This window comes from Veillonella sp. ZSJB6 (assembly GCF_051549505.1).
GTDB lineage: Bacteria > Bacillota > Negativicutes > Veillonellales > Veillonellaceae > Veillonella.
In genome coordinates this window covers 173,014-340,434 of sequence record NZ_JBPUGE010000003.1, presented here as the reverse complement: position 1 = coordinate 340,434, position 167,421 = coordinate 173,014, and the positions used below count along the sequence as shown (strand labels likewise).

155 protein-coding genes, 2 tRNA genes and 2 riboswitches (1 of these 159 only partly in view) are annotated in these 167,421 nt (G+C 39.3%); of the genes, 34 read left to right on the top strand and 123 right to left on the bottom strand.

The window, feature by feature from the left end:
- A tRNA-Asp gene (locus ACSV5T_RS06080) sits at nucleotides 1-76 on the bottom strand.
- Between the two features lie 366 nt (nucleotides 77-442).
- Nucleotides 443-1,657 carry an inverse autotransporter beta domain-containing protein gene (locus tag ACSV5T_RS06075; protein WP_438320517.1) on the bottom strand — a complete coding sequence of 405 codons (1,215 nt, stop codon included), beginning with the start codon at nucleotides 1,655-1,657 and terminating at the stop codon, nucleotides 443-445.
- A 257-nt stretch (nucleotides 1,658-1,914) separates the two neighbouring features.
- Here ACSV5T_RS06075 and ACSV5T_RS06070 point away from each other — a divergent pair, with 257 nt between their 5' ends.
- Nucleotides 1,915-2,532 (top strand): hypothetical protein, encoded by a 618-nt coding sequence (locus tag ACSV5T_RS06070; protein ID WP_438320516.1) that lies wholly within the window; start codon nucleotides 1,915-1,917, stop codon nucleotides 2,530-2,532.
- A 158-nt stretch (nucleotides 2,533-2,690) separates the two neighbouring features.
- On the opposite strand, the gene ACSV5T_RS06065 is transcribed toward ACSV5T_RS06070, so the two are convergent.
- The 18 genes from ACSV5T_RS06065 to ACSV5T_RS05980 form a co-directional block, all read right to left on the bottom strand.
- Complete coding sequence (locus ACSV5T_RS06065; RefSeq protein WP_295231606.1) at nucleotides 2,691-3,068, bottom strand: PaaI family thioesterase; 378 nt, start codon at nucleotides 3,066-3,068, stop codon at nucleotides 2,691-2,693.
- On the bottom strand, nucleotides 3,065-4,216 hold the full coding sequence (gene menC, locus ACSV5T_RS06060; RefSeq protein ID WP_438320515.1) for an o-succinylbenzoate synthase: 1,152 nt from the start codon (nucleotides 4,214-4,216) through the stop codon (nucleotides 3,065-3,067). The genes ACSV5T_RS06065 and menC overlap by 4 nt, the downstream gene beginning before the upstream one ends.
- A gap of 7 nt (nucleotides 4,217-4,223) precedes the next feature.
- Entirely contained in the window at nucleotides 4,224-5,609 is a 1,386-nt protein-coding gene (menE, locus tag ACSV5T_RS06055; RefSeq protein ID WP_438320514.1) for an o-succinylbenzoate--CoA ligase, read from the bottom strand.
- 145 nt (nucleotides 5,610-5,754) lie between these two features.
- On the bottom strand, nucleotides 5,755-6,597 hold the full coding sequence (gene menB / locus ACSV5T_RS06050) for a 1,4-dihydroxy-2-naphthoyl-CoA synthase (RefSeq protein WP_005387880.1): 843 nt from the start codon (nucleotides 6,595-6,597) through the stop codon (nucleotides 5,755-5,757).
- A gap of 4 nt (nucleotides 6,598-6,601) precedes the next feature.
- The gene (menH, locus tag ACSV5T_RS06045; RefSeq protein WP_438320513.1) at nucleotides 6,602-7,462 is read right to left on the bottom strand and encodes a 2-succinyl-6-hydroxy-2,4-cyclohexadiene-1-carboxylate synthase; all 861 of its coding nucleotides are present in this window, start codon (nucleotides 7,460-7,462) and stop codon (nucleotides 6,602-6,604) included.
- Entirely contained in the window at nucleotides 7,459-9,249 is a 1,791-nt protein-coding gene (gene menD, locus ACSV5T_RS06040; RefSeq protein WP_438320512.1) for a 2-succinyl-5-enolpyruvyl-6-hydroxy-3-cyclohexene-1-carboxylic-acid synthase, read from the bottom strand. The genes menH and menD overlap by 4 nt, the downstream gene beginning before the upstream one ends.
- 39 nt (nucleotides 9,250-9,288) lie before the next feature.
- Entirely contained in the window at nucleotides 9,289-10,431 is a 1,143-nt protein-coding gene (locus ACSV5T_RS06035; protein ID WP_438320511.1) for an isochorismate synthase, read from the bottom strand.
- 298 nt (nucleotides 10,432-10,729) lie between these two features.
- Nucleotides 10,730-11,992 carry a phosphoribosylamine--glycine ligase gene (gene purD / locus ACSV5T_RS06030; RefSeq protein ID WP_438320510.1) on the bottom strand — a complete coding sequence of 421 codons (1,263 nt, stop codon included), beginning with the start codon at nucleotides 11,990-11,992 and terminating at the stop codon, nucleotides 10,730-10,732.
- A 129-nt stretch (nucleotides 11,993-12,121) separates the two neighbouring features.
- The gene (gene purH, locus ACSV5T_RS06025; RefSeq protein WP_438320509.1) at nucleotides 12,122-13,651 is read right to left on the bottom strand and encodes a bifunctional phosphoribosylaminoimidazolecarboxamide formyltransferase/IMP cyclohydrolase; all 1,530 of its coding nucleotides are present in this window, start codon (nucleotides 13,649-13,651) and stop codon (nucleotides 12,122-12,124) included.
- A gap of 24 nt (nucleotides 13,652-13,675) precedes the next feature.
- Nucleotides 13,676-14,293 (bottom strand): phosphoribosylglycinamide formyltransferase, encoded by a 618-nt coding sequence (gene purN / locus ACSV5T_RS06020; RefSeq protein ID WP_438320508.1) that lies wholly within the window; start codon nucleotides 14,291-14,293, stop codon nucleotides 13,676-13,678.
- Entirely contained in the window at nucleotides 14,286-15,347 is a 1,062-nt protein-coding gene (gene purM, locus ACSV5T_RS06015; RefSeq protein WP_438320507.1) for a phosphoribosylformylglycinamidine cyclo-ligase, read from the bottom strand. The genes purN and purM overlap by 8 nt, the downstream gene beginning before the upstream one ends.
- Entirely contained in the window at nucleotides 15,334-16,752 is a 1,419-nt protein-coding gene (gene purF / locus ACSV5T_RS06010) for an amidophosphoribosyltransferase (RefSeq protein WP_060923810.1), read from the bottom strand. Before purF ends, purM begins: the two co-directional genes overlap by 14 nt.
- A 9-nt stretch (nucleotides 16,753-16,761) precedes the next feature.
- The gene (purC, locus tag ACSV5T_RS06005) at nucleotides 16,762-17,490 is read right to left on the bottom strand and encodes a phosphoribosylaminoimidazolesuccinocarboxamide synthase (protein WP_105085273.1); all 729 of its coding nucleotides are present in this window, start codon (nucleotides 17,488-17,490) and stop codon (nucleotides 16,762-16,764) included.
- Nucleotides 17,491-17,596: 106 nt separating this feature from the next.
- Nucleotides 17,597-18,088 carry a 5-(carboxyamino)imidazole ribonucleotide mutase gene (gene purE, locus ACSV5T_RS06000; RefSeq protein WP_119208635.1) on the bottom strand — a complete coding sequence of 164 codons (492 nt, stop codon included), beginning with the start codon at nucleotides 18,086-18,088 and terminating at the stop codon, nucleotides 17,597-17,599.
- Between the two features lie 436 nt (nucleotides 18,089-18,524).
- The gene (locus ACSV5T_RS05995) at nucleotides 18,525-18,965 is read right to left on the bottom strand and encodes a hypothetical protein (RefSeq protein ID WP_005387853.1); all 441 of its coding nucleotides are present in this window, start codon (nucleotides 18,963-18,965) and stop codon (nucleotides 18,525-18,527) included.
- An 8-nt stretch (nucleotides 18,966-18,973) separates the two neighbouring features.
- Nucleotides 18,974-19,423, bottom strand: coding sequence for a hypothetical protein (locus tag ACSV5T_RS05990; RefSeq protein WP_325192109.1), 450 nt, complete (start codon nucleotides 19,421-19,423; stop codon nucleotides 18,974-18,976).
- Between the two features lie 26 nt (nucleotides 19,424-19,449).
- Nucleotides 19,450-20,025, bottom strand: a complete 576-nt coding sequence (locus ACSV5T_RS05985; RefSeq protein ID WP_005387850.1) for a xanthine phosphoribosyltransferase — start codon at nucleotides 20,023-20,025, stop codon at nucleotides 19,450-19,452.
- A 246-nt stretch (nucleotides 20,026-20,271) separates the two neighbouring features.
- Complete coding sequence (locus ACSV5T_RS05980) at nucleotides 20,272-21,177, bottom strand: LysR family transcriptional regulator (RefSeq protein WP_005387848.1); 906 nt, start codon at nucleotides 21,175-21,177, stop codon at nucleotides 20,272-20,274.
- A 268-nt stretch (nucleotides 21,178-21,445) separates the two neighbouring features.
- Between ACSV5T_RS05980 and ACSV5T_RS05975 the strand changes: the two genes are divergently transcribed.
- From ACSV5T_RS05975 to ACSV5T_RS05965, 3 genes are all read left to right on the top strand, one after another.
- Nucleotides 21,446-25,186, top strand: a complete 3,741-nt coding sequence (locus ACSV5T_RS05975; protein WP_438320506.1) for a phosphoribosylformylglycinamidine synthase — start codon at nucleotides 21,446-21,448, stop codon at nucleotides 25,184-25,186.
- Between the two features lie 162 nt (nucleotides 25,187-25,348).
- The gene (locus ACSV5T_RS05970) at nucleotides 25,349-26,584 is read left to right on the top strand and encodes an FprA family A-type flavoprotein (protein WP_438320505.1); all 1,236 of its coding nucleotides are present in this window, start codon (nucleotides 25,349-25,351) and stop codon (nucleotides 26,582-26,584) included.
- 249 nt (nucleotides 26,585-26,833) lie between these two features.
- A tRNA-Ser gene (locus ACSV5T_RS05965) sits at nucleotides 26,834-26,924 on the top strand.
- A gap of 124 nt (nucleotides 26,925-27,048) precedes the next feature.
- On the opposite strand, the gene mmuM is transcribed toward ACSV5T_RS05965, so the two are convergent.
- The 3 genes from mmuM to ACSV5T_RS05950 form a co-directional block, all read right to left on the bottom strand.
- Nucleotides 27,049-28,062, bottom strand: coding sequence for a homocysteine S-methyltransferase (mmuM, locus tag ACSV5T_RS05960; protein ID WP_438320520.1), 1,014 nt, complete (start codon nucleotides 28,060-28,062; stop codon nucleotides 27,049-27,051).
- Between the two features lie 87 nt (nucleotides 28,063-28,149).
- Entirely contained in the window at nucleotides 28,150-28,935 is a 786-nt protein-coding gene (locus ACSV5T_RS05955) for a basic amino acid ABC transporter substrate-binding protein (RefSeq protein WP_438320503.1), read from the bottom strand.
- Between the two features lie 365 nt (nucleotides 28,936-29,300).
- Nucleotides 29,301-31,238: an OPT family oligopeptide transporter gene (locus ACSV5T_RS05950; protein ID WP_438320502.1), complete on the bottom strand. Its 1,938-nt coding sequence runs from the start codon at nucleotides 31,236-31,238 to the stop codon at nucleotides 29,301-29,303.
- Nucleotides 31,239-31,482: 244 nt separating this feature from the next.
- Here ACSV5T_RS05950 and pepT point away from each other — a divergent pair, with 244 nt between their 5' ends.
- Nucleotides 31,483-32,706 carry a peptidase T gene (pepT, locus tag ACSV5T_RS05945; RefSeq protein WP_438320501.1) on the top strand — a complete coding sequence of 408 codons (1,224 nt, stop codon included), beginning with the start codon at nucleotides 31,483-31,485 and terminating at the stop codon, nucleotides 32,704-32,706.
- A 215-nt stretch (nucleotides 32,707-32,921) separates the two neighbouring features.
- Here the strand turns inward: pepT and ACSV5T_RS05940 are convergent, their stop codons facing one another.
- The 12 genes from ACSV5T_RS05940 to ACSV5T_RS05885 all read right to left on the bottom strand — a co-directional run bounded on the left by ACSV5T_RS05940 (nucleotide 32,922) and on the right by ACSV5T_RS05885 (nucleotide 46,038).
- Nucleotides 32,922-34,172: an MFS transporter gene (locus ACSV5T_RS05940; protein ID WP_296007915.1), complete on the bottom strand. Its 1,251-nt coding sequence runs from the start codon at nucleotides 34,170-34,172 to the stop codon at nucleotides 32,922-32,924.
- Between the two features lie 319 nt (nucleotides 34,173-34,491).
- The gene (locus ACSV5T_RS05935) at nucleotides 34,492-35,085 is read right to left on the bottom strand and encodes a DNA glycosylase (RefSeq protein ID WP_295868562.1); all 594 of its coding nucleotides are present in this window, start codon (nucleotides 35,083-35,085) and stop codon (nucleotides 34,492-34,494) included.
- Between the two features lie 147 nt (nucleotides 35,086-35,232).
- Complete coding sequence (locus tag ACSV5T_RS05930; RefSeq protein ID WP_227721336.1) at nucleotides 35,233-36,171, bottom strand: hypothetical protein; 939 nt, start codon at nucleotides 36,169-36,171, stop codon at nucleotides 35,233-35,235.
- Nucleotides 36,172-36,225: 54 nt separating this feature from the next.
- Nucleotides 36,226-36,957 (bottom strand): helix-turn-helix domain-containing protein, encoded by a 732-nt coding sequence (locus ACSV5T_RS05925; protein ID WP_005387826.1) that lies wholly within the window; start codon nucleotides 36,955-36,957, stop codon nucleotides 36,226-36,228.
- 287 nt (nucleotides 36,958-37,244) lie between these two features.
- The gene (locus ACSV5T_RS05920) at nucleotides 37,245-37,994 is read right to left on the bottom strand and encodes a hypothetical protein (RefSeq protein WP_438320500.1); all 750 of its coding nucleotides are present in this window, start codon (nucleotides 37,992-37,994) and stop codon (nucleotides 37,245-37,247) included.
- Between the two features lie 8 nt (nucleotides 37,995-38,002).
- On the bottom strand, nucleotides 38,003-38,959 hold the full coding sequence (gene floA / locus ACSV5T_RS05915; RefSeq protein WP_119208619.1) for a flotillin-like protein FloA: 957 nt from the start codon (nucleotides 38,957-38,959) through the stop codon (nucleotides 38,003-38,005).
- 36 nt (nucleotides 38,960-38,995) lie between these two features.
- Nucleotides 38,996-39,460: an NfeD family protein gene (locus ACSV5T_RS05910; protein WP_438320499.1), complete on the bottom strand. Its 465-nt coding sequence runs from the start codon at nucleotides 39,458-39,460 to the stop codon at nucleotides 38,996-38,998.
- 298 nt (nucleotides 39,461-39,758) lie between these two features.
- Nucleotides 39,759-41,042 carry a uracil permease gene (gene uraA, locus ACSV5T_RS05905; RefSeq protein WP_105094708.1) on the bottom strand — a complete coding sequence of 428 codons (1,284 nt, stop codon included), beginning with the start codon at nucleotides 41,040-41,042 and terminating at the stop codon, nucleotides 39,759-39,761.
- Nucleotides 41,043-41,152: 110 nt separating this feature from the next.
- Nucleotides 41,153-42,496 (bottom strand): FtsW/RodA/SpoVE family cell cycle protein, encoded by a 1,344-nt coding sequence (locus ACSV5T_RS05900; protein WP_438320498.1) that lies wholly within the window; start codon nucleotides 42,494-42,496, stop codon nucleotides 41,153-41,155.
- A gap of 1 nt (nucleotide 42,497) precedes the next feature.
- Entirely contained in the window at nucleotides 42,498-43,157 is a 660-nt protein-coding gene (gene trmB, locus ACSV5T_RS05895; protein WP_105090170.1) for a tRNA (guanosine(46)-N7)-methyltransferase TrmB, read from the bottom strand.
- A gap of 161 nt (nucleotides 43,158-43,318) precedes the next feature.
- Nucleotides 43,319-44,002 carry a carboxymuconolactone decarboxylase family protein gene (locus ACSV5T_RS05890; protein WP_005387811.1) on the bottom strand — a complete coding sequence of 228 codons (684 nt, stop codon included), beginning with the start codon at nucleotides 44,000-44,002 and terminating at the stop codon, nucleotides 43,319-43,321.
- A gap of 278 nt (nucleotides 44,003-44,280) precedes the next feature.
- Complete coding sequence (locus ACSV5T_RS05885) at nucleotides 44,281-46,038, bottom strand: 1-deoxy-D-xylulose-5-phosphate synthase (RefSeq protein WP_105090169.1); 1,758 nt, start codon at nucleotides 46,036-46,038, stop codon at nucleotides 44,281-44,283.
- 209 nt (nucleotides 46,039-46,247) lie between these two features.
- Here ACSV5T_RS05885 and ACSV5T_RS05880 point away from each other — a divergent pair, with 209 nt between their 5' ends.
- Nucleotides 46,248-46,745, top strand: a complete 498-nt coding sequence (locus ACSV5T_RS05880; RefSeq protein ID WP_105090168.1) for a MerR family transcriptional regulator — start codon at nucleotides 46,248-46,250, stop codon at nucleotides 46,743-46,745.
- A gap of 93 nt (nucleotides 46,746-46,838) precedes the next feature.
- Here the strand turns inward: ACSV5T_RS05880 and ACSV5T_RS05875 are convergent, their stop codons facing one another.
- Nucleotides 46,839-47,087, bottom strand: coding sequence for a DUF3343 domain-containing protein (locus tag ACSV5T_RS05875; RefSeq protein WP_105090167.1), 249 nt, complete (start codon nucleotides 47,085-47,087; stop codon nucleotides 46,839-46,841).
- A 17-nt stretch (nucleotides 47,088-47,104) separates the two neighbouring features.
- A complete protein-coding gene (gene yedE, locus ACSV5T_RS05870; RefSeq protein WP_438320497.1) occupies nucleotides 47,105-48,166 on the bottom strand; it encodes a YedE family putative selenium transporter in 1,062 nt (353 codons plus the stop codon).
- A gap of 120 nt (nucleotides 48,167-48,286) precedes the next feature.
- On the opposite strand from yedE, the gene ACSV5T_RS05865 reads away from it, so the two are divergent.
- Complete coding sequence (locus tag ACSV5T_RS05865) at nucleotides 48,287-49,444, top strand: aminotransferase class V-fold PLP-dependent enzyme (protein WP_105090165.1); 1,158 nt, start codon at nucleotides 48,287-48,289, stop codon at nucleotides 49,442-49,444.
- Between the two features lie 48 nt (nucleotides 49,445-49,492).
- Here the strand turns inward: ACSV5T_RS05865 and ACSV5T_RS05860 are convergent, their stop codons facing one another.
- The 9 genes from ACSV5T_RS05860 to ACSV5T_RS05820 form a co-directional block, all read right to left on the bottom strand.
- Nucleotides 49,493-50,323, bottom strand: coding sequence for a radical SAM protein (locus tag ACSV5T_RS05860; protein WP_105090164.1), 831 nt, complete (start codon nucleotides 50,321-50,323; stop codon nucleotides 49,493-49,495).
- A gap of 2 nt (nucleotides 50,324-50,325) precedes the next feature.
- Nucleotides 50,326-51,132 carry a 4Fe-4S binding protein gene (locus ACSV5T_RS05855; RefSeq protein WP_105090163.1) on the bottom strand — a complete coding sequence of 269 codons (807 nt, stop codon included), beginning with the start codon at nucleotides 51,130-51,132 and terminating at the stop codon, nucleotides 50,326-50,328.
- Nucleotides 51,125-51,988, bottom strand: coding sequence for a substrate-binding domain-containing protein (locus ACSV5T_RS05850; protein ID WP_105090162.1), 864 nt, complete (start codon nucleotides 51,986-51,988; stop codon nucleotides 51,125-51,127). Before ACSV5T_RS05850 ends, ACSV5T_RS05855 begins: the two co-directional genes overlap by 8 nt.
- A 330-nt stretch (nucleotides 51,989-52,318) precedes the next feature.
- Nucleotides 52,319-52,549, bottom strand: coding sequence for a 30S ribosomal protein S18 (gene rpsR / locus ACSV5T_RS05845; protein WP_004693795.1), 231 nt, complete (start codon nucleotides 52,547-52,549; stop codon nucleotides 52,319-52,321).
- Between the two features lie 39 nt (nucleotides 52,550-52,588).
- The gene (locus tag ACSV5T_RS05840; protein WP_004693797.1) at nucleotides 52,589-52,987 is read right to left on the bottom strand and encodes a single-stranded DNA-binding protein; all 399 of its coding nucleotides are present in this window, start codon (nucleotides 52,985-52,987) and stop codon (nucleotides 52,589-52,591) included.
- 19 nt (nucleotides 52,988-53,006) lie between these two features.
- Nucleotides 53,007-53,291 (bottom strand): 30S ribosomal protein S6, encoded by a 285-nt coding sequence (gene rpsF / locus ACSV5T_RS05835; RefSeq protein WP_004693799.1) that lies wholly within the window; start codon nucleotides 53,289-53,291, stop codon nucleotides 53,007-53,009.
- 142 nt (nucleotides 53,292-53,433) lie between these two features.
- Nucleotides 53,434-54,618: a multidrug effflux MFS transporter gene (locus ACSV5T_RS05830; RefSeq protein WP_105090161.1), complete on the bottom strand. Its 1,185-nt coding sequence runs from the start codon at nucleotides 54,616-54,618 to the stop codon at nucleotides 53,434-53,436.
- A gap of 466 nt (nucleotides 54,619-55,084) precedes the next feature.
- Nucleotides 55,085-56,260, bottom strand: a complete 1,176-nt coding sequence (locus ACSV5T_RS05825; RefSeq protein ID WP_295868827.1) for an MBL fold metallo-hydrolase — start codon at nucleotides 56,258-56,260, stop codon at nucleotides 55,085-55,087.
- A gap of 2 nt (nucleotides 56,261-56,262) precedes the next feature.
- Complete coding sequence (locus ACSV5T_RS05820; RefSeq protein WP_227721382.1) at nucleotides 56,263-57,339, bottom strand: hypothetical protein; 1,077 nt, start codon at nucleotides 57,337-57,339, stop codon at nucleotides 56,263-56,265.
- A 339-nt stretch (nucleotides 57,340-57,678) separates the two neighbouring features.
- On the opposite strand from ACSV5T_RS05820, the gene ACSV5T_RS05815 reads away from it, so the two are divergent.
- Together ACSV5T_RS05815 and ACSV5T_RS05810 are read left to right on the top strand one after the other, a co-directional pair.
- A complete protein-coding gene (locus ACSV5T_RS05815; RefSeq protein WP_105094696.1) occupies nucleotides 57,679-58,908 on the top strand; it encodes an LL-diaminopimelate aminotransferase in 1,230 nt (409 codons plus the stop codon).
- 253 nt (nucleotides 58,909-59,161) lie between these two features.
- Entirely contained in the window at nucleotides 59,162-60,136 is a 975-nt protein-coding gene (locus ACSV5T_RS05810) for a diaminopimelate dehydrogenase (RefSeq protein WP_060923836.1), read from the top strand.
- 194 nt (nucleotides 60,137-60,330) lie between these two features.
- On the opposite strand, the gene ACSV5T_RS05805 is transcribed toward ACSV5T_RS05810, so the two are convergent.
- Entirely contained in the window at nucleotides 60,331-60,408 is a 78-nt protein-coding gene (locus ACSV5T_RS05805; protein WP_227721402.1) for a putative holin-like toxin, read from the bottom strand.
- Nucleotides 60,409-60,653: 245 nt separating this feature from the next.
- Here ACSV5T_RS05805 and ychF point away from each other — a divergent pair, with 245 nt between their 5' ends.
- A complete protein-coding gene (gene ychF / locus ACSV5T_RS05800) occupies nucleotides 60,654-61,760 on the top strand; it encodes a redox-regulated ATPase YchF (protein ID WP_008602886.1) in 1,107 nt (368 codons plus the stop codon).
- 79 nt (nucleotides 61,761-61,839) lie between these two features.
- Here ychF and ACSV5T_RS05795 read toward each other — a convergent pair whose 3' ends face one another.
- From ACSV5T_RS05795 to ACSV5T_RS05770, 6 genes are all read right to left on the bottom strand, one after another.
- The gene (locus tag ACSV5T_RS05795; protein WP_060923838.1) at nucleotides 61,840-62,076 is read right to left on the bottom strand and encodes a CsbD family protein; all 237 of its coding nucleotides are present in this window, start codon (nucleotides 62,074-62,076) and stop codon (nucleotides 61,840-61,842) included.
- A 153-nt stretch (nucleotides 62,077-62,229) separates the two neighbouring features.
- Nucleotides 62,230-62,940 (bottom strand): NAD(P)H-dependent oxidoreductase, encoded by a 711-nt coding sequence (locus tag ACSV5T_RS05790; RefSeq protein ID WP_438320496.1) that lies wholly within the window; start codon nucleotides 62,938-62,940, stop codon nucleotides 62,230-62,232.
- 102 nt (nucleotides 62,941-63,042) lie between these two features.
- Nucleotides 63,043-63,300: a DUF3343 domain-containing protein gene (locus ACSV5T_RS05785; protein ID WP_119209161.1), complete on the bottom strand. Its 258-nt coding sequence runs from the start codon at nucleotides 63,298-63,300 to the stop codon at nucleotides 63,043-63,045.
- 124 nt (nucleotides 63,301-63,424) lie between these two features.
- Nucleotides 63,425-64,024, bottom strand: coding sequence for a sulfurtransferase-like selenium metabolism protein YedF (gene yedF / locus ACSV5T_RS05780; RefSeq protein ID WP_438320519.1), 600 nt, complete (start codon nucleotides 64,022-64,024; stop codon nucleotides 63,425-63,427).
- A gap of 147 nt (nucleotides 64,025-64,171) precedes the next feature.
- Complete coding sequence (gene selD, locus ACSV5T_RS05775; protein WP_227721387.1) at nucleotides 64,172-65,203, bottom strand: selenide, water dikinase SelD; 1,032 nt, start codon at nucleotides 65,201-65,203, stop codon at nucleotides 64,172-64,174.
- Nucleotides 65,204-65,212: 9 nt separating this feature from the next.
- Nucleotides 65,213-65,416: a DUF951 domain-containing protein gene (locus ACSV5T_RS05770; RefSeq protein ID WP_004693828.1), complete on the bottom strand. Its 204-nt coding sequence runs from the start codon at nucleotides 65,414-65,416 to the stop codon at nucleotides 65,213-65,215.
- Between the two features lie 602 nt (nucleotides 65,417-66,018).
- On the opposite strand from ACSV5T_RS05770, the gene rbr reads away from it, so the two are divergent.
- Nucleotides 66,019-66,564, top strand: a complete 546-nt coding sequence (gene rbr, locus ACSV5T_RS05765; protein WP_438320495.1) for a rubrerythrin — start codon at nucleotides 66,019-66,021, stop codon at nucleotides 66,562-66,564.
- A gap of 159 nt (nucleotides 66,565-66,723) precedes the next feature.
- Here the strand turns inward: rbr and thiM are convergent, their stop codons facing one another.
- From thiM to thiW, 3 genes are read right to left on the bottom strand one after another with little or no spacing between them, the layout of a single operon-like run.
- Nucleotides 66,724-68,244, bottom strand: coding sequence for a hydroxyethylthiazole kinase (thiM, locus tag ACSV5T_RS05760; protein ID WP_303931341.1), 1,521 nt, complete (start codon nucleotides 68,242-68,244; stop codon nucleotides 66,724-66,726).
- A 13-nt stretch (nucleotides 68,245-68,257) separates the two neighbouring features.
- Nucleotides 68,258-69,091, bottom strand: a complete 834-nt coding sequence (gene thiD, locus ACSV5T_RS05755; protein WP_227721390.1) for a bifunctional hydroxymethylpyrimidine kinase/phosphomethylpyrimidine kinase — start codon at nucleotides 69,089-69,091, stop codon at nucleotides 68,258-68,260.
- Nucleotides 69,091-69,570: an energy coupling factor transporter S component ThiW gene (gene thiW / locus ACSV5T_RS05750; protein WP_119209090.1), complete on the bottom strand. Its 480-nt coding sequence runs from the start codon at nucleotides 69,568-69,570 to the stop codon at nucleotides 69,091-69,093. Before thiW ends, thiD begins: the two co-directional genes overlap by 1 nt.
- A 63-nt stretch (nucleotides 69,571-69,633) precedes the next feature.
- Nucleotides 69,634-69,728: riboswitch (TPP riboswitch) on the bottom strand.
- A gap of 81 nt (nucleotides 69,729-69,809) precedes the next feature.
- Nucleotides 69,810-69,915, top strand: a riboswitch (TPP riboswitch).
- 52 nt (nucleotides 69,916-69,967) lie between these two features.
- Between thiW and cytX the strand changes: the two genes are divergently transcribed.
- Entirely contained in the window at nucleotides 69,968-71,161 is a 1,194-nt protein-coding gene (gene cytX, locus ACSV5T_RS05745) for a putative hydroxymethylpyrimidine transporter CytX (RefSeq protein ID WP_227721391.1), read from the top strand.
- Nucleotides 71,162-71,309: 148 nt separating this feature from the next.
- Here the strand turns inward: cytX and ACSV5T_RS05740 are convergent, their stop codons facing one another.
- The 3 genes from ACSV5T_RS05740 to modA all read right to left on the bottom strand — a co-directional run bounded on the left by ACSV5T_RS05740 (nucleotide 71,310) and on the right by modA (nucleotide 73,583).
- Nucleotides 71,310-71,939, bottom strand: coding sequence for an ATP-binding cassette domain-containing protein (locus ACSV5T_RS05740; RefSeq protein WP_227721392.1), 630 nt, complete (start codon nucleotides 71,937-71,939; stop codon nucleotides 71,310-71,312).
- Nucleotides 71,940-71,947: 8 nt separating this feature from the next.
- Entirely contained in the window at nucleotides 71,948-72,616 is a 669-nt protein-coding gene (gene modB, locus ACSV5T_RS05735) for a molybdate ABC transporter permease subunit (RefSeq protein ID WP_227721393.1), read from the bottom strand.
- A 178-nt stretch (nucleotides 72,617-72,794) separates the two neighbouring features.
- Nucleotides 72,795-73,583, bottom strand: a complete 789-nt coding sequence (modA, locus tag ACSV5T_RS05730; protein ID WP_105090145.1) for a molybdate ABC transporter substrate-binding protein — start codon at nucleotides 73,581-73,583, stop codon at nucleotides 72,795-72,797.
- 285 nt (nucleotides 73,584-73,868) lie between these two features.
- Here modA and ACSV5T_RS05725 point away from each other — a divergent pair, with 285 nt between their 5' ends.
- Nucleotides 73,869-74,858 carry an AEC family transporter gene (locus ACSV5T_RS05725; RefSeq protein WP_363661687.1) on the top strand — a complete coding sequence of 330 codons (990 nt, stop codon included), beginning with the start codon at nucleotides 73,869-73,871 and terminating at the stop codon, nucleotides 74,856-74,858.
- A 151-nt stretch (nucleotides 74,859-75,009) separates the two neighbouring features.
- Here the strand turns inward: ACSV5T_RS05725 and ACSV5T_RS05720 are convergent, their stop codons facing one another.
- The 9 genes from ACSV5T_RS05720 to glmS all read right to left on the bottom strand — a co-directional run bounded on the left by ACSV5T_RS05720 (nucleotide 75,010) and on the right by glmS (nucleotide 83,424).
- A complete protein-coding gene (locus tag ACSV5T_RS05720) occupies nucleotides 75,010-75,300 on the bottom strand; it encodes an ArsR/SmtB family transcription factor (RefSeq protein ID WP_024063797.1) in 291 nt (96 codons plus the stop codon).
- Nucleotides 75,301-75,481: 181 nt separating this feature from the next.
- On the bottom strand, nucleotides 75,482-75,928 hold the full coding sequence (locus ACSV5T_RS05715) for a universal stress protein (protein WP_060923852.1): 447 nt from the start codon (nucleotides 75,926-75,928) through the stop codon (nucleotides 75,482-75,484).
- A 169-nt stretch (nucleotides 75,929-76,097) separates the two neighbouring features.
- Complete coding sequence (locus tag ACSV5T_RS05710) at nucleotides 76,098-77,369, bottom strand: hypothetical protein (RefSeq protein ID WP_227721396.1); 1,272 nt, start codon at nucleotides 77,367-77,369, stop codon at nucleotides 76,098-76,100.
- A gap of 8 nt (nucleotides 77,370-77,377) precedes the next feature.
- Entirely contained in the window at nucleotides 77,378-78,136 is a 759-nt protein-coding gene (locus tag ACSV5T_RS05705) for an amino acid ABC transporter ATP-binding protein (RefSeq protein ID WP_005387765.1), read from the bottom strand.
- A 106-nt stretch (nucleotides 78,137-78,242) separates the two neighbouring features.
- The gene (locus ACSV5T_RS05700; protein WP_005387763.1) at nucleotides 78,243-78,899 is read right to left on the bottom strand and encodes an amino acid ABC transporter permease; all 657 of its coding nucleotides are present in this window, start codon (nucleotides 78,897-78,899) and stop codon (nucleotides 78,243-78,245) included.
- Nucleotides 78,900-79,022: 123 nt separating this feature from the next.
- Entirely contained in the window at nucleotides 79,023-79,835 is an 813-nt protein-coding gene (locus ACSV5T_RS05695; protein WP_438320494.1) for an amino acid ABC transporter substrate-binding protein, read from the bottom strand.
- 198 nt (nucleotides 79,836-80,033) lie between these two features.
- Nucleotides 80,034-80,510 carry a hypothetical protein gene (locus ACSV5T_RS05690; RefSeq protein ID WP_105085219.1) on the bottom strand — a complete coding sequence of 159 codons (477 nt, stop codon included), beginning with the start codon at nucleotides 80,508-80,510 and terminating at the stop codon, nucleotides 80,034-80,036.
- A 36-nt stretch (nucleotides 80,511-80,546) separates the two neighbouring features.
- Nucleotides 80,547-81,533, bottom strand: a complete 987-nt coding sequence (gene trpS, locus ACSV5T_RS05685; protein ID WP_438320493.1) for a tryptophan--tRNA ligase — start codon at nucleotides 81,531-81,533, stop codon at nucleotides 80,547-80,549.
- Nucleotides 81,534-81,591: 58 nt separating this feature from the next.
- Entirely contained in the window at nucleotides 81,592-83,424 is a 1,833-nt protein-coding gene (gene glmS, locus ACSV5T_RS05680; protein WP_295868186.1) for a glutamine--fructose-6-phosphate transaminase (isomerizing), read from the bottom strand.
- 541 nt (nucleotides 83,425-83,965) lie between these two features.
- Here glmS and ACSV5T_RS05675 point away from each other — a divergent pair.
- A complete protein-coding gene (locus ACSV5T_RS05675; protein ID WP_438320492.1) occupies nucleotides 83,966-85,348 on the top strand; it encodes a hypothetical protein in 1,383 nt (460 codons plus the stop codon).
- Between the two features lie 411 nt (nucleotides 85,349-85,759).
- Here the strand turns inward: ACSV5T_RS05675 and glmM are convergent, their stop codons facing one another.
- The 12 genes from glmM to ACSV5T_RS05615 all read right to left on the bottom strand — a co-directional run bounded on the left by glmM (nucleotide 85,760) and on the right by ACSV5T_RS05615 (nucleotide 97,957).
- On the bottom strand, nucleotides 85,760-87,112 hold the full coding sequence (glmM, locus tag ACSV5T_RS05670; protein ID WP_438320491.1) for a phosphoglucosamine mutase: 1,353 nt from the start codon (nucleotides 87,110-87,112) through the stop codon (nucleotides 85,760-85,762).
- Nucleotides 87,113-87,281: 169 nt separating this feature from the next.
- The gene (locus ACSV5T_RS05665; RefSeq protein WP_438320490.1) at nucleotides 87,282-88,880 is read right to left on the bottom strand and encodes an NAD(P)/FAD-dependent oxidoreductase; all 1,599 of its coding nucleotides are present in this window, start codon (nucleotides 88,878-88,880) and stop codon (nucleotides 87,282-87,284) included.
- 273 nt (nucleotides 88,881-89,153) lie between these two features.
- Entirely contained in the window at nucleotides 89,154-90,074 is a 921-nt protein-coding gene (locus ACSV5T_RS05660) for a CdaR family protein (RefSeq protein WP_438320489.1), read from the bottom strand.
- On the bottom strand, nucleotides 90,071-90,883 hold the full coding sequence (gene cdaA, locus ACSV5T_RS05655; RefSeq protein WP_105085212.1) for a diadenylate cyclase CdaA: 813 nt from the start codon (nucleotides 90,881-90,883) through the stop codon (nucleotides 90,071-90,073). The genes ACSV5T_RS05660 and cdaA overlap by 4 nt, the downstream gene beginning before the upstream one ends.
- A 188-nt stretch (nucleotides 90,884-91,071) precedes the next feature.
- The gene (locus tag ACSV5T_RS05650) at nucleotides 91,072-91,386 is read right to left on the bottom strand and encodes an XdhC family protein (RefSeq protein ID WP_438320488.1); all 315 of its coding nucleotides are present in this window, start codon (nucleotides 91,384-91,386) and stop codon (nucleotides 91,072-91,074) included.
- Nucleotides 91,376-92,104 carry an XdhC family protein gene (locus ACSV5T_RS05645; RefSeq protein WP_308511411.1) on the bottom strand — a complete coding sequence of 243 codons (729 nt, stop codon included), beginning with the start codon at nucleotides 92,102-92,104 and terminating at the stop codon, nucleotides 91,376-91,378. Before ACSV5T_RS05645 ends, ACSV5T_RS05650 begins: the two co-directional genes overlap by 11 nt.
- Entirely contained in the window at nucleotides 92,088-92,900 is an 813-nt protein-coding gene (yqeB, locus tag ACSV5T_RS05640; protein ID WP_438320487.1) for a selenium-dependent molybdenum cofactor biosynthesis protein YqeB, read from the bottom strand. Before yqeB ends, ACSV5T_RS05645 begins: the two co-directional genes overlap by 17 nt.
- Nucleotides 92,897-93,619 carry a nucleotidyltransferase family protein gene (locus ACSV5T_RS05635; RefSeq protein ID WP_438320486.1) on the bottom strand — a complete coding sequence of 241 codons (723 nt, stop codon included), beginning with the start codon at nucleotides 93,617-93,619 and terminating at the stop codon, nucleotides 92,897-92,899. Before ACSV5T_RS05635 ends, yqeB begins: the two co-directional genes overlap by 4 nt.
- Before the next feature lie 6 nt (nucleotides 93,620-93,625).
- On the bottom strand, nucleotides 93,626-94,384 hold the full coding sequence (gene yqeC / locus ACSV5T_RS05630) for a selenium cofactor biosynthesis protein YqeC (RefSeq protein ID WP_105094665.1): 759 nt from the start codon (nucleotides 94,382-94,384) through the stop codon (nucleotides 93,626-93,628).
- 41 nt (nucleotides 94,385-94,425) lie between these two features.
- Nucleotides 94,426-96,720: a xanthine dehydrogenase family protein molybdopterin-binding subunit gene (locus ACSV5T_RS05625; RefSeq protein ID WP_285365215.1), complete on the bottom strand. Its 2,295-nt coding sequence runs from the start codon at nucleotides 96,718-96,720 to the stop codon at nucleotides 94,426-94,428.
- A complete protein-coding gene (locus tag ACSV5T_RS05620; protein WP_024065760.1) occupies nucleotides 96,720-97,175 on the bottom strand; it encodes a (2Fe-2S)-binding protein in 456 nt (151 codons plus the stop codon). Before ACSV5T_RS05620 ends, ACSV5T_RS05625 begins: the two co-directional genes overlap by 1 nt.
- Nucleotides 97,175-97,957, bottom strand: coding sequence for an FAD binding domain-containing protein (locus ACSV5T_RS05615; RefSeq protein ID WP_438320485.1), 783 nt, complete (start codon nucleotides 97,955-97,957; stop codon nucleotides 97,175-97,177). The genes ACSV5T_RS05620 and ACSV5T_RS05615 overlap by 1 nt, the downstream gene beginning before the upstream one ends.
- 154 nt (nucleotides 97,958-98,111) lie before the next feature.
- Between ACSV5T_RS05615 and ACSV5T_RS05610 the strand changes: the two genes are divergently transcribed.
- Entirely contained in the window at nucleotides 98,112-98,987 is an 876-nt protein-coding gene (locus ACSV5T_RS05610; protein ID WP_438320518.1) for an epoxyqueuosine reductase, read from the top strand.
- 110 nt (nucleotides 98,988-99,097) lie between these two features.
- Here the strand turns inward: ACSV5T_RS05610 and yfbR are convergent, their stop codons facing one another.
- The 3 genes from yfbR to ACSV5T_RS05595 are packed head-to-tail and all read right to left on the bottom strand — an operon-like array spanning nucleotide 99,098 to nucleotide 101,526.
- On the bottom strand, nucleotides 99,098-99,688 hold the full coding sequence (gene yfbR / locus ACSV5T_RS05605; RefSeq protein WP_213467631.1) for a 5'-deoxynucleotidase: 591 nt from the start codon (nucleotides 99,686-99,688) through the stop codon (nucleotides 99,098-99,100).
- A 26-nt stretch (nucleotides 99,689-99,714) separates the two neighbouring features.
- Nucleotides 99,715-100,572 (bottom strand): D-alanyl-D-alanine carboxypeptidase family protein, encoded by an 858-nt coding sequence (locus tag ACSV5T_RS05600; protein ID WP_295793768.1) that lies wholly within the window; start codon nucleotides 100,570-100,572, stop codon nucleotides 99,715-99,717.
- Nucleotides 100,573-100,596: 24 nt separating this feature from the next.
- A complete protein-coding gene (locus ACSV5T_RS05595; RefSeq protein ID WP_438320484.1) occupies nucleotides 100,597-101,526 on the bottom strand; it encodes a mechanosensitive ion channel family protein in 930 nt (309 codons plus the stop codon).
- Nucleotides 101,527-101,690: 164 nt separating this feature from the next.
- Between ACSV5T_RS05595 and ACSV5T_RS05590 the strand changes: the two genes are divergently transcribed.
- Entirely contained in the window at nucleotides 101,691-102,467 is a 777-nt protein-coding gene (locus ACSV5T_RS05590) for an adenosylcobinamide amidohydrolase (RefSeq protein WP_438320483.1), read from the top strand.
- Nucleotides 102,468-102,624: 157 nt separating this feature from the next.
- Here ACSV5T_RS05590 and ACSV5T_RS05585 read toward each other — a convergent pair whose 3' ends face one another.
- The 3 genes from ACSV5T_RS05585 to ACSV5T_RS05575 are packed head-to-tail and all read right to left on the bottom strand — an operon-like array spanning nucleotide 102,625 to nucleotide 105,875.
- A complete protein-coding gene (locus tag ACSV5T_RS05585) occupies nucleotides 102,625-103,602 on the bottom strand; it encodes an asparaginase (RefSeq protein ID WP_438320482.1) in 978 nt (325 codons plus the stop codon).
- Nucleotides 103,603-103,647: 45 nt separating this feature from the next.
- A complete protein-coding gene (gene nadE / locus ACSV5T_RS05580) occupies nucleotides 103,648-104,415 on the bottom strand; it encodes an NAD(+) synthase (RefSeq protein ID WP_438320481.1) in 768 nt (255 codons plus the stop codon).
- A gap of 8 nt (nucleotides 104,416-104,423) precedes the next feature.
- Complete coding sequence (locus ACSV5T_RS05575; RefSeq protein ID WP_296008406.1) at nucleotides 104,424-105,875, bottom strand: nicotinate phosphoribosyltransferase; 1,452 nt, start codon at nucleotides 105,873-105,875, stop codon at nucleotides 104,424-104,426.
- Between the two features lie 313 nt (nucleotides 105,876-106,188).
- Between ACSV5T_RS05575 and ACSV5T_RS05570 the strand changes: the two genes are divergently transcribed.
- The 4 genes from ACSV5T_RS05570 (at nucleotide 106,189) to ACSV5T_RS05555 (ending at nucleotide 111,282) form a co-directional block, all read left to right on the top strand.
- Nucleotides 106,189-107,637 (top strand): aminoacyl-histidine dipeptidase, encoded by a 1,449-nt coding sequence (locus tag ACSV5T_RS05570; protein ID WP_295793778.1) that lies wholly within the window; start codon nucleotides 106,189-106,191, stop codon nucleotides 107,635-107,637.
- Between the two features lie 426 nt (nucleotides 107,638-108,063).
- Nucleotides 108,064-108,933: a CobW family GTP-binding protein gene (locus ACSV5T_RS05565; protein ID WP_303931551.1), complete on the top strand. Its 870-nt coding sequence runs from the start codon at nucleotides 108,064-108,066 to the stop codon at nucleotides 108,931-108,933.
- Nucleotides 108,930-110,465: a permease gene (locus tag ACSV5T_RS05560; protein WP_303931552.1), complete on the top strand. Its 1,536-nt coding sequence runs from the start codon at nucleotides 108,930-108,932 to the stop codon at nucleotides 110,463-110,465. The genes ACSV5T_RS05565 and ACSV5T_RS05560 overlap by 4 nt, the downstream gene beginning before the upstream one ends.
- A gap of 52 nt (nucleotides 110,466-110,517) precedes the next feature.
- Nucleotides 110,518-111,282, top strand: a complete 765-nt coding sequence (locus tag ACSV5T_RS05555; protein WP_119206548.1) for a TIGR03943 family putative permease subunit — start codon at nucleotides 110,518-110,520, stop codon at nucleotides 111,280-111,282.
- Nucleotides 111,283-111,421: 139 nt separating this feature from the next.
- On the opposite strand, the gene ACSV5T_RS05550 is transcribed toward ACSV5T_RS05555, so the two are convergent.
- Entirely contained in the window at nucleotides 111,422-111,988 is a 567-nt protein-coding gene (locus ACSV5T_RS05550) for a biotin transporter BioY (protein WP_024066798.1), read from the bottom strand.
- 335 nt (nucleotides 111,989-112,323) lie between these two features.
- On the opposite strand from ACSV5T_RS05550, the gene ACSV5T_RS05545 reads away from it, so the two are divergent.
- On the top strand, nucleotides 112,324-112,911 hold the full coding sequence (locus tag ACSV5T_RS05545) for a PepSY domain-containing protein (RefSeq protein ID WP_295825320.1): 588 nt from the start codon (nucleotides 112,324-112,326) through the stop codon (nucleotides 112,909-112,911).
- A 536-nt stretch (nucleotides 112,912-113,447) separates the two neighbouring features.
- Here the strand turns inward: ACSV5T_RS05545 and ACSV5T_RS05540 are convergent.
- The 7 genes from ACSV5T_RS05540 to ACSV5T_RS05510 all read right to left on the bottom strand — a co-directional run bounded on the left by ACSV5T_RS05540 (nucleotide 113,448) and on the right by ACSV5T_RS05510 (nucleotide 121,177).
- Nucleotides 113,448-114,719 carry an O-acetylhomoserine aminocarboxypropyltransferase/cysteine synthase family protein gene (locus tag ACSV5T_RS05540; protein WP_119209094.1) on the bottom strand — a complete coding sequence of 424 codons (1,272 nt, stop codon included), beginning with the start codon at nucleotides 114,717-114,719 and terminating at the stop codon, nucleotides 113,448-113,450.
- A 274-nt stretch (nucleotides 114,720-114,993) separates the two neighbouring features.
- The gene (metA, locus tag ACSV5T_RS05535; RefSeq protein WP_119206953.1) at nucleotides 114,994-115,953 is read right to left on the bottom strand and encodes a homoserine O-acetyltransferase MetA; all 960 of its coding nucleotides are present in this window, start codon (nucleotides 115,951-115,953) and stop codon (nucleotides 114,994-114,996) included.
- 61 nt (nucleotides 115,954-116,014) lie between these two features.
- Nucleotides 116,015-117,199 (bottom strand): MalY/PatB family protein, encoded by a 1,185-nt coding sequence (locus tag ACSV5T_RS05530; RefSeq protein WP_438320480.1) that lies wholly within the window; start codon nucleotides 117,197-117,199, stop codon nucleotides 116,015-116,017.
- Between the two features lie 10 nt (nucleotides 117,200-117,209).
- The gene (locus tag ACSV5T_RS05525; RefSeq protein ID WP_303931558.1) at nucleotides 117,210-118,343 is read right to left on the bottom strand and encodes a trans-sulfuration enzyme family protein; all 1,134 of its coding nucleotides are present in this window, start codon (nucleotides 118,341-118,343) and stop codon (nucleotides 117,210-117,212) included.
- Between the two features lie 152 nt (nucleotides 118,344-118,495).
- Nucleotides 118,496-118,999 carry an ECF transporter S component gene (locus ACSV5T_RS05520; RefSeq protein ID WP_119209098.1) on the bottom strand — a complete coding sequence of 168 codons (504 nt, stop codon included), beginning with the start codon at nucleotides 118,997-118,999 and terminating at the stop codon, nucleotides 118,496-118,498.
- A 58-nt stretch (nucleotides 119,000-119,057) separates the two neighbouring features.
- A complete protein-coding gene (locus ACSV5T_RS05515; RefSeq protein ID WP_039969553.1) occupies nucleotides 119,058-119,462 on the bottom strand; it encodes a PACE efflux transporter in 405 nt (134 codons plus the stop codon).
- A gap of 248 nt (nucleotides 119,463-119,710) precedes the next feature.
- Entirely contained in the window at nucleotides 119,711-121,177 is a 1,467-nt protein-coding gene (locus ACSV5T_RS05510) for a DASS family sodium-coupled anion symporter (protein WP_438320479.1), read from the bottom strand.
- Between the two features lie 221 nt (nucleotides 121,178-121,398).
- On the opposite strand from ACSV5T_RS05510, the gene ACSV5T_RS05505 reads away from it, so the two are divergent.
- Nucleotides 121,399-123,216 carry an ABC transporter ATP-binding protein gene (locus ACSV5T_RS05505; RefSeq protein ID WP_438320478.1) on the top strand — a complete coding sequence of 606 codons (1,818 nt, stop codon included), beginning with the start codon at nucleotides 121,399-121,401 and terminating at the stop codon, nucleotides 123,214-123,216.
- Nucleotides 123,213-124,970, top strand: coding sequence for an ABC transporter ATP-binding protein (locus tag ACSV5T_RS05500; protein WP_438320477.1), 1,758 nt, complete (start codon nucleotides 123,213-123,215; stop codon nucleotides 124,968-124,970). Before ACSV5T_RS05505 ends, ACSV5T_RS05500 begins: the two co-directional genes overlap by 4 nt.
- Before the next feature lie 123 nt (nucleotides 124,971-125,093).
- Here ACSV5T_RS05500 and ACSV5T_RS05495 read toward each other — a convergent pair whose 3' ends face one another.
- From ACSV5T_RS05495 to ACSV5T_RS05480, 4 genes are all read right to left on the bottom strand, one after another.
- A complete protein-coding gene (locus ACSV5T_RS05495) occupies nucleotides 125,094-125,918 on the bottom strand; it encodes a MetQ/NlpA family ABC transporter substrate-binding protein (protein ID WP_024066451.1) in 825 nt (274 codons plus the stop codon).
- Nucleotides 125,919-125,972: 54 nt separating this feature from the next.
- Nucleotides 125,973-126,644, bottom strand: a complete 672-nt coding sequence (locus tag ACSV5T_RS05490) for a methionine ABC transporter permease (protein ID WP_105090110.1) — start codon at nucleotides 126,642-126,644, stop codon at nucleotides 125,973-125,975.
- Nucleotides 126,644-127,666: a methionine ABC transporter ATP-binding protein gene (locus tag ACSV5T_RS05485; protein WP_227721180.1), complete on the bottom strand. Its 1,023-nt coding sequence runs from the start codon at nucleotides 127,664-127,666 to the stop codon at nucleotides 126,644-126,646. The genes ACSV5T_RS05490 and ACSV5T_RS05485 overlap by 1 nt, the downstream gene beginning before the upstream one ends.
- Nucleotides 127,667-127,910: 244 nt before the next feature.
- Complete coding sequence (locus tag ACSV5T_RS05480) at nucleotides 127,911-128,777, bottom strand: DMT family transporter (RefSeq protein WP_039969551.1); 867 nt, start codon at nucleotides 128,775-128,777, stop codon at nucleotides 127,911-127,913.
- Nucleotides 128,778-129,153: 376 nt separating this feature from the next.
- On the opposite strand from ACSV5T_RS05480, the gene pflB reads away from it, so the two are divergent.
- The 3 genes from pflB (at nucleotide 129,154) to pflA (ending at nucleotide 132,375) form a co-directional block, all read left to right on the top strand.
- A complete protein-coding gene (gene pflB / locus ACSV5T_RS05475; protein WP_438320476.1) occupies nucleotides 129,154-131,271 on the top strand; it encodes a formate C-acetyltransferase in 2,118 nt (705 codons plus the stop codon).
- 75 nt (nucleotides 131,272-131,346) lie between these two features.
- A complete protein-coding gene (grcA3, locus tag ACSV5T_RS05470) occupies nucleotides 131,347-131,586 on the top strand; it encodes an autonomous glycyl radical cofactor GrcA3 (protein ID WP_024066082.1) in 240 nt (79 codons plus the stop codon).
- A gap of 12 nt (nucleotides 131,587-131,598) precedes the next feature.
- The gene (gene pflA / locus ACSV5T_RS05465; RefSeq protein ID WP_438320475.1) at nucleotides 131,599-132,375 is read left to right on the top strand and encodes a pyruvate formate-lyase-activating protein; all 777 of its coding nucleotides are present in this window, start codon (nucleotides 131,599-131,601) and stop codon (nucleotides 132,373-132,375) included.
- A gap of 214 nt (nucleotides 132,376-132,589) precedes the next feature.
- Here the strand turns inward: pflA and ACSV5T_RS05460 are convergent, their stop codons facing one another.
- Nucleotides 132,590-133,543 carry a 2-hydroxyacid dehydrogenase gene (locus tag ACSV5T_RS05460; RefSeq protein WP_438320474.1) on the bottom strand — a complete coding sequence of 318 codons (954 nt, stop codon included), beginning with the start codon at nucleotides 133,541-133,543 and terminating at the stop codon, nucleotides 132,590-132,592.
- Between the two features lie 369 nt (nucleotides 133,544-133,912).
- Here ACSV5T_RS05460 and alr point away from each other — a divergent pair, with 369 nt between their 5' ends.
- Entirely contained in the window at nucleotides 133,913-135,025 is a 1,113-nt protein-coding gene (gene alr / locus ACSV5T_RS05455; RefSeq protein WP_295212894.1) for an alanine racemase, read from the top strand.
- A gap of 494 nt (nucleotides 135,026-135,519) precedes the next feature.
- Here alr and ACSV5T_RS05450 read toward each other — a convergent pair whose 3' ends face one another.
- The 3 genes from ACSV5T_RS05450 to ACSV5T_RS05440 form a co-directional block, all read right to left on the bottom strand.
- A complete protein-coding gene (locus tag ACSV5T_RS05450) occupies nucleotides 135,520-135,798 on the bottom strand; it encodes a PepSY domain-containing protein (protein ID WP_005387689.1) in 279 nt (92 codons plus the stop codon).
- Between the two features lie 158 nt (nucleotides 135,799-135,956).
- Complete coding sequence (locus tag ACSV5T_RS05445) at nucleotides 135,957-136,649, bottom strand: ribonuclease E (protein ID WP_438320473.1); 693 nt, start codon at nucleotides 136,647-136,649, stop codon at nucleotides 135,957-135,959.
- Nucleotides 136,650-137,164: 515 nt separating this feature from the next.
- The gene (locus tag ACSV5T_RS05440) at nucleotides 137,165-137,728 is read right to left on the bottom strand and encodes a PepSY domain-containing protein (RefSeq protein WP_187359568.1); all 564 of its coding nucleotides are present in this window, start codon (nucleotides 137,726-137,728) and stop codon (nucleotides 137,165-137,167) included.
- A 158-nt stretch (nucleotides 137,729-137,886) separates the two neighbouring features.
- On the opposite strand from ACSV5T_RS05440, the gene fliB reads away from it, so the two are divergent.
- Nucleotides 137,887-138,789, top strand: a complete 903-nt coding sequence (gene fliB, locus ACSV5T_RS05435) for a flagellin lysine-N-methylase (protein WP_438320472.1) — start codon at nucleotides 137,887-137,889, stop codon at nucleotides 138,787-138,789.
- Nucleotides 138,790-138,865: 76 nt separating this feature from the next.
- On the opposite strand, the gene ACSV5T_RS05430 is transcribed toward fliB, so the two are convergent.
- From ACSV5T_RS05430 to ACSV5T_RS05400, 7 genes are all read right to left on the bottom strand, one after another.
- On the bottom strand, nucleotides 138,866-139,474 hold the full coding sequence (locus ACSV5T_RS05430; RefSeq protein ID WP_303930117.1) for a hypothetical protein: 609 nt from the start codon (nucleotides 139,472-139,474) through the stop codon (nucleotides 138,866-138,868).
- A 148-nt stretch (nucleotides 139,475-139,622) separates the two neighbouring features.
- Nucleotides 139,623-140,144 (bottom strand): hypothetical protein, encoded by a 522-nt coding sequence (locus ACSV5T_RS05425; protein WP_438320471.1) that lies wholly within the window; start codon nucleotides 140,142-140,144, stop codon nucleotides 139,623-139,625.
- 123 nt (nucleotides 140,145-140,267) lie between these two features.
- Nucleotides 140,268-140,951 (bottom strand): hypothetical protein, encoded by a 684-nt coding sequence (locus tag ACSV5T_RS05420; protein WP_178884337.1) that lies wholly within the window; start codon nucleotides 140,949-140,951, stop codon nucleotides 140,268-140,270.
- Between the two features lie 182 nt (nucleotides 140,952-141,133).
- Entirely contained in the window at nucleotides 141,134-141,805 is a 672-nt protein-coding gene (locus ACSV5T_RS05415) for a hypothetical protein (protein WP_119206994.1), read from the bottom strand.
- A gap of 165 nt (nucleotides 141,806-141,970) precedes the next feature.
- The gene (locus tag ACSV5T_RS05410) at nucleotides 141,971-142,540 is read right to left on the bottom strand and encodes a hypothetical protein (RefSeq protein ID WP_438320470.1); all 570 of its coding nucleotides are present in this window, start codon (nucleotides 142,538-142,540) and stop codon (nucleotides 141,971-141,973) included.
- A gap of 11 nt (nucleotides 142,541-142,551) precedes the next feature.
- Nucleotides 142,552-143,157 (bottom strand): protein adenylyltransferase Fic, encoded by a 606-nt coding sequence (gene fic, locus ACSV5T_RS05405; RefSeq protein ID WP_119206995.1) that lies wholly within the window; start codon nucleotides 143,155-143,157, stop codon nucleotides 142,552-142,554.
- A gap of 141 nt (nucleotides 143,158-143,298) precedes the next feature.
- Nucleotides 143,299-144,204, bottom strand: a complete 906-nt coding sequence (locus ACSV5T_RS05400; RefSeq protein WP_119206996.1) for a metal ABC transporter substrate-binding protein — start codon at nucleotides 144,202-144,204, stop codon at nucleotides 143,299-143,301.
- Nucleotides 144,205-144,351: 147 nt separating this feature from the next.
- Between ACSV5T_RS05400 and ACSV5T_RS05395 the strand changes: the two genes are divergently transcribed.
- From ACSV5T_RS05395 to ACSV5T_RS05385, 3 genes are all read left to right on the top strand, one after another.
- Nucleotides 144,352-145,125, top strand: a complete 774-nt coding sequence (locus tag ACSV5T_RS05395; RefSeq protein WP_438320469.1) for a metal ABC transporter ATP-binding protein — start codon at nucleotides 144,352-144,354, stop codon at nucleotides 145,123-145,125.
- Complete coding sequence (locus tag ACSV5T_RS05390; protein WP_287499449.1) at nucleotides 145,118-145,936, top strand: metal ABC transporter permease; 819 nt, start codon at nucleotides 145,118-145,120, stop codon at nucleotides 145,934-145,936. The genes ACSV5T_RS05395 and ACSV5T_RS05390 overlap by 8 nt, the downstream gene beginning before the upstream one ends.
- Nucleotides 145,937-146,067: 131 nt before the next feature.
- Nucleotides 146,068-146,478 (top strand): Fur family transcriptional regulator, encoded by a 411-nt coding sequence (locus ACSV5T_RS05385; protein ID WP_119206998.1) that lies wholly within the window; start codon nucleotides 146,068-146,070, stop codon nucleotides 146,476-146,478.
- A 99-nt stretch (nucleotides 146,479-146,577) separates the two neighbouring features.
- Here the strand turns inward: ACSV5T_RS05385 and ACSV5T_RS05380 are convergent, their stop codons facing one another.
- The 4 genes from ACSV5T_RS05380 to ACSV5T_RS05365 form a co-directional block, all read right to left on the bottom strand.
- A complete protein-coding gene (locus ACSV5T_RS05380; RefSeq protein ID WP_105090090.1) occupies nucleotides 146,578-147,918 on the bottom strand; it encodes an anaerobic C4-dicarboxylate transporter in 1,341 nt (446 codons plus the stop codon).
- Nucleotides 147,919-148,134: 216 nt separating this feature from the next.
- Nucleotides 148,135-149,523 (bottom strand): adenosylmethionine--8-amino-7-oxononanoate transaminase, encoded by a 1,389-nt coding sequence (bioA, locus tag ACSV5T_RS05375; protein ID WP_438320468.1) that lies wholly within the window; start codon nucleotides 149,521-149,523, stop codon nucleotides 148,135-148,137.
- Nucleotides 149,524-149,638: 115 nt separating this feature from the next.
- Nucleotides 149,639-150,391 carry a dethiobiotin synthase gene (bioD, locus tag ACSV5T_RS05370; protein WP_295824882.1) on the bottom strand — a complete coding sequence of 251 codons (753 nt, stop codon included), beginning with the start codon at nucleotides 150,389-150,391 and terminating at the stop codon, nucleotides 149,639-149,641.
- Between the two features lie 408 nt (nucleotides 150,392-150,799).
- On the bottom strand, nucleotides 150,800-151,345 hold the full coding sequence (locus ACSV5T_RS05365; protein WP_039969536.1) for a beta-class carbonic anhydrase: 546 nt from the start codon (nucleotides 151,343-151,345) through the stop codon (nucleotides 150,800-150,802).
- A 342-nt stretch (nucleotides 151,346-151,687) separates the two neighbouring features.
- Here ACSV5T_RS05365 and ACSV5T_RS05360 point away from each other — a divergent pair, with 342 nt between their 5' ends.
- Both ACSV5T_RS05360 and ACSV5T_RS05355 read left to right on the top strand, forming a co-directional pair.
- Nucleotides 151,688-152,728: a YeiH family protein gene (locus tag ACSV5T_RS05360; RefSeq protein ID WP_039969534.1), complete on the top strand. Its 1,041-nt coding sequence runs from the start codon at nucleotides 151,688-151,690 to the stop codon at nucleotides 152,726-152,728.
- 135 nt (nucleotides 152,729-152,863) lie between these two features.
- A complete protein-coding gene (locus tag ACSV5T_RS05355) occupies nucleotides 152,864-153,478 on the top strand; it encodes a LysE/ArgO family amino acid transporter (protein WP_295824879.1) in 615 nt (204 codons plus the stop codon).
- Nucleotides 153,479-153,641: 163 nt separating this feature from the next.
- On the opposite strand, the gene ACSV5T_RS05350 is transcribed toward ACSV5T_RS05355, so the two are convergent.
- The 10 genes from ACSV5T_RS05350 to ACSV5T_RS05305 form a co-directional block, all read right to left on the bottom strand.
- Nucleotides 153,642-154,526, bottom strand: coding sequence for a LysR family transcriptional regulator (locus tag ACSV5T_RS05350; RefSeq protein WP_295824876.1), 885 nt, complete (start codon nucleotides 154,524-154,526; stop codon nucleotides 153,642-153,644).
- A gap of 194 nt (nucleotides 154,527-154,720) precedes the next feature.
- Nucleotides 154,721-155,926 carry an MFS transporter gene (locus ACSV5T_RS05345; protein ID WP_295824874.1) on the bottom strand — a complete coding sequence of 402 codons (1,206 nt, stop codon included), beginning with the start codon at nucleotides 155,924-155,926 and terminating at the stop codon, nucleotides 154,721-154,723.
- 205 nt (nucleotides 155,927-156,131) lie between these two features.
- Nucleotides 156,132-156,737: a hypothetical protein gene (locus ACSV5T_RS05340; protein ID WP_438320467.1), complete on the bottom strand. Its 606-nt coding sequence runs from the start codon at nucleotides 156,735-156,737 to the stop codon at nucleotides 156,132-156,134.
- Nucleotides 156,738-156,882: 145 nt separating this feature from the next.
- Nucleotides 156,883-158,154 (bottom strand): putative porin, encoded by a 1,272-nt coding sequence (locus tag ACSV5T_RS05335; protein WP_438320466.1) that lies wholly within the window; start codon nucleotides 158,152-158,154, stop codon nucleotides 156,883-156,885.
- Nucleotides 158,155-158,408: 254 nt separating this feature from the next.
- The gene (locus ACSV5T_RS05330; protein WP_156719445.1) at nucleotides 158,409-159,011 is read right to left on the bottom strand and encodes a hypothetical protein; all 603 of its coding nucleotides are present in this window, start codon (nucleotides 159,009-159,011) and stop codon (nucleotides 158,409-158,411) included.
- A gap of 342 nt (nucleotides 159,012-159,353) precedes the next feature.
- Entirely contained in the window at nucleotides 159,354-160,025 is a 672-nt protein-coding gene (narI, locus tag ACSV5T_RS05325; protein WP_105081540.1) for a respiratory nitrate reductase subunit gamma, read from the bottom strand.
- A complete protein-coding gene (gene narJ, locus ACSV5T_RS05320; protein WP_156697105.1) occupies nucleotides 160,022-160,546 on the bottom strand; it encodes a nitrate reductase molybdenum cofactor assembly chaperone in 525 nt (174 codons plus the stop codon). The genes narI and narJ overlap by 4 nt, the downstream gene beginning before the upstream one ends.
- Complete coding sequence (narH, locus tag ACSV5T_RS05315; protein ID WP_438320465.1) at nucleotides 160,546-161,973, bottom strand: nitrate reductase subunit beta; 1,428 nt, start codon at nucleotides 161,971-161,973, stop codon at nucleotides 160,546-160,548. Before narH ends, narJ begins: the two co-directional genes overlap by 1 nt.
- The gene (locus tag ACSV5T_RS05310) at nucleotides 161,963-165,637 is read right to left on the bottom strand and encodes a nitrate reductase subunit alpha (RefSeq protein WP_287533763.1); all 3,675 of its coding nucleotides are present in this window, start codon (nucleotides 165,635-165,637) and stop codon (nucleotides 161,963-161,965) included. The genes narH and ACSV5T_RS05310 overlap by 11 nt, the downstream gene beginning before the upstream one ends.
- 71 nt (nucleotides 165,638-165,708) lie before the next feature.
- Entirely contained in the window at nucleotides 165,709-166,395 is a 687-nt protein-coding gene (locus ACSV5T_RS05305) for a Crp/Fnr family transcriptional regulator (protein WP_060923935.1), read from the bottom strand.
- A 355-nt stretch (nucleotides 166,396-166,750) separates the two neighbouring features.
- On the opposite strand from ACSV5T_RS05305, the gene ACSV5T_RS05300 reads away from it, so the two are divergent.
- Nucleotides 166,751-167,421: the 5' portion of an MFS transporter gene (locus ACSV5T_RS05300; protein WP_438320464.1), read on the top strand. 667 nt of this gene lie beyond the right edge of the window; the window shows 671 of its 1,338 coding nt (coding positions 1-671); it begins with the start codon at nucleotides 166,751-166,753; its stop codon lies beyond the right edge, outside the window.

The window sequence follows — 167,421 nt, the reverse complement described above, 5'->3', positions numbered from 1 at the left end:
TGGCGACCCCGATCAGATTTGAACTGACGATCTTCGCCGTGACAGGGCGACATGTTAACCGCTACACCACGGGGCCGCGTATCAACTCTCGTTGACTACTCGTATATATTAACACGAGGCAACCTACTAATGCAAGTACTTTTTTCTAATTTTTTGATGAATTTTTCCAAAATATATGAAATTGGGAACTATCTATTAAAAATCGCAAATATTAGCCATTTATATTTAGTATGCTTGAATATACTACAAATTATACCTATAATTACAGAAATCAAAAACGCCTGTAAAGCAGATATTTTTTCTGATTTGTGACTATCTTAAGAACCAACTTAAGGATAATAATAAAATTGGCACCTAAATTTCTTTAACGAAAACTAGGTACCAATTTCAACATAATTATATAAAATTGTTTATTATGATATTTTTACAAGTATGATACAAATTATAAATGATCCCAAGGGCCATCACGCAAGTCTTGTTCCCAATAATACTCAACCTTCATATCACCACGTTTGACCTTATCGAATACCTTAGAACGTGCAGTGGTCATCACATTTTCACTATGCTTACCACCGAAGTACGCATATCGAGATTTACCCAATGTGTACATAACTGATACATAAGGTTCTACAGAACTAATATTACTTTTACCAATTCCTAGATCTACAGAAATATGAGGCGTCACATTCATTTTAGCGCCTACCTTTAATCCATGTATAGATTGCCACTTATGTTGGTCAATATAGTACATCTCTTCTGAATGTTCTCCTGGCGCTTTTGTTTTCCAATGATATCCTTCCACATAACTAGATAGCCAACGGGCATTCTTATAATCTCGTGTATACCGTATATCAAAGCCATCCAATACATGTTCATAAGAATATCGAGGTGTTCTATGAATACCATCAGGTGGTGAACTTAAGCTATCATGAAAATCTATTGCCCGTGGTACTTGACGCAAAGGTGTGTTAATGTCATAAGGCCCCACCTTTTTTTCTGATAGTCCATGGTATACATTGACACTAATCGTATTTAGACCAGCTACATATTCTAATCCTGCACTAACGCGAGAAAGTTTATCCTTAAATGCATAGTCATAGAATACATTAGCGCCGACGTAGGCATGCTCATGTGTACTAAGGCGACGATAGCCAATACCAGCAGTACCTACAACACCAAGTGTATCATGTTCTACTACTTCACCTTTATCAATATAGGTACCTTGACCGTCAATTCTTCCAAAATCTGAATCTGAACCATTCCAATATGTAGTAGTGGAAACTTTTTCGCCACCATTAGCATCTAATCGTCCTTGTACAAACACCATGGATTTGCCATCTTTACCATATCGTTTTATGGGTTGCAACGTCTCTATAAAATACTGTGTATTCACTTTCTGCTTAGAGTTATGATTACGATAATGGAATCGTGTATCATAGCTTAGATTATTATCAGTCATTTGTTTATTAGGCATTGCATAATCATGATAGGAATCTTCCTGGCTTCCTTTAAAACCAATACCAATATCAGTACGATCCATCCAGCTTGATTGAACTTTTTCTCCATTATCTTTATCTGCTGCTAATGCGCATGTAGCAAAACTACATGTCAATGCTGTACATACTAAAGATTTGATAATCACCTTTTTACTAACCATAGTCTCCCCTTCTTTATATGAAATTTTCATGAAAGATACTTTTATTATATATTCTTTAGTTAGCTAAAGCAAGAATATGTCCTATCCACTTTATAGCATATATATTTGCTACAGTTTATTAGTACATATATTTGAAAGTTCTACTGTTTTAAGTATTACTAATTAATAATTATAGTGAATCGTCTTTGACTATGATAAAATAAATATATATTATATAAATAATAAGAATGTAATATAAAATACTTTGGAGTAATACAATGAAATCAAAATCACTTATAACAATTTTAATTGTTGCTATTGTAGGTGCGCTTGCAGCAGCATGGTATTTCATGTGGTACATTCCCCACACACCAGCCTATACGTTAAAAATTATTCATCAAGCCGTGCAAGATAAAGATGCCGATGAGGCTTTACGCCACATAGATACAAAATCTATTGTAAAAAATATCTTAGAACGGGAAGGCAACAAATATATAGATACATCTAATCCATTTGGTAAAGCTACTATTGCAGCAGCTAAGACATTTGGGCCTTCTTTAATCGAAGATGTGATGCGAAAATATATCGAAGATCCAGACAGCTTTAAATCTCAGCCAACAACTACAGATACTAACAATACGGCTCAAAGTGATGACAACATGTCCATGGTCGACCGTCTTGTAGATGGCCGCCTCTTCAAAGAGCATGATGTAGAGGTTAAAAACATCAAATCTGAAGACGATGGAGATACAGCCACCGTAACAGTAACAATACAAAATAACAAAAAGAATATGACAAAAGATATACGAGTTTTGATGCGTCATTTAGGTGATGGCACATGGGTTATTTATGATATTCCAGATATAGAAGACTTATATACAGTAACTCGTAAATAGCTAGTAACAAGCAATAAGCAATAAATAATTATTAACTTATACGGAACCTAAAAAGGACAGTAGATACTAACATAGTATTTACTGTCCTTTTATCATTATCTATTACCTATTACCTATTACGTATTACGCACTAGTTATTAGTTATTTGTTATTATCTATTACCGATCAAAGTCCACAATGGCTAATGTTACGGTCACTTGAGAGATGAGTCGTTCTGCATCGTCCTTCATATCAAAGCGCCATACATGTGAGGTCTTCCCTTTTACCAATAGTGTACCATGGGCCGTTAAAGAGCCTTCACATCGTACAGGACGCAAGTGATTAGCTGTAATAGATTGACCGACACCAAATTTATCAGCACCAATAAGTTCGTTACTCATCATTCCCGCTGCAATTTCTGCAAAGGCTAGGGTCGCCCCTCCATTTAGGTAACCTTGCGGTTGCTTGTGAAAGTCACCTAAATTCATTTTTGCCACACATGTAGTGTCACTTGTCATATGAGGTTTTTCAATTTGTAAAGATTCAATCAAATTCATAGTGTTCGTTTCTCCACGCAATACGCTTCTAATCTATCATCAAAAACGGTTACACCCAGCCCATCACCATCAGGCACATGCATTACGCCATTTTTAAAAGTAAGGTCGGGATAGATAAGATCTCGCTCAAAGTATCTATTAGAATCCGATAGGTCTCCTGCCATATAGGAATCACCTAGTGCAGCGAGTTGAGCATGGAGCATTTTAGAAACGCCAGACTCTACCATGCTACCAATCCAATACGGAATATGACTTTCTCTACAAAGATTAATAGCTGCCTTCGTTGGCACAAGACCGCCCATGCGCCCTACTTTTATATTAAGTACGTCAATTAGACCATATTCTATGGCATAGGATAAATCATCATAGCCTAATATAGATTCATCTAAACAGATAGGTGTTTCAATGTTCCAATCATCATTGTTAAGACGTTCCCACTTCCATTCCTTATAGGATTGGAGTGTCGTCATAGCAAAAGGCTCTTCTATACAAGCTAGATTCAAACCGTTAAATTGACGAACCTTGTCAATATCATCATACGAATAGCTTTGGTTCGCGTCAGCAGCTAAAACTAAGTTTGGATACTGGTTACGGATGAGAGATACTCGTTCATAACCATCTATAGGGTTCACCTTTAACTTAATGCGCTTACAACCATTTGCCACATGAGCTTCTACGGTATCTAACAATTGTTCCATCGGTACATCACCGATAACAACACCACTTTCAATTGTATCTTGTAAAGGCTGCCCCATGATATAGGAAATAGAATTTACACCAAGTCTCTCACAATGAAGATTAATAAGGGCATTTTCTACAGCGGCAACGGTCATCGGCATATGATCTCGATTCAACCAGAATTGCAACTGGCGTACATAGGTCATAAGCGGTTTAGGCCGCATCAAGCGAAGATTAAAAATATAATCATCCACTAATTTCTTCCAACATGTATCTACGGTTTCTGCGGTATAAAATGGATCTGTGAAAGCAACACATTCACCATAACCTACATAGCCTTGTTGGTCCTCGATTCGGATAACAATGGTTTCTCGCTCTTTTACCTCACCCTTGGCGGTTTTAAAATTAAACTTCATCGGTAGCTTAAGGCGATATGTAGTTATGCTTTTAAAATTTAAAATATCATTCATAGACGCCTCAATCTTCTAAACGCAGTTTATTACGCACAATTTTACCGGTGCCATTACGAGGCAATGCCGGTAAAATTCTTACATATTTAGGGATTTTATACTTTGCCAAGGAAGAAGTCATAAAGGATAAAATTGCATCTGCAGTCATACTTTCACCATCATGAAAAGCTACAAATAGCGCTGGCACTTGCCCCCATTTAGGATCAGATACAGGTACTACAGCACATTCCTTCACCGTTGGTAATGTATAGACTAGGTCCTCTAGCTCCTTAGGATAAATATTTTCACCACCAGAGATAATAAGGTCTTTGCGGCGATTAAGAATATATACAAACCCATCTTCATCGACATAGCCAATATCATCTGTATTAAGGTCACCGTTGATAGGTTCCTTGTCGATATACCCAGTCATAACCATAGGCCCAGTCAAATGGATTTCACCGACGCCGTCCGCATCAGGATTATCAATGCGAACCTGCATACCAGGTAATGGTTTGCCTACAGAATCTCGTTTGTGAGGGTAATCCAATACAGAGAAGGTCACACTTTGACTAAAGGTCTCTGTCATACCGTATGTCTTATAAATTGGCAACGATTTCTTTTCACAAGCATCAATAAGCGCCATAGGAATGAACTCACCGCCAAGCAGAATCACTCGTAATGTATGATGTGTAATCTTCGGTTCTAATTGTGTTAAAATCGTCGGTACTAAAGACATCATATTAATTTGATCTGACTCAATAAGTTCTAAAACCTTTGCTTCATCGTATTTAGCCAATATAGTAATAGCCGTTCCATTATAAAGTGATCGCATCAAGATAGATAATCCACTGACATGGAACAAGGGCAATACCATAAGCCAATTATCTTGGTCCGTTTTATCAAGCACCTCTTGAGACGCCTGTATATGAGCCCTAATTTGCCCCCATCGAAGTGGTACTGATTTAAACTGACCTGTTGTAGCGCTAGTGTTCATAATGGCTGCAATGACTGCATCATCAAAGTTCCAATCAAAAGTGTCCTCTAAATTCAGATTAGACAGAATGGATTCTAGCGGTTCAAACTCAATGGTACGTAGTAAACTAGGTAGTTGATTATACCGTTCTTTACTATGTAATACGGTAGTAACACCTAATTGTTTCAATTGGTTTCCGATCTCATTGGGCTTAAGATGTACATTCAGTAACAATACCTCTTTATGGGCTAGCATAGCTGCCAGTACATAAATTGCCATAGTAACAGAGTTGTCCGATAAAATAGCTACACGTGAGCTTTCAAGATGTATCAATTCACTAGCCACATGGAGCACACCGCCATATATATCGTTATAGGTATATTCATTTATACATATGCGATCAGGATAGTGCTGTGCACCATACCGTAACCATTCCATCGTCTCACCTCGTATCTAAAGATAATGCCTTATGATTAATAATTAATAACCACAGATATTACAAGAAAGGCGCCTCATATAGAGGCGCACTTGTCGTTTTTACAATACATCCCATTCCTAGTAATAGACTGGTACTACGTTCTGATTAAGGGAATTTAGGGAATTGTTTGAAGTTCGGTTTACGTTTTTCTTTAAATGCGTCACGACCTTCTTTTGCTTCATCGATTGTGTAGTACATCAATGTTGCATCGCCTGCGAATTGTTGTAAACCTGCAAGACCGTCTGTGTCGGCGTTGAAGGCACCTTTCAACATGCGCAATGCCATTGGGGACAATTCAAGAATTTCGTTACACCATTGAACTGTTTCTTCTTCCAATTTGTCGAATGGTACAACACAGTTAACCATACCCATTTCATAAGCTTGAGCAGCTGTGTATTGACGGCAAAGGAACCATACTTCACGAGCGCGTTTATGACCGATCATACGAGCCAAGTAACCTGCACCGTAACCTGCGTCGAAGGAACCTACGCGAGGACCTGTTTGACCAAATTTAGCATTTTCAGAAGCGATAGTAAGGTCACATACGATGTGCAATACATGACCGCCACCGATAGCAAAGCCATTAACCATAGCGATAACAGGTTTAGGAATAACGCGAATCAAACGTTGTAAATCAAGAACGTTCAAACGAGGAACATTATCTTCGCCTACATAACCACCGTGACCGCGTACGCTTTGGTCACCACCGGAGCAGAATGCTTCTTTGTCTTCACCTTGACCGTGGTTTGCACCAGTCAATACGATTACGCCTACTTCGTTATCTTCACGAGCTACTGTGAAAGCATCGATTAACTCCATAACAGTTTTAGGACGGAACGCGTTACGTACCTGTGGGCGATTAATAGTAATCTTTGCAATGCCATTATATGTTTCGTAAATTACATCTTCATAATTACGATCCAATACTTTCCAATCAAATTTGCTCATGGACTTAACCTTTCTTCTGTAAAAAATCTAACACCGCTTGTTCAAATATTTGCGGTTTTTCTATATGCACATTATGCCCCGCCCCTTCGACGATGACATGCTTAAAGTTTGGCAACTTGCCAAATACATCTCTTCCTATTGTAGTATATTTTGTATCTAATGCGCCACTCACATATAGGCCTTTACATGATAATTTTTCTAATTGATCACCGACATAGGTCATAACACCTTGGCCGGACCCACGAAGGGTACACGCTAATGCGTACGGACTATTATGGGCACGACGTAAATGAATTAATTCAGTGACCGCGGGTAAAAGCTGCTTTTGACTTTCAAAAATAGGAGCCTCCGCCCAACGGGAAGCAAACCAAGAACCATCGTTATGTTCGATTTGGTGAGCTAATTCTTCATCGGCCTTGCGTCGTTCTGCTCGTTCAGCCTCCGAAGCAATCCCTACAGAGCCACTTTCAAGAATAAGCCCTTTGATTTCACTTTCATATTCCAAAGCATAAGAAAGGGCAATGCGGGCCCCCATGGAATAACCCATGAGGTAATAGCTGTCGCCAACCATATGATAAATAACCGTATGCAAGTCCTCTATCATTCGAGGAATCGTGTAAGCCTGTTCCTCAGTAGGAATATCTGAATCACCATGACCAATCAAATCGATACGGACCACGCGATAGCCGGGAAGATTAATAGCATCCCAAGTGTAGCTCGATTCAGAGAAACCGTGGAGACACACGATAGGTTCCCCATCGCCAACTATAGTCAAACCGTAGCGGTATTCCCCTAAGTCAAAGTACATGCGCTGAGCTGGATTACACAAAGCATTATCTACAATACTGCAAAAATACTGACTCATAGTAATGCCTCCATATCAACTGAAACCTTCGTATATTTCTTATGCAATTCTCTGCTATATTCCCTATTTGTAGGAATTTCAATGATATGAACGCCTGTTTCTTGGCTAACATTAGCCAATACAGAACTCAACTCATCGGGGCTGGAGATTTTAGCATAGCCACAACCATAGAGTTTGGCAGCCCCACTGTAATCTAAGCCTTGTGATGTAGAGAACAAGTAATCAAAATGCTTTGTCCCCTTTTGCGGTAAATATTCAAAAATACCGCCGCCATCATTATTATGCAAAATAATAGTTAAGTTTAAATTATGGGTTTTCGCTACCGCCAAGCCATTCAAATCGTGGAACAAGGATAAATCCCCTGTTACTAGATACGTAGGTTTACCATTCGCTGCTAGTCCAAGAGCCGTAGAAATAGTGCCATCAATACCATTGACACCTCGATTACCGTAAAGAACCGCCTTAGATTCTCCACTGAACCAGAAGTAATCAAAATCGCGAATCGTCATACTATTGGCAACAAAAACCTGTCCATCTTCAGGGATGTGTTCTTGCAACTCGCGTATGGTTCGACCTTCAAAGCAATGAGGCTCATCGATAGCTGTACTTAGTTGCTTTTTACCCTCTTGATCTAGCCGTTGCCATATTTTTAAGTACTCATCAGAGTTATTGTTTTTTCCGTACAAATGGGTAAAGACATCAATGCTAGCTTGCACATGCATGGTAGTTTTACCTGTTGGATTCATGGAGTCCATGGTAGGATTTACCTCGATATACTCCACATCAGTCCAACTAGCGATCATCTGTTGTACACGTTTCGATACAACAATTTGACCAAACTGAATCACACAATCTGGTTTTAGCTCACGCCAAAGAGCTTGCCCTGCTAATAATGCATCATACGTAGAGATAACAACATTACTAGCATCGACACACTCCTTGCTACTTTGATTACCTTCCGAGTTATAACATCGTCTTACATTAGACAAAGGGTCCGCCAAAATAGGGGCTTGTAAAGCCTCCCCAAAGGATCGAATCGTATTAGTTTCATCTATATCGATCTGTGGGCCTGCTAGGATAAGGATACGCTCATATCTTTCAAGTAAATTATTAGTCTTTTCTTTACTAATAGGACTATCAGCAATATCAGTAGCAGTATTAATATGAGTCAAATCATTTTCATGGCGACAGTCAAATACACTACCATAGTTTGGTTTAACCACTTTAAAGGAGCTACGTCCAGCCTCAAAATGGTTACGACTTAATTCCGGTACCAATGGTTCAAAGAGAGGCACATTAATATGGACTGGCCCTTTTTTCGTATCCATCGCTTTCATATACGCTTTACGAGCCACTTGGCGAGGATATGTATAGTAATGAGATTCTTGAGGCACAGCTAATTCTTCATAGTAGTTTACAGCAGTACCAAAAATTTTGTGCTGATCTACAGTTTGAGGAGCCCCTACATGCAATAGTGTATGAGGTCTATCGGCAGACAGTACAATGAGTGGAACCCCGCTATATTGAGCTTCCAAAACAGCTGGCAAATAATGGGCCACAGCAGAACCAGAAGTACATACGAGTACAGTTGGTTCCTTATGAGCCTTTGCAATGCCAAGAGCCATAAAACTAGCAGAGCGCTCATCTATATTCATATAGGTTTCAAATCCTTCATGCTCCTTGAACAGCATAGCCATCGTCGTAGAACGAGAACCAGGGCTAAACACCGCATGACGGACGCCGAGTTGGTAGAACTCGTCTACCAAGGCAGCAATATATTCATTCATTATATTCCCTTTCAAACACCCCTAGAGGTACGGAAACAATTATAAAGCATCAAGAATGGTGCGCATTTTATTATTAGTTTCAGCGTATTCTTCATCCGCATCAGAATCAGCTACAACGCCACATCCTGCATAGGCATACAATACATTATCCATGATAAGAGCAGATCGTATAGCAACTACAACGATGCCGTCCCCCATATCCTTCATAAAGCCAAAAGGCGCTGCGTACATACCGCGCTCATGGGATTCATACTCTTGTAATAAGGCTAGCGCCTTTTCTCGAGGTTCACCACCAAGGGCTGGTGTAGGGTGTAACAATTTGGCCCATTCCACAAGAGATTTTGTACTATCCTTTGCAGTAATTATGGTACGCAAATGATAGAGGTGAGATAACTCCATAATGCCAGTTTCCCCCACCGTAACATCTGGAGTGATTTGTTTCATCGTATTCACGATACGATTGCGAACAATATTATGTTCTATAAGATTTTTCTCACTGGTTAGTAATTGCTCCTCTGTCCACGCATTAGGACCATCCTTTGGGGCGGTCCCAGCTAAGGCATAGCTTAATATTTCACTGCCGCGGTGGCGCACTAAAATTTCTGGCGATGCCCCTACAAAGGTACGTCCATCCTTTTCATAGCCAAAGATAAAACAATTGGGATTATTATCGACTAAATTAGCTAAAATACTTGACACATTATATGGTGTTTCGCTAGTGAATTCTACCTCACGAGAGGAAACGACCTTAGTCATCTCACCGCTATTGATACCATCAGATATAGCAATCATCAAACGGTTCCAATCCGCCTTATCATCGCTAGTTTCCTTGAAGTTATGGCGTACGCGAGGCACCTCAAAATCCTCGATAGGTACGCTTTCACCAGCATGTAGATAGAAGGACTCTCCATTTTCTACGATGTAATAATGGGTAAAAGCAATCATTTCATGGCCCATATTAGACCATTTAGGGTCTTTTACAGTATCAAAAAAAGTATCCCCATAAAATACATACGCATAATTATGGCGATCGTCATCATCTTTAACCGTCGCTAGACGTTTAGCGCCTACAACGATGCGGTCACTTTGGCGATCCACCCAAAACACGCGTTCTTCATTGGGGAAATTCATCCAAAATGATACCGGACTATTCAGTTTTAACGGTTCTTTGTTATATTTCATAGTTGTATGTCGCTATACGAAAAATAGACTATAGTAAAAACACCTAATATGTAGAAGATGTACTTCTACATATTAGGCGCCATCAATAGGTTTCAAAATGTTGAGATGAGCCTAACGCCATCACACGTCGATGGGCCCTCTTTATATCTACATTATTATAACATAGGTAACCATTAAAAGGTAGAAAATAAAAACCTCTACACCACATGCGCTATACATAAATGTAGAGGTTTTTATATTTTTGAAATGCTATTGTACTATTTAAATACATGTTTACATGATTTAAAAGACCTTTAGTTTATTTGAAAGCTTTCGCCCCAATATCTGTACGATATTGCATGCCCTCAAAATCGATGTGTTCTATACGTCCATAAGCTCTATCGAGCGCTGTTCTAAGGTCTTTACCAAGTCCCACAACACCTAAAACACGGCCGCCATTTGTGACATATTCTTCACCTACTAGTTTCGTGCCAGAGTGGAATACGATGGTTGTATCATGTTGTTTAATATCACCATGAATCACATCACCCTTCGAGGATGTTTCAGGATATCCTTTAGAAGCAAGAATGACACAAGCTGCCGAGGAGTCTTTCCATTTCACCATATCAGCTGTTAATGTACCTGTGGCACAAGCCATCATGATTTGACCTAAATCGCTATCAAGTAATGGCAATACAACTTGTGTTTCTGGATCGCCAAAGCGTGCATTAAATTCTACAACCTTAGGACCTTGAGGCGTAATCATAAGGCCTGCATAGAGACAACCTACATAAGGCATACCCTCTTTTTGCATAGCCGCCACCATAGGTTCTAAGATTGTTTTCATCGCTTCATCACGCAATGTATCGGTAAGCACTGGCGCTGGTGCATAGGTCCCCATGCCACCAGTATTAGGGCCTTTATCACCATCAAAGATGCGTTTATGATCTTGAGAAGCAATCATAGGCACTACAGTCTTGCCGTCTACAAAGGCAAGTAAGCTAGCCTCTTCGCCTTCCATAAATTCTTCGATAACGACAGTGCTGCCTGCATCACCAAAGCGATTACCACTAAGCATGTCTTCTACAGCTGCATTTGCTTCTTCCATGGTCATAGCCACCACAACGCCCTTACCAGCCGCCAAGCCGTCAGCTTTCACCACGATAGGAGCACCCGTTTGAGCGATAAATTCTTTTGCTTCATCCACATTGTGGAATACACCATAGGCAGCCGTTGGAATGTTGTATTTTTTCATAAGATCTTTGGCAAACACCTTAGATCCTTCTAATTGAGCCGCTGCTTTAGATGGGCCAAACACAGGAATGCCCGCCTTATTAAGTACGTCTGCTAGTCCTGCTACAAGAGGAGCCTCTGGGCCAACCACAACTAAATCAACATGATTATCTTTCAAGAAGCTAATTAAATGATCGCTTTGTTGCCAATCAATGCCAACTAGCTCTGCACAATCTGACATGGCCGCACTGCCAGGAATGGCATATACCTTTGTTACGCTAGGGCTGATGGACAATCGCCATGCCAATGCATGTTCGCGGCCGCCGTTACCGATTACACATACTTTCATAAGTCCTCCATCGACGCCTAAACGCCATCAATACATCATATGTAAGCACCTATATCCTCTATAATCATCATTACACATCAATGATTACGAGCTAGTGCTCGACTATAATCCTCAATCAGGCTAAACAAATTAATGTTTAAAGTGACGAATGCTTGTAAATACCATGGCAATGCCCGCTTCGTCGGCAGCCTTGATAGATTCTTCGTCTCGAATAGAGCCACCCGGTTGAATAATGGCTGCAATACCATGTTTTGCCGCCGTTTCTACAGTATCCCCAAATGGGAAGAACGCATCAGATGCTAATACAGCGCCTTTCGCGGCTTGACCGGCTTGTTCAAGGGCAATCTTTGCAGACCCAACGCGGTTCATTTGACCAGCCCCAACACCGAGGGTACGTTTTTCATTAGAAATCAAAATAGCGTTGGATTTTACGTGTTTTACAAGCTTCCAAGCAAATTCAAGGGCTTTCCATTGTTCCTCTGTGGGCTGTACCTTCGTAACTACTTTATAGTGAGCACGCTCTTCTTGGATATCATCTTCTGTTTGCACCAATAGACCACCAGAAACTTTTTTCACTGTTACTTGGCCAGACTCAGGTTTAGATAACTCGATGAGGCGAATATTTTTCTTCGCTTCAAGGATATCTAATGCTTCTTTTGTGAAAGCAGGTGCCATAATAACTTCTAAGAAGATTTTACTCATTTCTCCTGCAGTAGCAGCATCGACTTCACGGTTTAAAGCCACGATACCACCAAAGGCAGATACGGAGTCTGCTTCGTAAGCATTTACATAAGCATCATGCAATGTAGCTGCTGTTGCAGCACCACATGGGTTTGTATGCTTAATAATACATGCTGCAGGGTTCGTAAATTCCCACACCATATTCCAAGCTGCTTCCATATCTACGATATTGTTATAGGAAAGCTCTTTGCCATGGAGTTGTTTCAAGGCCCCCATACCATGAGCTGTACCGATTTCTTTGTAGAATGCCGCTTTTTGATGCGGATTTTCCCCATAGCGAAGGTCTGTTACCTTTTCATAAGCACTTAAATATTCTGGAGGTGTAGGACCTTCGTTTAAGATACCGCTCATGTAGTTAGCAATAGCTACGTCATAAGCTGCAGTATGAGCAAAAGCTTCTTTCGCTAGACCAAATCGATATTCCTTAGTCAATTCCCCATGTTCTTTTAGCATTGTTAAGATTTCATCGTAATGGTTTGGATTTACTACAATACCTACATACGCATGGTTCTTCGCAGCAGAACGCACCATGGTAGGACCGCCAATATCGATATTTTCAATGGCTTCCTCTAAGGATACATTTGGTTTTGCAATGGTTTCACGGAATGGATAGAGATTGACAACCACAAGGTCGATTGGTTCAATATCATGATCTGCCATAGCTTTTTGATGTTCCGTATTATCGCGGATTGCCAAAATACCACCATGAACCTTTGGATGTAATGTCTTAACGCGGCCGTCCATCATTTCAGGAAAACCAGTCAACGTCTCAACCGCTTTGGCTGCAATGCCTGCATCGGTTATGGCTTTAAGGGTCCCACCTGTGGAATAAATGGTTACTCCTAATTCAACTAAACCTTTTGCAAAGTCTACAATACCTGTTTTATCAGAAACACTAAGTAATGCATTTTTAATCATCTAACGTCTTCCTTTGCTTACACATCAATCTTTAATATATACAACACGCCCTTTTATTGTGAGTTTGTCATCACAAAACAGTCGTAACGCCGCTTTATACGTTTTATGTTCGACAGGTAATAATCTATCACTCAAGGTATCCTCTGTATCATCGGGTAATACAGGAACCGTATTCTGCATAATGATTGGGCCCGTATCCATTCCCGCATCAACAAAGTGTACCGTACACCCTGTAATTTTTACGCCTCCGTCAATGGCTTGTTGATGACCATGAAGGCCTGGAAATGATGGTAACAGAGCAGGATGAATATTTAATATACGATGTTCGTATCGCTCTATCAAAGGAGCACCGACAATACGCATATAGCCTGCCAAGACGATACCATCAACCTTATAAGGCCCTAAAGCATCTAGTTGAGCCTGTTCAAAGCTAGCTTTAGAATCATAGTCGCTACGTTCCATAACAATAAGTGGAATATTCCAAGATTTAGAGCGTTCCACAATTCCTGCTGTGCCATGATCTGTAATGATTACAACAAATTCACCATTAATATAGCCTTCTTTCATGGCCTTATACAGTGCTTCCCCATTAGAGCCACGACCACTAGCAAAGAGGGCTAATCTCTTTTTAGAATTACGCATCGAACTCAGCCCCTTTAAGGACAACAGGACCATCACCACTTACTATGCGGCCAATTTCATATACCGTTTCACCACGACTAGAAAGGTTTTCTTTAACTGTTTCTACATCCTTTTGATCAACGATAACAATCATACCAATGCCCATGTTGAACGTACGGTACATTTCAGGCCAGGCAACATTGCCCCATTCTTGTAGTTTTGTAAATACAGGAAGTCGTGGCCATGTAGTGACATCTACCTCTGCAGTAACGCCTTTTGGCAATACGCGTGGAATATTTTCATAGAAGCCACCGCCGGTAATATGAACCATACCCTTTACGAGTTCTTGTTCAATCAATGGCAATACAGCTTTAGGGTATAAACGAGTAGGCGTCAATAATTCTTCGCCTAAAGTTTTACCAAATTCTGGAATTTTTGTATCCATAGATAATTGTTTATGGTCAAATACAATTTTACGAACCAAGGAGAAGCCATTAGAATGTACACCAGACGATGGAAGACCTAAAATTACGTCGCCAGCTTTGATACTTTCACCAGTAATCAATTTAGGACGATCAACAATCCCCACTGCAAAGCCCGCTACATCGTAGTCATCATTATCGTAGAATCCCGCCATTTCTGCAGTTTCACCGCCTAGTAAAGCACATCCGGACTCTTCACAAGCCTTTGCCACACCGCGCACAATATCTGCTACTTTCACAGGATCAAGTTTACCAACTGCAATGTAATCGAGGAAGAATAAAGGCGTTGCCCCTTGCACAAGAATATCGTTAACACTCATGGCTACGCAGTCTTGACCAATGGTATCATGTTTATCCATCATGATAGCTAAACGTAATTTGGTACCTACCCCATCTGTACCGGATACGAGCATAGGGTCAGACATAGAGTGACCAGCTAAGGAATAGAGGCCCCCAAAACCACCTAAATCACCTACAACACCAGGTGTATAAGTGCGTTTTACGGATTCTTTCATCAATTCTACTGCGCGATTACCTGCATCAATATCAACGCCTGCATCACGATAGGTTAAACTAGTTTTATTCGAGCACATATTTGACCCCTTCCTCTTGTTCCGCAGGAACCTCTACACTGTAATCACCATTAAAGCAAGCAAAACATAAATCATTAGGCGCTATATCAGATACAGCACGACATAAGCCTTCACGAGATAAATAATGTAATTTGTCAGCATGAATATAATCTTTTATTTCATCTACTGTATGTGTAGCAGCAATTAGCTCTTTACGCACCGACGTATCAATACCATAGTGACAGGAATACTCAATTGTTGGTGAGCTTACACACATGTACACCTCTTTAGCGCCTGCTTCCTTTAGCATTTTAACGATAATACCACTCGTAGTACCGCGTACGATAGAATCATCGATAAGGACAATCCGTTTGCCCCCTACAATGTGAGGCAATGCATTAAGCTTCATACGAACAGCTAATTCCCGTTCCTCTTGATTTGGCTTGATAAAGGTACGACCGCTATATCGGTTTTTCACTAAGCCTTCTGCAAATGGTATGCCCGATGCACGAGCATAGCCTAGTGCAGCTGTAGTGCCAGAGTCAGGAATAGACATGACGATATCTGCATCGTATTTAGTTTCGTTATATAATTCACGCCCCATATTAAGACGAGATTGATATACCGATTGACCATCAATATGGCTATCACCGCGGGCAAAATAGATATATTCAAAAACACAAAGCTTTTTGTCAATTTTCTCTGGTTCTGCATAGATAACACTACGTACACCAGAGTCATCGATAATTACCATTTCGCCTGGATCGATGTGACGGATAAACTCAGCTTTTATAGCATCTAAGGCACAGCTTTCACTAGAAAGGACATAGCCATTTGCAGTTTTGCCTAAACAAAGAGGTCTAAAGCCTTGGGGATCACGCACACCTACCAAGGAGTCGTTTGTGGTAATAACTAGAGAAAAGGCTCCTTCAATTTGACGGGCTGCATCGGCAATGCGTTCCTCTTGTGTCTCAGCTTTAGAGCGAGCAATGAGGTTTACGATAACCTCAGAATCCATAGTCGTTTGGAATATAGATCCATCTGCTTCAAGGCGTTTGCGAATAGCTAAAGCATTCGTTAAATTACCGTTATGAGCCACTGCAATTTGACCGCCTTGGTAATGAATTACTAACGGTTGGATATTGCGTGGATTGTTGGAACCTGTTGTAGAGTACCGCACATGACCAGTCCCCATATGGCTTGGTAAGGATGGTAGTTCTTTAATGGCCTCAGTCAACAAGCCCATACCTTTTTTTAGTTCTACATCATGACCATCGGTAACGGCAATGCCCGCGCTTTCTTGACCACGGTGTTGGAGCGCAAAGAGTCCCCAATATACATAGCGTGCTACATCAATGGTTCTATCATAGACACCGAATACACCACACTCTTCATGCCATTTATCAAAAACTGGATCGTAGTTCATTGTGCCCCCTTAGGCGCGTTCGCCAGTAAGACGGAATAACATTTCCTTGTACGCTTCTTCAATATTGCCAAGATCTCGACGGAAACGGTCTTTGTCGAGTTTTTCACCTGTTGTAGCATCCCAGAAACGGCATGTATCAGGAGAGATTTCATCGCCTAATAATACTTCACCATTATGTGTGCCAAATTCTAATTTAAAATCTACAAGGGTTACATTTTTGGTAGCCAAGAATTTTTTCAAAATATCGTTTACTTTTAACGTAATAGTAGAGATTACATCAAGTTGTTCTTGAGTAGCCCAGCCAAGTGCTGTGATTTGGGATTCATTAGCAAATGGATCACCTAATTCATCATTTTTGTAGCAGAATTCAAGAATTGGATGTTTAAGAGGAGTACCTTCTTCAATGCCAAAGCGTTTAGCCATAGAACCAGCTGCAATGTTACGAACGATAACTTCTAAAGGAATGATATTCAATGTAAGTACTGTTTGGTTACGATCATCTTCACGACGAACGAAGTGAGTAGGAACCCCTTCTTTTTTCAATAATTCAAAGAAGAAGGAAGAGATTTTATTGTTCAATACGCCTTTGCCAAGGATGGTATCATGTTTCTCACCGTTAAATGCAGTAGCATCATCTTTGTAATGAACGATGTACTCGTCTTTGTTATCTGTTTGATATACTTGTTTTGCTTTACCTTCGTACAATAATGTTAATGTTTCCAAGTCGATGTTAGCCATGATGTGTCTCCTTTATCATAATGAATGATACAAACTATATAATGAATATCTAATAAAAGAATTGAGCTTACTTTATGAGCAATGTAATCTGTAACGAGTTATAAGATTATAGTTTAATAGCGCCTTGTAGCTCTGCATTATCTGCTAGGACTTTTTCGGCCATATCTTTACGATACTGTACATATTGTTCTTTCAATTCTTTGTTGAAAGCTGCTCCAATTTGTACGGCAAAGAGTGCTGCATTTTTAGCACCATCTACAGCCATTGTTGCTACTGGCATACCAGATGGCATTTGAACAATAGCAAGCAAGGAATCGATACCTTTTAAAGCTGTTGCATTAAGAGGAATACCAATAACAGGTAATGTGGTAAAGCTAGCGACTACGCCAGGTAGATGAGCTGCTGCACCAGCACCTGCGATAAAAGCGATAGCCCCTTCGTCTTCAAGTCTTGTAACAAAGTCTTTTACAGCTTCAGGTGTACGGTGAGCTGAAGCGATTACCATTTCATAAGGAATGTTGAATTCATCAAGTACGGCAGATGCCTTTTTCATTGTGTCTAGGTCAGACTTGCTGCCCATAATAATACCGACCTTCATAGATCCTCCTAATAAAAAAGCCCAGCCAAAACAGACTGGGTCAAATGCGCACAAATAGCCTCCGTAGACTTGCTTTGAGTTTGTTGATTTGCATAGTTCACGGTGCTACCTCCTTCTTGTACACAAATTGTAACACCTAACTTTTACAAAATCAACACTATTTTCGAATATTTTTTAATTAATTATTTTTATTATTCGTTATATTCCGAACTATTTGAAAGAATTAAATTTAATTATATCGACGTTATTCAAAATATATGATTAAAAATATATACTCTTTTTTACAAAACTACACATCCTATTAAACTTAGGTCTTTAGAGGTATTAATGTATATTTTACAAAAAATAAAAAGAAGGTATCCCACCTTTAGAGATAGGATACCCTCTTTCAATTAATTTCCGAACATTACGACCCTTAATCTGTATTTGTTATTAATTAGTGTGTGCTACTTTCAAAAGCTGCTTTCAACTCGCCTACAGCTTCAGGGACATAGTCTACGATAGAAGACATCAATGCATACATTAATGCTGGTTCAAACGCATCGTCACCACACATGTATACACAGTCTAAATATAGACTGGAATCTTGTTCATCAATATATAGTTTATAGTTTTTGTATGTCGCATTGTCGCGGTTAATCAACGCATTCAAGGCATTCATATTTTGTGCGGTTACCTTTTCAGGGCCCAACACCAAACGAATAACACTGTAAATACTGTTATCAAGAATAACAAATAACGGCATATCCCACAACGGGGATTTAATGTAAGAACGGTATACAACAGTACCGTCTTCATCCTCAAAATCCTTACGTTCAAAGGATGTGATTTCTTCGTCTTTTAAAAACTTATCAAATAATAATGCTTTAGGATTCATAACAACCTCTATTTAGCTAAACCAGCTACTTTAAGAATGCCTTTATGTACAGCATCTAAATGTGGTTGAACGACTTCAAGCAATAAATTAACTACTACTGTAGGATCAAATTGCTCAGTCAAACCAGGAACAGACACATCCATATAGATGTTTTTATCTTCATTGCTCACATAGTATTTAGATACTTTATAATCTTGATTCAATGTGTTAAGTTCTTTCAACACAGCAGGAATCACTTTTTCATCAATAGATGTTGTTGTGATAGCAATACGTGCATAGGAGAATGCAGAATCATCCACAACGATGAATACAGGCAAGCTATGCTCATGAACATCCAAACGGCCGTGGTAAACGACTGTATGAAGGTCATCTGTCATTTCTTCCTTTGTAAACCAAGAGTTACCGCCTTTATTTAGATCAGCAACGAGTAAGTCAAATTTTTCTGCTTTTTGATTCATAATTCCCTCTACAAATAATCAGACTATTAGTCTTCGATAAATACACAACCATTGTCTTTAAATTCTTTAATACGAACTAAAGATTCAACACGATACCCTGCATTTTCAAGGCGTTCACGACCAGGTTGGAAGGATTTTTCGATAGCGATCGCCATACCAACCACTTCATCACCAGCGTCTTCTACCAATTTAGCAAGTCCCATAGCAGCCTCACCAGATGCCAAGAAGTCATCGATGATCAACACTTTTTCACCGGCTGGCAAGAATTTTTTAGAAATAGTAATATCGTAGTTTTCCTCTTTTGTATAAGAGTACACAACACTATGATATACATCATCTACCATAAGAATAGATTTTTTCTTACGCGCAAATACTAATGGCACATCAAGTTCAAGAGCAGCCATCAACGCCAATGCAATGCCAGATGCTTCAATAGTAACAATACGTTGTACACCTGCATCACGGTAACGATCGGCGATTTCTTTACCGATTGCTTTAAACAATTGTGGATCGATTTGATGATTCAAGAAACCATCTACTTTTAGCACGCGATTATTGAGGACAATCCCCTCTTCACGAATGCGTTGTTTTAATAATTCCATGTGCTCTTACCTCCGCAGCATAACTATCTTTAAATTTTAACGTAAATAACCCCTTAGGGTCAACCTATATCAAGTAAAAGACTTAACAATACAGCTAGAAAAAAGCTCTCTTTAAGGCTTAAAAACTTTCCACACTAAATTATAAAATTCAGTAGGTTTATAACAATATAATATAGCACAGATAACAGTACTCTAAAATATAAAAAGACACACTTTCTGAAAATTCTCATAAAGTGTGTCTCATTATTATAAAACCTTATCGCGTGTGCTTTCACGATTAACGAGTAAGGATGTGAAGCGTGCAGCGCCTTCAGATTGAGGTACCAAACGAGAACGGACAAGTACAATGTCACGCGTTGGCACCGGAATATCTGTATCTATACGTACCACTGTACCTTCTTGCATCTTTTGTTGCACTACATGGTTAGGCAACATGGAAATACCCATGTTAATTTCTACAAGATCAAGCAACACATCGACGCTACCTAATTCGAAGCGAGGTTTACGGCATGCACCATGAGTTACTTCATCGAAGAATGTACGGCTCGCAGAGCCTTTATGCAAGAGCAAAATAGGCTCATTAAGAAGACGGCCTTGATCAAAGAAGCCTGCCCCTTTATAGTCAGGACCACCAACAAATACATCTTGAATTGTAGCCAATGTAGTTACCTCTAGTTGAGGATTATCACGCAAGCCTTCATAATCATTTACCACCGCTAACTGCGCTTCTTTGTTGAGTACTAACTCTACACAATCAGGGGATGGTCGGTTGATGATATGTAGTCCGATTTCGCTTTCTTGCAATTGCCATTTATGGAAATAAGGTAATAAGAAATGGCGACATAATGTGTCTGTAGCAGCAAGATTTAAACTTTCATAAGCTTGGCTAACACGTTCTTGCAATTGAGTTACCCCATTATCAAGAATGGAAAAAGCCTTCGCTACTGTATCAAACAATTCTTTGCCTTCTGGCGTGAACCCTACAGATTTTGTAGTGCGCACAAAAAGAGGCATATTAAGTTCACCTTCTAATTGCTTAATACTTTGGCTGATGGCGGATTGAGAAACGCCTAACTCTTTTGCGGCACGGGAAAAGGATAAATATAAGCCTACCCCTAAAAAGGTTCTATATAAATCTGCAGATACTGCCATTTTATTCACCTCTGTTATATACTAATAGTAGTGTCTTACTTTTAAATATACATATCATTTACTATATTATAAGTATGGACTCTCAATATATAATGAATATGTAGAAATCTTCATGAAAGTTAGGTCTTATGACCTTCATGAACCTTTCATATTTATTAGTATTTCTAATCTTTTCATAAGTAAGATTATCTTTACTTATAAGTCTAGACCGACTATACTTAATTTGTCAATATCCCATAGGGAATTATATACATTACAGGAGGCTACAATGGCTATACAACGATTATTCGTAACAAAACGAGAATCTTTCAACCAAGAAGCACAACGCATGTTACAAACCTTACAACAGGAATTATCTATGCCTGCTACAGGGGTAACCATCTACGAGCGTTATGATATCGAACATGTAGATGCAAAAGATTTAGAGGCTGCAAAAAACCTTATCTTCTCCGAGCCTCCTGTAGATACAGTCTTAGAAGAAATCCCAGCTGCACAAGGTTTCGTTTTCGCTGTTGAATATGTACCAGGTCAATACGATCAACGTGCTGACAGTGCTGAGCAATGTATTTCCATGCTCACTCTTACATCTGGCCACATCGTTCGATGTGCTCGTGTATTCGCCATCGAAGGTACTTTCACAAAAGAACAAGAAGAGGCCATTAAAGCGTACTACATTAACCCAGTAGATTCCCGCGAAGCGAGTCTTGAATTACCAACTACATTGGCCCTTGAATTAGAAGATCCTAAACCAGTGGCAACAATCGACGGTTTTACAGACATGAGCGATGCTGATTTAGAAACTCTCATCGATAGCTATGGTCTCGCTATGACATTGGCAGACCTCAAATTAATTAAGCAACAATATGCAGAAGTAGAACACCGCAATCCTACCATTACAGAAATTCGCCTCTTCGACACCTATTGGTCCGACCACTGCCGCCACACTACATTTATGACGGAATTAACGGATATTACCATTGAGGATAGTCGTTTCACAGGTGCAGTAAAAGAAGCCCTTGAAGAATACATGGAAGGCCGTGCTGAACTATATACAACTAAGAAAAAGGCTCGCTCCCTCATGGACATGGCAACACTAGCAGTTAAAGAATTGCGTCATGCAGGCGGTTTAACAAATCTTGATGAATCCGATGAAATCAATGCATGTACAATCATTATTCCTGTTGATGTAAACGGCAAAACTGAAGAATGGTTGTTATTATTTAAAAACGAAACTCATAACCACCCTACTGAAATCGAACCATTTGGTGGCGCTGCAACGTGCTTAGGTGGCTGTATCCGCGATCCATTGAGCGGTCGTGCTTATGTATACCAAGCTATGCGCGTTACAGGCGCTGGCGACCCTCATACTAGCCTTGAAGATACATTAGAAGGCAAATTACCACAAAAGAAAATTACCCAAGAAGCTGCTCGTGGCTACTCCTCTTACGGCAACCAAATCGGCCTTGCTACAGGTGAAGTAAAAGAATATTACCATCCTGGTTATGTGGCTAAACGCATGGAAATCGGTGCGGTTATTGGCGCTGCACCTCGTAATCAAGTACGTCGTGAAGTACCAGTCGCAGGCGATGTAGTAGTATTACTAGGCGGCAAAACTGGCCGCGATGGCTGTGGTGGCGCTACTGGTTCCTCTAAAGAACATACCGTAGAGTCCCTTTCCACATGTGGCGCAGAGGTTCAAAAAGGCAACGCCCTTACAGAACGTAAAATTCAACGTCTCTTCCGTCGCGGTGAAGTAACAACGCTTATTAAACGTTGTAATGACTTTGGAGCAGGCGGTGTATCCGTTGCTATCGGTGAATTAACAGATGGTGTAACAATCAATCTTGATTTAGTTCCTAAAAAATACGCTGGCCTTGACGGTACAGAGCTAGCCATTTCTGAATCTCAAGAACGTATGGCTTGCGTCATCGCCGCAGCTGATGTAGATGCGTTCAAAGCCTACTGCGACGAAGAAAATTTAGAATGTACAATTGTAGCTGATGTAACTGATACAAATCGCCTTATCATGAACTGGAATGGCGAAACAATCGTAGATATCAGCCGCGACTTCTTAAATACAAATGGTGCAAGTCAACAGCAGGAAGCTATTGTAACAGCTCCAACGGATCGTTCTTACTTCTTACGTGGTTCTTCTAGTGCAGAGAACTTCAAAGAGAAATGGCTTGCAGCCGTATCCGATTTAAATACAGCCTCTCAACAAGGCTTAGCAGAACGCTTTGATAGTACAGTTGGTGCTAATACAGTACTCATGCCATTCGGTGGCAAGTTCCAAAAAACACCTACTCAAGGCATGGTCGCAAAATTACCTGTATTAAACGGTGAAACTACAACTGCAAGCATCATGACACATGGCTTCGTACCAGAATTATCTGCTTGGAGTCCATACCATGGCGCACAATATGCAGTACTTTTATCTGTAGCTAAACTAGTAGCTCTTGGTGGTCGTCGTGAAGATGCATACTTAACATTACAAGAATACTTTGAACGCCTCAATTCTAAAGAATCTTGGGGCAAGCCTGTAGCAGCCCTTCTCGGTGCCTATAAAGCTCAAAAAGAACTTGAAATCGGCGCTATTGGTGGCAAAGATTCTATGAGCGGTACTTTTATGGACCTTACAGTTCCTCCTACCCTCGTATCCTTTGCAGTTGGTACAGCCCATGTAGATAACATTGTAAGCCAAGACCTTAAAGGTGTAGATCATCGCCTTGTATTCTTCGATGTACCTCGTATGTACGATGACACTCCTGATTGGGATCGATTTAAAGAAAACTGTGAAGTTTTACAAGAACAAATTGAAAAAGGTCGCGTTTACTCCGCTTATGTCGTTGACCAAGGTGGCATTCCTGAAGCAGTTACCAAAATGGCGCTCGGCAACAACATTGGTGTTAAATTCGATAAATATGCGGAACGTGCTATCTTCCAACCAGCTCTTGGTGCATTTATCGTAGAGGTAGATATTAAAGCGGTTAACTATCTCTTAGAATTACCAGGTCTTAAAGTAATAGGTGTAACACAAGCAAATCCTGTTATTGAATGGGCCGATCAATCTGTATCCCTTAAGGAAATTCAAGCAGCTTATGAAGCTCCATTAAATGATATCTTCCCTATGCGTGCGCCAAATGGTGTTGGTGAAGCGGTAGCATACATCCACGATCAACATGCTAAACCTCGCAGCGCATCCTTAGGGGCTAAACCTAAAGTGCTCATCCCTGTATTCCCTGGTACAAACTGCGAATTTGACTCTGCTCGTGCCTTTGAACGTGCTGGGGCAGAAACAGATATCGTAATCATTCGCAATCAAACACCAGAACAATTAAAAGAATCTATCGATGTAATTAAAACAAAATTAGCTGAATCCCAAATTCTTATGTTCCCTGGTGGCTTCAGTGCTGGTGATGAACCAGATGGTTCTGGCAAATTCATGGCTACCCTCTTCCGCAATCCATACCTTGCAGAAGGTTTAGAAAACCTCTTGTACAAACAAGATGGCCTTGTACTTGGTATTTGTAATGGTTTCCAAGCCCTTATCAAATTAGGCTTGTTGCCAGGTGGTCATATCGAAACATTAACCGCTGATCATCCTACATTGACATACAACACAATCGGTCGTCACTTATCTCGTATGGTTAACACTAAAGTTATTTCTACTAAATCCCCTTGGATGAGTGATGCTAAAGCAGGCGAAATTTACACTGTGCCAATTTCTCACGGCGAAGGTCGCTTCATCGCTTCCCCTCAACAAGTATTGGAATTCAATAAAACTGGTCAAATTGCTACACAATATGTAGACTTTGATGGTATTGCTTCCATGGATAGCCGCTTCAATCCAAACCAATCTGTAGCTGCTATCGAAGGCATTTATAGTCCAGATGGTCGCGTATTCGGTAAGATGGCTCACTCCGAACGCTGCGGTGCTGGTATCAGTAAAAATATTCCTGGTTTATTAGAAATGCCAATCTTTACATCTGGTGTAAAATACTTTAAATAATTTATGACTATTCTTTCATGTGAAAGCCTACTCCTTGGGGTAGGCTTTTCAATATTGATTTTTTTCGAAAATATTAGTATTATAAGTTGATGATATATTTACGAACATGAGAATTCGTGTAAACCTATACATAACAAATGTGAGTTAAGAAAGGATTTTATTATGCATTGTGCTCAGAAAATGACCCATAATATCTACTGGATTGGTAGTAATGACTGGACTACAGAACGTTTTGAAAACTTATTCCCTATTCCAAATGGTGTTAGCTATAACAGCTATTTCATTGATGATGAAAAAACTTGTGTTGTTGACTCTGTAGATGCGGAAATTCGCGAAGAATACTTTGATAACTTGACTCATCTATTAAATGGTCGCGACCTTGATTACATCATCGTAAATCATATGGAACCAGACCATTGCCAAACATTGTTGGAAACATTGGAACGCTATCCAAACTGTAAAATGGTTGGTAACGCTACAACATTCCGCATGTTTGAACAATTCTACAATTCTCCAAAACCTGATCAATACTACACAGTAAAAGAAGGCGACGAAATTTGCCTTGGTAAACATACACTTGTTTCCTACACTATGCCTATGGTTCACTGGCCAGAAGTAACTTGTACATATGAAAAATCTACTGGTACATTATTCTCTGCAGATGCTTTCGGTACATTCGGTACAGTTAACGGTAACATCTTTGCAGACCAAACTGATTACGTTGCTACCTACGAAGATGAAGCTCGTCGTTACTACACAAATATAGTTGGTAAATACGGTCCTCAAGTACAAAATGCAATCCGTAAAGTTTCTGGTCTTGACATCAAGCGTATTGCTCCACTTCATGGTCCTATCTGGCGTACACCTGAAACTATCGATTATATCTTGCGCAAATACTTGCACTGGTCCAGCTACACAGCTTGTAAAAAAGGTGTTGTTATTGCCTTCGGTTCTATGTATGGTAACACTCGTGCTATTGCACAACAATTGGCTAAGCAATTGTCCAAACGCGGCGTCACAGATATCAAAATCTACGATGTTTCCAAAACTAATGCTTCCTACATCATCGCTGATGCTTGGAAATACACTAACTTGGTAACAATTGCACCTACATACAATTTGAACCTATACCTTACTATGGAAAACTTCATTCATGAATTGAAAGCACTTAACTTCCAAAACCATAAGGTATCCATCATTGGTAACCACTCTTGGGCATCTGCTGCAATGAAAACAATGGTAGCACACTTCGAAAACGACTTCAAAGATATTGAAATCGTATCTGAACCACTTGATATCAAATCCTCTTTGAAAGAAGAAGATCTTCCAAAAATCGAAAAAATGGCAGATGATATCAAAGCATCCATCGATGCAGCTGAAATCAAAGAAGTATTATAATACACAAAGTAAAGGCCGCCTTTTTAGGCGGTCTTTTTTTCTTAGGCTTCAACTATACATATCTTACGTTTTAACAGCATTTCGCATAACATTTTTACAATTTAATTATTACTACTAACAGTAGAAACTTAGCTAAATTTTTGGAGTTTAAAAGTCTTATGAAAGTCTAAGATTTTCACGATTTTTTTCTTGACATAAATCTAACTTTTTCATATACTATACAAGTACCTGTTACACAACAGAATACATGGAGAGGTGTCCGAGCGGCTGAAGGAGCATGATTGGAAATCATGTGTGCGGTTATCCCGTACCCAGGGTTCAAATCCCTGTCTCTCCGCCATAGTAAAAGCAGTGCTTATGCACTGCTTTTTTATTATATAAAACCAATAAAACATCAGCTAATAGAAAAAGGCTATCGAATCAACATCGATAGCCTTTTTAGTTTATATCATTAGTTTATATTACTATTTATGGATTTTTTTAGCTATATCTCTAATAATTTCAGGTGTTGTTCTACAACAACCACCTATGATATCTGCCCCAGCATTACGCCATACATCAACATAATCTACAAATGATGCAGGGTCGCCATACCAGGTCTTAGTTTCACTATCATAGCTTTCACCAAGATTTGGATATACAGCAATTGGTTTATCCGTAACAGTACGAATATCCTTGATCAAGGACTCTACATACTCTGGTTTCGTACAATTGATGCCAATACCAGTTATAGGTCTAACCTTGTCGATCATTTCTGCACATTTAATGATTGTTTCACCACTAGAAACATGATGTCCATCTTTACAAGAAAAGGCAATCCATCCTGGAATCCCTCTCGATGTGTATGGGTCAGACATGGCGCGAGCTATGGCAATAGCTTCGTCATAAGATGGGATAGTTTCAAAGGATAAGATATCCGGATTTTCTTCACAAAATAATGCTAACCGAGGAATATGGAATACTTCGAGATATTCAGTTTGCACATCAGGATATCCACGGTACTCAGATCCATCCGCCAAAAATGCACCATATGGCCCTACAGAAGCCGCCACTAATGGTTTAGGCAATGCGCCTTCAGAAAAATATCTAACCCCATCTGGAGTCTCTTCACCAAGTGTAATCCCCCGCAATGTAAGTGCTCCAGTCGCCTTAGCCTCTAAAAACTCATTGCGAGCTTGTACAGCTAAACGAACGGATAATTTAACGAGCTCTATGGCCTCTTCCGTACCATAACCTAATCCTTTAAAGCCAGCTACTGTTGCTTGATATCCAGAACTTTGAATGATATCTGCCCCGGCTGCCAAGTACGAGATATGTATTTTTTTGATGATATCCGGTTGGTCCATAAGAATCTTAGCAGACCATAATTTATGCTGAAGATTACAGCCATAACGCTCTAACTCTGATCCTAAGCCACCATCCAAAACGAGGGCGCCCTTCTCTTTAATTATATCTAAAAATGCACGTCGTTTAGCCATCATATCACCCATTCTATACTACCTCATATCATTTGAGGTTTACTAAACGTATTATAACAAATAATACGCTTTGGTACTATCTACAAACTATTTTAAATCCTCTGCTGGTGGCTCTTTACCAAACCATTTTTTATAAATCTCTGCATATTTGCCATTGGCTTTAATCTTAGCCAAGCCATCGTTAACTTTATTAAGAAGCTCCGTATTGCCCTTCTTCACAGCAATACCAAGAGGTGCCGCATCATAGTCCTCTCCAGTGACCTTTGCGATACCTTTGCCCTTACTATTAACATAATATTCGTTGACCGGTGTATCGTTAATAACTACATCTACACCTCTATTTTGCAATTCTAAGAATGCATCTACGATGAGATTAAATTGGCGCACATCGGCATTAGGAATCTTACTAGCAATTTCTGCACCAGTAGAACCAATGGATACACCAATGCGCTTTCCTTCTAAGTCCTTAAAACTATTGATATTCGTGTTATCGATATTTACAACAAGGCCATTACCTGCAATATAGTATGGTTTACTAAAGTCTACAGACTTAGCACGATCCTCGGAAATAGTCATATCCGAAATAGCAATATCGATGGTATTACTTTGCAATGCTGGTAAAAGTGCATCAAAGTTCAAGTTTTGAACATCTGCTTCAATCCCCTCTTCCTGTGCAATGGCATTGATAATATCTACATCAAAACCTGCTAATTTGCCGCTGTCTTTATCTTTAAAACCAAATGGTGCATAGGTCGCATCAGTACCAACGCGCCATATCTTTTGACTAGTACCTGTATTACCACAGCCAGCTATAAATAAACTACTAGCGATGGTAAAAGCCCCTAAAAGAGCTGCTATTTTCTTAAATTTCATAATATATCCTACGCAAACCTTACAATACTATGTAAAGCTTTCTATATACGAATGAATCAATCTATACTTACAGTATGAATATAATAAAAATAATACCTCTAGAGGTATTATAGTATTATGATAACATTCGATATAGTTAGGGTCAATTAATCCGACTATATCAATAGGTATTATATCAACATAGCTTTTAGCTATATCAAAAAGATTATCCATAGCTATAGTAATAAGACTAAAACAAATAAAAAAGACCGCCCTTACCAAGTAATCTAAACTCGGTAAAGGCGGTCATCCCCAGAGTGGAGAATTCCTAGCATTTTATAGAATAGATAGCATTTTTATTTCATTGAAAAACTATCATACTCACATTATTTAGCTTTTTTAGCTTTTACGTACATAGCCACTTTGTACAAGAATACACAGAGTAACAAGTACATTACGATACTGAGGTATGTTGCTTCCGGCGTTTCAACCCAAGCTTCAGCGAATACATTAATACCTGCAATGCGTAGTACCGCACTGAATAGAGAACCAATAGCACCACCGGCTACGAGACCAGATGCAATTGTGCTACCTTTGGAGAAGCGAAGATCTGCCAATTCTTTATCTTTTGTGCTATTTTGTACGAAGTATGCAATCAAACCACCGATAAGTAATGGTGTGTTGATTTCCATTGGCAAGTAAGTACCAAGGGCAAATGCCAATGGTGGAACTTTTACCATCCACAAGATGATTGCGAATAATGCACCTGCCATGTATAGAGGCCATTGAGCACTACCTCCAGTCATCATAGGTTCGATGATAGCAGCCATAGCGTTCGCTTGTGGCGCATTTAATGCATGGTCCCCTACGAAGCCATACGCATCGTTCAAGAGGATCATAACGCCTACAGAAAGTACGGCACAAAGAATGGTACCAACGATTTGCCATTGTTCCATTTTCTTAGGTGTAGCACCTGTCATGTGAGCTACTTTAAGTTCAGACATGAAGTTACCAGCCATACCGATGGTTGTACCAATGAAGGATGCCATCATGAGGACTGCAATCATACCTACTTTACCAGTCATACCTGCTGCTGTTAAGCATACGGCGGAGATGATAATCATAAAGATTGTCATACCAGATACTGGTTCTGTACCTGTATAAGCGATGGAGCTAATACCTACTACAGATAATAGGAAGGACATAATAAGAACGATTAAGAATGCTACGATTGTTTGACCGAAGCTTTCAGCATACATAAAGTGGAAGTATGCTGCAAATAGAACTGTACATAACAAGATGCCAGCGCCAATCCAAGATGTAGGCACGTCGCGTTGTGTACGAAGCAAGTTAACATCTACAGTTTTGGAACTGAAAATATCAAGCACTGCATTTTTAACAACACTAGCTACGACTTTGGACATATTGAGCAAGCCGATGATACCTGCCATGGCAAGCATACCGATACCAATATGGCGAACATAGTCTAAGAATACTTTACGAATTGGAGCTTCTGCAAGTGGAACAGCATGACCATTGATTTGCATGATATGTTCCGGAGCTAAATAGTATACGATTGGAATACATACGAACCAAGAGAAGAAGGAACCAGCTGCGATAATAGCCGCATACCGTAAGCCTGTGAAGTAACCAAGGCCAAGCAACGCAGCATCTGTATCTACAGCAGCATTTAACTTAGTCGAATCTGCTAGAGCAGAACCCCATTTAAATGCAGTAGTACGGATAACCTCTTCCCACCAACCAAGGCTGTTAAGAATAAAGTCATATACAAGAGCGATAAGACCAGAACCAAGCATCAATTTCGCTTTGCTACCTTCATTACTCATTAGTACTTCAGCAGCAGCGCGACCGCTTGGGAACGGATACACATAGTGCATTTCCTCAACAAAGTAGCGACGGAACATAACGCATAATAGAACACCAAGTACGCCACCAAGGATGATAGGAATCGCCATTTGTACAAAGGATACATCTGTAACATTCCAAATGTATAGAGCTGGCAAGAAGAACATCGCACCAGCTAATGTGTTCGTACTAGAACTAGCGATAGCCTGAATGTGAACCGTTTCAGCAAAAGCATTTTGCCGTTTCAAAATAACTGCTGTACCCATAGCAAGTACAGATACTGGAGCAAAGGCATCTACTGTTTGACCAATTTTCAAACATAAATAACCTACAGCCAGTGTAAAAATTGCCGCATAGAATAGGCCCCAGAATACTACATATGAGTTAATCTCTACGTAATCCTTCTTAGGATCCAATACGGGTTCTACGGGCGGAATAGAACGAGTTTCGTCCGACATGGTAAAACCTCCTCACAGAAAATGTACAAACGTATAACTATTCACCTTTATACTAACACGGCACTATATATGGTTCAATGCTTTTCTATGCATTATGCGAATAAAATATCACACATTCCATAAATATTTATTTTGCATTTTCACCGCCCCTGTTCTACAATGAAAGTATATTAAGAATCTTTATTATATACAGTATGTATACCAGTATGTATAACACGTATGTTTACTTACGAGGAGGCTCATTATGGAATCAATGGTCGAACGTTTTGTACGCTATACAAGCATAAATACACGGTCTAATGAGGAAAGTACAACAATTCCTAGTACTCAAACTCAAGTAGACTTTGCTACTAAGGTGCTCGTTCCGGATTTAAAAGCAATCGGTTTAGATGAAGTTATTTACAACCGTGAAAATGGTTTTGTCATTGGCACATTAAATGCTAATACAGATGAAAAAGCACCTGCTATCGGCTTCATTGCTCACATGGATACAGCAGACTACAACGCAGAAAATATTAAGCCTCGCATCGTTGAAAATTACGATGGCAGCGATATTTGCCTTAACGAAGAACATCAAATCTTCACACGTCGTGCAGATTTCCCTAATCTAAAGAATTACATCGGTAAATCCTTAGTTGTCACAGATGGTCTTACGCTCCTCGGCGGCGACGACAAGGCGGGTATCTGTGAAATTATGGAAGCCCTCGCGTACCTCGTAGCTCATCCAGAAATCAAGCACGGAAAAATCATGTGCGCTTTCGGTCCAGACGAAGAAATCGGCACTGGCGCCGATCACTTTGATGTCAAAGAATTCCCTGTTGATTTTGCCTATACAATTGATGGTGAAAGCCTCGGTCAACTTGAATACGAAACATTCAATGCTGCAGGCGGTACAGTGACCCTCAAAGGTGTATCTGTTCATACAGGCACTGCCAAAGGCATTATGATCAACTGTGCTAAATTAGCAATGCAATTCGATTCTCTATTACCAGGTGCTGCAGTTCCTGAACATACATGTGGTCGTCAAGGCTTCTTCATGCTCATGAGCATGGAAACACAAGTAGATACAGGTAAAATGAACTATATTATCCGCGACCATGACAAAGAATTATTCGAAGCGAAAAAAGCATTCTTCTTACAAGCTGGTCAAACATTAAATGAAATCTACGGCCGTGAAGTATGTGAAGTATCTGTAAAAGATCAATATTACAACATGTACGATATCATTAAAGACAATATGGAATGCGTTAACGTAGCCAAAGCTGCTATGGAAAAAGCCGGTATCACTCCTATTTGTGACCCTATCCGCGGTGGTACAGACGGTTCTAAAATTTCCTTCATGGGCATCCCTACTCCTAATATCTTTACGGGCGTAGAAAATCTACATGGTCGTCACGAATTCGCATGTATTGATGACATGAAAAAAGCCGTAGAAGTTATCGTAAACATCGTTAATATTGAGAAATAATAGGTTACAATGTAACTGATCATACACCTATACTACTAGATGCCATTTGAAGGATATTTAAATTCAAAACGAGTATTCTAGAACACAATGGAATTCTAATATACCTTAACAACAAAAAAGGACTATACGAGATATCTCGTATAGTCCTTTTAATTTAGTTGTAAAATCTGCCTGCTAGAACCAGTCTGAATTCACCACCATCAATAACTTACATTCTATGCAAGTTTACCATTGCGTTTACGATTTCTAATTTGTTCTTCTTCAGCACGAGCTTTCAAAGAAAGATCTTTTTCAGTGCCTACATAACGACCATATAAGAAATAGTACGCAACGAAGGCAAGAAGCGCTACTACAACAGTAACGTGGAACATGCTTGTATAGCCTACCACCTCTTTAATGGCACCTAAGATGTATGGACCAAAACCTAAGCCCATATCTAAAGCAATGAAGTATGTAGATGTAGCAACACCAATACGGTGAACCGGTACGATTTTAACAGTTACGGCTTGACCGTTTGACATAAATGTACCGTAACCAAGGCCAACAAACACAGCAGATAAGAGTATAAGCCATGTAGAGTGAGCAATGGACAATAAGAAAATACCAAGTGCTAAAGATATGAAGCAAGGGTAAAGAACGAAGTTTTCCCCTTTCATATCAAATACAATACCAAGTAATGGTCTTGTTATTGTAATAACTACAGCATACACAACAAAGAAGAATGTACCTGCTAAGATAAGATTTAAATCTTTTGTATAGGCTGCCATAAAACCGATAACACCAGAATATGCAAAACCTACTAGTATAGAAACAAGACTAATAGAATTCATACGTGGTTCGATATAGTCAGAGATTTTAATGCCTTTATGTTCTTCAGAATCAATATCGAGCTTAGGTTCATCAAATTTCATGATAACGGAACCAATACCACAAAGGATGATAAGAGCAACACAGAAGGCAATGATAAAGTCATAGCCAAGGCTATGTAGCATTAAAATCCCTAAGAACGGACCTACCGCAGCGGCAAGAGATGTAGATAAACCATAGTAGTTAATCCCTTCACCACGACGTGACATAGGAATAATAGCCGCTACGATTGTACTTGTAGCTGTAGATGTAATACCGTATGCAAAACCATTTAAGAAACGAACACTATCGAGCATCAATAAATTAGGTGTATAGAAGTACATGGCTGTTGAAACCAAATAAATTAACAAACCAAGGTACAACATCTTACGACAGCCTAAGATGCTGATAAAACGTCCTGCTAACAAACGAGCAACAACGGTACCAATAATATAAATACCAACGGCCAAGCCAGCTTGACTTGCTGTAGCATGAAGATTATCCTTTGCTACTACCGCAATAATAACGATTAATAAATAATAAATCAAAAATACTAAGAAATTAATCAAAGTATCGAGGACAAAGGATCTTGTCCATAAGGCCTCTTTAGCCTTATCCATAATATCAACTCCATTTTCTTAAACTATTGTCAACCATTTGCGACAACGATTAATTATAAACCTCTCATTCTAGAAATCAAGAACTAAAATGTTATACAGCTCATTACTTTTATTTATAACAAGATATGTGTAATCAATCATAATATAGATATATCCATTTTTATAGCTCACATTAATTTTTGATAATAAAAACACCTTTGATCGTTTATATTATATCCCCGAAGATACGATATAACATCAAAGGTGTTATTTATAACTATTTAGTTAATGACTTTTCTATATAGCTGATACATCTATATGCTTTACATATCTACCTATATTATTTCGTTTTTAATCCACACGCCTTAAAGAAGTTTTTATAAGCTTCAGCCTTTTTAGCAAGACTCAAAGGATACGCACGAGATGTAGATGGTAATCGCGTTAACGTCAATTCACGTCCGTTAAACACAAAGGGAATTGTCTCCCCTGTTTTAGGCAATTTAACCTTTTCTGGTAAAAGACTCAACAAAATTTCTGTGGCCTTACCACCTGTGGTACCGATATGTTTACAGTCGGGAATTTGGTCCAAAACCTCTGCCAATGGTACAGGTTCAACAACCTTAAGAAATGCATCTGATGCATTCCCCTTTTCGCGTATAGCTTTTAATACAGTAGGACAAGAAGCAATCCCTGCTTCAGATAAGAACGCTTTAATCTTATCCGCATCAAAGGCTTTTTCCTCCCCTTTTCTAAAGTGTTCCTTGTCCTCAAAGAATACTAAGCCATACACGCGCCACATATCATTTTGAAAGTTAGGATAATGAAATTCCATAGATCGCTTTTCGGAAGTTGGTGGGAATGTCCCCATCATCATCACCGTCGTATTCTTTGGTAAGAACGGTGGAAATGGTCTAGTTTCAATTGTTTCTGCCACAGAGCATCAACCCCTTTCACAATCTAGTATGAACTCAACTTTCAGCATAATATATGAACTATATCACAAAACTAAATTCTATTAGATACTAGGTAAAACACTAAAAATATTAATAAAACGATAAAGAAATAAGTAAACTACTAGTCCTTATTGACCGATTGGTTGAGATACTAATGTATTAATATGATCAAAGCCTACTGGTGTAGGAGATACGAGATACAAGCATACAACAGCAGCTACAGCAAAACCAATCGCTAAGAAGGAGAAGCTGCCATGACGTGGAAACTCATACATACCAAAGAGACGAATACCAATAGCCGCACCAATAGCGGTAATCAAGGATGGTATGGAGAAGATATTGTAAACACCAAATACCACCATAAGACCAGCGTATCCACCTACTACGGTAATCATTGGTAACATGCGGTCCATTGGATTTGGAATGGAACGTGTAAGCGCTGCTGGATAATAAGAGGCTTCTACACCAAACATACCCAAGAACAAATTGAAGTCAGCCCAAATTGTTTCCCATGCACCTCTAAAGGCATCTCGATGGTTGCCTACGTACCAAGCAAAGCCCGTAATAATTAAGATGGCTAAACCAGCACAGATGAAATAGTATTCACTAGGAATTTTAGGGCCCGCATAAGCACCTACAGCAGTTACAACAGCACTTAAAACGGATGTAACAATAACGCGATGCAAGCGAGGTCGTTTATTTTCTGGAATGCGTTTGTATACAGTAGCTAACAATTCTAGGACAAAGCAGGCCATAAAGATGGCAATCCCTGCAGCTGGTACAAAGAACGCAGCAACTAAACTCAAAATAAATGGAATACATAAGCGCCATTTAGGGAATAATACAAGGTCTTTATAATCTAATCGAACGTCTTGTGTCTCCATTGTAAAGTTGTTGTACACCACAAATAGCAGCATAAAGGCGATAACATCAATCGCGTTAGCTCCCCAAATCAATAGTGTTGGTACTATGATCATCGACAGTGCCACCCCAGATACACGGGATAAACCAGCGGCCGCTATGCCAAGTAAGAAAAACGGTATTAAAGCAGATATAATTTCAAGCATAATATTCCTCCCATCATTGTATAAATTTAAGTATATAGTATCTACCGCACTACATCAAGGAGAGATATATTTTTTCATGGCTAGTCGTTTTCTTACGGCAGAAGCAGAGCAGCCCATCATCTGTGCAATTTTGGCAACACCATACCCTTGAGCACGTAAGTTTTTTATCCTATTTTCGTCTAATTCTAATATATTTGAACGAATTTCTATACCTTGCTCCCGTAAATACATGGCCACTGTTGACCCTCGTATACCGTAAGCTAAACCTATATCATCCGTACTCATATGATGATGAATATACAAGTAAGCCATCTCGTCCACCTTTCGAGATGGTTTTACTTTAAGCGTTGTACACATTCCCATATGACGCAATACATGATGTACTTTCCATCGGGATATGCCATACATGCGTGCAATTGAGTCTGACGTATTTCCACTTTTATAGGCCCTACAAATACGCACCGGATCGATAGCTACATTCTTGGTCGAACGCTGACAAGCTAGTCCATATTCTTTCATCCGACTTGCCATCGTCGTAATCGATACATCATAACGCTTCGCTAAAGAATGTAATGACCACTTACCTGACTCATATAGAGCTTGTACATGAACCATATTTATATCCTTCTTCAACGGTCTTCGCTCAATATCATATGCCTTCATACGCCGCATAATAGTATCTACACTACACTGAAAATACTCTGCCACCTCGCGAACACTCCACTGTTTCTCTACATATAATTGTTCCAGTAACTGTTTAGGTATAACGCGCACATTACGATACATACTATCACCTTTCCTTGTAGACGAACTCCTTTCCCTATTATTGTGAAAGTTCCATCAAAAAAAGACAATAAAAAAGAGGTTCCTAATAGTCACATAGGTGACCAATAGGAACCTCTTTCCATATGTAATTATATGCACCACATAGGATATGTGCCGTTATAATTGCTATACAACATCTATCCCCGAATAACGATGATCATGAATCACCAATAATCCAGTAGACGTTATGACCAATATTTTGATAGCCATATTTTCTAATGACTAATAAACGTATTGGCTACCCCAACTTAACGATATCTGCGTTCAAGAGCCTTAGGCTTACTCAAGATAATAGACCATTTCATGCCTTCTTTTAGAGCATGATTTGATATACGTTTATGACTTGATGTATGAACACTGGTCGAAGTGATTGGCGAAGTCGTTACCATATTCGTATCAAGGAGTACCTTTCCTTCTTTAGAAGCCTTATCTCGCTTGAATTCGGCCAATCGTTCACTTAAGGTTGGCCCTGTAACAGACTCTCTACTTAAACGAGTTGTACTCGTACTAAAGCCAGTTGATTTACTTGAAGTTTTCTTGGATGAAACATGAGTACCTTGTTGCGTTGTAGACGCTTCATCGTAATGATGCTCGGAAGCTAAAACTGTTTGAGCTTTATCATTACTTGGATGCACTTCAACATGTTTTTCAGATGTCTCCGTATCATCATATTGAAACAGTCTTCCGCCCTTTTTTCGTAAAGGGGCCTCAGGATGCTGATTCTCAATCGGTCTATTTTTAAAAATATCTCGATAAAAATCATCATCATACAACAAATCCTCAGGTGAAGGTTCTACAGGCTTTTTCTCTATGGAGATACCATATTCACGCTCCATATCCTCCCAAGTCTGACCTGAACTTTCATGGTCCTCATACTCTTCAGCCTCTTCAGTATTCTTGCTTTTTATAATCGAAAAAGCAATGTAAGCGATGATACCTAGAACAAATATAGGATTATTCGAAAAGATGGATAGCACGGAAGACAAAATAGAGTCCATAGCTACTCCTATTCACTATCTGCTAAGTTTTCACGCATTTTAGTGTCTGCAATAATATTGTTCATATTGTAGTAATCCATAACGCCAAGATTACCGTTTCTGAAAGCTTCTGCCAATGCTTTAGGAACTTCAGCTTGTGCTTCCACAACCTTAGCTTGCATGTCTTGTGTTTTTGCACGCATTTCTTGTTCTGTAGCAACAGCCATTGCACGGCGTTCTTCCGCACGAGCTTGAGCAATTTTCTTGTCCGCTTCCGCTTGATCTGTTTGCAATTGAGCACCGATGTTACGTCCTACGTCTACGTCAGCAATATCGATGGACAAGATTTCGAATGCAGTACCCGCATCAAGACCTTTACCCAATACAGTACGAGAGATGTGATCTGGATTTTCTAGTACATCTGTATGCTCTTCAGAGGAACCTACAGTTGTTACGATACCTTCACCAACACGGGCGATGATTGTCGCTTCACCAGCACCACCAACGAGACGGTCAATATTAGCACGTACAGTTACACGAGCACGAACCTTGAGTTCGATACCGTTTTTTGCTACTGCAGAGATAATTGGTGTTTCAATCACTTTAGGATTAACGGACATTTGAACCGCTTCCAATACATCGCGACCTGCAAGGTCGATAGCTGCAGAACGTTCAAATGTCAAAGGAATAGATGCGCGCTCAGCGGCAATCAATGCATCTACGACGCGGTCAACGTCACCACCTGCAAGGTAATGCGCTTCTAGCTGATTTACGTTTACATCAAGGCCTGCTTTATTAGCTTTAATCAAAGGCATTACGATTTGGGATGGATTTACACGGCGCAAGCGCATACCTACGAGTGTAAAGATACCAACATTAACGCCCGCTGCAAGAGCAGATACCCAAAGGCCTAATGGCACAACATACAAGAACACCATAATCCCAATCAGAAGAATAGGAATCAAAAGTAAAATACCTACATCCATAATAACCTCCATTATATACGACGATGTGGTGAAAGCTTAATCACGCTTTCTAACAATATTGCGACCGCCTACAACACGCAGTACCACAATCGGTGAACCGGCATCGATGAAGTCCCCTTCGGTCACAACATCCACCAAATTACTATCAATTTTAGCAATACCTGCAGGGCGCAGTGTAGTATGAGCTACGCCTTCTTTACCGACTAAGTCATCTAATACATCATTAGATACATAGCCAGCTTTTGTCGTAGATCGTTGCCCTAAGGTAAACAATTTGCCTATCCAAGTCTTTTCAAAGTGATTAAAGAACACGATGATAAGGACAATTAACAAGGCTGTTAATCCTAGGACAGCATATAGCGCCACCGTACCTTCTCCAAGGGCTACATACACACCCCAAAGGAATGCACAATAACCGATGAGCCCTAAAATACCGCCCGGTACAACGAGTTCTACCGCCATCAGGGCGATCCCTATAGCCATCCATACTAAAAACTCCATAGGCCCTCCTCTCTTTAATTAATTTTATACAACTTATATATTCATTATACAATATAAATAATAAATTATAAAGATAACCCTTATCATATAAATCTATTTCATATCAAATAGTCTTACATCCTAAACCTATTCGGTTCACAAGTATTAAACGATGATATGTATAAGATAATAAAAACGACTACTTTCACAGGATCATACCTGATTCAGTAGTCGTTATTTATAAAGTATATTAGTTTAAAGCTTTACTATTGTCAGTCATCATCGTAAGATGCTATTTCATCAATAGGTTTGACTATAATTATACTTCTGTTTTTTTCAATTGGTCATTACCAACGCCTGTTTTTTGAAGAATCAATAGGATGATACTCATTGCCATGCCTACTACAGTCGCAAGGCCCATGCCTTTCAACACAACAGGACCTACAGCAAGTTCAGCACCGCTAAGGCCTACAACAAGGATAACAGATGTTAAGATCATGTTCACAGGATTTGTATAATCTACCTTGCGTTCTACAAGCATGCGCAAACCGGATGCTGCAATGATACCGAACAAGAGAATGGATACACCCCCCATAACCGGTACTGGGATAGCATGGATAAGAGCAGCTACTTTACCTACAAAGGAGATAATCATAGCAAGAACAGCAGCACCGCCGATAACCCATACACTGAAGCAACGGGTGATAGCGAGTACACCGATGTTTTCACCATATGTCGTATTTGGTGTAGCACCAAAGAAACCAGATAAAATATTCGCAAGACCATCACCGAGCAAAGAACGTTGTAAGCCTGGTTCTTTCATCAAGTCTTTGGATACGATGTTACTAGTTACAACCAAGTGACCTACATGTTCTGCAAATACTACAAAGAGTGCTGGCATAATCATGATGATTGCATTGATATCAAATACAGGCATGCCATAGAACTGCGGTAAGGAGAACCAAGGTGCAGCCTCTACGCTAGAGAAATCAACAACACCCATAAAGGCGGATAATATATAGCCGGAAACAACGCCAATCAAAACAGGGATAACTGCTAAGAAACCACGGAACACAACAGTACCAAGCAAGGTAACAACTAAGGAAAACATAGAAATAAATACAGCTTGGCTGTGGCTCATGCCCAAATCTTGATTACCAATAAGGCCAGACATGCTCATCGCTACTGGTGCCAATTCCAAACCAATAATAGCAACGATAGCACCCATGGCAGCCGGTGGGAATAACTTATCAATCCAACGCGTACCAATATAGCGAACTAGAACAGATAAAATCACAAAGGATAAACCAAATACAACGAAGGCACCTTTAGCTGCCTCATAACCGAGGCCGGCAGATAATACACCAGCTACAGGAGCAATGAAAGCAAAGCTAGAACCGAGGTATGCAGGGATTTTACCTTTACATACGAATAGGTATAGCAATGTACCGATACCATTCATAAATAAAGCTGTTGCAGGATCTACCTTTAACAAATATGGTACTAATACAGTAGAGCCAAACATAGCAAATAAATGTTGGAAACTAAGTGGCAACATACGCCCCCAAGACGGGCGCTCTTGAATATCAATATAATCCTTCATTTTTTCCTCTCACCACAATAACAACACTAGGTTCCAACGCTATACCCGGTATGATATAGCATTGGATTTTACACATATATGTTACTCTTATGAAACATAAGAATTACACATCAATTTTTAGGTCTCGGACGTCTACGCGTTGGTCTTCTAGGCTCTCTAGGTCTAAACGGACCAGGCATTTCAGTCTTGTCTGTTTCTTGAGTCGCCTTAGGTTTGAAGCGACTTTGTGTCTCTTCACGCAAGGATGGTAAATCCTCAGCCGTACCAACTTGTTTTACACCTTCTACATTACGGCGACCAACACTGGCTAACAAGCCTATGGCCATAAAGTTCATTAACAATGAAGAACCGCCATAACTAATAAATGGCAAAGGCACACCTGTTACCGGCATAATCCCGCAAACCATGGCAATATTAAATAATGCTTGTCCACTGATGAGCAAGGTTATGCCCATAGCTAACCATCTGCCAAATTCATCACGAGATTTATTAGCAATGCGGAAACCAAAGTATGTAAAGGCCGCTACCAAGAGAACGACAAAGACAGCACCGACAAAGCCCATTTCTTGAGCCCACACGGCAAATGCAAAATCTGTATGAGCCTCTGGCAAGTAAAAGTACTTAGATGTACCTTGCATAAAGCCTTCCCCAAGAATACCACCAGAACCTACGGCCAAAAGACCTTGTACAGTTTGATAGCCCATATCTTGAGCATGCGGCCAAGGATCGAACCATGACTGAATCCGTTCCCAACGATATGGCGACATACGAGCTGCAATGAAGCCGATCACACCAGCTACGGCAAAGGCACCACCAAAGAATCGCCCATCAAAGCCTGCTAAGTAAATTAGTATGAAGGAGAACCCAAAGATTAGTACAGTAGTCCCCATATCTGGTTGCAAGATGGTTAGAATCGCAAAGATTATAGGCCAAACTAACATTGGCAACATATAACCTACCCGTTCTCCCACATAACCTTGTAAATTCGTTAGTGGGTTATTATATCGCGGTTTGCCCCATTTTCTCATGGTGCTTAACTTAGCCGATGTCCATATTATGGCCGCTAACTTGGCAAATTCTGAAGGCTGTATAGATACGAGGCCGATAACAATCCACCGACGCGCACCATTAATAACGGAACCTATTAAAAGAACTAAGACCATGCCTATGAGTGTTGCAATCATGATACGTTGCAACATATGTGGTTTCTGTAACTTTCTATAATCATAACGATATAACACAACGCCAACAGCCATAGAAAATAACAAATAGCCCATATGCTTAGTAAAGTACCCCAACAGCCCTGTATTTTCGTAAATAGAGCTTATATAGGTGGCACTGAAGATATTTACACTACCTATAATCGTGATGAGCAATATAGGTAAGAGCATACCTTGTAAATCATTTTTAAAGAGTGAGCCCCACCGACTATCCCCCTTATTCGGTGTTTCCATATTAAGCCTCCTTTTGTACTTTTGGCTTAATTGCTTCTAAGCGGAAAATAGGTTGCCCTTTAGCACTGAACTTCTCTTCATACTCAGTTTTTACATTTGGAAGGTCTGTGCTATGTAAGTCATAGGTTACATTCTTAAGTTCCCATCCACATTCTTTGAATTCTTCAAGAGAGAACATAAATAAACCTTCGTTATCAGTTTTAAAGTGAACCTCGCCACCATCTTTTAAAAGACGGGCATATCGATCGAGGAATGTATGGTATGTGAGGCGACGCTTAGCATGTTTCGCCTTAGGCCATGGATCACAGAAGTTGATATAAAAACGATCTACTTCACCAGGCGCTACAACCTCTTCAATGCCAGCGATATCAAAGAGAGATACCTTAGCATTATCACGCTCTGCTTCAAAAATCTTTTGAGCCGCATAATAAATTACGCCAATTTGCACTTCAAAACCTACAAAGTTAGCATCTGGATACGCTTCAGACATGCCTGCAATAAAACGTCCCTTACCTGTTCCAAGTTCCATATATAATGGACGTTCAGGATGGGCAAATAACTCACGCCATTTGCCCTTGTACTGTTCTTGACCAGACAAAATGATATGAGAGTCATATTCGTGGATAGCTTCATCAATCCACGGTTTTCTACGAAGGCGCATACTTTCTCCTTACATCTATGTTAACGATTAATTATATCTATTATTACAGGTCATATACCTATCTTATTAATTATAGAAAAGGGGGAGTTAAACGTCAATTACATTTCCCTTATCAACCATATAAAAAAGACCTACTTCCAAAGAAGTAGGTCTTTATATTCTTAGAAAATCAAAGATTCAAGATTTTCAATTTGATATTTGCTGAGGCCTAGCTCAGATAAACTCTTTTCAGATGCAGCGAATAGATTATTTTTACCTACACGCGTACCTAAAGCTGCGGCAGCGACCAATTCACGGTCCAACTTACCAAGGCGAGAGCGATTACGATTTTGCGGTTTTGGTTTCTTCATACGGAACGTATTGTATTGAACCGCTTCTTTTGTATCCTCATTTTTAGCCTTAGCCAAAGCAGCCCCATTAGTGCCATTCCCCAATAAAGCACTAAGTCCTGTTTGCTTTGGAACCATTTTTTCGTAATCAGCGCCAAACTCAGGACGCTCCTCACGTAATTGATCAAATGTAGCTAATGCTGCATTCATTTGCTTTAAACCAGCAGCAGAGTAAAGTTGACGAATCGCAATACTCACCTCTTGCGGTGTCAACGTACCTCGCTCAATAGCAGAGGCGATTGTACTTTTCAATGCACCTTGATCACCGGATGCCGTATAGCGACCGATATCAACCAAGTCTTTTTGACGTGCATTGAGTTCTTTAGGCGTATATATGTTTATCTCAGATATAGACGGTGCCTGCTTAGAAGGCTGTTCTCCCGCCCCATTAGCCTCAGACATATAGCCACCGGCGACGATGGCCACGGCTAATGTTAAGGTTAATACTTTTTTCAACGTCTTACAATCTCCCTTTTCATTAATACTTACTTATATAATACTGTGATATTTTTGTACATTAACAACAAACTTGTTCTACTGTAATACATACTGTAGATAATATTATATAATACTTCATCTAATTTTTATAGTCCTATTCGAAAAAAATCTATAATCTTTTAACAAATTTTATATTTTTATAAAATATAGAACAAAAAGCAATGCAGTAGAAACAGGGCAAAACCATATTTCTACTGCATTTGTAGATAAAATTATTTATTTAATATTTTATCAAACTAAACGGATAAAATTTGTTTTGCATCAGCCACAATTTGCTCTAAAGAAACACCATTTTCTCGTAACAATTCTGTTGCATCATAACGATCGTGGAATTCTTTAGCAATACCATAGTTTTTAACGCGCACATCAGATGGACCATAGAAACTAGCGATACGTTGCCCCCAACCGCCTTCAACTACACCATCTTCCAAAGTAAATACTACGGAATGATTTGCTTTCAATTCTTCCAGTAATGCTTCATCAAGACCAGAAGCAAATTTAGGGTTAACTACGGTTGCGTTAATACCGTCTTTAGCCAATTCATCAGCCACTTGGTTAGCTAGATGATAGAAATTACCAAGACCTAACAAGGCAATGCGTTCACCACGACGAGTCACTTCAGATTTATTTAAAATACTGTAATCAGTCGTATCAGCTTCACCAGTAGATATAAATTCACCTACAGGAACACGAATTGCCACAGGATACTCATGTTGATGCACAGCATATTCAGTCATAGCCAATAGTTCTTCATTACTAGTAGGTGCTAAGTATACTAAATTAGGAATGCTAGTAAGCATAGGTATATCAAAGAACCCTAAATGCGTGACATCGTTCATTCCATATACAGATGCCATATGATTGATGATGACTGCACTGTTATTATTGACGCAAAGATCTTGAACCAATTGGTCATAAGCGCGTTGTAAGAAGGTACTATCTACACTGAACACTGGCTTAGCACCATTTTTAGCGATACCAGAACTCATTGCAATAGCATGTTCTTCCGCAATGCCTACGTCGATATATTGTTTACCAGCTTCGTTACGCCATTCAGCGTTAAAGCCGAAGCCACCTGGTGTCCCTGCATTAATAGCTACCACTGTTGGATCTACTTTAATTTGTTCCATCAAATAGTCCGCAATTGTACCAGCATAGGTCGGACCATGATGTTCCTTTTTGAGTTTACCTGTTTCTAAATCAAAAGGCATTGTCCAGTGGAAGGCCTCTTTATTTTGCTCTGCAATGGCATAACCCTTACCCTTTTGAGTAACGATGTGTAAAACGATTGGATGATCAATGTCTTTTACATCCTTGAATACATTGATCAATGTTTCTAAATCATTACCCTTTGCTACAAAACGATAGTCTAAACCAAGGGCCTTAAAAATATTATTAGAGCTTTCACCATTAGTCTGGCGTAATTCACGAAGGCCACGATACAAACCACCATGGTTTTCTGCAATGGATTGGTCATTATCGTTAACGATAATAATCATATTACTATCTAATGTGGCCGCATAATCTAGACCTTCAAAGGCTTCCCCACCAGATAAAGAACCATCACCAATGATAGCAATAATATTTTCAGAGTCGCCCTTTAAATTTCGAGCAGTAGCCAGGCCAGATGCTAAGGAGATAGATGTGGACGTATGACCAATGTTAAAGAAATCATGCTCACTTTCAGTAGGATCTGTATAGCCCGTTACATCATCATAATAATCGTGATCTAAGAACGCCAATGCACGACCGGTAACCATCTTATGTACATAGGACTGATGAGATACGTCATATACGATTTTATCTACAGGAGAGTTAAATACATAGTGTAAGGCCATAATTATTTCTGCTGCCCCCATAGGTGGACCAAAATGACCACCGTGCTCAGAGACCTTTGTCATGAGAGCTTGACGAGCCTGTGCTGTTAAATCTGTTAATTCAGCAATGGATAAGCCTTTTAAATCGGCTGGGGATTTTATATCAATTAAGTTCATGGTAATTCTTTCTATACATTATATTTACTTCAGCCACAATCACCATACATAACCAAGTATAATGATTGTAAATATTGTCACTCAAAATAACTAGTGTTATACTTCAAGTATGTTTATAGTATAAAACTTAAAGTTAGGTTTAAGTCAATACAATTTATATTTATGGTTTTTATATCTGTCTATAACTTACATATATAAAAGGAGGTCCTATGACATATACTGTTGGCGAAATCGCAAAAAAACTAAATGTGGCACCTTCTACATTGCGTTACTATGATAAAGAAGGTCTATTGCCCTTCGTAGAACGTTCTGCTGGTGGTATCCGTGTATTCCATGACACAGATATGGATTGGTTAGAATTGATTGAATGCATGAAGCATACCGGTATGCCTATTAAGGAAATCAAACATTTTATCGACTACTGCGTCGAAGGCGATAGTCGCATTAATGAAAGATTATCTATTATCAAAAATCAACGAGATCGCGTATTAGTAGAAATCGAACACCTACAAGCACGCTTGTCCATGCTAGAATTTAAAACATGGTTTTATGAACAAGCTCAGGCAAAGGGAACTACTAGTTTTTATGAAAGCTTAACACCTGATGACGTTCCTGTAGAATATCATAAGTATTTCGAACGCAAATGGCGCGCCGATAAAGAAGCCGCTGAAAAAGGTGAAGCACCTAAAAAATATAAAGCTGTATAACAAAGAGGAGCTATCCAACGGATAGCTCCTCTTTTTGCGTTACATAATGATTATAGAACCGCTTAGATTAGCGACGCTAAAAGGCTCTAATGTTTATTTATTGGGACTTTCAAATATAGTTCTATACCCATCATCAGTGACAGCAACGATTTGCTCAATCTCCTCTGTAGGATCATCTGTAAACGTAAAGTTTTCACCAGCATCAAAAGATGCACTCGTTCCACAAGAGGAACTTAAATCGCGCGGCACTGGACGTAGTTCTATATTGGTTACTCCTTCAGGGGCCTCCCGTTTAAAACGGATGGCTCCAAAGTGAGAGTAAAAAGTAGCAATATATTTCATAGTTACTCATTTCTAGCCTATGCATTTACACGTTTTGTATTAACTACAGCAATAATAAGTGCCACTACAAAGCCAACACCAACTGCGATTTGACCATTTAATGTAGGGCCTGCACCAGAAGCTGCTAAACCGAAATTATGAGCAAATGCCGCACCAGCCGCAAGACCAAGCACTGTTACAGCAGAGTCAGAATTACCTTCACCAGTCATGATCAATTGACGTAATGGGCAACCACCAAGCAACACGCTACAGAAACCTGCAAGCGCCATACCTAGGAAGTTCCACAATCCATCTGTATGTGCAATCGGTTGGTTTTCAAAACCAAGATGGAAATTACCAAAACTAATATTTACAACAAATACACCTACAAGCACTGCAAGGTACCCAAAAATAAGAACAGATTTTTTAAACAAGAATAAATCGCGGAAGCCACCAACTGTACAAAGTCGGCTAACTTGAGATAAGCCACCTACTACAAGGCCAGCCGCCAAAGAAATGAGCCATGGAGCATGCATAGCGCCAGGACCTTTTTGGCTAAAGAAGATAAATGCTGGTGCTGTTACAACAAGTACGAGCAAACCAACTTGAATAGCAGGCATCATAGCAGATTCTAATTTGCTCAACGCATAGGTACGTTGTAAAGAATAGCCTTTTTTCAAGAATATAGTACCAAATCCAATACCACCTGCAAAACCAGCAATGCCGAACAACGCATTCAAGTCACCGCCGCCAAGTCTTAAAATCATACGAATCGGACAACCGAGGAACATCAAAGCACCAATCATAACAAAGAAGCCGAGAATAAATCGAATAATTGGAGAGGAACCACCTTTACTTTGGTGTTCACCACGAATCATGGACAATACATAAGCCCCTAATATAAGACCAATAATTTCTGGACGAATGTACTGTACTGGTGCGGCACGATGTAGGCCTAGGCCACCGACAGTATCGCGAACAAAGCAAGCAATACAGAAGCCCATATTGCCCGGATTGCCAGCTAGTACGAGGAAGCCTGCAATAGCGCCAATAATAAGGCCTGCAATAATTAAATTTCGTTTTTCATGAGACCCACTCATAATAAACTCCTTTCAAACAAACTACACTACAAATATATGAGTATATACTCGTATCCTATCAAGCATATGACTCATGATATAATAACCATAAATACACCTTGTTATTCATGGAGATTACCTATGAACTATATCTATTTAGATAATGCCAGTACCACCTTTCCTAAAGCACCTAATGTGGCTAACGCCATGTCAAACTATATAACGAACTACGGTATCAATATTAACCGTGGCTCCTACTCCCTCGCCTACGATGTAGAGGATATTATCTATACAACGAGACAACGACTCAATACCTTATTCAACGGTCATGATCCATCTCACGTCACCTTTACACAGAATGTGACAATGAGCTTAAACATGGTCATCAAGGGCCTGTTGAAAGCCGGTGATCATGTAATCGTTAGCTCTATGGAGCACAACGCAGTCATGAGACCACTTACTCAACTACTTGATCAAGGTATTACCTTTGATATAATACCTTGTGACAAAACTGGCTCCATCCAACTTGAATGCATAGAAGCACTCATTCGCCCAAATACAGTGGCTATGATTATCAATCACGCATCCAATGTATGTGGTACCGTACAACCTATTGAATCAATTGGTGCCATCTGCAAGGCTCACAATCTACACTTCATTGTAGATGCAGCTCAAACGGCAGGCGTCATCCCTATTGATGTGAAAGCATGTCATATAGACGCACTCTGCTTTACAGGTCATAAAGGATTATTAGGACCTCAAGGTATTGGTGGCATTATATTTACCAAAGAAATGGCTCAAACCTTAACACCTCTTATTGCTGGCGGTACAGGAAGCTTTTCACATTTAGAAACGATGCCTACCAACATGCCCGACACCTTTGAAGCAGGCACGTTAAATCTACCTGGCATCATCGGTCTCAATGAAGGAGTTTCCTACATCGAATCGGCCGGCATGGAGAATATCCACAATCACGAGCTAGCTTTGACAAAAGCCTTCCTCGAAGGCTTACGTTCAATAACTGGAGTTAACATCATCGGCAAACAAGATATTCAGGATCGAACAGCCGTCGTATCCATCACAATTGATGATATGGATGCTGCCAGTATTGCATATGAACTAGAGTCAAAGTATCACATCATGACACGCGTCGGACTACACTGCGCTCCACGAGCACACCAAACACTGGGTACCTATCCAGAAGGAACCGTACGCTTCTCCCTTGGCTACGCTAACACACTTGAAGATGTAGATATGGCATTATCTGCACTACATAGAATCCTTAAAAATACTAAATAATACATAATCGTTAAGGCTATATACTTCGGTATATAGCCTTTTATACTTCTACGCTTCACACAAACGACCTATCGCATCAGCTCTACAGCGCTTACAATGTGTCATCTGCGGCACATAGTGACCAATAAATTGACGCATATTATCAATCTCTTCTGCAGTCGGTCCTCGATGGTTTTCAAAGGCCGTGTCATGAACTGGAATCATGGCAATGCAATTCATCAAATCGACGCCCCACGCTTCCGCTTGTTTAGCAATGGCTGGTACATGATTCATATTTACATCAGGTACTACTACAGTATTGATCTTAACGATGATGTTCTTTTCCTTTAATTTACGAATACTTTCAGCCTGACGCTCTAATAAAATACGGGCCCCATCGATTCCTTTGTAGATATTCCCCTCATAGCGAACCATGGAGTATACATTTTTTGCAACCTCTGGATCAATAGCATTAGCCGTAATCGTAACATGAGTAATCCCTAAATCAGCGATTTCATCGATATAATCAGGCACTGCCAAGCCATTACTAGATAAACAGAGCATGACATGAGGAAAATCGTTTTTTACGAGGCGGAATGTTTCCAGTGTCTTATCCGCATCGCACATAGGATCTCCAGGCCCTGCAATACCTACTACAGAAATATCCTTACGTGCATCAAACACCTTATGCACAAAGGCTGCTGCCTCTTGTGGTGTATATACATGCTGCGTCACGCCCGGTCTATTTTCATTCGCGCAATCATACTTACGATTACAATAATTACATTGAATGTTACAATTTGGTGCTACTGGCAAATGTAAACGGCCCCAATTAGCGGCAGCATCCTTGTTGTAACATGGATGATTTTGTAGGAAACTTTGTCCTTGATTTTCTTTCATAATTAACCTTTCCGACCAAATCTAATAGCATCTTTATGGCATACATGTAAGCAATCACCACAGTTGGTGCAATTCATTTCATTTGGTCGTGTGCCCATTTCGCAAACACGTAGACATGCATCACAATCGTCACAATCACTAGTTTTATATACTTTAAAAATGGAAATTTTACGTAATAATTCCATTACCCCACCAAATGGACATACAAAGCGACACCAAGCATTGGCGATGATAAGGGAACCAGCAATAATAGAGACGACCGTTATAGTTCGAGCCGCCCAATACCATTCGGAGAACTGCATAGATAAAATGACAGCATTAAAATATTCATCGCTCGTCCGAATTGGAATCATAATACGAGGATTACCAAATTTGAAGTATACTACGAGCCCTAAAATTATAGTAGCTACCATGCCGAGTTGAAGGAATCGCATGTAATGTTTACGATTTCTTAATGGTCCCATAGATATTTTTCCTAGCATTTGGTTAACCCACCCACTTGGGCAGAACCAACTACAGAATGCTCGACCAAAGAATACGACCATAATTGGCAGAATAATCCACCAAGCATAGAAATATGTGGTAATACGGCCCCAGCAGGTAATCATGGAACAGCTTTCACAGTTTACAAATGGCACGATATAAGGGCATCGGAATATACCATAATATACCCATTTCCCCATAATAAAGAGGAATATAAACTGTACGATACGACGCCAAAGCGTTAAATTCTTAGGGGCTTGTTTACCAGATATACCAGAACTGCCTTGGGCCCCACAGGATGTAGATGACGGACAATGACTACACATCTTTCACACCAAACCTTTCTATCAAATCGAGACCTCTCGCACTATGAACGGATGTAAATCCATGATTTTCTAAGATTTGTTGCCCTTCTTGGGAGCGTGTAAATTCAATATAGTCCGCAGCCAATGCACGATCTTGTACATATTTCATCGTATTAATAGTGAAAGTAAGCGGTGCAGGCGGCACAAATTGTGGTGGTATAGAGAAGTATTCAATACGATCCTTGAATCGATCATGAGTAGTAAGGCGTTTTTCAATAATGGATACATCTGCTTTACCTTCTACAAGGTCGCACATCATAGAAATAACACAAGCATTTTCGGCAATCATGTTTTTCATAATGCCATCGGTTAATCCAGAGAGCTTCATAATCCCTTTTACAGAGGCACTACCAGGAGGTGATGCACCTAATGGCAACATAACGCGTACGCCGGGCTCTGCCATATCCTTCAAGTCCCGAATACCTGCGGGATTTCCCTTTGGGGTAACAATGACGTAATCCGTAAAACATAATGGTTCAAAAGCAATGCTTACGCCCTTTTTGCGCATATTTTTCGCTAGATCCAAACCACGAGCCCCAAAGACTTCGGTGCGACTCTTTTCAGCCAATAAGGATTTACCAATAGCCCCTGCAAAGGCACCGGTGTACTGAATATTGTGCCCTGTGTGCATCGTGTAGACTTGGTTTAAATCTAGAAATGCTTCCGATAACCCACCACAAGTCCATACTTGCAATGAATCAGATTGTGTTGGCTTATAGGCTCCGCGTATAAATGATGGTACCGCTGATGCGGCCGCTAATGCTAAAGCTCCACCAATAAACTGGCGACGGGATATATCCTTTTTCAAAAATCCCATGTACTTACCACCTTTCACTGAACTTTACAGTACTAAGCATATACTCACATTATAGTATAAAAACCATAAGCTTTTCTGATTATATGCATAAGTTTGATTAATTCGATTATACAGATTAATCATATAGGCTCTATTTTTAAAGGTATTATTATAAATTTTAATCATATATTTCTACATCTATTATATTGAATATTTATTAAATTCAGTAAATATAATAATCCCTGAGAATCAAAGGAATATAAAAAAGGATTATGCGCCAAACGCATAATCCCTATCCATAAAAGCAAAAAGGCGGCACAACCAAATGGTTGTACCGCCTTGATTCATCAATTATTCAGCAGTGAATGGCAATAAAGCAATTGCACGTGCACGTTTGATAGATGTAGTCAATTTGCGTTGATGTTTTGCGCAAGTACCGGAAATACGACGAGGTAAGATTTTGCCGCGTTCAGTCGTAAAACGACGAAGTTTAGCAACGTCTTTATAGTCGATTTGATCGATATGGTCTGCACAGAAAACGCATACTTTTCTTCTTGGCTTTCTGCCTCTATCTCTTCTCATTGCGAATCCTCCTTTTCGAATTAGTAGGAGTCCCTGACACTAGAACGGGATGTTTTCGTCATCGCCGCCTGTACTGAAACTATCAAAATTGGACCCACCTTCGAAAGAATTAGTATTCATATCAAGGGATTGGCCCACAAAGTTCGCTACTACTTCAGTAACGTACCGTTTTTGACCGTCCTGAGTCTCGTAAGAACGAGTTTGCAAACGACCTTCTACAAAGCAACGACTGCCTTTACGAAGATTGCCTGCCGCTTCACCAAGTTTACCCCAAGCAACGCAGTTGATGAAAGCAGTTTGTTCTTTCGTCTCATTTGTTGTGGAATCAATATAGGTGTTTGTGGCAGCTACTGTGAAAGTTGCTACCGCACGACCAGTTTTGGTATAGCGTACTTCAGGATCACGAGCTAAATTACCTAGAATTTGTACAGAGTTCATGTTTTCCTCCAGGCTTTAATTATGCTTCGTGTTTAACAATTAGATGTCTTAGGACTTCATCGTTGATTTTCAATACACGATCGATTTCTTTGATTTCAGCAGGTGCTGCTTCAAAGTTGATCAATACATAGAAACCGTCAGTGAATTTCTTCACAGCGTAAGCAAGACGACGCTTGCCCCAACGATCTACCTTTTCTACTGTGCCGCCTACACGAGCAATTAAAGCTTCTACTTTTTCAATAACAGCGTTAGTTGCTTCCTCTTCAGCTGGTTTCACAATAAACATGACTTCGTATTTGTTCATACAAAATCACCTCCTCTTTCGGACTAATGCCCCTATCGACACATAGGGGTAGGAAGTGCTTACCATCAATAAGCCTTACTATTATAACCTAAAAAAAGAATGAAAGCAAGAGTTCAAATTTAAACCCTTGCTTTCACCAATATTATATACGATTATATTTTTCATCTTCAGGAAAGGCGATAATGGCGCAAATAATAACAAATAATGTAATGACCCCCATCATAGGATCCGCCGTATCATTTGGTAAGAAGGTAAGAATCAACGATGATACAATCCCACTACCATATTGCATAGCCCCTAATAATGCTGCCCCAGAGCCAGCCATTCTACCTGCTCTATCTAATGCTAATGCATTCGTTACAGCTGCAATGATGCCGTTCATAGAGAAGAATAAAAAACAACCAATAACGATTAACCACAGTGAATGGTAGCCTAAGACAATTAGTCCCATTACAACAGATACACAAATAGCAGCAAATAATGTGGCATATCGCAATAATCTATCGAGACGTATAGCACTTACAATACGGCGATTGATGGCGCTTAGTAACATAACACCAATAATATTAACAGAAAAGAGATAACCAAAGTACTCTTTTGGTACCTCATAGACATCAATATATACATAAGGCGAACCTGTTAAAAACGCATAGATAGCAATATAAAAGGAACTGACACATAGCGTATACTTCATAAAGCCTTTATTGCGCAATAAAATCCAATAATTATTATAGGTATGAGCTATAGACTTTTTACTACGTTTCTCTACAGGATGTGTTTCAGGAATGACTAATACGGCAACGAGCATCAAAATGCCGATAGCAACTAATAACCAAAAGATTGAATGCCAAGTATACCACACGAGTAGATGCCCTGCTAGCATCGGCCCTGCAATAGGCGCTATAGCCATAACAATAGCCAAGGTAGATAACATTTTTGCGGCCTCAGTCCGACCGTATAAGTCGCGAATCATAGCCCGTGATAACATAGGCCCTACGCAGGCACCAAAGGCCTGGAATACGCGCCAAGCTAGTAATTCCAGCATAGATGAACTCAAGGCACAGCCTACTGAGCCGATGATAAATAAGACTATCCCCATAATCAGCGGCTTCTTACGACCAATTTTATCGCTAACCGCTCCCCAAAAAAGCTGAGCTAGCGCAAAACCTATTAAGAAACCAGTCAACGTTAATTCTGCATCACCATTGAGATCACGCCCCATCTCTGGCATGGCAGGCAAATAAATATCTGTCGACAACGACGTAAACGCCATCAAAGCACTTAATATAGAAGTAAAAAGCCATCCTTTATTGCTAATCGTCAGCATAAAGACACCACTTTCATATAAAATTGCACGATAATATGTATTTATTTAAATTATATCAAAAACAAAGTTAATCCTATATAGTTTTGATATTTTTCAACAAAAAAGCGTAGTAAAACACTACGCAAGAATTGGTCTATAGCCAAATGTCAATTCTATTTTTCCTAAAATTACATTGATATACTAATGCTAAGAGTCATCACGTGAGTTAGGCCCATCACCGAAAGGTGGTGATACTATGAGCAAATTCGAAAAGTACTACTTAATTCTTTTTGTAATTTCCATAGCAATATCACTCTTTGCACTATTAAAGTAATGTAAAGATAAAAGCCTAACGCAACAGAGTATACAAAATACTCGCACGCTAGGCAATCATAAGAAAACATTTATAAGATGAGCCTAACGCAACCACACGTTGATGGCTCTCTTTTTATTTATTATACATCAAAAGCGAAATTTCTAAAAGGAATTATAAAATAAATGGCTCGTTATCATTAACAGTATACACATTTCTATGAGGTACTAATTCCTCTAATCTATCAGGATTATCAGTATGAACCGGAATAATTACATCAGGATTCACTAAGTCTATAAACTTGAGTAAATCAGTCTTCGAAACATGACCACTTGCATGGGATATATAAGATGGATATGTATCTAGTAAATTCTTCAATGCTGGATTCTCCTCAATATATCCTGTCCACATAGAATAAATGATACGTACATCATCCTTAGGAAACTCTTTAATGTGAGAAATAAAATATTCAGTTCCTCTTATTAAGGATACAAATCCGTTATCCATATAATATTTAGGATACGGTCCTTTACTAAGAACTAATGGGCTATCATGTCTACGATACAAAGAACTTTCATAATATACATTATTTATAACAGTATCTAATATTCTTTTCTGATACGTATCACAAATTAGTACTTTATCAGTGGGCATATTCTGCCAAATCCCCATAATACGATCAATATTCGTAGATGAACACATAACAAATACATATTTCCCATCTTGAATATATGAAGAAATATCATCTAATACGTCTACTTCAGATATATGATCATCAGCATCTCTAGATAATGAGGTTCCTTCTGTAATCAATACATCAACCTTACCTATATAGGTCTTGACTAACTTTTCTAATACATGATGGCGTAATCCATGCAGTCTAAAATCACCTGTATATAAGACACGTTTACCTTCTGCTTCAATGACAAACATATAACTATCAGCAGCACTATGGTCGATAACAAGAGGTCTAATATGTATATTTCCAATAGTAAAAGCTTCGCCTCCACGAAATGTATTTGCACCTAATAATCTTAAGTATAAGTTTTTATCTTGATATTCAGCAGCTATCATAGCCACTTCTTTACTTAATTCTCCCATATAGAATGGGATTTCTGGAAGTACAGAGGTTAGTTGTCCTAAGTGATCCATATGATAATGAGAGATTATAATACCATCACAATCCGGCATCCTTTTTGTAACGCCGTCTATATCCAGATTTATAGGTGTATACTTTTCATCTAAACTTAATTCATTACCAAAATCCAGCATAATGCGAGTAGTTGCTGTACTAATTTCTATGGCACTACCACCAATTTGATGAGTACCACGATGGATAATTATATTCATACTTAACCTTTACGAGAAATAGTTAGCAATGTTTCTGCTCGATATAATCGATCAAATTTTCTAGACCAACCTTTTATATTTGTTGGATAAGAAGATTTACTATCTGTATCAGCACGTAATACAACAAATCGAATTTGTTTCAACTTAGGCTCTTGTTCTAAGATTCTGTCACACAAAGTTCGTAAAGAATTACGTTTATCGGAATTAAGTAAATCTTGACACTCTTTATGCTGCTGGCTTTCAACTGTTTTAGACGGATAATTTGCTTTCTTTGTTTTATCTGCTTTATCTTTATTCGGCAAATCTATCCGTAGCATTAAATTTAAGTTTTCTCCGCCATCGTCTTTAGCCCGAGACTTCTCATCAAATAAAATTACTAATTCAGCGTTCTTAGTATGTTTATAATCCTTTAATGCTCTCAATTCAGTTATACCGTTATGATCTTGAGCAGATTCTATCTGATTCAAATCAAATAATTTGTAATATGTATACGCCTCTAAAACACATCGCAGTAAAGTTTCATCGCTCCCAGATGGACGATATTTCAATTCAATTATTGAATAACATTTATCTTTGGAGTTATAACCTAAAAGATCTATTTTGCCATACGAATCACTTAAACTTGCTTTCAGCGGTGTTTGATAATCAAAAATATAACCTAAATCCTTAACGTCACGTTGATAGAATAATAGTTTTGCTAAGATTTCTTCTTTTCGATTACTGCTCTGCAACTTATTTATATCCACACTTTCAGAATGATTATGACCTGTATCAAAATGTTTAGGTCTTAAAGGTTCTAATTCGAGCCATGTTTTAATGTAACCTTTTGATACAAGTGTATCTGCAATAACTTCGCTATATCGAGTATTATTGACTTTTGATTTACCTGTTACATGCCCTTTGTAGTTAATAATAGGTGCTTTATAAAAGTTTGCCGCAAATTTTTGCACCTCTGTAAGCTTTACGTTCTTGTCTTTAGAGCCTTGTTTAACACTAAATATTGTTTCAAAGTCTTTTAATTTATCGCTCCTACTAATTTCTTTGCAAATATTGTTATAAAACTGCTTACAATCAGACATCTCTATTCTCCCTTATCAATAATTTCCCCAATATTAAGAATAACTAGCTTATATGTGATATCCGTTAGATTTATACTATAAATTAATTATATCAGCAAGAATTTTATGAGTAAATGATGAAACGCCCACCTCAAATCAATAATAACTAAAGTTAATGTAAATTTATTATGCTTTTACTATACTATTCACTACGAGTAATAAATTCCCCATATTATAATCTTTTATATTAAAAGTACTTATACTGTTTAGATTAAAGAAAAATTCTATAGAAAATCCTTGCGTCATTATTCTATATAATTTACTATATATAGAGAAATCTGATTATAAAAAGGAGTCATCATGGCTAATATTAATGAAAACTATTTAAACCTACAAGGTTCTTATTTATTTGCTAATATCGCTAAAAAGGTTGCAGATTATCAAGCAGCGCATCCAGATGCAGACATCATTCGTCTTGGTATCGGTGATGTTACATTACCACTTGTTCCAGCAATTATCGATGCTATGAGCAAAGCAGTTCAAGAAATGGGTAAAGCTGAAACATTCCGCGGTTATGGCCCTGAACAAGGTTATGACTTCTTACGTCAAGCTATTGTTGATGGCGACTACAAACCATTAGGCGTAGACATTGCGATTGATGAAGTATTCGTTTCCGATGGTGCAAAATCTGATGTTGGTAATATCCAAGAGTTATTCAGCGAAGATAACATCATCGCTATCACGGATCCAGTGTACCCAGTATACTTAGACTCTAACGTAATGGGCGGTCGTACTGGCGAAGCAGTAGACGGCATCTTCCAAAAGGTTGTATACCTCCCTACTTACGCAGAAAACAACTTCTCTCCAGAATTCCCTTCTGAACGTGTAGATATCGTATATCTTTGCTCCCCTAACAACCCAACTGGTACTGTTTTAAGCCGTGCTCGTTTAGCAGAATGGATCAAATGGTGTAAAGATAATGATGCAATTTTAATGTTCGACTCCGCTTATGAAGCTTTCATCAGCACAGAAGACACTGTAAAATCCATCTACGAAATCGAAGGTGCTCGTGAAGTAGCTATCGAGTTCCGTTCCTTCTCCAAAACTGCAGGTTTCACTGGTACACGTTGTGCTTACGCAGTTGTACCTAAAGAAGTGACTGGTAAAACTAAATCTGGTGAACGCCAAGCACTAAACCCTATGTGGAACCGTCGCCAATGCACTAAATTCAATGGTGTTCCTTACATCATCCAACGCAGTGCTGAAGCAGTATACACAAAAGAAGGCCGCGAACAAACTCGCGCTAACATTGCATACTACAAAGAAAACGCTCGTATTATCAAAGAAGGTCTTGAATCTATCGGCCTTACTGTATACGGCGGCGTTGACGCTCCATACATTTGGCTAAAAACTCCTGGTAATATGACTAGCTGGGAATTATTCGACATCTTGCTCGAACAAGTTCAAATCGTATCTACACCAGGCTCTGGCTTTGGTCCTCACGGCGAAGGCTACCTTCGTTTAACAGCTTTCGGTAGCCGTGAAAATACAATTCGCGCCGTTGAAAGAATTAAAACATTAAAATTCTAATAGGATAATTAGCATACAGCTTATCCCCTATAGAATCTAAAAAGACAACGAGACCGATTGTACACCTATATTAGGAGTATAATCGGTCCTTTTTATGTTAGTTAAACGTTATGATCTATCTCAGCATCAATATGATAGATAGTATTATATATTTAATTTTATTTGATTCTATAGAAAAATATTAATAACTATCATTTTATGCTATAATGATTATGTTAATAATTAAATTTCTCGATTTATATAGGAGGCTAATATGAGCAAAATTCGTATTGGTATCGTTGGCTACGGCAACTTAGGTCGTGGCGTTGAAGCATCCGTAAAATTACAACCTGATATGGAGCTTGTTGGTGTATTCTCTCGCCGTAAAGGCTTAGAAACAGTTTCTGGTGTTCCTACATATACTATGGAAGATCTACCAAACTTCAAAGGTAAAATCGATGTTATGGTTCTTTGCGGTGGTTCTGCAACAGACCTTATCGAACAAACTCCAATGGTAACTAAATACTTCAACTGTATCGATTCCTTCGATACACATGCACGTATTCCTGAGCATTTTGCTAATGTAGACAAAGTAGCTAAAGAAGCTAAAACTGCTACATTGATTTCTTGCGGTTGGGACCCAGGCATGTTCTCTTTGCAACGTGTATATGCTGAAAGCATCTTGCCTCAAGGTAAATCTTATACATTCTGGGGCCGTGGCGTTTCCCAAGGTCACTCCGATGCTATCCGTCGTATTGATGGTGTTCTTGATGCTCGTCAATACACTGTTCCTAAAGAACAATACCTTGAAGCTATCCGTAATGGTGAAACTCCAGACGTTGATGGCTACAAAGGTCACCTTCGTGAGTGCTATGTAGTGGCTGCTCCTGATGCGGACAAAGCTAAAATTGAAAACGAAATCAAAACTATGGAAAACTACTTCGTAGGTTATGAAACTGTAGTAAACTTCATTTCTCAAGAAGAACTTGATCGCGACCATAAAGGTATTCCACATGGTGGCTTCGTTCTTCGCTCTGGTGAAAGCACTGACGGCACACGTCATGTTGTTGAGTATTCCTTAAAACTTGACTCCAACCCTGAATTCACTGGCTCTGCACTTGTTGCTTATGCACGTGGTATCTACCGCCTTGCTAAACACGGCGGCACAGGTTGCTACACAGTATTCGACATTCCACCAGCTTGGATTTCCACTCATTCTGCTGAAGAATTACGAGCTCACTCTCTATAAGACACAAAATAAAATCCCACACTAGTGTGTGGGATTTTATCTACTTCTATGGTATACTACTTAGAAGAAGTGAGGCGTAGATGTTTTCCGGCGTCAGCTCTCACATCTCTTACTAGTTTGAAAATGTGGCCTGACGACAAAAGGGTCCTTTTCAAAGCCCTGCTACATAAAAGCTAACCTGAGTTAGAAGTCAATTATCTTGCTGCTATGATAATGGTAGCAACTAACATACCAAAAGCTATCATTAAAGATAAAACTTCGTAGGTCTTCATGCTATCACCGCCAATCCTCGAGAAATTGGCAAGACCTGACACATCTAGAGGCCTCGACATCAATATATAATTTGTCGATTTCTATGTAAAGGGATTTAGTGACACTACTAGTCACCAATGTGACTAATGGTGTCACTTTTTTAGTACAAATTTATAGCATCTATATGATATAATATTTATTTGATAGAGTTTCTACGGAAGCTTTCACAAAGAACGAAATCAATTAGTTAATAAAAGGTGGTACCATGAGCACAAATTTAGAAGTAGGCATCGTAGGCCTTCCAAATGTTGGTAAAAGTACATTATTCAACGCCATTACTAAAGCGGGCGCTGAAGCTGCCAACTATCCATTCTGTACAATTGAGCCAAACGTAGGTGTCGTTGATGTTCCAGATAATCGTTTAGCTGTATTGGCTGAAATGTTTGGTTCTAAACGCATCCTTCCTGCTGCTATGCGCTTCGTAGATATTGCAGGCCTTGTAGAAGGTGCGTCCAAAGGCGAAGGTTTAGGTAATAAATTCCTTAGCCATATCCGCCAAGTAGACGCTATTGCTCAAGTCATTCGTTGTTTCGATGACCCTAACATCACTCACGTTTCTGGCTCTATCGATCCAATTCGTGATATTGAAATCATCAACACTGAGCTCTGCCTTGCAGACCTTGAATCCGTGGAAAAACGTAAACAACGTATTGAAAAAATCGCTAAATCTGGTGACAAAGATGCGCGTGCTGAGTTACCATTACTAGAACGCATCATCGAAGGTCTAGGTGAAGCAAAACCAGTTCGTGCACAAGGTCTCGAAGAAGAAGAATTAGAAATGATCAAAGAGTTGACATTGCTTACAGCAAAACCATCTCTTTATGTAGCTAACATTTCTGAAGATGAAGTATCTGATTACTCTTCCAATGAATATGTAAAACGTGTTGAGGAATATGCGAAAAACGAAGGCGCTGGCATCGTTGTTGTTTCTGCTCGCATCGAATCTGAAATTGCTGAATTATCTGAAGAAGAATCTGCTGCATTCCTTGAAGATCTTGGCCTTGAAGAATCTGGCTTAACTAAACTTATCAAAGCAAGTTATGCACTCTTAGGTCTTATCAACTATTTCACTGCTGGTGAAATGGAAGCTCGTGCTTGGACAATTGTAAATGGCACAAAAGCGCCTCAAGCAGCTGGTAAAATTCACTCCGATATCGAAAAAGGCTTTATCCGTGCTGAAATCGTATCCTTCGATGACTTACAAGCTTGCGGTAGCCAAAATGCGGCTAAAGAAAAAGGCCTTGTACGCCTTGAAGGTAAAGACTACGTTATGAAAGACGGCGACGTTACACACTTCCGCTTCAACGTATAACACAAATTAATAACAAAAAACCAGTAAATCGATCGATTTACTGGTTTTTTTAATGCTACAAAATAGCTTTTATTTAATTTTATTTATCATCATTGCCCAATGCATTTTTAAGTCCACTAATAGCACCTTCTACAGCATCTTTAGCATCATCTGCAGTCTTTTTGATATCATTAACAACACTATCAGCAGCATCTTTTACTTTTGCTACTGTATTCTCAACGGCGCCTTCTGCTTGCATTTGTTTGTCATCAGTTAATTTACCTGCATTTTCTTTTACTGCACCTTTAACTTGATCTAATTTATCTTCTAATGCCATAATTATGACTCCTTCCTATTCAATCAAAATATTCATAAATCCTTTCAAATAATACAGCATTTATAAATATTTTAGAATTTGTGTATATTTATAATATATCATTCAACTCTAAAGATTAAATGAAGAATTTCGATTTAGTTCTACATATATGATCTACTCAACTACTGTTACAATTTCATCTAAGGTACGACGTGTTTTATTACGATGTGGCTCTTCATCACGATAACCAAAAGCAGCCATTACAGCAATGCCAAAGTGCTTCGTATCAAAGAGTCCTAATTCATCCCCTAAAAGTGCAGTCATATCGTCTTGGTTAAAGCCTTCTAATGGACAAGAATCTAAACCTTCATAAGCAGCCATCGTCATCATATTTGCCATAACGATATACGCTTGTTTAGAAGCCCAGTCAAAGGCAGCGCGTTCAGATTCAAATGTTTTATAATCGCTTGTAGTGAATTGGGCATATTTTTCACGATATGCTGCATCAATTTCTGCAGGTAATTGTTTAACTTCCTCTTGAATATGACGAACATAAGGGGAATCAAATTCTAAGTCTACCTTTTTGCGTGTTAAGAACACTACAAAATGACTTGCTTCAAGACCTGCTTGAATGCCCCAGCCATGAGCTTTCATTTTTTCACGAATTTCAGGGTTTTGGATGACTAACAATTCATAAGGTTCAAAACCAAGGGATGTTGGTGCCAAGCGAGCTGCTGTTAAAATTGCATTCCAGTCTTCTTCAGAGATTTTCTTCTTGCTATCAAACTTCTTACATGCATAACGATATGTCATAGCATATTCTAAATCTTTACGATCCAATTTAGGAGCCGTTAATTTTACATTTTCTATTTCATATTTGCTCATATATACCTCCATAAGTGATAAAAATATCATATGCTTATACTACCATAATATCCATACTAATCATATGAAATGCATCATAAAACACAAAAGACTAGACATAGTCTAGTCTTTATATGGTACAGCCAGCTCCCCTTTTTCATACCAAAAAAGTCCTGACGTACTAATCTTATGTTCTTTTAAAATAGTCTGAACCTGCTCAACAATACTCGGATCTATTTGCACCGATAAACCACACATATCGTACAGCTCTGGAGGTGTGGCCATCAATTGATGAGGCACCTCTAATTCTGTTAATATCTTGTCTGCTTTATCCCCAAAATAATAGGATGTAAAAACAACAAGTAACTTTTTATTTTCCAATGCCTCACCTCCTACCACAATCGATACGATTAGATTTCTTTCACCTAAACGATTAATACTCGAAATAAAAAATCTAATCTCAACTAGTAACGCTAAATCAATATATCAAAATAAAATGCTAACATTATAGCTTAACAATATTATCGCTAAGGATAGCATCTGTAATAGCGTACATATTTGTAATGCTACCTACGCCAACATTTTCTTTTTCACCATAGAAATCTAGGCAAATGCCACAAGCAGCAATTTCAACACCTGCATCAGCTAGTTTTTTAATATTTTCCAAATGAACAGAATCGTTAGTTACCATCTTAACACTGCTATTAATAAAATAGATCTTAGATGGTTTCACATCGGCTTCTACCATGCACACCCAGAAGGTTTTCATCAAGTTTCTACCGAGCTCTTCGCTACCTTCACCAAGATAGTCCTTTGTCATCAAGATGACACGGTTACCATAGTCCATCGGTTCGCAACTCACTTCTGATACGGGATTCGCATTTGGCGTCATGGTGAGATAGAAATCCTTACCATCTTGGCGAATAGCCACACCATAACCACGAGACTTACCAAATTTTTCTACATTATCACGACTAACCTCATTATCTACAATAGTAGTAATGACAGCGCTTGGATTCGCATCGCTTACCTTCTTAGTTTCAATTACAGGTTTTGGACACAAGCTACCACGTACGTCTACAGTTAATTCATTTGTATTACTCATCATACACCTCTAAATTATATACATTATAAATCTTGTAAAAGTATCAACTAACAGCTAACAGCTAACAGCTAACAGCTAACAGCTAACAGCTAACAATAGTTTAATTCTATATCTATGCCAATAGTAGCGAAATTATTATTTATGATTTTATTCTGTGACGCGTACGGCCAGACCGCTGAAACTTTCAACAGCACCAATAATAGCAGCACAGTCGATGCCAGCCGCATGTAACGCCTCAACTAGTTGATCACCTTCACTGGCAGGAACAGAGAATAGTAAACCACCAGAGGTTTGTGGATCAAACAGAATATCCATCCATACTGGATCCAAAGTTTCATCAACTTGTACATCAGTTATGGCCTTGCGATTACCATACGATGCAGCAGGTACCAAGCCCATTTGAGCTGCTTCGATGACATCATCAAAGAGTGGAATGTCATATGCTTTAATATGAATGGTCACATCGGAAGCACTCGCCATTTCTACAGAATGCCCCATAAGGCTAAAGCCAGTTACATCCGTACATGCATGAACGGTAAAGTTATGTGCTACCTCTGCGCCTACACGATTTAATGTACTCATACTATTGACAGCTTGCTCGGTACCTACGGGGAACAAATCGCCTTTTAGAGCATTATTCATAATGCCTGTACCAATTCGCTTAGTTAATACTAGTACATCTCCTACTTGAGCGCCTTTATTTTTCCAAATTCGATTTGGATGCACTTGTCCTGTCACAGACATACCAAAGATAGGTTCTTTATTTTCAATGCTGTGGCCACCAACGATAGCCGCACCAGATTCAGCTACAATGGATCCTGCCCCATTTAATACATCTGTTAATACACCTTGTTCAACAAGAGGCACCGGGAACCCCACAATGTTCATAGCCGTTAACGGTATTCCGCCCATAGCATACACATCACTCAACGCATTAGCCGCAGCAATCTTCCCAAATAAAACAGGATCATTAACCATAGGCGTAAAGAAATCCAATGTTTGTACTAATGCTAATGTATCTGAAAGTTTATATACGCCTGCGTCATCAGCACCCGTCATATCTGCTAATACATGTTCATTAGTAACAGGAGTCACCGCTTTTAATACGCGATTTAATATATGAGGCCCAATCTTACATGCACAGCCCCCACTTGTTACGTAATCAGTGAGTCGTACCATACGTCCCCCTTATTCATTCTCTGGCAATCTAGACACGATTTTCTTAACTGCCTTTTCAAATTTTGGGCGCGGCATCAACAGTTGATGACCACAGCCATTACATACAATGAGGAAATCTGTGCCAATCCGTTTGACTTCCCATTCATCACTGCCGCAAGGATGTGACTTTTTCATCTTTACCACATCGCCTACGTAATATCTAACAAATGCCATAGCGCCTCCTTTTACAACGTTCAGTATTTATATACTTATTATACAAGAAATACAGAGTTCTATAAATATATCATAATTCTATAGTTATATAGTCATTTTATGGGTAGTTATTAGTACATTTAACGAAAAGGTTATCAATATCTAATCAATAATGATTTTTCATTTAGTTATCATTCTCAATATCAAAATCGGCTATTTTTACAAATCCTATACTATTCAGTCTTTAAGAAACCGCATTTTTACTACATTGATAATATTTATCATTTAGAAAATTTTCGAAATAAATTTTACAAAAACACTTGCATTTCTCATTTAGTATGTTACAATATAGTCAACAATGATTATTCGTTAAGTATACGGATAGCACATTGTATATAAAACTGTTAAGACGGCAAGTGCCGAAAAACACAAATCAGTAAGTACTATTTTAAAAGTTAGGCAAGTGTCTATTTAATCTAAGAATAAGTTTTCTTACTAAGGCGAAGTCGCCCACGAAAATTGTAGAATAAGTATTCTATTATTTGCATTCACAACCAAGTGGTTATGAATATATAGTTAAGTAACAAATTTGAAATTTATCGTAAGTACAAAGGAGTATTAAAATGGCAGAATTAAAAGGTTCTAACACTGAAAAAAATCTTCAAGCAGCATTCGCTGGCGAATCCCAAGCATTCCAAAAATATACTTTCTACGCAGCAGCAGCTCGTAAAGCTGGCATGAACGAAATCGCTGATTATTTCGAAGAAACAGCTCACAACGAATCTGCACATGCTAAATTGTGGTTCAAAGCTCTTCATGGTGGCGATGTATCTTCCGATATCGAAGCTAACCTTCGTGATGCAGCAGCTGGTGAAAACTACGAACACACTACAATGTACAAAGAATTCGCTGACGAAGCTGAAAAAGAAGGCTTTGCTAAAATCGCTTACCAAATGCGCGAAGTTGGTAAAATCGAAGCTCGTCATGAAGCTCGTTACCTTGCATTAGCAGCTCAAGTATCTGGTAACAAAGTATTCCGCAACGACGAACCAGTTGCTTGGATCTGTGCTAACTGCGGTTACGTACATGTTGGTGAAGAAGCTCCAAAACTTTGCCCAGTATGTGCTCACCCACAAGCTTTCTTCCACCGTTTCGTGGAATCCATCTAATCTGTAAGTACGACACTAACTAAACTAACAACCTGTAAGTACAGATTTATATTAAACATACCTGTAAGTACAATATATTCTTACAGTAAGTACTAACAACTTCCTTAACAAAAAAGACGATGACTTAAGTCATCGTCTTTTTTTGTGTTCTATTTGCTATTAAGGTTGTGCTCTATCTACTAAATGCTTAAACTGTTGGGCTGCTTCATAAGGATTATCTGCATGGGCTATAGCAGATATGATGGCAACACCACAGGCTCCTGCTTCTAGTATAGGTTTTGCATTATCTAAGGTAATGCCCCCTATACCAACACATGGTAGTGTTAAGCCTTCTGCTTGAAGTTCACTAATTCGATTTGGTCCGCATGGTTCTTGTGCATCAGGTTTACTACTTGTGGCGTACATAGGACCTACACCTACACAATCAGCGTAGACTACATCCGTCTTATGTAATTCCTCTATAGAGTGAATAGAGATACCAACGGCCTTATGGCCTACAAGATTACGTACCTCTTCAAGGCGCATATCCTCCTGCCCTACATGAACGCCATCGGCATTAACTGCCACTGCTAGGTCTACATCATCATTGATAATATAGAGTACATTGTACTTCGCACAGATTTGTTGTAATTGTTGAGCTAATTCTAATTTCTGTTGTCCTTCTAAGGTGCCCATGCCCTTTTCTCTGAATTGGAAACAGGTCACACCACCTCGACAAGCCTCTTCTACGACACTTAGCAAGCGATTTTCATTAAGACCTACATCTTGAGTGCCACCAATAAAATATACTTGTAATTGATCTGGCACAACTACAGGACCTATACGGTTTTCAGCCATAAGCACCGCATCATCTAGTGTATATAAAGCATCCATAAATGCCGTACTAAAGCTACCAGGTTTTACACCGCTCACCTGTACTGCACTTTCACCGGCCAAGCCATAGTAAGCCAATGCATAAGCGAGAAATTCACCGATAGATACGCTATCTTTACATGGATAATAGGCACTAAAGAAGGCTGCTAGTACGGCGCCTAATAAACAGCCTGTGCCTGTCACAGCTGTCATGACAGAGTGTCCATGTGGTACTGCAAATACCCGAATTCCATCGGAAATATAATCCTCTTCTCCCGTTGTTACTACCGGGCAGTTAATAAGGCGTGCTAGACGATAGGCAATAACAGCACTATCCTCAACTTGCGCCCCATCTACACCTTTGCCGGTAGTAGAATTATTAGCCGTATCATCGGGACTTAAAGCATCATAAATAGCTTTGATTTCACTTTGGTTACCTCGTAATAAAGAGATATTACCAGTCTTAATTAAATCTAAGACTACCGACAATCGGTAAGCTCCCGCATGACACCCTACTGGATCTAGTACAACTGGCACCTCATGTGTCTTCGCTAGTTTTATGGCTTCTTTATAGTAACTAACCTTATCTGGCGTAAGCGTTCCAATATTGATGAGTAAAGCCGATGCATGAACGATGAGGTCTTTTAAATCTTCACTGCATTCGCTCATCACAGGCGATGCACCAATGGCTAGTAAACCATTGGCCGTAAAGGTACGTACCACATCATTAGTAATGCAAATAACAAGAGGATTTCTCTGACGCAAGGTCTCTAATATATTTAGTTCAGGCCAAGTTCGGCCTTTCATATAAGGGTTTTCATAGGTCATACAAATATCTCCTCTAGTTATCTTTTAATAGCTCATCCATCGTTTCAGGTCCATTCGCCAATAAACCATAGGCCATATGATTAACAGGGCCACAGCCGTGTCCTAGCGCTGGATTGTGCTTAATAGCAAGAGCGATATAATTCTTCGCAATACCAATGGCATCCATTACGTCACGCCCTTTAGCGAGCTCCGCCGTAATAACGGCAGAGAAGGTACAGCCCGTACCATGCGTGTGCACCGTATCGTATTTAGGGCTCGTCCACGTGCGTACACTACCATCTTTGGTGAAAGCATAATCTGTTGCATCTTCGCCGATGTGACCACCCTTAATGATTACCACTTTAGGGCCTAAGTCCTGTAAGATACGATTAGCCGCTGTTGTTATATCGCTTTCACAATTAATAGCCATGTCAGCTAAAACCTCAGCCTCACTGCGATTAGGGGTGATAACCGTAGCGGTAGGAATGAGTTTAGATTTTAAGAAATTCACAGCCTCATCTGCTACAAGTCGGTCACCGCTGGTGGCAATCATAACAGGATCCATTACGTACGGAATATCCTTGCTCACATAAGGATAAATGAGGTCCATCATTTCCGGTAAAGCAATCATGCCCGTCTTAACAGCTTGAGGAGGAATGTCAGAATACACATCGTGTAACTGTTTCTCTATGCTTTCTAAGGATAGATGTTCTACGTGGTGAACGCCCGTTGTATTTTGGGCTACTACAGAGGTAACAATAGCCATACCGTATACATTTCGGCTTTGGAAGGATTTCAAATCAGCCATAATGCCAGCACCACCGCTCGGGTCAGTACCAGCAATTGTTAGTGCAGTATGTAGTTTCATTATGCCTCCTTGTGTAATAGATGACGACGAGATAAGATTTGTAATACTACGAAGCCTATGCAAGCACCTGCCACAGAGCTCATGGAGAAGGATGTAATCAAGGTCAATAACGCCAACGGTTTCCCTAATAGGAAGTTAGCAATGGGATAGCTCACAAGAGCACCAATGAGACCTGTACCGATGATCTCACCTAGAGCTGCTGCCCAGATGGCATTGTATTTCTTATATAAATACGCAGATAGCCAAGCGCCAATCATGCTACCAGGAAAGGCCAATGGAGAGCCTAGTGCTAATACATTACGTAAACAAGATGTACTAAAAGCAGCGCCTACGGAAAATCTCGGCCCAACTATAACGGCTAAGATCACATTAATCATATGTTGAAACGGAAAAATACGAGCCGGCCCAACGGGAATAGATGTTGTGGATAACACGACACCTAAGGCTACACATATGCTAGCAATAATCAGTTTTTTCATAATACCTCCAAATATATAAAAACGAGACCACTCCAAATGGAATGGTCTCGTAATAGTTTAGTATTATGTTTCACTCCACTTCCCTACGCCAGTATTATCCGGATCAGGTCTAGGGTTTTGAATGGTCAATCTCAGCAAAAGCACCCCTAGTGGCAATATATTTTTATACTCTAGTTATAACATTATTATACAATCCATGCAACAAAAGAATTGACGGTTCACTTATAGACGCCTATAATAAAGCCATAACGGGGTGCTCACACGAGTGGGCTGAGAGTAAGCTAATGCTTTAACCCATAACCTGATTTGGATAATGCCAACGTAGGGAACATAGAGGATTAATAGCCGAGTTCCTGTGAACTCGGCTTTTTCTATGACTTCCTGGCTAGGAGGACGTATGAAAGACACACACATTACACAACCACAGTTCGCCATGATATGGTTTGGTGCCGCGCTATCCATAGCGGAGATTATGACGGGAACCTATCTGGCCCCCTTAGGGCTCACCCAAGGTTTATATGCCATCATACTGGGGCATATCATCGGCGGTATATTGCTCTTTGGAGCTGGCCTCATTGGTGGACGCTTGCGACAAGGCAGTATGAATACTACCGCTTTCAGCTTTGGCCGACTAGGGGCTAAAGGCTTTGCCTTTTTAAATATGCTACAACTCATTGGATGGACTAGCATCATGATCTACGATGCGATGCTCGCCTTACAAGAGCTAGCACCCCTATCGCCTATGATTTGGACCACAGCCATCGGAGCTCTCGTTATTCTATGGCTTTTCATCGGCCTCCACAATACAGGCTATATTCAAGCCATCGTATCTGTTCTATTGCTAGGTCTCACCCTCTACATGGGCGCTCACATGATAGCTCAATGGCCTAGTGAAAGTAGCCTTATAGCTAGTGGAAATATGAGTTTTATAGCAGCTCTTGAACTATCTATTGCTATGCCATTATCTTGGTTGCCTCTCATCAGCGATTATACTCGTGAAAGTAAAAATCCTTTCTCCGCATCACTAACAAGTGCTGCAGTTTACACAGTAACAAGTATTGTTATGTATACCTTAGGTCTTAGCGCCGCTATCTTTGGCGGTGGCGACTCCATCATTACCATCATGATGAACGCAGGCCTCGGCCTTGCAGGACTTATCGTTATTATCTTCTCTACCGTTACTACAACCTTTATGGACGCTTACTCTGCAGGCGTATCTAGTACGACGATCTATAGCGGAGCCTCCAGTAAAGGCGTAGCCGTTATCGTAACTATCGTCGGCACCATTGCGGCTATCCTATATCCAATGGATGATATTACAGACTTCCTATACCTCATTGGATCTGTATTTGCTCCAATGATTGCCATCCTATTAGCTGATTATTTTATCAATCATCAACAAGTACAAACACTATCGGCTTATCTAGTAAGAGGTCTCATTTGGGCTGTATCCGTTGGCTTATACCACTATATGTTACATAGTGAAAGCACTATCGGTGCTACACTACCATCCTTTGCTATGGCATTTATCGTTACCGCTATTGTGGGATTTATAAGTAAAACAGCGCATGCATCAACAGAAATTAAGTAACATTAGCAAATAACATCTATTATAAACGTACTAATTCAATACTAAAGATAAGGCTAAATACACTGCTATCAACTATCTAAAAAGAAAACACCTTCACAATCCACTAGTAGGATTATGAAGGTGTTTTTTATTATCTTAAATTTTACAGTTATTCAGATATCGTAATGAGCCCGTTTTCACAGGTCCAATGTCTATCCCCTACAGCTTCTACTTCGCTTTCATCATGTGTCACCCATACGCAAGGTACATCCCATTCTCGAATGATGGAAACGAGGTCTTCACGCACTTGTTTTCGTAAGTTCCAATCAAGTGCAGATAAAGGCTCATCAAGGAGCAGAATAGTCGGTTTTGAGTAGAGCGCACGGCCTAGTGCAACCCGCTGTTGCTCACCACCAGATAAGCTACCAGCCTTGGTATTACGATATTTCTCCAAACCCAAACGTTGTAACAATGTATCACACATGTCAGGGGTGCCTCGTTTGCTATAGGTAATATTATGTTCTACAGACAAATGAGGAAATACAATATTGCCTTGCGGCATATAGCCTACTTGCCGTTTTTGAGCAGGCACCCATATCTTTTTACCTCGATCAACCCACGTCGTATCATCATATTGAATACTACCAGTGGTTGGTTTTACGAGCCCTGCAATACATTTGATAAAGGTACTTTTACCACTACCAGATTGACCAGTCAGAACAGTAATTCCAGAAGGAAGCACCCCATCAGCTTTCACAGTCACAGAAGGTCTAGCTACAGTAAAGGAAAATGTAATCATAGAACCTCCTAGTTATTCTCTGTATGGCGGAACAAGGACCCCTTCGTAATGAGGTGAATGCCGCTCAACAATGCCAATGTAAGTACACAAATATATACAACAAGCTCAAAGGCATCCATGTACTGCCCTGCCTCTACGTAGGAGTAAATAGCTAACGGCATAGTACGGGTTACCTTCGGAATATTACCAGCGATTAAGATGGTAGCACCAAATTCCCCCATGGCACGGCAGAACGCCAAGATGCTACCTGTTAAAATACCTTTCCACGCAAGAGGCACAGATATGGTAAAGAATATACGCAATTCTGAAGCGCCCAATGTACGCGCTACATCCTCCATATTATGATCGACGGACTGCAAGGCAGAGCGCACTGTTTGATAAAATAGGGGGAATGCAATGACTGAAGATGCAACGACTGCACCAGAAGCGGCAAAAACTACACTCATACCGTGAGCTTCGAGCCACGCACCAAAAGCATATCCTGGAGTAAACACCATGAGAAGTGCAAAACCAACAACCACTGGTGGCAACACAAGGGGCAATGTAATTAGGGCATCTAAAATAGCCATACCGCCCCACTTACAACGATTCATCCAATAACAAGCACCTAAGCCTATAACAATAACGATGATAAGAGCAATGCTCGCCACCCATAAGGATAGCCAAAATGGACTCATGACACGCCCCCTTTCTATCAATAAGACTAAAATCAGTAATAATAAAAATACATCTAGTTTTAAAATGATTTACTTATTTGCATCATATAGCATATGAAAATGTATGTCTAACATATTCATAATAATATCTATATTGTATCATAAGAAAACGCTAGCCCTGAAAGCTAGCGTTTAACTCTTATTTAGAAGGAGAGAAACCGTATTTTTCTAATACTTTTTGGCCTTCTGGGCTCATTACATATTGGTAAAAGTCTTTTGCCAATGCGTTGTCATATTTTTTAATGATACCGATTGGATAGATGACTGGATCATGGGAATCAGCCGGTGTTACAGCAGAAATTTGAACCGCATCACCTGCAGCAATAGCATCTGTTTTATAGATAAAGCCAGCATCACCAGCACCTTGGCTAATGGATGCTGTTACAGCTTTTACGTCTTTAGCATATACTACATTTGGTTCAACTTGTTCCCAAACACCTAATTTTGTTAATACTTGTTTACCATAATTACCAGCTGGCACTGTTTCAGGATTACCTAAAACGATACGTTTAACAGAAGCAATTTGATTTAATTCAATTTTAGGTTGGCCTTTTGGAACTACAAGAACTAATTCATTAGTTACAAATGGTTTAACATCTGTTACAAGGTCTTTGTCTTGCAACATTTTCATATTCTTTTCGTCAGCAGAGATGAATAAGCTAGCTGGTGCGCCTTGTTCAATTTGTTGGCGCAATGTGCCAGAACCAGCAAAGTTAATAGCAATTTGGTCGTCTGATAAGTTATGACTCTTTTTGTAGGACTCTGCCAATTCAGTAAGAGCACCTTTCAAGCTCGCTGCCGCTTGTACAGTAATCTTTTCAGATGTGCTTGGTTTAGCAGAATCTGCTGCTTTGTTTGTGTCACTACCACACCCCACTAACAAGGCCAGCATGAAAACGCTCATTAATACTAATAGAATTCGTTTCATAATTCCTCCTGTGCATCCCTTTGGACTCCACACTGTGAAAGCTATGGTTACTCACCGTAGAGACACGTTCAAAGAACAAACTAAATATACAATATATTCACATTATACTATATATTTGTTAATTAATATGTATGTAAAAACTCACATTTTGCATATATATTTCTGATGAATACCATAAGAAATCATAATGGATAAAACTTTTAAGCCCCGAACAATACATACTATGGTATGATAATACTATACATTAAATCCATACTAAATTAATAAGAAACTCTAGGTGAGATAATGAATATATTCGAGCTAATAGGACATATATTTATGAACTCTATGATTCCTATTTTTATACTGATAGGCGTAGGGTTTATATTGGATAGAAAATTTAAACTAGATTTATATACGCTGAGTAAACTAAACTTCTACATATTATTGCCTACCTTTGTATTTAGGGCTATGTATGAAGCTAAATTTACATCAGGTACGTTAGAAATCGTATTTTGTGCACTAGTTGTACTCATACTGAACTCTATCCTTTCAGGTGTAGTCGGCAAAATACAAGGTTATGATGTAGCAAAAATCGCCACATTAAAGAACTGCGTTATGTTTAACAATGTCGGCAATATGGGCATCGCCCTTGCCATCTTTGTATTTACCAATGTGCCTTACGTCATCGATGGCGCAACCCCCTATGCTGATTTAGGTCTTGTCAGCGTCGTATCCATTATGATTATACAGACCATTACAAGTAATACCTATGGTTTCTACCAAGCTGGTGCTGGGCGTTTGAGCACAAAGGATGCGTTAAGCGTAGTCTTCCATATGCCTATGGTATATGCTATACCGCTTGCATTACTTTGCCAGCTCTTACCATTTGATTTACACGGTCTATTCTTCTTTGCCCCTCTTAAAATCTTTGCTAATGCCTTTGTAGGCGTTGCTATGATCGCTTTAGGGGTGCAGATTAACAGAACGCCATTAAACTTCTTTAAGGCGGATGTTATGCTCGCTACATCCTTACGTCTCGTCTTAAGTCCTCTCATTGCTGCAGTTATTACTATATTATTTATAATTTTCTATGGTCCTATGCACCCGATTGCAGCGCAAACGATTGTCATCACCTATAGCGTACCAACAGCCATCAATATGGCCCTTATTGCTATCGAGATGAAAAACAATCCAGAATACGCTACGCAAATTGTAATGGGTACAACCATACTATCAGCAGTAACTATGCCACTATTTATTACGATAGCCTATTACCTCTTCCCTTTATATTAATACTAGTATACCTATACAAAAAGGAGCCGTATAAACGGCTCCTTTTCTTATATTTTAACTTTATATATCTTTAGAGGATATATATATATCATGAGTACTTTTGTATATCCCCAATCAAGTTAGACAAATAGTATGCAATACGGCTATATGACTATTGATGAGATACGTGTTCCATACCCATTCTTACGAGACCTTCTACGTGATCATCGTTTAGAGAGTAGTATGCAGTTTTACCTTCCTTGCGATAGGTCACAAGTCTTGCTTGACGGAGTACACGCAATTGGTGAGAAATAGCGGATTGTCCCATCCCCATTGTTTCTGCAATGTGATTTACACACATTTCGTTTTCTAATAATAATTCTACTATTTTAAGGCGTGTAGGGTCACCCAGGATTTTAAACAGTTCTGCTAGCTTTAGCAATGATTCTTGTTTGTCGCTCATATAGTCCCCCATTTTATAAACCATTATCTATGTTTATTTATTGTTCTCATGTAACTTAATTTCGTTCTTATTTGTAAACCTAAATGGCATACATACAAATATTATATCATTTTTACGCTATAAAAAAGAGACTTTGTTACAACAAAGTCTCTTTTTGTATCATATCTGTACAGGATATGAATTATTTAATGATCAATACAGGGCAAGTGGAGTGACTAGTTACATAGCTACTTACGCTACCCATGAATAAGCCTTTCAATGGGCCAAGGCCACGGCTACCCATTACGATAAGGTCAGCATTATATTTTTTAGCTACTGCTAATAATGCAGGACCAGGGGAACCAACTTCGAATACGCTTTTAACTTTTACGCCTGTAGGAATTTCTTTTACTACATCGTTAAGAATTTCTTTACCAGTTTCTTCCATATCTTCTGCAATTTGTTCAGATACGTAACCACCGGAAATTGGTGTTTGATCGAAATTGGAAATAGCAGACACGATATTTGCAACGTGAACAATAATCAATTCAGCATGGTTGCGGTCCGCTACAGCGAGAGCATGTTCCAACGCACGTTTAGCATTTTCAGAACCATCAGTAGGTACGACAATAGTTTTGTAGGTAACCATAATAACCCCTCCTATTTCTAATCCCTCAAAGGGGATATGATCAAAGATCGTTTAGCCTATAGTATTATATTCTAGACCATCAAGGAAAACTCCTCTTTTTCTAGAGGATTTCTTTTATTATAGCACAAATTATACAGATTTATACAAATAAAAGAATATTATGTGTATATTATAAAACTTGTGATGATTGGTTAGTATTCAATGTAGTAGTCAATTTGAATCCATCCAGCACATCGATGAGCTCCGGTGTGCTAAGGCTAGTTCCTGCTGGGCCAATCATACGAGCCACGGCTACATTGCCTTCATTACCTAAGATAATAGTAGCGGCAAAGGATACTGGTGCAGCTGCAGATGTATCAGCCGTATTAGGATTCTTCATATGACCTGCCAAGTAGAACATTACATTACCATCGATAATATGTGTTTCATAACGAGTAATGGTTGCCTTATTCACCTCAACCAATTGTTTAAGGTAATAATCACCTAGCATTTGTTTGCCCATCATTGTAGGCATGCCTGTGCTAACCGCTTGTACGGGGATTGTAAAGGATTCAATATCAAGGCGCACATTATGCTTAGCGAAAGCAATTTTACCCTTTTCATTTAGACGGGTAAAACCTTTTGGATAGGCAAATTTAATACCTTCAGCTACGCTGATATCACTTGTGCCAGAGATAAACTGCTTAACACCTTTGATTGTACTAGAACCAGACTTATTTAGTAATTCAAAGGATGGAATTGTATGTTCCATCAAGCCTTGTTCCATAAATTCCCCTTGAATAGGAGCATAGGTGCTCGCCAAATTGTAGCGATGCGTTGGATCCTTATCCATGATGAATTCCGCTTCAAATACAGATTGAACAGGCTCTGTAGATGTCATTTCAGCATACGATTTTGGTGTTGTCTTATCCCAACGTGCTGATATAGCCCCTTTCTTGTTAAAGAAGCCCCCAACGATATCGTTATTTTCAAAGACATTACTATGCTGACGCCAGATGCTCAAGTACTCTTCATCAGACATGCCCTTGATTGGCACACCATACCAAGTCGTATTCCATTCCTTTTGAGATACCCCGTCTTGCGGTGTATTATTGCGTTTTGTGAAAGACACAGTATAGGAATCATCTTGTGTTGGACCTGCTAGGTTGAAAGAATAGCCTTGAATATGCTCACTTTCACTACGCACATCCATATCTAGCTTAACACCATCGGCTACACGCCATGGAATCGTAAAGGTATAGCCATTTTTATAGTCCTTAACTACTGTGTTCATCGTAGTCGCATACGATTTATACTGATCTGGCAAAATAGAGGCAGAGTCTTTTTGGGAATCTACGATTGCCATCGGAGTTCCAGGTGTGCCTTGCAAGCCTTCTGCCATAATAGAGGTCGTGCTCATAGCCATGACAGCTAACGTAGCAGCAATAAAACGTAACTTCATAAGACCTCCTATAACATGTTCTCCAAGAACGCTTTCGTTCTATCGTTCTGTGGATTGTTGAAAATTTGTTCTGGTGTACCTTCCTCTTGGATAACACCATCCGCCATAAAGATGACACGATCAGATACTTCACGAGCAAAGTTCATTTCATGAGTTACGATAATCATCGTCATATGATCATCAGCCAACTGTTTAATAGTCTTAAGAACCTCACCAGTTAATTCTGGGTCAAGGGCAGATGTAGGCTCATCAAAGAGCATGATTTCAGGATTCATCGCCAATGCGCGAGCGATGGCCACGCGTTGTTGTTGACCGCCAGACAAACGGGATGGATACATATCGCGCTTTTCCCATAAGCCAACTTTATTAAGTAATCGCTCTGCAATCGGTAAAATTTCATCATCTTTCATACCTTTTACCATGCGCGGCGCGATCATAATGTTATCAAGCACCGTCATATGAGGGAATAAATTGAAAGATTGGAATACCATGCCCATGCGTAATAATAAGTCATGTTGTGTTTCTTGGCTAGCATAGTTTACAGTGCCATTAGCATCTGTACTAGCAAGGACAGTACCATCTACAGTAATAGAACCACCATCAATGGTTTCCAATTGACCTAAGCAGCGTAAAAATGTAGATTTACCAGACCCAGATGGGCCGATGATAGAAACGATTTCCCCTCTATCCATTTTGAGCGATACATCGCGCAATACAGTTTGATTGTTAAAGCGTTTTTCAATACGCTCCATATTTACAAATGTCATAAGTACCTCTTACATCGTCGTATAAATAAATAGCTGTAATTTCAAATCGGCTATAGCCCTTAAAAACAACTAAGTCCATATCTACGACACACTACTACAGAATAGATTAATCTTCATATACAGCAAATCGTCTTTCTAAGTAGTTGAAGATATTTGTCAAAATAAAGGTAAAGATCAAGTAGAACAAAGCTGCCACTAAGAAGGCAGAGATATCAAAGTCACGTTGTACGATAGATTTTGTAATACGCAAGATATCATTCATAGCCAATACGTATACAAGAGACGTATCTTTCAACAAGTTAATTGTTTCGTTCGCAAGCGGAGGCAATACGCGTTTAAACATTTGTGGCAAGATGATTTTACGCATTGTTTGAGCATAAGTAAAACCAAGAACCTTTGCCCCTTCGTACTGACCACGAGAAATGGATTGAATACCACCACGGAAAATTTCACATAAATACGCTGCGTAGTTCAACACGAATGTAAGTACTGCAGCTGTAGCATCATCCATTTGGACTGCTCCATCTGTAATGATAGGCAATGCATAATATACGAATAAAATTTGTAACATTAATGGTGTGCCGCGCATCAAATATACGAAGGCTTCAACAATTTTATCGAGCACTGTAAATTTTGATAGACGTACCAAAGCAAGTAAGATACCGCCAGGGATGGATAAAATCCATACAATACAGAATAGCGATACGGTTACCTTTAAACCATCAGCGATGGTTGGGATAATCTGCAATAAATAATCTAACATGGAATACTCCTTCAAAACACGACTAGAGAAGAGGCTTCTGGCCTCTTCTCTAGTGTACATTTCGTTCTTTAATTATCTGTTGTACAAACTGACCATAGTACTATTAGTATATCACGAATTGTACTATTTAGCATCGCTCTTATCTAGGTCTGCGCTAGAGCCCAACCATTTTTCAACGATTTTATCAGCAGTACCATCTTTTTTCATTTCAGCTAAGATACCATTGATTTTATCACGTAATGCAGTGTCATCTTTACGGAAGCCAACAGCAAAGTTATCAACACCGTAATCAGTACCTTCTACGATTTTGTATTTACCAGGTTCTTTTGTCATAAGGTAACGAGCGATAACACCATCTGCGATAACTGCATCAACACGTCCAATACCAAGATCCATGAAAGCACTTACGAAATCAGCATAAGATTTAATTTCTTTCACAGTTTTACCGCTTGGATCGTTTTGCAATGCAGATTCACCAGTACTTGCTTGTTGAACACCTACTACTTTGCCTGCAAGATCTGCTTTAGATTTAATGGATTCATCTTCATTACGAACAACGATGTATTGTTTATCCTTCATATATGTGTTGGAGAACAAGATATTCTTCTCACGTTCAGGAGAAACTGTTAAGCCATTCCATAAAGCGTCGATTTTTTTAGATTTCAACTCAGCTTCTTTACTAGACCAGTCGATAGCTTTGAATTCCACATCCATGCCAGCGCGTTTAGCTGCTTCTTTAGCCATATCGATATCAAGACCTACGATTTCGCCTTTATCATCTTTAAAGCCCATTGGAGGGAAGCTATCATCTAAGCCGATAACGATTTTCTTAGGTAATTCTGTATTAGCAGTTTTAGTATCACTACCACAACCCGTTACAAATACCATCATAGATACTGCTGCAAGGCCAACGGCCATCATTTTTTTCCAATTCATAACTATCCTCCACGGTGTATTACACCTTTAACTACTTGCTAATATATGCTGTACAGAACTCATGTCTGTACCCGATGATTGTATTATACTTTAGTTCGTTAAAGTTGTAAATAGATAATTTGATGAATTTTAGAATTTTTAGCTCTCTCATGATTCATACAGGATTATAGTACTAAATCCTTTGTATATACACATACATTATGTATCTGAATGCTTGTGAATCGCTTCAATCATGGCCATTTTGTCTTTATACCCTACCTGTGCGAGATCTAATGGTATTACATAAATCCCACCATGACCATTCATAGCCTGCAACTCACGCCAACCTTCAGTAAATCCAATTATATGCTCATAATCGACAAAGACAAAATATTCATCGCCATGAAAAAGGCTGTGAAAGTATTCTTTCACAGAAAAAGGCCTTCGCTTTAACACGAGGCCCTTTTCACAGATAAATGCTTGACTTTCACCTAATCTATGAAGGGTCCACAATATGACGAGCAACAACAGATAATACCATATACGCTCAGCCCAATCGGAGGGCATATATTTTACAATTAAGGCGCAAACCAACAGACCGATGATACGACCGGCCCACTGAATTCCACGATGTATTTCTAAGCTCTGTTGTACGGTACCTGATGAAAAGCGTTCCATCGCCTCTTGTTTCGTCATGGCTTACCTCACAAATTGAAAGTCTACTATATGATTTTATTTACGACACAAGCCCATAGCTTGCTCTACTTTACGATACATTTGACTTGCTTTAGCATGAGCCTTAGCAGCACCTTCATCGAGAATAACATCGAGTTCAGGGCTTACAATCAACTCATTGTAACGTTGTTGGATTGGCTCAAGAGTTGCCACCAATAGGTCTGCAATATCGGATTTGAAAACGCCATAACCTTTACCGGCATACATTTCTTCGATAGCTTCATAGCTGTCTTTTGTGATAGCACGGTAAATGCCCATCAAGTTAGAAATGCCCGGTTTGTTTTCTTTATCGTAACGCACTGCATTATCAGAGTCAGTTTGAGCGCGTTTCAATTTTTTCACGATCAAATCTGGTGCATCCAAAAGGCGAATGGTAGCATTTTGATTATCATCAGATTTACTCATTTTCTTAGTTGGCTCTTGTAAGCTCATAACGCGAGCACCACCTTCGCCTACCTTGATATCAGGTACTACGAAAGTTTCACCGAATCTACGGTTAAAACGCTCTGCCAAATTACGAGTCAACTCAAGATGTTGTTTTTGGTCTTCACCTACAGGAACATAGTTTGTACCATATAACAAGATATCTGCCGCCATCAATGGTGGGTACGTAAGCAATGCTGTAGGAATGGAGTCACCTTGCTTTTGAGACTTGTCTTTATACTGCGTCATACGCTCTAATTCGCCAACATAGCTGATAGATTGCATAACCCAACCGAGTTTAACGTGCTCAGGTACTTCGGATTGTACGAACAATGTTACCTTTTTAGGATCCAGGCCAACCGCTAGGTACAACGCAGCCAAATTACGAGTATTTTGGAATAACTCTTTTGGATCTTGCGGTACAGTGATTGCATGTTGGTTAACGATGCAATAATAACATTCGTCAGTATCTTGATAGTCTAAGAAATTACGTAAAGCCCCCAAATAGTTACCAAGTGTTAACTCACCACTAGGTTGGATGCCGGAAAATATAACTGCCATAATAGTCTCCCTATATTGAAATAAACCAACAGTGCCGAAGCACTGTTGGTTATATATATTATTCTACGGTTACAGATTTAGCCAAGTTACGTGGTTTATCTACATCTGCGCCGCGTGTAATCGCTGCATAATATGCTAATAATTGCAATGGTACAACTGCAAGGATTGGAGCGATGAATTTATTTGCACGAGGAACATAGATTGTATGGTCTACGTGTTTAGATAATTCTTCGTCACCTTTCATGCCGATACCGATTACAACCGCTTCACGAGCTTTTACTTCGCGGATGTTGCTGATCATCTTATCATACACATCTTCTTGTGTAGCCAATGCGATAACAGGTACGCCTTCTTCAATAAGAGCCAATGTACCATGTTTCAACTCGCCACCAGCATATGCTTCAGCATGGATGTAAGAAATTTCTTTCAATTTCAAAGCACCTTCCATCGCTACTGCGTAGTCGATAGCACGGCCTAAGAAGAACGCATCAGATTTGAAGCCATAATGTTTTGCAAAGGCTTTCATATCTTCGTCTACTTCAAAGATTTCATGAATCAATGTAGGCAAGTTTTTAACGCCGCTTAGGATTTCTTCGCCTAACGCTGGATTCATTTTGCCATTTAATTGACCAAGGTATACAGCGAACAACAAGCCAGCTACTAATTGAGTCGTGTACGCTTTTGTGGACGCTACAGAGATTTCAGGGCCTGCCCATGTGTAAACAGTATTGTCTGCTTCACGGGAGATACTGGAACCTACTACGTTAGTAATCGCCAAGGATTTAGCACCATGGCGTTTTGCCTCTTTTAACGCAGCCAATGTATCAGATGTTTCACCAGATTGGCTGATAACGATACATAATGTTTTGTCATCAGTCAATGGATTGCTGTAACGGTACTCGGATGCGATTTCCACACTTACAGGAATGCGCGCCAAGTTTTCAATATATTGTTTTGTTACAAGACCTGCATGGTATGCTGTACCACATGCAACGATAAGGATTTTATTAAAAGCTGCTACATCTTCAGCAGTCCAATTCAATTCATCAAAGATAGCTGTTTTACCATCTTCAGAGATATGTGTACCGAAAGTATCGCGTACAGCTTTAGGTTGATCATGAATTTCTTTCAACATGAAGTGTTCATAACCGCCTTTTTCTGCTGCTTCCGCATTCCAGTTAACATGGAATACTTCTTTATCAACAGGGTTGCCTTCACGGTCAAATACAGATACATTATCACGAGTTACGATAGCTAATTCACCATCGCTCAAAATGTATGTATCGCGTGTGTAGTTAATAATGGCTGGAATATCAGATGCTACAAAGTTTTCGCCTTTGCCAAGACCGATAACCAATGGATTTTCTTTTTTAGTACAAATGATTTTATCTGGCTCATCAGCACAGATGATTTCAAGAGCATACGCACCATCAACACGAGAGAGCATGCGACGTACTGTGCCTACGAAATCGCCATCATACATATCTTCTAATAAATGAGCTACTACTTCTGTATCAGTTTCAGATTTGAAATGGTACCCTTTTTTAATGAGCTCTTCTTTTAAAGGCATGTAATTTTCAATAATACCGTTGTGTACAACAGCAAATTTACCATCTTCAGATGCATGAGGATGGGCGTTCATATCAGATGGGCGACCATGAGTAGCCCAACGAGTATGACCAATACCTATAGTCCCTTCATTAGGATCTGCTTTTACAATCGCCTCAAGATTAGCAAGGCGGCCAACCTTCTTTTGAATTTTAATCACATTTTCAGGGCCGATAACAGCAATACCTGCAGAGTCATAACCACGGTATTCTAATTTCGCCATACCGTCCAACAAGAAATCAGATGCTTGATTAAAGCCAATGTATCCTACGATACCGCACATAAGTATATCCTCCTATAACTGGGGGTATTTCTAGCCCCAGCCAACAACTAAGGCTAACAAATTACTATTCTAACTTAACGTTCTAAGTTAATATTCAAATTATGTATCAAATAGTATTTGAATACAATTCATTCAGATACACTTTGTCCCCATCGTTACCGATGAGCTTTTTAATATCTGTTACGACATGAATATGCCGGAAGAGCATCCGCTGATGATTCGATTACTCTTCACCTCGTCTACCCTAACGACTGCCTTCGCGGGTACTTGCGCTATTCGCCTTTACGAATTAGGGAACTCCTTTCTATAAGATACGGCAGATCTTAACAGTATACATCATATACCAATCTATATTATACGTGATAAGTAATGGTGAAAGCAAGATATCCTCATCGACATATCTAAACATCACAGTTAATATTTGTTTATAAATCCCATGTATCATTCATACTATTTTCACAGATAATTACTATACTTCTTACAATCTTAATTTTACACAATTCGATTTTATCGCGCAATAAATATTTGGAGGTTATTATATATGACACATTCACGTAACTATAAAACTTTAAGACGTTTCATCGTTCCCGCTTTAGCGGGTGGCGCCCTCGCAGCACTCGCATTCGCCCCTACCTTTGGTGCAGAACCAATACAAGCTAATGTTCTAACACAAAGCATATCTGCCCCTAAGGCTGATGTGCCTAACGCTAATACACCTAAAAACGATGTACCTAGACCAGATGATGTAAAGACAGGAGAAATTAATGAACCAACGCCTCATAAGGAAGCTAATCCTAGTACTTTCACAGGCACATCTGTTATTAGTGAAAATAAAACATTAGAACACCAACGATTCGACAATACTACAAGCGATCAAAATGCTTTCATCGGAAAAAACAAAGCCACTATCACCATCGATAGCAGCGTATTTAATAAACAGGGTAACACCACAAATGATGACAACAGTAATTTCCGCGGACAAAATGCAGTAGTGCTCGGCATCGAAGGCAGTCAAACGAGCATTAAAAATAGTAATATTACATCTAATAGTATTGGCTCTAATGCGGTATTTGCCACTGGCGAAGGCTCTGTTATTAATATAGAAAATACAAATATTCACACTAAGGGCGACTCCTCTCGCGGCTTAGATGCGACCTACAAAGGCACTGTAAATGGTAAAAATTTAACCATCACCACTGAAGGGGCTCACTCTGCTACGCTTGCTACAGACCGTGGCGAAGGCACCATTAATGCAGAAGCAGCCAAGCTAACAACCTATGGTGCGGGTAGCCCTGTTATCTACTCCACCGGCAATATTACAGCAAACAGTATCAACGGCGTAGCTAACAAGAGTGAAATAGGCGTCGTAGAAGGTAAAAACTCCATTACCCTTACGAACTCTAATGTTACAGGCTACCACGATAATGGCTTCATGCTATACCAAAGTTTCTCCGGTGATGCTGAAAGCGGTATTGCTCGTTTAAAAGCAGAAAATAACACACTTACAACTCATGGTACAGGCGCTTTCATCTATGTAAACAACACTACAGCCGAAGTAGACCTTACAGGCAACGCAATTGTAATGCCAAATACTACCACACTCGTGAAAGCCGCAGCAGACTCCCGCTGGGGTAAAGATGGTGAAAACGGTGGTCACCTCACACTTCGCGCATCCAACCAAGAACTTAACGGTAACATCGTAGCCGACTCCATCAGCACTGTCGCACTAGACATGACTAATGGATCCAGCCTCGTAGGCGCTGTAAACACAGACAACACAGCTAAAGAAATTACAATGAAACTCAGCAAAGACTCTACCTGGACACTCACAGGCGACAGCTATGTAAAATCCTTAACAAACGAAGACACAACAAACAGTAACATTCACTTAAATGGATACAAACTCGTTGTGGCTGATAAATAATAACAAAAGCACTACTCTGAATGATTACAATTCAAAGTAGTGCTTTTTCAGTTCATTTCTCGCTATATCGCTATAATAACATAAATTACATCCTATATATGTACCTATAGTAACAGCAACACAGTTCTTAACTATATATAAGATGAATTGCATCATCTCGTCTATCCTCCCCCTCATATGCGAAATAACTCTTAATGAGTAGAAATGGTATAATGCAGAAATATTTGCGCCATAGTGACGGTTCCATTCGGTAACCATCCTAGATAAATATAAAATAAATACCCTCCTATATATGTTCCTGCAGCGACTTTACGTAGGACGGAGCAAAGGGACATATATAGGAGGGGATACTTTTAATATCAAATTGTAGAATGGAACCAAACGGAGTAGTATCAAACTACTCATTAAGAGTTAGTCCGCCAACCCTTGTTCTCTACCGATAATATCGGCAATTTCTTGACATAGTGCTTGTAGTTCTTCTTGGTTAGGACCTTCAGCCATTACGCGAATAAGTGGTTCCGTACCAGATGCACGAACGAGAACGCGGCCTTCATCACCAAGTTCACCTTCTGCTGTCACAATAGCTGCTTTGATAATATCATTGTCTTCCCAACCTGTTTTTGTAGCAACGCGAACGTTGATAAGAACTTGAGGATACTTAGTCATAATGCTAGCCAACTCAGAAAGTGGTTGATTTTTTTCTTTCATAAGAGCCGCCACTTGAACAGCTGTTAACATGCCATCACCAGTTGTATTGTGATCTAAGAAGATTACGTGACCAGATTGCTCACCACCAACGGAGAGGTCATGTTCACGCATGTATTCCAATACATAACGGTCACCAACAGCAGTAGAAACTGTTTTCATTCCTAGTTCTTCTGCCGCTTTATGGAACCCAATATTACTCATAACAGTACCAACTACAGTATCATCTTTGAGTTTGCCTTCTTCTTTCAATTTAAGAGCACACAATAGCATGATTTGGTCACCATCAAGAACTTGACCTTTTTCGTCTACCAATAAGCAACGGTCCGCATCACCATCGTTAGCAATACCAAGGTCTGCATTATGTTGTTGTACAGCCACTTGTAAGCCTTCGATATGTGTAGAACCACAGTGATCATTGATATTCAAGCCATCTGGATTTACATTGATGTTGATTACTTTAGCGCCAAGACCAGATAAAATTTCAGGACCTACGCTAGATGCAGCACCGTTCGCACCATCATATACGATAGTCAAACCTTCAAGGGATGTATCAATTGTATGGCGAACAAAGTGAGCGTAGAAATGAGCTAAATTGCTATTGTACTCAATGGTACCAATGCCATCACCTGTTGGACGTGGCAATTCATTATCTGCACTTTGACGAACATATTGTTCTAATTGATCTTCTACTTCATCTGGCAATTTATAGCCGTTGCCATCAAAGAATTTAATACCATTATCTGGATATGGATTGTGAGATGCAGAAATAACAGCACCTGCATCAAAGCCTTGTTGACGTACAAGGTAAGCTACTGCTGGAGTTGGGATAACACCGGCAATTACAACATTACCACCAACAGAGCAAATACCGGACGCTAACGCACTTTCAAGCATGGAGCCAGAAATACGCGTATCACGACCAATCAAGAATGTAGGATGGTCTTTTTCTTTACCAAAATATGTAGCCGCTGCACGGCCTAAATGATAGGCTAATTCAGGTGTTAAAAATTCATTAACAACACCACGTACACCATCTGTACCAAATAAACGAGCCATAATTATCCTCCTCTAGGGATTGTGAAAATCACAAGTCCTCATATATTTACTGTTGTGTATTATATCACAATATATACACCACACATATATATAGTATACAGATATACTATTTTACAGTACCAAAATGAACCTATACTGTAGTTTACTTTACCATACATTCTACTACTAACTAGTTAGGTTTTGCATATTTTGCCATGCATATAATGGCAGTTTCTGCCCCATCAAGGGCTGCACTCATAATACCTCCAGCATAGCCTGCACCTTCCCCCATAGGATAAAATCCACCTACAGTTGGAGAAATACGTTCTTCATTACGCCCCATACGAAGCGGCGCAGAGGTGCGTGTTTCAACACCAGTCATACATACCGAAGGATCATCAAATCCATGAATACGTCGTCCCCAATACGGCAATGCCCGTTCTAGCACGGACGTTACGAATGGTGGCAAGCAATCATGTAAATCGCAATTTACTACACCTGGTTCATAGCTATATGTGCTATCTTGTACACCTGTTGCTTGTGAAAGTCCCAAAAACTGACCTACGGTCTGAGCTGGTGCATGAAAGTTAGAGCCACCTAATTCATAAGCTTTACGCTCCCATTCACGTTGGAATGCTACACCATCCAGAGGATGATTACCAAAGTCATCAGGCCCTACATTAACTACGATAGCACTATTCGCAACACCGCTATCACGAGCATATAAACTCATGCCATTAACAACAACGCCCCCATTTTCGGACGCTGATGCTACAACTTGACCACCTGGGCACATACAGAAGCTATACGCTGTACGGCCTGTTTCTTTATCGTGGTACACAAGAGAATATTCTGCGGCTCCAAGGCCCAAGCTAGACGGTTCTACACCATATTGGGACTCATCGATTACAGCTTGATCATGTTCGATACGAACACCGATAGCAAATGGTTTTGCTGTCATTTCTACATTTCGTTTATGCAGCATTTCATACGTATCACGTGCACTATGACCTACACCAGATAAGACAACTGTGGTATCAATGCGCTCGCTACCATTAACTTCAACACCTACGATGCGGTTATTTTCAATAAATAAATCGGTAATCTTAGCACCAAAGCGAACTTCACCACCCCATTTGATGATGCGTTCACGCATAGCTTTTACCATGGTACGCAACTTATCTGTACCTACATGAGGTTTATGTTTATACAAGATTTCTTCTGGAGCGCCGAACTCTACAAAATATTTGGAGATTTCATGCAATCTTGGATGTGTAACGCGGGTTGTCAGTTTACCATCAGAGAAGGTACCTGCACCACCCTCGCCAAATTGTACGTTAGATTCAGGCTTGAATACGCCCTCTTTCCAAAACGTTTCTACATCTTGGCTACGAGTATCAACGTCTTGACCTCGTTCAAAAACGATTGGACGGTACCCTTCACGAGCTAAATAAAAGGCAGCTAGCATCCCAGCCGGACCAAAGCCCATCACTACAGGGCGATGTGCTAAAGGCACATTACCATAAACAATAGGTTCTGGATCCTCTGGAGTAAATACAGATACATCCTTTTGTTTACCTAGTTTTTTCATGATTTGAGCTTCCTTATGAACCTCAACAAACAAGGTATACACAAATACAATATTCGGTTTTTTACGAGCATCTACAGCGCGTCGTACAACGTGAATCGTTTCAATAGCGCCTCGCAATTGGGGATATTTCTTTTCTACAATATCCTTTATATCCGACTTGACCGTAACGGCCACGCGGAGATTTATTATTCTAATCATATCTTTCCTTATTTAAGCTATCCTTTTAGGTTAGCAAATTTCTTTCTTATTTGACCTAAATCCTTCAAATTTAACCTACTAGAAATTGGTCATACAATACTATTATACAATATTACGGTAAAAGCTAATACATAATAAACAGAGTATCCCCATAAAGCATTAAAATAGACCCTAATAGAGTTTAATCTTATCCTCTATTAGGGTCTTATTTTTAATTTAGGTTTTTAGTAATAACAATTTTGGAAATTACTATTACCTCTTTAATCTCATGAACTACGTAGTTTTCTTTTGTATATCTACCTTAACATGTACCGTTGTAACATTACTATTGACACCGCTTGGTAATACTAAGTTGTAATTACCTTGAATGCCCTTCGTTGCACCGGTAAGATCAATTGGTTCTGTTTGAATTTCTGAAACGGAGTCAATCATTTCTTCTCGACCAGTCACAGTCAATTGGGTCGGTGTAACGGATATAGACTTAACCTCATACCCATCAGCTATCGTTCCCACCGTTGGTACTGTAATAGGAACGGCTTTATCTTTACGCAATAAGTTTAGTTCATATTGCGCTTGACCTTGGCTCGGATTGATGTGTACATCTAATACATTACCAGATATATCCCAGGCTTCTAACGTACTAACAGCACTAAAGTTCTTGGTTTGACCAGCGATATTGACCTTCATAACAACCTTATTTACGGCGTTAACAAGCTGTTTACGTCCAGATACAGTTACCTCTTTCGGTACAATGGTTACTGACTTGAGAGCGACATCGTCGGAGAACTTACCAATTGGTACAATCTCAACCGGTATTTTCCGCTCTGCATATTCGTCTACATTAATTGTTATAGTTTCAGGCTTAACCTCAACAAGGCTCATCCCCGCTGGCGGTGTAAATCCAATGGTTACATTATTTTGACCTGGTTTCACACCAGATGCATCAATATATGCACGAAGATTATCTGCCTTTATAGACATAATCATATCTCGAGGGCCCGAAAGGACAATGCGTGCTACATCAGGTGCATCTTCTATAATATAATGTGAATCAAGATTTTGGACTTGAACAGGTACTGTATAGGTTACCTCCATCACAGGGTTCTGATCTCGCATGATAAAGAACCACATGACGATAGCCGCTAGCAATGATAACAACTTAGCTGGCCAATTGCGTTTCAAATGTATCATCATTTTTTTGCCCCCCATTTCCACATACCAGTAATGGTTTGACGAGGGCGTTCCATAAATGTACGCAACGCTTCTTTAATTTGATCTTCCGGTAAATGGCGATAAATATGACCGCCATAGGCGTAGGAAATTGTCCCCGTTTCCTCACTGACTACAACAACGACAGCATCAGTTTGTTCAGACAAACCGATGGCTGCACGGTGACGCGTACCAAGTTCAGTACTCAATGTACGGTCCTCAGTTAGTGGCAACAAACACCCCGCTGCACGAATACGGCCATCTCGGATGATCAGTGCCCCATCATGAAGTGGTGTACTAGGAACGAAAATATTTTTAATTAGTTCACGGCTCAACACAGCATCAATTAAAATGCCTGTATCAACGAAGTCATTGAGGCCCACTTCACGTTCAAAAACGATAAGTGCCCCCGTATGCTCACGAGACATAACGCGAGCCGCCGCCATCACTTCATTGATAGCCATATCCATTTCCTCTTCGTTGACATTCTGCGCCTTACTGAAAATTCGACCACGGCCCAATTGTTCTAACGCACGACGCAATTCTGGTTGGAATACTACAGGTAATGCGAAAAGAAGAACGGTCATACTTTGTTGCAAAATCCAATTGATAACATATAGATTCAGCAAATGACTCAATAAATTTAGAATTGCTAGCATAACGAGACCCTTTAAAAGAGCAACGGCCCGTGTATCTTTAAGCAATTTATATAAGTAATAAATACCTACGGCAACGATTAAGATATCAGCAATATCAAGAAGCCTAAAGGTATGTATAAGTGCGTCAATATGCATAAAATAGCTCCTTATACAAAATAATAAGGTACAGCCAAACCTTTGACTGTACCTTATATTTTAACTCATTTTGAAAGTACTGTAAATTTAGAAACATCTCCTCCATGAGATTTTTGTCATATTAACCTATATTAATTTATAAATACAGATATCATATATATGCATTTCAATGAAATTTGCTTGAAACCTTAGATATTTTGTGTTTCAATCCACACATCCATTTGACCGCCGCAAACCATACCTTCTTTTACAGCTACATCGTCATCTAAAAGAACTTCGATACGACGATGTGCTTCTTTTTTATTCAATGAATCAACAGCGCTTAGACGAATTTCATTTTCAGCACGACCACCACCGATAGTGCCAAAGATGGAGCCATCAGGGAATACAACCATAGAAGTACCTGCTTTACGTGGTGTAGATCCACGAGTATACAAAATAGTAGCAACAGCTAATGTTTCGTTTTTACGTTCACTAAGATATTCAATAAACTCACGATTCATGGCTCACTCTACCTTTCCGCAATGAGCCGCCTTTTTTACCACGCACCACTGCCAAATATTCACTAACAATAGATAATGCAATCTCCTCAGGAGTTTGTGCACCTAAGTCTAAACCAATTGGTGCATATACCATATCTAATTCTTCTTGCGTCCAACCTTGTTCACGCAATACTTCAAATGCATAATGAATGCGCTTTTGACTGCCCATAACACCCATATAGGTTGGCAAATAATCGCGCAATTGTTCTAAGCATACATTATCATACTCATGAGCACGCGTTACAATGATAAAACCATTATACTCATCAAGAGGTAAATCGTTCTTGAAGTTTTCTAACGGCAAGCATTTACGTGTAACACGTTCATCAAAGAATTCAGGGACTACATATTCTGGTCGGTCATCTACAACAGTGACACGACATCCAATGAATAATAATAAATCTGTAATCGCTCGGCTCACATGACCAGCGCCCAATACGAGAACGGACGGATCATTTTCTACCGGTTGTACGAAACATTCTATTTCGCCTACCATACATAGAGAATTAAGTTTTGCCTTGTCTACTGTAAAGCCTTCAATAGCTGTACCATATAGCACGCTACCATCTTCAGCATACACAGTCTTATCCCCTTGACGAGGGCCAGATAAAACAGTAACCATCAAGGTAGTTTCAGTAACCTGTAGACGGTCTTTCATTACATCATAGATTGTTTCCATCTAGATTCCTTTCATAATCCCATGCAGTAACAGCCTCTAATACGCCGCCACCAACAGCTAGGGATTTATCTGAAATACTATAACAATGAGACTCTTCACAACGAGCATCAACATCGGCCAATTTAAAATGGTCCGATACGATGAGTCCACTCTTTAGAATGCCTCTAAGAATACCTGTAATTTTTGCCCGCACTGGCTCTTCATCTACATAACCAATGACCTCATTGGCCTGTACAGAATCACCAATATGACGCTTTGCCGTAAATAGACCAGCCTTTGGAGAATGAATGACACGTTCGTGAGTATAGCCACCCACATTACCAGGAATGCCGGTATTCGGTTGAGCAGAACCATCATAGATGCAACGACCTAAGTAGTGACCGCGCATGGTTTCAATAACAACATCCACATCATGCCCTGCGGTAAATCCAGGCCCCACACCAATGACGAGATCTGCATCATCACGTTTGGTACCAAGATTCTTCTTACTTAAAATACCATCTACAACAATAGCTGGCTTCAATGTATCTAGTAACTCTTCATATGAACTAGTCACAACAGGAATAATACCTTGTGCCAAAGTATCTTTCACTTCACTAAGGGCTACATGACGGGCTACAAAGCGTTCCAAAATCATTTCTCCACGATGAACGGCATTGCCGTAACATACTTCGCGGCGAATCATGGTAGGAATGGCAATTTCGCTAATAACCACGGGATAGCCCGCCCGTTTCAATCTATATACAGCGCCAGAAGCGATATCTCCGCCTCCGCGCATGAGCACTAATGGTTTCATAATGCCTCACTTTCACGATGTTTCAAACGCTCAAAATCATCGGGTGTGTCGATATCGTCACCAATATCGTCACGAATCCATAATTTGATAACATGGTCTTTACCACTACCGCGAATGATAGTTTTACCACCTTGATCCCCTTGAATATGTTGCAATGATTCAAACCAATGTGAACCAAATAAAACAGGATTTCCCGACTGATAATTCGCCCCATAATGCGGGACGACGATAGTTTTCGAATGAAAGTTATCACTAAATGCACTAATAACCTGATGTACAACATTCCCAGTCAATAGTGGTTGATCCCCTACAGAACAAAGAATGCCGTCTAGCGGTATCGGTGAATTTTCTACCAAGTGACGTACTCCTATCGCTATGGACAGGCCTTGTCCACGATTAGGATGTTCATTCTGAACCACTTCAAACCCATAGCTCGTAACTATAGGTTCTAATCTTTCATGATCATCACCAGTAACCGCTACAAAAGGTAGTTTACAGGATTCAGTAGGTCCTACCGAATCATTCCATCCACAATGAAGAGCCCCACAAACCGCATCTAAAACAGTTTTACCACGCCAAGGCAAAAGCTGCTTATTACATCCCATGCGCTTGGATTGACCTCCTACGAGGAGGACAATGCCAATATGCAAAGGACGACGGTCTATGGGGTCTTTCATGGGACTGAAAGCGGTATTAGATTTTGCTTTCACATAAGTCATGAGTACCTACCGACATTGAATAATGCGACGGATTTCACAACTTGCTTTGTATCCATCAGCTAAGATGATAGCGGAAATGTCGCTATCTACAATATGATCAATAAAATCATCAATGATACGATGTTGCACCGTTTCATAACCAGTACAGAACAGAATTTTTTTACCTTTACTGTATTGGAATAAACCTTGTTTATGGAGCACAAGATCAGCCAACATACGTGGCGTTACAATGGCACCCATATCGCGCTTCACAATATCTTGAACGAGCTCGATATTATGTACGTGCTCATCATCAAGCGGCGCGCCTAACATTTGTAAATTCACAAGACCAATCGTAGTCTTTGTGAGAGATGGGATGACTGGCTCAGTCGACTTAGGAGCCTTAAGCCATTTTTCCTTTGCCCCATCTGCTTCCACTACAATTTGCCAGTTCGGATGCAACTTTGCCAAACCATCAATAAAATCACAATCTAAGGAGTCCACTTTTGTTCCTGTAATACCAGAGAACCACGCACCACAATATCCACGCAAAATACGATCAGTACAATATTCATCAGCTTCATTAATATTTCGAGTATAAATCGGTTCATAATGAGCTACTTGAGATTCATAGAGTCGAGTCGTAGTCGTAACTACGATGGGCTGACCTTTCAGCCTTCCATATTCTACTAATTTTGAAAGCACAGTCGTTTTACCGCCTGCCCCAACAAGGGCCACGATTCCCGGCTGAATCAATCGATTCCAATAGGATGTTTGTGATGTCATAAAACCAGGCCTCCTTAGAAAGGAAAAGTAAATAGAAATCTCTATACTTTATATTTCTCGTCCATAGCCATAAATACCTTCTCAGGTGTCATAGGTAATGTACGAACGTCCGCACCAACTGCATTTTTAATAGCATGTTGAATAGCTGGACTAGCCGTATTAATAACAACTTCACCAATAGATTTGGCACCAAATCCGCCTGTTGGTTCATAAGACTCTACAAAGTCTACATGTAACTCACCGATATCTTGACGGGTTGGAATTTTATAAGTCATAAGATTATTAGTCTCTAAGCGACCATTATTAGAATAGCGTACATCTTCATATAACGCCATGCCGATAGCTTGTACTACGCCGCCTTCAACTTGAACGCGAGCCAATTTAGGATTGATAACAGTACCGCAATCGATGCAGGAGTATGTATGAAGCGGAATAACCTTGCCAGTTTGTTTGTCTACTTTTACCTCTGCAATAGTTGCCATGAATGGAGGTGGGGACGTATGACTGCCCCATGTAGCGAAACCAGACAATTGTTCTGCATTAACGCCTACCAATAATTTTGGAGCTAATTGATGGATATCCATAGTTTGAGAACCATCTTTTGTGGTAGCTACAACGCCATCAAAGTCGATGTTTTCTACATCTGTATCGAAGAATTGAGCGAACTTAGCAATAATCTTAGTGCGTAATTCTTCAGCAGCCATTTTCGCCGCCGTACCAGTTACGTATGTTGTACTAGATGCATAGGAACCTGGATCAAATGGTACGATGTCTGTATCGGATTCAACAACAGTCATGTATTCCATAGGACAGCCAATGATTTCACAAGCCATTTGAGTCAATACAGTATTAGCACCCATGCCCATATCGGAAGAGCCCGTATACAATGTGTAGTTACCATCATCGCCAAGACGAATTTCTACAGATGCTACGTCAATGTTAGCAACACCAGAACCTTGTAATGCTAATGCCATGCCAAGGCCACCGCGATAACGTTCGTCAATATCCCAAGAGTGAGGACGCTCATCCCAACGAGCCATTTCTTTTACGCGGTTTACTGTATCTTGGAATAGACCAGAGTCAAGATATTCATCCGGAGCGTATACCAAGCTTTGTTCACCTTGAGCAATCAAGTTCTTTTGACGCAATTCAGCAGGGTCAACGCCCATTTTATCCGCCAAATTATTAACAGCACACTCTAATGGCCATAACGCTTCTGTAGCACCATACCCACGGAATGCACCGCCTGGTGTATGGTTCATGTATACGCCTTCTGTACCGTAGTGGACAGCTGTCGCTTTATTGTATAAAGGAATGGACTTATGCTCACCAGCTGTAGTAGTAGTGAAACAGTGAGTTGCATGAGCACCTGCATCAGTAATGGAGTCCATATCAATTACTTTGATAATTCCATCTTTTGTAGCACCTACACGGATTTTCCATTCACGAGCATGACGTGTAGTGGAGCAAGTCTGTGCTTCCGTGCGATCGTATAAGAGATAGCAAGGTTTCTTCAATGTCCACGCCACAAAAGCTGTCATAATTTCTGTGCAAGCCGTTTGTTTAGAACCGAATCCACCGCCGATACGAGGTTTGATTACGCGAACCTTTGTAGCCGGAATTCCTAATGCACGCGCAATATGACGGCGTACATGGAATACAATTTGTGTAGAAGATACGATAACTACGCGGCCCAATGCATCAATGTAACCATAACTTTGGAATGGTTCCATCGCTGTTTGGCGTGTAGCCTGGTCAAAGTAAGTACCATCTACTACATAATCACATTTTGCAAGTTCAGCTTCAATATCGCCTACTCGTTTATGATAAGATACGCAAATATTGCGTTTATAATCTTGACCTACAGGGATATTATTATGAATATCATCTTCAGGGTGGACTACAGTTTCATGGTCGATAGCCGTATGCATATCGAGCACAGGTTTTTGTACTTCGTATTCAACCTTGATAAGAGGCATCGCTTTAAGTGCTGTAGCTTCATCTTTTGCAACAACAAGAGCCACTTCATCGCCTACATAGCGAACTACAGGGTCTAAAATAAGCGCATCATAAGCAGATGGCTCTGGATAGGTTTGACCAGCCAATGTAAAACGAGTATTAGGCACATCTTCATGTGTAAAGATCGCTTCTACGCCAGGAATCAATTTAGCTTTAGATGTATCGATTGATTTAATGCGCGCCTGTGCATGAGGACTACGAAGAACCTTAATAACGAGCGCATCTTTTGGAACAAAATCGCCAGTATAAGACGGTTTACCCGTCAAAATACCTTTAGAGTCAACCTTGTCATAAGATTTACCAATGTGCTTATTCATTATTTTAGGCCTCCTTCTAAGAATTTACGAACCCCTCGAAGTTGTGATTCATAGCCAGTACAACGGCACAAGTTACCGATGAGGTATTCACGAATCTCATCATCACTAGCCTTTGGATTTTTACGTTTCAAGTTGATAGCACTCATCATCATGCCAGTTGTACAGAAGCCGCATTGGTCAGCGCCTTCGCTAGCAATACAAGCCGCTAATAATTCAGCCTCTTCTTGCAAGCCTTCTAATGTAGTGATTTTATGACCTGGCGCACGGAATGTAGGATATGCACAAGACAAGATAATTTCGTCATCTACCCATACAGTGCAAAGGCCACAGTTTGTTGTGTCACAGCCACAACGTACGCTATAGTAACCGAGATTACGCAATGTATCCAACAACATTTCATCAGTTGGCACATTAACAGTTACATTTTTATTATTAATATTAAGTACGAGTTCCATTATTGTGCCACCTCCTTAGCCAAGCGTTGAACCATAGCTTTTACCATTTCCATACGATATTCTTTGGACGCATGAGAGTTAGATTGGTAAACTAACTCTTCAGATGCTAATTGACCGGCTTCTTTTGCTGCAGACAATCCTTTTTCTGAAAGCAGAGCACTTGCTTTTTCTGCTAATTGAGGCACGCCTGGTCTTGTACCGATGTACACTTCAACGCCTTTGTCATCACGGCGAAGAGCACCTGTCAACACGGGGAAGTCACCACGAGAGATGCGAAGAGCCTCTACAGCTACAGGTACCTCTACTTTAGGGATACGAATTTCCACGAGGATATCACGTTCTCTGTATTTCATATAGTCATGTATGGACATGCGACCGCCTTTAAAAGTAACGATGTCTGCATGTACTGCCATTAATGCAGGAATAATGTCGGAGAAGCCGAAGCGGCTTGCTACAGATCCACCCATAGTAGCAGTGTTCCGGAATTGAATGCCAAGAATTTCTTTAACACCTTTAACAACAGCACCACCACAGAATTGTTGTAATGGCTCAAAACGTTCCACATCGCCTTGCGTTGCCATAGCACCAATGACAAATTCGTTATCCTCTTCGCGAACATAACGCAAGTCAAGACTAGCCATATCAATCACTGCAGGCCATGTGCGCCGACCTAAACGCAACCAGCAGCCGCCAGCTAGCATTGGGGCAGTTTTGTTTTTTGTGGCTAATTCATAAGCCTCTTCCACCGTCTTCGGTTGTAATACTTTCATAAATGCTAACATAATCTGTCCTCTCAATGGTATACTAATACTAACAGAACTGGATGATAACCACAAAAATACAGATATCACCGAACTACAAACTTAGCAGGAATCTATAGAATTCCTCACGTTTCTTATACTTTTATTTTACCAATTATTCGCCACTAAATCTATGATGAAAGATATAAATTTACAGGAATTTTGCAAAGAATTACATATTTATGAATTTGGGATTGCCCCTTGGCCTCTACCTGAAAATGCAAAAACCATTTTGTACGAAACTAATCCCTGTCCATTTACAGCTGCAGATGTGGAGGAACGACTACTAGGAACAACTGAGTTCACACCTAAAAGTGCTATTGTCTGTCTCTTTCCATACTACGTAGAACATAATGGTCCATCCAATCTGTCCCGCTATACATGGGTCACAGATTATCACCTGGTCATTAATGAATATTTAGAAAAACTTATTGAAAAATTACAAAAAATAAATACTCCAGCTCAGTTTTCTATACATTGTGACACCTCTCCCTTGGCAGACCGTTACATGGCATACTTAGCGGGCCTTGGTTTCTACGGCAAAAACAATTGTTTTATCAGTCCTAAATGGGGATCCTATGTTATGATAGGAACAATTTTAACTACCTTAGAATTTGAGCCGAACACACCACTTGAACAATCTTGCATGGGTTGTAATCGTTGTATTACCGCTTGTCTAGGTCAATGCTTAGGGCACGAAGAATTCAAATATGATACTTGTAAAAGCTACTTAACCCAGAAAAAAGGAGAACTCACCGACCAAGAACAACATATTATCGCTAAAACCCCATTAGTATTTGGCTGCGATGTATGCCAAGAGGTGTGCCCTCATAATCAAGGTATTCCCACAACACCAATTCCCGAGTTCCAACAAATCGAACCACACATCGATATTAATGAACTAGAAATGCTTACAAACAAAGAGTTCAAAGCTAAATATGGGCACCGGGCATTCTCATGGCGTGGGAAGAAAATATTAATGAGAAACCAAAATATTATTGAAGAAAAATAGATATTATAATTTGTATTTGAGATGTAAAATGGCTGTGACGTCTATTAAGATGTTATGGCTATTTTTATAGAATAAAAAGAGACGACCGCTGGTCGTCTCTTTTTTAATCATTATTTGATTTCGTAGTAATTTAGCTCATCCAAGCTTTTACCAAGAGCAGGCATATAGGTTTCAAGGAACATATCTACTTCTGGCATGTTGAGTGCTTTCAGTTTAGCCAAAATGGAGTCATGTGCTTCTTTAAACTCATCATTCCCTGCCTTGAGTTCGTTTACACATTTCATATAGGCCGAAATTGTATCTGCCGCCTTAACGATAGGCCACTCAGGATTATCCTCTGCATCTACTATGAAAGGCTTATAAACAGCTTGTAATCGTTCTGGCAAGGTAGATAACATTTTCTCTTGTGCTAATGTTTCAACTTCACCGTACAGTTCACGAAGTTTTGGATCAAAATATTTAATCGGTGTTGGCATGTCGCCTGTAAAGATTTCACTCACCTCATGATACATGGCAATGACCGCTACCTTATTAATGTCCACATTACCACCAAAGTATTCATTTTTGAGAGCTGCTAAATTGTGAGCTACCATCGCTACTTCGAGGCTATGCTCTTGAATATTTTCAATTTCTGTATTACGCATGAGACTCCATCGATTGATAAAGCGCATCCGTTTTAAAAAGGCAAAGAATGAACTCATATATCCCCCATTACACAATAGTTCCCCTAAATAACTCCACGAAGTTTAAAGCCGTAATCAAGGAATTGTACTGCTTCATCCCAACGGTTATCATCGTTAAGCATGACCACAATCATAGTATGACCATTACGGGTAGCCGATGCAATCAAGCATTCTCCTGCAGCATTCGTAAAGCCAGTTTTTAAACCATTAGCACCGGGATATTTATTGCGAATGAAATGGTTTGTAGTGCGAATTGTTTCTGGCGTACGGTTTTGATAAGGCACCTTATAATAATCATTGGCTACTTTATCGCGGAACATTTGGTATTTCATACCATACGCTGCAATCATCGCCAAGTCACGAGCCGTAGAGTGATGGCCCATTTGTGTCAAACCATGAGGATTTAAAAATACACTATTTTTTGCCCCTGCTTTTGCAGCAACGCGATTCATGTCCTTTGCAAAGTTCTGTACAGAACCACTTACATTTTCTGCTACTACAACGGCCGCATCATTACCGCTGGCAACCATCATGCCTTCAAGAACGCCTTCCAAGGTAATTTGATCACCAACACGAACCCCCAGATTGGATTCCTCCATACTAGTGGCATAACTACTAATAGTCGCCAGTTCATCAAGTTGTGTACCTTTGAGTTCTAGAGCTGTTAACAAGGTAACCATTTTCGTAGTACTCGCAGGATGCATCCACTTATCAGGATTCTTTGCAAATAGGATTTCTTTTGTATCCGCATCAATGAGAACAACAGCCTCACCTATCGTAGATGGCGGCGCAATATACGCCGCATGAGAAACACTAGTACCGAAAATAATAGCGCCTATACAGGCTATCATCAAAATAAGTCGTTTCCAAACTATACAAACATTAGTTGTTAAAGATATCATATATCTCACTTTCTGTATCACATATTAACTTTCAGGGTTATCATCAATGGCAACATCCGTTCCACTTGCCTTTTTCTTAGTTCCCTTAATTTCACCAGTAGAGTTATCTACATTTTGAAGATATACAACACGTTGAGGATATGGAATGTCGATACCATATTTATCGAACGCATCTTTTACATCAGACATAATTCCATATTGCACATCTAAGAAGTCTTTCGACTTAACGCGTGCATAGGCAGCAATGCGTACAGAGTTATCGCCAAATTCAGAAATACCAATTTCCATATTTTTAGGATTGAGTACACGTTTATCAGCAGCAAAAATATTTTTTAAGATTTTAATTGCTTCATGATGATTATTGTTATAACCAATATCAAAGACGAACGGGATAACCCTTTCGTGGGTATAAGCAATATTAGTTATGGCTTGGGAGGTAAGGATAGAGTTTGGTATATACACATTTTTTTGATCTTTAGTAGTGATAATAGTATACATAAATTGAATAGACTTAACACTACCTACAGTATCTCCAACTTGAATAACATGACCTGCTCTAAAAGGCTTAAAGATAAGAATTAATAAGCCTGATGCCAAGTTAGATAAGTTGTTTTGTAAGGCCAAACCAATACCTAAACCAAATGCACCAAAGGCAGCTACAAAGGATGTAGTAGGAACACCAATTTGATTTAAGCAAATCAATATTAGACCTACTAGCAATGCATAATTGATAATCTGCGTAATAAAGCTCATCGCAGCAGAGTCATAAGAGGCCTTAGTCATAATACGGACAGCAAAGGTTTTCACCCATTTAATAGCATAACGACCTACCCAAAATATAATAAGAGCTAATAATATATTGCCTGCTTGAGAAAAGAACCAATCTCGAAATTGAACCAATACATTAGCATCTTTAAACAATATTTCTGATGCAGAATAAAGAATATTGCCCATATTAAACCTCCAATAATATAACTTTATAAATAATTGATCACATCTATTAATATAGTCATCATAAACATATATGCTATAATTTAATAAATATATTTTACACGATATAGTAAAGTTATTATATCGTTATATTACATATATAACAATCTAAATCTAGGGAGACTTATATGTTTAACAATCCATATGAAGCACCACAAGAGCTTGCAACAGGAGGTCATGTAACGAAAGAATTAAATTCCGTTACAGTACACTTTGACGACATCCATTATGCCTTATCTAGTGGTCAACTCAATGGTGGGTATCACCATACGTTAGCCGTACGAAATCAACAATTAACCTACCAAATCGAAACAGAAAAAGATTTACCAGGTGGCTCGGTAGCTAATTACTTAGCACAAGAGTTTGAGCATATCGATACGCCCGTTCATTTTAGTACAGCACTGCTCACATCTGCCACAATGAACCTTCACGCATACGCTAAGGTCGAAGAACATGATACGATTGTGGAAACTATCGTTACTGCAGGCTATGAAAAAACAGCCCATCGTGCAGGCACAGGCTATTGCTACGAAGAGCGAGATGGCAGTTTCATAGTACCTGGTACCATCAACATTCTTGTCTTTACAAATAAGGCCTTAACAGATAGTGCTATGGTGAAAGCCATCATGACAATTACAGAGGCTAAAACAGCAGCCCTTCAAGATTGGGGTGTTGAAAGTGTACGACTCTATCCATTTATCAACGAAGATATTCCTGATGCAATAACAAAAGAGCGCAAGACTTCTGCCACCGGTACCTCTACAGATGGTGTGATTCTCACCATCGATACTAATGGCGATGTGTTAACAGATGCAGGCTCCTTCTCCCTATTCGGGGATACATTAGCTAAGGCTGTTTATATAGGTATACAACGAGCCTTAGAAAATGCTATTGGCGCCGAATAAACACACACATCCTAGGCGAAATAAAAACCGCACATCCTAGGCGATCGGGATGTGCGGTTCATTGCATATAAAACTGTTACACACAGTATAATATTTGAAAATGAATATCAAATTAAGATTTGAGAGTTTTTCTCAAATCTTTTTTTTATTTTTCTAATTAATACTCATAGAAGAACTGTTGTAACTTTTTAAGGTTTTTAGTTTTAGTAAGGCCAAGCATCAATAAAATACGAGCTTTTTGTGGACTCAATGTATCACTTACAAGATAGCCTGCTAGTGCATCTTGTGGTACGGAAGACACCATGCCACTGCCTGTACGAGAGGCGCGTACAGTTGGAAAGGCTGTATTTTGTGTTATTTGACGTACATTTTGAGGAATTGTACCATGCCCTAACCCTGTCAAAATGAGCCCATCAGGGTTAGTCGCCACTACACTCATTGGTACCATGTCATCCATACCACCATAGCAAGTCAAAATGACTACACGAGGCAATTCTTTTAAATCATGTACATCAAAGACAGATTCTTTCGTATGACGACGAGTAGAGGCTTTATAATAATGAGCCACTCCATCTTGTACAATGCCAAGATGACCTACTAATGGGCTATCGAAGGTTGCTACATTCGTTGTATTCCGCTTAGAAACATCGCGTGCTCCATCAATATAGCCATTTAGAACAACAAGTACACCTTTACCTACAGACTCTGGCGTTCTCGCCACTTGAATCGCTTGTAATAGATTAATCGGACCATCTGCACTGATTGCCCCAGCAGGTCGCATAGATCCAGTAATAACGATAGGCTTATCTGTATGAACAGTAAGATTAAGGAAATAGGCTGTTTCTTCCATACTATCTGTACCATGAGTGATAACAACACCACCGATATCCTCTTGATCAACTAATTTTTGTACTAACTTGGCTAAATCCAACCAATGCTGGACAGTAATATCGGAACTTTCAATATTACTAAACTGAGTATATATATATGGACCATATGGTTCTGTGCCAGGTACAGAATCTAGGATTTCATTGAGACCCAACACACCTGCAGTATAGCCAGTCAAATCTGTATCGGATGCGCCTTGTCCAGCAATCGTACCACCCGTACCAATCAAAGCTATTTTTGTCTCCATATTACCTCCATCATAAAATACATAAAATAGTGAATCATTTGTTAATCAACGTTGGGGCTGAAAGGAAGGCATCAATTCTAATTTATGCTTATTAATACGGTTCAAATGATCAATACGTTCTTTTGTTTCTAAATCATCAATCTGACCGGTTCTAATATAGCGATCTAGAACTGCATAGGTAAAACCTAATTTATCTTCATCAGATTGACCACTGAGACCATCACTAGGTGTCTTATCTACAAGATATTTAGGAATATCTAGGAGTCGACCAATTTGACGCACCTCTTCTACAACAAGATTGGCGAGAGGACTAAAATCCCCTGCACTATCGCCATATTTTGTAGAGTACCCTACATAATCTTCAGAGCCGTTACATGTATTGGCCACACGTGCACCATTTGGTAAGTTTTGACCAACAGCATATAAGGTTGCCATCCGAAGGCGCGGTGGTGTATTTATAGCTGCATCTCGAGATAAATCATTTCTACCCGTTACAACTTCATACCCTTCGCCTTGAATAATAGCATTTGTTAAAGCTTCGTAAGCAGCTCCTATATTAACAATAATATGAGAAATACCTAAGTGATTGACAACGGTCTTAGCATCATCGATATCGGATTGAATGCCGTTTGGCATGAGCACTCCCACTACGCGTTCTGCCCCAAGGGCTTCTTTACAAAGGGCTGCCACGATTGTGGAGTCCTTACCCCCTGAAATGCCTACTACAGCGCTGCAACTAGGTCCATTTTGGTTAAAATAATCTCGAATCCATTGAATGAGAGCCTCTTTTGTTGCTTGTGGATTATCTAACATAAGCCCTCCTATTTTTTCCGGAAAATACGATTTAATAAATCCATTTTCATTTGATAGTATCCTGGACTCATATCAAGGTAATGACGATGTGGATTTTCAAAACGTTGTTCTTCAGGCCAAATTTCAGTTTCTAATTGGTCTTTAACATATTGACGAAGCTCATCTAAGGTTGGTAATTCTACTAGTAATTTTCCATCCTTAATAATGAGTTGTTTCATTTCTTTGAAAGTACAGTTTTCAAAGTACAATTCACGCCACGGTTGTTCTGGATCAATATAACGATATGGTTCGGTTGTATCTGGTACCTCTTCTAACAATGTTAATAAATCTGCAATGGCACGACCTTTCTCATTGTACACGCGGTACACCTTTTTAAAGCCTGGGTTCGTAATCTTTTCAACAGATTCGGAAATCTTAATACGAGGCTCCCATACGCCATTTTTTTCAACCCCAGCAATCTTGTAAACTGCACCAAATACAGGATCGCTCTTAGAGGTAATCAGTCTTTCACCTACCCCGAAGATATCGATAGGCCCGCCTTGGATTAACAAGGATGTAATCGTATATTCATCAAGGCTGTTGGAAGCCATAATTTTACAATCTTCTAAGCCTGCTTTATCAAGCATGCGGCGTGCTTTTTTAGCTAAGTACGCCAGGTCACCAGAATCAAGGCGAATCCCTTTTAAACGTTTTCCCATAGGTTCTAATACATCTTTAGCTACTTTAATTGCATTAGGTACACCAGAGTTTAGAACATCATAGGTATCAACGAGGAATACAGCTCCATCTGGATAGACTTCAGCGTAAGCTTTAAAAGCTTCGTATTCTGAATCATGATACATAACCCAACTATGAGCCATAGTACCACTCACAGGGATGCCAAATTGTTGGCCTGCTAAAACAGTTGCCGTAGACTGCACCCCACCGATATAGGCTGCTCTCGCACCATATACAGCGGCATCCACATTGTGAGCTCGACGTGCGCCAAAATCGGCTACAATACGACCATCTGCGGCACGAACGATACGATTGGCCTTAGTAGCGATAAGGGACTGATGATTCATCATAGTTAGCACTGCAGTTTCTACGATTTGTGCATCTATGAGAGGTGCTACGATAGTAATAACCGGTTCATTGGGATAAATAATCGAACCCTCTGGGAATGCATATACATCACCAGTGAATGAGAAATCTTTTAGATAGTTTAAAAACTCCTCACTAAAGATACCTTGAGCCCGTAAAAAATCAATATCACGTTCATCAAAGTGTAGATTCAAAATGTACTCAACGATTTGTTCAAGACCACCAAAAATGGCAAAGCCACCCTTGTCTGGATTGCGTCTGAAGAATACATCAAACGCGACGCGATCCGTGTTTTCATGTTGCGTAAAATAGCCGTGTGCCATGGTCATCTCATAAAAATCCATAAGCATACTAATATTGCGACTGTCGTGTTGCATCGGTTCACCAACCTTCTAAAATCTAATGGATTTGTAAAATCGTTAATCGTATAACCTCATTATACATTATTATTCCTATATAGCTAGTCTCTACATGTGCTAATGCTTGCATTAACTATCCTAATAATCATTCTTGTGATATAACTATATATATACTAATTATTTATATATTCCATATATATGTCGATGAAAGTTATCACTGAAACAAATACAATTATTAGTATTAATTCGTATACTAATAAAATTACTACGTATTCAGTGTAATCAACCAATATATATATCTATTATTTACATCAGAATGAAAGGAACCATTATGGAATCAATCGTTCAAGCAAAACGCGTATTAGAAATATTTAAAGAAATGAGCCAAATTCCTCGTGAATCTGGCAACGAAAAAGGCATTAGCGACTATATCGTAAACTTCGCTAAAAACTTAGGTTTAGAGGTTCATCAAGACGACCAATATAATGTAGTCATCAAAAAACCTGCATCCCCAGGTTATGAAAATAGACCTTCTATTATCCTACAAGGTCATATCGACATGGTATGTGTTCGTGATCACGACTCTAACCATGACTTCACTAAAGACCCAATTGCCAACATCATCGAAGGCGAATGGATGCATGCAGACCACACTACATTAGGTGCGGATAACGGTATGGGTGGCGCGATGATGCTTGCTATCCTTGAGGATGATAGCCAACAACACGGCCCTATGCAATTATTGTTCACTACTAATGAAGAAACTGGTATGGATGGCGCTTTCGCTATTAAAGAAGGCCAAGTAAGTGGTGATTACTTACTCAACCTCGATACAGAAGTAGAACACGATTTTACTGTTAGCTGTGCTGGTGGTTGCCACGTTCACGTAAATATTCCTTTATTGCGAGAAAATAACCAACCTGGTTATGATGCAGGCTTATCCCTTACCGTAACAGGCCTTAAAGGCGGTCACTCTGGTATCGAAATCTGCGAACAACGTGCTAATGCTAACCAAGTATTAACACGCGTACTCTATGACATTCAACAACAATATCCTGTATGCTTAGCATCCTTTGAAGGCGGTGTAAAACATAATGCCATTCCTTCTAAAGCAGTAGCTACATTATCCGTACGCGCTGAAGATGTAGAAGCCATCAAAACTTTAATTGAATATCAAGAGAAACAATATCTCCATGAGTATGGTATCCAAGATCCAGGTCTTAAATTTGTCGTAGAAGATGTCGCAACACCTGATGTAGTCTATGCGGATGATACAACAGAAGCCCTCATTACTTACATCTATCTTGCACAAGATGGTGTTCATTCTGTAAGCAAATCTATCCCAAATCTTGTAGAAACTTCTGACAACATCGCAATCGTACGCGAAAATGAACATACTATTGAAGTACTCATCTCTATTCGTAGTTCTAACAGTAACAGCCTTGAATTCTTAGCAAAGAAAATGCTTCTTCTTGCAAAAACACTTGGCGTATCTGCAGAACGCACTGGTGGCTATCCAGCATGGGAATATGACAAAGGATCAAAACTTGAAGAGCAAGCTATTTCCTTACATAACGAAATGTTTGATACACCAGCTAATGTCAATGCTATTCATGCCGGTCTTGAATGTGGCTTGTTAAAAGGTGTACTACCAAATACACAAATGATCAGCTTTGGTCCTACTATCGTAAGCCCACATACACCAATGGAACGCGTTCATTTACCATCTGTTGAAAATGTATATGTATATCTAAAAGCTTTATTAGCTAAGTTACAATAAACATAAAACAGTAAATAATGACTATATACTTTATGTATAATTTGATATACTAAAGGTAATCTAATTAGAGATTTATATAACGAATTCTCTTCTCACCCTCCTATAAGGAGTTCAGTCAACTCTCCCTCGACTGAGTCTTCTATAGGAGGGATTTTTTTATATTCTTCTCCCAAAATTTGAAATTAATATTTATTCATAGAGGAGTATCTCTTCATATATACGTAAATCAATATATACAACACTTTTCACAATCAATTATGAATATTAAATACATCTGTCACTATACTCATATAAGGTATATAACCAATATATTTAATGAGAATTTTAAGAAAAATAGTACTTTCATAACTATGCATATACCCTAGGGTGTATTTTCTGTGTTATCCTATAGGTGTATACTGTGTTTACATTACTCAGGAGGTACGTATGATCCCTATTGTTATCATATCCGGATTTCTAGGGTCTGGAAAAACAACATTTTTACAACACATACTAAAAGAACATAAATCTACAGATAAAATTTTAATTATAGAAAATGATTTTGGTGAAACCAGCCTCGATGCAGCAAATCTTGCAAAAACAGGGGCTACCATTCGTGAAGTTACATCTGGCTGTATTTGCTGTAGCTTACAAGGAAATTTCCAACAAGCACTGCTCGACATTCTGCAAAATTACGATGTAGATACCATCTATATTGAACCATCAGGAGTCAGCAAATTAAGCGAAATCATCCATACATGCGAGGATGAAGAGATTGCAAAATCCGCCTATGTTCATGCATCGGTAACCACCGTAGATGCCATGCAAGCACCTATGTTTATCAAAAACTTTGGTCTCTTCTTTAAGGATCAAATCACAAATAGTGATGCCATCTTCTTAAGTCATACCGAAGATATCCAACAAACAAGCATTACAAAACGTATGATTCACGAGTTAGCACCAAATACTCCAATTCATGAAGAAGCATGGAGCACCATTGCGTTACGAGACTATATCAAACGTCTCTATCATTGTCATGATGACAATTCCTTACATGATGAGCATCTATTTATGAGCCATACATTCAAAGACTTGCGTACACTCACTCTATTACAGTGGAAAACTATCTTAGAAGGTATGCCAGATACCGTACTCCGTGCTAAAGGGATTGTACCGACCGTCGAAGGACCTCATGAGTTGCAATACGGTACCCATTACTGTTCCCTATCCCCTAGTGAGTCCACGGACTATAGCTTAGTTGTTATTGGTACAGATTTTAATGTGCCAATGGTACATAACGAAGTGTGTCAATCATGATACCTGTTTATATCGTTACCGGATTCATCGGTTCTGGTAAAAGTACTTTCATAAATGAACAACTACAACATCGTAAAAAGCTGGGCGGCACGGCATGTATCAGCGCCGAAGAAGGTGCTGTATCGCTCATCAAAGAAGGATTACAACTCAATCCTGATAAGCTTAGTGCAATTACACCTAATGAACCTGATACATATAGTTCTATAGCTGATGAAATCGCAAGCTATGTCGACAAGGTAAAGCCTAAAGAAATATGGATTGAATGGAACGGTATGATCAGCTTTCACCAACTAGAAGCCTTGCTATATAGTGATAAGCTACGCCATCTATTACAAATCGAAAAGGTATTATATCTTTGTACAGACCAATTCGTCGCATCCATTTTGCCTGGTTTAGGTAATGATGTAACAAGCCAATTATATAGTGCCGATTGTATCATCACAGAAACCGATACACATCACGCCTTATTACGGACCTATAACAGTGACGCCAAGATTGTAACAGCGCCTGCGCCAGAAAAGGTAGCAGAATTATGCCGCAATTCTACGTGGGGTCTCATACCAAATCTATTAGTTATCGGCATTACAGCCTACATACTATTAGTCACTGCATTCCGTCATGATATTCCTTACTCCATCCACCAATGCTTTGCCATCATTACAGGGCTCATTATCGAGGCTATCCCGTTCCTATTATTAGGAACCATTGGTTCAACAGTCATTCGCTATTTCGTTCCACAAAGAATACTGCTAAAACTATTAGGAGATCACTCTTGGAAGAGCTATGGTGCCGCCATGGTTAGTGGCTTAGCCTTACCAGTTTGCGACTGTGCTATTATTCCATTATTTAAAGCACTTACAGATAGAGGTGTACCATTATCTGTGGCCCTCCTATTTATGCTCGCCAGCCCAATCATCAATCCTATTACCATTCTATCCACCTGGTATGCCTTTCCAGATAATCCAATGATTTCTGTATGGCGTATCGTACTTGGCCTTGGCGTAGCTTTATTGGTGGCCTTATCATTCCGTTTTATACCACCATCTACGTCTATGATGAAAGCTAAAACGGCACAGAACCTAAGTTATGAAGAAATCGTCTTAGAAGCATCGAAAAGTAAACATATCAATAAAAGAAAGTTACTCATTCATATGGAAAAAGAGTTCTCCCAGCTCTTATTCTATTTCTCTATTGCAGCTTGTGTACTATCCGTAGTTCAAGTGTATGGAAAGCCTTGGCTCATCAATGCCGGCATCACATTACCTGACGTGTGGGCCATCCCAATTCTGCTAATATTGGCGTTCTTCTTCTCTGTATGCTCTACATCAGATGCTATTATAGGCAAATCCTTGAGCACCCTGTTCCCTATGAGCTCAGTCATGGGTTTCCTTATCTTAGGACCTATGCTCGATATTAAAAATGTATATATTTTAAAACAATATATGCCTACATCATTTATTCTTCGTCTAGGCTTAACAATTGTTGTTATATCCTATTTAGCAGCATTAGGTTTTCAATTCTTTTTAAGCTAATGTTTAGTCATTACTATTTCAGTTCTTCATGAATATAAAAGGAGATGATTCTATGAAATTAGGGCTGAAAGATCGCTTTTCCATTGTGAAAGGCTTACTTTACCTCACCTTAGGTATCTGCTGTGTATACCTAATCGTAACCGGTCGTTATTTGAACTATATCGCACCACGATATGAACTACTGCTAGGTATTAGCAGTGTAGCTCTCATACTAGGCGGATTGGCTACGGTTATTTGGGCTCCATCGCGCTATTATAAACACAACTGGCGCTCTATCGTGCCTATCATTATTCCCGTAGTTTTACTCATCGTTCCCCCTGTCCTTGTACCTACAACAGGTGTTCAAGGTGCAGCACGAATCAATGATGATACAAACAACTTTGACTTTACAAATGATGCCATCGGCGAGGTTATTACAGTTAATAGTGAAAGCAAAGAGCCTGGCATTTCTAAAGACAAAAAAGAAATCGTGTTAAATTCAGATAATTTCTATCAAACCATCGTAAAGGTTGGATCTAATGTAGACCAATACAAAGACTACACTGTATATATGACAGGTTATGTAAACCGCGATGATAACACGCTAAAATCTAATGAGTTTACCATCTCTCGTATGGCTATGTCCTGCTGCATTGCTGACGTGGCACCGATTGGCATGACCGCCTATAAACCAGATGGTGATAGCTTAGCTAATGAACAATGGGTTTCTATCGAAGGCAAAGTATCTACGCGAGATTTCCACGGTCGTCAACAACCATACGTAGAAATTACAAAAATAAAATCAGCAGAACCTATTTTAGGTTATGTATATCCTTAAACAAACAATCTTAAATCGATAGCCTTAAAGAAGCTTAAATAAATATATAAACAAAAAACCGAGGCCTAATGCCTCGGTTTTAATAAACATATATTTAGCAAACATATAATAGTATTATATAGGGACTATATTATCGATATTATCGATGTAACTCTTTAACAATTCGTTTGCCAAGAGATGCAGCAACAGCACAAAGGAAGATGTCTGGACCTACGGGAATTAAGAAGCATGTAATAATAACGGCCTCCACCCCAATTGGTTTACCTAAGTACAAATTCATAATGAAGTACAAATAAATCATCCCAAGGCCATACACGATAAATAAATTTAATATAGATCCTGCTAATAATCGTTTAAAGGACAATGTTTCCATAGACTCTGCAATACGGCCCACTGCATAAGCACCTACCATAAAGCCAATTAAATAACCAAAGGTAGGTTGTAAAATGTAACCAGGACCACCACCAGATGTAAAAATCGGTACCCCAATTAATCCTAAAACAATATAAATGCCAACACTAGCAGCTCCTAATCGACTGCCCAGTACAATGCCTGCGAGGGTAGTAAATAAGATTTGTAATGTAAATGGACAATTTGGTAATGGTACCCGTATAAAAGCACCTACGGCAATCAATGCGACAAAGAGTGCTGTCATCGTTAACTGACGGGTGGTAATGCGACCTTGTTTCGATACGGTAGAACTCATGGTATACCTCCATTAATAAGACAATAACAAACTACTACTTACCTAAATTAAAGCACTTGTATTTTTAATTGTCAACTACGTGTGTTGACTTTTAGTTAACTATGTAGTCTAATACTATATATACGGCAATTTCAAGTATTTTATTTTTTTGACTATACATTATAGTTATTACTAATCATTTATAATAACTAAAAGATATACTCATCTTCATACAAAAATCTTTGAATTTCATCTTATATTCATGTAACAACATTAAATTATACGTAAGTAGATTGAGTAAAATCTACTTTCACAAAACAGTATATAAAAGTACCTTATATTAGGAGGCATTCATTATGAAAAATGTTAAAAAAGTATCAAAGGTATTATGTGCATTTGGCGTTAGTACAGTACTATTAGCAGGTGTAGTTGGCGCAGCTAGCAACCATGCATACAACAACAATAGCAACTGGAAAGGCGTTGGTAGCGTAGCTCCATCCGCTCAAGCTAACTATTCTGTTGATTACATGGGCGCTGTTACAGTATTCCAACAAAACTTCCCTGGCGCTACTGTAAAATCTATTTCTTACGATGCTAAACACAACCCTTACTATGAAGTAGAAGGTTACTACAACAACCGTGCAGTAGAACTTAAAGTTGATGAAGCAACTGGCCAAATTGTTGGTAAAGAAGTAAAAGGCTATGCTAAAGCTAACAAAACTATTAACGTTCAAAACATCATCATCCCTGAAGTAGCTGAAACTAAAGCTATGGAAAAAGTTGGTTCTGACTTCCAAACTGTAGAATGGACTGTTGAACGTGAAAACGGTCGTGCTGTATACGAATTCGATATGACAACTGGCGGCGGCAAAAAAGCTGAAGTAAAAGTTGACGGCATGAACGGTAAAGTGTTAAGCGCTAAAGTAAAAAGCACAAAATACTAAGATTTTAATTCATCAAGTGAACCCTATCCTAACCCACTTAGATGACACACTACACATATAACACACATACTATACACACAGTATCCATTGGATACACTCTCTAACACAAACTAACACACAAACTTAGAGAGCCCCCTATGACTCACAAAGGGCTCTCTCAAAACCCTATCTCACACAATAGGTAAAGGGTCTGTGCTCACACACCACAGACCGAACGTTACACACACTATACTCCCTTAAAAAGACCTTGGATCGTTGAATCCAAGGTCTTTTTTCTATTCCCTATCCTCTATCTTCTATCCTCTAGATATTACTATATATTTATAGATGTCTACCATAACCCAACAATCTAATTTACAATTAACTAGGATACATTCTTCAACACCAAAAGACCTCCCACGAAGGGAGGTCTTTTGTATAAGTTTTATAGGTCTGATAGTTTGTGTTCTATTTCTTAAGCGAGGTCATGCTCAAGAATGTCATTTGTATGTTCTGAAAGTTTGATCTATAGTATTTCCATAATGGAAGTACGAAAATTATGCTTTATCCAAAGCTTGTGCCAAGTCTTCGATGATGTCATCAATATTTTCAAGGCCGATGGATACACGGATCATATCTGGTGTTACGCCAGCAGATTTTTGTTGTTCTTCGTTAAGTTGTGCATGTGTTGTAGATGCAGGATGAATAACAAGAGATTTAGCATCTGCTACGTTAGCAAGGTTGGAGAAGATTTCCAAAGAGTCAACAAGTTTAATACCTGCTTCTTTACCACCTTTTACGCCGAATGTGAATACAGCACCAACACCTTTAGGGAAGTATTTATCTGCTAAAGCTTTGTATTTGCTGTCTTCTAATTCTGGGTAGCTTACCCATGCTACTTTAGGGTGTTTGCTCAAGAAATCTACTACTTTACGAGCATTTTCTACGTGACGTTCTACGCGCAAGGACAATGTTTCAACGCCTTGCAAGATTTGCCATGCTGCAAGTGGAGTAATGCATGCGCCAGTATCACGAAGCAATTGAGCACGAATTTTTACAGTGAATGGGATTGGCAAATCACCATATACTAAGCCATTGTAGTGTTCGTCACCTTCGGAGAAACCAGGGTATTTACCAGAACCTTTATAGTCGAATTTACCAGATTCTACTACTACGCCAGCCAATGTTGTACCGTGACCACCTAGGTATTTAGTAGCAGAGTGTACAACTACGTCAGCACCATGTTCTAATGGACGGAACAAGTATGGAGATGCAAATGTGTTATCTACGATCAAGATGATATTGTGTTTATGTGCAATATCAGCTACTGCTTGTACGTCGATAAGGTTAATACCAGGGTTACCGATGGATTCGATGTAAACAGCTTTAGTATTGTCATCGATAGCCGCTTCAAATTCGTCCAAATTATCAGGGTTTACGAATTTAGTTTCGATTCCTAAACGTGGTAATGTTGCTGTAAACAAGTTATAAGTACCACCGTATAATGTGGATGCAGCAACGATGTTATCGCCAGCGCTTGCCACGTTCAAGATGGAGTATGTAATCGCTGCGGAACCAGATGCTACAGCGATACCACCTGCACCACCTTCAAGTTGTGCAACACGAGCATCCAATACATCTGTAGTAGGATTGCCAAGGCGGGAGTAAATACCACCAGGATTAGTTAATGCAAAACGACCTGCTGCTTCTTCAGCATCTTTAAATACGAAAGATGTAGTTTGGTAAATAGGTACTGCACGAGAACCTGTTGGATCTACTGTGTGACCCGCATGTAATTGTAATGTTTCAAATCTGTATTGTTTGCTCATTATAACAACTCCTTTATATTAACTGTGAATTGAGTTCGTTCTTTATACCTAGTATACTACTATGTTTTAAAAATTATGTCTACTATTAATTTATACAGTTAGCCATAACTTGAAGCTATAGCAAACATGTATTTACTCATAAAATACCCATCCGAAAGATGCCAATTACACCTATATATAGCTCACACACAAAAAAGCCCCTAATTACTTCTCTAAAACCATCTCACAATAGAGACCATTAAAAGTAATTAGGGGTATTTCTACTAATCATAATTTAGATATAAGCACCTAAATTTTTATCACGTTCAAATTTCATTTTTTGGATTTGTTCAATGATGTATGGTGTTTCTTGGTATACATAGTAGTTTAACCAGTTTGTAAACAACAATGTACTTACAGAACGCCAACGTACAACAGGTCGTTGTTTTGGATCATCATCAGGGAAATAATTTTCAGGAACCGCAATATCCAAGCCTTTTTTAATATCACGTACGTATTCACGGTTGAGTGTATCCCAATCGTATTCAGCGTGACCAAATACAAAGATGTGTTTATTGTCTAAGCTACGAACGATAGCTGCCCCTGTTGGTTCAGATCCTGCCAACAATTCTAATTCTCGGTTTTCCTTAATTTGTTGTAAGGAAACTGTGGTATGACGGGAGTGTGGCATCCAGAACTTTTCATCAAAGCCACGCAAGAGCACCGGGCGATCATTGTAAATATCGTGTTCGTATACACCAAACAGCTTTTCATCCATAACGGATTTATTAATGCCAAAATGATGGTACAAACCAGCCTGTGCACCCCAACAGATATAGAACGTAGAGTATACATGCTCTTCGCCCCAATTCATAATTTCTACTAACTCATCCCAGTAATCAACTTCTTCAAAAGGCATTAATTCTACAGGAGCGCCTGTAATGATCATGCCATCAAAAAACTCATCCTTCACCTCATCAAAGGTGCGGTAGAAGGTATCTAAATATTGCTCATCTGTATTTTTAGCCTTACGAGATGCAGTATGCAACAATGTTAAGTTCACTTGCAATGGGCTATTACTAAGAGCACGCAAGATTTGAGTTTCTGTAACTTCTTTAGTAGGCATCAAATTGACTAGCAATATTTGCAAAGGTCGGATTTGTTGAGTCTCCGCCCGTTCTGTATCCATAACGAAAATGTTCTCTTGAGCTAATTTCGTAATGGCCGGTAAATTTTTTATTACTTTAATAGGCATACTATCACCTCTACACACTAAACAATTTGATAACCTAATCTAAACACTCTACCCAATATTATTAAAAGCCTCTAGCCTCGTAGGCACGACGCCAAGCTTCAAGGCCTTCTTCTAATGTTTTACGAGGACATGCTACATTGATGCGCTCAAAGTCTTCCCCATCGACACCGAACATAGAGCCCGTATCTAGCCACAACTTAGCTTCATTGATAATCCATTCATCGCGTTCCTTAGGGCTCAATGGCAACTTAGAACAATCTAGCCACATGAGATATGTCCCTTCCGGACGATATACGTGAATTTTTGGCATATATTTTGCCACATAATCAATGGTAAACTGAATGTTGTCTTGAATATATTCTTTCAACTCGTCGAGCCAAGGTGCCCCCACTTTATAGGCCCCTTCGCAACCAACGATGCCCATTGTATTTAATTGACTATAACCAGCTCGGTCTATTTCTTTGATAAAACGACGACGTAAGGAATCATTAGGAATGAAAATATTGCTTACTTGTAAGCCAGCGATGTTGAAAGTCTTACTAGGCGCTGTACATACGATACAATGTTCTGCATAGCTTTCACCAAGATCAGCAAAAACCTTGTGCGTATGACCTTTCCAAACAAAGTCAGCGTGAATTTCGTCGCTCACGATGAGTACGTTATGTTTAATACAAATGTCTCCAAGACGTTTTAACTCGTCCTCAGTCCACACGCGGCCTACAGGATTATGCGGGTTGCACAAGAGGAATAATGTTACATTTTCCTCCACGATAGCGCGTTCAATGCCCTCAAAATCGATGGTATATTTTTCTTCCCCTTTGATTAATGGCACATTGATAAGGCGGCGATCGTTATCATCGATAACCATGCTAAATGGATAGTATACCGGTTGATTGATGAGCACGCCCTCCCCTTCATTAGTGAAAGCGCGAACCGCCATAGCCAAGGCAAAGACGATACCAGGTGTTTTAACGAGCCATTTTTGTTCTGGTGTCCAGTTAAAGCGCGTAGTGAACCAGTTTTGTAATACTTCAAAGTATTCATCATCGGATTCTGTATAACCGAATACGCCATGGTTCACGCGGTCTAATAAGATTTGCTTCAACTCAGGTGGCACCTCAAAATCCATGTCTGCCACCCAGAATGGCAACACATCAGCTGGTTTACCGCGCTTCACAGCAAAATCGTATTTCAAGGATTTTGTGTGCGTTCTATCTAAAATTTGATCAAAATTATATTGTCCCATAGGAACTCCTTTATTTATTGAAAGCTTGTTCCAAGTCTGCAATCAAGTCGTCTGTATCTTCAATACCTACAGATAAGCGCAATAAACGACGTGTAATACCTTTACGTTCTGCATCTTCCGGTTTTAAGTCCGGATGAGTTTGCGTTACAGGATATGTCAATAAAGACTCAGTACCACCAAGACTTTCAGCAAATTGGATAAGCTTAATACCTTCTAAGATTTGTTTAGCTGTTTCTTCGCTATCTACTTCGAAAGACAACATACCGCCAAAGCCTGTAGTTTGGGCTTTATTGATTTCATAGCCTGGATGTTCAGGAAGGCCTGGGAACAATACTTTTGTAACTTTAGGTTGTTTTTTAAGCCATTCAGCAAGGGCAATGGCATTCTTTTGGTGTTGTTCCATGCGAAGTGCCAATGTTTTTACACCGCGGATAACGAGCCAGCTATCCATAGCGGATAAGCAAGCACCAACAGTTTTATAAGTTAAGCGCAATTTAGCAGCCAATTCATCATCATTTACAATGGTGAAACCAGAAATAACGTCATGATGACCACCGATGAATTTAGTACCGCTATGAACGACAATATCGGCACCTAAGTTCAATGGTTTTTGGAAGTAAGGGCTTAAGAATGTATTGTCGATAATGACTAGTGCATTGCGGTCATGAGCTAAGGCACACAAAGCACGAATATCAGTAATCTCCATCATCGGATTTGTTGGAGTTTCAATATAAACAGCCTTTGTATTTGGTTTGAAAGCTGCTTTCACCGCATCAAGATCGGATGTACCAACATAGGTGAACTCAATGCCGTTTTGTTCGTAAATATTTGTGAACATACGGATAGAACCACCGTACAAATCATCACCTAAAATGATGTGATCCCCAGGGGAGAATAGATGGAATACAGCGTCCACTGCGGCCATGCCGGAAGAGAATGCCAATGCATCCTTACCATCTTCAAGACCTGCAATCAATTGTTCCAAACGATCCCGTGTTGGATTAGACTCACGTGTATATTGATATCCTGTTGTATCACCCAACTTTGGATGGGAAAATGTACTAGACATATAAATTGCAGGGGAAATTGCACCAGTGCTATCTGGTTTACCGCTGCCATGAACGCATTTTGTATTAAATTTCATTCCATTCAACTCCTCATATTTGTATACAATATATTAATTATAAAAGTAGACAATGATTAAGGTCAACAAAAATGGGCACTCATACGCCATGAGTGCCCCTGAAAAGTCATATCTATTTTGAATGGCTTGCCATAACTCTAGGTTAAGTTAGCCTAATTTTTTGTACGTTTTGTAATAAGCAATGCCAAGATAATGCCCAAAGAAGACGTCACTAGTTGCGGCCAACTAGACACAAACAACATAGTATTTACAATCTTCGGTGGAAATTGGAATAGAGAGAAGAACAAAGAATATCCGCCGAATAGAACACCTGCTTTCACTAAAGCCGCCACAACAATAAGCAATACCTTCGGTTTATGTTGTAACCAATGGGCCACAAATACATAAGCAGTCGTGCCAAGAGCGGTAATTAAAATAAACGGTGGCAACGGCAACATACCTTGTAAATGCGCTACTACAGGCGCAATCCAAGCAATAACGAGACCATTTTTCCAACCATAGCGCCATGTGGCTAGTACAAACGTAGCAGACGTGATGGAACCGATGAGGAACATACTCACCTGGTTAGGAATAAATGGGAAAATAAGGCGCAAGCTTTGCGCCAATAAGGCTACAGCCAACAATAGGCCTGTGCCCGTAATAGATTTGGTAGACATAAGAACCTCCTACTATACAATATAGATTTTTAAGAGGTACTTACCTCATATAGTAAAACTAAGCCTCTACAAAATATAGACGTGCCCGATCATATACCCAATTATAAACATAAGTATAACCTAAGATAACCAATGTCATCGTTATATCTGTCACAAAAGCCATCCAAAAACTCATATGCATCATGTACATAATAATCGGTACAGTAGCAAACATAAATAGACCTTCAAACAATACCGCATGAATAGTACGGATTACAGGCCCCCGCTCTAATCGATCACCTGGTACTAGTTTATCAAATATCCAGTTAAACACAAAATTCCAAACCATAGCTAGCAAGGAAAAAATAACCATCAATACAAAAGGCTGTCCATCATGCGGAACAAACAACATCACCAAACAACCAATTAAAATACAACCAACCTCATACAAAATCGACTGTACCACACGCTCTGAAGCAGACATAACAAACACCTCCATCAGAAACTAGACAAGAAATTCACTATCACTCTACTATTATATTTATTTTTTTAGATTTGTCGAGTTTTGTGGAGTTTTGCCATTTTATGATAGAAAAAGCCGCCATATGTCTGTCCAGCGACTTGCTCCTCGAAGTGAGTATTGCCATTTCAGGATAAAAAGAAGCCGCATTGTATCTTCTAAGCGACTTGCGTCAGGATGGAGCGCAAGGAGATACAATGCGGCGGAGCACTTTATCCTAAAAGTGGCATTACGAACTCAATCCATGGAATGCCTACCACAATGAATACTGTGAGGTAGATAATCCCAAAGATTGCGCCCAATTTCCAGAATTCAGGACCTTTGTTGTAGCCACTAGCAAACCAGATTGGGCTGTGACCAGTACCATATGGTGTAAGGATACCCATAATACCCATTGGCACTAACAGAATCAACATAACTTGAGCTGGATCAATACCAGGAATTTGAAGAATTAGAGTAGCAAACAAGCCTACCATAGCTGTTACATAAGCAGTGCCAGAAGCAAAGAAGTAACGAAGCAAGCAGAATGCAAGTAACAAACCTAGAACAGCCATTGTTGGATCCAAAGAAACTAGAGAGCCACCTGCAGATTTAGCAAGCCATTCTAAGAAACCTACGTTTTTAAGACCCGCAGCCATAGGTACGAGTGTAGCGAACCAAGTCAAAACATTCCATGCCGGTTTGTTAGCAAGGAAGTCTTGCCATGTCATAATCTTAGTAAAAATCATCAAGATAATAACAATTAAAGCTGTTGTTGTAGGGTTTACTTTAAAGGTAGAAGCACCAATCCACAACACAAGAGCCAACACGGAAATCAAGGCCATGAAGATTTCACTGCGTGTCATGGAGCCTAATTTCTTATACTCATCCTTTGCCCATGCTGCAATTTCAGGGGAACCTTTTACCTCTGGTTTGCAGAATACATAGGTCAATAATGGTGTGATGATGAACAAAATAAGACCTACTGGCAAGAATGCAAGGAACCATGTGCCCCAGTTAGCAGCTACGATACCAGATTTAGCAGACAATTCTAGAGCCAATGGGTTTGGCGCTGCGCCAGTCAAGAAAATAGAGCTAGATACACATGTAGTTGCCAATGCTACCCAGTTCAAATAAGAACCAATTTTACGAGGGTTCTTATCTGGATAGGAATCGAACATTGGGCAAATACTAGATACGATTGGATAAATCGTACCACCGGAACGAGCCGCATTACTTGGAATGAATGGAGCCAACACAAGGTCAGTAATAGCAATGGCATAACCAAGACCTAAAGAGGACTTACCAAGCTTTGCTACCAAGAACAAGGCAATACGACGGCCAAGACCAGAGTTTTCATAACCAATACCGATCATGAAAGCTGCAAAGATCAACCATACGATGGCATTAGAGAAACCACTGAGGCCCCAACTGATAGCTTGTGCATCAGTAATCGCCTTTGCTACACCAGTTGCTTTATCTACAACAGGTGCAGGACCTACTTTAAACAACATAGATACGGTAACTGCAATGATACCGATAAAAGCTGGTGGCATTGGTTCTAAAATCAAACCTACCACGAGGCCCGCGAAAATACTTACGTAAATCCAAGAATTTGCGCTAAGGCCTTCAGGAGCACCGATGAGCCATACAAGAATAGCTACTACAAGCGGTGCGAATAATTTCCAATTCAACTTCATTAGAAACTCTCCTTACTACTTCAAAACAAAAATTGCAAAAAAAATGCTTGTCTAGTATATCAAAATTTTTAATATCAGTACATAACATAAAACATAACAGTTATTAATAGATACTAAACTTTTTATAATAGGTTTTATTAAACTAGTCGTTTTTAATTTTATGCAATATAATATAAATATCGAAAATTATTAATTTAATGCAATTTACTAAAAGGATTTAAATGAAACCATTTATACATTACATAAAACCATTATGGTTTCCTACCATCATCGTATCGATCCTTTCGTTACTCACTGTGGCAGGTACATTATATATACCAACGCTAACGGCCTTTATCATCAATGATGGCGTACTCCGTGGCGATTTAGAAATGATCACTAGCTCTAGCATAAACATGCTTGTTGTGGCACTATTAACAGTATTATCCGCAATCTTAGGTGTTGCTATGAGTGCTCACATTTCTGCCTCTATGGGCAAGGAACTGCGCAATGATTTGGTAAAAGCCTTACAATACTTCTCCCTTCGAGACTTCACACACTTCGGTACTGGCACCATATTGATGCGCACAAGCCGAGATGTAGAGAAAATTCAATCCGTTCTCGGTGAAGGATTAAATATGATTCTCCCTATGCCCCTCATGATTTGTGTCGGCCTCGGGCTCACCTTCTATAAAAGCTGGCAACTCGGCCTCGTCATTCTTGCCGTTATGGCTTGTATGATACTTACTATTATCTTTATTGAAAGCCGTGCCTTACCACTGATTAAGGCGATGCAACTCAAATTAGATGATATTACAGATCTAGTTCGAGATCATATCGTTGGTATGCCAGTGATTCGAGCTTTCAACAGAAGAACCTATGAAAACGAAAAAGAAATTAGTATTTTTACAGAAACGGCCCAACTCAATAAGCGGTTGCGCCAAACCTTTGCCATCGGTTTACCGACCATATTAATTCTATTTAATATGAGTACCGTTGCCATTCTTTGGGTCGGTGGCTATAACGTCAGTCTAGGTTCTCTACAAGTAGGTGACATCATTGCCGTTATCGAGTACGCTAACCTGATTCTCTTAAGCATGCTCATGGCCATTTTCGTCATCATCGACATTCCAGAAGCCATCGTATGCTACACCCGTATTCGAGAGTTGTTAGAACATGAAAACACAGATACATTCCCTGAACCATATAATGACAGTATTACCACTTCAACTTCTCCATCTGCAAGGCATGACACTTGCCAAGAGGAGAACAAAAATACTATGGAAAATCCAACTGCAACTGATGATATACCACTTTTAGAGTTCCGCAACGTTACGTTCCGTTACGATAATGCGGAGTCTCCTGCGCTAGAGAATATCTCCTTTACCGTACATCATGGCGAAACCTTAGCCATTATGGGCGATATTGGATCTGGTAAAAGTACCATTACCAATCTCATCCCTCGCCTCTTCTCCATTGAGTCTGGAGACATTCTATTTGAAGGCAAATCCATCTATGAATGGAATGTGGATGACTTGCGTGCCCGCATCGGCTATGTGCCACAGCGAGCTTACTTATTCACTGGCACGGTAGACATGAATGTGCGATATGGTGCAGCACCAAAACAGGAAATTACCGCTCAAGATGTAGAAAATGCGTGTCACCTCTCTAAAGCAGACGAATTTATCAATCGCCTTGAAGGTGGCTACCAATATATGGTTGCTCAAGGGGGTACTAATCTATCTGGAGGCCAGCGCCAACGCCTAGCCATGGCTAGAGCTCTTGTGCGCAAACCAGATTTATTTATATTCGACGATAGCTTCTCCGCTCTGGACGGCACCACAGAACGTGCAGTTCGCACAGCATTGCACGAGGAGTTACAAAAGGATAACCGCCCTGCCCTCATTTCCGTAGAGCAAAAAGTAAGTGCTGCTAAAAAAGCAGACCATATATTAATCATCAACCGTGGTCAAATTGCAGGGTATGGCACTCACGACGAATTAGCAGCAACCTCTACAGTATATAAACAAATTTTAGCATCTCAGGAGGTGACAGCATGAGCCCATTACACCGTTTCCTGATGGAATCTAAAAGCCAATGGGGTTGGCTAGCACTACTCATCTTAGCGCTTATTACGGCCGCTATGTTTGAGGTATCCGCACCAGTATTACTTGGCAAGGTTGTAGATGCTATTGTTAGTGGCTTGCAAACAGACCAAGACATTAATACAATATTCGCCTCCATTGATACTATTATTCTCTGGATTATTGCCATTTATGGGGGCCACGCCTTATTCACCTACTTTGGCGAATACATGATGGCCTCTATTGGCTCAAAAACAGTGCTCGCTTTGCGCACACGCATGAGCACTCATTTATATTCATTACCTATTGAGTACTTTCACGATCACCAACGTGGGGATTTACTAAGCCGTCTCACCTCTGACTTAGATGCAGTTGCAGAAACTATAGGTGAAGGCGTACCAGGTCTTGTATCTGCCATTATCGGCATTATAGGTGCCACGGCGATGATGATTTGGATTAGCCCTATGCTAGGCATCTCTATCATCGCCATTATTTGTATTGGTATCCTATGTTTAACATGGCTCTCTAAACGGGCTCGTCGGGTCTATCTCAAAAACCAAAGTGCCTTAGGAGCTTTCAACAGTGGCATAGAGGAAATTGTAGTAGGAAAACCGATTATCCAAACCTTTGGCCTTGAAGAAACTACGACTAACCAAGTAAATATTCTGAACGATAATCTATTTAAAAGTATGAGAAGCGCGGCTTTCACCAGTCAGCTCGTAGAACCACTCGTTAAGTTTTTAAATCAAATCACCTATTGCCTCGTTGCAATTCAAGGGGGTCTCATGGTGTTACGAGGTTCTATTTCCATCGGTGATATCCAAGCCTTCTTCCTCTATGTAGGTCAAGTTTCGGACCCTCTATCTCGCAGTTCCTATATACTCACAAAATTCCAAGAAACTTCTGCGGCCTTGGGACGTATTTACGAAGTCATTGATACACCATCTGAAATCGATAAGGGAAATAAAACATTAGGTGATACAACACCACATCCAGGCACAATCGATTTTGAGCATGTTGATTTTGGCTATACGCCGTCCAATGTATTTATGAAGGATATTAACATCCACATTCCTGGCGGCTCCATGGTGGCCATCGTAGGCCCTACAGGTGCTGGTAAATCTACTTTGGTAAACCTTATCATGCGCTTCTATGACATTATAAATGGCCGAATCACCATCGATGGTATCGATATTCGCGATGTGTCTCGTGAAAGCTTACACAATACGGTAGGCATGGTATTACAAGATGCTTGGATTTTCACGGGCACTATCGCCGATAATATTGGCTACGGCAAACCAAATGCTAGTCGTGAAGAGATTGAATATGTTGCCAAACTCGCTATGGCAGATCACTTTATCCGAACCTTGCCAGATGGCTATGATACAGTTCTCAAACGAGGCGGCGATGACCTATCACAAGGCCAACGCCAATTAATTACTATCGCTCGTGCCTTCTTGGCAGATCCAACTATTCTCATCCTAGACGAAGCGACAGCTAACGTAGATACTCGTACCGAGGTAGAGGTTCAAAAAGCCATGAATACCCTCCTCAAGGGACGTACAAGTATCGTCATCGCCCATCGCTTGTCTACAATCAAAAATGCGGACTTCCTACTCGTAGTAGAAAACGGTACCATTGTAGAACAAGGGACACATCACGAACTAATCGAACGCGGCGGTCACTATAAAGAACTCTATGAAAACTATGCGGCAGGCATGACCGTATAAGGAAGTCTACCAAAGGTAACTACCCTACTTGCAGCAGATACTAATGAGCTCAGATTATTCCCGACAAACAAAGACCCCCTAATAAATAAAAACTTATTAGGGGGTCTTTTATATTTCTATATTCTATTCACCTTTTGGTACAAACCATAGGCCGTTGTTATTTTTTTCCATGTAGTCTTTGAATTCTTGAGAGTGGTAAGCAGCTACAATGTCTTTTGCCCATTGTGCATCTTTGTTCTTCTCATTAACTACGAGTTGTAACAACCATTGTGGCAATACATCTTCATTTGCTAATGCAGATTTAGGATCAATTTTTGCATTATAGATGATAGCACCGGTAATAACAATATAGTCAAAATCAGTACGTACAGAAGGAATTGTAAGGGATTTCATTTCTGTAAATTTAAGATGTTTAGGATTTTCAATAATATCTGCTTGTGTTACTGTCGCTAAATCTTTGTTAGGATCAAGTTTAATCCAACCGATTTTTTGCAACAACGCATAGGCACGAGCCATGTTAGATGCATCATTTGGTACTGCAATAGTATCACCATCTGCCACTTGGTCTAAAGATGTTTTGGAACCGCTAAAGATACCCGCTGGTACAGTTGGAATTGGAGTCAACGCTACAAGATGACCATTTTGTTTTTCGTTAAAGTTTTTCATGTATGCTGTATGTTGTTCAACGTTGAAATCTACTTCACCATCGCTCAACACTTGGTCCGCTTGTACCAAGTCAGACATATCTACACCTTTAAAGGTATAGCCTTGTTTTTCCAAAATTGGTTTAACACCTTTTTCAAATAATTCAGAGTAAGGGCCTTGAGACTTACTATAGGATAATTCCTTTTTAGCACCATTATCGCTATTATTGGAACCGCAGCCTGCGATAAAAGCTACGCTAAATACTAATGCCGCACCAAGGGCAAGGAGTTTTTTAAATTTCATAGTACATTCTCCTATACTTTCACAATCAATATAACCAAAATCTATTTCATCAAATCAGGAACGACGCGCACGACGTGCAAAGTAGTTACCTATTGTTTGAATAATTTGAACAAAGATAATCAAAATAACAACAGTAAATAACATCAATGGGAAGTTCAACCGCTCATAACCATAGGTAAGGGCCAAGTCACCTACACCGCCTGCGCCAATGGCACCAGCCATAGCAGTAGCACCAATAAGGCCAATAGTACCTGTTGTAATGGATAAGATAAGCGAACCCTTTGCCTCTGGTAAAAGGAAATGCCAAATCACCTCAAAATGGGATGCACCCATCGATTGTGCAGCCTCGATAATGCCTTTATTAACCTCTAAAATAGAGTTTTCAAAGAGTCGAGCAAGATAAGGCGCAATGAATATAACAAGTGGTACGATAGCCGCCGTTGTACCAACCCGAGTACCAACAATCATCTTAGTCAACGGTAAGATAAACACCATTAAGATAATAAATGGTACAGAACGCACAATATTAACAATTGTGTTTGTAATGGTGTAAACAATGCTGTTTTTGACAATACCATTAGGATTTGTTACCACTAGTGTAACTGCGATAATCAGCCCTAGTATGGTGCCGATGAAGAGAGACAGAAACACCATGTATAATGTTTGTTCTGCAGCTAGTAATAACTGCGAACCTGGAACACCAAGTTCTTGCATGAAGAAGTCCATTATAGTGCCACCTCCTGCCATTCAATGCCTTGGGTTACAAGATATTCTTTTACCTTGCCCACCTCAAGATCATCACCAATAAACTGAACAATAAAAATACCAAGTACTGTATGTTCTAGCTCTGTTACGGTAGCAAATAACACACTTGTTTCTAAATCAAAGGTTTTGTTAATATGATATAAAACATTATCGGTCGTATTATTTCCTAAGAAATGCATCTTAAGAATTGTATATGGCCGTTTATCACAAGCCAAGGTATGTTTCACTGTTGATGGAATTTCATCAGGAATTACAGTACGTACAAATCGCTTTGTTGTTTCATGTTTAGGTTTACTAAACACCTCAAGTACGGAGCCACTCTCTATGAGCTTTCCATGCTCCATAACCACAACGCGATTACAAATTTTTTGAATTACATCAATCTCATGAGTGACGATAACCACCGTTACCCCAAGTTCACGATTAACGCGCTCCAATAATTGAAGAATAGACTCTGTCGTATCTGGATCAAGAGCACTTGTTGCTTCATCGCATAAAAGAATCGATGGATCTGTAGCTAACGCACGGGCAATACCAACGCGCTGCTTTTGACCACCAGATAATTCTCCAGGATAGGCATTTGCTTTGTCCCCTAAATCAACAAAGTCTAACAAGGTTTTAACCTTTTTATCAATCTCTGATTTAGGAACTTTATTTAGAATTAATGGAATCGCCACATTATCATATACAGACTTAGCATTCAACAAATTGAACTGTTGAAATACCATGCCGATGCGCTTACGCACTTTTCTAAGCTCGTTAAAACTTAAACTATTGATATTCACACCATCTATTTCAACATGACCAGAGGTAGGTACCTCTAAGGCATTAATCATGCGCAGCAGTGTAGATTTACCAGCTCCACTGAAGCCAATAATGCCAAATATGTCGCCTTTTTCTATGGTAAAGTTTACATCAGATAATGCAGTAACCTTTTGCTTATTAACGTCGAACTCTTTCGTTACATTTCGTATAGCAATCACTGTACCACCTCTTTCCCTACAATATGGTAGGAATTAATCTTAACCTTAAAACATATCTTTAAGGTATGTTTTAATTATGTACTTAGATTACTACAATTTATAAGGACTGTCAAACAAAAAAGAACCTTAACCATCAATGGGTTAAGGTTCTCTTTTATATAACGCTTATATTATAAGGGTTTACATCCCTATTTTTATATCTTTTACATCAGATCTAGATGATTCAAACTCTAACAAAATTAACTTATCTATATCGATTAAATAGATATAGGGATCCTAAAATAACAGGTGCCCCAATATAGAGGCCCATATTTGGTATTTCGCCCAATAAAAAGGCCGCTACTATGGCTGCCACAATCGGCGAGATATACATAAAATTAGTTACATCAGACACCTTTTCGGCATGTTCAAAGGCATAGCTCCAGAATACGAATCCTAGTGCACTGGAGAAGAATGCTAAGTACAGCATAGCAAGCTTTGCACTAATAGGTGCGGCTACAATCATATCAATAGCGTGATCTGCAAATGGCAATGCCATGATGGCACCGGTAAACATGGACCACATGGCGATGGTGATAGAGTTATACCCTTTCAAGCTAAGCCCGCGATTCAGAATGTTATAAATTGCAAATAGTACCATCCCTATCAACGTCCATATGGCCCCCATAGGAATCGTTAGAGTTGAGTTCCAAAGAATAATAACCGCTACACCTACAAAGGCTGTTACGGTGAAAAGCCAACCAATAGGACGTATTCTATCCTTATAAACAAACAATGCCATCAGAGCTGTTACCATCGGAGTCAATGCCATGATAATACTCGATGTAGCTGCTGGTATTGTGCGAAGCCCTTCATTAAATACGACTTGGTAAACGAAGTTCCCCGTAGCACCTAATAAAATATATATGCCCCACTCACGCCAAGATGTAGGAATGTGTAAACCTTTGAATACACCAATAATCAGCATGAGTATAGCACCACCTACAACTCTTGCTACAGATAGGGTCAAGGCGTCTACAGATTGCAATGCCACTTTTCCAAAAGGGAACGCCGTAGCCCATACGGCAATGGTAGCAGATGCTCCTAAGATAGCTTTCATTCGATTTGTCATTAGCATCCACCTTTCTACATAGTTCCTAAATTAATACTATCTAAATATTACCATAATAAGGCCCTAGGATTCCAAGAATGTACATCACACTATATCTAATACTTTCTATTTATTGATATAAATTTTCATTATTTAAAGATAATATAAAAATCAAAAATCCAGGTGTACATCCCCATACTTTTCAATTTAAACGTTATAATCACTGGATTTTAAATGATGAACCCATTATTGTAGGATTTTAAATAAGAACTATTCTTACGAAAATTGCATAGCATGTATTGAAAATATATATCATTTAAAATTTGTGAAATCGAGACAAACATTGTACACTATAGGCATAGAAATCTATAGTTATATCCTTTTATGGAGGTGCAAAATGCAACATACTGCATGGAAAGATTTTAACACAGGTGTGTGGGATAAAGCCGTTGACGTACGCGACTTTATTCAAAGAAACTATATCCCCTATGAAGGGGACGATTCCTTCCTTGCTGGTCCTACAGAAAGAACGACAAAATTATGGGACCAAGTAATGAAGCTTTACGAAGAAGAACGTGAAAAAGGCGGCATGCTCGATGCCGATACTTCCGTGGCCACACACATTACTGCCCATGCGCCAGGATATATCGACAAAGACCTTGAAACAATCGTTGGTTTACAAACTGACAAACCTTTAAAACGCGCTATGTTCCCTTATGGTGGCTTGCGCACAGCGAAATCCGCTATTGAAGAATACGGCTTCAAAATGGATCCCCGAACAGAAGACTTCTTCAGAAAACATCGTAAAACTCATAACGATGGTGTATTTGATGTGTACACACCAGAAATGCGTGCCGCTCGTACAGCTCACATCGTAACTGGTTTGCCTGATGCTTACAGCCGTGGCCGTATCATCGGTGACTATCGCCGTATCGCGTTGTATGGTGTTGATTACCTTATCGAAGACAAAAAAGAACAATTTAGCATCACAATGGGCGATATGCTTGAAGATGTAATTCGCGATCGCGAAGAAATCCAAGAACAAATTCGTTCCTTGAAGGAATTGAAAGAAATGGCTGCGTCTTATGGTTACGATATTTCTGGACCAGCTAAAGATGTTAAAGAAGCTATGCAATGGATTTACTTCGGCTACCTTGGCGCTATTAAAGAGCAAAATGGTGCTGCTATGTCCATCGGCCGTAACTCTACATTCCTCGACATCTACGCAGAACGTGACCTTCGCAATGGTACATATACAGAAGAACAAATTCAAGAATTCGTAGATCATTTCATCATGAAATTACGTATGGTTCGCTTCGCACGTATCCACGAATACAATAACTTGTTCACAGGCGATCCTGTTTGGACTACAGAATCCATCGGTGGTATGGGTACTGACGGCCGTACATTGGTTTCCAAAATGTCCTTCCGTTACCTACATACATTGACTAACCTTGGTCCTGCTCCAGAACCAAACCTCACTGTATTGTGGTCCCCTCGCATGCCTATCGGCTTCCGCCGCTTCTGTGCGAAATTATCCATCGAAACATCTTCCATCCAATACGAAAACGACGACTTAATGCGTCCTAACTCTGGTGATGACTACGCTATCGCATGTTGCGTATCTCCAATGCGTATTGGTAAAGAAATGCAATTCTTCGGCGCTCGTTCCAATCTTGCAAAATGCTTGCTTTACGCGATTAATGGCGGCGTTGATGAAAAATTGAAAAAACAAATTGGTCCTAAATACCGCCCTATCACTTCTGAATACTTAGAATTTGACGAAGTATGGGAAAAATTCGACGACATGATGGAATGGTTAGCAGGCGTATATGTAAACGCATTGAACATCATTCACTACATGCATGATAAATATGCTTACGAAAAACTAGAAATGGCATTGCATGACCGCAAGGTAACTCGTTGGTTCGCAACTGGTATTGCTGGTTTATCCGTAGTAGCTGACTCCTTGTCCGCTATTAAATATGCTAAGGTAAAACCTATTCGCGACGAAAACGGCATCGCTGTTGATTTCGAAATCGAAGGGGACTTCCCTAAATATGGTAACGATGACGATCGTGTAGATAGCTTGGCAGCAAAGGTTGTTTCCACATTTATGAACAAGATTCGTAAACATCCTACATACCGTCAATCCGTTCCTACTATGAGCTTGTTAACAATTACTTCCAACGTAGTATATGGTACTGCAACAGGTTCCACTCCAGATGGTCGTAAAGCTGGTGAAGCTTTCGCTCCTGGTGCTAACCCAATGCATGGTCGTGATACTCACGGTGCTATTTCTTCGTTGGCATCCGTAGCAAAAATGCCATGGCGTGATAGCTCCGATGGTATTTCCAATACCTTCTCTATCATTCCTGACGCATTAGGTAAATCTGGTGAAACATTTGTGTCCCTCAGCGATTTTGATATTGAGTTAGATCCATCGCAATTACCTAACTCCAATACAAACTTCGCGTGTAGTGAACCGAATGTTACTATAAAGGAAGATAATTAACGTCTTCCATAGTATCGGACTGCTTTCACCGGCACCGATACGAGTGTTAGTCTTGGTTGAAAGGAGGCAATACCCATGAGCAACCAACAACAAGTTGATAACTTGGTAGAGTTATTGGATGGCTACTCCCAAAAAGGCGGTCATCATTTGAACGTTAACGTGTTCACTCGTGAAACATTGTTAGACGCTCAAAAACATCCTGAGTTGTACCCTCAATTAACTGTTCGTGTATCTGGTTACGCAGTGCACTTCAGCAAATTGACAAAACAACAACAGGACGAAGTTATTTCCCGTACATTCCATCAACAAATCTAATCGAGGTTTACTATGACAGGACGTATTCATTCGGTTGAAACGATGGGTACGGTTGATGGTCCAGGCATGCGCATGGTGGTTTTTCTCCAAGGATGCCCCATGCGTTGTGCTTATTGCCACAATCCCGATACATGGAATGAAACTAGCGATGATGTTAAGTTCATGACTGTAGAGGAGTTGTGGGACCAGTACGAACGTAACCGCCAATTTTATACTAATGGTGGTATCACCGTCACAGGTGGGGAAGCTCTAATGCAAATCGACTTTGTTACTGAGCTTTTCACATATTTCCGTGAAAGAAACGTCCATACCTGTTTAGATACAAGTGGAATTTGTTTTGATCCCCACCAAGAGGTGGCATACCGTAAATTACTCAGTGTCACTAGTCTCGTCATCCTAGATATTAAAGAAATCGATCCTGATAAACATCTGTGGTTAACAGGCAAACCGTTAGAGCCCATTCTCGTTTTTGCTAGATTGACGGCAGACGTGGGTGTTCCCATTTGGGTTCGTCACGTTGTAGTCCCTACGATTACAGATAATGCAGATCATCACTATCGTCTAGGCTTTTTCCTAGGATCTCTGAAAAATTTACAAGCCGTTGATTGCTTACCATATCACGTTATGGGTACTGCTAAATATAAGGAGTTAGGTCTCACCTATCGCCTAGAGGGCATACCGGCCGCATCAAAAGATATAGCGGCTAAAGCGACAAGAACCGTGGTGGAAGGCATCAAGGCCTATCGACGCCATTGGTGGAGTCCCATCAAAACACAACATCAATCATAATCAAGTTCGAGGATAACTACCTCCCTTGATATATATACACATATATATTAAAAACTTGATCTATGATAGCCCTAAACAATAGAGCCGCCCCCACACAACCGGGGACGGCTCTTATTGTATTTATAGACTATTTAAATATCTATAATTGGTACACTATTTTCACTACTATCAGTGCAGTGTTCAATCTGATATTCTATTTATTCTAATATCTATTTTATTTAGACACTACGTTAATAGGTTCACCTTTAAAGAAGGCTTGTACATTGTCACGAATGATGCCTACCAAACGTTGACGTGTTTCTAGACCTTTCCAACCCATATGAGGTGTGATGATAACATTATCTAATGTATATAGAGGGCTATCCTCTGCTGGAGGTTCTACCTCTTGTACATCGAGGCCAGCACCTGCAATACGTTTAGCCGCTAATGCTTCACAAAGGTCGGCTTCATTAATAAGAGGACCACGACCTGTATTGACGATAACAGCATTTGGCTTCATCTTAGCGATGGTTTCTTTATTAATCATGTACTTAGTTTGGTCATTCAACGGGCAATGCAATGTAATATAATCACTATTTTCTAGTAATTCATCAAGGCTTACATAACGAATGCCGTCGCCATCAGCCTTTGGTGTACGCGTATGGATTAAGATATTCATACCAAGTGCTTTAGCTACTTTGATCACTTCCATACCAATGTGGCCAGCACCAACAACACCTAATGTTTTACCATTCACTTCTGTGTGGCTCACTTGCAAATATTTTGTAAAGTTGCTGCGATCACCTTTAGCGAGCATACCGATTTGTTGTTGCATTGTAGATGCAAAATTGAGGATCATCATGATTACCGTATGCGCTACACGCTCTGTGCTATACGCTGGAATGTTGCACACAGTGATCCCTCGTTCCTTTGCTGCATTAAGATCAATATTGTTATAGCCTGTACCTGCTTCAACGATGAGCTTTACTGTATCTGGGAATTGTGAAAGTAACTCAGCATTAACAGGAAGCTCTTTTGTTACTACTACACGAGCCCCTTGGATACGCTCAATAAGCTCTTCATTTGTACTGTCGTCATAAACCTGTACATCATTAGATAATATGGAGAAATCTAATGCATGGTCATAATTCATTTTACCTGCGTTTACTACTACTACACGTTCGCTCATGGGAACCTCCTACATAGATGCTATATTACATATTTATTAATTCCAAACCTACAAGTAATCTGGCTATGTTCACGATGTTAGATGACTACAATTTTGTCTAAATCATTCATAACCAATCTATTAGCTAGAAAAAGCATATATCATACCCTACTATAAATTATACTATTATTTATATAAATTTATACTATTAATATCACAGCTAACTATATTAATTAGTATACTTTCACAATTATTGTATATAATATATGCAGAAAAGCTATAAAATTCAAAATAATACCAATATTTCTGTATAAAACTTTCACAAAAGTATTGTTTAATTCCCTAAAAGTTATACAATAAGATTAATGTTATATAGAATTGAGGAATACCATGAGACCCACCTATTTGACCATAAATACAAGTCTCGTTCGCGAGAACTTGCGCAAAATTAAAGATAGTTTACCGGAATGGAGCACATCTACAGCTGTTATCAAGGCCAATGGCTATGGCCACGGCAGCGTTATGATGGGCCGTATAGCCGTTGAGGAAGGTTATGAATCCTTAGCCGTTGCTATTCCTGAAGAGTCGGTTCCGCTTCGCAATGCAGGTATTATGGTACCAATCTACCTACTAGGTCTCACACGGCCACAATCTTTTGAGCTTGTAGCAGACACGAATTCCATCCCTGCCGTATGCGAATCTACCGATTTAGATGCCCTCGATAAAGTAGCGGAAAACCACGATATGATCATTCGCGTTGCTGTCGCTGTCGATACAGGCATGCATCGTATCGGTATCAAACCAGAGGATGCTGTGGAGTTCATTAAACGCGTTGAATCCTATGAAAATCTTGAAGTAGACGGTTTCTTTTCTCATATGAGTAACGCCGATGCAGCCGATCAAAGCCACGCTCATGGGCAGGCACAAAAGTTCCATAAAATGGTCGATGAAATTCGTGCATTTAGACCTGATGCGGACTATCGTTTCTCCCTTGCCAATAGTGCTGGGTTGTTATCTGTAAAAGATAGCTTATTCACCGATGCACGACCTGGCATTATTCAATACGGTATTATGCCATCCCTTGATGTACCAAATCGCTTGGGTTTGAAACCAGTTCTCTCCTTCCATAGCGAAGTAGTACATGTACAGCATTTGGAAGCTGGCGAAGGTATCGGCTATGGATCTACCTATGTAACACCTGAACCAATGACGATTGCTACCATCCCTGTGGGATATGCAGATGGCTATCCTCGCAGCTTATCTAACCGAGGTACGGTCCTTATTCATGGTACACGTTGTCCTGTAGTAGGCCGCATCTGTATGGACCAATTCATGGTAGCCGTTCCAGATACGATTACTGTACAACCTGGTGATAAGGTTGTTCTCTTAGGGTCCCAAGGTCATGAAAGCATCTCTGCACTCGAGATTGCTGCTCTTGCATCTACAATTCCTTATGAAATCTTTTGTGGTTTCTCAGAACGCGTGCCTCGACAATACATATAAAAAACTAACTATTGTTACCAATAGTAAATGCTCCATATACAAGAAGCGCAGATATGCATTGTATCTGCGCTTTTCCAATTTCTGCTACGGATTTTTCTTATATGGTACATTTTTATATTGAATGGACATAGAAAAAGCCCGTAATACATGCAGCGGTCTACATGTATTACGGGCTTTCCTGCTCTCCTATACCTAGCGTACTGTAAAGCAGTTACGTTCTTATTGTGAGAGAGAGTATTATATACCAAGTATATAATCTTATGATTGGGAGGGAACCACAATGCATAAGGGGCCCTCTGAACGACAGACGGCATAGGAGAGAGTCAATGTTTGTCTATCCAATCCAGAGGGCTGCGTGTGTGTAATTGTTTATTGTGTGTGTAAGTGTATTGTGTATGTGTGTTGTGTATGTGTGTAAGTGTGTATAGTATTATGTGTTTAGTGTTCGTGTATTAAAGGGGTTTGCTTTACAGTAGGATAGGCTTAGGATTAGCTTATTTTACGGCCATACCTGTTTTAGCATCCAATGCAATGGATACAGGTTTGTTTTGTGCATCATGGAACTCTACAGTATATATAGGTTTACCATTTTGGTTCACTACAGACCAAGAGTTAATACCAGTTGCTACATTGCCAGTTTGTGCGAAGGCTGCATTGATCGCCACATGTGGAGGTAACACAGTACCAGCATCAATAGCACTAGCTTCCATAGATGCATCATATGCTTTAGGAGTACCTTCAGTTACATTACCAGATGCCACATCTAGAGTCATGGAATGGGCACCACTAGTATTGAAACCGTCTACTTCATAGATAGCAGTTTTATCGGCAGCTTTGAAGGATACATTAGTAATCTTAGAGTCGCCATATTTATTTTCAAATTGGTCGATTAAATAATTAGCACCAATTACGAAAATACTATTTTGATCGACTACGCCTGCTTGCTTACTTGTTGTGCTAGGTTGTGATTTTCCACTTTTAGAGTTTTTTTTTCCTCTTTAGTAGTTTCTTTTTTGTCAGCTTTTTTATCTGCTTTTACTTCTTTAGTTTCTTTTACAGCTTTATCAGCTTTAACTGCTTTGTCAGCTTTTACTTTAGGCGCTTTGTGTGCTTGCGCTTTTTTAGTATTTTTTTCTTCTTTATTAGCTTCTACTTTTTTATCTGCTGCACGCACTACTTTAGCTTCGCTAGGAGCTTTTGCCACAGCTGCAGTTTCAATTGTAGGAGTTGCTGCTGCAGGATTAGCTGCTGCTGGAACTACAGTGTCTTGAGCTACTGGAGCTTTTACGTCTTGAGTTGCTGTTGGAACTGGTGTAGTATCTTGAGCTACTGGTGCAACTGGAGCCACTTCAACTTTAGCCGCTGTTGGTACAACTTTAACTGCTGTAGGAGCTGCTTCTGTTTTAGCTGCTACTGGAGCTGCTTCTACTTTAGCTGCTGGAGTTACTTGAATTGTAGGAACCACTTGATGAGTAGCAGGTTCTGCGACAGGAGCTGTAGTAGCTGCTACCTCTTGAGTTACAGGAACTGGTGTTGCTTGTTCAGCTGCTGTTACTGCTACAGTAGCACCAAATACGCCAGCTACTGCTAAAGCAATACTACTTTTCAAAATAGATTTTTTCATAATATCCTCCTTGATAATCCATATATATGCAAAACTACGCATATATATTTTTAACCAACTCGGTGTTATCGTTATAGTTCCAAAACATATATCTAGCGTGGACTGTAGATATATAGTCTGGAAATTCCCGATATATTTGAGTTCTGTCCTTTGACTGGACACATATTATCCATAATCTATGAAATAAAAATGTAGAACCCATCGGTCCAGCTTATTTTGGCGTGAGTCTAAAATGAATTTATATGTAATTTAAATGAAATTCTATAGTATTCGATTTACAATTAAGTATTATATGAACCAAATCTAAAAAGCTATATATCCCATGTATAAAGGAACCACGGCCTCTCATTGTACTTCTCATAATCTAAACATCCCATTTCATGAGCAAACTTTCACAAAAAAACTCCTTAAAACTATCATTTACTACAAAAAAGACAGTTTTAAGGAGTTTAATTGTTATATTTAAAATAATAAGCCCTTAACTATTAAGTTGTATTTACTAATTATAGAAAGGTTTAATCATCAAATTTAACAGATAATAAAGTACCATTCATAGCATCAATTCGTACATCTACCTCTTTGTCACCTTCTGTACCGAAGCTAACTTTGTATACTATTTTACCTTTATCATACTGTACAGACCACCCATTAAGGCTTGTCGCTTTGCCTTGCGTTTGAGCATATGCAAAATTAACTACTGCTGCTGGCGGTAAGATTTCACGAGGATCAAAGGATTTTTTCTTTAAAGATTTATGGAAGTCACCTTCACGTTTTTCAAAGATTTGATTTGTGGCATAGATATACGTAAGTTCATATTTGCCACTTTCATCAAAACCATCTACATCATATCTAATTTGACCACCATCCGCATCAAAGGCGATTTCTGTGATAGCTGCATTTGGATGATTCTGAATAAATGCATTTAATAAACCATTGGCACCTACAATCGCTGCATGGTTTCCATCAACAACGGCAACAGTTGGTTCTACCGCTACTAAATGGGCTGCACTTGCATTTGGCATACCAAACACTGCTGCCAAGGCTAATACAAGGCTACCTTTTACAAATAAGGATTTCATAGGCTCCTCCATCTCTCAAACAGGACCATAGTGTGTATATATACAATTATACACTAAATCAATACGATTTATTAATCTTTATTTATAATATTAATGCATAGACAACTCCCCTATGATACAATGCACGTAGAATATTTTTTACTACAAGTGAGCCGATTATGATTTCATTATATCCTACCATATATCACACATTTCAATGCAAAGCAGATCGATGTGAAAATACATGTTGTCAACTTTGGACCATCGATATCGACAAGGTCACTGCTGAGCGCTATCACACCATGACAGGCCCTCTTGGTGAAAGCTTACGCCAAGCTATCACTGTGGATGATGAAGGCAGCCATTTCGTATTTTCTAAAGCGCAACCAATGTGTCCGTTACTCAATGAAAACGGTCTCTGTAAGGTTGTGCTCGAACTCGGTGAAGAAGGCCTATGCGATACATGCCACATGCACCCACGATTCTATAAATATATTGAAGACCTCGAACTATGTGGGGTTGGTCTATCCTGCGAAGCATCGGTTGAACTACTCGCAGAGGATACTCAATCTGATCAGATAATCTTTACCATTGAAGACGATGATAGCGAGTTTAGTCCTGACGAGCGTTTAATTATTCAGAATATATTTGAACTATTAGCCCTTGATATAGATTCATCATACTTTCAATACAGCCCAAATCCTGATGTACAGTATTATGCGAAACTGTTAGATTTATACGGTACAACAGAGCCTATCGATGAAGAATGGACTGTACAAATTAATACATTATCTCATGACATAGAAAAACTTATTACCGCTGTACAAAGCTATATAGCAAATCACGATATGGGGCTATTCAACAAGGTGTTCCAATACATCTTATATCGTCAAATCGATATGCTAGCAGACTATTCTTTGGAATCTATCCTCTCCTACGCAAGAGATGGTGTAGAATACATACTAATCACAAGTGCTATAGAGGGTTCACCGCTTAAACAAGTCGCAAGATGGTCCCAACAAATCGAATACGATGAAGACAATGTAGAACTACTATTACAACATTATGATTCTCTTCAATAATGACAAACTACTTTTACTAAAATTTCATTCAAAGCAATAAAAACCTCCTAGTATAAAACTAGGAGGTCTTATATATTTACGCAAAGAGTATGCGCATAATCCAGTTATATAAAAGGTTAATAATATATAGAACTATATATACAGCGCCTACAGTGATAGGCTCTACTTTCATAATCCGAGATAAAAGCATGACAGCTACGTAGATAACGGCACCAACGTAAGCTAATGCTAGGGGAACTAATAGGATCATTAAAAATGGCGTAATATAAATGCAAATAATAGATACCAAAATTAATGCTAATCCAAGTGCTCCTGTATAGCCTTCCACATAGGCAGTGCCCATTAATACTTGCTGGAAATCAAATTCACGCTCTAAAAGAACGCTCAGTAATTTCCAAAGTATAAAGCTACCTACAAACCAATAGATTCCAAGGCCTAAAATCTCTCTCAATATAGAAAATATGCCATATACAGCTGGTATAAAGCCAAATAAAAAACCTCCAAAGGTCATGGCTAGCGGTAATAATACAATACCTAAGGCAAAGCCTAAAATATGAGTGGCACACCAACCGGCAAGGCCAGCTTTAATACCCTTTTCAAGGGTACCAAACCAGAAGATTTCATCGATTCCCTTCTTCGGTGAACGCACCAGCAGGGATATTTCTCGTAAAAATGTCGTATCCATAACTAACTCCGCTCTCAACTATACTATAAATTTAATTATATCATAAATTTCCAAATTTAAATTATGTATAATTAATTTTAATATAAATTAAAACAAAGAAATACCGCAAGACTTTCATCTTGCGGTTATACTACATTATTATCTTATATTATTTAACTAGGGTATGTACAAATCGGATCCATTGAGGCAATACCGACACTGATAGCAACGCCACAATAAACATAATAATATATGTTTTTACGATACCTAATTCAACATAGCGGCGCATGAGCTGAGCCCCAATAAAGACAGCATAATATTGACTAAACATGGTTACAAGATAGGCCATATCCCCTACATATTTCGGCATAGATAGATAAAATAATATGAGCCCCACTATATGGATCAACACTAATACTACGGTACGCAGTGCATTCGTATAAGCTAAGGCATAGATATAGTTTCGCATCACGCCCCTATAGGTCCCAGTACCACCTAGCAATACTAGTAATCGCCATATAACAAAGGCACCTATGATAATTTGAAAAATTAAAAATGATGCATTTGCCAAAGCACTAACCAGATCAAAATGTGTGAGACCAGTCATGCGTTTTATTCCTAATGCGGGAGACACAGCTTTCACTATGAACGGCAAAGCATAGGTCATCACATATAATACAATTGTAGACATTATAAGATTTAGTATAGCTCGAGTATAGGTTCCATTTCTAATAATATTTTGAAAGGATCTGTCACTCAATTTTGTAAATAAATGTAATATGTCCTTATACCAAGTCATAATACTCCTCATATATTATCGAGTTAATGTATATAGCACTTCACATAATAGTGATGCTAAAATAGCGATTAACATAATGCTTAGTCCTTCATAAAAACTGCCATTAATACATGCTCCGGCTATACGCCCCATGGTCTGTAGTAGCAATACAGTACTAAGAATGCATAAAACAATCATGCAAAACCCAATAATGGCTTGCAATAAAATTGGTATGGACGTAAGGATCAACATAATCCCTGCCGTAAGAGTAATCATAGCTACTACTAGTTGAGCAAAGGCCATCATGTGTAAAACACCAGTTACTACGCCGCGAATGTAAAACTTACGCTTTTGCAACATAGCGTAACCTATCAAGATACCAGACATAAGCGCCGCTTTTAAAATCACCCACGTAAAACGACCTACATTCCAAAACTCACGAGGTTTACTTAGCTGCTCAAAAAAGACTTGTATTTCATGCTGCCCTACTGGAAGTGAAAACAATTGCCACTTTACCAAAAGTGATGAATTACGTATAAATGCGCGTATAGCGTCTAAATAGACGCTTTCACCAACGATGGTAAATTGATAACATATGAGGGACAATACCAGCATCCATACAAGCTGACCATAGGTAACATCATAGTGGTACATGCGCGGATGTTTTTCTTCAATGGGGTTTAATAAGCGATAAACGAACTCTAATAAACCTCCCATCATGCCTCTCACCACCTTTTACACAATAAGAATAAGCACCATTCTATATAGAATGATGCAGCACACAACACAACGATTACGAATTTATAACAATTATTTTATTTTTAATTCATACTCTGTTCATTATTATAGCACAAAAGCAAGGTATATTCATACCTTGCTTTCATATTTTTCATACTATGTAATTATCTAGATGTAGCAAGCATAACCATGCCCACCAATATGCCAATAAAGGCTACTGGAATTAAAGATGCCAAAAGCCCAATACCAAATGTTGCTAGACGTCCCTTTTCGATTTGACGTGCCATAAGTGTTAAGCTCAACCAGAAATACCAAATGTATAAGACAATTTGCAAAATAATATAGGTAAAATTAATAATATGCAAAATAATCTGAGGTGCGTAAATATCTAAGTTTAACCCTTGAATGATAAGAATCAAAATCACTTGAACAATCGATAAAACAAGGGATATGAACATAGAATATGCACTTTCATACCAACAAATTTTTAGTATAGACTCATAATTAGTATGAGCACCAAATTTATTAGCCACTGAACTAAAGAGCACTGAATAAATAGCTAATACAGCAAATGCACTTAATGCATAAAAGACTAGTGCAAAAAATCCTGCTCCAGCCATAACTCCCAACGCAGCTCCTAGCTGTAAAGGTGAAGCACCTAGGGAATAGGACATGCCCGCTTGTATAATCCAACTCACAAGCATACTAATAACAAGCATCCCCATGGCACAAGCAAACCCTCGTTGAGTTGTACCAAATTCAACGATTTCTGGAATGCCACGTTTAAATGGCGCTCTAATAAGTGCCCAAAGATCTAAATACCATTTTCGTTCCATATGTTCCCCTCCAAATACATCAAAAGCACATATATTTCTATCATTGTATCATAATACACTTTTAAATTAAATATAAATTTATTGTAAATTATGCAAACAAATATAGTAATAAAAAAGTTGATAGACACCTAATAGCATCTATCAACATTTCCATTACATATGTATTTAAAGAGACATAGACAACATAATGCCACCTATGCCAAAGACAAAGGATACGATATAAAATGCAATACCAGTTATCCAAGGACTCAATCCAAATTGCTTAGACATCAGTTGCGCCATGATAATGACATTAAATAGTTCTATGGTGCTTAATCCACCGGATCCGCCTTTAGTATGTAAATCCAAGAAAAGATAAATAGGCGCAGCAAAAAGTACGAAAATCAAATGAATCCAACTAGTAATACAACTATTTAAAAGCATGTCTGCCACAAGTTGCTTATATGTAACCTGCCCCTTAAAGACCTTAAAAATACCATATAAAATACCAGAAGATACAAGAACAAACGCTACAATTCCAAGCACATATCCTATAAGAGGAACTGCTTCAAGTTCTATAGGGCCTATAACCTCCCAAATAAATGTTTTAAAAAATGGACTCTTTGGGATAATTAGCGTTAATATATATAATCCCAAGTCAGTTATAATTGCTGATACTACAGCTAATAACAACATATTTTTAACAGTGATAAAACGCATCCATTTTTCTATATATGCGCCAAACATACCATTCATAATTCTATACCTTATAAGTCTTCACTTTTAAATAATTGATATCCTTCAAAATAATAACTATGGTCAAGGCCTTTCATAAATAGTTCTCGATTATTGATATCACTCGTAAGTGCCTTAGCTAGAACAGTTTTTATTTCTAGGTCATATACTGGACTTCGTTCCATAGCAGACAAATATTGCTCTTTATCCACCTGACTCCAATCGATGGTCTTTTGTAATTCTGTACACAACATATGATCAAGCCATAATCGCATACTACGACCATTACCGTCTCTAAAAGGATGAGCGACATTCATTTCAACATACTTTTCTACAATTTCATCAAAAGTAGATTGCGGCATATCTTCAATGGTTCTAACTGCTTCAGCAAGATACATGACAGGAACAAAGCGGAAATTGCCTTTAGCAATATTCACACTTCGTAATGCACCAGCAAAATCATATATATCTTGGAATAATATAGTATGGATTCTTTGCAAGGTAGTCCACGTACCACTAGGCATATCATTAAGTAAGTTTTCTTCAAACAATGTTGTTGCCGCTTTTTTACTAATTCGTTCTTCTTCTCTAGCCAATGTTGGGGAATCGGTAATCCCCAATCTATTAGTGATAACCATGTTGGACCTCCTTTTAATTTATTTTCATTATATATATTATACTATAGGCCCCAAAATTATAGATATTACAACTTTAAATCTTACGCACAATGCGTAGAACTAAAAAAAAGCAGCCCTATAAGGGCTGCTTTTTCGTTCATCTTATTGTAAAGATGCTGCAATTTTTGTAAGGTTTTCATCCATACGTTCTAGGTATGTTTTATTATCTTCGTTGCTTTCGATTGTGTAAATAGTTTCTACCTTAGCACCAACTTCGCTTGCCAAAGTTTTAGAAACTTCTGGGCTAGCCATTTCTTCTGCAAAGATAGTAGTAATATTGTTTTCTTTACAATATTTGATGAGTTCAGCCAATTGAGCCGCATTTGGTTCACCTTCGGCAAATACATCTTCTACACTATTTTGTTCTAACCCAAAGTCACGGCATAAGTACGCAAATGCTGCATGACCAGTAACGAAGTTTTTATGAGGAGCTTTAGCGAATTGATCTTCGTATTTTTTGATCATTGCATCTAATTTAGCAACATATTCATTATAGTTCTTTTCATAGTAATCTTTGTTTGCTGGGTCAGCTTTTACGAAAGCATCTTTAATATTTTTCACTTCGATTTTCACATTTTTCAAAGATAACCATGCATGAGGATCTTCTGCACCATGTTCTTTAATTTCTTCAGGATCAGTATTTTTGATAGCTTCTACGCCCTCTGTAGCTACAACAGTGATGAGTTTACTATTTTTAGCTGCATCAATCGCTTGTTGTGCCCAAGGTTCCATACCAAAACCGTTGTATACGAATACTTGAGCTGTTGCCAATTGTTTCATATTTTCAGGTTTCAACTCGAAATCATGTGGCTCTACGCCATCTGGAATAATAGTAGATACCTCTACCTTGTCACCACCAATAGCTTTTGCAAATTCAGCCATGGCATTAAAACTTGTTACCACTTGGATCTTCTTACCTGCTTGTTCCTTCGGTGCATCATTACCACAGCCTGCAAATAAAGCAGCCATCATAATGCCTATCATTAACAAAACCAGCTTCTTGACCATCGTAGTCCTCCTTTGTGAAATCCTGATCGCTATGCTTTCATAGAATAGTAACCATTCTTTAGTTGCAGTTGCGACTCAGTTGCATTTGTAATATAGTTATAGTATAAACTTACTCAAGATTTTGTCAATTAGAAAAGTGGTTTTTATATGTTATCCATAGAACATCTTTATTTTTCCTACCAAGGTCAGCCACCTTATGTGTTGAATGACCTTAACTTACATATTCATAGCGGTGATTATATATCCATTGTTGGGGATAATGGGTGTGGTAAAAGTACCTTGCTACGCCTCATTTTAGGATTTCTTACACCTGTAAAAGGCTCTATCAAACGAGATACCAATAATATTCGCTACGTGTCTCAGAAGAATGATTTCTCCCATGCCGGATTTCCTATTACGGTAAAAGAAATCCTCGATTCCTACCGTAAATTGCTTAAGATTAAAGACAAACATGAAGTTGATCGCGTATTAGAGCTTACCAATATGACGGAGTTCAAAGACCGTTTAATCAGTAAACTATCAGGTGGTCAAGCGCAACGCGTATCTATCGCGCGTGCCCTCATCGGCAGTCCCGACCTTATCATACTCGATGAGCCATCAACTGGTATCGACCGAAAAAGCCAAGAAGGCATCTACGCCCTTTTGCGCGAGTTAAACCAAGTACACCATATTACAATCATCTCCGTAGAGCATAACCTTGAAATGGCCCTAGCCAATTCAACCAATATCTACCACATTGCAAATGGCCAAGGTCACCTTTGCTCTCCTGAGCAATACGCTAGTGAAATCATGCACAGCACGGGGCGCAATCCTATGGATCACGAAAACTGTGCTTGCTTTACAGATGTAACACCTCAAGCTCAGGCTCAGGCTCAGGCTCAGGCCGATGATATTACAACTAAGGAGGTGCACCATGTTTAGTTATGATTTCATGCAAAATGCCTTCTTCGTAGCCATCTGCATTTCTCTATTATGTCCATGTATTGGTATTTTCATGGTACTTCGCCGGTCTAGTATGATTGGCGACACCATGAGCCACGCATCGCTAGCAGGTATTACATTAGGCTTATTAACAAATACTAATCCTATCTTAGGGGCTTTCATCTTTACTGCTATTTGCGGTGCCCTCATCGAGTTCTTGCGGAAATACTTTTCCCACCATCTCGATTTGATCCTAACCATCATCTTGTCACTTAGTATTGGTACTGCTATTACGCTAATTAGTTCTGGCAAGTTGAAAGCTAACGCTAATGTGTTCTTCTTCGGCAGTATCTTAACCGTAAATACAACAGATATGATTAGCATTGCAGCATTAACTATTCTATCTGTTTTAACCTTATATTTCTTATATAACTCACTCCTCTACATCGCCTATGATGAAGAGGCAGCTCGTGTAGCCGGTGTTAAGGTTGATTTTATCAATTACATCTTTGCTATCTTGATGGCTGCAGCCGTATCCATTTCTATTAAAATCGTCGGTGTTCTCGTATTAAGTGCTATGATTGCCTTACCTGTAGCATCGGCATTACAACTAGAAAAAGGATTTAGGACCACATTACTCTGTTCTATTGGATTTAGTTTGCTAGCCATGGTCATCGGCCTATTCGGATCCTACTATCTCAACGTAGCTCCAGGTGGTTTTGTATCTCTCACATCGGTGGCAATTCTACTCGTAGTATTAGTTATCAAAAATATCAGAACTATCCTACGCCGTATGCAATTTAGCAAGTAACCAAAGATAATCATCAATATATAGGTAGCTATTCTATTAGTAAAATAAGGTAGCTATTCTGTGCAAAATAAATTATTTACCTATACAAGTGTATCGCAAGTTTAGTATTAAAACAGAATCGAAAGAGCGTTATGAATACAACAAATTGGCCTGAAGGCATAAAAAAGACCAAACAGCGCGAAGCCATTTGGTCCGTATTAACAACTACAGATAAACCCATTACTGCTATGGAAATCGCAGAGCGATTAGGTGATGGTAGCACCACATGGATGTCAACTATCTACCGTACCCTTGAATTATTAGAAACAAAAGATATTGTTACCCGTACAACACTCATGGGCAGCGATATGGCATATTATGAGATAACCCCTCATACGCATCGTCACTATGCAGTATGTACTAAATGTGGCGCCATGATTCCGCTCCACACCTGTCCTGTTGTAGAAATACCACAGGAACTAACAGATGCAGGCTTCACGGTGACAGAACATCATCTAGAAATTGCGGGGATCTGTAAAAACTGCAAGAATAAAGGCTTGTAAAAATCTATAAGTAAATGCAAGAAAAAGGACGTAACTTTAAGAGATACGTCCTTTTGTAATTTTATTATCTTTTGTATTAGCCTTAATTAGCTTTCACCATTACAACATCAATGGAGCAACTACAAAGCCAAGTGCTACTGAAATCGCGATGGCAAGTACACCAGGGATGAAGAACGGATGGTTAAATACAAGCTTACCGATTCGTGTTGAGCCGGTATCGTCCATTTGTACAGCCCCCAAAAGTGTTGGGTATGTAGGCAATACGAAGAGTGCAGATACGGCTGCGAAGGAAGCGATAATAATGTATACGGATCCTGGGTTCTCTGGCGTAATGCCGAGAGCTAGAATTACAGCTGGTACCAATGCTTGTGTAGTCGCCGCTTGGCTATACAACAATGTACTAGCAAAGAAGAATGCTACAGCTAATAGGAATGGATATGCTGTTACCAAGCTAGATGCAAGAGCTTTAATTTCAGGGATATGACCTTTTACAAAAGTATCGCCCAACCATGCTACGCCTAATACGCAGACACATGCGGATAAACCGGATTTAAATGTGCTTGTATTAACAAGTTGTGCTGTATCAATTTTACAGAAGAATGTAATAGCCGCTGCAATTACCATCATGAAACCAACGATGGCATCATTTCGACCAAAAATAACAGGTTTAATAAGACCAATGTTCTTGGAGATGGCAGTTGCATAGAATACGATACAAATAATACCAATCAAGAAAATCAATACAGAAGTTTTTGCACCTGGTTTCAAGTGGAAATCAGCACTCTTTTCACGAGGTGGAGCCACATGACCTGCTGCCAAACGTTCTTGGTAAACTGGATCGGAAGACAAATCATTATTTGCAAAGGTAGACATGATAAATGCCGTAATCATAACCGCTACGAATGTTGTAGAAATACAGATGGCAAGCAATGTTGGATAGTTTACACCATATGGTTCAAGGAAACCACTCATAGCAACTACTGCTGCAGATACTGGGCTCGCTGTAATACCAATTTGGCTTGCTACAACGGCGATGGATAATGGTACAGATGGCTTAATGTTTTCACTTTTCGCCACCTCTACGATTACTGGAATCATAGAGAATGCTGTATGACCTGTACCTGCCAATAGCGTTAAGAAGTACGTAACTGTTGGTGCTAAGTAGTTGATATGCTTAGGATTTTTACGCAAAATACCTTCTGCAATACGCACCAAATAATCGAGACCGCCAGCGAGTTGTAAAGCACAAATAGCAGCGATAGCAGACATGATGATGAGAATTACATCCCAAGGAATCTGCCCTGGGAACATTCCCATGCCGAGGCTTAACAACACTACACCAAGGCCGCCAGCGTAACCGATGCCCATACCACCTAGACGAACGCCGAGGAAGATGGCACCAAATAAAATAATAACTTGCATAATTACATAAATGTCCATACGATGACCTCCTTTATACGTATATAGTATCATAGATATGCAAAAATATCATCGAATTTTCACAATGTATAGTCTATAGTTTAAAGACTTACCGAAACATTATACGCTAAACATATAAAAAGCTATATATGCCGCCGACTCTAGAACCGTAGAATCATGACATATATAGCTTTTACGTTTACCTTAAATCTTTATAAAATACTTAGACGTAAATTGTTATAGAATTATTGGGCGTAAATCTTCGAGGATTCCCTCTTCTTCTGTAGCGCGTTGGATACTTTCACCAACAATGCGAACCATATCCTCTAATTGCTCCACAGTGGACGCCAATGGCGGCATGAGGATCACCACATCACCGATTGGACGGCAGATGAGGCCTTGTTCACGAGCAAGGATAGCCACCTTAGCACCTACCGCATCATTTGGACGGTATGCTTCATGAGTAGCCACATCTTTTTCAAGTTCGATCCCTACGATGAGACCTCGTTGACGAACCTCTTTAACATGTTTCAAGTTTTCAATTGGCTTCAATGCATTGGTGAAAGCCTCAATTTTCTTAGGTAATCCTTCGATAACCTTTTCATCGCGGAATACTTTCAACGAAGCTAATGCAACGGCACAAGCCAAGGCATTACCTGTATAGGAGTGTCCATGGTAGAAGGTTTTCTTTTCTTCAAATGTGCCGAGGAAGGCATCGAATACACGTTGTGTAGTCAATGTGGCAGCGAGAGGCATATAACCGCCAGTAATGCCTTTAGACAAGGTCATAAAGTCTGGCGCCACACCTTCGTGTTCACAGGCAAAGAATTTACCAGTACGGCCAAAGCCTGTGGCTACTTCATCGACAATGAGGAATACATCATGTTTCGCCGTTAATTCACGAACCCGTTTCAAATAGCCATGAGGCATTACGAGCATGCCTGCCGCAGCTTGTACTAATGGTTCCATAACGAGAGCTGTGATTTCGTCACCCTCTTCATTGAGGATGCGCTCTAATTCAGCCAAAGACTCTTCAAAGGCCTTTTCTCGATCAGCTACGTCGCGATATACGCCAGGGCTTGGCAATGTCAAAGGTTTGAATAATAAATTATGGAATACTTGGTGGAATAATTGAATACCTCCTACAGATACGGTGCCTAATGTATCCCCATGATAGCCTGCATTTAGAGCAATGAACTTAGTTTTCTTTGTTTGCCCTACAAGTTGACGATATTGGTAAGCCATCTTAATGGCAACTTCAATAGCTGTACTACCATCATCGGATAAGAATACTTTATTTAAGCCTTCTGGCGCAAGCTCTACTAATTCTTTACACAACTGTGCAGATGGTGGACTTACAAGACCTAGCAATGTACTATGGGCAATCTTATCCACTTGTTCCTTCAATGCTTGGTTTAATACGGGATGGTTATGACCATGAATATTAACCCATAATGAGGACACGCCGTCATAATACTTTTTAGCGTTCTCATCGATGAGGTATACCCCCTCACCACGTTCGATTACCACTGGTTCTTGCGCTAACCAATCTTGCATTTGTGTAAATGGATGCCATACAAACTCATGGTCCCATTGTGCTGCTTGTGAAAGCTGTTTCTCTGCCATTTCGTCACCTCATACGTACAAATTCTACAAACTATAACTCTCAATACCTATAATACTCAATTACTATAACAATCTATTACCATAAATAATTAGTCTAAATTACAATATCTAACTACTATATACCTAATACTGTATTCCATACTCTCTTAGAATCCACAAAGGATCGAGCCCAACCAAGCTGAACCTTTTGAATCTCCGGACCTTGGTATGGTGGTACAACAGCCACTACAGGAATACCTGTATAGCGCTCCATATCCTCTACATTTGTTTTTAACAAGAACGGATCTACTGCTGTTGTATCATTTACGATGATGGCTTTCACCTCAATACCGTGCATCTTCGCGTATTCACAGGTCAAAATAGCGCGGTTAATGGAACCTAGACGGCCATCCGCTACGACGATAGCTGGTAATTTAATATCTTTCATCAAATCTGTGAAAGTTTTATCCCCATAGAGCGGTGTTGTAATACCACCAGCACCTTCTACAAAGGTTAAATCATAACGATTAACAACGTCTAATGTATGAGCCACTACACCATCATAATCGATTTCTATACCAGATAGTTCTGCTGCAAGACGAGGAGAAAAATCACCAGCAATAGCATATGGATTAACCTCATGTCGACGAGATTCAGGAATACCTGCTGATCGCATCAAATGTGTAGCATCCTTGCTTTCAAGACCAACATTATAATTATCCTCATCCATCGTTACACATTCAGGAAAAGGTACTGCACTGGAGGACACTGGTTTAACCATACCAACCGCAAAACCATCATCGACAGCCATAGCCCCTAACAGCCCGGTCACAAACGTCTTGCCTACATCCGTATCTGTACCAATTATAGAAATACCTAACTGCTTCATACATGTCTCCTCTCAGCGATACTTAACGCCGCATAGGTTAACTAATTTATGTGAGTAAGTTTACAATCTAATTACAATATACAGCCAAACGGAATATATAGTCAACCTATTATTACGCTTAAGGTTAACCATGATAGGACTATATGGGGCCCCAATACATCAGTGGGAGCCAAATTAAAAATCACAGAACCTAGCTCATCGCTCCATAGTAAACTAAGTCGCGCTTCGCTTAGGGACACTGCTTTTTATAACATTATCTCCGTACTAGTCCCATAGAGTCATATCCGCCCCTTTGAATACGCTAATAATAGGTTGGCTATTTGGGGAAAAGAAAAAGAGTGATGACTTTAGTCATCACTCTTTTTTACCTAAATGTAGTTATGTAGAGGGGCCCCATCGAGACCACCACTAAATCTCAATATAACGGAATTCGCCTGTATCAGGGTCCATCATGCCACCATAGAATCCCATTCCTTTTGGGAATAGTGGGTGGTTACGCAAGAAATTAACTGTATAGATTACATTGTCTTCGGAGATATGGAAACGATCCATCCAGTCAATAAGGCCTGGTTCGATCATGCGGATTGCATCTTCACTGATACCTTTTTCTTTCATGGATTCCATAAATGTTGTAGCGGAGAAATCAATCATGCCGCAGTTTTCATGGCCGATGACTAATACATCTTCAATCCCCATACCATAGGTAGCAACAAGCAAGCTTTGAACGATATTATCGATAGGTTGTGTTACGCTATTACCAGCTGTTTTAATGACGATAATTTCGCCACGATTAAAACCTAATGCCTCTTCAAGCATGCATACTAAACGCGTATCCATACATGTTACAATACCCATTTTCTTTGTAGGATGGCTTGTTAGTCCAGCCTTTGGTAATTCAGGATGGTTTTTCACATATTCTTTATTAGTTTCAATTATTTTTTTGATATCAATCATAAGGTACCTCATTTACATTTCTATCTATAAAATAGATTCTATTCATTATATACAATATATTCACTACAAAACAAGTGAAATTTATCACTCATAAATATTTATTATAACTTATAACTTTCACAAGAAACCCATAAAACTAATATTAATTCTATATTTATAATTAATATTCATTTATTATGCCTTCCGCTCTTATATATTTATAAAAATGAATATACTGTATATTTCTTACATTAATGGTAGATTATAATTCCCCCAATGTGGTACTATTAAAACTATAGAAGAGAAACGCCACATGATACCACATATGACGTGAACTGTATGTACAGTAAGGAGGTTTTTATTATGGGTATCAATCAAAAAACGTTGCCAGGCATTCTGCTCTGCGCGGTCCTCGCTATTCCTTGTTGGCTATTAGGCCTAGAGTTTCACCTTATCGGTAGTCCAATCTTTGCTATCATCTTAGGTATAATTATTGGCTCCGTATTCACATCTTGGAAGCGCGAAAAAACTGGTGCCGGCATTGGATTTACATCTAAAAAGATTTTACAATGGGCCGTTATTTTATTGGGCTTTGGCTTAAACATTACACAGATTTTACATGTAGGTTGGATTTCATTACCTGTCATTATTTCAACTATCGCTACATCCTTAATCGTGTCCTATGTTATCTATCGCCTTACTCATATCGACTCTAATACAGCTGTGCTTATCGGCGTAGGCTCCTCCATCTGTGGTGGTTCTGCCATCGCTGCGGCTGCACCAGTCATCAAAGCAGAGGATCAAGATATTGCACAAGCTATCTCCGTTGTATTCTTCTTCAATGTAGTAGCAGCATTTGTATTTCCTCCATTCGGTGATGCTATCGGTCTTTCCAACATGGGCTTCGGCCTATTCGCTGGTACAGCCGTAAACGATACATCCTCTGTAACAGCTACAGCAGCCGTATGGGATAGCATGAAAGGTACTGGTACACAAGTACTAGAATATGCGACAATCGTTAAATTAACACGTACCCTCGCTATCATTCCTATCTGTTTAGGTTTAGCAAGTTACCAAGTATATAAAGCAAAACAAAATGCTGCTCAAACTGATGGCGGCAGTGTTAGCATCGCTAAAATCTTCCCTAAATTTGTATTATACTTTGTAATTTGTTCTCTCATTACAACAGCTTTATCCTATGCGAATGTAGATATTCAATTCTTGAGCGTATTCAAAACTATTTCTAAGTACTTTATTACAATGGCAATGGTTGCTATCGGTCTTAATACGAATATTGTAAAATTGATAAAATCCGGTGGTTCCGCTCTTGCATTAGGTGCTTGTTGTTGGGTTGCTATTACAGCAGTCAGCCTAGCTGCACAACATATGATCGGTTTATGGTAAGAAATATACATACCAAATTTAATATGATATAATTGTATATAGTTAGAATAGTAATAACCCCTCCAGTAATGGAGGGGTTTCGTGCTACTATTCACCTTATTAGTACTTTATCATACTATAGTTAGGAGGGTTAACATGTACTTCTTACAAGGACTTCTTGTCGGTCTCGCAACATTTGCCCCTGTTGGCATGCAAAACCTCTTTATCATTAATACAGCATTGGTACAACCCATACGTCGTATCATATTAACCCTTATCATACTGGCACTATTTGATATGAGTCTCAGTACGGCGGCCTTTTTTGGCATCGGTGCGATCCTTGAAATGTGGCCTCTTACCAAGCTTATCGTGCTCCTCTTTGGGGGCTTACTGATTGTGTACATGGGCTTTAATATTTTCAGAACTGAACCAGATATACGCAATGTTAACACGCATATCCCTATTCGTAAGATTATCATATCTGCTATCGCTGTATCTTGGGGCAATCCTCAAGCAGTACTTGATGCAACTATGATGCTCGGTGCTTTTCAAGCTAATATCCCAGAAGAGAACATTTACCACTTCTTTGGCGGTTTTTTAGTTATGACACCAATTTGGTTTGGATCCTTAGCCGCTACCATGCATCTGTTAGCAAAAAAAATCAAAATCACCCATATGGCTTGGATCAACCGCTTCTGTGGCGCTGTCCTCGTCATTTATGGTATAAAATTGTTCATCGATGGGGTTACAATGTTTTTAGAATATATTTAATCAAAATATCTCCAATAGTATAATCCTTAAACAACAAAGCCGTTAGCATATGCTAACGGCTTTTATATTACAAATATCTGTTGTTATACAAATATCTTTTGTAATATTACGATGGAATTTATTTTACTATAATTCATCTTCGTATATTAAAACTCTGAGTATATTAAAATTCTGACAGCACTTGATTAAACATTTCTCTAAAGGCTTCTACATAGGTATTACTTTGATTTCGTTGAGATACAAAGTAATAATTACGTTCCATGGATTTACCATGGTTGGTCAATACCTTGCGCTCAATGCCAGGCATGGAGTCTGTTAAGTATTTAAAGCGATCTAATAACAATAAGCCTTGTTGACCTGCCACTAAATAGCGCGCTTCCTCTAAAGTACGAGCATACGCAAAGGCTCCAGCATAGCCAATGGCCTTACGATAATGCTCTTCCTCTCCTATCGTATACTTACCACGGCATACTAGGATGAGCGGTAAATCATCAATCGTTTTAATTTCAACGCTACCTTCCTTTGTATACCCTTGTGGCACCTCAATTATCGTAGTTGCTTTATCAATCAAATGACTTTCAAAATCATCAGATAAAACCTGCCACTGATCATTAAAAATCACATCTACTCGGCGATCATCTAACATGCCATACAGTTCTTCATGGCTGCCACTATACATACGGATATCTAGATTTTTATAGCGCTTCGCCATGCGAATGACCGTTTGCTGCATAGCCATTCCACTATAGCGGTTCAAATAACCAATCCGTAAACTGACACGTGCATCTGTGCCGATGCGGGTTGTTTCTACCTTAATATCGTGAAAGCGTTCTAGTAATTTTTTACCAGAGCGATATAGATATTGTCCCGCTGGTGTTAGGTGAAAGCTTCTCTTTTCCCTCACCATCAGCTCCACACCAAGACTTGTTTCAAGGGCTTTAATTTGTTGTGAAATAGCAGATTGAGACACATATTGCTCTGTCGCAGCTTGGGTAAAACTATTATTATCAACTACACACACAAAATACTCTAATTGTTTTAATAACATAACGATACACTCTCATCTCTCTTATAGTTAGTGACCTACACCACTAACATACTTCACAACAACTACCAACCCCTCATATTGGTATCTGCTACACACATAACGTTTATATTTATATATACAACTAAAACTATTACAATTACAATTACAATTACAATTACAATTACTATGATTATATTTCATTGAAAGTAGATTCGCTATGATGAACTACTTTCACGAGACACAACTAAATTACGGTATACAAACCAAGATGCTACAAAGAATATAGCTGCTGTAGACCAGAATACAGCCCCATACCCAAAGGCACGTGCAATAACACCACTAATTACAGGCCCTAATACATTGCCCATCATCGCTACACTAGATACAGCCCCAAAGACAATACCGCGTCGTTCAATAGGAACAGCCTTAGATATTAGTGTATTTGCAATTGGTGTAATAAAGCCCATAAAGAATCCTGCAATAGCACGGAATATACCAAGGCCCCATATGCTAGGCATTAAGTATTGCAAGATAAATAGGGACCCCACAGCCCATGTAGCGGTAAAGATAATCCGTGGCATCGTCAACCGTTGTGTAACCTTACTGATTGAAATAGATGCCAAGGCACTAAATAAACCAGCTCCAAAGATAATAATTCCTACAATAGTAGCAACAAATTCATCATTCACAGACATATAATGTTTGATATAAAGCGGTAAGATTGGACCAATGCCAGTAATACCAAAATTACACAAAAACTGCATCGCTACTAATAGGCGAACTCGGGGTATCATTAGAAATGATTTAATCAAAGAAATCTGTGATTCTTGAGCATCAACCTTGTGCTTAAACTGCAGATTAGGCATTAAGAAATAAATACCTAATAAGCAAATTCCAGTCAATCCAGAAAATACAAAGAATGGTGCCCTATAACCTAATAGATCGGCCGCTAAGCCCCCCATAAGAGGTCCAAACACGAGCCCCATCACCATAGAGGCTTGATATAGCCCCATCGCCCATGGCACCTTTTCCTCAGGCGTTATGAGGACAATAATAGCTAAACCTATCGGTACATAGCCACCTACTACACCTTGCAAAATTCTTAGAACCAATAGCTGAGACGGGGTTTGTGTGAAAGCACAGGCCCCTACTGTAACCATTAAGGTAAATAAGATAAACATCATTACCTTACGTGGTCCCAGTTGATTTGCCTTGCGCGACCAATACGGTGCACTGAGCGCTACCATACAAGGCGTTACACCTGATACGATACCAGCCCACATAGCAGCTTCACCTGGATTATGTAAACCTAGCTCTATAAGAAATAACGGAAGGAATGATAGTACCCCTATAATCGTTATTCCCCCACCGATCTGTATAATACAGATCAGATAAATAATTCGTTTCCAAGAAGAATCCATAATGACCTTCTTTCTTAACTTTTAAAGTTATTATATACTCTATTTTATTAATAGACTGTATATTTTTAAGGATTTATAGAATATAAACCCATAATATTATTGTATCCTAAACAGAAAAAAAAGACCATCTCTTATCACATAAAGGATAGAGATGGTCTTTATACTATATGACTTTCAACCTCATCCAAAAGGTATGACAATCATACTATTTTTGTTTGAACATCCAGTAGATGTAATAGATAACAAGTGCATATGTTACTACATCAAATACTGGTAAGAATGGCACCATTTTAGATAAACGGCCAAAGCCATGCACGTGAATATTTGCTGCAATGATAGCAATAAGGTTCAAACGATGGATCCAGATTGCTTTTTTACGGGATACGGACTTTGCCATGTTGCCAACCCAAGGTGATAAATACAACACTGCAAAGATAAGAGCAATAAACATCGCTACCAAAGAGATATAGCCGCCCCAGAATCCTAAGAAGGACTTCAATGCTTTCAAGAAGTATACATACCAATGTGCACATACAAGAACAACACTAACGATACCTACGATGCGATGAACTTCAAACATTTCTTTTGGATTATATCGTTTGATAAACCATTTTGGTCTTGTTGCAATATATGTTAATACAAGCCATGCAACATAAGGAATAAGACCTAAGTGAACCTTCCAGTTACCAAATGATCTACCTCCTGTTACATAACCATATTCTACCATTCCCATAAATATTAGGGATAAAACCGCAATCCATATTAAAATATGGTATTTACTCTTAAACTGTTTTTTTACTACTTCTGCCATATAAACCTCACTATTTCTTATACAAACTACCAGTATATATCTAGTTGGCCTAATGTAGCATGCTAACAATTTCAATCCACATAGCATTCTACTTAGAACTTAAAACTAATTAGTTATTAAATCCAGATCCATCCTAAAATTAGAACTAGAATTTGAAGCTGAGGTCTGCACGGTAGTAATCATTTACACGGTTACCATCTTGTGTTTTCGCATGGAAACCATAGTATGCATTAATACCAATATTTTTCTCTGGTGCGTAAGATGCACCTAATTGCCATGCTTTATAACCTTCATACCGTGTTTTCTTCAATAAATCATTAGATTCATATTTTTGCGTTTTAAATACTGGGGCATTTTTAGCTTGATCAAAGTAATCTAAGCGGATATCCCAAGAGTTCTTCTTGTTAATTTTATAATCGCCCCATTTAACGCCTACGTTCCAAACATCGGAATCACTCAAGCCAGATGCTTTTACCCACTCGCCATCAATACCGAATTTACCAACATTATATTTAGCATTAAAGCCATATACATTATCGAATTCGTTATTTTTCTTGCCATTACCCATACGTACATTTGTTGTACCTACATGAGCAAACATACCGCCAAAGCTAAAGTGATCATTAACAGCTACATGGGCATTAATAAGACCTACATCACCATTATCAGCTTTACTAGTCTTAGCAAAACGGCCTGCTGTCATATAACCATATGCACCATTTAATGTAACTTTATCACCTAGCTTCGCTGTAGCGCCTACACCATCAAAGTTAGAGCTATAAATCAAGCCACCACCAAATTTTTGGGTATAACGACCAGCATCAACTACAACATTTTTACCGAATTTATGCTCTACATATGCTAAATCCCAATTAGCTTGAGCATCTTTAGAACTATCACCTAGTTCAATAGAGCCTGATGTAATACGAGCTTTTACAGATGTATTTTTATTAACCTTTGCATCTAAGCCTAAACGTACACGGGTTGTAAGTTTATCTTCGTAATCATAACCATCGATCCCCTCTCTACCGATGTAGTTGATACGAGCATCACCAGTAACCTTTACATTGCCTACGCGGTCTTCCAATTTAGCTACACGCACACCAAGTGTATTCAATTCATTGGAAAACTCATCGGCCAAGCGGTTCAACATAGCTTGTTGTTCTGCATTAGCACGATCTTGATTAGCCATGCCTTTCGCAATCATTTGAGCCATTTCGTAACGAGTAATGTTATTTTGGCCTTTAAAAGTACCATCAGGATAACCATTGATAATACCAGCTGTAGCCAATTGATCTACTGCTTGGTATGCCCAACTATCGGATGAAACATCGGAAAATGGATTAACAGCAAACGCTGTAGCCACACCCATCATGGCTGCCACTGCAAAAGCACTGGTCATTTTACGTTTAATCATAATAAACCTCACACAATAAATAATGATTAATAAAAAATGAAAAAATAATGAAATATATGACTATAATTATCATTATCATATTTAACATGCAAATAATAGCAATTTTCATTAGGTCGGTAAATAGAGAATGTATATCAATCTCACAATCAATTATGCATCAAACTGATAATATAGAATATTTTATTTCTTAGAAAATAAAAATATAACGAAAAAATCCCTTCTGTATAATACAGAAGGGATTTGTATGTATCTTATTATTTCTTTTTAAACATCAAATAGATGCAGTAAAGAACAAGACCGTATGTAATGATATCAAAGACTTGTAAGAATGGTACCATTTTAGAAATACGATTAAAACCATGAATATGGATATCCGCAGCAACTAATGCTACGAGATTTAAACGATGAAGCCAAATACCAACATTACGACCAGATGGTGTAACTTTTCTAAGTTTTGGCGTCAAGAACGCAAGGCCAGAAATAGTACCAATACCGAAGGAAGTAAGGGCTACATAGCCACCCCACCAACCGAGAACGGATTTAGCAGCTTTACCGAAATAGAGATACAAATGGAATGCAATAACAGCTACAGATGCAATACCTAATGCACGGTGAACCTTGAACATTTCACATAAATTATAACGACTTGTAAACCATTTAGGACGAGTTGCCAAATAAGTCATCACAATCCACGTACACCAAGGTACAAGGCCTGTATAGACTTTATAGTTCCCGAAGGCACGACCACCTACGATATAGCCCCACTCTAGCAAACCGATCATAATTAAGGAGAATACTGCAATCCATATAAAGATATGGTAAATACTCTTATACTGTTTCGTTTCCACTTGATTCATCATAAACCTCTCTAACATAATTCCTGAAATATCAATTTTACTTAATATATTTTATCATTTAAATCGAAATTTGCAGATTACTTATATTAGATAGGTAGCATTCATTATAAGAATAATTCTAATTTAGTCTTTCATTTTAACTATATAAACAACTCAAAAGTGTTTCGGTAAAAGCTAGGTAATTAAATCAGAAATAATGTTATGTTATGTTATCTAAACTACTCTAACAAAAATTAATAAATAAAAGCCCCTTGTAGTAGTGAGCATCAGCTTTCACTATTACAAGGGGCTAAGATTAATTTGTCATATCATGAAGGGCATACAAATCAATCATCATCCTAATTATTTTTCGTCACGTTTACGATATACAATGAACGGACGTGTTAAGTAGTTGAGTGGAACACTCAAGCAGTGTACCAAACGGCTGAATGGGAAGATAATAGCTACCACCATCCACGCTAACATATGGAATTTAAACATGAATGGTACGCCTTCCATCAAGGATGGATCAGGCATAAAGGATAGTAAGCTACGGAACCAAGGACCGATAGATACGCGGTAATCAAAGAAACCAGATGCATTAAGCAATGTACCAGCCATACCGCTGAAAATGGCTAATGTTAAGAACAAATATAACCATTTATCAAGACCAGATGTATTAACTTTCATAGCAGGCACAGTAAAGCGACGTTTCATCAAAAGCAAGAAGCCTACGATGAAGATGATACCAGCTACAGCACCCATGTATAACGCACCTTCATGATACAGATGGTCATTAATACCAATAGCAGCAGTCCAAGTTTTAGGAATTAATACACCTACTACGTGACCACCGATAACGCATAGTAAACCAAAGTGGAACAATGGATTAGCGATGCGCAATTGTTTTTTCTCTAAAAATTCACTCGATTTTGTAGTCCAGTTTCTTTCAAAATAGAAGAAACGAACCAAGGTACCTACGATTAAGAAGGTGAATGCGATGTAAGGCAAAGCGCCCCAAAGGAATAGATTCATCGTGCACCGTCCTCCAATCCATTTGCAACAGACAAGATAATATCAAACAAGAATGCATAAGGCAGTTTAGCCTCAATGAAGCGTTCTCTAATGTATTCCAATTTTGGCTTACAATAGTCGTAAATTTCTTTTGATTTTTCATCATCGATAACGGCACATAGCTCAAGAAGTGCTGGAATATAATCAGGCATTTCTTTTGGCAAATCATAGTCGTTTTCGAGGAAGAAAGCTTTAAATTTTACGAGTTCTTCCGCTTGTTCCCCTGTACCTTGTAACTCATAAGTGGACAAATACATAGTTGTATTTTGACTGAAATCAAAGGTACGAACATATTGGTCTTCAAATTCTTTTTTATCGGATTCCTCTACATAGTCGAAGAATTCTAATAAACCTTGGCGAAGTTGAGGATGCCCAACGGATTGGGCGTCCTCTCTCCATTCAGGTAGTTCGTTATACCATTGTTCATCAGGATAGCGTAGAAGAAATGACGCAATAAGAGCGATTTTCTGAGCATCCTTCATTATTGACATCCCCCTGTAGGGCAAGCAAATCCGCGATTATGTTGCATTTCTAGGCGACCTTCGCGAGATACTTTTACGTCAGATGGAATAACAAAGCGATCATTGTATTTGGACAATGCCAACAATTTGTACATACCGTACATTTGATCCTCTGTTAAATCAACTTTGTGTTCAATAGGACCGTCACCTGTTTCACGACGACGCATATATTCACGCATGTCGAGAACACGTTGCAATGTACGAGCTAAGATTTCTGTATTACCTGCTGTAAACAAGTTAGCAAGGTATTGTACAGGTACGCGCATTTCATGTGCATCTGGCAAGTATACATCAGATGTTACACGTTGCAAGATTGGGCTGAGTGGTGGTACATACCAAACCATTGGCAATGTGCGATACTCAGGATGCAATGGCAATGCCACGCCCCACTCTTTTACAAGTTTGTATACAGGAGATTTTTGAGCTGCTTTAATCCATGCTTCGGAGATGCCTTCAGCACGAGCCGCTTTGATAACCTCTGGATCATGAGGGTCCAAAATCAAATCTAATGTATTTTCGTAAATATCTTGTTCATTTTTTGTAGCTGCCATAGCTTCTACTTTATCCATATCGTAGAATACAACGCCAACATAGCGCATACGGCCTACACAAGTTTCAGCACAGATTTGAGGCAAGCCATTTTCTAAGCGTGGGTAACAGAATACGCATTTTTCAGCTTTATTAGTTTCCCAGTTATAGAAGATTTTTTTGTATGGACAAGATGGAACACAATGTCTCCAACCGCGGCATACATCTTGAGATACGAGAACCACACCATCTTCGTCGCGTTTATAAATCGCGCCGGATGGACATGCAGCTACGCATGCAGGGTTCAAGCAGTGGTTACAAAGACGAGGCAAATAACGCATGAATACTTCTTCGTAATCAAATACGATATCTTCGCCCATCTTAGCCAAGTTCACATCGGAACGAGCGTGTTGACCACCTGCTAAATCATCATCCCAGTTAGGGCCCCAAGTAACTTCCATTTTTTGTTTAGTCACTAGGGAACGAGGACGAGCAACTGGTTGGTTGTTTTTACGACCACCATGAATCAATGTTTCATAGTCATATGTCCAAGGTTCAAAATAATCTTTCAATTCTAGTTGTTCAGGATGGAAGAATAATTTCATCAAACGATTTGTTTTAGAACCTGTAGAAAGAGCTAATTTGCCAGAGTTATCTAATGTCCAGCCGCCTTTCCATTTTTCTTGGTCTTCCCAATGACGTGGATAACCTACGCCTGGGCGAGTTTCCACGTTATTGAAGTACATATATTCCGCGCCTTCGCGGTTCGTCCATGTATTTTTACAAGTGATAGAGCATGTATGACAACCCAAACACTTATCCAAATTTAGGACCATAGATACTTGAGCCTTAATCTTCAAGCCAATCTACCTCCTTCATTTTACGAGCCACAATTGTCATATCACGTTGGTTACCAGTTGGGCCATAGTAGTTAAAGCCATAGCTCAATTGGCCATAACCGCCGATCATGTGTGTCGGTTTCATGTGAATATGAGTTGGTGCATTATGCGTACCACCACGTTGTTTCTTAACCTTCGCACCAGGAACGTTAATGTGACGGTCTTGGGAATGGTGCATATAGGAAATACCGCGAGGAATACGTGGGGAAACTACAGCACGAGCTGCAACGATACCGTTTTTATTGAAAGCTTCTACCCAATCATTATCTTTAACGTCAATTTCTGCTGCATCGTCTTCGTTGAGCCAAATTGTTTGACCACCACGGAACAATGTCAACATTTGTTGGCTATCGAAATACATACTATGTGTAGACCACTTATGATGTGGTGTTAAGTATTTCAATGTGATTTCAGGGATACCTTCTTGTTTGTAGTCACCTTGTACTGGTTTATAGGACAATACAGGTTTGTACAACGCCATAGCTTCACCGTAATCACGCATCATTTCATGGTCGCAATAGAAGGATTGACGACCTGTTACGGTACGGAATGGTACCTTATCTTCTGTAGATGTTGTAAATGGAGAGTAACGACGGTTTTTATCGTTCTTACCAGTACTTGTTACAGAGCTAATGATGAAGCGTGGTTGGCGAACCATGTCATCAAAGGTAATTTTTTCTTGTTCACGGCCTTTTGCGTTCTTTTCAAGACCAGAAAGGCCTGTTTTTTCTTCCATTGCTTTCCAAGAGCGAACAGCCAATTTACCGTTTGTACAAGAGGACAATGTCAATACAACATTACAAGCTTCTTTACATTCGTAAATGCTAGGGCGGCCATGAGAAATGAATTCTGGATTATCGATGACACCATTTTGATCATATAATGTCTTATATTCATCAGATACATCCCAAGCCATGCCATGAGCACCCATTTTATTTTCAATATTAGGTCCCAATGCAATGTATTTTTCAAAGATTTTACTATAATCGCGTTTTACATGAACGAGGTTCGGCATTGTTTTACCAGGAATTGGTTCACATTCGCCTTTGCTCCAGTCGAGAACCTTACCTTCTGGTTGAGCCACTTCACCTGGGCTATCATGACCAAGAGGTAATGCTACGATATCTTCATATTCTGTGAAGCCAGACTCTTTCGCTACGCGAGATACTGTTTCTGCAAGGGTACGGAATGTATCCCAGTCAGATTTAGTTTCCCATGCGCAATCAACAGCTGCTTGGAATACGTGTACATATGGATGCATGTCTGTAGAAGACAAGTCTTCTTTTTCATACCATGTAGCTGCTGGGAATACGATATCAGAGTACAAGCCTGTAGAAGCCATACGGAAGTCGATATCGATTAAGAGGTCAAGCTTACCAGCTTCATCTGCTTCGCGCCATTTGATTTCTTCTGGTTTTACTGGTGCATCATCATCTTCAAGAACACCATGTTTTGTACCAAGTAAATGTTTCAAGAAATATTCGTGGCCTTTAGAGGAAGAACCGATAAGGTTCGCACGCCATACAAACAAGTTGCGTGGATGGTTTTCTTTAGCCGCTGGATCTTCTACGCAGAATTGTAATTCTTTGTTTTTCAACGCTTGCGCCACATATTGGTTGATTTCTGCTTCTGTACTAGCACCCGCTGCACGAGCGTCGTTAATCAAGGCTTGGCTGCCTTTATTGAAAGTAGGGTAAGATGGCAACCAGCCTAAACGTGCAGCCAATACGTTGTAGTCACCAGGGTGACGGTAACGAGGCTTAGCTAATTTAGATACGCGGTCTGCCAAATCAATGCAATCAGAACGGTATTGTTCTGTAGCAAAGTAGAACCAAGATGTACCATTTTGCAAACGAGGAGCTTTACTCCAGTCGTTAGCTGTCATGATGCCGCCCCAGCCTTCAACAGGACGAAGTTTTTCTTGACCTACGTAGTGAGCCCAGCCACCACCGTTAACACCTTCTGTACCACAGAACATGATGAGGTTCAAGATTGTACGGTAAATGATATCTGCATGGTACCAGTGGTTAATACCACCACCCATGATAATCATGGAGCGACCTTTAGTTTTTTCTGCATTATCTGCAAATTCACGAGCTGTGGCAATAGCGATATCTGCTTTTACACCAGTAATTTTTTCTTGCCATGTAGGTGTGTAAGGAGTGTCATCTGTATAAGATGTTGCCACTTCACCACCGATACCACGGTCGATACCATAGTTAGCAAGAATAAGGTCATATACAGTAGTTACTTTTACAGGACCATCTACAGTTTGTACTGTAATTGTAGGAATAGCACGTTCAATTACGCCTTCGTGCTCTTCATCGCCAAAGTATGGCAACTTAACAACAGTCACATCTTCACGTTGATCAAACACGGATAAGCGAGGATCGATTTTAGCCCCTGTATCGCGGTTTTCAAGGCGTAAATTCCATTTTTGTGGATTTGTGTGACGTTCGCCCATTGTACCATTAGGAATAACGATTTCATTTGTTGTTTCATCGATCAATACCATTTGGAAGTCAGCGCCTTCTTCTTGGCGACCCAAGTCCTTAGCATTCAAGAAGCGGCCTGGTTGAACTGTGCCGTTGATTTCTTCAACGCGTACAAGGAATGGCATATCTGTGAACTCTTTAGCATACTCTTTGAAGTATGGAGTTTCCTTGTCGATGTAGTATTCTTTTAAGATTACGTGGCCCATTGCCATAGCAAGAGCCGCATCAGTACCGGCTTTTACATTGAGCCAAGCATCGGAAGAGGTTGTAGATTCCGCATAGTCAGGGGATACGGATACTACTTTAGTACCTTTGTAACGAACCTCTGTTAAGAAGTGAGCATCTGGCGTACGAGTCAACGGTACGTTAGAACCCCAAGTCATGATATAACCAGCATTGTACCAGTCACCAGATTCAGGTGTATCAGTTTGTTCACCCCAAACTTGAGGGCTAGAAGGTGGTAAATCGGCATACCAGTCATAGAAGGACAATGGTGTACCACCCATTAAGTTAAGGAAACGAGCACCTGCTGCATAGGACAACATGGACATCGCTGGAATTACAGAGAAGCCTGCGTTGCGGTCAGGGCCGTATGTTTTTGCTGTATATAATAAGGATGCAGCAGTAATTTCTGTCGCTTCATCCCATGTGGAGCGCACAAAGCCACCCATACCACGGGCAGATTTGTATTTTTTCGCTTTTTCAGGATCTTCTACGATAGATTTCCAAGCTTCGATTGGGTTCTTAGCATGTTTTTTAGCTTCTCTCCAAAGCTCAGCCAATTCGCCGCGCACATATGGATATTTTACGCGCAATGGGCTATAGAGATACCAAGAGAATGTTGCACCACGAGGGCATCCACGTGGTTCGTAATCCGGCATATCATCTGGTGTTTCAGGGTAATCAATCGCCTGATTTTCCCACGCTACAACACCATTCTTAACGTAGATATTCCAGCTACAAGAACCAGTACAGTTTACGCCATGCGTTGTGCGGACAACTTTATCGTAAGACCAACGGTCACGATAAAAATTTTCCCACTCGCGACCGCCATCTTCAGTTATTTGATGGCCGCTTGGAGATACGTTCTTCTTCCGAAGAAACTTAAACTTTTGAGACAACAAGCTCATCTCGTGTCCTCCTTCAAAACTACAAAAAAATCCCTTGTGCTAGCTGAGCTAACACAAGGGAGAAAATACTGTTATTCGATATTACTAATATTAGGGTCTATATTATCAACCTCTAAATCAAGCAATCCGATTAAAGCATCAAAATCACAGATTACTAGATGGTGTTTATCATAGGCTACATAGCCCAACTTACGCAACTCACTTAGCATGCGATTTAAACTTTCTCTTGATGTGGCAGCAAATTCAGCTAGCTCTTGATTTGTTAAAGCGATATCGATAAAGATACCATCCTCGCGCTTCACACCATAACTATTGGCTAAGCGCAACAAGGTAGAATAAAATGCTCCCTTCTTGCCGTATAACAGCAAGTCTCGGTATTTTGCCTGTTGACGCCGCATATGTAATGTATAGATTTTCATCATCGCAATAGCCAATGAATGATCTTTTGCAATAGCTGATTCTAACAAATCATAGCGAATGGAATAAACAGTGCAATCCTCCCGAGCGATGGCGTTGAACACGTATGTTTTTGTGTTCTCCTCATACAACGGAACCTCACCAATTACATTATTCGGTCCTACTAGACGCAACGCAAAAATGTGCCCACTAGATTCGAATTTCTTAATGCTCATTCTACCTTTTAACACTACGTAAAAGTGTTCTGCCTTGTCCCCCTCGTGGAAGAGAAAATCACCTTTTTTAAGATGGAGTTCCTCGCCCGGCAAAGCAAGTAATTGGTTAATTAAATTTTCATCCATACCTTCACCACTCCATTGTACTTTTAAAATAAAATCCATTAGTTATACTAATCTATTTATAGTAAAAGTACATGTATTATATACTTTTTTGTATATATATGATTATTATAACTTATTAATTTCAGAATATGTGTGTTTTATGTCACATTCACAAAAATTTTTACAATATATAATATATTTGTGATATAAGACATTGCAAATTTTGTTGATACAATAATTATAACTCAGATCTCTAAGTAATTCGAATATTTTCTATAGAAATTCTATAAATTGCAATATTCATATACATTGACTGATAATTGTATCTTCCATGTCTTCATTGCATGTATAGTTTTTCAGTAAGGAGAAGTTCAAAATGAGCGAACTAAAAATGCCTCAAGTAGGGGCAAGCCGTAGCGAAATTGTGGCTAATTGGCAACCAGAAAATCCAGAATTTTGGGAAAAGTTTGGTAAAAAAATTGCTAAACAAAACTTGGTTATATCCACAATTGCATTAACCCTTTCATTCTGTGTATGGTATTTATGGGCAACCATTGCAGCACAACTAAATGGCGCTGGCTTTAACTTTACAACAGATCAATTATTTACATTAGCCGCATTACCAGGTCTTGTAGGTGCTACATTACGTTTCGTATATACCTACATGCCGGCCTTAATCGGTGGTAAGAACTGGACATTTATTTCCACACTTATTTTATTAGTTCCTGTTGTATGGCTTGGCTTTGCCGTTCAAGATACAACAACTTCTTATATGACATTTATGATTTTAACTGCCCTTATCGGTTTGGCGGGCGCCAACTTCTCGTCCTCCATGGCGTACATTGGCAACTTCTTCCCTAAATCTGAAAAAGGTACAGCTCTTGGTATCAACGGCGGCGTTGGTAACCTTGGTATCTCCGTAATCTACTTCTTGGCTCCATTCGCTATGGGTTCCGCTGCACTAGGTAGCGTATTTGGTGTAACACCAGCTATCATCAAAGGTAATGCAGTATACCTTGCCAATGCGGCTTTCATGTGGATTGTACC

Excerpts from the sequence above, each read along its gene's own strand:
- ACSV5T_RS05545 (WP_295825320.1), top strand. The coding sequence starts at position 112,324 with ATGAAAAATGTTAAAAAAGTATCAAAGGTATTATGTGCATTTGGCGTT.
- selD (WP_227721387.1), bottom strand. The coding sequence starts at position 65,203 with ATGGTACGACTCACTGATTACGTAACAAGTGGGGGCTGTGCATGTAAG.
- trpS (WP_438320493.1), bottom strand. The coding sequence starts at position 81,533 with ATGGCAGTTATATTTTCCGGCATCCAACCTAGTGGTGAGTTAACACTT.
- ACSV5T_RS05635 (WP_438320486.1), bottom strand. The coding sequence starts at position 93,619 with ATGACTTATGTGAAAGCAAAATCTAATACCGCTTTCAGTCCCATGAAA.
- glmM (WP_438320491.1), bottom strand. The coding sequence starts at position 87,112 with ATGGCTCGTTTATTTGGTACAGATGGTGTACGTGGTGTTGTTAATGAA.
- ACSV5T_RS05665 (WP_438320490.1), bottom strand. The coding sequence starts at position 88,880 with ATGATTAGAATAATAAATCTCCGCGTGGCCGTTACGGTCAAGTCGGAT.
- ACSV5T_RS05920 (WP_438320500.1), bottom strand. The coding sequence starts at position 37,994 with ATGGACTCTATTTTGTCTTCCGTGCTATCCATCTTTTCGAATAATCCT.
- menB (WP_005387880.1), bottom strand. The coding sequence starts at position 6,597 with ATGAGCAAATTTGATTGGAAAGTATTGGATCGTAATTATGAAGATGTA.
- modB (WP_227721393.1), bottom strand. The coding sequence starts at position 72,616 with ATGAGTCCATTTTGGCTATCCTTATGGGTGGCGAGCATTGCTCTTATC.
- ACSV5T_RS06075 (WP_438320517.1), bottom strand. The coding sequence starts at position 1,657 with ATGGTTAGTAAAAAGGTGATTATCAAATCTTTAGTATGTACAGCATTG.
- ACSV5T_RS05985 (WP_005387850.1), bottom strand. The coding sequence starts at position 20,025 with ATGGAATTATTAAAACAACGCATTCGTGAAGAGGGGATTGTCCTCAAT.
- ACSV5T_RS05815 (WP_105094696.1), top strand. The coding sequence starts at position 57,679 with ATGGCTAATATTAATGAAAACTATTTAAACCTACAAGGTTCTTATTTA.
- ACSV5T_RS05995 (WP_005387853.1), bottom strand. The coding sequence starts at position 18,965 with ATGAATCCTAAAGCATTATTATTTGATAAGTTTTTAAAAGACGAAGAA.
- ACSV5T_RS05865 (WP_105090165.1), top strand. The coding sequence starts at position 48,287 with ATGAACTATATCTATTTAGATAATGCCAGTACCACCTTTCCTAAAGCA.
- thiD (WP_227721390.1), bottom strand. The coding sequence starts at position 69,091 with ATGAAACTACATACTGCACTAACAATTGCTGGTACTGACCCGAGCGGT.
- ACSV5T_RS05675 (WP_438320492.1), top strand. The coding sequence starts at position 83,966 with ATGACACATTCACGTAACTATAAAACTTTAAGACGTTTCATCGTTCCC.
- ACSV5T_RS05575 (WP_296008406.1), bottom strand. The coding sequence starts at position 105,875 with ATGCAACACGACAGTCGCAATATTAGTATGCTTATGGATTTTTATGAG.
- ACSV5T_RS05360 (WP_039969534.1), top strand. The coding sequence starts at position 151,688 with ATGGGTATCAATCAAAAAACGTTGCCAGGCATTCTGCTCTGCGCGGTC.
- ACSV5T_RS05710 (WP_227721396.1), bottom strand. The coding sequence starts at position 77,369 with ATGAAGTTACGTTTTATTGCTGCTACGTTAGCTGTCATGGCTATGAGC.
- ACSV5T_RS05590 (WP_438320483.1), top strand. The coding sequence starts at position 101,691 with ATGTTTAACAATCCATATGAAGCACCACAAGAGCTTGCAACAGGAGGT.
- narJ (WP_156697105.1), bottom strand. The coding sequence starts at position 160,546 with ATGAAGGATGCTCAGAAAATCGCTCTTATTGCGTCATTTCTTCTACGC.
- cdaA (WP_105085212.1), bottom strand. The coding sequence starts at position 90,883 with ATGCATATTGACGCACTTATACATACCTTTAGGCTTCTTGATATTGCT.
- purN (WP_438320508.1), bottom strand. The coding sequence starts at position 14,293 with ATGCGTAATTCTAAAAAGAGATTAGCCCTCTTTGCTAGTGGTCGTGGC.
- ACSV5T_RS05840 (WP_004693797.1), bottom strand. The coding sequence starts at position 52,987 with ATGAACTCTGTACAAATTCTAGGTAATTTAGCTCGTGATCCTGAAGTA.
- ACSV5T_RS05715 (WP_060923852.1), bottom strand. The coding sequence starts at position 75,928 with ATGGTTACCTACAAAACTATTGTCGTACCTACTGATGGTTCTGAAAAT.
- ACSV5T_RS05520 (WP_119209098.1), bottom strand. The coding sequence starts at position 118,999 with ATGTCTACCAAATCTATTACGGGCACAGGCCTATTGTTGGCTGTAGCC.
- yedF (WP_438320519.1), bottom strand. The coding sequence starts at position 64,024 with ATGAGTAATACAAATGAATTAACTGTAGACGTACGTGGTAGCTTGTGT.
- ACSV5T_RS05990 (WP_325192109.1), bottom strand. The coding sequence starts at position 19,423 with ATGAATCAAAAAGCAGAAAAATTTGACTTACTCGTTGCTGATCTAAAT.
- menE (WP_438320514.1), bottom strand. The coding sequence starts at position 5,609 with ATGGAATGGTTACGGTATGGTGCACAGCACTATCCTGATCGCATATGT.
- mmuM (WP_438320520.1), bottom strand. The coding sequence starts at position 28,062 with ATGGCTAAACGACGTGCATTTTTAGATATAATTAAAGAGAAGGGCGCC.
- ACSV5T_RS05490 (WP_105090110.1), bottom strand. The coding sequence starts at position 126,644 with ATGGACTTCTTCATGCAAGAACTTGGTGTTCCAGGTTCGCAGTTATTA.
- ACSV5T_RS05790 (WP_438320496.1), bottom strand. The coding sequence starts at position 62,940 with ATGAGCAAATATGAAATAGAAAATGTAAAATTAACGGCTCCTAAATTG.
- ACSV5T_RS05335 (WP_438320466.1), bottom strand. The coding sequence starts at position 158,154 with ATGATTAAACGTAAAATGACCAGTGCTTTTGCAGTGGCAGCCATGATG.
- pflB (WP_438320476.1), top strand. The coding sequence starts at position 129,154 with ATGCAACATACTGCATGGAAAGATTTTAACACAGGTGTGTGGGATAAA.
- ACSV5T_RS05910 (WP_438320499.1), bottom strand. The coding sequence starts at position 39,460 with ATGGAGTTTTTAGTATGGATGGCTATAGGGATCGCCCTGATGGCGGTA.
- ACSV5T_RS05505 (WP_438320478.1), top strand. The coding sequence starts at position 121,399 with ATGAAACCATTTATACATTACATAAAACCATTATGGTTTCCTACCATC.
- pflA (WP_438320475.1), top strand. The coding sequence starts at position 131,599 with ATGACAGGACGTATTCATTCGGTTGAAACGATGGGTACGGTTGATGGT.
- thiM (WP_303931341.1), bottom strand. The coding sequence starts at position 68,244 with ATGACCTATGAAAACCCTTATATGAAAGGCCGAACTTGGCCTGAACTA.
- purC (WP_105085273.1), bottom strand. The coding sequence starts at position 17,490 with ATGGCTAACATCGACTTGGAAACATTAACATTATTGTACGAAGGTAAA.
- ACSV5T_RS05425 (WP_438320471.1), bottom strand. The coding sequence starts at position 140,144 with ATGTCTACAATTGTATTATATGTGATGACCTATGCTTTGCCGTTCATA.
- purF (WP_060923810.1), bottom strand. The coding sequence starts at position 16,752 with ATGAACTACGATCCAGTTTTTGATAAATGGCATGAAGAGTGTGGTGTA.
- ACSV5T_RS05600 (WP_295793768.1), bottom strand. The coding sequence starts at position 100,572 with ATGATATCTTTAACAACTAATGTTTGTATAGTTTGGAAACGACTTATT.
- ACSV5T_RS05380 (WP_105090090.1), bottom strand. The coding sequence starts at position 147,918 with ATGGACATTTATGTAATTATGCAAGTTATTATTTTATTTGGTGCCATC.
- ACSV5T_RS05585 (WP_438320482.1), bottom strand. The coding sequence starts at position 103,602 with ATGGAGACAAAAATAGCTTTGATTGGTACGGGTGGTACGATTGCTGGA.
- ACSV5T_RS05330 (WP_156719445.1), bottom strand. The coding sequence starts at position 159,011 with ATGAATCAAGTGGAAACGAAACAGTATAAGAGTATTTACCATATCTTT.
- ACSV5T_RS05385 (WP_119206998.1), top strand. The coding sequence starts at position 146,068 with ATGAATACAACAAATTGGCCTGAAGGCATAAAAAAGACCAAACAGCGC.
- ACSV5T_RS05620 (WP_024065760.1), bottom strand. The coding sequence starts at position 97,175 with ATGGAACTCGTACTTAATATTAATAATAAAAATGTAACTGTTAATGTG.
- glmS (WP_295868186.1), bottom strand. The coding sequence starts at position 83,424 with ATGTGCGGTATCGTAGGATACATTGGCTTTAATCAAGCATCTGATTTC.
- ACSV5T_RS05415 (WP_119206994.1), bottom strand. The coding sequence starts at position 141,805 with ATGGAACGAAAATGGTATTTAGATCTTTGGGCACTTATTAGAGCGCCA.
- ACSV5T_RS05350 (WP_295824876.1), bottom strand. The coding sequence starts at position 154,526 with ATGTTATTAAAACAATTAGAGTATTTTGTGTGTGTAGTTGATAATAAT.
- menH (WP_438320513.1), bottom strand. The coding sequence starts at position 7,462 with ATGAGTCAGTATTTTTGCAGTATTGTAGATAATGCTTTGTGTAATCCA.
- ACSV5T_RS05925 (WP_005387826.1), bottom strand. The coding sequence starts at position 36,957 with ATGTATCGTAATGTGCGCGTTATACCTAAACAGTTACTGGAACAATTA.
- uraA (WP_105094708.1), bottom strand. The coding sequence starts at position 41,042 with ATGAAGGATTATATTGATATTCAAGAGCGCCCGTCTTGGGGGCGTATG.
- ACSV5T_RS05855 (WP_105090163.1), bottom strand. The coding sequence starts at position 51,132 with ATGTGTAGTCATTGTCCGTCATCTACATCCTGTGGGGCCCAAGGCAGT.
- ychF (WP_008602886.1), top strand. The coding sequence starts at position 60,654 with ATGAGCACAAATTTAGAAGTAGGCATCGTAGGCCTTCCAAATGTTGGT.
- ACSV5T_RS05440 (WP_187359568.1), bottom strand. The coding sequence starts at position 137,728 with ATGAAATCCTTATTTGTAAAAGGTAGCCTTGTATTAGCCTTGGCAGCA.
- rpsR (WP_004693795.1), bottom strand. The coding sequence starts at position 52,549 with ATGAGAAGAGATAGAGGCAGAAAGCCAAGAAGAAAAGTATGCGTTTTC.
- yqeC (WP_105094665.1), bottom strand. The coding sequence starts at position 94,384 with ATGACATCACAAACATCCTATTGGAATCGATTGATTCAGCCGGGAATC.
- purH (WP_438320509.1), bottom strand. The coding sequence starts at position 13,651 with ATGATTAAAAATGCATTACTTAGTGTTTCTGATAAAACAGGTATTGTA.
- ACSV5T_RS05565 (WP_303931551.1), top strand. The coding sequence starts at position 108,064 with ATGATCCCTATTGTTATCATATCCGGATTTCTAGGGTCTGGAAAAACA.
- ACSV5T_RS05480 (WP_039969551.1), bottom strand. The coding sequence starts at position 128,777 with ATGACAAATCGAATGAAAGCTATCTTAGGAGCATCTGCTACCATTGCC.
- ACSV5T_RS05305 (WP_060923935.1), bottom strand. The coding sequence starts at position 166,395 with ATGGATGAAAATTTAATTAACCAATTACTTGCTTTGCCGGGCGAGGAA.
- ACSV5T_RS05825 (WP_295868827.1), bottom strand. The coding sequence starts at position 56,260 with ATGAATATAATTATCCATCGTGGTACTCATCAAATTGGTGGTAGTGCC.
- trmB (WP_105090170.1), bottom strand. The coding sequence starts at position 43,157 with ATGCGCCTTCGTAGAAAACCGTGGATTGATGAAGCTATCCACGAATAT.
- ACSV5T_RS05940 (WP_296007915.1), bottom strand. The coding sequence starts at position 34,172 with ATGGATAAGGCTAAAGAGGCCTTATGGACAAGATCCTTTGTCCTCGAT.
- ACSV5T_RS05570 (WP_295793778.1), top strand. The coding sequence starts at position 106,189 with ATGGAATCAATCGTTCAAGCAAAACGCGTATTAGAAATATTTAAAGAA.
- ACSV5T_RS05770 (WP_004693828.1), bottom strand. The coding sequence starts at position 65,416 with ATGGCATTTGTTAGATATTACGTAGGCGATGTGGTAAAGATGAAAAAG.
- ACSV5T_RS05885 (WP_105090169.1), bottom strand. The coding sequence starts at position 46,038 with ATGAACTTAATTGATATAAAATCCCCAGCCGATTTAAAAGGCTTATCC.
- alr (WP_295212894.1), top strand. The coding sequence starts at position 133,913 with ATGAGACCCACCTATTTGACCATAAATACAAGTCTCGTTCGCGAGAAC.
- menD (WP_438320512.1), bottom strand. The coding sequence starts at position 9,249 with ATGAATGAATATATTGCTGCCTTGGTAGACGAGTTCTACCAACTCGGC.
- modA (WP_105090145.1), bottom strand. The coding sequence starts at position 73,583 with ATGAAACGAATTCTATTAGTATTAATGAGCGTTTTCATGCTGGCCTTG.
- ACSV5T_RS05515 (WP_039969553.1), bottom strand. The coding sequence starts at position 119,462 with ATGTCTGCTTCAGAGCGTGTGGTACAGTCGATTTTGTATGAGGTTGGT.
- ACSV5T_RS05705 (WP_005387765.1), bottom strand. The coding sequence starts at position 78,136 with ATGACATTTGTAAATATGGAGCGTATTGAAAAACGCTTTAACAATCAA.
- ACSV5T_RS05445 (WP_438320473.1), bottom strand. The coding sequence starts at position 136,649 with ATGAAAAAATCTATTTTGAAAAGTAGTATTGCTTTAGCAGTAGCTGGC.
- ACSV5T_RS05660 (WP_438320489.1), bottom strand. The coding sequence starts at position 90,074 with ATGATGATACATTTGAAACGCAATTGGCCAGCTAAGTTGTTATCATTG.
- ACSV5T_RS05400 (WP_119206996.1), bottom strand. The coding sequence starts at position 144,204 with ATGGTCAAGAAGCTGGTTTTGTTAATGATAGGCATTATGATGGCTGCT.
- ACSV5T_RS06065 (WP_295231606.1), bottom strand. The coding sequence starts at position 3,068 with ATGAATTTGATTGAATCTTTACAAATTGAAAAACCTCATATGACAAGT.
- pepT (WP_438320501.1), top strand. The coding sequence starts at position 31,483 with ATGGAATCAATGGTCGAACGTTTTGTACGCTATACAAGCATAAATACA.
- ACSV5T_RS06070 (WP_438320516.1), top strand. The coding sequence starts at position 1,915 with ATGAAATCAAAATCACTTATAACAATTTTAATTGTTGCTATTGTAGGT.
- ACSV5T_RS05980 (WP_005387848.1), bottom strand. The coding sequence starts at position 21,177 with ATGGCAGTATCTGCAGATTTATATAGAACCTTTTTAGGGGTAGGCTTA.
- ACSV5T_RS05340 (WP_438320467.1), bottom strand. The coding sequence starts at position 156,737 with ATGGCAGAAGTAGTAAAAAAACAGTTTAAGAGTAAATACCATATTTTA.
- ACSV5T_RS05720 (WP_024063797.1), bottom strand. The coding sequence starts at position 75,300 with ATGAGCGACAAACAAGAATCATTGCTAAAGCTAGCAGAACTGTTTAAA.
- ACSV5T_RS05700 (WP_005387763.1), bottom strand. The coding sequence starts at position 78,899 with ATGTTAGATTATTTATTGCAGATTATCCCAACCATCGCTGATGGTTTA.
- ACSV5T_RS05645 (WP_308511411.1), bottom strand. The coding sequence starts at position 92,104 with ATGGAAACAATCTATGATGTAATGAAAGACCGTCTACAGGTTACTGAA.
- ACSV5T_RS05950 (WP_438320502.1), bottom strand. The coding sequence starts at position 31,238 with ATGTCGGACGAAACTCGTTCTATTCCGCCCGTAGAACCCGTATTGGAT.
- ACSV5T_RS05740 (WP_227721392.1), bottom strand. The coding sequence starts at position 71,939 with ATGATTACATTTTCCTTTACTGTAGCTAGACCTTCTGTGACTGTGAAA.
- narI (WP_105081540.1), bottom strand. The coding sequence starts at position 160,025 with ATGAATCTATTCCTTTGGGGCGCTTTGCCTTACATCGCATTCACCTTC.
- ACSV5T_RS05955 (WP_438320503.1), bottom strand. The coding sequence starts at position 28,935 with ATGAAATTTAAGAAAATAGCAGCTCTTTTAGGGGCTTTTACCATCGCT.
- ACSV5T_RS05795 (WP_060923838.1), bottom strand. The coding sequence starts at position 62,076 with ATGGCATTAGAAGATAAATTAGATCAAGTTAAAGGTGCAGTAAAAGAA.
- ACSV5T_RS05540 (WP_119209094.1), bottom strand. The coding sequence starts at position 114,719 with ATGAGCAAACAATACAGATTTGAAACATTACAATTACATGCGGGTCAC.
- ACSV5T_RS05510 (WP_438320479.1), bottom strand. The coding sequence starts at position 121,177 with ATGAAGTTGAATTGGAAATTATTCGCACCGCTTGTAGTAGCTATTCTT.
- ACSV5T_RS05555 (WP_119206548.1), top strand. The coding sequence starts at position 110,518 with ATGAAATTAGGGCTGAAAGATCGCTTTTCCATTGTGAAAGGCTTACTT.
- ACSV5T_RS05690 (WP_105085219.1), bottom strand. The coding sequence starts at position 80,510 with ATGACGAAACAAGAGGCGATGGAACGCTTTTCATCAGGTACCGTACAA.
- ACSV5T_RS05695 (WP_438320494.1), bottom strand. The coding sequence starts at position 79,835 with ATGAATTGGAAAAAAATGATGGCCGTTGGCCTTGCAGCAGTATCTATG.
- purD (WP_438320510.1), bottom strand. The coding sequence starts at position 11,992 with ATGAAAGTATGTGTAATCGGTAACGGCGGCCGCGAACATGCATTGGCA.
- fliB (WP_438320472.1), top strand. The coding sequence starts at position 137,887 with ATGATTTCATTATATCCTACCATATATCACACATTTCAATGCAAAGCA.
- thiW (WP_119209090.1), bottom strand. The coding sequence starts at position 69,570 with ATGAAAAAACTGATTATTGCTAGCATATGTGTAGCCTTAGGTGTCGTG.
- ACSV5T_RS05875 (WP_105090167.1), bottom strand. The coding sequence starts at position 47,087 with ATGAAATATATTGCTACTTTTTACTCTCACTTTGGAGCCATCCGTTTT.
- purE (WP_119208635.1), bottom strand. The coding sequence starts at position 18,088 with ATGAAGGTCGGTATTATTATGGGCAGCAAGTCTGACCTAGACACAATG.
- ACSV5T_RS05460 (WP_438320474.1), bottom strand. The coding sequence starts at position 133,543 with ATGAGCGAACGTGTAGTAGTAGTAAACGCAGGTAAAATGAATTATGAC.
- ACSV5T_RS05830 (WP_105090161.1), bottom strand. The coding sequence starts at position 54,618 with ATGCTGACGATTAGCAATAAAGGATGGCTTTTTACTTCTATATTAAGT.
- bioA (WP_438320468.1), bottom strand. The coding sequence starts at position 149,523 with ATGGCAGAGAAACAGCTTTCACAAGCAGCACAATGGGACCATGAGTTT.
- ACSV5T_RS05390 (WP_287499449.1), top strand. The coding sequence starts at position 145,118 with ATGTTTAGTTATGATTTCATGCAAAATGCCTTCTTCGTAGCCATCTGC.
- fic (WP_119206995.1), bottom strand. The coding sequence starts at position 143,157 with ATGGTTATCACTAATAGATTGGGGATTACCGATTCCCCAACATTGGCT.
- ACSV5T_RS05355 (WP_295824879.1), top strand. The coding sequence starts at position 152,864 with ATGTACTTCTTACAAGGACTTCTTGTCGGTCTCGCAACATTTGCCCCT.
- ACSV5T_RS05530 (WP_438320480.1), bottom strand. The coding sequence starts at position 117,199 with ATGGGACAATATAATTTTGATCAAATTTTAGATAGAACGCACACAAAA.
- grcA3 (WP_024066082.1), top strand. The coding sequence starts at position 131,347 with ATGAGCAACCAACAACAAGTTGATAACTTGGTAGAGTTATTGGATGGC.
- ACSV5T_RS05430 (WP_303930117.1), bottom strand. The coding sequence starts at position 139,474 with ATGGATACGACATTTTTACGAGAAATATCCCTGCTGGTGCGTTCACCG.
- ACSV5T_RS05550 (WP_024066798.1), bottom strand. The coding sequence starts at position 111,988 with ATGAGTTCTACCGTATCGAAACAAGGTCGCATTACCACCCGTCAGTTA.
- ACSV5T_RS05810 (WP_060923836.1), top strand. The coding sequence starts at position 59,162 with ATGAGCAAAATTCGTATTGGTATCGTTGGCTACGGCAACTTAGGTCGT.
- ACSV5T_RS05975 (WP_438320506.1), top strand. The coding sequence starts at position 21,446 with ATGGCTATACAACGATTATTCGTAACAAAACGAGAATCTTTCAACCAA.
- ACSV5T_RS05495 (WP_024066451.1), bottom strand. The coding sequence starts at position 125,918 with ATGAAATTTAAAAAACTCCTTGCCCTTGGTGCGGCATTAGTATTTAGC.
- ACSV5T_RS05615 (WP_438320485.1), bottom strand. The coding sequence starts at position 97,957 with ATGTTAGCATTTATGAAAGTATTACAACCGAAGACGGTGGAAGAGGCT.
- cytX (WP_227721391.1), top strand. The coding sequence starts at position 69,968 with ATGAAAGACACACACATTACACAACCACAGTTCGCCATGATATGGTTT.
- ACSV5T_RS05410 (WP_438320470.1), bottom strand. The coding sequence starts at position 142,540 with ATGAATGGTATGTTTGGCGCATATATAGAAAAATGGATGCGTTTTATC.
- ACSV5T_RS05420 (WP_178884337.1), bottom strand. The coding sequence starts at position 140,951 with ATGATGGGAGGTTTATTAGAGTTCGTTTATCGCTTATTAAACCCCATT.
- ACSV5T_RS05310 (WP_287533763.1), bottom strand. The coding sequence starts at position 165,637 with ATGAGCTTGTTGTCTCAAAAGTTTAAGTTTCTTCGGAAGAAGAACGTA.
- nadE (WP_438320481.1), bottom strand. The coding sequence starts at position 104,415 with ATGTTAGATAATCCACAAGCAACAAAAGAGGCTCTCATTCAATGGATT.
- rpsF (WP_004693799.1), bottom strand. The coding sequence starts at position 53,291 with ATGAACAAATACGAAGTCATGTTTATTGTGAAACCAGCTGAAGAGGAA.
- ACSV5T_RS05900 (WP_438320498.1), bottom strand. The coding sequence starts at position 42,496 with ATGGAAACACCGAATAAGGGGGATAGTCGGTGGGGCTCACTCTTTAAA.
- ACSV5T_RS05625 (WP_285365215.1), bottom strand. The coding sequence starts at position 96,720 with ATGAATAAGCACATTGGTAAATCTTATGACAAGGTTGACTCTAAAGGT.
- yedE (WP_438320497.1), bottom strand. The coding sequence starts at position 48,166 with ATGAGTGGGTCTCATGAAAAACGAAATTTAATTATTGCAGGCCTTATT.
- ACSV5T_RS05820 (WP_227721382.1), bottom strand. The coding sequence starts at position 57,339 with ATGTCTGATTGTAAGCAGTTTTATAACAATATTTGCAAAGAAATTAGT.
- ACSV5T_RS05365 (WP_039969536.1), bottom strand. The coding sequence starts at position 151,345 with ATGATTGATATCAAAAAAATAATTGAAACTAATAAAGAATATGTGAAA.
- ACSV5T_RS05805 (WP_227721402.1), bottom strand. The coding sequence starts at position 60,408 with ATGAAGACCTACGAAGTTTTATCTTTAATGATAGCTTTTGGTATGTTA.
- ACSV5T_RS05395 (WP_438320469.1), top strand. The coding sequence starts at position 144,352 with ATGTTATCCATAGAACATCTTTATTTTTCCTACCAAGGTCAGCCACCT.
- ACSV5T_RS05930 (WP_227721336.1), bottom strand. The coding sequence starts at position 36,171 with ATGCTTGAAATTATATCTGCTTTAATACCGTTTTTCTTACTTGGCATA.
- floA (WP_119208619.1), bottom strand. The coding sequence starts at position 38,959 with ATGGATGTAGGTATTTTACTTTTGATTCCTATTCTTCTGATTGGGATT.
- bioD (WP_295824882.1), bottom strand. The coding sequence starts at position 150,391 with ATGAAGCAGTTAGGTATTTCTATAATTGGTACAGATACGGATGTAGGC.
- yfbR (WP_213467631.1), bottom strand. The coding sequence starts at position 99,688 with ATGAGTTCATTCTTTGCCTTTTTAAAACGGATGCGCTTTATCAATCGA.
- ACSV5T_RS05860 (WP_105090164.1), bottom strand. The coding sequence starts at position 50,323 with ATGAAAGAAAATCAAGGACAAAGTTTCCTACAAAATCATCCATGTTAC.
- ACSV5T_RS05725 (WP_363661687.1), top strand. The coding sequence starts at position 73,869 with ATGAATATATTCGAGCTAATAGGACATATATTTATGAACTCTATGATT.
- ACSV5T_RS05850 (WP_105090162.1), bottom strand. The coding sequence starts at position 51,988 with ATGGGATTTTTGAAAAAGGATATATCCCGTCGCCAGTTTATTGGTGGA.
- ACSV5T_RS05650 (WP_438320488.1), bottom strand. The coding sequence starts at position 91,386 with ATGAATCGTGAGTTTATTGAATATCTTAGTGAACGTAAAAACGAAACA.
- yqeB (WP_438320487.1), bottom strand. The coding sequence starts at position 92,900 with ATGAAACCATTAGTGCTCATGCGCGGAGGCGGAGATATCGCTTCTGGC.
- purM (WP_438320507.1), bottom strand. The coding sequence starts at position 15,347 with ATGTGCTCGAATAAAACTAGTTTAACCTATCGTGATGCAGGCGTTGAT.
- ACSV5T_RS06035 (WP_438320511.1), bottom strand. The coding sequence starts at position 10,431 with ATGAAATATAACAAAGAACCGTTAAAACTGAATAGTCCGGTATCATTT.
- ACSV5T_RS05595 (WP_438320484.1), bottom strand. The coding sequence starts at position 101,526 with ATGGGCAATATTCTTTATTCTGCATCAGAAATATTGTTTAAAGATGCT.
- ACSV5T_RS05525 (WP_303931558.1), bottom strand. The coding sequence starts at position 118,343 with ATGAAATTTAATACAAAATGCGTTCATGGCAGCGGTAAACCAGATAGC.
- ACSV5T_RS05500 (WP_438320477.1), top strand. The coding sequence starts at position 123,213 with ATGAGCCCATTACACCGTTTCCTGATGGAATCTAAAAGCCAATGGGGT.
- ACSV5T_RS05560 (WP_303931552.1), top strand. The coding sequence starts at position 108,930 with ATGATACCTGTTTATATCGTTACCGGATTCATCGGTTCTGGTAAAAGT.
- metA (WP_119206953.1), bottom strand. The coding sequence starts at position 115,953 with ATGCCTATTAAAGTAATAAAAAATTTACCGGCCATTACGAAATTAGCT.
- menC (WP_438320515.1), bottom strand. The coding sequence starts at position 4,216 with ATGAATGATATTTTAAATTTTAAAAGCATAACTACATATCGCCTTAAG.
- ACSV5T_RS05345 (WP_295824874.1), bottom strand. The coding sequence starts at position 155,926 with ATGGATTCTTCTTGGAAACGAATTATTTATCTGATCTGTATTATACAG.
- ACSV5T_RS05450 (WP_005387689.1), bottom strand. The coding sequence starts at position 135,798 with ATGACTCTAGATGTGGCATCTGGTAATGTAACTGAAGGTACTCCTAAA.
- ACSV5T_RS05610 (WP_438320518.1), top strand. The coding sequence starts at position 98,112 with ATGAAAGATATAAATTTACAGGAATTTTGCAAAGAATTACATATTTAT.
- rbr (WP_438320495.1), top strand. The coding sequence starts at position 66,019 with ATGGCAGAATTAAAAGGTTCTAACACTGAAAAAAATCTTCAAGCAGCA.
- ACSV5T_RS05970 (WP_438320505.1), top strand. The coding sequence starts at position 25,349 with ATGCATTGTGCTCAGAAAATGACCCATAATATCTACTGGATTGGTAGT.
- ACSV5T_RS05880 (WP_105090168.1), top strand. The coding sequence starts at position 46,248 with ATGACATATACTGTTGGCGAAATCGCAAAAAAACTAAATGTGGCACCT.